This window comes from Enterococcus raffinosus (assembly GCF_001886185.1).
GTDB classification, from domain to species: Bacteria; Bacillota; Bacilli; order Lactobacillales; family Enterococcaceae; genus Enterococcus_A; species Enterococcus_A raffinosus.
In genome coordinates this window covers 1-195,423 of sequence record NZ_JXLA01000001.1, presented here as the reverse complement: position 1 = coordinate 195,423, position 195,423 = coordinate 1, and the positions used below count along the sequence as shown (strand labels likewise).

Sequence of the window (195,423 nt, the reverse complement as noted above, 5' to 3'; positions counted from 1 at the left end):
TTATAAAAGCGAATTATGAAATTAGCTCACCTACAGATAATTTGATTAAAAGCACTCGAAGGTTACAGGTAGAAAAATACATGGATAGCTTTACAGACAAAGAACTATCCTTAATGGAAGCACTAGCAAAAGGTATCAATGAAGCAAGAAATATTGAAGGCTAGTCAGTAAAATTCAGATAAACAAAAAGAGCCGATAAGATGAGAGTTTCATTTCTCAAATTATCGGCTCTGCGTCTTGGCGTCTGGCTCTTTGATTGTTATTATATTCATTTTTTGAACATTAATTAAAGTTTCGTTCTTACATTTGGGGCAGTATAAAGGGAAATTTTTAAGTATAGTATCCACTCGTATTCGTAGTCTTGTTTTATTTCCACAAATAGGACACAATATCCACTTGTAGTTTATAATAACAATCTCCTCCTTTCCACTTTAATTCAAATCTATATTAAAGAATATTTCATCTTATTTAATAAGAAACCATATTTATATAACAACATAAAACGCACTAAGTTATTTTATTGAACATATATCTTACTTTATCTATCCGACTATTTAGACGACGGGTCTGGCAAACAGGTTCGCCAGTGGTAACCTGATATCCTTTTAGCTCTGCTAAACAAACACTAAGCCCATTTGTAAAAAAAGTTAAATCATTGCGATAATCTTGAATACATCGAGCAGGAATTTCTCCAATAATAATGACCTCATTATTTTTCAGTTGAGTATTTACGATATTTGCACAATATTTGGGAGCATCGTTATATGCCCGTGAAAGATATTCCTGTGGTGCATAAACTTTAAAACTAAGATATGGCTCTAACAATTCTGTTCCAGCTTTTCTAAAGGCTTGCTCCAGTACAATAGGAGTAAGCATCCGAAAATCTGCTGGAGTACTAACAGGGCTATAGTATAAACCGTACTTAAAACAGATTTTACAATCCGTCACATTCCAACCATATAATCCTTGTTCGCAACCATAGCGTATCCCTTCCATAACTGCATTTTGAAATGATTGATTTAAGTATCCAAGAGAAACCGAGCTCTCATACTGCATTCCACTTCCCAACGGAAGCGGTGATACAGATAAACCAATGGAAGCCCAGAAAGGATTTGGCGGCACTTCGATGTGAATGGTATATTCTGCATTTTTTAACGGTCTCTCCATATAAATGACTGTAGGCTCTTTTAGTTCTATCTCCACATGATACTTTTCTTGCAACAGTGCACTAATCACTTCCATTTGTACTTTCCCTAAGAAAGAAAGTATAATTTCATGTGTCGTAGAATCCACGTAATATCGTAGAAGCGGATCACTATCTGAGATTTCCAAAAGGGCATCAAGCAACATTTCTCTCTGTTCAGGTTTACTCGGTTCAACAGTTGTTTGTAGTAGAGGGTGCGGATTTTCAATCTTTTTTCTCTGTGGCAATAGTTTTGTATCTCCAAGAACACTATTTAACTTCAAAAACTCATTTTGCAAAATAACAATTTCTCCAGAATAAGCTCTATCAATCTTACATAATTCACCATTTATTGAAGTATACATTTCTGTAACTTTTATTTTTTCTTTTTCTGATACTCTAACCGAATCTCGTAAATGTAGTACTCCACTATAAAGGCGTATATATGCAAGACGTTGTCTTTTTTTTGTATATTCAATTTTGAAAACATTTCCGCAAAGTTCAGACGGACCTCGATGTGTTGATGAATAAAATTTATTAGTAATAACTTCTATAAGGTTATCAATCCCTATATTACTTTTTGCACTTCCATGATAAAGAGGGAACAGAGAACAATTCTGAAATCTTATGCTTTCCTCTTGTTCGAGTTCCAATGCTTCTAATGATTTACCGGACATATATTTCTCTAAAAGGTCATCGTTTCCCTCTATTACCGTATCCCATTGTTCAGATTCGGTAAAGTTCGTCACACACATATTAGGATACAGTTCTACCTTCTGTTTGATTACAATTTCGGCAGAAAGTTTCTCTTTAATATCCTGATAAACCGTTGATAAATCAATTCCATTTTGGTCAATCTTATTGATAAAAAAGATTGTGGGAATCCCCATTTTCCTAAGTGCATGAAATAATATACGAGTTTGTGCTTGTACGCCATCTTTTGCAGAAATCAGTAGAATTGCCCCATCTAAAACTGATAATGAACGATATACTTCTGCTAAGAAATCCATATGTCCTGGCGTGTCTATGATGTTCACCTTCGTATTTTCCCACTGAAAAGAGGTTATTCCTGTCTGAATTGTAATTCCTCTCTGACGTTCTAAAAGCGTATTATCCGTCCTCGTTGTACCTTTGTCCACGCTTCCTAATTCTGTAATCGCTCCACTGTTATATAATAAGCTTTCTGTTAAGGTAGTTTTTCCTGCATCAACATGAGCTAAAACTCCAATATTAATAATTTTCATGTGATTTTCCTCCATTCAAAAACCCAAAAGGGCATAAAAATCCCAGTGATAAATACTTTTATCACTGGGATTTTTATGCATAACCATAGGTATACAAAGCATACAGATATTCTCTGGATACTTTAGAATCACATGATAAAGGTATTCTTAAACTGGGTACAAAAAACTAAGCCCTCCTAAAAAAGGACATCTAATTATTTGTTCCCGCTATCAAATTGACAGTTTATTTAAGAATACCTTGCCGCATATTTATTAACTCCTTTTAAATAGTCACTTAAATAATAGCACGTAAGAGCATATTTGTAAAGGAATCTCCAATTTTTTATCAAAAAGAGTACATGATTACAAAGTATCTGTAATCATGTACCAATATTTGTTATTTTACAATCTTCCAATTATCTTGTTTTTCTAATATCAACTCAAATTGCGAGATTTGGGTTGCCTTTGTTTCTTGATCTAAATATTTCACAGCGACATTCACGATTACTTGGTTATCTTTTCTGGTAAAGATAGGATTCACCAATTCCTCGAAAACATATTCCTTGTTAATCATAGGTAACACATGATTACTTACATAGTAAGTCAATTCTTTTTCTGTGGCGGTAGGATAGAGCTGGAAGAACGTTTCTAAAAAGCTAATGATTTCGTCCATCGTTTCTGTATCTACTGTATGGTCACTTTCTAGCTGTTTGGGTTGGTAGTCCGATTTTTGAGGTTTCTTACTCATTGTCGGATTTTTGATAATAACCATATTATCTGATTCATCTATATGGACAACCACATGAAAGCTAGACGATATAGTTTCCTTGTCTTTGTCTTCGGTAATAACTTGTTCAACAGAAAACAGTACCTCAAAGGTGTTCTCATTCACTTGAGAAACCTGCCACACCTGTATATCGTTCACACTAGAACTAGTAGGAATATCCTTACGAATCATTTCTTCATTTAATACCTGCAATTCTTCCGTCAAATAATGGGTCAATTTCTCATTTCGTTTATCAATGGCTTCTTGGGATTGTTGCCACGAAAAGTAGTCTTTCGCAAAGGATTTCACAAAACTTTCTACTTGGTTGGTATCGACAATCTGCTGTTTAATGATTTCTGTTTCACGGACAGTATGAGTGTCAATGGCAGTAAAATTTTTATAGATTCCAAATCCGACACTACCAATCAATAAAACCCATAAAACAAAGGTTAATTTCTTATGCGTGCCAACTTTAATCATCGGAACTTTTCTTTGCTTGCTCGGTTTTTTAGATTTCTTTGGTTTCTCCTTCTTTTCTTTTCGCTCGATTTTTATAATCATTTGATTCATTCCTTTCTTAGTTATGAATAACACGTCTAGCCCCAATCAGATGGTCTTGCCAATAACGACTGCTTAAGTCGCCATAACCGATTGGGTCGCCTGCATGATAAAAGCGATTTCCCTCTAAATATATCGCCACATGAGTCACATATGTGCCTGCATTATAGGTTGAATGAAAGAAGATAAGGTCGCCTGCTTGGGCTTCTTCCATAGAGATTTCTTGCGTAGCGTCATACTGATCTTGGGCGACACGAGGGAGAGAAATGCCAGCTTTGTCATACACCCATTGTATTAAGCCACTACAATCAAAAGAGGTGGTAGGCGACGCCCCTCCAAAGACATAGGGAAACCCTTCGTATTTCAAGGCTTCGTCCATAATGACTTGCACGGTTTCATCATCAAATTCTGTTGGGGAAGTGTCGGTTAGGTATTGTGAAACCAACTGAACATAAAACTGATTTCCATAGTTATATCGCCAACCACCATTCACAGGTATGGCTATGGGATTGGGATAGTCTGCTTTTTGACCACCCGACTTCTCTTTAGAAAACTGTTCGGCTAATTCATAGGTATATTTTTTCCCATGACTCCTCACATAATTTAAAAAGCCACCGCCATAATTATAAGATTGGATAACAGAATCTATATCCACTCCTTGTTGTTCTGCACTGGTTAATAATTCACTGAAATATTTAACCCCTTGTTTGATGGACTCTTCGGTACTCAAACTGTTGGGCGGTAAACCCAAAGATTCGGAACTTTGCATAACATCTTCTGCTGTACCGCCCGATTCCACTTGCATAATGGCTAAGATATAAGAAACATAGTCTTCAATCCCATATTCCTTACCATATTTTTCAATCAACGGACGGTGTGCCAACACTTCTGGTGAAACGGTCACACCGCCTTCTGGAATAGAAGAATCCTTGTTGTTTTCGCCACTGTCCGTATCATCTGCAAAGAAAATGACTAGGAATAATAAGAGAAAAAAGAAGAGAGAGAAGACCACACTACAAATCACTGTTATTTTTAGCTTCATGTTTGTTGTCCTCGCTTATCCGTTCTTTTATTTAGCTTCCTCTGATTGAATTGCTTCGGTGGTGTCTTTTGTTTTTGCTCTTTTTTCAATGGTCGCTGATGATTTTCACGTTTAGTGTTTTGTGACAAAACAGGCGTGACGGTTTGCTGACGCTTGCGAACATGCTGCTGGTTATTCTGAACAGGAGATGATGGGTTTTCTTTTCGTCTTTTTTCTTTTGCTTTATCCAGCTCCAAACGCTTTTGAGCAATGTTCTTTCGTTTTTGCTCCTGCTGGTTCATACGCTGTTGTTTGCGTTGAGCTTTGGTATCTGCCATAGATTGTTTAAAGTCTGTTACATTATGAGTGACATTCTCTTTTCCTTGATGAAGGGCATATTTGACATGGGTTGGTGTCGCCTGTATCTGTTGTTTTGCCTGCTTTCTTTTATTGACTAGACGATTTTTCGTGTCCAATACATGGGCTGTCTTTTCACCTAATCGTTGCCCGATACCGCCTTGTTGCTTTTTCACATTGGAAAGTGCTGTTTCTTTCTTTGGTGTAGTCCGTTCATTTTGACGAGTATGGTTAGCTTTATTGGTTTGATTCTGCTTTGTTGTCATTGTCTTTTGCTTCGTTGACCCTGCTTTTCCACGAAAAATCTTACTCATACTGCGTTGAAATCTTCTGGTTTGTCGATTCATCATTTGACGAGGTCTGCGAAACACTTGTCTGCCCATGTTTTGAGAGTCGTTGCTTTGTAAAGAGAATAGGCTCATTAAATCGCCCAGTTTAAAATAAATCCCTGCAAAGGTCACAATTTGTAAAAACATAATCATGAAAAAGGGAGAACTTGCTGACAGCGAATAAAGCATAGTGGAAATACTAAAGGCAACGGTAATAATCAAGGTAATACCAGCCCTTGTCATAATCACATTAAATAACTTGGTAATGGCATGCCTGCCCATGCCATCAAAACTCGGCAACATACTTAATAGGAAACTGATTGGCAAAAACATAGCGAAAATAATAAATAGCACTTGCGAAAAAATCATGATTCCTGTTAGAAGGAAAACAAAAATCGAGATACCAATATTGAATACAAACAAAAAGAAGACTGTTCCTAATCTGGAAATCGTCTTCGGTAGGGTTAAATAGGTATTGTCATGATCTTCAATTTCTTCAATCACTACATTTTCTCTATCTTCACCATTGTTTGTATCTGGACTGGTAGACAATAAACTTTCCACACGTTCTTCCCCTAACGCTTCTACATCAGTGGAGCCATATTGAAGCAATAGCCATGGTTGCTTTACTTGAACAGAGAATAAGCTGTCACGTATCATGTCCACACTGTCTTTCCCTTGACTATCCGTGTTAGGAAGAACAATTTTTGTCCCAATATTCAGACTGGCGGTACTGACATCTTTGGAAAAATCATTGATTTTCGCAATATAATCGGGTGCATACGCAATAAAGGAAGCCGATAGAATAAACACCACGACAAAGTTTAAAACAGCTCGTATCACTTTCGTCGTTTCTCGCTTAACCAATCCTGTATAGGCAACATAGATTCCAACAATGAGAATAAAAAGAAGGAGGAAACCGACATAAAACCCTGAACTGGAAAAGCCATTCGGTGTAATGCCTGCAATCGTCTGCATGTTTTCGCCAATTGCTTGGGATGTTTGACTAATGAAATCTAAGGCATAGGCTTCTTTCACCAAATAACCTGTGGCGTTCGATAGATAAAGAGAAATTGTCCAAATAAAATTAGTAATGGCATACAATCCATACATCACCGATTGTCCTATGCCATCACTCCAATTCCATGGAAGCCAGCCCCAGCTATTGTCCACATAATAATCAAGCTGATATTGATTCAAACCATACTTGGAGTATTCATTGCTTGTATCAATGGTTTCATCAACTAAGCCTGTCGCTTGTACTGCATTGCCCAGCGTGCCTAATAAAAGTAAAATAACGCCCACACAAAGGAGCGTTATCCAACTATAGTGAAGAAATTTCTTTTGTTTTTGTGTCATTCTTCCACCTCATTTCGCACAGGCGGTCTGGTATCAAAGGCATGAAGCAACTCTTCAAAAATCGGGTGAAACTGCATAACCCCTACACGACCATAGATGTCTGAAACTAAACATTGTCCATTTTCTAATTCACGTAAGCGTTTCTGATTGTTTTCATCTTCCTTGTCCACACCAAAAAATTCTAAGGTCTTTTTGATTTCCACTAGGTCAGTGGAACGAAAGGCAAATTTCAAGCCAATATTATTCTTCATCTTTTCATCTAGTAAATCGTCCGCGTTTTGAGTAACGAAATAGACCCCTGCATTCATGGCACGTCCTGCTCGAACCAATCGCATAGATAGAGCTTTTCCTTGTGCCACTTGTAAAAAACTCCAAGCCTCATCAAGGTCAACAATTTTAAAAATGGAACGGTCAGAGTGGATAAAGTCTAAAGCAAAGGTACTAATGACAATCAGCATTGCCACACTTAATAATTCCATGGTAGTGTATTCTTCAAAAGAGCTATTGGAATCGGGTAAGACCAAATCTGCCACTTGAATAATATTGAGTTGTTTTTCCAAGCTAATGGATTGGGTGACACTGCCATCACTGAATAACAGATGGGCAAAATCATAATCGACAAAGCTTTCGATATGGTCAGCAATACTATTGCTGATGGGCGTATCTTCTTTTCGCAATTCATCAATCACCAATAACAACCCTCGTTGTTTGCTTTGAGTTACACTCCGAATAGCTTTACGCAGGACAGGAAACTTCTCGCTATCTCGGCTGGAAATACCTGTTAAGAACGTGAGAATATCAATGGCAAGGCTTTCTGAATCTTTCGGGAGTTTTAAAATCACATAAGGGTCAAGTAACCCTTTATTGTCGTTCTCACTCGTGAGATTAACAATATTGATTTCATGGGCAATATCAGGTAAGGTTTCTTTCCATTCACCACGTTCAGCTTTTGGGTCAACAATGGTTGCCTGTCCGCCAAAGAGTACTGAATAATAGACCAGCATATTGTTAGAGAATGATTTTCCGCCACCTAATGAACCAATAAAAGCGGACGCTAATGCATTTGTTACAGAGCCTTTAATTCCTTGACTTGCAAGGCTAGGTTGGAGATAAATATTTCTGCCTGTATCGAGATTGTAACCGACGTAAATACCAGAATTTTCACCAATCATTTGTGTAGCACCGAAACCAAGACCAGCCAAAAAATCCGACGTGACATATTGAATATAGTCATTGATATATCGCTTGCTTGAGGGAATAAATTCATTATGCAAGCCTAGCATATCGCCAAAAGGTCGTACTAATTTGATAGACAGATCATCATAAAAATCTTTTACTTCATCACAACGTTGTTTCAGCTCGTCCAAATTCTTTGCCGATACCCGTACCACATAGCTTAGTTTGTACATAGATTCTTTGGTTTGGTCTAAATTACTTTCTAATTCATCGACAGATTCTAAAGCGTCCACCACATTAGTACTGGTTTCGTTGTCGCTTTCCCATGCGTGGCTATCTAAATCTTTCAGTTCTTTCTTTTTATTGCGAACGGTAGATAAGGCTTTTTTATTGGCGACAATTTCAACATTCATACTGGTATCAACGGGGAAAGTAAACTGCTGTTGCTGGTAATAAAAAATTTCACTATTAGGGAAATCCAATTCACCAACAATACTATTAATTGTAAAATACGCCACATAAGTAGTGGTATCTTCCTGTTCAATCCGTAAATAGCGTTGATTTTCTTCGATTAAACAGCGAGTGGGTTTGAGAATATCGTATTTCTTTACCAACACTTTTTTATCTTCGTATCTTTTCGGTAAATGGTAGTCGTAGTCATCAAAAGGGACACCTGTTTGCCCGTAAAGATGTTCAATAATATAACCAAAATCATCTTTCTCCAATTTACGAATCTGAAAGCGTCTGGATAATTTACTTTCTAACAACTGTTCCATCTTAGAAAAGCGTTCGATTTCCGCCATAGGCATAGAAACAAAATCGCCCATTAATTTGTGATTCACACCATGAAAGAATTCCGCAAATGCTTTTTGAATTTCTTTCCCAACATTTTTTACGGATACTTCCTGTTCATTGAGGTAGAGTTTAAAACCAATAAAAAAGCGATAGTCTACTTGATTGTCACCAATCATAGAAATTAACGCTTCGGTCTGTTCATCTATTTTTTCGTAAGCTATCTCTTTTAATCGTCCAGTGATTTCTTTTTTCGATTGTTCCTGTGTGGCTCGAATACTTGATTCGGTTGCTAGTTGCAGAGCATGAATCTTGCCATCACGATTTTGGGCAATCAATTGACAGAAATTATCATGAACTTGAATTTTTTCATCGGAACTTAAAAAACTGTAATTATAGGGAATTAATTCATAATAAGCGAATACTTCGCCATCATGATTAAATACGAGATTATCTTCCATATATTTAATCGGATATGCCATCTAGTTGTTCACTCCTTACAATCGTAATCGATTCATTCATTGTTTCTTTTTTTAATCGTATTTGTTTGCCAGCGTAGGTTACTTTAGGGCGTAGAGCATAGGTAATGATAGACTTTAGAAATCCATAGGGTTTCTTTCCGTCAAAGGTCTTTTGGCACATGAACCCAGTGAGAACAATGGGAATCCCTAAGTATTTGAGTAGTGCTCCGTCAATCAGAGAAAGTGGTGGTAAACTGCCAAAGAGTATGACGACAAACAAAGAAACGATAAACCATGTCATTTGCGTAAAGGTAATTGGGAAAGGGAGTTGTAAATCATTAATCGCATAAATCACTTTTTCTACTGACCAAATACTGGTGTAACTTCTTATTTTTTTCATGTCTTCACGTCCTTTCCGTAAAAATAGAAAAAGAACAATCAAAATAGGTGATTGCTCTTTCAATGCTTTAACTATTCAATTTTATTTTTTGTCCATTTTGCAATAATACCTTCATCAGTTTCTTCATCATCTGGATTCATTGAATATCTGAAACTTAAATTGGTATCTGACCCTAATCGTTCATATAAGCTGGGTCTATACAATCTCGTTTTATTGTCATTAAAAGGACTTCGTTTTCCCAGCTCACCATTTCCCTTTAAAGGATTTCTTCTAACTGAAAAACAATATTTTTTTCTGGGATCTTCTGAATCACTTTGACTTAATGAGAAACACATGGCTTCTTTTTGGTCTTCATTTTTCTTCTCACTAACTTCTGTCGGAATAAATCGAGCAAGAGTTTGGCTAAATTGAAATAAAACATCTCCCAAGTTACTACTGTATTCGATACCAAAATATTCTCTTATTGTTTTCGTGTCTGTATATAATTTTACCGAATTAGCATAGACAGCTAGCATATCTGAAAAATCGTTTTCCTTTAAAAATTCTAGTTTTAACAGAGCATATTCTGGAACTTTTTCCTCTTTTTCAAATAGCTTAACAAGTACAATATAATTTTGCTGTTTGTAACGAAAGTAAAAGGAATCTATCACCCAGCCTTTATCTTTCATGTCTAGTTTTAATAGTTTAAGATTTTCAAATACATTTACCATAATTTATACCTCTCCGTGCTATTTATTAATTTAATTATAACACGGATTGTTAAACTTACTGACAATATTCAAATACCCCATGAGAGGTAACTAGGTAATTACCCTCTATTTCCATATCACGTCCCAAAGATTGGTAGTCAATATAATTTTGTAAATTGGAAGGGACTTCACCAAGCTGTCCTGTTTCTTCCACGTAATAACGGGCGACATCTTCCATCGAATCACAATCACTATAACAATGAATATCCTCTTTGTTTTCCAGTAATTCTTCCAAGCTACTAAACCACATGCCTTGAATTTCTTTGAGTTCATTATAAATAGGTGTACCTTCGATTTCTTGAATGGCTTCACATAGACGGTTGATTTCACTAATCGGCGTGTATTCGTCCACATCAAAAGGAAGCTCAAAATCATGTATTGCATATTCTTCGTAGTCCTCATTTAAACCGATTCTTTCTGCCATTTCTTCCTCATCAATTGGTGGAGTAAACCATGCTCCGACTAATTCACCTTCATTATACCGTCCTAAATTTGCCACATAGACTTTCATTTCCAATTCTTATCACATCCTTTTTATAAAAATAGTCATAAAAAAAGTAGCAATCAGTTAATGACGCTACTTATCAAGGTATCCGCTAATATAATCTGTAACTGTACTTGAAATACCTATTATTAGTTTTGCTTCTCTCTTTCCAATAATATTTGTATTAGGGTGTGCAAGTGAATGCCTATTTCTTGCTTCATTAAGAGAGCTAATCATTCCATTTGATGACCTTATCGTTGTCTTCACTATATCAGCAAGTTCAGTAGGTTGAATTTCTTTTTCAATTAATTGTTGTATCCTACTATATAATTTAGATAGATTTTCGTCTCTAGGAACTGTAATTTCATATTTTTTTAGTATTTCAATTAAATATCCATGAAAAGCAGTGTGAACTCTGTCAAAGGCACGTTGATATTCACCATTACTCATAAAAGACTCAGCGTCTTCAATAGCTTGTGAAACCACATCACTAATTTTCAACTGACTAAAGTTAATTACTTCGTAATTCTCTGGAAGTGGTACTAAAATAGTATCCACTAATACATTATCACCTTGTTTATCATATATGGAGCTTGCTGTCTGGGTAATCAAATCTTTATGACTTTCAAAAAAGTCTAAATCATCAAAAGGAACTCTTATTTTAAGATATGTGCAAAGCGTATTCCAGCCCTTTTTATATCCTTTATAATAAGTAAAATCGTCAGTCTCATCTAAAGTTACCTCTGATATTTTCATTTTAGAAACAATCTCGTTACCTCCTTCATAATAATTTGAAGAGCTCTTTCTTTCTAATGTTTTAATTAAAAGAGATTTAAATTGATCATTTGTAAACATATTCATAAATCCTTTCATAACAAAATATATACTTCCTATTTTATCATGAAAAATATCTGTTAAGCACCAATGATTCGGTTAAATAAGTTTAATAACACATCTTTCACGCCAGCTGCATTGAACACAAGTCCGACGGCGATTAGAGCAATAATCAAGAAGCCAATGAGTTTTGAAAATTCTCGTTTAAAACCTAAAAACAGTCCAATGACAACAATCGCTAACAATACCAATGACTGTGCATTATCCAAGAACCAGTTGTACAAATTCTGCCCAAAATTCATGTGATTGTCCTCCTTTCCTTAAGATATTTTTCTCGATAATAGATATAGCTTTTTACACGCCTTAATAATTGAAAAGGGGTTAAATGCTCTCCATAGACGGTTACTCGATTGGTATAATTATTATAAAATCTCACCTTGTAAAAATCATAGGTATAGATGGTATCACCAGCTTGCCGTTTTCCCTCAATAATGAGAGACGTATATTTCCCTGTATTTTGTATATACGCTTGAAACTCAATGCCACACTGAAACCCTAACTTCTTTAATTCTTTTGTTAAAAGGCTCATGTAATCAAATCCTCCATGGCTAGATGTTGTTGTTCAATTAATTTCTCATGTTTTTCTGTCAGTTTGGCTTCCTGAATCATGGTGGAGATAATGGTTGTACCGTTGAGAACATCTAAAATGCTTGCGATTTTTAATGTAGGGGCGACTTGATGATGTAACCAGTTCAATGTTCGTTCAAAAGAATAAGGCTCTGGCTGTGTGGTTAGGCGTAATGCTCCACGATTTTTACCGATAAACCATTCCCAACGTTCATTAGTTTTCCAATCACTCCGACGTTTAGTGTCGTCTTTATCTGCAAAGCGGATATAGCGATTGATAATTTCAAAGGCTGTTTTTTCCGCCTGTTGATGTGCCAATAAATCTTTCATGGCTTGGGTGGCTCGGTCATTTTTTAACCGAATTTCAAACCGATTCTTTACTTCTGCGTCTTCTAAGGGAACATCATTTTTCACGTATTGCTCATAATCTTTCTCATATATACAGAAATAGACTTCACTTTTTAATGAGCCAATATAAAGTGTGTTTCCCATGTATGGTTTTTCATCACGGTGAACCAATTCACCACTGCGATAATTTTTAAAGCTTCGAAAGACGGAAATGCATTCTTCCTGTTTACATTTCTTTGCCAAATCTGGAATATTCAAAATCCCTGTTTTATCGTTGATAGCTAAATCCAAGCGTTTGAAAATACCTTTATGTTCCATGCAATCTTGAAAGAAATCATACCAGCTCCGATGTTGAGCCAATAGAAAGTTTTCAAATTGCCGACAGCCTTTTCCTTTCAGTTCTAATAAAACACCTTTACTTACATCATGAGAGACTAGGACAACAATATCACCGAAACGATAGTGTTCGGGATAAGAATAATAGCCAAAGTCTTCGTGTAGCATATAATCCATATTCAAACGTAAAACCTCACCGATAATTTGAACCACATCATTGGTAGGGAATCGAATCCGTACATAGTCGAATAACATCTCCAATGGGTTATCGGGATTGAAGCGTTCCAAAGCGTTCAGTAAATCTTCTTTCACCTGTTGAGTAGGGACTGCCTTGCCTGTTTCAATATCCGATAGGTAAGGTCTGGTAATATGAGAAGCAACCGCCAGTTTATTTTGAGAAACGCCATAAGCCAGTCGCTTTTCTTTCAATTCCTTAATCCAAATTTTTTCGTTTTCCATTCGCAAACCTCCAATCTAAAAAAGATGTAAACTATGACCCTTGAGTTTACACCTTTCATATTTTCCGCAATCCTTTGTACCATCAACATTGGTTGATGAGAATTGCCTGTTTTCAGTTGTATTTGTGCCCCCCTGTTAGATAGAGGGGGCTAAAGGATTGGCGTGGCTAACGCCACACCAGTCAAAGCAAGTCTGAACCTGTACCTTTCACTTCGTGCGGTACAGGCTCAGATTGCTTTTTTTGAATGACTTTTCCTATTTCTCCTAAGAAATCGTACCTTTTTGGTACAAGGGGTGTATAAAACTCACTAATCACACTTTTTCCTGTATCCACGTAACCTCTTCCCTTGATGGGTTTTAAGAAAAATTGTTTTTGTGTATCGCTTCCGAACATCATACCAAAGCCCATTTCAGACATACGACCCAAAGCCACACGGAAGTTAAAGTTGTCCCGAATCCCATCACTAAAATATTTTGCGTCTGGACGTTGACAGGCAAGAATTAAAAAGAAGCCTGCTTGTCGTCCTAACATTACAATTTGTTTGAGTTTATGAATAACGGTGGTACTTTCACGACCTAGCATATCCATCATTGCCACATATTCATCAAAAATAAGAAAATTGGCAGACAAACCAAGATAAGCATAATTTTCTCCTGTTTTATAGTTAGGGTGTTGTTTCATGGTTTCACTGCGATCAATCATATCTTCGTAAAATTGATTGATACATGCCAACATATCTTCTTTACGGTAATAGACATTATTCATGACCGCCCCTAAGTCTGCCAAATCAGCATTTTTAGGGTCAAGAATATAAAGCTTTGCATTTGTATGCAGGAGAGATTCAATCAATGTGAGAATAAAATAGGATTTTCCACTACCAGTGCCCCCAGCAATTAACATGTGAGGGAGAGAATCGAACTCCCAATAGACCGATTCCATCAATTTGACACGTCCATCTTGAGCTACCACGTCTTCAATGCCAATTCGATTGCCAATAGTATCATAAAGTAGGACATACTCTACATAAGAATCTTTCAACGTTTTTTCCACTAATTCACAATACAATCCTGTTTCTAGTTTGTTTTCTAGGTGCAAAAGCTGATCTTGATATTTCCCTAAGGTGATTTCTACATGAATATGGATTAGTCCATCTTTCATTCGATAATATATTTTAGGAAAATGGCGGATTCGTTGTTTGGTTTTCTTGCTGGGTAAATCTTTAAAGAATCCCTCTGATTGAGTTTCTTCGGCTTCATACCAATGATTTTCTAAAATCATACGAGCTAACTTTTGACGGTGCTCTAACTGTTTTATAGAATCTATACGATAGTGATAATAAAGCCAGCTGATAAGTCCGCATACAAAAAGAGCAGTGAGAATACTGCTCCAAAAGTATGGCGTATGAAGTTGATAGAAAAATGTATCTAACTGAACTGCTTGCCAGTTCACCGATTGTAACGCTCTCCAATGAAAAGGGAGTAGGACGACTAGAAAAACTACCAGCAATGAAATTAGTACAAAATGATAGACCAAGTGCTTATCGTTGGCTTTGATTCGCTCTCCTCTGTCATGAAGCAATGGCATAAAAATCCTCCTTTCCACCTATCAAAATAATTGTGTATTGTAGATACGAGCCTGTTTATCAAAAGTTGGTTGAGAAATGGCTTCATATTTCTGATAAGCGATTCGCTTTTCAAAGCGTAAATTTTTTTCTTTCGGATAATAATGACGTCGATAGAGAGTGTGTCCTAACAGTTTTTTCGCTTCTTTTGTCAACGGATAGAGATAGCGAAACATGCGTCCATTGATTTTCTCAATCCCTTTGTATTCGCAAAATGCCTGGGAAAGCCAATGCTTTTTCTCTACCTGTTCAAAGCGAGCATTTTCCTCTAATAAAAGGCGAGCACTTCGAGGGTGTATCTTTTCCCATGACTGCTTATCACGATAGACACTTGTCTTGAAATACCCGCAGTAAAAGAAGTTGGACGCTTGATAGACATAGCCACATTTTCCCTCAATTCCATCTGCCAGTGTATATAAAAAATGACAGTCCGTATGTTCTTTCAACCACTTAATTAGAGCTGAAAGAGCTTGACTGCCAAAATAATTGGTTTGATTCATTTCTGGAAGAAAACACATCTTTCCAATTTCTAAATAATCTGTGGTTTGAAGGGAACTGTCGGGAAAGAGTTTGCGTATGGTTTGTAGGGGTTGCGTACCCCAGCCTAATTCCACAACGCCTAATAATTTTTCTTCTGAAAAAATCCCTAGAAAGTATTTACACAATCTAGGGAGTATCTTTGAATAATGGTATTGCCGAATAAAAGAAATGGCTTCATCTTTCGGAATTTCTTTCAAAATCAATGGTGTGTTTGTCATAAGCAACACCTATTTTTCACTTTCGGACGCTTCTTTTTTATATTTCTGATGAGGTTTTGTCTGTCCTTTTAATACAAGATCGTCTGCTTTCACGTACCAATCAACGTCTGCCCCTCGAAAAGTAGCCGTCGCTACGGTATCTGCCACAGGATTGATTAATTCCACTTCTGCGTTGTAGTCAAATTCTTTCAAAGGAACAGAAGCGGGGATACTGACTTGTATCATGCGTCCTTGTCCTTTTGATTTTAAGTCATAGGTACGTTCTTTAATTTCTTCGGAAACCGTACCATCTTCATTCTGGATACGAACCTCACGACGCAAGGCGGAAAATTTCAATGTGCCAAATGTCTGGTCTTTTTCAATCACAATACCTTCTGCTAATCTCATATTTTTTCACCTTTCCTTTCTTATGCTTTTACCATATCGTCTGCGTGCATAATGTAATTGGTAAATCCTCGATTGCCAATTTTATAACCTTCTGCGGTAATATGTGGGTTGATGAGTTTGACTTTTTCGTCGGATTCAAAATGTTTCTCGCCAGCTTCGGAGGGAAGAATGACAACAATATCATCTGCTCGTTGAATCGTTGAGTATAAATTGTAACTACGAGAGAGAATGGTTGGTCTGCCATTTATTCGACGTTGTTCAATGTTCCCTTCACCAGCATATTCTAATTGTCCAAATGTTTTTTCCATATTGGGAATGACATATTTAAGTTCCATATTTTTACCTATCCTTTCTGTTTTTATGTTTGAATGAATCTTATTTGTGTGATGGTTTTAAAGGGGGGAGAGCGACCTTTTGATTCTTGATTTTTTATTTTCATAAGTTCACTTCCTTTCAAAATTGGGTAAAAAAATAGACGCTCCGTACTGAGCGTCCGATTCCTACTATATTTAAAACAACGACTACCTAGGTATTTTAAATATTATAATCAAATTCTATTTTATCTAATAATTGAGTGGGATAAAGCAAGTCTCCTTTACTCGTAAAATAACCCACCTCTGAGAAAAGAAATAAATTATTTTTTGCTCTTGAACAAATTACGTATAGTAGTTTTCTCGCTGAACTAATTCCTTTATCAGAAACATTAAAAATTTCATTCCAATGAGGAATTTTCCCGTTTAGAAGATTAATAGCGATAACAGTATCATACTCATTTCCTTTAACTTTATGTGCTGTAGTAAGTGTGATACCATCTCGAGATTTAAACATCTTCTTAAAACTAGATACACTACTAGATAATGAATTATTTTTTATCCGATCTTCTACTTCGTTAATAAAAAATAGATAGTGCTTAAAAATAGACGGGTAATTTTTCTCGTCAATATTAAGATTAACAAATATATGTTTGGTAACAAATTTGTATAAATCAACACCGTTGTCGTCTCCACTATACATTCTTTTCACACTGTTTATTAGCTGTAATAAATCTAAGTCAATAAAATAATCTTTAACTTCTATTCCAAATTCATTTTTTAATATAATTAAAATATCGTTTGCAATTAGCTTTCTTCTTCGAACCTTTTCACCTGATTCAGTAAAGTACAAAATTGCTAACTTGAAAAATAAACTATGATTATTTACCTTAATTGGTGATATATTTATAGCATCAAAATTGCAATACGGTAATTCTTTCTTTAAATACTCACCCAGTGAAAACAGAGGATAGTGTTGAGGAGCAAGTACACAAATATCTTTTTCATGAATGCCGCTTTCAATCTTTTCCTTTATTATATTTTTTATTATGTTGGGTAAATCCTCCTTAGTAACTTTGCAATCATAACTTATAAAACCACGGTCGTTTTTATTATTCCCTCTGCTTTCAATCTCGTAAGGACAACTCTGAAAATTAGAGTAGAAGTCTACTAATCTCTGATTAGACCTGTAACAGCCATGTAGCGTCTTTGATTGAAAAGTGTGACTAGTTAGCATTTCTAGTTCTTCAACTGATTTAGCTATACCATCTAATGATCCATAAATTGCTTGGTCAATATCTCCAACAAACATTGACTGAATTTGAGGGTTGTTTTGAAGTAATTTAGCTATTACATTGTATTGTAATTCTCTAGTATCTTGAAATTCATCCACATAAATCGCCCTTATATTACTAGCAATATTACGTGCAACGTTACTGTTTACAGTTAAAATTTTATACGCTACTAGTAAAATCATATCAAAATCAATTTCTTTATTTTTTTCCAACATAGTGTGATACATTTCAGAAACTTGAGTATACTGAACTTCATTAATTTTAAAATCATGAGAAAGTGACAAATCAATTTTGTTCAGTTCATACGTTTTGAGATTTAAATTCAGCATATTATTAATTTGGCTGACGTAAGCTCTTTGAGTATAATCATCAATAATTGTAAATCCTTTTGATACTCTTGAGAGATTCATTTTAAAAGGATAAATAATAAATTCAAGACAAAACTGATGTATTGTCCCCACCCAAATATTAATATCATCATCTATACTAAGTAAACTTAGGCGTTCCTTAATTTCTTCAGCAGCTCTATTAGTGTATGTGATAGCAATTATTCTTTTTAGTGATCCATCGTGTTTAATTGCTTGGTAAGCAATTTTCCTTGTAAGTACCCTTGTTTTCCCACTCCCAGGACATGCATTTACATAAAGGTTATCTTCACTTTCCACAACATCTTTTTGTTCTAAATTTAAATCATTTACGATTTTTTCGAAGATATTTGTCATTTTGAAACCTCAGCATAAAGTATTTTTGTGTAATTTTCTATCTGATTGATTAGATACACAACATCCTCATCTTTACCAAAGTACTCTAATAAAGAAATTATTGCTATATTCAAATCAGCTGTATCACTTGTTTTTAAACTAGCTGATAAAGCTGACAATTCTGTAGTTTCCTCGTACAAGTCGATTGTATGGAGTAGAATTTTTTTATAAATTGAGAGATCTACTATTTCCTGACATGCAAAAGCAATAGCATTAAGAATATACTTAGGAATTTTGATTAAAAAGTCAATTTTTTCACCTAACTCAATTGCAAACCACCCCTTACCAACATGATTGGCTAGTTTTAACATCGCTAAATTTCTTTCTAAATATTGTTCACTTTGTATTTCTTCTTTATAAGCAGTTATTGTTTTTTTATCTTTGAATGCGTCATCTATAATTGGACTGACATAAGTTAGAATATTTTCTTTATTCACATCTAAAAACTCAATTTCAAATGTTGTATTAGCATAAAAACAATTAACCCAATTGTTTTCATTAAAAAGGGAGGATAATTTTTCTTTTCTTGCTTGACCTTTCTCTTGTGCAGTGCTTTTATACAATCGATGTTCTGATGGGATTGCCTGTTCATCTAAATCAGTTACAATAGCACACTTTCTCTGTATTCTATCATCGTCAAACAAGCTAGCGATATATTCAAACGAAGTACTACCAACATTAATCAAACCTATTCCAAGTTCGTCTAAGTTTATACCAAATAATTTTTTTACTATTTGAGGAATAAGTATTTCTTCAGCATCTCCTTCAACTAAGATAACACCTTTAGAAAAAAGCAATCCATTTCTTTTAACATCTAAATATCTCTCTACTGCGTTTATTAGATTTAGATTGTTCTTTTTTAACTTTTCTTTAGCAAATGAGTTCAGATTATTTGCTGGATTCATAACGATAGATTTGCCATTAAACGATTTTAATACATTCATCCGAGATATTTCAGACACTTCAGCTAAATGTACAGAATGTGTGGTCATGAGAATCTGAGTATAGTTTTTTTGAAGATTTAATCCTTCGAACAGAGTTTTTTGAATATGATGATGAATATGAGCTTCTGGTTCTTCAATCAACATAATATTAAGTAGTTCTCTTGAACGACACGCTTCAAATTCGACTATTTTCAAAGCTAAATAAATCATATTTAGATGTCCTAACCCTAGTAAGTCTAAGTCGATATTTTGTTCTGGCTTCATTGAAAGAAATTTTGCTAAAGAACCCATATCATCTGACATAGTTGAGGAAAGAAGAAGATTAGGAGAATACACTGAACCAATTATGCTATTTAGTTGCCGATTAATATTTTCGCCAATTTTCCTAATTTCAGGAACACTGGTAATAGTCTCATTTAATTGCTGTATAATTGTTTTTAATGACTCAACATTATCTGATGATATTTTTGATTCAATTGTTTCCATGATTCTTTTGACAGGGTTTCGATTGTTTTTCATTTCTCTAAGAACATCTCGAAGAGCGTCAACATAAACAACCGAAATATGCTTGAAAATATCTGACATGTCAATTCTTGAGCCCAAAAGAGCTTCATCGTCTTCTTCAGGATTACTAGCTATATTGTCATTGAGTCTTCCTACCAATTTATCATAATTTTCATTGATACAGAAATTTAGATTTGATTTAGATGTGTAGTAAAATTCATAGTCGGATAGACGAATAGAATTTCTAAATTCGTTAAATTGATGAGAGTCTAATTCAGTGGAAATATCAAATAATTGCTTTCTAATAGCTTTGTTAGGTCTAATAAATAGAGAAATACTACCTACACCTTTATCTGCATTTGAAATCAATTCTTCTAAGATTGTTTGACTTTCAGAATTTAAAGAAATGGAAGCACAAATCTCATTGTCAAATTCTTCTTCGCTGATTCCTTCAAATGTCGCAGAGATAATAATCCAATGCCCTTGCCACCCATTTTGAATTCCATGAAAAAAATCTGATTCTTTCAGTGTTTTACTACTATAGTAATAACTATCATCTAATAAGATTCTCAATGCAGTAAGAGCATTGGTTTTCCCTGAATCATTCTCACCTATAATAGTATTTGTCTCATTATCGAATCGAAAGATTTCGGATTCATAATTTCTAAAATTTCGAATTTGAAGAGTAGATATAAACATAAGCAGATCTCCTAACTATTTAATTAATATGATTATATAGTAAGTTTATCATAAATTATGTTAGTAAAAGTTCTCATTATAAGGGAGCGTCAATAATTTTGTGTAAATGATTCTTCCCTACTGCAGATTGTTTCTAATTCTCAATCAGTTGGCTTAGCATTTGTTCAAGTTCGCCTTCGGCCTGTTGAAAGCCTTTATGACTGCGACCTAGGAATTTTTGGTTGTAAGTATCAAAAGACGAGACTAAGAAACGTTCCATCGACTCTTCGTTTTGGAACTGTTCCTTGCGGTGGCTGTATTTCTTGATTTGCTTATTAAAGGATTCAATCAAGTTCGTAGAATAAATACTCTTGCGTATGGCCAAGGGGAAATCATAGAAAGTGAGCAAGTGATCGTTCGAAAGAATCGATTCAACCACTTTTGGATAGCTGGTTTTCCTTTTTTCCGCAAAAGCACCACGTGCTTCCAACGCCACCTCTTTAGATGAGGCTTGATACACCATTTTAAAATCATCACAGACTTCCTTACGATCATCGACACGCACTTTGTGACTGATATTACGGGAAACGTGTACACAACAATGTTGAAAACGAGCTTTGGGATAGAACCGACTAATCGCTCCTACCATCCCCTTTAAGCCATCCGTGATGAACAGGAGGACATTTTTCAAACCGCGCTCTTGAAGGTCCAATAAAATTTCCTCCCAAATCGTGATGGATTCAGTCGGTGCAATCGCATAGCTCAATACTTCCTTTGATCCGTCCGGGCGAATGCCAACTGCGATATGAATAGCTTCCTTGGCGACGGTTTTCCGCTTTAACGGAATATACGTTGCGTCCATATAAATAGCAGCATAACGGTCATGAAGCTCCCGCCCTTTAAACGCCGTTACCTCTTCTGTAAATGATTTTGTTATATTGGACATGGTTTGGGGCGTGTAGTAATGCCCATACATTTTCTCAATCAAGTCTGCGATTTCCGACATGGTAATACCTTTTCGGAAGAGGTGAATGACGGTCTCCTCTAACGTGTCATTCGTCCGTCTATAAGCAGGAACAGTCTGTTGCTTGAACTCACCATTGCGGTCGCGCGGAATCTGGAGATGAAGTTCCCCATACTCGGTCTTGACCGTACGGTCATAGGAGCCGTTACGAGAATTACCCGTGTTAAAACCAATGCGATCATACTTTTCGTAATCTAGGAAAGCCGTTAACTCCGTTTTGAGAAGCGTATTGACTGCTTTCTCCAAATGGACACGGAATAATTCATTCAAATCGCCTTTGTTCGCTAGAGTCTTTAGAATTTCTGTAGTAAAATCGTTCATAGGGAAGTCCTCTCTTCTGTGAATGTGTTGTGGTAACTCTATTCTACAGAAGGGACTTCCTTTTTTCTATTTACACAAAATATTTTACACTCTCCATTATAACAATTGGGTTAAAAAGAAAATAGATAGTATTCTACCTCATATTTATTTGAAAGTAATATATAAAAGACGTTCAAATTCGAACGCCTCTCGTTAACCAAATATTGGATTCAGAATCTAGTTTTCATATATAAACAGAGTATGATTAGGTGCAAAAATTGCACTTTTATTGCACTTTTATTTTTATTTATAGTGTTTTACTGTTCTGTATATTGTTTTAACTCCCTTGATAGTATCGCATTCTGTTTTATACACTTTACGTTGAAAACAGAGTGGGAATAATATACAGGTGAATCAATTCTAGGATTGTTGATCTAATAGCATTTAATTCCAAGGCTACATTGAGATTTCACCGAATGTAAGCTTGAAAATTTCTAGCATGTGACCGTAAATGTGTCCACAGGTCAGTCGAGAAATCGGCTGGCTTTTTTTACTTTGCCAATCATACTACGCACGACTTATTTGATGGAATATATTGGAACTATTCAATTCACATTATTTTCAGAAGATGATATTTATGTTACATCGGGAATAAATCCTTGTTTTGTATTTAATGATTAATAAACTAAAAATCAAAGTGTGTAGTAGTGGAGAGAAACAGCTATAAACATTGAGTAGACAGTGTTTATAGCTGTTTCTTTGTTATAAAGTTTGTATTTACTACTCCTTAGTTAGATACTGGAGGTTGGTTGAAATTTAGTTTCTTCAACTATGAAACATATTTCCTGACTTGAAATTCTTCTATAACTAGATAACAGAATAGTCTATAATTATTATCTAAGCAATGATTTAAAGGAGGTACATTTTGAATAAAGATAAAATTATCAATCTCTTAAAAAAGTTCTATGCGCATTATAGTGAATATTTTCAAGATTCTCTCACTAACAAACCTGAATGGACAAAGGATATTGAAGTTGGATTGGGCATTTTTGAAAAAAATTACGATTCTTTATTAGCACTGATTGAAAATAGGGATTCTTTCTCTGATCGACTTTATGACTTATTTATTAAAAATCTGGGTTTCAATAAAGATTCTGATAGTTTTCAAGATACTTATTTTTCCAATTCTCCAGAATCTTTAAAGCAAAAACAAACTTCTTTAAATCAACTATATTACTTAACTATTATTGATGGTGAAAAGAACGCTGTTATAATCGGAGGAAACGGTTCAGGAAAGAGCTCCCTTGTTAGTTTTTTCAAAAACATAATTGCCACTAATATTGCAGTTATTCCAGCCAGAAAAAATTTATTTGTAAATAGTGATAGTGGAGGATTTTACAATACCAGTAAGGAGAATATACAGCAAACTCTTCTAACCAAGGATGTAAAACAACAAAATATCCATGAAATCTATGAGAATGACTTCTCCAAAATGATTGTGGCTTTAGTTAATGAATACTTTAGCCAAATTAACTTTGAATGGAACGATGGTCGAGGAAAAGATCCCAACACTGACAATATTTTTTACCAATTCAAGCGACTGTATCAAAAATTAATTCCAGATATCGATTTTGAAAATCCAGATAATACAAATAAGACTATAGCGCCTATAAAAAACGGAAGCGTATACTCAATAAATGAAATGAGTGATGGAGAAAGAATTATTATTTACTACATTATTCAAGTTTTACTAGCAGTTGAAAATTCAACGATTATCATTGATGAACCCGAGCTTTATTTAAATACTTCTATCTATAACCGCTTATGGAATGAACTTGAATCGCTTAGAGCTGATTGCCGTTTCATCTATGTTTCCCATCGAATTGACTTTATTGAGAGTAGAGTTAACTCAGATTTTATTTGGTGCAAAAGATATAGCTACCCTAATAAATGGGAAATTGAGTTTTTGAAAGATACACAATATGATAGCTTTCCTAAAGAGATGCTATTGGAACTAATAGGTGCAAAGAAAAACGTAATCTTTTGCGAGGGGAAAACAAATTCTAGCATCGACTATTCCTTATACTCCGTTCTTTTCTCAAATTTCGCAGTAATCCCTGTTGAAAACTGTGATCAAGTTAAAAGATATGTTAAAGCTTATAACAATCAGAAGAGTATCTTTCAAAATACTGCATTAGGTATCATTGATAATGATATGCGAACAGATGAAGAAATTAAAGAACTAAAAAAGGAGAAGATATTTACAACTAAATTTTTAGAAATAGAGATGTTACTATGTGATGAGAACGTAATTAGTGGTACTCTAAAAGCTCAATTCGATGAAGAAATCACTAAAAAAATAGAACTTTTCAAAGATAAATTTTTTCAAAAACTCACAGAAAGAAAAGAACAACTTGTACAAAGGCGTTTAAAAAAAGTTTTCGAACGACAACTTCATGACACTCATTTCAACACTAAAGAAAACTTAGATAGTAATATCCAAAACTTAACAATCGGACTCTCTAACTTGAAAAATATGGAGCAATTTTTTTCGGATTATGTTGATAACATTTTACAAACTCGAGATTACAATAAATGGTTAGAGATTTGTACTCTAGAGCATGACGAGATACTTAAAGGAATAGCTGATCAAGTAATTGACAAAGGCTACAAGAAAAAAGCACAACAATTTATAAAAAATGACCCCGATATACAAAACTATCTTCGGGGCACTTATTTTTCTGAACTACTATTACTTTTGAATTAAATTGTCCTTTTAAAATTATATAGATTAGCTACTCTCTAATCTATTCTACAAAAGAAACTAGAGATCAGCTTTTTAAATGGATAATGAAGTTTTATAAGCTCATTTTAAGATTAGTATATTCCACTTGAATTGCACTTTTTATAATTTCCAAACTCATTTTTCTGATTCCATGGTCCCTAATAGTTGTTGATATTACGCCATTCTCTATCATAACCCCAACTCCAAAAATTGAGTGGGGATAGCCTACAAACGCAAATTGGTTTGTTTATGCGGATTTGACGGCTTTTCTATTATTATAAAAGGGATAAAATTGATTAAAAATTAAATAGTTTCCCACCAAAAACCCCGCCAAGAATTTTCTTAGCGGGGGTATTTTTGTAAGAATAATCTTTTAGTAAAAGAAACCTAACTCATCTTTATCATTTAAGATATCCATTCAATTATCATTCATACTCAAAATATGAACGTCAGTTCTTTTTATGATATAATAGACTTGTATTATAACTTTTTTTGTTAAGGAGGATTCATTTTTTTGAAAGATATCACGTCAGAAGTTCTTACCTGCTTTGAAGATGAAATACCGCTTATTTTTAAAAATGGAGCTAGCGTTCGGCAACATCAAGTCCAAATGGCTTTGGATGTAGCTGATTTCCTATTTAACTCAAAAAAACAAATTATGTTTTTAGAAGCTCCTGTGGGAACAGGAAAATCATTAGGAGTACTGGTTCCATGTTCTATCTACTCTAGAGAAAAAAAGAACAGTATATTATATGCGACTTCTACAATTAATCTTCAACATCAAATATTTGATGTTGACTCTACTACATTAGAAAAATTGAAACTAATTGATCCTAAAAAAAAATTATTAGCACAAGGTAAATCCAACTATACCTGTAGGAGTTGTTTTTTTGAGAATTTACATAAGTTTAGTAGGAAAGAACAAGATCAAATCCTCAGATTTTTTAAAAAAAGTAAATTTGGTCTACTTTCTGAATTAGAAGAACTGTATCCTGAAATAGACCAGAAAAAACATAAATATTTGTCAATGGATAGACTTAGTGAAAGATGCTTCGACTTACAATGTCCTAGCCATAACCACAGAAGTGAATATAAAAAAAACTATCAACTTGTCATCACCAACCATAACCAATTAAATCAGTCATATGCTAATGAAAGAAAAGGATTTTCTCCTATTGTTAATTTCAAAGAGAATGTTTTGATAATCGACGAAGCCCACTCATTCAAAGAAAATTTTCTTTCAAGTATCGAAGAGACATATTCTCTAAAAAAATTGTATAAATTGAAAATTCATAAAAAGAAAAAACAATATTTCAATATTCTGAAAAAACTATCAAAAATATATTCAAACTATATTGATGAAAATGTCGACAGTTCTTCATTGCGATACAAAATAAAAAGCGATGATAAATTTTTGCTACAACAATTATTGGACATATTAAATGATAATTTGATTGCCTTCACACTTAAAACGAATTATCCAGTGGATGTCGTTGAGTCGATGAGTACGGCTTCGGATTTTCTATCAATTTTTTTAAAAAGTAATAGGCACAAGAATTGGATACAATTTGACAATGGAGATTTATCCTTACATATTGTAGACTTCAATTTTAATAGACAATTTCAAGAATAAATTTCATACTTGGCATCTTACTCAAAAATTATTTTTATGTCTGGTACATTAACAACGCAAGATCATGAATCTGATATAAATGTGGACTGGAATTTAAGAACTGGAAAGTATGTATACAAAAACTATCCCAGCATCTTTTCATTAGATAAGCAAACTATAGTTTACATTCCCAAAGACTATCCTAATCCTAATGATCCTCAACATCTTATTAAAGTTCAAAACGAACTACCTGAAATGATCAGTTTTTTTTAAGGTGGGACTTTAGTTCTCTGTACATCTAACAAATATGTTAATCGCCTATCTGACCAGTTAAGGGACTCTGGTCAGATTAAAGAAAACATCTATGTTCAAGGAGAAAAAAGCACCCAGTACTTAAGTAATAGTTTCAGAAAAGATATCAACAGCATATTAATAGGTTCTGGAAGTTTCTTTGCTGGATTTTCTATTGAAGGGAAATCATTGAATAAGTTATTTTTACCTAAACTTCCCTATCCTGTTCCGGAAGACCCATATATAGAGCTCATTTCTCAAGGTTATGAAAAAAAAGAATTATACAAAGTTTTTTATCAGCCTATGATGCTAATGAAACTTGAGCAAGGTCTTGGTAGACTAATTAGAAGTAAAAATGATTTTGGAATCATCACAATCTTTGATTCTAGAGTACATTCAAAACCAGAAGTAAAAACTTTTATTGAACATTTAGGCTATAAGATCACATCTGATATTTCAGAAGTAAAGAAATTTTCTGATACTACAATACGAACTAAAAAAAATATTAACTCAATCGCCTATGATAAGAAAAAATTAGACCTTCCCATAATTACTATTCATTCTAAGAAGAGCGTTACAGTTGGAAAAATGGGAATTATACATGCCAATCATAATTCAACTAAAAGTGATGATGAAAATGAATTACAACAATGGTTGAGAAAATTTGTAGCTGATCACAAAAAAGATACGACTTTTTCAAATCCTAGAATTATATATAAAAATCAAACTACTCCTGTCAAGGTTTGCCAAGCAGCAATAAATTTCTGCCAAAAAAAGGGAATAGACTATAAAATAGTAGCAGAAACTTTTCCTAATTATAATGAGAATCTTGCTCGATTGAGACCCACTGTATCAGGTCCCGTAATAACTGAAACAAAAGAATAATATTTGTTTTTTAATGCTGTTTCTAGTATCCCTCTGAAATACCTTTCTTATAGCAAAACATAATTTTTCGATAAAAAGGATTGAATACACCCCCCTGCAAAGCTTTTTCTTAGCAGGGGGGTGTTTAGAAAAATACTATATTAAGTTTTCTAAATTTTAGTCTTCATCATCATTTCATAATGTGTTTTATGTCCTAATCTTTCAAATATTAATTTGAATATTCTCTTATAATTATCAATATTCTCCTCATCAAAAGTAATAACAAAATCATCACTTATGAAATGTGAACCATCATTAATACAAGATACTAAAGCTTTACACACAATTTTATCGTTACCATCAAATTCGTCTATGCATTTCTCATAATCCATATCACCAATAATCTTAAAATAGTATTCTAAAATTCTCCTCATGGTATTGAATGCGGTCATTGTTGACGTTTTACCCTCTGCTAATTCTCTCCATAGTAACTGATAAGTTGATTCAATCGGATTTTTATCATATTCTAAAAAAGTAGTAACATTATCTTTTTTTCTCACTATTCCAAATAAAACTTCTTTCGATGAGAATTCTTTTCCACTTCCCAAAAATGTAACTTCTTTATGAAAATAAACATTATGTGTGAGTATAAAGGTTTGGATAATTCCGTTTATATTGTTACGGCAATCTTTCAATAAATTTTTCACTAGGGTACTTACAATAAATAAAACATTGCTATCCAAACTGGATATGGGATCATCAATAACAATTATTTTATCTGAAGTAATTCCCGTTTTTTCTTGACTACCATATATTAAGTAATAAAAATAAAGAAAGGTAATAAAATTATACTCTCCTTCACTTAAAGTACCTTTAGCATTTGTACCATCCTCTCTCAATATTAGATAAGTTCCTTTTTGTTGCTTGTTTTCTTCAAGATAAAACCCTTTAAAATCAAACCTTTCAAGTATTTTGTTTATTTCGGTAACAGTCGGAGCTACGCTAGTTAACAGTTCTTCTATATCTTCCATCTGTTTCTTATTTTCAGTAATCTCTATATTTAAAGTCACTATTTTATTACTAACAGAATCTATAGCTTTTTTCTTACCATTAAAAAAAACAGAATAAGCTTTCAGATCTTCTTCCAACTCAGAAACGATATAAAACCAAAGTAACTCACTACAATTTTTTTGCTCTCGATTTTTATTCTTTACAATTTCATTATTAGTTATAATTGATTCATTAAACGAATCAATTATAGTCGCAATTTTTTCCAGCCGATACTCAAAGCTTTCTAAAGAAATTTTACTAGAAGGTGAGTCTTTTTTTCTCTCTAATTCCTCCGCATTTAACTTAAACAAACTATTAAATAATTGATATTCTGGTTCCAGTCTTGAAACGTCTATAAAAGAAATATCTGTTTCCAAAATATTCTTTAAATCACCTAAAATTTCATTATAATGTTCGACATATTTATTAATAAAGCTATTCAATGATTGACAATCTAATTCATAGGTTTCATCAAAATAGTTTCTTATTTCTTGTTGCAATTCCTCCGTCATTTCTTGTTGGCAAAATGGACATTGATTTGCATTAGTATCTATATAATCAATTCCTTGTCTCACCCAATCACTGTTTTTTAATACGTCTATTACCAGACCTACTGGTGAATCCTTACTCCCTGTGATAACCTTCTGAAGTAAATCGGATTGTTCAAATTTCAGACTTTCAGATATATTAATGGTAGGAAAAGTTGAGTGAATAGCACTATCGTCAGAATAAGCCATGTCATACTTAGATTTTAATTCATCCAACTTCACAACTGCTTTTTTGTCCCAATCCATATAAGTTGAAATACATTTTTCAAAAAACTTTTTTTTACTATTTCTATATCCTACCAAAGCATTACTAAAACTCTCTCCAATTGATTGTTGTAATTTCCAACTTTTTTCCAAAACAACATTTTTTTGATCCTCGATCTCATTGTCAAATTTCTTTATTGTATCGTTTTTAGTATCAATCGAATTTTGTTTATTTTGATTATCATTTCTTAGCAGTTCCAACTTTTCTTGTGCTTCAATAGAATCTTGTCCTAAAGTGAAAATCCCCTTTTGAAAATCCCCTTTAAATTTTCAGATTGTTGAAAGTTTTCTTCAACAAATTTTTTGTTATAACATAAAACGCTTACACCTCTATCGCTATTTTTTTTTATTAAGCAATCATCCGATACTAATTGATTACCAAGCAATTTGGAAATAGTTGTCTTACCACTTCCATTACTTCCATAAATAAAATTTAACTTCTTGGGTTTAAACTCAACAGGATTTAAATACGTCGCAACATTGTGAACTCTTACGCTATCTATCAAACTATTACCTCCTTATATAAAAAAGTCGTTTTTACATCTTCTAAACTATTTTCTTTATTCTCTTCCCACCAATTTATATAATCAGTTGTTTGCACATTTTTCACCGCCATTTTTATTCAATTATACTTACTTAAGAAAAACAACTCAATAAAGATATGGAATGAAGTAGAAGTATAGGAAACATCAAAAAAATTATAAAACACAGATTGATTTTGATGAATAATCTCCCGTTTATTAAATGATAGCCTATTTTATAAACCCCAATATGCTAAAATAAACCTAGTACCAGAAAGGAGCATTATGATGGGAGTAATTATTATTAAAGCCTAGCAAAAGCTTGGCAGGAATGCTTGAAGAGCTTTTGCTGAATCCTAAATTTTATTATTCTTAGGAGGACAAAAGATGGCTTATCAAAACGCATTCGAACTTCTACCAGAGGAAATCGTAAAAGAGATCCAAAAATATGTTAATGGTACGATCCTTTATATCCCAAAGAAGCCACAGGAGCGCTTACCTTGGGGCAGCAAAACCGCGAGTAAAGACATGCTGCGGCAAAGAAACCAGCAAATCTATCAGGAACATCTGATGGGAAAAAGTACGCGCGAGCTTGCTGATAGCTATTATCTGGATATCAAAAGTATCCAACGGATCATTCGTACAATCAGAAAACAATGTTGAGAAAGAGCTTTTTGCAGGCTCTTTCTTTTTTTATAGAAAAGGGTGTTCCTCCGTCTGCGCTTCTCTCCTTTATACTAAAGATAGTACAATGAGAGGATTTGATTCAGATGAAATGAATGGCTGACTGCTAGCTGCGATTTTTGCTGAAAGGAGGAGCGCTCATGACTAATCAAAAAGTGAAGCTGGAGGACCTTCTTCATGAAAAGAAAAAGAGGGCCTTTGAACATTCCAAACAACACTCAAAAAATAAAGTGACGGGAAAGAAAAGTATCCCTCATACACAAAACAGACGAGGCCGCCCATTATCGAAATAATTGGCACAAAATAGAATAATACAAATAAAACCCTAGACACTGATTCTCCAGTACCTATGGTTTTATTTGTGTGTATTAACTTTCCACTAAAAGATAGAGCGTCTATTTCTCAAACTTTATCGTGATTCCATTTGGATCAACGACTACCAAACTGCCGTCTTCGTTCTTTGTATATTCTAGCTTGTTTTTCCAATGCTCTTCCAAGCGATCCAGCTCAGCTTGATTGGGTACGGAGAAGCTGAAATACTCTAAGCCCAAGTCTTGCTCTGTCATCGCTGGAATATTTTTTCCTAACCAGACATTGGAGCCGATATGGTGATGGTAATCACCGGTAGCGAAAAATTTGGCTTGATTGCCGAAATTGTTTTTTAGGGACAAACCTAAAGCTTCGGTGAAGAATTTTTCTGTTTGTATCAGATCCGCCACTTTTAGATGAACGTGTCCAACCGTTGTTCCAATGGGAAATCCTGTCCATGTGCCGTCGCCAGCCGCAATCACTGCTTCTGCATCCATTTCGAGAGTCACACCGACGATCTCACCATCCGCACGAATGTCCCAGTCACTTTGCGGTTTGTCATAATACACTTCGATCCCATTTCCTTCTGGGTCGTTTAGATAGAGCGCTTCGCTATAGCCGTGATCACCAGCACCGATCAAAGGAGCCTTCTCCTTCAAATAGTGCAGCAAGGCATTTCCTAAAGCTTTTCGATTTGGCAGTAAAAAGGCTACATGATACAAGCCTGTTTTAGGGGTCAAAGGCAGTGGCGCCTCCACCTTATGTAGCTCTAATAATAGAGTCGCTCCAACACCTAAGGTACTTTGACTAGCACTTTGTTCGATCACCTGCAACCCGATCACCTCTTGATAAAAATTAGTCATTTTTTCTAAATTTACTACTTTTAAAGCGACACGTCCAATGTGAGCGGCTGCGCTTAATTGAAAGGTCGGGATAATAACTGTCATAATAAAAACCTCCTGAATAAGTATCTCCTTATCAACTTCTTACGCTCACCTTAACACCTTACTATTAGTAAGTGAAGTTTCATGCCTAGCTTTAGATTGATTGGTTAGTCATTGGAGTCGCTTCACTTGCGGAATAGTCCTTTACCAAATATACTTATCAAAAGTAAGCAAAAAGAAGGTGCCGCAATGTCCGCTTTTCACCACATCTCATTACTAACCAAAGATCGAAGCGAGAATGTCCGCTTTTATACAGAAGTTCTAGGACTGCGCTTTGTTAAGAATACCGTCAATCAGGAGAATCATCGCATGCTGCATTATTATTATGGAGATTATCAAGGTTCGCCTGGCAGTGTCGTGACCTTTTTTGTGGTGCCGCATCTGGGGCACCGCTATGACAACCAACAATTTATCTCAACGATTGGGTTGAAGCTTCCGAAGAATAGTCTGGCTTTTTGGCAAGAGCGCTTGGCCCGTTATCATGTGGCTTATACCGTCAGTGATCGCCAGCTGCGCTTCGTGGATGCCGATGATGTATCGATTGTTTTGACACAAACGGATTTGCCGCCATTAGAGGTGGACCATCAGGTTAAAAATGAGGTTCCAGTTGATAAACAGATTTTGGGTTTAAATTCTAGTCAGCTCCATGTTCGTGAACCAAAAGCGACGAGTGAATTTTTCGAAGCTTTTCTGAGCTGGCAGACGTTTGACCAGCGCATCCAGTTGAATGACACGGACTTTCTTGAGATTTTGCCTACGACCACAGATGAGGCGAGTCGGATGGGACGAGGCAGTGTGGATCACATTGCCTTTGCGGTTGATGATGAAGCAGCATTAGATGAACTTTATCGCAGAGCTGAAAAGCAAGGCTGGCAGATCGAAAAGATGATCTCCCGCGGCTACTTCAAAAGTCTATATATTCGGGAACCTGGGGGAAATCGGATGGAGTTCGCTACTGTGTCCCCTGGCTTTACGATTGATGAACCCTTGGAAACTTTAGGAGAGAACTTTGTACTGCCGCCGTTTTTGGCGGATCAACGTGCAGAAATTGAAGCTAATCTTTATCCAGATAGATAACAAATAAACGCGTGGGAATGCTCGGATTTCCTGCGCGTTTTTACGTTCTTATTTGTGAAGGAATTCCTTATAAATAGCTGATAAAATCAAATAATTCCATAATTCCCCTCCTTCACTCCCCATTGACAAGCCAAAAAATTATTAGTATATATGATATTAAACGCATCCGCTTCTTTGTATTCACGACATCAATGTTAACTCATCATTGAAATTACAAATACCGATTGACCAAATTAATTTTAATTATAATATTTTTCACAACGCTCTTGAAGGAGGAACTAACCATAAATAATACAAAAGAACGAATATGGCACGAGGCCTTAACGCTCTTTTCTGAACATGGTTTTGATGGCGTATCTGTAAAAGAAATCGCTCATGCGGTGGGGATCAAGGACAGCTCACTGTATAACCATTATAGAAGCAAACAGGAGATTTTCGATACGATTCTCGTTGAGGTAGCAAAGATTCTAAAGGCAGCAAACAATACTTACGCTTTGCCATTAACAGTAGATGCAGCAGACATGTACGTCGATACACCAATCGAAGAGCTGACAGAAATGTATGTAGATGCCTTCAAATACTACTTAAAGGATGATACCGCCTCTAAATTCAGGAAACTGCTGATCACAGAGCAGCATACCAATCAATACGCTGGCGACCTGTACAATGAATTATTCTTCGAAACACCTATGAAGCATCTGACAGCTCTTTTTACCGATTTGATTCAACAAGGTGTTTTTATTCAAACGGATCCCTATACGACCGCGATGCACTTTTACGCTCCGCTGAATTTTCTCATTCGTCGCTGCGACATTCAGCCTGAGTTGGAGCAGCAAAACATCGCACACTTAAAAAATCATATCAAACAGTTCGACCAGATTTATCGTGTGAAACCAAAATAAAAAATCAGAGGAAGCTTCGACCCGTTCGTCGGAACTTCTCCTGATTTTTTTACATTCTTACGCTTTCTTTCTTTTCCAAACAACTACACCGCTTCCTAAAGCAAGGATTGATACGATCCCTGCTAAAGTTAATACACGAGAAACTGTTGTCTCTTCTCCTGTATTTGGTAGGGCTTTCGCTGCGGTACCATTACTATAGCTGGTGTGGACTGAATGAATCACTGTATTTCCAGTTGGTGAACTTGGATCATCCGTCGCAGCAGAGTTTTTCTTCGTATAGATGTAGACTACTGATTGTGGCGTCTCTGTGAATTTTCCTTCTGGTGTTCCCTGAACTTCCTTGAAGGTGTAGCCGTCAATTTTCTTTTGCTCTGTTTTGTAGCTATCTCCTATTGTACCCGTTAGAACGACCTCATCGACAAGCTTGTTGCCTTTTTCATCTTGGTATTTTGCAATTACCGTTGACTTCTTGCTTGCAGCTTGTGTGTAAACATAGGTCACTGTTTGCGCTTCGGTTGTGAACTGCCCCTTTGGATTCCCTCGTACTTCTTTGAAATTATAACCAGTAATTTTCTTTTGTTCAGAAGAATAGGTTTCTCCAACCTTTCCTGTTAAGGTTACTGTGTCAGCGAGTGATTTCCCGGCCTCATCTTGATAATGAACGGTCACACTGGATGTATTGGCCGCGTTTTTCGTATACACGTAGATCACTGTCTGTGGCTGAGGGGTAAATGGCCCGGTTGGACTTCCCTGCACCTCTTTAAAGGTGTAGCCTGTAATCGTTTTTTGCTCAGAGGTATAATTTTCACCGATATTTCCGCTCAGTTTCTCATCATTAGCGAGCGTCTTCCCGTTTGTATCTTGGTATTTGACAGTGACATCTGCTGCTGGTACTGGTGATTTTGTATAGATATAGGTCACCGTCTGCGGCTGGTCGGTAAATGGCCCAGTCGGGTTTCCCTGTACTTCTTTAAAGGTGTAGCCTGTAATCGTTTTTTTTTCAGAGGTGTAATTTTCACCGATATTTCCGCTCAGTATTTCGTCATCAGCGAGTGTTTCACCTTCCTCATCCTGATACTTTACTGTCACGTCTGCTCCTGGTTGGAATCTTACAATAGGAATCAACGCGTTGAGACTGTACAGATCATAATTGAGCGCTCTTGTATTGGCATTATTTGATAGACGTGTCGGAATACGCGCAAAATCAATATAAACATAAGCAGCCTCTTCCGGTATATTCTCGAATTCCATTCCTTCATCTGTATAATCGAAGAACGGATAGTCAATGTATTCTTTGTTCTCATCTAAATACTGAACCGTAGTCGGCATTGTAGTAGCCACTGATGAAAGCAGCGAGTTTCCTCGGAAGTCTTTCAGAGCATCCTGTGTATACAAAACTTTTCCTGTATGGTCTTTTTCCACTTTTAAATCAGGCAGGACTAATTGAGTCTGCGTGACAAATTCCGCATAATTTGTATCCGTCAACGCTTCTGATTGGATCCCAATCGCAGAAAAGTCTGCCATGTCTTTTGAAAAAATCCGAAGGGAGTCCGCGGGATTCATACGATGGATGTCTTCACCCAGACCAATAAGCTCACTGGTCGGCACACCCTCTCCATACCTTTTACCGATGTCTAATTGACTGACTCTGCCTGTCGTTTCCAGTTTTTTCAAAACGTTCGGCATCACATATACCAAGGAGCGATCCGCCACCTTAATCGTCGGAACATTTTTTGCGATGACATAGGTACTATCAAAGGTCAGTAGCTCCCCCGCATATTCAAGACCTGTAAAATCAACGACCGTATCTTCTGGAATATCTAACGTATATTGATCGAATGTCAGCATATCTAGATTAGCCATCGCCTCTTTGGTTATCTCCTCTGGATTGATTCCACCTAAATAATAAGCCACAGCCTTTCGCAAATTCGGATCGGGCATCCATGTCTCCACCGACTCACTTCGCGCTGTGCTTCCACTTTCTTCGGCAAAGACCGTGGCTGGAAGAATTCCCCAAAGAATGATATTGCAGCAAAACAACCCAACAAACAGCTTCATCCCTAACTTTTTCATGCGTTCACTCCTCTTTTTTAATTATCTACTTGTACTTCAGTCGCAACCGGACGGCTAGACATCGCCTTACAATAATTGTCGAAGTCATTATTTCTCAAAAAAGTTATCAGCGGCGCTTGTAGAAAGTATCCCTGCCCCCAACTAGAACCGAGTCCCTCTGTATCAATTCCCGCAGCCAACATTTTTAACTTTAGACGTTTGGCGATCGCTGATAAATTAGAGAACCTTGCGTGCGAAACTTCCATTTCCCACATTTTCTTACATAAAAGCTCTCTTGAAACGGTCTTGCCATTGGCTTCATACAGACACATCAAAAGCTGAAGCTCTCGTTTAGATAAGCGATTGATAAAGTTCGAATAGCTCTGATCTGAGAATGTCTCCTCCTGCTTCATTTGTGCATTACTTATAGCGGAAAAGCTGGCTCGCGCGATCTTGTCGATAATCTCAGAATCACTATCTCCGGATTCGATCCAATAATCAATCTCATTATCCAGCCAAGCAAATTCTGTTTCTGCGATCTTTCGTTTGCTTCCCATTCTGAATACTGGAACGCCGCAATCCTTTATCCTCTGTATGTATTGTGCAAGCTCCACGTTCGAAATCGTATCGCAAATAATAATTAGTGAAAAATATTGAATCACATGCGGATAGTCTTTCGCCTGATAAAACAAGCTGGAAGAACAATAAAACTCAGCATTTATACGTTCTAAAATCGTTTGAAGATTGGATTCAACCGTATGATTCTTACTCAATAACAGTATCTTTGTCATCTCTTGGTTCCTCCTTATTTCCTTTTACTGACTATGTAACTCGCCAAACTTATTTTTGATTTACTTTCAAATTAAAAGTTAACCAATTAATAAACTAGCAACCACTAGTTTATTAATATATACTAGCAAACTACCGCTTTGTCAAGATTATTTTTGCTTAAAAATCACTTATAAATATAATAAATATTAAAAATACATTTTATTCTTTCTTTTTTGAATATATAATTAAAGTTATCTAACTGTCGAAATTTACTTAAGTAGTTCTATTGCTACATTTATCGACGAAAACAAGTGGAAAACCTCATTCCACCAAAAAAAGGACCAGCAAATTATGCTAGTCCTTTCCTCGTTGTTTTACAGTACATCAAAAACTTCGACGTTGAATCCCTCATGCTTATTATCTGACGAAAACCAACTATCCTTCCATTTAGATAGGCTTCTTTCAAATTTTGTTCGTTCCTCATACGCTTCTCGAGATTCATAATAGATATCTAAAACGATATAGACATCGTCACTCGCTGGCCTTAGAAACCTTTGTTAGCTTCCGACTGAAACGCCAGATCATTCCTAGACTGAGCAAACTTGTCCATTAATTCCGGTAGATCTTCCTTTTTCGTTTGATAGGTGAAGACAACCTTAATCATCCAATGATCGCCCTTTTTGCTACTGGTGGGATGATCTTCCGCAGCCGCAAAAATGAAAAACAATACGACACAATAAAAAAAGCGCCGCGAACCTGCTGGTAAACAGATCCACAGAGCTCATAGTTATCCAAGAAAGATCATCACTTCGATCGCTACAAAGATCCCAATCAGCAGAACTTTTCCTAACGGATGGTAAGGATTGATCGCCCAGCCTACACCGAAAGATTTCGGTATGACCAATGGCGCCTGCATTCCGCTAACCGCATCGCTTTTTGGAATGACCACAAAATAGCGCACGATTGAAAAAATAAATACGATACCTACGACTAGCATGCCCCAGACTTTTTGATTCGAAATTTCTGGTAATCGGCTGATCAAAAAGGCCGATCCCACCGTCAGCAGCAATACTCCCACAAATACCCCATCAAAGATTTTTCTCCGCTTAGTGCGTTTGAGAAGCTCCGCGTCCTTCTTCATTTTATCCATCAATTGTTCGTCCCCTTTCAACAGTTCGTCTAAAGAGATGTGGTAATAATCACTGATGGAAATAATCATCGGAATATCTGGAAAGTTCCGTCCAACCTCCCAATTTGAAATAGTCTGGCGCGATACATGAAGATGCTCCGCCACCTCCTGTTGGGTCAATCCCAATGACATTCGTTGTTCTTTTAATTTTTCTCCCAGCAATGATCCATCCCCCTAAATCGACTTTAACTATTGAAACGATAAGTTACAAGCAAGTTACCAAAGCTCTGGCAAAAAGGCAAGCTCGAATGGCAAGCATCGTTATTATACCAACGATTTAGCGAGAAGGAAATCAAATTATTGTTGAAAGAAAATAACATGATACAAATGATTCTTTCTATCTATTAATCCCGTTAAATTCAAAAAAAAGCCGACCAAAATCTCAGTCAGCTTCCAAAAAATATTTCTTTTACTGATTAATCCGCAAAGATGATGCTCCACTCGTCACGTTGACTCAAGAATTCTTTTGCCAACTCTTGCGCACCTTCTAACGTATGATTCGCTGCCCAGCCGCATTGCACCGGATTGCTGGCTGGAACTTCTGTCGCCTGCAAGACATCCTTCATCGTCAGTTCCACCACATCCATGATCTCTTCGATATTGTCATGGTTTAGAACTGTCAGATAAAATCCTGTTTGGCAGCCCATCGGCGACCAGTCCACGATATAGTCCGCATGATTACGGATCAATTCAGCGGTCAAATGCTCCAGTGAATGCAGCGCCGCCATGTCCATATAAGCTTGGTTCGGTTGTTTCAAGCGAACATCGTATTTCACGATCAGATCGCCATTCGCTCCTGTTTTCTTATCCGCCACACGGATATAGGGCGCCTTTACCTTTGTGTGATCCAAATTAAAGCTCTCAACGTTCATTTTCATCTTATTCTGCCTCCATTATTTTTTCTGCGACGACTAGCCAAACAAAGCGATTCATCTGTCGATACCTTGTTTGAAAACCGTTCACTTGAAAGTATTCTTCTAGCTCACTAATCACGGGATAATACTCCCGTTCTAAATCTGCCGCCAAGCTGTCTCTGCCCGCCGCCTTTTCCTCTGCCAAAATCTTGTCGTAAGTCTTCTGTGACAAGAACATCGTATCGCCAAAGATGATCTTGCCCCTAGGAGCTAACAGCTCACTGTAACGTTGGATCGCTCCCTCTTTCTCCTTCGAAGTCAAATGGTGAAAGACCAAGTTTGAAACGATCGTATCCACTGGCTCTGACGGCATGGGAAAATCTTCCATATCTCCTGGGAAAAATTCCGTTTCCTGTAATCCTGGCTTTTCCACTGCGATCCGCCGCATTTCTGGTGATGGTTCTATTGGATAAACCGTTTTTCCAGCAGCTACCAATTTCTCAGTTAAGTTTCCTGTTCCGCTGCCGAACTCTAGCACGGTATCTCCTGAAAGGGCGGCGATCTCATCAAGTATCTGCCAATAATTCGCGAATACTTCTTGGTATTCAAGATTGCCGCCGTTCACTTCCTCATCATAATCCAGTGCCCACTCCTCAAAGATCGGCATGAATTCCAATCCCATCTGCGACACCTCTCTTTCTACTAATTCTTTAGATGCTGTATATCCTTAATAGTCCTCAGGCTAAATTAGCCACACCTCCAGAGCCCTCCGCCATAGTAAAATTCAATAATTCTAAATGCTGCGCATCTATTTTTTGCCAACTCATAATAGCCATAAGTTGGCAAATTGAAACAATGATCTTAGTAATCCGTCCGAGAATAGATTTCCTTTGACAGATAACGATCCCCCGCATCAGGGAAAATCGTCACAACCTGACTCCCCGCAGGCAGCTTGGCAATCTCCGCTAACGCCGCTACCATCGCCGCACCAGATGAGCTGCCGATCAAGGCTCCATGCTCCTTCGCTAATTTACGCGTCATCGCAAAACCTTCCGCATCACTGATCGTCGAAAAATCGCTGACGGGTATCCCTTCAAGAAATGCAGGGATAAATTCCACACCGATCCCTTCAATCTCATGACCGTGACTCGCTCCGCCATTAAGTATCGAGCCTTCAGGTTCTACACCAATTAAGCGTACCTCTGGATTCCGTCCCAGTAAATAACGCGCCACCCCACTAAACGTACCACCACTGCCGATTCCCGCTACGAAACTCGTGATTTCATCACCAAGGTCTTCCACCAGTTCAGGTCCTAGCGTGTGGTAATACGCCTCTGGATTCGCAGGATTTTCAAATTGCAGCGGCAAATAACTGTCAGCCATCTCTTCATGAAGCTGCTTCGCCTTTGCGATCGCTCCACTGATTCCTTCAGAAGTTGGCGTGTGTACAAGCTTCGCCCCCAAAGCCCGCATCAACGCTTGCTTCTCCAAGCTGAACTTCTCAGGAACAACAAATATTGTCGGCAATCCAGCTGCCAATGCCGCAAGCGCCACGCCAATCCCCGTATTGCCAGCTGTCGGTTCAATAATTGTTGTGCCTGTGCTGATCTTGCCTTGCGCTATCCCCTCCTTGACCAAATACATACCTAACCGATCCTTGATACTGCCTCCCGGATTCAAGTATTCTAGCTTCGCATAAAGCGCTGAACCTTCAGGAATTTCTGCAAAATGCTGATGGGTGAACCGCAGCATCGGGGTATCCCCGATCGCCGCCTGAATAGAATCTATGATCATTGTTATGCTCCTATCTCGTATTAAGGTATTTATTTTGGAACTCGAAAAAATCCAATGCAGAATTTTGGGTAACAAAAAAAGGCACTGACTATTAATCAGCACCTTGAGATTCCGCTAGATTGACACCAAAAATCCCTCTTCAAAAGGAATATCAGTATCTATACAAATCGAAAATTGGGCAGTTAATAGGCATGACAAAACGGTATGCTGCTTTTTAGCACCATACAACAACAGCAAGCTTCAGTTGCGAATTGTTTGCTGAATGTCATGACTCTACCTCCAAAAAAATTTATAACTCATATAATGTTTTAAAAAAATTACCATAGATAGTAGTTGATGTCAAAGGAAAGGGTCATTCGGTTTTAAGCAGGGAAAACTATCAGTACTGATTTCAATAACTGAAATGTATTTAATTGGATTCACAGCTTAAATAGATAATCACCTTTCTGTTTTATAAAAATTTGATCCTAAACATACTAACTCAAGCAATAGTACACCTATCGTTAATATTGACAATTTTTCTTTTACTTAAGTCATTATTTTTTTTGAATGTTCTAGTTTGTGTTACCTTTTATATGATAAAATTTCTTTGACACTAAAAAGATTGGAGGATACTTGATGTTTTCATCTGAGCTTGAATTGCAAAAATGTTTTCATAAACAATTACTTGAACAAGCAACAAACAATGAAAAAATTGTTGATGAATTTAATGCCCGTTTTGGAAATGTTGATATTGTTAAAGTTACAAATAACAGCAGATTACTCCTTTCTAAAGAACAAGCAAATTTATTATCTGAATTTAGATACGCTCGAATTGTTTCACTTTTACATAAAAAAGCAGTTAGAACGTTAGAGTTTATTAAAAACGCCAGCGGCTATGATATTAACAGTGTTAAGTACACCCTAAAAAGACTGATAAATGCTGAAATTATTGTTGAAGTTTCTTCAGGAAGATATCTAATTAATGATAATTTTTCATTTCCGTTTATTGAATTCACCTCCTACGAAGCGAAACTTTCTGATTGGAAAAAAGCGATCACTCAAGCAAATAACAACAAAAGGTTCTCTGCTTATTCGTATGTTGTTTTTCCTGATGAAATGGCCCAGAAACTATTTTTGAAAAAGAATGATTATTTTAAATATAATAATATCGGTTTAATAGGTGTTTCTGAGAAAAATTTCAAAATATATTTGGATATAAAAAAGAAAGTTTCTCCTTTGAAAAGAAATGCCACACTCATCTCCAGCATTGCAAAATTTGTACTACTTGAAACTGACGACAAAGAAAAGAAGCTAACTATAGAAAGTTAGCTTCTTTTACATTTCTAATGGCTTTTGAATATTGTTTTATATGATCCCCGTTAATTGGATACGTATTGTGAGGCAGATTATTAAATTTCTTTATATTAATCTTGGCTGTTTCTAGTAATTCCAGAATCTTGTCAGTTTTTTCAACTACATCGGGATACGAATCAATCAATTTTATATATTTATGCATCTCTTCAAAATGTTGTAAATAGCAATCATTACTATTAATTTCATCTATCTCTAGCCCAGACATTAATTCGTTATCAATGAAACAATCATTCAAAATGAGTGAATGACTAGGAGAACCAACATTATAAATAGCTTCTTGTAACGGAACTTCAGAAAAAACTTTTATCGATGTATATCTCTTTTTTTGAATTCCAAATGACTTCTCTGGCGGTAATCCTTTCTGGATTCTATTAAACTTCCTCAAAGAATAAAACCAACCTGTCCCCACAAAATCAGCTCCTACCGAAGAGTATAACAATCCCTCAACGCTAGTAAATCCAACAATCACCGTTAACCCCATTAACTTAAGATCATGAATAAATTGAAGAATATTTGTTAAGCTTTTGACATCAAACCTATGCCTTAATGGACTCATCTCATTTCGATCTACAGTGAAGTACACTCCCTTTACTGATCCTGATAAATCTCCTAAATCATCAAGAAAATCACCAATGTAATCATAGTTAGAAAATGCTTTTTCTGAAATAACCATCGTTGCAAATAATGGTTTCGTTAATCCTTCACTCTCAATAAAAGAAACACTTTTCTGCCATATCTCAATTATTCTCTCAATAATACGATGTCCAAAATCCTCTACATAAAAAGTAGGTGTACAGATATAATCCAGAGCCACTAAGTGTTGAAAATCAAAATTATTGAATACTAAGTCATCAAGATTTTTTTGTTGCTTCAAAAAAGTTCGATCTAAAGGAGCTGTAGGAAACTGAACATAATCCTTTAATTTCTTTTTATCAGATTTATCAAATTGCTGATAATATTGTTTAAATTCCATCATATGGAGCAACCAATCATATTTTTCGTTTTCTTGAATATATTGATTGATTTTTTTAGGTCTTAGGTCTCTGGGATCCCAAATGACTCCTTCACAGAATCCGCTAGCTAAAATTTTTTCTAATTTGGGGCCCGCTGCTGGCCCCTGTTGTATCATTAACATCTGTCAATCCCTCCTTTATATTTTAGTAATTTGTTTTGCAACTCTTCTATTGAATTAGCTCTCCGATATATTCGTTCAGAAGAAAGTCTATTAATAATAGTGCGAAAGAAATCGACAGACTCCTTAGAATCATCTTTTTCCTTCCATTTTTTGAAAACAAGATTCATATCCTTTAGATTAGGACCATTTTGATTCCTAAACTCAGGTAAAAACATTTCTATTGCCAATAAGCCCAATGGATATAAGTCAGTTTTAAAAGTCCAATTATAATTTGATTGAATACCTTGCTGCTCTGGAGCCCAATACCTAGGCGTCCCGACAACAAATCCTGTTCTAGTAATTGCTTCATCGTTAGCAGATTTTGCTAGACCTGGATCAATAAACTTTACTTCATCACCATGAACAATTACATTATTTGGCTTAATATCTCTATGGACGTATGTAGTTGACCACATTTCATCAATTAGTCCCAACGCTTTATATAAAAAAACAGCAATTTCTTCAATACTATTTTCTTCTCTATAATACTTTGAAGTATTTAATGTTTCTCCTTCTACTAATTCTTCAAAGTAATACTTATAAAAATGATCCTCCATTGAATAATCTTCAATTTTTTCTGTAATTATCATCTTAGGAAAAATAGAGCACTCTTTAGAAGCATTTACTTCACGTTCAATATACAATGTATAAAGTTGATTCTCTTCATTTTTTTGTAATTCAAATTCATCTGGATCTATATGGTGATCGAATTCTGCTTGATTAATCGAATCATACGGAGTAACATTATAAATCTTCAATATAAAAGATGACTCGTCCGTGTAAATTTTGAAAACTGCTTTTTGTCCACTTTTAGGAAATGAAGATATCGACGCATTCCTAATTTCATGCCTATCCAAAATTTTTTCGATATCTGACCTAGTAACATCCCGTTTTTCCATCCTTATCCTCCCATTCTATAAACAACAAACATAATGACCGCATCTACAACTGCTCACTCTACTAATAAAATACGCATTTCCGTTATAATTACTAAGATAACTTTCTCTATTTTGAATGCAGCACCAAACGAGATATATCCCTAATGCTTTTTTATTGCCCAACAAAATGAAATCATTCAAACAGGCTTACCCCGTTAAGAAAAATCCTAACGGGGTATATATCACTTAGTAAAAACCATATTATAAACACCAAATGCTGAACCACTGTCAGAAAGTTCCAATTTTAGTGTTTTTACGTCTGTAATATCATATTCATAATGTGTCGACGTTACGTCTGCTTTGACGGTCTCTTGATACTTGTTCTCTCCGTTAAGACTTACTTTTAACTTCCCATCTTCTAGCGACCCTTTTGACTCGTCAACTTTTCCTATATCGAATGCTACTTTAGTAAACTTTTGATTCGTATTCAATAATGCTACGCTATCGTAGAACAAAGAACTCTCAAAAACAAATCCATCCTTAATAAGCTCTCCACCCACATGGTATTCTTCTTCTGGTTCTTTTAAAGATTCATAATGTTCTCCACCATATAACATACTGTATTGATCAGACAATAATTGCTTCGTCACTTTCTGATCAGATTCAGAGCCGATATACACAGTTTTTGAGTCCTCATCAAAATTCGCATCCTCGCCAACTAGATTTTTAACGATATCTTCGTTGTAGTAGGTGGAACCATTTACACTTGCTACTGTGTTATTTCCATCCTTAATGGGCAATCCATCTGATACCAAAGCAACCTTACTTAATTCAGCAAAGTTTTTCTTGCTCAAATCCTTATTTTTTTCCGACAGCTTACTTTGCTCCTGCGTTTGATCGGCAATAGTTTTTTTCAGTTCATCATTTTCTTTTTTTAATTCATTTACTTCTTCAATTTTATCCTCATATCCCGGAAAATATACCGCCGTTCTATCGTCAGGCAGTATGTACGGTAATGCAGCTGGAAGAATAGCAACATATGCCACAAGAAGCGGTAAAAATTCTTTTATAACATTTGATGCAGTTTTTTCTTTTTTGTTCGCATCTTTTATATTGAATTTCCAAAATAGTACAACTGATACAACAATAATTACTAATGTAAGACCTAAAATAAAAACTAATCCCTTATTCAAAACAAACTCCCCTTATCACATTTTATAACACGTGTTTCTTATTTTATAATTTAACATTAATTAGCATATTCCTCAATAACAGTTTCAACAAAAGGAAAATACAATCATATTTTTCAGATTAAACTATTGATAAAAGAACACTATATAAAATGAAACAATTAATTCTTACTGATCGCTAACGGTTGAAAAATACCTATTATTGGTTTCGTCGCGACCCTTAACGGTGTTGGTTGATAAAAATGCTTCAATTTTAAATCATCCTTCAAAAGTTAGACCAATTTCTAATCATACTCCTCAAGAAAACATCGCCACAATGAAAGAAAACGTAAAAAAATAATTTTTCATCTTACAACTTACGTCTGATGTACTCAGAATTTCTTAATCGTACAATGAAAGAAAGACTAAAAGGAGGTTCTATGAAAAAATTAAAAAGTGTAATGGGTTTATTCACACTATTGTTGGTCGTTTTTTCTGCGACGATTTCTTCCATTTCGGCATCCGCGGCAACGGAGCAAGAGGAAATTTCCAGCATGATACAAGAGCATGTCGACAAGGCTAAAATACCAAGTGTATCTACGGGGATGATACGTGGTGATAACGTATCCTTTCTTTCAAAAGGAAGCCAGACTGCGGATCAAAATACGCTATACACTATTGGTTCCACTTCAAAAGCCTTCACAGCCTTAAGTATTTTATGGTTAGAAGATGAAGGCCTGCTTTCACTTGATGACTCAGTCGCGAAGCATCTGCCTTGGTTCAAAGTGAAGTATGATGGGAAGAACGTCCCTGATGAAGATCTTTCAATTGCGAACCTAGTCTATCAAACCAGCGGATTCACAAATGATGAAAGCAAATTCCCCACAGCCAAAGCTGAAATGACGCTTGAGGAATACGGGCATACCTTCGCGGGAGCGGAATTAGTATCTTATCCTTCCGATCAATACGCTTATGCCAATGCGAACTATGTGCTTTTAGGGTTGCTCATTGAAACGATTACTGGGAAAAGCTATGCGGAATTTACAAAGGAAGTCATTTTCGAACCATTAGGATTGCAAAGTACTTCTGCTGATCCTGAAAAGATAACGAAAAAAGATGCGATCATACAAGGAAGTCGTCTATCCTTTTTTATGACGCACCCTTACGAAGTAGCGATCAAGCCTGCATTGATTCCGACTGGCTACATTATTTCTAGTACAAAGGATATTAGTCGATGGCTGCAAATCCAATTAGGCACGATAGAAGTAGAACCACAGATGAAACGCCTCATCACTAAATCACACCAGCCCGATAAAGCCCATCGAGTGGATGAAGAGACACGTTATGCCGCAGGTTGGTTCGTAGTAGATGATGGGACGATTCAACATTCGGGCGGAACACCAAATTATTCTACAAACTTTATCATCAAACCGGATGCAAATATTGGCGTCTGTGTTTTGACGAATACCAACGCGACGGTAAATACAAATATGATGGCTGAGAATATCATTAACATCATGGATGGAGACCCTATCTCGCCTTATAAGCCAGATATCTGGGTAACGATGGACAAGATTTTTTCCATCATGACCTTCGTCTGTGTTCCATTATTAATCGGCACACTAGTTATGATTTTCCGCATCAAAAAACAATCCTGCACGGGCATTCGAATCAAAAAAGTTCAAAAGAAACGAATCACCAAATTTATCGTTTTGCCAGTAGTTCTGCTGATATTAGCGATCGCTATGCTGATCGTCTTTCCAATAACATTTAGCAGCGGTTGGCTCGCATTAAGCACGTGGGCTCCTTACAGTATGTATACTGGTATTGGTGCCTTCACAGTATTATCTGGATTACTCATTGCCGCAGCATATATGGTAAGTATTTATCCAAAAAATCAATGAACGAAGCGAGTAGGAGATGAATGAGTTTTTCATCTCCTACTCACATCTAAATATTGTCTTATTTGGACATAATTAGAGATAATTTTATAGTTGGACAATGTCACCCGAGAAAACGGATAGATGAAACAATCTCATCTATTGAAATGAAAAACAATAAACATGCAAAAAAGAACAAGTACTATTAAAAAAAAGTATTACAAAACGTTAAACTACATTTTGACAGCCTATAACCGCAAACTTCAGTTGTATTTTTTTACTGAAAGTTATAACTATACCTCCAAAAATGTTTTAGAACTTGGATCGTTCAAAAGAGTTCCTCTAAAAATAAGTAACATACCTATTTTTCTCTGTAATATGCCGTATCAGGAATACCGCCATTTTCTTTGGGAGCAAACAATGATGTTCCGCCGTTGTTTCCCATAATAAATCGATCGTAATTTAAGTCCGTCCCATCTGTACTAAGCCCTTCAGATGGGCTAGTCCCTTTTAACGCAAGCATTATTTCCATTCCATTTGGAGCGGGTGCCGGTTCAAAAGCTAAAAAGATTACATTGCTTTGTTTTCGTGGATTACTCAACGAGAATTCGGTTCGTCCCCCAATCCCTTCACCAGACAAAGTAACCACACCATTATTAAAAGTTACTTGATACCCATTGGAATTTTTCCAAGTTCCGTTTAATGAAGTATAATCACTATTCAATATATCAGCTTCTACTAGTCCAGCTTCATTGTCTTGTGCCTTTGAGGTATCGGCAGTAGAAATCGGTTCGCTTACTGATGTTGAATTAGTCACGGTGCTGCTTGCAGAAGTCTCCATCACTGTACTAGAACTTACTTGTTTACTTGAAGTATCTGCGGTTTTTGTCGAATCACTTGTGCATCCTGTCAAAACTATTCCCATAAATGATGCAATCAACAAAAATTTTAAATATTTCATTTCTTTCCTCCTCATTATTTATAAACGTTTATTTACTATCTATTATTTTACCATAATCTTTATTGCTAATTTGTTTAACCATCTTTTCGGAAAACTCCCCTGCTGACAGCCTACCCTCAAAAAAATAGTGCGTTATTTTAAATTTTATTTACTCCTATTACCTCTAATAAATTTATCAAAATTACTCACCTTAATTCACGAAAAAAATTCTTTTTTATCTTCTTTTTTGAATAAAATTCATGATTTCAGAAGAAAATCATCTATTACCAAATATTTAACTTCTTTTTTCTTTTACTGTTATTGATTGTTTTTTTATTTGCCTGTTGTTTTTACTTACTTTTTAAAAGTTATAATTCACTTTGTTTTCTACCTGAGTTATATTTTTAGTATAGAAATATTATTTATTAAGGAGGATTTTTATGGACAATTTTGAGTATTTAGATGACAAACTGTGGTCACCCTTGTGGGAACATTATTTAGCGAAAGCAAGCCTTTTTGATTCATCCGCCATTCATGAGATTATTTGCATTCTCTCCCTGCCGGAAAGATCCGGCGTCTTAGTCTTTACTGAAGATGAAGTTTTTTTCAGTGACAGCAGTGCGTTAAAAACGTTGCATCGCTTTTCCACGTTCCATTCCTTTTCGGACTACCATGTCTTAGCGCATTCTTTAAAAAAACTCGGTCATTTTGGAACCTATAAAATGCCTTGGGTTTGCCCCTTCTTTACGCTTTTTCCTTTAGAAAGTAAAGACCATACAATCTGGATCAATCCGCTTACCATTTCAAAAGTTTTTAAACATCATGGACAACACTATGTACAAATGATCAATGATCTGATCCTGATTCTTCCTGTTCATCGACGACGCTTCGTTACCCATGCAGAGACCGCTTGTCTAGTCCTAGCAACCATTCGTCGCGGTGTTTTTCATTACGTGATTCATGGGGAATGTCCTCTAGATTACTTATTTTTCCCCAACACTCCTTTTGCGCGTACATTAAGCAAAAAAGAGCGTCTAAAAAAATTCCGCACAGCAATTGGCGAGATCAATCGCCTCTACCAAATCACTTATTCTCTTTATCATTGCAGTCCATTGATGGATGATACGCAAGAATTTGGCGATATCCAGTGGCTTTAATCTTAGTTATTGATATACAAAGAGCTGATCCTTCATTAACGAAGTGGTCAGCTCTCTTTGCGTTCTTATCAGTTTTATAAGCCTTTTATTATAATCAAAAATACCTTCTCTATCAAATTGCAAATTAACACTTCTCCCCCCGAATTAACCGTTTTTGAACGGTGGAATGCGGGTTCCAGCTTACAAAACGGTCAATTTGGGGTACATTTGGTCAATTTGCGATTCGCCTTTCTTTTTGAAATCCTTTATCTTTTAGTCACCGGCCGGAACAAATGAAAACATGGAGGAATCAAAATGATCCAAAAACTAGCAACGAAATTACAGGTTCACCTATCTTTACCAGGTGTGGAAAAATTGAAAAAAGTTACTTTCTCAAATGTTGTGGATAACCCTGACGAAGCAGAAATCATTAAACTAGGCGAGATCATGGCAGAACTAGACCAAGACGGCACGTTACTAGATGGCGTCATCATCACCAGCCAATCGCGTGTGACTAAAAATTAGGAGGAAACGATAAATGAAAAAACTTGTATCGGTTTATAAGACGAGCGGTGGTCGCTCTCAGACATGGAGCTACCAAAATCCAGGTGAAGGAAAAGCCCCTGAAGATATCCAAGCCATTTTAGAAAAAATGACGCTGCTAAACTTATTCGAAAAGGACGGCGAAAAGCTCTATAACCAAGTCGTCGGCGCTAAATATATCGAAACGGTAGAAACAGTTATTTTCTAAGCAGACACCTTGAGGAAGTGCGGCGCAGCCGCCGCCTTCCTCTACTAAAAAGAAAGGATGAGATCCGATGAATGAGCAGCCCTTGAATTACCGACAATTGTTCCAACTAAAACCAAAAACTTTGGAAAAACGAATCTCTGAGTATTACTACAGAACACAAAATAGTTCCTTAACGATCAAATACATTCTCACATTGCGTGTGCGTTACCAGCTTGGTGCAAAGGAGTTTGCCAACATTCTGAAGGATCTCGTTCGTGAGATTTTTATGCATACGAAGGCGACTCGCACTATGAAGCGATTTTTCTACTATTTTAAGGATTACTTCATGGCTCCTGAATGGCGAGCACTAAAAATGAAAACCTTCCCTGTCCGTAACTTTGGCGAAACCGCCTTGTCTATCGTCCGTTCCTTACTCTCAAAAGTCCGTCCCGCTGAAACGAATGAACCTTGAGAAAAAGTCCCTTGCGTAAAATATTAAGAGAAAGGAAACGAGCACATGACACATGATTTAGTCGCGACATTTACGAACAGTCTAGGAAGCGAACACGATTGGACTTATAAAGATGTGGATAACAGTCTGCCTGCACAAACGATCAAAGAAGCTTGCGAATTACTGACGACCTTAGATATTTTTGAACAAAATGGCGTAAAACTATTTGATTCTGTTGTAACAGCAAAGATCGTGACCACTACAGAAACGATCATTTTTGATAAAGAGAACGAACTGTCCACAGAAGAATGCACACAGACATCCACAGCTTCGCATGAAAAAACTAGCTTTCCCACAACTTATCCTACTAAAAGTGTGGATAATGTGGATAAATCTGAGGAAAACTATTCACAGACGCCTGTTTCTGTGGATAAATCAACTGTTCAACTGACACATCCGATGACAGCGAGAAACAACCCTCTTTCATTAATAAAAAATGTTTCGCAAATCGGAAAACAACCAATTACATCATTTAACGATCCGTCTGTGGATGCACCTGTTGAACAGTCACTAGAGCCTAATGATCAGCCAAAAGTACGAACTAAACTGATCGATCGGTTCCTCAGAAAAAGAAAGCGAAAGAAAAAAGATCTAATCGGAAGACCACCTGACGATATCTCCCGCAGCTAACTTCTGTCTTTCTCAAGTAGCTTACGCATAGGTACACCCCACTCATGTCGTCGACCTCCACTAGGAAGGGGGTGAGGCCTCTTGAGTGAGCTGATAAGATATGTCCTTGCGCCACTCTTTGTTGGATTGATCATTGCCCTTGTCAATCATTGGCTGAGCGGGCGTGATCCGTGACGACTGAATGGAAAATATACACCTGTGGAGAAGACTCCGCAGGTGTTGATTAGGATTCACAGATTCATACATCATCGCTTGTTCTTCTCCGTCGCTTCTTTTAAAATGGAAGTATAAAACAAAGGAGGTTCTTGTTTGACTAACTTGTGTTTATTATCGGTGATTTGCTCTTAACTCAATGAAAACTATCATTCAAATAAGGAGAGCAAAACAATGAACATTACGATTCGAGAAACAACGAAGAAAGACAACGAAACGATCTATCAAGTAGAACAGCGAGCTTTTGGTGAAGTAGACGAGGCAGAGTTAACCAAGAAGCTGATGGCAGATCCGACTGCCGAACCGCTCCTGTCTCTTTTGGCCTTTGTTGAAGAGGAAGCGGTTGGTCATATTCTTTTCACGAAAGCAACGGTTACTACGGAAGATTCGCTTTCAGCCATGATTCTTGCCCCCTTAGCTGTTGTACCGGATTACCAGAAGCAAGGGATCGGCGGACAGCTAATCAAAGAAGGGCTGCGTCTTTTGAAAGAAAAGCACGTTGACCTAGTCTTTGTCTTAGGTCATATCGACTATTATCCGCGACATGGATTCAAGCCGGCTTTGCCGCTTCATTTTCAGCCGCCCTATCCTGTTGAAAAAGGGAAAGAAGAGGCTTGGATGGTTCAGTCGTTGCTTGCTGACTTCCCATTCGAGGATTACTCTGGTACGGTTCAATGCTCCGATGAATTTATGCGGCCAGAATATTGGCGAGAATAGGTTCAAACCCCTTATATCCACGCGATATAAGGGGTTTTCTTTGCAGATTTACGCAAATTTAAGTATAACTATAGGAAATAAGCTCTCGTAATCTGCGAGAAAGGGAGTCAAAAAAATGTATTCATTAGTACCCGAAAATATGTATGAAATCGAACAAAAACTGAACTATCTGAAAGAAAAGGGCAACAACATCACTGAAGAAGACGTGATTCGACAAGCTGTCTTGGATAATAGCCAGCAAATTCTCGATGGCGACCTGGAAGGCCCTTACTGGAAAGTAAAATGGCAGCCAGCAGACAAGACCCTCGCTTTTTTTGACATTATGAACAAGGAAGTCGGCACTGTCGAAAGCCTCTCTGGTTCATTTGTGGAAGATTTCCGCAATAGCGCGCCGAATGTGATTCGCCAGCTTGCGGAAGAAATTCAGAAGATCGTGAACAATAATTAGATCGTTGCGTATTCGATAATTTTAACGAGGTGAACAAAATGAACATGCAAGTAAGCTTCTTTGTCAAAGATCAACCCGAAGGCTGCTACTTTGAAAAAGTACAAGCGAGCTTTTTTGAAGAAGAGGAACAAATCGAAGCCTACTATCCAAAGGAAATCTTTGATGCGGTGCTGGACGATGCCTTGCTGCGCATCTTACGCAAGGTGTTTAATAGCTTAGAAAAAATCGGCGAGGTCGAAGAATATCTGCAATTTCTAGATTTTCACCTTGTGAATGTGTATAACTCCTCTTTTGTCAGCAAGCATTTCCTTCTATATAAGAATACAGATGTGGACAACTTGCTGGAGCATGTATTAATGGAAGTCGCGGAACCGCTAGCGGAAGGTTACTTTGAAACATTAATCGATTATTTAGAAACAAACATCGAGGATGAAGTGTTTGTCGATTTTCGTTTGAACGGCGAGGAACTATTACTAGAGGTCCAAAGTCAAGGCAAGAAAATCAGTCAGATCGAGCCTTTGAAGCAATTGATCGTTGATTATGACGAATCCTTCGAACGGGTAGCGACAGAATTTTTAGAGAATTTTATTTAAAAATAAGAGAATTATTCTACCCGTGTTTTTTTATTTCTTCTTATTATCTCTTTCGACCAATGCTTTCTATACCTTTCATGCCTCCTTCCACCGAGAACAATTCCTCGCTTTTTCACAATGAACGTAGTAGAATCTATTTAACTTATTAAAAGTAAGTAAACTTACATAGCTTGAAGGAGGTTCTCTACTATGAAAAAAATCGGATTTTTAAGTTTTGGTCATTGGATGGATCAAGGGTCCCTAGTTAAAACGGCTCAAGATTCTTATTTACAATCGATTGATTTAGCAGTCGAAGCGGAAAAAATTGGAATTGATGGTGCCTATTATCGGGTGCATCATTTTGCCGATCAAATTGGCTCACCATTTCCATTACTTTCAGCGATTGGCGCAAAGACAAGTAAGATCGAAATCGGTACTGGCTTGATCGATATGCGTTACGAAAATCCTTATATGATGGCGGAAAATGCCGGATTAACAGATATTATTACCCAAGGAAGAGTGGAATTAGGCGTGGGCCGTGGCTCACCTGAACAAGTGCTGGATGGCTGGAAATATTTCGGCTACGACTATAGCGAAGAAGAAATCAAAGACATCACTCGTGAACGGACGTTGGAATTTTTGAAGCTGCTTGAAGGCGAACGTTTCGCTGAACAGAATCCACAACCAATGTTTCCACAAGCACCAGGAAAATTGCGCTTGGAACCTTACTCAGAAGGCTTACGTCAACGTATCTGGTGGGGTGCTGGTTCAACCCAAACCGCGATCTGGGCAGCACAACACGGAATGAACCTGCAATCTTCTACCTTGGTAAACTATGAAACGAATGAGCCTTTCCATATTCAACAGGCGAAACAATTGCGTGCATACAAGGAAGCGTGGAAAGAAGCGGGTCATGACTTTGAACCGCGTACATTGGTAACACGTTCGATTCAACCGATCACGACTGATCTTGACCGCCAATTATTCGGGCATCAAGGCGACGATGCAAACTACGATCAAGTTGGTTTCCTTGCTTACCATCAAAACCCAACGATCTTCGGGAAGACCTTTGCCGGCGAACCTGATAAGATTGCTAAAGAATTGGCAGAGGATGAAGCAATCAAAGAAGCGGATACGGTACTTGTTACGATCCCTAATACATTAGGCGTCGACTACAATATTCATTTATTAGATACTATCGTAAAAGATGTTGCTCCTGAATTAGGTTGGAGATAATCAACATACATAGAGGATAGAAACAGCGCTGGCTGCTTCTATCCTCTATTTTCGTTTGCACTGGTTTCGATAAAAAAGTGATTTATTTATCACTTTTCTATTGATTTTCTTTTTCTATGTGATATATTTATCTCACAAAGTGATAAATATGTATCATAGGAGGAGCTTTTAGATGACAAAGAAAAAGATTAAAAATTTAATCCTGTTGGGAATTGGATGTATGGTTGTTTTAGCATTGGCTGTGTTTCATTCAGTCGTATATAATGAAAGTCGTTTAGTAGAACCGACGGACGTATCTGAATATGTCTTTCGTATGAAGGATTTACCTATGTGGATTGCTTTGTTCCTAGTCATTTTTTATGTGTTGTATTTAGTAGCTGTCCTTTTCAAAGTCGTATGGCGCAATAAGACCGTGGAAAAGAATCGAACAAGAAATATTCACCCGATGCTGGGACTTTGCGGCTTTGCTGGTTTTCTAGGGTTTCTTGGTTTTTGGACGTATTGGCGGTTTGGCATCATTTATCCTTGCTTCGCGTTTGTTTTCTTTGGCTTTTTTGGCTTCTATTTCGAGGGCAAATTATCGGACACCTTGAAGGATGAGCTTTACGAGGAAAATGAAAAGCGGGCGGAACTGAAGGCTTACAAAATCGGCTTCATTTTGTTGTTCTTGACTATCTGGCTGATCGGCGGCGGAATGTTAGCCTGGAATCTTGAATGGTGTGCGATTTTTATGTTAAGCTCAATGTCGTTAATCTATGGTATTGTTTTATTTCTTAGTAAATATTTCTTATACCGATTTGAAACTGAGGCTGGTTAAATGAATGTAAAATTCGAATCACACTTAAAAAAATATCGGACGTTAAAAGGGTTGACGCAGGAGCAGCTGGCGGACTTGGTGGGTGTTCGCAGGGAGACAATTATGCGGCTGGAAAAAGCACAATACAATCCTTCCCTAAAGCTTGCGTTAGATATTGCGAAGGTCGTCGATACCCCCGTTACAGACCTATTTATTTTCGAATAAAAAAGTGAAGTGCCCTAACGAATTTATGGGCACTTCACTTTTTCTATTTTACAATCGAAACGAATCCTGTGCTGACAGTCGTCGAAATTCTATAGTAGCCTGGATCCTCCTCATCCTCAACAATAAACACAGCGAGTACCATGTCTGAATGACCTGATTGGATGATATTCATGTAGTGTCCACCGTTGACATAGTCCCCGGCCCTTCCGGCTTCTCGCTCACTTTCAATGTATTGATTGAACATTCGTTGAGCAATCAATTGCGCCATGAGTACCGAATCATCATTCACCTCAGATTTTCTGACGGAGGTCTGGGAAATGTTTTCGCTCCAGAAGCCCATTTTTTCTGATCCGACTTCGCGATCGACTACATAGGTTTCTTCGCTCGCCAGATTGGTCGGACGCGTATGATTAAATTTATACATGACTTCTACCGCGCGCTCCGCGATTTCACGGTACGCGGCCTCATCTTTTGTATTGTTGATTTTGGTCTCGCCATACTTTTCTTGCTCTTCCTGAACCAGCTTCTCAAAATGCTTCGCTACTTCTTTAGAGAAGGCAACATTGACTAATTGATCTGCCTGTTCAAGCGTGACTCTGGTATCATCTGTCTCTACTTGTTCTCTAATTGCTTTGATCACGGGATCATTTGCTGGTTTGATGGCTTCGATGATCGGGTCCTTGGTTGAGACTTTCTTATAAGTTACGGTCGTTGTATAAGTGGTGATCGTATCTCCATTCGCTAACTCTTCTACGCTTTTCACTGGTTCAGATTCGCTTACTTTTTCGTAACCTGTCAGATCGGTTAATTCTATCCCCGCTTCATCCACATTTTTTATTACAAATTTATTCTCGTTCTGAATTTTGTGGTACGTTACGGTCGTCGTATAGGTCGTAATCGTATCCCCATTGACAAGTATTTCAATTGTTTTTACTGGTTCAGATTCGTGGATTTTGAAGTAGCCCTCTAAGCTGGTCAGAACATTCCCCGCTTCATCGATATTGATGGTTACTTCTTCATCGGTATTGACTATTTTGTGATAGGTCACTGTGGTTGTGTAGGTCGTGATTGTATCGCCATTGGCAAGAGTCTCCACTGTTTTTACGGGTTCAGATTCAAAAACTTTCACATAGCCTTCCGTATCTGTAAGTACGTTTCCTGCTTCATCGATCATGACTGTTACAAATTTGTCCTCGTTAGTTGGAATATGAGGTAAATTGTTTTCAACTTCGTCTGCCGTGTCGTTTGCTTTGTCTGCATTCTGATTGGCCTCTGACGCAGAATTATTTGCTTCTTTTCCATCTGCTTCGACTTTGTTTGCCACTGTAGTGATACCTTCGATAAGCTGATCCAATTCTACAATGCGTTCGTTGAGCGTCTGTATCTTACTGGCCAGCTCAATAATTTTTTTATCTAGGGTGGAAATACGCTTCGAATATTGTGCCAATTCTGCTTGGATTTTCTTTGCCTCGTCACTGGTTGCCGCCGTTGATAGACTAGGCAAATTGGCTAATTCTTGTTGGGCTGCCACTAATGTCGTTTGCGCTTGTCCAATAGCCGCTTCGATCGCTGCCTTTTCAGCAATTGCTGCATTTAGAGCGGTTGCGGCTGCATCATAGGCTGCCTGTGCTTCAGCCACTGCCTGCTGCGCCGCCGCTAACTGCGAACCATAGGTGTCTAACTCTCCTTGTGCCGTTGAAAGCTGCTGCTGCAATTGCGCGAGTTGCGCCTGAATATTCGCATCTTCTCCAGCTTGGCTCTGTAAAACAGAGATTTGTCCGCTAACCTCTATCACTCGTTGCTGTGCGTTCCCATAATTTGTCGTTGCTTGACTGATGGTTCCTTGAGCGGTTGTTAAAGCGACCTGAGCGGCTTGTTGAGCGGTCGTTGCCGCAAGGACCTTTTGTTCTACACCCGTGAGTTGAGCTGTAAGTCCATCATATTTCGCCTGTGCTTCGGTCACTTTGGCCGTTGCCGCGGCTTGTTTTGTCTGCAATTCTGCATAGGATAGACTATTTTCTTTGTTTAACGCCTCTGTTAATTTCTGTTCTGCTGCTTGTTTTAATCGCTCCGCTTCCTGCCGTTCTTTTTCAGCTTGTTCCTTCGCTGCTTCTGCCGCTTGCTTTTCTTTTTCGGCTTGTTTTTTATCGATCGGTGCTTCTGTTTGCTTTGCTTGCTCGTTAACCCCCGTCGTTTGTACAGCTCTTTTAGCTGTGGTCGTTTTATTTTCGGTCCCACTTACTTGAGCGGCTTGCTTATCTGTATCTGATGGTTGATTTGCAAAAGGCTTAGACGGATCGAGCTTATCTTCTTCACCGAGTTCCTTTTCTGAGATAACGCTTCCATTTTGATCTGTCACCGTAATCTTAGAGCCATCAAAGGTGATCGTCGTTCCAACAGGGACCGTATACTGACTACCTTCTTCAAAGCCGTTCAACGCCATCAACGTTTGCCATTTTACATTCACTGCGAGACCGATATTATAAAAGGTATCTCCTTCCTCAAAGGTATACGAATTCTGTCCTGCTTTTAATTTGGTCCTAATGGTTTCAATCGAGTTGGCTTGCCAGACAGTTCCTCGTGCATTATCCGGACAAAAAAACAATGTGCAGCCTAGCAATAAAACAAGTAACGGCAGGCCTTTGGCAAATGTCTGTTTCCACACCCTGTACATCTTCGCGCGATACTTTTCCTCTACATGGTCACGTATACGATTTTTACTAGTTTTTTTCATCGCACTACCCCACTCTTTTTTGAGAATCTGAACACATTTATTATAACTTTCGTCACTTTTTCAATTCTACCTATAGTAAAAAATAAATATTTCTAAAAAAAATTAAAAAATTCACTTTTTGAATTAATGCAAAAAAGCTTGTATCAGACATAATTACTTCTAGACAATAAAGCATAATAGTTACAGTATTGTTCTGACAGCGTTATACTTAGATATAGACTATTTAGGAGGTTTTCTTAATGGAACAATTGAAACTAAACAACGGTCAGCTGATTCCTCAGCTAGGTCTAGGTGTTTTCAAGGTTCAAAATGCCGATGACTTGAAGCGTTCAGTAGTTGTGGCCTTGAAGGACGGCTACCGTCACTTTGACACGGCAACTATTTACCACAACGAAGCATGGCTTGGTGAAGCATTGGCTGAAAGTGATGTAAAACGTGAAGACCTATTTATTACGTCAAAAGTATGGAACAGCAATACGACCTATGATGAAACGATCGCCGCCTTCCACGAGTCCTTGAAAAAGCTTCAAACAGAGTATTTGGATCTATATTTGATTCACTGGCCAAGTGAAGGCTATACTGAAAAATGGCGGGCAATGGAAAGCTTGTACAACGACGGCTTAATCAAATCCATCGGGGTATCAAACTTTGAAAAACCTCATATGGAAAAATTATTGGCAAGTGCTAAAGTTAAGCCAACCGTTGACCAAATTGAAACACATCCTTATTTCCAGCAAAAAGAAATGAATGATTACTTGAAGAGCTTGGATATCGCACATGAAGCTTGGGGCCCTCTTGGACAAGGCAAGAGCAATGTTCTGGACGATCCTGCATTAGTGAAAATCGCTGAAGCCCACAACAAGTCAGTCGCGCAAGTGATCCTACGCTGGCACTTGCAACGAGAAATCATCGTGATTCCAAAATCAGTCCATGCAGAACGGATCGCACAAAATATCGATGTCTTTGATTTCACCTTAACAGATGAAGAAATGACTCTCATCGCTTCTTTGGATAAAAACCAACGAGGTTCAGGCGACCCCAATGATGAAGAGTTTTTAAAGGGGACATTAAGTAGAAAATAAACTTTTGATCCTTCAAACGCAGCCTACCTTTAGGCTGCGTTTTTTGATATAAATACGCAAAAAAAAAGAGCATTCAAGGCTCTTTTAAAGTGGGAATATGTTCAGTGATTTTTTAACTCTAAGTGAGTGGCTGACAACTTTTTTAATGATTCGTAACTAAGCATTAGACTGGAAAATTAAAATTCATCTGCACGTGTTGGGCAATATTGATAAATTCTCTTGTGGATACTTCACCTAGTATCTCAATATTCCTGCCTCCACGTTCAGTAAAAACAAGCGTATACACTTGTTTTGCATTGACCATACTCCCTTTTTTCAAAGCATCATTGTCGATTTCAACAAAGTAAGGGCGTTTTTTATCCGTGCTAGTAATCGGACATACGATAATTAAGTTTGACGATAGACTGTATTCATCTCTGCTGATTACTACAGCCGGTCTTCGCTTCTTTATCTCGCTGCCCTTCGATGGATCAAAATCAATATAAATGATCGTTCCTTGCTTGATACTATTCATCGAGTTGCCTGCTTTCCACTTTAAAGTTACTAGCTAATTCATCTTCGGGATCAATAAATTCATTGGCTTTCGCTTGTGCAAAATAATCCTCCACTTTAGGGATCAATAAAATAGTACCGTCAGCTTCTTGAAAAATATAGTAGGTCTTCCCTGCTGGTACCTCAAATTTACTTGCTAAGGTTACCATCACAGCATTTCCTTGTTTGCGTGTTTTTACTGTATCCATAGTAATCACCTGCCTGCTTTTCTCTCGTTTATTATACCATGTAATCACAGTAATTACGATAATTATAGGGGTAACAACTATGCGACTTACCAGCTAAAAAATAAAGAATAATCTCACGTAATATGAAAATGGAGTTGCGACAAGACTTCTGCCACAACTCCACTCTTCCTTTTTAAAAGCCTCCGCTGATAACCACTTTCCCTAGCATATGTCCTGATTCGACATCCTTCGTGGCACGTTTTAAGTTATCGGCATTGATTCCTGTGTCATAGATTTTGCTGACGGTGGGAATCAATATTCCGTCATCGGCTAATTTTGCGATCGTCTTCAAAGCTTGTCCTTGGGATTCAAGGTCATAGCCATAGTCCGTCTTGGCGAACATATACTCCCAATCAAACGAAACGGATTTGTTCTTCCATTCCGCAAGCTCTAAGGGTTCCTTAATCCCTACGATCGTTCCTACATGACCAAATGGATTGATCATTGTTTTGATCGTGTCGAGATATTTTGTAATATCGAATAAAACAGCAATGTAATCAAAGGTTTCTGTCCCGATTTCTCTAAGCTGTGCTTTAAGATCTTGATGATAGTCTAACGGATGATCGACACCGACCTTCGCCAACCAGTCAAAGTTTTTCGGATTGGAGGTGGCGAACACCTCTAAGCCAGCCCATTTCGCTAATTGATTGAGAACAGAGCCTACGCCGCCAGCACCGTTTATGACTAAGATGGACTTTCCTTTGGCGGAATCCTTTTCTGGTACAATATTGAATTTGTCGAATAGCAATTCATAGGCAGTCAACGACGTTAGTGGCAGTGCGGCCGCTTCTTCTGTAGAAAGCTTTTCAGGCGCAAGGGCAACAATTCGTTCGTCGACTATTTGATATTCTTGATTGCTTCCGCGGCGCGACGTAGTTCCTGCATAAAAGACTTGGTCTCCGACTTTGAAGTTTTCGACCTCATTTCCTACCGCTGCAACCTCGCCGACTGCATCAAAGCCTAAGACTCTAAGGGCATTGCTCTTACGGGCCGTTTGACGTAATTTCGTGTCTACTGGATTAACAGATACAGCTTCCACCTTAATCAGCAGATCTCTTCCAACTGCTTTGGGCATTTCTTCCAGCGTATCGATAAAACTATTGGGATCGTCGATTGGCAATCCTTCAAAAAAACCAATTGCATGGATCTTTTTTTCTTCAGACATACTCATTGACCTCCTAAGATTCGACACTATTGAATCACTTGATAGATATCTGATAAGCTTTGACGTTTTTTCTCTGGCTGCACTTGGTCTTTATAGCCAAAACCAACCATATAAGAAACACCAAATTCCGCTAGATCAACATAGCCCTTTTCAGACAAATAGTGTTCAACGGCATCTTTATTGAACCCTTCAATCGGACAGCTATCAATATCCAGATAGGCAGCAGTCGTCATCATATTCGCTAAAGCGATATACGTCTGCTTCGATGCCCAATCAAACAGCTCACGTTCCGTGCTTAAATTAAAATCTTTTTTCTGGAAGTTGTCAAAGAAAATTGTCTGAGGAGAAGATTCGGAATAAGGCACACCGAAAACGTCTTCCACCATGTGCTTTACATGGGCACTATCGCCTGTCAAATTCTTTCTAGCCAACACGATCAAGAAGTGACTCGCGCCATTCAAGCTATTGCGTGCTCCCCAAGCGATGTCCTGCAAATCCTCTTTAACCTGCTGATTTTCCACTAACAAAAACTTCCAAGGCTCGTACCCAAAAGAGCTTGGTGATAGGCGGCCTGCTTCAAGAATCGTTGCCCAATCCTCATCAGCGATTTTCTTCGTTGGATCGAAGGCTTTTGTTGCAAAGCGGCGTTTGTGCGCATTCAAAATTTCATTTCTTTTATCCATTGGTCATTCTCCCTTATCTGTTTTTTTAGGAAATCAAAATTAGTAATTGATTTGCAGATCTAGCATAAGCCTATCGTCTACATATGTAAATTAGGGAATTTTTTTATACCTCCTTCTCAATAACAAGGAAAGATGAAATGATAGACGCCAGTATCCGTCTGTGATAAAAAGAGACTAGTAAAATTGGACGTCAGTCTCTCTTATAAGTAGGAGGATATTAATTATGGAAAGAAAAATTTATAATTGTGAAACGGGCTGTCCCGTTGAATCCACGCTGCAATTAATCTCCGGTAGATGGAAAAGCGTCATATTGTATCATCTAATTTTTGAAGGCGAGCATCGCTATAGTGAGCTGCAACGGAAAATTCCGGGGATCACCCGAAGAATGCTTTCTCTGCAATTAAAGGATTTAGAAAATGACCAATTGATCAAGCGTCAGGTCCTTCAAGAAAAGCCGTTGATGGTCAGCTATCGAATCACAGATTATGGCTATTCACTGAAATCCGTTCTTAAGGTGCTGCATCAATGGGGGGCCGACTATAACCAACGGAACGAAGGAAAGCTGGAGGAAGAATGCTTGGCTTGTAAGTAAAAAGCGAATAGAGAAACAGCCCTGATAAAAAATCAAAGCAACTTCTTTCTTATTAACAATCCAATACACGATCAAATAGTGATTCATCCTCTGTATTGGATTGATGTACTCGTTAAAACCTGCATGATCAGGAACTAAAACCATTTTGGTGTTTAGGTGTACTTTGTCAAAATGAAACCTATTTTCGAATCCGACGTGATAGCTGTTATTTTGACTGAAAGTAGTTCCTTATTTTGAAAACAGAACCAAAACATTCGTTATTTAACCTCTAAATTATTAGAACATGGTACTTTGAAAACAGCTAATTATGAAAGGGGTTACTAAAATGAACAAGTTGTTTTATAGTTTAGTTGTTTCTACTGCTTTACTTGGAGTCGGGATGACAGCCGATGCCGCAGAAGTTATTCCTGAAAAAGAGGGGTATCGTTTAGATTTTTATGACGAATTCAATGGTCCTGAGCTAGACCAAAGTAAATGGACAGATCGTTACTTAGAACATTGGGCAGATAATCCAGCAGATGCGAAGGCAAATTATCGTTTCGAGAACGGTGCCTTGATTGAATCTATTGAAGAAGATCAAAAACCGTGGGCACCCACTCTTGATAAAGACAATTATGGGTACGGGACCAATGGTGTGAAATCAAGTGCTATTCAATCCTTCAATAAGAATTGGATTCATAATTTTGCGAACACGGACAAGCTGATGTCCCCTATTCCAAAAGAAGAAGAAATGCTCGGAGATGCTGAAACTGGCGGATACGCGACTACTTACGGCTATTTTGAAATTCGAGCAAAATTAAGTAAATCACTGGGAGGCGGTCACCAAGCATGGTGGCTTGTGGGTATGCAAAATGATACAAATGATTGGGCAAACTCAAAAGAAACTGGAGAAATAGACATCATTGAAACATTCTTCGACTATAGTGAGAATGTGGAAAGACCTGTAGGCACCAAGGGAGTAACGGAAGAAAATAGACTCAAAGGGTTATGGCAGGCTTGTACCTTTGGCTGGAACGACCCCTTCTTTTCTACTTCGTGGACAGATAGTACCACGTCTACTTTAGGAGGATCAGAAGCTGTTGTTCCTGGTGAAGTTGGTTTAGATAGTCTTACTAATGACTACCATACTTATGCGTTGGATTGGCAACCTGGTTCTTTAAAATTCTATTTTGATGGAAAATTATTCAGAACCATTAATCAAGCACCCGATTATCCCATGGGCATGATACTAAATATCTATACGGACTCAGGATCAGGAAAACACAATGACGTTTTTCCTAAAGAATGGGCGATTGATTATGTTCGAGTGTACAAAAAAAATGAGGGCTATGAGCTTCCTAAGCAATCTCTAAAAAACCATGAAACAGGAAAGTTTATTCACTTAGATACTACTTCTGAAAAAGTCAGCTTATCTGATTCCGCTGGAGAGAACGCTCAATGGCAACTTGTTCCCAAAGGAGAGTACTTCTTGATCAAAAACGTTGAAACCGGAGAGATTCTACATGTAGAAAATCAAAAAGGCTTTGTCGAACATAGTCATTTGCAAGAAACTGCTTATAGTGGCCAATGGAAGAAAGAAACCATAAATGGGTACTCCCGCTTTATCAATCGTTGGAAACCCGATCAAGTGATCCACATTGAAAATAATCTTGGTTACCTAGAATACGGACCAATACACCAAGGTGCTTGGAGCAGTCAATGGTCGTTAGAATAACTCCTATAAAAAAAGTAAGCTCTACAATGAGAGCTTACTTTTTTTGTGTACATCGATCAATCAAGTATTCAATTAAATTGAGGGAATTTCCGTAAAAATAATTCAAATTCTGATTTTCCTGATCGACTCCAGTTGCGCCTCGTTCGACAATGAAAGAAAGATCACTCTCTCTCACATAACTACTGCCTTCTGTTGCAGTCAATGCAATCACTGTACCCCCATACTCTTTGCATTCTTTCATTTTAATCAGGCCACGTTTATTTTCACCCGATTGCGAGAAGGTAATCAACGTATGCGGGGTTTCGTCAGATACTAATTTTATCTCTACACCTTCTAAATCTATCGCATAGATTTTTTTCAAAAGTAACTTTCTATACGTATACTCTACTAGAAATTGACAAAATCCTTCGCCAAATAAATAGATTTTCTTTGTAGAAAAAGCATTTGTAAAACATTCGTCTATTCTATCCCATTCCTGATTTGCGGAAACAAAAGGCAGCGAATCTAATTGATTCGATGAACTCACAGAAAATGTATTGGTTAAAAAGAAAATCAATTCTTTAAAATTATTAAATCCTGCTCGCTTAGCTAATCGACTGATGGAAGACTGCGAAGTATAATTTTTTTCGGCAACTGCTTTGATGCTTACAGTGAGTCCATTTTCAATTTCTTCAATGATACTTTCTATTATTTTTTCGTCATCTTGTCGAAGATGATTATTTGGAAAAAGACGATTGAAGTAATAAATCTTCACCATTCCTGGTCCTCCGTGAAAGTAATTTCATTTATAGAAAGCGAAACCAACCTTATTTACAAGCGTTGTATGCGCTCTCTATTTATACTATACTACGAGCATAAAGAAAGCAAATACAATTGTATGAAAGTAATTTCTTTAATAAGCGAGGTTTAAATATGAAAAAAGTTATTATCAATGCCGATGATTTTGGGTATTCAACAGCTGTGAACCTAGGGATCATCAACTCTTTTAAAAAAGGAGTTTTAACATCAGCAACATTGATGGCAAATATGCCCGGCTGTGATGAAGCGATTGAATTGGCCAAAGAAAATCCTTCATTCGGTGTTGGTGGACATTTAGTTTTGACATGCGGCGCGCCTTTGTACGAACGTTCTACTTTAGTGAAGGAAGATGGAAATTTCTTCGGATTGAAGGAATATAAAACAAATCGATCAAACATGGATGAACAAGAGATTTTTGAAGAATGGTCTAGTCAAATTGATTACCTATTAGAACAGGGTCTGGAACTAACACACCTTGACAGTCATCATCATGTTCATACATTTCCGGAAAATCAAGAAATTACTAAAAAAATTGCGGAAAAGTATCAACTGTGTTTTAGAAATGCTTATGGGTTAGAAGAACAAGTCGCTTTGCCTCATCAAAAATGTATTACTGGCTTTTTAGATCTTATGAACCATAAGCATATTCGTGATCTCACAACTCCATTAGAATCCAACCGTAAACAATGTTTTGAAGAGATTCAATCGGTCTTGAACCAAGTGGCGGACGAACAAATAACCGAATTGATGGTCCATCCAGCTTTCGTTGATGAGCACTTGTATTTCCACTCCTCTTTTAATATTCAACGAACAAGAGAAGTAGCACTATTATGTGATCCTCAAATGAAAGAGCTCTTCATTCAGAACAAAATAGAAACTTGTCATTACGGTGACATACGAATTCCTGTCAGTTAAAAAATGAAAAAGAAAAAAATAGAGGTGAACAACAAATGAAAGAAAAGTTTATGAAATCAGCAAGTACCTTTTCTAAAGCCATTATTCAACCAGTTATGTTCATGGCGGTAACCGGGATCATCCTCTCTGTATGTGCAATCTTAAAACTGGAAGTTATGCCTTCCTTTTCAAAAGAGGTCGGAAATTTTGTCTTCAATATTCTTTCTGGAGGGATGATTGGTCAATTAAGCGCCATTTTTTGTGTCGGAATTGCTGCAGCATTAGCAAAACCAAAATATAAAACAGATGCTGCCATACTTGGTATTGTTACCTATCTCATCTTTTTGTATGCAAACAATGCTTGGTTGACTCTGACTGATCGACTAGCAAAGGCTGGAGAACAAGGGCTTTACGGTACTGGTCAAGGAATGGTTTTCGGTATTCAAGTAACCGATATGGGTGTGTTTTTAGGTATTCTTTTAGGTGTGTTTGTTGGTTTTATGGTGAATAAATTTGGAGAAATTAAACTGCACAAATATCTTTCTCCTTATTCAGGTACGAAATCCGTTTACATCTTGATCGTATTCGCTACTATTTTATTCGCTATTGGGATCACTTATGTATGGCCGATCATCAATGCTGGAGTAGAATCTGTAGTTAAAACAACTACAACCGCTGGGGCGGCTGGGTTCTTCTTCTATGGATTCTTGAATCGGATGTTATTGCCATTAGGTTTGCATCATTTCTTATGGATGCCAATTTTTTATACTCCACTGGGAGGGTCTGCAGAGATCGCTGGCCAAATGTACAATGGAGCATTTAACATCTGGTTAGCTGAATTAGGCAATGCTAGTCAAATTACTACTATGCATCCTTCTATTGGTTACCTATCTAATCTAGGGTCCATTTCATTACCAATTGGTATTGCGTTTGCCATCTGGAAAACGTCTCGACCAGAGAACCGTAAAAAAGTCGCAGCAATTTTGATTCCTACTGTCACTACTGCATTTTTAGCGGGAGTTACTGAACCGTTAGAATTTCTATTCTTATTCTTATCTCCTGTACTTTGGTTAGCTCATTCTGTTGTATACGGTTTGACGCTATTTATCACAAACATTGTCGGAATCAATATTCAATTTGATACTGGGATCAATATGATTATAAATAGTTTTGCATTCCCTAGCTCGTTAGGGCATCAATATCTGTTGCCTATTGTAATCGCAGCTACAGCATTACTTGAATATTTCGTCTTCAAAACGTTGATTATTCGTTTAAACATCCCAACTTTAGGAAGAGAAAAGAAATCGGCAGAGGATCAAACAATGGATGCCGCTTCTATCGATTCTACTGTAGATGTTATTGATGAAAATTCGGAATTTGAGCCACAAATACAAAATATCGTAGCAGGTTTAGGTGGTGCTGACAATATTGAAAACATCATCAATTGCTACACCCGACTTCGTGTTGACGTCAAAGATGAGACAAAAGTGAACATGTCCATTTTGAAAGAAAAGGTCAAAGCCTCTGGAATCGTTGATAAAGGTAAACATATCCAAATCATTATCGGTGTAGGGGTAGAAGAAGAACGAGAAAAAGTTGAAGCTTACATGTCTCAACTAAAAGCAACAAAAGCATAATAAAGAATTAGTAGAATTATTGGAGGAATGAATCAATGAGCAACAAGTTTGTAATGATCGGCGGAGGCTCCACTCAATCACCTGGAATTTTAGAAGTTTTGAGAAAGCGTGCCGAAGAACTTCATCTTAAGGAATTAGTTTTGTATGATAACGATGCTGAACGTGTTTCCTTATTAGGACAATATACGAAAATGTATTATGCAGAAACAGGATCTAAAGTAACTGTTTCCTATACCACAGATCTTGATGAAGCATTACAGGGAGCAGATTTCTTATTCATGCAGATTCGTCCGGGTTTGAACAAACAGCGAGCAATCGATGAAAAAATTTGTTTAAACAATGGTGTGGTCGGTCAAGAAACTTGCGGTCTTGGAGGATTTTCTTTTGCCATGAGAGTCATTCCAGCAATACTGGAAATTATTCGTAAGGTGAAGCAAATCTGTCCAAATGCTTGGATACTCAATTATACCAACCCGGAAGCGATCTTATCAGAAGCGATCTATCGGGAATTCCCTGACGCAAACGTTTTGTGTATTTGTGATATGCCTATCTCAATTGAAGGTGCAATCGCAAAATATTTCAATAAAGATCTGCAGGATCTTACTTTCAAGTATTTCGGTTTAAATCATTTCGGCTGGTGGACCAATGTCATTGATGAAACAGGAAAGGATCTATTGCCTCAGCTTCGAGAAGATGTCCTTAGTGGAAAAATAGATACCTTGTTAATGTCGAATGACGAAACTGAGGGAGATCAATATTGGATTGATACGTACAAACAAATGGTCAGTCTATTCAAACGTTTCCCAGAATATTTCCCTAATTGCTACCTGCAGTATTATTTGACACCTGATGAAATGGTGGCTCATGATGACCCATCCTTCACTCGTGGAGATTTCGTTATGCAAGGAAGAGAAAAACGTATCTATGATGAGTGCCGCCGAGTAATCGCAGCAGGTTCGGCAAAAGATTCTTCTCTGCATGCAGGCGTACATGGAAATTATATCGTGGATATTGCTTATGCAATCATCCATAATACAAGAGAACGTTTTACTGTAAACAAAAAGAATCATGGGGCCATCTCTAACTTTGATCCAGAAGCAGTTGTAGAAACACCTGCGTACGTAGGATCAATGGGGGCAGAAACCATCAACATCGGTGAGATACCTACTATGCAAAAAGGGTTGATGGAGATGCAAAAAGCTTATGAAAAACTGACGGTAGACGCTGCCTTGTCTGGCTCATATCAAACAGCATTAGAAGCAGTCCTATTAAATAAAACCATCCCTAATTATACTGTTGGGAAAAAAGTTTTAGACGAATTGTATGAAGCCAATAAAGGTCTATGGCCAGAACTTCACTAAAAATTGTTGATGCGTTTTTTGATCGATAGATACATTTATTTTCATTTCTTACAACTAAAAACAGCGGCATCGATGTTTGATCAATGCCGCTGTTTTTCCTTATATTTTTTTGACTGGTCGCACATATTTCCAAAAGCGTTCTGGATCATGGTAAAAGTAGATCACCCTGCCCGGCGTAGTATCGTAGCTATAGTCTGTCTCAGAGAAGTCAAAGTGCGCCATCGCTTCTTCCACTTTTTCCTCCACACTGCGATTTTCCTGTTCGTAATCAAACGGGCCGTGTTCAAAGACCAGGTATTCCGCTTCTGGTACATCCATCAAAAGCATCTGCTCAGGTACCTCTCCTTGATACTCTGCCGGCAGACGTGCCCCGTAGCATTCTGATCGCAAGAAGCCCCAATCACACAAACGCCCCTCTGGATCACTGATGTACGCCATCACTTGTCCACTGCTGCTGTCTGTTTTACTGCCGCCGTTATCGTCTAATTTCCCTTTGATGCTGTCTAATAGACCGCTGATCGTGTCGCAGTCTTTCCCGGGAATCTGACTTTGCTTCTGCCAGAAGTCCCAGTAGCCGTTGCTTTGAGTATTTTTGATGTGTAAAAACTTGTGGTCCGGAATCGTCACAAAATACGTTTTGATCTCATTGGTTGATTTCACCATGCCAATCTCTCCCAATCCTAAAAAGTAGCGGTCAAAAGGGCTGATCCTTGTTCGCAGTACAACAGGCTTCGGACATCTGCGATACTCGCTAGGCGCCACGCCGTACATCTGTTTGAATGCGCGAGTAAAGGCTTCATGTGAAGAGAATCCATAATCAAAGGCGATATCCAAAAGACTTTTCTGGTTGTCCCGAACTTCCTTTAAAGCAAAGGCCAATTTTCGCTGGCGCAAATACTCGCGAAAAGCCATGCCGGAAATTTCTTTGAATTTTCGTGTCGTATAAAACTCCGAATACCCCAGTTTGCGGGAAAGTCTTCGCAGTGTCAATGCCTCGTCATTATAGCTTTTGATGCACTGATCGATCTCATCCACGATCTGCTGAATCTGCCGCTGCCATTCATACATCCTGTTCACCCCGTTTCGACTACCCTACATTTATTATAGAAAGCAGAGAACTCTGTCGCTTGATTTGACTTGCGGTCTTTTTAATAAACGATTTTTACTTTATCGTTCATGATCTGCTTTGTTCGTTCGATAAAATAATTCCGCGACAAATCTTGTCCCTGATTGACATGGATCATATGCTGAGCCGCCAGCTCATCCGTGTAATCTTTCAGCGCATAGGTCTTATAGGTTTGGTAATTATCGCCGATATAGGTGATCGTCGGCCAAAATTCGACCTGTTCAAATTTGATGTCTTTCTTCTTTTTATCGTAATCGATGGTCCAGCGTCCCATGCCGCCAAGCATTCGGTCATTTTCCGCTTGGGAGGAAATAAAGTTCCCTAAAGAATACATGACTAAGGTTTGATTGCCTGCTTCACCCGTCAAATAATCCATCGGCTGAATCACATGAGGATGACCGCCAACGATTACATCGACCCCGGCATCGCTTAAGAGCTGAGCGAGTTGCGTCTGTGTTTCATTCGGAACAAATTGATATTCTTCACCCCAATGCATACTGACGATTTGGACATCACTTTGCGTGTTCAATTCCTGCATGTCCCTCTTTATCTGCTCTTCATCAATCAGATTGACCAGATATTCCTTGCCTTCCGGCAGCGGAATACCGTTTAAGCCGAAGGTATAGGACATCAAGCCGACCTTGACACCTTTGATTTCCTTCACCTGCAGGCGCTTCGCTTCAGGAGATTTTTGCGATCCTGTCACCGTAATGTCTGGGTATCTCTCCAGATACTCCAGCTGTTTAACGATTCCTTCTTCTCCTTTATCCATGGTGTGGTTGCTGGCAGCAGATAGCCAGTTGTAGCCAGCCTTATGCAGCGAATCCAACACCTGTGTTGGACCATTGAAGGTGGGATAACCAGATAATCCCAGTTCTTCTCCCCCACAGATCGTCTCCAGATTGATGTAGGCTATATCTCGATCCTTATTCAAATATTGCGTGGGTTCATACATTTCATCAAATCGATACGTGCCATCCAGCTGCCTCAAATGGTCATAAATGAAATCATGAATCAAATTATCGCCCACTGCTGAAAAATTCAGCTGTACCTGTGCCTCTTCCTTTGCCTTAGTTGACTCGGCAGTTCTCTCTGAAGATGCACCCTTTGCGTTTTTGTCTGCCTCTTTCCCGCCACAGCCGCTAAGCAGAAAAAACAGAACAACGACGCTCCACCTTAAAAACTTCTTCACAATCTAACCCCTTTTCGATTGATCTACAACAGACAAGTGACTTTGACGACGTTACGACTTTCTTCTACATAAAATATCTTACGCCACTTTACTAAAGATGGAAATAGTTCGTTGATTCGACGCTTTTTGGCTGGAGAAATGAAAAACGATTCCGTCTACTGTCGTGCTTGTCATTCTAGCGTTTTGTTAAACGCTGATCTCTTGTTTCCCAAAAGATCGACAATTATTTTTATTTTTGGATAAAAGAACGCTGAGAAGAGATTGATAATCATTTTCATTTAGCATAAGATAGGCTGGTAAGCTCTTTCTTTTAATTCATTCATTGGAGGTCATACATGTGAAAAAAATCATTTATTTTTCTCTTGGTGCGATTACCTTTGCACTAGGAACCTTGGGTATTTTTCTTCCCTTCTTACCGACTACGGTCTTTTATTTACTGACAGCCTTCTTTTGGCTGCGTAGTTCAGATAAATATTACAACAAATTTATCCATTCTTCTTTTTATAAGCGAGCGGTGGAGGAACCCATCGTTAAAAAGAAGATCACCAACGCTGGGATGGTGAAGATGTTCTTGATGATCCTTATCGTCTTTCTGATTCCCGGTCTTTTAGTGGATAACACACCGATGCGGATTTGCCTAGTCATCGTCTACATTGCCCACGTGATTGGCCTGACCTGGTACCTGCGTGGGAAAAAAGCAGCGGTAAAGGCGGGCGAACCAAATGATTGATCGCCGCTTATTTGCGATTGCTAAAAAGAAGACCCTGATCCTGCAGGTGGTGATTCGCTGTATTGGTCTGGGACTATCTTTATATATTTGGCGGACATTGGCCCTATTATTAAGTCAAGTGATGCAGGGACTATCCCTTGAACTAAGCCGACCCTTTGGTTTGATTCTGCTGGCTCTAGCTGGGAAACTGATTCTTATCCGCTTATCCGCGAATCTGACAGATCAGGCTTCCGCAGAATTGCGGGTCGCGTTGCGTAAGCAAGTGATGGAAAAGGCTTTTCGCTTAGGGAATACTTCCCGCCAATTGCCAGCGACGACTTTAGCTCAGCTTGCTGGTGACGGTATTGAGCAACTGGAGATGTACTATGCGCATTTTTTGCCGCAGCTCTTTTATTGCCTATTGGCCTCTTTGATGCTGTTTGCTTATTTAGTTTCACTCGCTTGGCAGCCGGCTGTCGCTATGCTGATTTGTGTCCCCTTCATTCCTCTTACCATCATGGCGGTGATGAAGATCGCCAAGCGGATCTTGAGCAAATACTGGGATGACTATACAAATCTTGGCACTCGCTTCCACGAAAGCTTGAGTGCTCTCAGTGTCTTGAAGGCTTATGACCAAGACGATGCTAAGCAGCGGGAATTAGCGGCAGACGCGCAAAAATTCCGCAAGGCAACTATGAGCCTATTGTCGATGCAATTAAACTCGATTACCATCATGGATATTTTTTCCTACAGTGGTGCGGCTTTAGGAATTGGGCTGGCTCTGATCGCCTTTCAACAACAGTACTTGACCGTTTATGGCGTGTTGCTCTTTATCTTAGTCGGCGCGGAATTTTTCTTGCCGATGCGGCAGTTAGGTTCTCTTTTCCATGTGGCCATGAATGGGATCAGCTCCTGTGGGAAAATTTTCGATTATCTCGCCTTGCCGGAAAAAAACGATGGAACCATTAAAGAGTGGACAGAATCCTTAGATACAGTCACTGTGAAGCAGCTGACTTTCACTTATGAAAAGCAGCAAAGTCAGGCGATTAATGCTGTCTCCATAACTTTGAAAAAAGGAACCTTTACGGCCTTTGTAGGAAAATCCGGCTCCGGAAAAAGTACCTTCGCTCAGCTGCTGCTGAATCAATTAGATGACTATCAAGGGAGGATTCACTGGAACCAGACCGAGCTGAAGGACCTGAATCGCTCGACAGTTTTAGAAAAGGCGATGCTGGTCAATACGAAGGATTTCCTTTACGCTGACAGCATTCGGGAAAACCTGTTGCTGGCTAAGTCCTCGCTAACTGATACTGAACTATGGCAATTGCTAGAGCAAGTAAAGCTGGCGGATTTTGTCAGACAGCTGCCTGAACAATTAGACACAGTCTTAGAAGAAAACGGAAAGAATCTATCTGGCGGTCAACGACAACGGCTGATTCTAGCCCGAGCCTTAGCGACTTCGGCTGAGCTGTATATTTTTGATGAGATTACCTCTGGGGTGGATATCGAGAGTGAAGAAATTATTCTTCACACCCTCAAAAAACTGGCACAGCAGGCAATCGTGATCTTTGTTTCCCATCGTTTGTACAACGTCTTAGAGGCAGACCGTGTTTATGTCTTCAAAGAGGGGACGGTCGTCGAAGCTGGAACACCCCAAGAGCTGGAACAAACTTCCGACTACTTTAAGGCCTATTTTATTGAAGAAACTCGTCAAATGAAGGGAGTGACAGAAAATGAAGGATAGTGTTTTGATTCGCTGGCTGCTTTCTTTCACGAAGCCCTTCAAAGGGAAAATGATCCTAGCGATCTTATTAGGAATTCTCAGCAATTTGGCTGTCGTCGCGATTCCTGTCATCAGTACCCTCACCCTGCTTCGTTTAATCGCTGGTGATACGGTGAACCTGTCGCTGATTTTAACTCTTTTGATTGGCTGCGGAGTGGTTCGAGGGATCACTCGTTATTTGGAACAGTATCAGAACCATGACATTGCCTTTTCGTTATTGGCTCATATTCGGGAGGAAATCTTCCTCGCTTTGAGAAAGGTCGGCTCTGCTCGTCTAACAGGAAAAAACAGCGGAGAATTGATCACCTCCATCTCAACAGATGTCGAAGCACTGGAAGTTTTTTTCGCCCATACGATCTCCCCTGTTTTCATTGCCTTAGGGACAACGCTGATAACCTTTGTTTTTCTCGCAAGCTTTGATTTTGCTTTGGCCGGCATCCTATTGGCTGGACAGCTGCTAATCGGTGGGATCATCCCTTTTATCAGCTATCGGAAAAACCTTCAAATCGGTGATGACTACAAAAAGGCCTTTGTCCAAGTCAGTCAAACCATCATGGAAAACGCCAATAGTCTCAAAGACATCGCGCAGTTTCATTTGGAGAAAAAACGATTAGGCAAACTGACGATGGACAGCAATAAACTGAATCAGGAAAATCGCCGGCGCATCTTCCAAGGAAATTCGTTGCAGCTGTTCAGCGAACTTATCGTTATCGGAACCACGCTGTGTGTCTTTTTCTACGGCAATAGCCAGGGACTCGCAATAGAAACGATCGTCCTTTCAGTGGTACTGAGTCTAAGCTCCTTTGGTCCGGTTTTGGCATTGGGCAATCTCGGCAACGCCTTGTTAACAACCTTCTCGAGTGGTCGGCGCTTGTATCAGCTCGTCCACGAAGAACCTTATGTAACCTTCGAAGGAAACAGCCCAGCAGTCGAATCCGTCGACACATTGGCAGCAACTAGCCTTGCCTTCCACTATCCAAATACTGAGAAGAAGGTACTGGAGGACATTTCCTTTGCGCTGCAGCAAGGACATAGCATCGGGATCAGTGGTGAAAGCGGCAGCGGAAAAAGTACACTACTAAAGCTTTTGATGCGCTATTGGGACCCTGACAAAGGAACTATAACGATCAACGACCTGCCCCTCTCCTCTCTCAAGGAGGATACCCTTCATCATTTAGAAGGCGTCATGGAGCAATCGACCTTTTTATTTGAGGACACGATCGCCAACAATATTTCTCTGAAACGTGGCAGTGTTTCTCAAGAAAACATTGAAGAAGCGGCAAAAGCAGCCTCGATCCATGACTGGATTCTTTCACTCCCAGAAGGCTACGAGACACAGCTTAGCAAGCTATCCCGCGGAATCTCCGATGGGGAACGGCAGCGAATTGGCTTAGCTCGCCTGCTCGTTTATGACGCGCCGCTGGTCTTGCTGGACGAGCCAACCAGCAACCTTGATTACGTCAATGAACAAGCCATTCTCGCCGCCTTCAAAGAAAAATTGCAGGACAAGACGATGGTTCTCGTTTCTCACCGCAGCAGCACCTTAAAGATCGCGGAGAAACAGCTGCATCTGGAAAAAGGACAATTCAAATAGAAAAAGCAAACGCCTAACCGCTAGTACTATAGCGAAACGTTAGGCGTTTTTTATGTAATATTCCGCAATAGCGCAGGGGGCGCTTCAAGCAGAAGACACTTCCTTTGGCGTTTTTACTTATTTGTCGTAGAATTCTGTTGAAGAAAAAAGAGGTGCAATTTAAATGGAAGAAAAAGTTCATGAACGGCTGGAATTCGGAATGGCCTTAGCGGCAACCGCAGGTGGACTGGATGCTTATACATACCTAGTTCATGGGGAAGTGTTCGCTGGACTTCAAACGGGGAATTTTATTTTGCTGGGCGTTCACTTAGGACAAGGTCACTGGGGGGCGCTGCCTCATTATTTGATCCCTATCCTGGCCTTTGCGCTTGGCGCGCTGGCGGCACGCTATCTGCAAACCAAAATCAGCAAGAATCAGCAACTGTGGTTTTTAGCCTTTGAAATCATTTTACTGCTAATTGTCGGACTATTTTCCGCTCATTTGCCAAACTTACTTGCGAATGCCTTGCTTTCCATTACAGCGGCGGCTCAGCTGCAGGAATTTCAACGGTTAAAAGGAAAACCATTTACGTCTCTAATGATGACAGGAAACCTGCGAAACCTTTCGACCAACTTCTTTGAAGGCTACATCCAGCAGGATTCTGCAAAAAGAATGGCTTTTCGCGATACCTTGATCATTTTGCTCAGCTTCATGCTGGGAGCTTTGTTAAACGGCCTATTGGTCACTTATTTTAATGTCCACACCATCTTGTTTAGCCTCATCTTTTTAGCATTTGCCGTCTTTTTACTAATGAAGGACAAACGCGCCTTTCGCTAAATAAACTTACAGGCAAGAAGAGCCATTCTTCTTGCCTTTTCTTATGCTGCTATTCCATTTAGACAATGGAGTACGCTCACTTCTAAACAAATTTTAAAATTAATACGCTCAGCCATAGTGTATTCATTTTAAATAACAAGGCCGAATGCTATACTGAGTAAGATTTCATTAAATTTAATTTTATATTTATTATAATCAAATTATTTATAACTATATCAAGGAGGTTTATTATGAAGAAAAAAGTTTTTCTCGTTTTCGGCACCCGACCAGAAGCCATCAAAATGGCCCCTTTGGCAAAGACATTAGCCGCAGACGACCGCTTTGACGCCAAAATAATCGTGACTGGCCAGCATCGGGAAATGCTTGATCAAGTGCTGCATTCATTTTCACTCATTCCTGATTATGATTTAAACATTATGCATCAAGGCCAAACCTTAAGCGATATTACGAGCCGGGTATTAGAAAAGCTTACCCCTATTCTAATCAAGGATCGTCCAGATATTTTACTGGTTCATGGCGATACCACGACGACCTTTTCTGCAGCCTTAAGTGCTTTTTATCAGCAAATTCCGATTGGACATGTGGAAGCGGGCTTACGAACCTGGGACAAGTATTCACCTTTTCCAGAAGAGATGAATCGGCAATTAACCGATGACCTGACGGACCTGTACTTTGCGCCAACCAAAAAAAGCAAAGAGAATCTGCTAATGGAAAATCATTCTGAGGAACATATTTATATTACTGGCAATACTGCGATCGATGCCATGAGCAGTACCCTTGATGAACACTACCAAATTCCTACTGAAGTCTCAAAGAATCAAGAGCGGATCGTCTTAGTCACCATGCATCGCCGCGAAAATCTCGGTGAACCTATGAAGGCTGTTTTTGAAGCCATTCGCAGAGTCGCTGATGAGTATACCCACACACAGTTTATTTTTCCGATGCACAAAAATCCAGCGGTTCGAAAATCCGCGAACGAAACATTAGGTCATTTACCAAATGTTTCATTGATCGAGCCTTTAGACGTGATTGATTTTCATAATTACGCGAAGCAAAGCTATTTGATCCTGACAGACTCTGGCGGTGTACAGGAGGAAGCCCCATCCTTAGGTGTTCCCGTACTGGTACTACGCGACCAAACAGAACGACCTGAAGGCGTGGCTGCTGGAACGCTGCGGCTCGTTGGAACGGATAGCCAGACTGTCTACACGACCATCAAGGAACTCTTTGACGATCCGACTGCTTATGAAAAGATGGCTAAAGCCAGTAACCCCTACGGTGACGGTAAAGCCAGCGAGCGAATTACTGAAGCGATCGCTCATTACTTTCAATTAGCTGATCGTCCAAGAGATTTCAGTCAATAAGGAGAGCAACCTATGAAATATTTACGCCGAATTCGAGTAGAATGGATGACGATTCTTTTAGCTGCCGTCTTCCTGATTCAAAACCTGATCTTAGATGATCGATTAAGCTTTGTTCCTGTAGTCACCATCTCCCTGCTGGCCTTTTTAGGTCTGCTTGTTGGTTTTTTAGGCAATACCATCACGGTAGCAGTTTTTTCAATGCTGGTTATGTCTACTGGAACGTTTTTGCTTTATTACACCCCGATTATTATGCCGAGGCTAGAAAAGATTTACTTGATTGTGGTGATTCCCATCTTCGCTAGTTTAGGACTTATCGCTAAAAATAGTGTTTTGTTTAATCGACGAGCAAATACTTTTCAACCTCGTATGCGGGAATACTTAACCACCCTGGATGAAACGACCGGGTTATTCAACCGAGAGGAATTTGAACGACGCTATGAGAAATTTAAATGTGCCATGAATTTGTATAGTCATAACGGTCGTGGACTTATTGTCTCCTTCTATACAGTAGATTATATTGAACAGCTGAAATATCAGAATGATGAAGCTACTGATCAATTATTAAAGGCTTTGGCGCAAGAATTGAGTGATATCCGCTTGCCAGAGGAAGACCAGTATTATCTAGGAAACGGTACTTTTGCCGTCTTATCGCCAATTTACCTAAATGGCGCGAGTCACAAGTTTGTTCAACAGCTGAATCGCGTCACAAAAACACAATTTTCTCTCTTTCCCTTTAAGAATCTTGAGCATTCTCAAGATACGGTCATTCGTTTTGGCGAGATAATGATTGAGGGATCGACTGAAATGACGGCAGAACAAGTAATCAGCCGCGTACGTCGTCGATCGGAAGCCGATCTGACAAATGAATATATTTTATAAGGAGGGATACTCATGGATCAACTGCTCAGTTATTTCTTTGAAGCAAGCAAGGTTGTCACAGGAATATTTTTTATCGCTGCCATCGTATTATTCCTCTGTCTATTGATTATTAAAGATCGAATCTGGTGTTACTTTAGGAGGCGCGATTATTGATGAGTACCTTTCTATTAATCTTTGGGATCGTCTCTATTTGGTTTTCACTGATTATTACACTTGTTATTGTATTTGGTGCGGTTTATTTCTTACTGACCAATATAAAACCGCCGAAAAATCGCTTGGAGCCATTATCCTCCTATCCCCTCATCACCATTGTTGTTCCGGCCCATAATGAGGAGATCGTGATTCAGGATACAGTCAAGGCGATTCTAAGCATGAACTACCCACGAGAAAAGATGGAAATTCTCGTTTTTGCCGATAATTGCGACGATGAAACCTATGAACGCGTTCACGCCATTTTTCAGCAGCCAGAGTATGAGGGCTACTATTTAACAAAGGTGATCGATCGCAGAGGAACCGGTGGTAAAGCCGGGGTATTAAATGATTCACTCAAAATCGCCCATGGAGAGTACTTGTGCGTATATGATGCTGACGCCATGCCCGAACAAAATGCCCTATATTTTTTAGTGGAAAGAGCTTTGGAAAACCCCGAACGTTATGCGGCGGTCTTTGGAAGAAACAAAACACGAAATTACAAGCGTAATTTTTTGACCCGCTGTATCAATTTGGAGATCGTAACCAGTCAACGAATTATTCATACTGGAATGTGGCAGCTGTTCAAGATTGGTCAGATTCCCGGCACAAATTTTATTATTCAAACTGAACTGATTCGCGAATTGGGCGGTTGGGACAACGGTGCTTTGACTGAAGATACCGCCTTGAGCTTCAAAATCATGAAGGATGGAAAACTAATTGCACTAGCTTCACGAGCGGAAGCCTTTCAACAGGAGCCTGAGACCTTGTCTGTGTACTATCGCCAAAGAAAGCGGTGGGCGAAAGGTAATTATGAGGTTATTGTCAATAATATGAAGGATATCTTTGGTGCTTCCAATTGGCGTATTCGATTACAGAGTATTTATTACTTCAATACGTTTTTCTGGTTTACCAGTGCGATCCTCTTATCAAATATCATGTTTGTCGCGAATCTGATCGCAATGTTTCTCCATCTTTGGTTTCCATCTATTGAAGTCCTCTTTTCTTTTGGCGGAAGCAATCGACAGATCGGCGCTCTGCTACTGGTCAATTGGGCTTTGATGTTCTCTATTTATTTGCTTCAAGTTCAATTGGCGTTATCCAGCCAATTCGGTCAGGCAACCACCGCGAATTTCTTTTATGCCATTGCGTCCTACTTTACCTATTCTTTATTGTTTATAGGTATTTCGTTCATCGCCCTCTTTTCTTATATTGGCGATAAATTGTTTCGAAGAGACAGCAGTAAATGGTATAAAACACAACGTTTTGACGATTAGGAGGCAACATCATGCGCAGACGTCCTGCAATCATGTGGTCACTGCTAGCTTTGCTCTTCTTAGGGTATGTAGCCGCAGTGATCATTAATATAAAAGATAATCAGACTAAAGTAGAAAAAACAACCTATCAACAATGGCGATCCACCTATGTCAAAGAGAGCGACGAGGGAAATTACGTTGAAACGAGCCTAAAAGGAAAAGAAAGTATCTCGCTATCTGAAGGTCATGGCTACGGTATGTTGATCACGATGCAGGCGGCCAAACGCGGCTGGGCATCAGAAAACGAGTTTTATGATTTTTACCGCTACTATAAAAATTTCCGACTCAGCAAAGACAAGCCATTAATGAGCTGGCGGCAAAAATTTGATGAAGATACCGAGGTCAAAAAGGAAACGACCAATGCAACAGATGGGGATCTAGATATTGCCTATGCCTTAATTGAAGCAAGTAAACAATGGCCCGATAGCCATACAGACTACAAAGGGGCCGCCAAAAAACTCTTGTCCGCAATAAAGACAAGAAACTATAATTCGGACACTAAACTGTTAACAGTTGGGGATTGGGCAAAAAAGGATTCTGATTTTTATGCCCTCGTTCGTCCATCGGATATCATTCCCAGCTATTTCGATACTTTCGCAGCGTTCACCGGTGATTCTTTTTGGAAAACACTGAAAACTAATTCTATGAAGGTGTTAGAATCCCTTAGCAACCAGCACAAAACCGGCTTGATTCCTGATTTTGCTTGGGTAAAAGATGGGACTGTCACCCCAGCGAAGAAGGATCAAGTTGCTGGTGCGAATGACGGAAATTACGGAGCAAATTCCTGTCGGCTACCATGGCGATTGGCGAATTCTAATGATAAAGCTGCCAATCAAGTGCTAAGTAAGATGATGAACTTCTTTTTAGAAGAATCTACGATCACTGAAGGCTATACGCTTGCTGGAAAACCTTTGTCATCAAACAAGTCTGAGAACTTCTCTGCGCCTATTCTATATGCCGCAAAGAAAAAGGAAGCTTACGGAAACCTAGTAGATTCACAGTCTTGGGTGATTCAGAATGGTTTATCTGAAGATGACTACTACGGCGACACATTAACGACCTTAGTAACCTTGCAAATGAATCAAAAATAAAAGTGGGAGTGACAAAAATCTTGTCACTCCCTTTTTTACGAAGAAATAGTCTTCCAGAAGCAAGTTCTGTCATATCCCTTTCTCTTATCGAAAAATATCAAATTCATTCAACAGATTTTTCAAATTTTGTACGTCCCATGGCAATAGCTCAGCGATCGTCAAGCCAACGACTTCACTCTGTTCCGCGATTGCCTGCATCGTTTCCTTTACTTCCTGCAACGACATCTTGCCAGCTACCGCTCCAAACTCCGTGACGCCAGGTTCTGCAAAGTACAAGGAACGAAACTCCTTCGGATCTAACACATCTAAGTCAAAGTGAACAGCAACCTTAGTAAACTGATGCGCATTTAACCAGCTCTTAATCTCTTCTGGTGTGAGCCTCACTTGATCTTGAACCCTGTAGTCTATTCCCAATCGTTCCAGAATGTTTTTCTCATCAGCTGTTGGTTCTTGAAGCCCAACATATAGCACATCTTGTGGAGAAAACGGATGCTGGACCTTTGAGGCAAGCGCCGGATCTCCGTCCTTTAGCAGATTGCCTAAAACCATTGCATGCTCATTATAAAAGATATCCGGTGTGGAAATATCCGGATGGGCATCAATCCAAATAATTCCTAACTCCTCGCCATATTGTCCATGCAAATAATCAAAAGGCGCTTGCGAGACTAAACAATCGCCCCCCATCGTGATGATTTTGTCAGGAGCTTCTTCTTGGATCAGCGTGCTTGTTTTGTCCACGATACCCGCGACAATGCTTTGCGCGGTCACACCATTTTCCTTCACCAAAGGGATCTCATACTCAGGAACAGGCACTAAAATTTCTTCTTGCTCCAAATTTTTAGGAATGATAAACGAAAGCAGATCAGCGCCCAGGGAGTAGGTTGGATTATTGCCGCCTTGCCATTGAGGTACTTTTAACCGAAGTGTTTTAATCAAGAGGTCCTCTCCTTCACTCGTTTGTTTACTACTTCTTTCATCATACCTGTAATCAGCAAGCCGTTGCAAATTTGGCACCTTGTATGCGGTTAGTTTACGCCGTATTGGCCGATCAAGTATCCGTATTGCAGCAGGTGACCCTCCATCGCTTCCAGAAGTTCCTTTTTATTGGCTGAAGCGGGCAACTCTAAGGAAGTATCCAAAACGAAGACATTGTATTTATAGCGATGGGTGCCAAAGGGAGGCTTGGGTCCACGATACCGATGTTTTCCATAGCCTATTCCCTGGACCGCGTTTGCTAACTCTGCGACTTTCTTCCCTGCTGGGATGCCTGATGGAATTTTTTCTTGAACGGGAAGATTCCAGATCAGCCAATGATTATAGACGCCCACAAGCGGATGATCCATATCATCCATGATGACTGCTAGCGTCTCGGCGTTCTTATCCACTCCTGTTAAACACAGCTCCGGCGACAAATCCTTCCCATTACCGGTATAATTTACGGGAATCTCACCATCGTTTGCAAATGCTGGACTTGTAATGTTCAACTTCGGAATCCCTTCGATCACGATATCTTTTTGGCGTTTGACGGCTAAAGCAATTCCAATAAATAGTACGATTCCACCAAATATCCCAAGAATCATTTTGCTAGCCCACCTCATCAGTTTTCCTCTCTCAGCGTCCGACGAATGCGGCTCAATGAAACAGGGGTAACACCGATATAAGAAGCAATATGCCCATGATTTACTCGTTGATCAATATCCGGGATCTCCGCATTTAATTTTATATAACGCTCTGTCGCACTTTCCGCCAGCAAAGCGGCTTCTCGAATCAGTTTGATTCTTAACGTTTCCTCTAGAATACCGATATAAACTTGAGTCAGCAAAGGTTCTTTTTTCATCAGAGCCTGAACTCGCTCGTAATCAAAACAAACCATTTTACAGGACTACAACGCCTCAAAATTACATATGACCTGACCACTAAAAACAACATGCTGGGTACTAAAGACCTGACCGCTCTCTAAAAACTGGTGGGTCAGATCATTTCCCTGATAATCCAAATAATACTTGCGGATTAATCCATCAATCAATAAATACAATTTGTTTTCGTCGTCCCCCGCCGCAACGATTAAATCATTTGCCGCGAATTCGACAAGTTCCCCAAGAGCAGCCAATTGAGAAAGAACGTCTTCTTTGATAGTTATCTTAGTATAACGATTCGCTAACTGTTCCACTGCTTGTCTAATTTCTGTCATCGTCGGCTCCTTCCAAGTTTTTATTTATTGTACCGAGGAATGAAAGCCTTGTCATTAACATAGGATAAGACAAAAGTGGAAGCATTTGACGAAGCTGAAAGAACCCTGGAAACCTAATTCAAAGCTGCTTCAGGATATTATCGAAAAATCATTTTTATCTAGCAGCGATACCAGCATATCTCCCAACTGATAGCCTCTTCCCCACATGGTTTTTAGTTCCTTTTCATCAAAACCGACATGGACCATTTTTTCACGAATACAGCTGACCAAAAAAGAAAGCTGACAGACATTGGACGTATTCATCCCTGTGCCCCAGATTTCTTGGCAAAGTTTTTCTCTGGACAATTGCCCTCCCTTTGCCTGAGATAGATAATACAGAACCTTTCTCTCATTTTTTGTCAGTCTGGAAATGAATTTTTTGTAGGACCTGCTTGTGTCGTTTTTCATCTCACCGATTTGTTCCTTCATTTCAGCAATTTCCTCAATGAATTCTTCCATCGGCATCTGATCTGTTACCCAGCCATCAATGTGTGGAAGCATCCATTCCAAGTCAGTGCCCTTTAGCTGCTCGCTATTCCCCTTTCGTATCAGTAATAAGTCTTTTTGCTTCAAGGTGTCTAAGTGTTTAGAAAGCTCCAAACTAGAAATCGTGTCACTCACAATCGCGATAGAAAAGTAGCCCACCACCTCTGGATAAAAATCAACCTGTTCTAATAGGCTTGAGCTGCAGAAAACCTCATCATTGATTTTTTGAAGCGCAAGCTGCAGCGCTTGCTCCGCTAGAGGATTTTTAGTGATTATCAATATTTTTGCCATGGTACATCCCGCCTTCTTTTTTGTTCTATTCTGAATACAGCGCACTCAGATTCGTGATCAGTAAAACCAATATCCTATCAATAACATCACCAATATCCTCCTCAAAGTTCATCGCAAACCACTTTTCGACGATAGAAATTACACCGTTTGTCATAAACAACGAATAGTATTCAATTCTAGCCTTTTCTACCGATTGATAGAAACGTTGAGGCAGCGCCTGAACAAAATGATCGTGATAATTTTTTTGCAAGATCTTGCTGAAATTAAGCTTTTCATGATCCATGCTGTAAAAGGCCAATACTAGCTTCTTATTACAATAAAAATAGTCGAGGATTTTATATGTATAGGGGTATAATGCTTGATATGTATCCTTTTTCTTGCTAATGTTCATTCGTTCCAGTAGTCCCTGATCCCCTTTTAACAGCGCATTAAAGGTCTCCAAAAACTGATCCAATAGTTCATTCAGCAGCGCATCTTTATTTTTGAAATAGTTATAGAAGGTAACTCTGCTAACATATGCATTTTCAACAATCTCATTGACGGTAATCTCTTCATACTTCGCCACGGTCAATAGCTCTAAAAAAGCATCAAAAATACTCTTTTTTACAAGATTTTTGTTCAAAGCATTGTTTTCTCCTTTCCCTATTTGGCTCAGCTTTCAAATCAAGTTACAATCGCATTAGGAGGTGTAGCTATGTTCGATGAAAAACGTTCTCTGATTGAAAAAGCTTTTCTAGAGCTGTTGTGTTCCAATACATTTAAAAGCATCCGAGTCAATGACATTGCAGCGAAAGCGGGTGTCAGCCGCGTTACCTTTTATAAAAAATTTCAAAATAAGGAAGATTTGTTAGATAGTATTGTTGAAGAATTTTTAGCAGAATTAACCGTCGTTTTTCAATCAAATGTGAATTTTTACGATAAGGCGGGAGTTCCCAGTGTCGAGCGAATCCATTCAAATCTGGTTATACGAATTGAAAATGTGATCGACTTTTTTTGGGAAAATCGTGAAGAAATAAAAATTCTCACTTCAAAAAATAGCGAGATCGACTTGTTGCAGCATATAAGGACGCTCTTCAATAAATACTTCAAAGGAAATCTTCCATTAATCTTCTCAGTCAATTTTGACCCGTATACGTTGAATCAATATTTAGATTATTTATCAAAAGGCAGTTACTTAATTGTTGGTACTTGGATTCGCAAAAATTTTGAAGAAAGTCCTGAGGAAATCACAGAAATCTTAGTCAACGCCTCATTGCCTATCTTTCTTGAGCTTTATCAGAAAAAAGGACTAGAACATTAACGAATTTTTGTTTAAAACAGTTCCATCACTTTATATATTCAACACTATTTTTTATAAATACCACGCCATCATATTTGAAACATGCTTAAAAACCAAATTTATTGCTCGCTTTAAACAATAAACTAAAAAATAAGATTGGATTTTTTACATTGGCGACAATAATATTTACTTGTTGCAAATTTAGATAAGTTATCTTTATATTTATTAGAACTCTTTAACAAATTAACATTTCAAAACTATTTTTAGGTTTACAAAAATAGACCGTATGTTAATAAATTTTCCTATCCGCTTTAAATTACAAACGTTATTTAAAACGGATGAACGATCGAAATTTTTCTTCGCACTTACCCATCTCACACAAAGCTTACCTTTTTGTATCTATGGCACTTTAAAGTACGTACTATACATTTCCCTATCCTCCTCATATACTGGTGTTCTGAAACTTATAGGAGGGACTCATATGATACATTCATTGAAGGAAAACGTACGATTAAACAACGGAACAGAAATTCCAGGATTGGGACTAGGCGTCTTTCAAATTCCTGATGAAGACACTGCTGAGGTCGTGAAAAATGGGATCATCAACGGCTATCGCTTGATTGATACCGCTCAAATTTATGGAAATGAAACGGGGACTGGGCTTGGGATCAAAGAAGGCTTAGCCGCAACAGGACTAAGCCGAGAAGAGTTGTTCGTTACCTCAAAGGTGTGGAATAATCACCTAACCTATGAGGAAACAATGAAGGCCTTTGAGGAGACCCTTGACCGTTTATCATTGGATTATTTAGATCTATACCTGATCCATTGGCCGGGCAATAATGCATTCAAAGAATCTTGGCAAGCAATGGAAGAGCTGTACGAAGCAGGGAAAATCAGAGCCATCGGTGTCAGCAACTTCGAGATTCATCATTTAGAGGACCTGTTGTCCTATGCGAAGGTCGTTCCTGTCATTAACCAAGTGGAGCTCCATCCAAAATTATCTCAGCAAGCTTTGCGAGATTTTTGTGAAAAGCACAACATCAAAGTTCAGGCGTGGTCGCCTTTAATGCAAGGAAAATTATTAACAGAGCCTGCCATTGTGGAAATCGCTGAAAAGCATCAAAAAACACCCCCACAGGTCATTCTGCGATGGGATATTCAACAAGATATTTTACTCGTAGTAAAATCCGTTCATGAACAACGAATGCAAAGCAATGTGGCTGTTTTTGATTTTGAATTAGACGATACCGATATGTCTCGTTTGAATAAACTGAACGAATCATTGCGCAGCGGCCCTGATCCTGAGACTTTTGATTTTTAGTGGTTAATCAGCTAGTTATAACTCTTCCATGGGTAAACTTATTTTCGAACGGTTATTGAGGAGAATGGAATAAGCGATTAAGGCAGATCAGCCTTAATCGCTTATCGTTCTTTTGTTTTTAAATAGTGGTTGAAAAAAATATAGCTGGAGAAAAACGAAGCGATGGGCAGAATAACCACCGCAGCCATCCCCGTCAGCAAACTAATTAACAGCTCCCCAACAAAAGCTTTAGAATTAATGATCTCAAGAAAAGAGTAATTCAAATCCTGAATCCAAATAATCAAGGCCAAGCTCGAGCCCATAAACGCAAATAGCAACGTGTTGATCGTCGAGCTGAAGATCTCATGCACGACAGTCATGCTGGAATGCAATAATTCCTTAAAGGTCCGATTTCCAGTGCGTCGATAAATTTCATAGGTTGAACTGCTGACCGCAATGCTGCTGTCGATCACCGCCCCCGAAAAACTCATTAGAATGATCGAAAGATTCAATTCTGAAAAAGGAACAGCCACCGAGAGATCCATCATTTGTAATTCATCTAGCTCCTCTAATGCAAACCCATGTACCTTAACCAGCTGGATCAGCGGCAGGGTGATTAGGGTGAAGGCGATCAAGAAGAACAGCACACAGAGAAATGCAGCTTTTGTTTTTTGATTGACGTCATTGATATAAAACAATGTCACGACTGTTACACCCAAAAAGATCAAAAAAGTGATCGGATATACCGGAAATCCTTTACTCAATAAATAAAGCAGTAAAATGAACAAACAAAAATTGGCAAAGGTCCCTGTAATCATGTAAATCGAATTCTTTTTAAAGAGCACCACCATCAACGCCAGCAGAATCAAAGTAAGGCAGATCAAGACACTCATCGCAACGCCCTCCCCTTCATTTTCTCCGCCACGCTAAACGCCAGTAACGCAGCCGGAACAGACAAAACGATGGCAAATCCGCCACACAGCGTTCGTAGGATTTCTAATGACAAATGCATTCCTAAAACCTCAGAGAAATTCCAGCCATTTGCCATATAGAAGACCACGGAAGGAATCGCTCCGCTAAGATAAGCGAACATCAAGACATTGATCATCGATGAGGCGGTATCCTGAGCGATCTTCCTACCAGACTGGAGTAATTTCTTCATTGAAAGCTGATCATTTTGCGCCCGAATCTCATCTAAAGCAGAAATGATCGTTACGACATTATCCATGCTGGCACCAATCGCTCCAATCAGTAAGCCAGCTAAGAATACCGAGCGGTAGGGACGGGTGATAAATTGCATCTCTTCATAGCGTAAGCCTTCATCCTTCAATAAATTCATCGCGATTACGCAAATTAAAAACGCGAGAAAAACACTCACTAATGTCCCAAAGAGCTTCCGTCCGTCGAGTTTTTTAAAGCCATAGGATGTGCCCATTGCCACAAAAACTGCGATCACTGTGTAAATACTCATGAGAAGCATCAAGGATAAGCCGTTATTTTGTTGATTGAACCAAAGAAAAAAGAGCAGCAGAGCACTGTTTAAGGCTAAGCCGATCAAAGAACGAAGGCCTTTTTTCCCGCTGATGAATAGTACAATCAAAATAAACAAACCAAGTAAAATGAAGACATAGCCATCTCTTTTCAATGCTAAAACGCGCCAATAATTATCAGATTTTTGCAAAATCAATTGATTGCCTTTGCGATACAAAGGCGAGACACTCTCATTTTCATAGTACGTTGTTTCTAACGTTACTGTCCCCTTCTCGTTCAACAGTTTTCCTTTTATTTTCTGTGTATTTGAAGCGGTGTTCACCGTTACTTCCTCGACACGCAGCACGGGTTCTGAATAGAACACGCTGCTCTTTGTTTGGATGAAAAAGCCTAGCAGGATAATGGCGAACAAAGCGATTATATAGGTTAGAATTTTTTTCACTCAGGACCTCCTCGTAATAACTGATTCTTCTATAATACCATCCACTAATAAATTTGGTCGTACCTATAATCATTCCTTATAAATTTTTAGTGGTTGCGTATAGTCCCATAAATAAAAAACTTCAAGCTGATAAAAGAGAAACTCTTGATTACTAGCTTGAAGTCAACTATTTAAAAAATGCCAAGTTTGACGAATGAACGTCCTTAACGCCAGCGGTTCCTAATTGAAACGTACTCTGCTCAAATCCTTTAGCGAATTCAAAGTCGTGGGTAATAATTACAAAGGTAATCCCTTTACTGGCTGAATCAGTGATCAATTGCTGTACCCGTCGCATATTCCCTGCATCTAATCCTGAGGTAGGTTCATCTAAAATCAGCAGCTCCGGTTCTCGCATCAATCCAACTGCGAAAACCAAACGTTGCTTTTGACCACCAGACAACGTCGCAGGATGTTGGTCTTTATATTGTAATAAGCCCAATTCCTGCAACAGTCTTTCCGCCTTCACCACATCTGTCTCCAGCTTTTTCGTCCCCAATAGTAATTCATTCAACACACTATCAGAAAATAGCTGATAATCAGCATCCTGCAGAACAAACCAACATTTCTCCCGCCGTTCCTTAACAGATAACGGTTGACCATTCATGCAGATTGTCCCGTTCTGCTCTTTATTTAACCCGCATAATGTCCGCGCTAACGTCGTTTTCCCCAGCCCATTTTCACCTGTAATCAATACGATTTCACCTTTGGTCAAGTGTAAATTCAATTTTTCAATAAGACTGGGGGCCAATCGATGGTAGCCAACGGATAAATCATTTACCGCTATAAAAGCTGCCTCATTCTTAGGTTTCTCTTCCCTTAGCAGATTTGATACACAAACCTCCTGCTTTTCGCGAATATCAAAGGACTGTAATGTCGTTTGTGATAAACAACGAAACTCATCGATTGACCATTGTGCCGCTATCTCTCCTTTAGACATATAGACAATTCGGTCGACCACCTCCATTAAATAATGGATTCGATGATCCGCAACGACGATAGTCTTCCCTGCTTGCTTCAACTGTTTTAATGTTCTCGCTAACTGTGTATTCCCTTGATTATCCAGATTAGCCGATGGCTCATCCAGCACAAAGATTTCAGGTGAATGCACTTCAACAGCCGCCATCGCTACTTTTTGTTTCTCCCCGCTAGAAAGCTGCGCCAATTTTCGTTTTTTCAATCCCTCCATCTGATTGACCTGCAAAACCTCCTCTATTCGCCGTGTAATTTGATTTGCTTCCAGCTGATAATTCTCCGAAGCAAACGCCAACTCATCTAGTACATTCGCAGTAAAGAATTGTGAACGAGCATCTTGGAAGACACTTCCCACGTATTTTCCGTATTCCCAATCTGCTAACGTCCCTGCATTTTTTTCGTTCAAATAAAGTTCGCCAGTCAACTCTCCTTCATAATAATGTGGGATCAACCCATTGATCAGACGTGTTAACGTCGTTTTCCCACAACCTGACGCACCGGTTATTAATACACATTCACCTTTTTTTATTTCTAAGGAGAGATTCTTTAGCAACGGTTGCCCTGTATCATAAGTAAAACGAATATCTTTTAATTCTATCGCTTTTTTTACCATTTAAACCTCCAAAAACTTAAATGAAAAAATGAAAACCACATAGCTGAAAAAGAATAGAACAAGAACCAAATCACGAACCGTGAAACCTGTCTGGTAAATTGAGGTTCGTTTTCCTGGACAATCAATGCCTTTTGTCATTGCCGAAGCAGTTAATTCATCTGTGATTTTCATCGTACGCATCATGAGTGGCACAAAGGTATATTCAAATGCACGTAATGGCCGCAACCAGTTCTTTGGTTGCGAATAGGACAGTCCACGCAAACGCGCAGACATTTGGATGGTGTCATTCTCTAATTTAATGATTGGAAAGAAGCGCAGCGTTACGACTACTGTGAGTATCAGATTTTTCGGCAGCTTCAATAGCTGCAATGCAGCCATCAATCGACCGGTCGGCACCTCTTGCAGCACTCGCGCCATCGTAATGATCGGTCCAAATCTTAAAATTAGAAAGCATAGCAGGCCTAGAAATTTTATCCACTGCTGATCGGTTATTAATAGATAATCGTAAAAACCAAGCGTGACTGCCATGACTACACCTATTTTAATAGCCGTTCGAAATAGACCTGCGTATACTAAATAGCATAAAGCAAACACATTCAATAAAATCAATTGATCCATTTGCGCAAAGAATACTAGAATACTTTGGACAATCAATAATAAAAATTGGATTCTGGGATCGATCTTTTTTTTCATTCGATTCTCCTTTAAGCGGACTTAATCACACCAGCCTTAATAAAATGCTTGTTCAATAATTTATACCCAAAAACACAACCTAAACAGCTCGCCGCAATGAGCGCGACCACGGATACTGTGATCCAAAACGGTGAGGTCATATATTCCATATAACTCGCTGTATAGCCAGTATCTTCTATCATTGAGAAATAGAAATCCGCTGAAATGGCCAAGATAAGGTAATTTGAGAATCCGTAGATCAGATTGTAAATCGTGAAAGCAATGGTTTGTGGTCCTAATTTTCGATAGCCCTTCGTTTTAATCAATACGAGTTCACCAAGCAGCCCGCCAATTATCGTAATCGGCAAAAGATAAAAAGTGCCCATGATGGCGTAAACCAATCCATTGATTACGCCAAAAAGAAACAAGGTGCCCCTTTTGCCAACTTTAAAAGCCATTAATAAATAAACTGGGCAGGTAAAGAATAAGACAAAGGCGGTCGCATAAGGATAGAACCACGCTAAGAATGGCATCGTCGCTACCGATAAGATCATCATTACTACAAATTCAACAACCGTATACAAACCAATCGTTAAATAGTCCTTCGAAATAAGTTTATCCGTTCTTTTCTTTTTCATTTTGTACTCCTTTTTTGATTGGTTTAATTCTTGCTAAATTTCCAAGTGGTCGCTTCATTTTGCATGTCCACTAATTTATGGTAAAGCTCGCATGTTTGGTAAAGCTCCTGATGCTTCCCTTTCGCCGCAATGTTCCCTTTTTCCAAGACCACAATTTGATCTGCGTTCATTACAGTTTTCAACCGATGGGCGATAACAACAACCGTTTTATCCGCTACGAGATTTTTGATTGCTCGCTGTACCCCAGCTTCATTTTCTAAATCCAATGCGGCTGTGGCTTCATCGAGTAAGATGATCTCAGACTTTTTAATAAACGCACGGGCGATACTGATTCGTTGCTTCTCCCCACCAGACAAGGTAGAGCCCCCTTCGCCAACAAGTGTGTCATACCCGTCAGGCAGACTGCTGATGAATTCATGGCAATGCGCTTTTTTGGCTGCTTCGACCACCTCTTCAAAGCTTGCCGCTTGATTCCCCACTCGAATATTATTTAAGATCGTATCCTTAAATAAATACACATCTTGAAACACCATCGATAAATGACTGTACAAATTCTCTGGATTCACCGTTTTCAGATCTTTCCCGCCAATCTCAATCGTCCCTTCCTGCACATCATAAAAACGAGCCAATAATTTCACGATGGTGGATTTTCCACTGCCGGACGGTCCCACTAACGCCGTTAACGTTCTAGGCTGAATTTTGAGATTGATGTTTTGCAATACCGGTTCTTCTTTATAAGAAAAACCAACATTTTTAAAACAAATCGTATAATCGTCGTTAAGGCTTTTCTTCCCTTGAACCTCAGGCTGATTTCTAATCTCCATGATTCGCTCCCCACTGATCAATGCATAACGCATCTCTGTGTAATTGATCATTAACGTAGTAAAGGGATCATAAATTCGACTAGCAACCACAATAAATACCAAGAATACCGATTCGACAAGACTCCGCTGGGCCAAAAGGTAGGAGCCGATGAAGACCAAGATAGGCAGTCCCATTCGCAAGAGTGAAATAGCCACCATGACAACTGGACCTAATGCCCCTTCAATTCGAATAGATTCCTTGCGCAACGTATCAAAAGCTTTTTGAATTCTAGCAAATTGCTGTCCGCCTAATGAATAGGCTTTAATTTCTTTGATTCCTTGCAGGTATTCTTGTAAACGAGAAGCACTTTCCACTTTTGCTTGAATATGTCGGCCACCTAGCTTGTTCATTAAAATATTTGATCCTTTGACCACCAATAAGACAATGGGCAGCATTGCGTACAAGCATAAGGTCATACGCCAATCAATCAGACATAAGGAAACAAAAGCCAGTACTAATAAGATGCTGGCCCCAAGTGCTTGAGGAACAAGATGGGAGACAGCACTTTCTAGCAAGGTATAATCTCCCAACATCATCGTAGTTAAATCACCAGGGTCGCGGCTGTCTAAAAAGCCTAGGGATAATTTGCGCAGATGATTGGCCAGTTTCGTCCGTCCCTTTTCAGAAACGTCATATGCGGCCGTATATTGTTTTTCATAAGCAATCGTCGAAATTAACACCTGCAGCGCAAACCACACAACGCTAGCCAAAATTAAATAAAGATACAAACGTGTATTTAATGGACGCTCCTGCTGATAGGATTCAAACAATTCGAAAATCCCATAAAAAGCGATGACTGCCGGTAATAACCGAGCGGTGGATTCCAATGTTGCCCAAAAAGTAGACTGGATCAATTTTCTCGGCTCACCTGAGGTAATATTATAAATTGCTTCTTTCATCCTACTTTACCTCCCAATCTTTGGTTTCTTCATTGATTTTCCATAATTTTTGATAGAGCGGATTCTTTACCAGCAACTCGTCGTGTGTGCCGGTCGCTTGAATTTCGCCTTTATCACAAACCAGAATTTGATCAACATGCTGAATTGTCCAAAGTCGATGGGCAATGATTAAGACCGTTTTCCCCTTCACAAGCTCGCTGATTGCCTGCTGAATATATACTTCGTTTTCAGCATCAGCATAGGCAGTCGCTTCATCCAGAACCAATATTGGCGAATTTTTCAATAGTGCCCGCGCAATCGAAATCCGTTGCGCTTCTCCTTTAGATAAGAAAACGCCTTGTTCCCCAATCATCGTGTCATACCCCTTAGGCAGTTCGCGAATGAATTCGTCACAACGAGCCATTTTAGCCACCCAGCGAACTTCTTCTAAATTCGCTTTTTGATTTCCCATGCGAATATTGGCTTCAACGGTATCATTGAACAAGGTGACATCTTGAAAGACAAAGGACACATTTTGCATTAATGTATCGATCGTTACCTCACGAATATCCGTCCCACCGATGGTTATCGTCCCCTCCGCTGGTTCATAGAAACGCAGCAGCAGTTGAGCAATTGTACTTTTCCCGCCACCTGAAGGTCCCACTAACGCATTCATTGTATTCGGCTTTAATTCAAAGCTAACATTCTTCAAGACCGAATTTCCCTCTGTATAGGCGAATGAAACTTTGTTAAAAACAATGCTGTTTCCAGAAAAATTAGTAGCATTTGCTTTTTCTTTCACTGGCAACTCAGCAAAAATTTCATCAACACGCTTGACTCCCTCATTCACATTGCTGAAGGTTGAAGCCGCGTACATCAGTTTCATAAACGGACCCGTCGTACCTGAAGCTAAAATGATAAACAGCATAACCGTTAGCGATAATGTTTTATCTTGAGGACTCTGACTAATCAAAAACGCTCCAAATGGCATGACAAACAAAACAACAGATGTTATTAAAGTAGTAAATAAGACATAGCCTGAGCGAAATCCATTAGACCAATCCATCACTAAGCTTCGATAATCTTTGATACTTTGATGGAATCGTTTAAAGTTTCCCACAGAAAGCCCAAAAACCTTAACAGCAGGCATTGCACGAACATATTCAACACCGTTACTGTTCATTGCTTCTAGTGCATCGTGATACTCCTTCACTTTGTTGTTCTTCATGGTTGTTCCCATTAAGTAAGAATAAATACCAACTGCTAGAAAAAGCGGAACTAGTGACATCAAACCTAAACGCCAATCAATCGTCAACATCAAACCGATATAGATCAATGGAAAAATTAACGCTGAAACAATATCCGGAATTTGATGCGCAATAAAGGACTCCATTTTTTCGACACATTGGTCGATAATTTTCATAAGCTGACCGCTAGATTTTTTTGTAAAATACCCCATTGAAACTTTGGACAAATGCTGTAGGATATCCATACGAATCTCATACAAAATATCAAACGCTGCAACATGGGAACACATAGATGAACCATACAAAAATATGACTCCAGCCAAAACACTTCCCATTGAAACCAGACTCCAATGAATCAATCCACCAGCTGAATAATCCCCAATCATCAATAATTCAATAATCTTATAAATACAATAAAACGGGATGAATTGTACCACTGTTGATATAGTCGCCAAAACTCCCGATAACGTCAGTAAACCCTTCTTTTTTTTGATGTATCTTATCAAGACCGATTCACTCTTCATTTGTCTAACTCCTTCCTTGCCCCTCATTTACTAAACAAAAAAATGCTCTGACGAATCTTAAGTGATAATGAGATTCATTCTCATTTAAACATTTTTTCTGGTTTTTTTCAATAAAATTTTACAGTTTATTGACGAATCCCAAGCTTTAATCAAGAGAAGCAGTTTCTTCTAAGTCCGCTTATCATTGAAAAACTCCTAGACAAATAGATGCCTAGGAGATGGTTAGTTTATTTTGTGGTTCGATTACGTTTGTCTGCCTTGATGATTTTTAACGCCCGCTTGCGTGTTTTGATATTTGGGCTTTTTAAGCGACGATAAGCACTAGCTCGATCTGTTTTTTCCATGAGTCCTCTCCTTCTTCCTTCAATTAATGGGCCAGCATTTCCTGAGCGATCGTGTGTCCACTCATTTTCACTGGGTAATAAGTCGGCCAATTGTCCATTTCCTCCAGCAGAGCCTTCTGACTCTCGCCACCGAAATAAATATGAAAATGCGCGGCTTTGGCTGGAGCTATTCCGTGATCGCTGAATTGCACATATTTGTAGTTTCCAGCATCTGGATCTTTTGTTTCAAAGGTAAAACGAACGCCGCGATTGCCCTTTTCATAGGTTAGAATTTCGTACCCCTTGTACTCATACGTGTATTTGTGGTGTTTGCCATCAACGATAAAATCGATTTGCTTGTCTGTGATTTTGATTTCATTGACATCCGTTTTATAGCCTGTTTCATAATAAGATTTGTATTCTGCGGCTGTTTTATCCTTCTTTATTTTTGCTTTGTAATCAAAAACCTGATCTAAGGCTCCCTCTTGCAATAACGGATAAACCGATTGCCAATCACCGGCATAATCCGATAATTTCCGATCCTTCACCTGAGAATCCTTGAAATAACCGTTATAGATCGTTTGCTCTGTCTCTGCTTGCGCTTCCGGTTTAATCTCTTTTCCCGCCACATCTGTGGTCTTCTTCAAGGCAGATAAATTTTCCTTCATAACAGAAATGTAGTCCTCGCCGGCGTCCATTTGTTTCTTCGTTAAGCTCTCTAACGGATTAAGTACTTCTAAGTTCACTTTGGTTTCATCCGCAAGGGTTTTGGCTGCTTTTCCTTGATTATTATTTTCAAAATAAATGTATCTTATGTCATTGTCTTCAACATAATGCTTCAATTCTGCAATACGTGACGGGTCTGGCTCCTGATCGGGGTTGATTCCCGAGATCCCCACCTGATTCAACCCATAATCCAAGGCTAAATAACCAAAGGCTGTATGCTGCGTGACAAAGTTTTTTTGTTTTGCTGCTTTTAACGTGTCAGAGTACTCTTTATCCAACGTCTCAAGCTTGGCTAAATAGGCCTTCGCATTTTTTTCAAAATCTGTTTTCTTTTCTGGATATAATTTGACTAATTGATTTTTGATTGACGTTACTTCCTTGATCGCTCGATGGGGAGATACCCACGTGTGAGGATCATAGTCATGATGATGCCCCTCTTCATGGCTGTGGTCATGCTCTTCTTCGCCTCCTGGCAGTAGAAGCATGTCCTTTGTTCCCTCGATAACATTTGGCTCTCCTTTTTTCCAAGATTTCACAGCACTTGGTACCCAAGCTTCCATGTTTTCGTTGTGATAAACAAATACATCCGCATCCGTAATCTTCGCCATGTCTTTAGCGGAAGGCTCGTAATCATGCGGCTCCGAGCCAGCAGGCATTAATAAACTTACCTCACCAGCATCTCCAACAATGTTTTTCGTAAAGTCATACATTGGATAAAATGTCGCAACAATTTGTAATTTCTTGTCTTTGTTTTCCGAAGCCGCTTGATTGTCCTTACAAGCACCCAGACCAACTAACGCTAATAAACTAATCAATGCCATGCCTATCTTTTTCTTCATTTGGATCTCTTCCCCTATTCCTACGCAAATTTTTCCTGTTTTCATCCTTCACGTTTATTAAAAAACACTCTTTTTATTTTTGACCTTCATTCTTATTCAGTCATTGAACCAACGCCAAAAAAAATTCTAATATCCCTCCTATTTGAAGATCGAAATAGTATTGATTTAATCATTACTATTTGCGTCACCCAAATCGTAATCGTTACGATTCAACAGAAATACTTTATCATTGCATAAAAAGCGTGTCAAGATAAAATAACATGAAATTCCATTCATGTGATCACGGACTCATACAAAAACCCACGTCCAACATAGACGTGGGTAGCTTATTCTCAAAGTTTAATACTAATATTTTTCTTCTTTACTATTTTCCAGTAATAGACGATACCCTTTTCCCCAAATGGTTTCTAAGGACTCTTCGTCGATACCAACACTTTTCAGTTTGCCTTTAATCCGTTTTACCAAAACAGACAGTTGCGCGAGGTACGAATGATTAGGAGCTTTCTCCCAAATATATAAACACATCTCCGTTCGTGACACGATCGCGCCATTTGCCTCCATTAACTTTTGAAAAAATTTCCATTCTCGGTTCGTCAATTTCCGCAGAAAGACTTGAAGGTTTTTTTTCTGCAATTCTTCGCTTGTCTGTAGCAATGAACTCACCTGTGAATTCTTTTGGTGGTCCAGTGTCGTAAATTGGGTAGATAAGCTTTCCCTTAAACGATCACTGCTTTGACTATCACTGATCCATCCGCAAAAACCAATCTTTCGAATATTCTCTTCTTCCTGTTCAGTCGGGTCCCTGTCTAGCTTACGAAAACAGGGAATCTGCTGTTCAAGAGTTGAAATAATGCTCTCTGCTTCCCTGTCTGTAATCGTCCCATTCAAAATAACTCCCTGAAAATTTTCCTTAACTTCTTTAATGTTAAGCCTTTGATACAGTTTGCGCAGAAACGTTTCTGAGCAAAACACTTCATAGCCAAGTTCTTGCAAACGCGCCTGAATGGTCTGTTCTACGAGTAGATTTTTTGTCAAAATTAATAATGGTTTCATCTTTTTTCTCCCCTTTATTGAGTGTTCAAGTGACTATAGACTTAGAAAACCTCTCTATTTTTAAAGATCTCTTTTGTTTTATTCTTTCAATACAATTTATTTGTCAGCACATAAAAATTCTCCTATAATTGCATTCCATGACGGATATTTTTTTCTTATTAGATTACCTAACAAGAAAAAAAGCTGTTATCCATTGTGGCTGTTAGTGTTATTTAGACTCATGACGCTTCTATTGACGGCGAATAGATAGAAAAAAAGAAAGTTCGCAATCGAACTTAGCTAACCGATGCGTAACTTTCTTCAAAAAGTAAATCAAGCGTTCCAACTGCTTCTCGTCGTTTTTCCATCATCGAATCAGTGTATGTATCCAACGTCAGTTTAATGGACGAGTGTCCCATCAACCGGCTAACACTCGCGATATCCACACCATTTTCCACACAGCGCGTTGCAAAGGTATGACGCAGCGTATGAAAATGAAACTTCTCCAAATCTGTCCCTGCCAAAACTTTTTTAAAGCGATAATTCACTGTCCGGGGTTCCACCCGTTTCCCTTGATTATTTACAATATAATTGGAGCGGTTTGATTCTTTCAATTGAAGCAGATATGTACATAGATGATTGGTCATAGGTATGAAGCGATTGGATTCGGCTGTTTTCGGATGATCCTCCACAACAACCGTTCGTTTTTCCAGCGCATTCTCATCTGTTACTCGCATCACTGTGCGTTGGACATGGATCAAACGTGTCTCGAAATCAATATCTGACCATTTTAGCCCACAGATTTCTCCGATTCGCATCCCTGTATACAAAGCAAGAATGACTGAAACTCCCTCCGGATCAGCAAAAAACAATCGCTCCATCTTCTTTTGTTCAGCAATCGTTAATGCATGCACCCGTTTATTGGGTTTCTTTGGCAATAGAACATAGTGACAAGGATTCTCGGATAAACAGCCTTCTTGGACAGCGATTTTCAACAGGCTATTCAGAATCGTATAAATCAAATGAACAGTACCTACAGCCAGCTGCTTTTCACGCAACATTTCAATTACAGTTTGAACGTTTTTCTGCGTTAGGTCCTTCATTTTTATGGACCCGATCGCTGGAAATACATGATTTTTTAAAAGTCGAGAGTAGTTGTAATAGGTGGAGGGCTTGACCTCCTTTTTTATTTTGGTTGTCATGCATTCGCGTATCCAACTATCTAACCGCTCATAGCTTTTCTCACTTTTGATCAATGTCTTTTCTAAGTGTTTAGCCTTTACAACTAATAGTCGTTCTTTCACATCTTTATAGGTTTTTCCATAGAGGTATCCGTAGGAAATTTTATTATTCGCGTCGCGATTTTTGATGAAACGACCTTCCCAGCGACCATCTTTTCGTTTATAAATATTTTCACCTTTACGAGGCATTGCTCAGGCTCCTTTCTGACGGAGATTTTGACGGCTTATTTTTTTACTAATTTAAAGGCGTCCTATTAAGGTTTTCTGCTTATTTAAAAGGCCTCTTTTCTTAATATCCCGTTATACACAGAAACAATTCATTTTTTTAACTATAAAAACAACATTTTGATTTTGACTTTCAGCTTATTTTTATTTATCGTTAAGTTGAAAATAAATGTTTTGCTTTTAATATAATCAAATCACCTATTTTTCTTGTTAGGTAATCTAATAAGAAAAGTAGGCTTTTTTTCTAGCAAAAGTATAGCAAACCAAGATCCGCTTTTTTTTCTATTCTGGCAGGATAAAGTCGTCAATTTTGAGCAGAATGATCGTTTGTTTCTGGTTTTTATCGTACGGATGATATACTCTTCTTGAAAAGAGGTGGCTGATTTTGGATTACGAACTGTTCGAAACCCATATAAAAACAAAACTTGAATTGTTAGACGTTCTCTATGAAGCCGAAGCTGGGGTACGAATCTCGACATTGGCGATAAAACTTGGAACTGGTGAAAAGAATGTCGTCAAATATATGGAGGATTTACAAGAAGACCTGGCACAATTTCATATCGTAGAAGATGGAGAGGCTGAAATTGATTTTTTTAAAGGGAAGGGATACTCCTTCAATGGGAATGAGCTTGATTATAAAAAATTGGCGCTATTTATTTTGAATCAATCTATGAATTTTTCATTGCTGAGAAATTTATTCCTTAATCACGATGTAGATACGAGAAACATTCTTGATAATTATTATATTAGTGAAAGTACGTTAAGAAGAAAGATAGCGGCGATCAATCACTACGTCTCATCCTATGGTCTCTCGCTAAAGCATAATAGAGGGCGATTAATAATGGTGGGAAAAGAGATGACGATCCGCTATTTTGGATACCGCTTTTTCTGGAGATTTTATACAGGAGTTTCTTGGCCGTTCCCTGCCATTGATCAAAGAAAAATTTTGCCTCTTGTAAAGCTAGCGCTTGAAAATTACAAATTGGCTCAAAAAAATGCATTGATCCAAGAGTTCTCTTACTTTTTTGCTCTAAACGTCACCCGTTTCCATAACAAATACCCTATACCAGCTGAAGCATTGCCTGACTATATCAGAGAAATCAATCATCAATTACTCTTTCCCCGTTCTTCTTTTTATCAAGAATTTCAACAAAGCTTTCATGTAACAGATGATGAAGTAGAGTTTACTGGCTTGCTCTTTCAATGTCGCGTCCAATTTTATATGCAGGATAACAAGTTGCGAGAAGCACTTCTTATACATCAGCAGTTTAATACAAGTATTTATGAGCTATATACACTATTTATACAACTTACAGATATCATGTATACTCCGGTAGAAACGCAATTAAACTTGAATTTCTGTCATGCATTGATACTATCTGCTCACTTACATTCGATGTTTTTTGAAAGCTTCATTACTGTTGCTTCAGGCTATGACCTTTCTTTTTTCTATCAAAAGAATTATCCCCACCTTTTTGAATACATGCGCGGGATTCTTCAAAAGATGAAGCAACAATCTTCTTCACCCATTCTTGAAAATGAAGCTTTTCTTTTGCCTAGGTATTGCGAGGCTTTCTCAGCTATCAATATTTTTACTAAATTTGAACCTAAAATCGTAGTCAAAATTGATACCAATTTGACGATGGCATTGGAATATATATTGGCTCAAAAGTTGGAACAGATATTCAAAAATTTTTATAACATCCGATTTATTTCTTTCATTGAAATTGATCAATCAGCCGAGGAACATTATGACATTATTCTCTCTTCTGTCATTCAAGACGTTGAAGGTAGTCAGTATAAAGGGATTCCTTTGTATACCTTCCGGCCGCAACTTGCGGTTTCCGATATCACAAAGATCCATCAAATTTTAGAAAACTATGTGACCAACTACAATAAAAAGAAGCAGTAGCCCTCCTACCTAATGAGCCTACTGCTTCTCTTATAATTTACTTACGGAATGCGTCATTCTTTCTAGTAAATAGAATATAGACGATGCCTAAAATAATCCCACCTATAATGAAGCACATCGCTAACAAAGAGGTCCTGCCTGTGCCAAAGCTTCCTGTAAATGGCAAATTGCCTGCAATCGGTGTATTTTTGATTTTCAAGTGGATCGTATTTCCAGAAACACCAAGTTCACTGGCAACGGATGTGAGTAATGGATCTTTTCCGACTATCACGACGCCATTTCCCATAATATCGATCAATATTCGGTCTTTCAATCCCTGATAACTAGTAGGCGGCGTAACTTCTTCCAGAAAATAAGTTCCTGGTTTTAGTCCAGTAAATAGAAAGCGTGCCCCTGTAGAAAGAGTCTTCTCATAGTTCGTTCCTGCTCCTACTAGCTTAAAGGTCGCTCCTTCAAGAGAATGATTCTGATCATCCAGCTTGTCAATAATCAACTCAAAATCATTTAACCTGTTAACAACAGTAACACTGCCTTCATTACCGTCCACTCTAGCCACAAGTCCAGCCCCGTCTGCTTTTTCGGTGACTTCGATCAAAAAGTCAGCTGCAGCTTTATATCCTACCGGAACGAATGTTTCCTCCACTCGATACGTTCCGATCGGCAGACCAGTAAATGTCACGGTACCATCTGTTGTAGCGACAACATCTTTCATTACTTCAATGTTTTTTCCAACATGTGTGACCGTGAATTTTGGTCGTTCACTTTCATTTCCCGTAATTGGGGTTCTTCCATCATCTCCAACTTTTTTGAAGCTGTAATCTGTTGTCAACAGCTTGTTAGTCATCACGATTTCTTCCGCTTGAAGGTTCTCGGAAGTAAAGGCTGTTTGACTATAAACAGGTTCACCATAACCGGCAACCTTGTCGTTATTCCCAATTTTTTCAATGACACGATATTGAATCCCGCTACCTCCTTCAACAGCCGGAAATGTTCCTTTCCAAGAAGTTGCTGAAGTTAAAGTGATTCGATGAAGGTCATTCCATGAATCGCCATCTTTTCTTTGCAAAATTGCTGTAACAGCTTCTCGCATCTTCCAAAAATTCTCTGTTTCTCCACGACGGTCAGACCATTGTTTCTTTACAGGAATTATGAAATCCGCTATTAGCTTATTGGATACTGTATGGCTTGTTTTTCCATCAACTGTCGTCTCTAGAATCGGAGAATTCATGTACTCAGTCACTTCAATTGTAAAATCCGCCATTTTTTTGTACCCGTCTGGAACGCTTGTTTCTTCTACAACGTATTCACCGATTGGCAAGCCTTGGACTTTTACCTCTCCGGAACTATTGGGTTCAAGATTTTCTGCAATCACTTCCTTACTTTCTTTGTGATAGACCTTAAATTTTGGCAAATCTGTTCCTGAAAACGTTGTGGTTCCATCTTCTTTGACTTTCTTAAAACTAAAGTCTCGTTTTAGCAGCTTATTTGTAACCGTCACAGTCTTATCATTTCCGATAGAGCTGTACGTAAATGTCGAATGACTATAGGTAGGTTCATCATATCCGGTGATTCGAGTCTTCTCTCTCACTCGGTAGGTTCCTTCCCTCGCCACTACATCAAAAGTTGTTTCCCAGCCATTGGTTTCTGTCAAAGTTTTTTCTTGAATTTTTTCCCATGAATTATCTGCTTTTTTCTTTTCCAATACGATATCAATAGTCTTTCTTGTGTTCCATTTGTTATCGTCATCATTCGACCATTGCTTTTTTGCTTGGATTGCAAAATCATCCTCCACCGCTCGAACAGACGGAACCCCAAAATCTAATTCATCAACCGTTCGCTCCGGGGTAGGAAGCAAGACCGTCTTTTTGTTTGCAGGATACCACTTACCTGGGATAAAGCCATCTGCTTCTGTCTTCAAGCGAACTTTGTATTCTACTTCGATTTCTTGCTTAGCTGTCAAATTGATATTCGTCACATTGATTTGTTTCCTGTCCGCTGAAGGAGATACTATCGCCATGTCACTGGAAGCAATAGCTTCCGCACCATTACTTACTTGCCGAATTATTGGCTCACCCACTAGTTCTACCATATCTCCTAGCGGGTCTTGGATCACACCTTTATCAACCGTCCGAATAATCGTTTGATACCACTTTTTGAAATACTCCGTCATCTGATCGGTTTGCTCCATATGATAGAAATGATAGTCCGCTGCTGTGTCAGACGAAGGATTCGCATTGGCCTTTTTTGACGCCATTTTGTATAACCCTTTAATCAATTCCGCCTGTGTATGCTGTTCCCCTAGTTCTCTATCGGGATATATTCCTAAAGCCAACGAATGGATTTCAATACCGCTATTTTTTAAGTCAGCTGCAGAAGAGTTCGCAATTGTTAAATGGCTATTGATTGACACTCTACCATTTAACCCATAGAGTGCATAAGATGCATCAAACTTCGTTGTATCTCCCCTAGAATTTATGTGACTTCCTATCTTGTAATTAGGCTTTACCCCTGTTTCAAAATAGTTGCTTGTATAGACTTTATCGTAATAAAGATCATTGTTTATTACTCCCGTTTGTGGATAATAGCTTCTATTAGGGGCGCCGTCTGTTAAAATGAATAATAATTTATGCCGATTCATTTCTAATTGCGGAGCATCATCAAATAGATCTCTTGCGTGGAACAATCCTCTTTGAGTAAAAGTAGCTCCATCCGCGCGTAAACTGGCATACCCATTTTTCATTCTCTGCCAATCATCGGGATTATTTGATAATGGGAAGGTCCCAGTGCTGCTTAAATAAGCGGGTGTATAGCAATTGAACACATGGGCTCCCACTCTAATATTATTTTCTGATGGTTTCGCCGCTTTAGCTAATTCGGTTACTATTTTATCCAAAGCCGAAACAGAATCATTTTTTATACTATTTCCTGTACTACTTAAACGTCGGAGCATCGAAGCTGAATTATCTAACAAGAACACGACATCTACACCTGGATTGTATGTCGTGTTTCCTTTTACATTCAGGCGTACTTTGAATTCATTTTCATTTTCCGTTTCCTGCGCGTACTTTCGCATCGAAATATTCGCATTGTCTGGATCGCCATAATGAATGTACGATTTTGAATGATCATCATTCGAAGTGTCCCAACTTGTTACCCCATCCCAGCCACTAGAGCCGCTCAAACCACCTTGATGATTGAGAACATTGTCTTGCCCGACTGGTCTCCAGTTCGGCGTTGGGTATCTTCCTTCTGTTTGATTATCCGTATATTCTGTTGTTTTTGTCTCATACAGAGCCGCATTCGCACGACTAGCGGCTAATCTAGTTAATGGAGGCCCTGCTTGCAATGTATTCAACGCATCTTCCGGCTCTTGCTTTCCCTCTTTCGAAGAATTTGTTTCTGTGTTTTTAGACTCTTTTTTTTCAGACACAGAAGAAGTTGTTTTTTCTTCCTTGCCTTTCAGTATGTAGGGTTCCTTGTTGCTCCAAACATTCTCATTAATCCCCATGTCCTCTTTGCGATCAACTTGGGCATATAGTTGACCTTCTATTTCGTTTTTCGGTAAATAAAGAACAATTTCCTGTTTGGATTGTTTCTCAAATTCTTCTTCGATCAACCAGCCTTCCGTTTCTGTCATTCCATTGATCTTAGGGTAATCAACTGCTTTATGATTAACCAAGAATTGAAGCTTCAAACGTTGCAGCTCTGTTCCTTTTGATTCTGTTTTCACACGAAAAATCGTGCGTCCCTTCTCTTTTTCCGCCTCATAGGTCAGTTTGACAATATCATTATCAACTAAAACCACTGTATCTGTACTTGCAGACACTAATTTGCCACATTTCAAAACATCTGTAAGCATTGAAAGAAACACCAACAATACTACCAACAACCTTGTTCTCTTCCATTTCATGATTCGTCCCCCGTTCCCTCTCATTCCCATCCTGTGCTTTTTTATGTAACAGTCATTCTATATTCAACACTTTTATAAAAAACATCCCTCTAATTTACAAAAAGGCCAACATCCATTTTAAAGTTATTTAAATTACGTTATTTTATACAGTTTTTTTTGACTATCACAATTAAAATTCTCTAAATAGAAATTATCAATTAATTGATTGACTGACTATTTTTAAGCGAATCTGCTCCTCTACAAAATGATAATATCACCATGAAACCAGCGTTTCAACACGCTACAAATGACTTGAAATAACTATAAAAATAGCTATTTATTCCTCAATCAAAATATTTATTTATTTTTCAACAAGCTATATATTTAAATGAATTGCTTATCCGTTTTATTTATTCTTTTATCATTGTTTTTTTAAGCAAAAGAATAGTGGTATTTTATTTTCTTGTCCATACTATAAATAAAGATATGAATACTCTTTTTTTGAATAAAAAATAACGTTTTCTGATTATCTGTAATAGGTATTTCTGTTTTTAATCTGTGTAAACCCTTTTTCTAACTAATTTCCCTGTAATCATTCTATTTAATGCTGTCTTTTGCCCTGAGTACTGCAAAAAAAGGTACTAAGAATCCGAGGATTCCCAGTACCTTTTTTTCAATTATTAAACAAGCTGTTCTTTCTCAAACTGACTATTGTATAGGTCAGCGTAAAAGCCTTGTTCATCCATCAGCTCTTCATGGTTCCCTTGCTCGATAATGTTTCCTTCTTTCATGACTAAAATCAGATCCGCATTTCGAATGGTGGATAGTCGATGAGCGATGACGAAGGAAGTTCGATTATTCATTAATTGATCCATCGCTGCTTGAATCAACTCCTCTGTTCGGGTATCCACAGAACTAGTGGCCTCATCTAGAATCAGCATCGGTGCGTCTTTTATGATCGCACGAGCAATCGTCAATAATTGTTTTTGTCCAACAGATAAGCTCACACTATCATCTAGATAAGTATCATAGCCCTTCGGCAGTGTTCGGATAAAGTGATCAATCCCTACTGCTTTACACGCCTTTACCACCGCTTCGTCGGTAACATGCTGCTGATTGTAAATCAGATTTTCTTTGATCGTTCCTTCAAATAGCCAAGTATCCTGCAATACCATACAAAATTGGTCGTGGACCTCTTCTCGCGTCATATCCTTTGTGGACACACCATCAATTATAATCTCTCCATGATTGGTTTCGTAAAAGCGCATCAGCAGATTAACGATCGTTGTCTTCCCTGCTCCAGTTGGACCAACAATCGCGATTTTTTGACCCGCCTTCGCTTCGACACTGAAATGATGAATGATCGTTCGTTCTTTTTCATAGCCAAAGCTGACATTCTCGAAGCGAATATTGCCTTCCGGCTTCCGTAATTTGGTTATTTTTTCTGATTCATCAGCCAATTCCTCTTCGGCTAAAAATTCAAACACACGATTCATTGCCGCTGCCGCCGACTGCAGATTCGAAAAAGCTTGCGCCAACTGTGATAGCGGCTGTGAAAACAAGCGGATATAGACAGTAAACGCGACGATCACTCCAAGAGTGATGTCGCCTCTCAGAGCTAAAACAGCGCCAACTACGCAGACTGCAACATACCCAAAATTTCCGATAAAGCCCATTAACGGCTGCATGATCCCAGATAAGAATTGTGCCTTCCACACACTGCCATAAAAATCCTGATTCATCTCACCAAACTCAGTCTTCATATCCTCTGCGGCACTGTATGCATTAATGACCTGTTGTCCAGAATACGCCTCTTCAGCAAAGCCGCTGATATTCGCAAGCTTTTCCTGTTGCTGATTAAAATGGACTTGGGATTTAGCCATAATGACCGCCATGAATAAAAAGCCTAATAGAACAGAAATGACTGAGGTGATTGTTAATATAAGATTTGTTCGAAACATCATGATCAGACAACCGATAAAAAGCGTGATTGATGGAAACAAGGAGCTCAAGCTTTGATTCAAGGATTGGCTCACTGTATCTAGGTCATTGGTCACACGACTCAAGGTATCCCCCTGACTGTGAGAATCAAAATAATTCAACGGCACAGCATTAATCTTTTCCGATATCTGACGACGCATTTGTTTTGAAAAGCGTTGTGTTACTGTCGCTACGATGAAGCCTTGAAAATAAGAGAGAACCGCACCGATTACATATAATAGAACTAAACTTAAGCCAATGTGGCTGATTTGTGTGAGATTGATCGATCCTCGCAGGCCTTGAGTAATCAAATCTGTAATTTCACTTAATCGATTCGGTCCGACGATTTGTGTGATACTCCCGATCGTTGCAAAGATGATCGCTAAAATCAGCGGCCATTTGTATTGATTCAACGCGTTTAAAATATTTTTGCGCAAAGGATGTGCCTTTGGTTGTGTTTGAATATTTTCCAATGTATTATCCATTAACTAATTCCTCCTTCGACAGCTGTGAATACGCAATCTCTTGATAGACGGAGTTGGTCGCCAATAATTCGTCGTGGGTTCCTTGTCCGACGATTCGTCCTTCATCCAAAACAAGGATCTGATCCGCATCCATGATCGTACTGATTCGTTGAGCAACAATCAGTTTTGTCGTATCAGCTAATTTTTCTTTTAGTACCTGTCGTAATTTTTTATCCGTTTTGTAATCTAGCGCAGAAAAGGAATCATCGAATAATAGAATTTCTGGCTGTCTTGCGATCACACGAGCAATTGCTAGACGCTGCTTCTGTCCACCGGAGAAATTGCTGCCGTTTTGAGCGACCGGACTCTTCAGCTTGCCCTCTTTTTCATTCACAAATTCACTAGCCTGTGCAATGGACAAGGCTTCCTGCATTTTTTCTTCATTCAGCGGCTGATTACCGCTGGTTCCAAAATCAAGATTCGACTGGATCGTTCCGCTAAATAAAATTGGCTTTTGGGGAATGTAGCCGACAATATCATTTAAATTCACGTGACTATACGTATTGATCGGCTGTCCATCAATTGAAATATTTCCTTCGGTTGTTTCATAAAAGCGAGGAATCAAATTCAGGATTGTACTTTTTCCGCTGCCGGTCGAACCGATAAAGGCAACTGTATCCCCCTGATCGGCCTTAAAGCTGATGTCATGAATCACAGGTTCAGAAGCATCCGGATAGCTGAATGATACATGATCGAATTCTACGGTTCCTTTGATCTCCGGTTGTGTTTTCTCGCCTTCCGTTGGAAATTCAACGGAGGATTCTTTCGTTAAAACTTCGTTGATCCGTCTAGCGGATACGGTCGCTCGAGGTAAGATCATAAAAATCATCGACATTAAAACAAAGCTCATTACTACCTGCATCGCATAAGAAGAAAAGACGATCATATCACTGAACAAGGAAAGCTTTAGTCCCCCTTGCGCTTGTTGAATCATGTAAGCACCGATCCAATAGACCGCTAGTGTCAGTCCGCCTGAAATCAGGCTCATTCCCGGACTCAGCAATGCCATTACGCGACCCGCGAATAAATTCGTTGCTGTGAGATCTTGATTGGCCTTCTCGAATTTCTCTTCTTGATAGTCTTCTGCGTTATATGCTCGGACCACTCGCAGACCCGTTAGATTTTCCCGTGTAATACTGTTAACTTTATCGGTTAATTGCTGCACTTTTGCAAAGCGCGGCTGCACTAGTGTCAAAACGATCGATAGCATAATCAATAGGATCAAAACAGCAACTCCTGTCGTAGTGGTCCACTGCCAATTTTTTCCGGCAATTTTCAATACCGCCCAGACCGCCGTGATAGGTCCTTTGATCATTACTTGCAGCCCCATCGCGACTACCTGTTGAATTTGCGTTAAATCATTGGTTGTCCGAGTCGTTAAACTGGGGATCGAGAATTGCTGAATCTCATACGTGGAATAATCCATTACTTGTCCAAACATCTCTTGACGTAGGCGGCAAGTTAAGCTCGCGGCTAGCTTCGCGGCGAATAAACCGACAATAGAAGAAAAAACAAAGCTCATTAGAGAAAGTAAAATCATCCAGCCGCCCGGTTTCAAAATTTCACTGATGGCGGTGTTAGGCGTTTGCAATAAGGTGGTGATTTGCGACATATAATCCGGGACCTTCAAATCCATCCAGACTTGTCCGACGATAAATAGTACACTGGCTAATACCAGCAATCGTTCTTTTGCGTTGGTTCGTTTTATTAGTTGTATCATAAGAGACCTCCTTGCTTGTTGTATAAATTCCAGTAAAAAAACTTGTAATTAGCATGCTAACTATTAGTGGAAATAGAAATCTGATCGCTAAAGCAACCAGATTATTGCTGAATATTTTTTTTGAACTTTTGCATTGTGGCGAAAAATTGTGTAATTTCTTCTTCTGAAACATCCTGCTTCAAAATATTTTCGACCTCTTCAATGTGCTTTTCTATCTCAATCGTCGTTTGAATGGCTTTTTCCGTGACGATCAGTTGCTTCAGTCGTTTATCCTTTTGCGAAGGCGCTGTCGTCAAAAAACCATTCTTAATCATCCGGTCTACTAAATTACTGGCCGTAGGTTTTCGAATTGATAGCCGCTCTTCTAAATCTTTCTGATAAATTTCCTTGTCGCGATTATTGACTAAATAGCCTAAAGCAAATCCCTGCGGTCCTCTAATATGGCCGCCGTCACTCATTTTTTCAATATGTCGAGCAATCAAAAGGGATAATTCTCTAACCTCAAAACCAATCGTTTCTGGCTCATTCATACAATTCTCTCCTTAGATAGTTACCATGCTAACTATTTTAAAACGTTTTTTTCTTTTTGTCAATCACATTTTTTGAGATATAACGTCACACCGTCGCTAACGAGGATACAAAGTACGCATGCAACGAAGACGCAAATTACCTTGTTACTGGCAGAAGGTTCGCCAAATTTGAACCACAAATACAGAATCATCGATGCAGTGAAAAATAAGCTGCCAAACAAGCGATTGGAAAATTGCCAGATGCGTTTCCCATAGCAGAGAAAAGCAATCCCCCGATAACCGATACCACCCGTATAGGGTTGCAGACTGATCAGTAAAACACCGAGCCCCACAGCGCCGAATAACAAGGGAATCGAGTCGACATGTGCTCTTTCAATCGCGTTCACCACTAACATTGTTTTCCCTCCTGTTTTCTACCTACGATCCTCCGACTTAATTATAGTCCTTTCTTTTGATAAAAATATAGGCTAAATTCGACGCAACCCTTATCTTTGTAAACAAAAAGGTGTGCCAAAAGTAATCGGCACACCCTTCGTTGCTTATTCTGCTTCGTAATTTAACTCTTTTAAATTGGATTCTTCTCTGGCTAATCGTTTGATTCCGCCGATATAGAAGACACCCGTCAAAAGAGCTGCACATGCATCAGCGAAAGGCGCCGCATGAAGCAGCCCATCCATTCCCCAAGTTTGAGAGAACAGCAAAATCGCCGGAATCAATAAGATGATTTGACGCGTCAAGGTTAAGAAAATAGCTGAACGCGTCCGTCCCGTCGCTTGGAAGAAATTCGACGCAACGATTTGAAAACCAATAACAGGTAAGAATAGAAACCATGTTTGAAGAGCTTTCGCGCCAAAGGCGAGTAATTCCGGCTCATTATTAAATAAACGCACCAATTGTTCTGGCATGAATCGAGTCGCTAACCAGCCTAGTAAAACAATGATCGTCGCGATCGTAATCGCATACTTTTGAGTTTCTCTTACACGTTGAAATTTCTTCGCACCAAAGTTAAAGCTGACGATCGGCTGAGCCCCTTGGACCAATCCCGTGATCGGCATCAATAAAATCGTTTGAATACTATTTACGATTCCCATACCGGATACCGCAATATCGCCTCCATAGCTTAAAAGCGTCATATTCAGCACGACATTCAACACACTGTTCCCCAACTGTAAAAGAAAATTCGGCATTCCCAACGCCGTGATCCTTGTGGCAATCGAAAGCTTGATCGGCATGTTTTTTACTTGAATCTGATGATGGCTTCGCTTACTTAAGAAATACGACAAAATCCAAACCATTGAAATAAATTGAGACAAAATCGTTGCTAGAGCCGCCCCGGCCATTCCCATATCCAACACGTAGATGAAGACTGGATCAAGAATGATATTTACGCCAGCTCCCATGAACATCGTGATCATCGCTAACTTTGGTTGCCCATCTGCTCGTAAAAAGTTATTCAAACCAATACTGACGATTTGGAACACCGCCCCAGAAAAGATGATCCGCATATAACTCATGGCAAACGGTAAAATCTTTTCACTAGCGCCAAATGCGGACAACACCGGTGATAGGAAAATATGCCCCAGCAGCATAAATAAAAGACCGCTAATAATCAACAGTGAAAAAGCATTCCCCAGTGCCAGCTCAGCTTCCTTCGTTTTTCCTTCTCCCAGCTTCATGGAGAAAAGTGTCGCACCGCCTACTCCAAACAAAATACCAATCGACAGTAAAATGATCATGATCGGAAAACCAATCGTGATCCCTGCTAAACCATTTGCCCCCAGCCCAGGAGCATGTCCGATATAAATTCGATCCACCACGTTATACAACGCGTTAACCACCATACCAATAATTGCTGGAATCGAGAATTGCCATAATAATTTTGAAACTTTTTCAGTTCCTAATGGATTTGCCGCCTCCATTTTTTACCCTCCTTTTAAATCATGCTGCTCGGTTTTTTCAACCATTTCCTCCAACAACTCAAAAAGCAGCTCTTGCTTTGCTTCGTCCATCCCCTCTAGCACGATCTTGTTCCAGCCGGAGAATTTCTCTATCATTGCTTCTCGCATATCCAAGCCTTTTTGAGTTAAAGAGATCTTATTGCAGCGTTTGTCCTTTTCATCTTTTTCCTTCGTAACCAGGCCCTTTTCTAATAGAGACTGTACGGTTCGAGTCGTCAATGCCTTGTCTACTTGAAGATAGGCGCTGATTTCCTCCTGCGTGACCGCGTCATGTCGATAGAGATACATCAAGATCGGCTGTTCCGCGGTTGTAATGTTTAACGGCTTCATCGCCGCATTTAAATAAATTTGATTTTTTCGATACAAAATCGAGATCAAACGTCCAACACTTCGTTTCATAGGACTCATCCACTTTCAAAATAAATTAGTTGACCACTCAACTAATTTATCAAATAATAGTTGAGTGGTCAACTATTATTTGAACAAAAGAAAAACGATTGAACATAACATCAACCGTTTCCTCTTTTACTATTCAACCTAATAACGGCTGCATCTTGTTTCCACAATACTGACTCGTAGCTTTCAGTAATGGACCGATCATTATTACACCAATAATTGGCCCAATCATAAATTTCCCCCCTAAAATCATACCTGTCACAAAGCAGATCAGGTCAAGACCCATCCGAACCTTTGCTAGATCAAACGTCAGTCGTTTACTTAAAGCAAAGCTAAGGGCAATGTACCCTTCTTTTCCCGCGTTGGTCGCCGCAGCAATTCCAGAACCGATCCCGATAAAGGAAATCCCGACGATAACGATCAGCACTTTTCCCCCTGTTCCGACATTCAGCGATATCTGATTGATAATCACGTCGGTAAAAATACTTGTAGCGATGGGATTTAAAATGGTCGCGAGACCTAACTCCTTTTTATCCAGCAAAGCGACGATAATCAGACAGGTACAAGTGACTAATAATGAAGCTTGTCCGACGGTAATCGGCAAATGCTTGGCGATTCCTTCCCACAAAACACCCAAGGCATCCGCCCCCAATCCCGTCGCTACACAAAGCCCGACACCCACACCGACGAGGGAAGAACCCAGAACAGAGATTACATTTCGTAAAAGCATCTTCATCAATCCAATTTCGTTCCGTTTGAGGCGATGACCTCTTTGTACCAATAAAACGAGTCTTTTCTGATTCGCTTGCACTCTTTCACATCGTCATCTGTTCGATCAACATAGATCAAGCCGTAACGCTTTTTGTATCCATTGCTGGTAGACAGCAGATCAAGGGCTGACCACGGCATGTATCCAACAACCTCAACCCCGAGATCCATCGCACGTTTCGTTGCTTGGATATGCTCACGGAAGTAGTCGATACGGTAATCGTCATGAACTTTGCCATCTGGTGTCAGCTCATCGTAGGCGCCTAAACCGTTTTCTGTGATCATGAATGGTACGCGGTAACGTGTATAAAGATCACGATAGACATATTCCAAACCAATAGGATCAATCGCCCAATCCCAGTCAGTCGTCTTCAATTCTGGATTAGGACACATTTGATAAAAACCAGGATGAGTCTCAAAGCCGGACATGTCGCCTTTTTTACCCGTTAAATTATAACCAGACCAGCTGTGCTCAGTGATATCCTCTGGACAAGCATGGGCACATTGACTGTCATAGTAGTTAATCGCGAAGAAATCGGACAAATTTTCAGCAAATAATTGCTCATCGCCTTCCTCCATCTCTGGCGCCAAGCCATGCTGCTGCAAGTAAGTCAACGCTGCCACATTGTAGTAGCCGCGGAAGTAGACATCCAAGTAATACGTGTTCCGCAGATCATTGGCGTTCAACGCCGCGATTTGATCCTCTGGTTTACAAGTACGAGCATAGACAGGGGCATAACCCAAAGCTGGACCAGCTAAGCCTCCCACCTCATGAACATATTTGCACGCAAGCGCCTGTGCTAAGTTCATATGATGATTGATCTGATAGCGCAATTGATTGTTGTCTTGATATTCTGGCAGAATATAGCATTTTTGTGTCCAATACTGCACGATGATACTTTGTTCATTAATAGTAATCCAATACTTGATATCATCTTTGAACTCGTTGATGACATATTTCGCAAATCGTGCAAAGTCATCGACAACTTTACGAGACAGCCAGCCGCCGTATCGCTCTACCAATGGCCAAGGCAAGTCATAATGATACAAAGTCGGGATTGGTTCGATGCCGTTTGCTTTCAATTCGTTGATTAAGTCCCGGTAAAATTGGACACCCGCTTCATTCACTTCGCCATCGCCATCTGGAAAAATTCGAGACCAGGCAATCGAGAAGCGATAGCTAGTAAAGCCCATTTCTTTGAATAAAGCAATATCTTCCTTGTACATATGGTAGTGATCACTCGCCACACTGGCATCCGCAAAGCCGAATTTTTCGCGACGTTCACTGTTTACGACATCTTGCTGAGATAAGCCTTTCCCATCTTCTTGTGCCGCGCCTTCGACCTGATACGCGCTGGTGGATGCTCCCCATAGGAAGTTTTTTGGAAATGCATTGTTCATGTGTTTTCTCTCCTCATCTTTTCTTTATTATTAAAACTGAAGGATGAGTCAATAACGGACTGCTTCAGGTTTCACATTGATTATTCTTTTTGATCGACGAAGCTGGTATCACCAATCTTTTTAACAGTGTATTTCCCATCTTTATAGGTCAAAGTTGTCACACTGCAATTCGCAATTTTTTCACCTTGATATTCTCCTGGCGCGACACTTTCCAATAAAATCGGGATGATCCCACCCGAGGAAACGATCAGGACATTGCCGCCTTTTTTCGCGACCTTCTTCATTACCTGCGGCATCGCTTTTTCCACCCGTTGTTTCATCTGATCATAAGTCTCAGCGGTTTTTGTCGGATCAACTTCGGCTACTTTATTCGCTAGTTCTTCTTCAGTTAACTGCTCCTTCAAGAAATCCCATAGCTCATCACTGCCTTCGGGATAGTCTAAATTCAAAGCTTTCGCAACCGCCAGATTCATCGCATCATTGGATTGCCCTTCGAAGCCGCCAAAATTTTTCTCCCTGAATCCTTTATTCTCAATGATCTGCGGTACCTTGTTGGTATTTTGAGCTAATATCAGCTGAGCGGTTTTGCGCTGCCGACCTAAATCACTGGAATAAGCACCGGTAAATTTAATATTTTTTAACCCTTCTCCAACTAACTTGGCCTGCGCTTCGCCTTCTTCTGTTAGCAAACTGTCACAAAATCCTTGGACTTGATTTTGAGTATTGAACCAAGTTTTTCCGTGTCTGACTACATAGATGGTTGTTTCTTTAGTCGGTTTCGTTTCTTTTGCCGCCTCCCCTGTTACTACATTGAAATTTACCAACAGGATGGTCAATAGAGACAACACACCAATTATTCTTTTTTTCATACACCCTTCTCCTATTTCGTCATCACTAATTCAAACAAATCAACTAAATCCTTGGTCATATTGACCTCGCTGGTAATCGTCATTAAATGATCCTGTGCATGAGTAAACAGCAAACTTGGTGCATAGCACTTGCCTGCAGCTTCATTTTGGATCACTTCTGTCTGTGAACGGTGTGCCAAAACAATGTTGTCTTTTGCTTCTTTTAAGGCCTCTCTGGCACCTTCAAAATTCTGTTCCTTTGCAAATTTGATCGCTTCTTGTGCTTTGGTGCGACCATTTCCAGCATGGATAATAATCTGCATCGCAACAGGAATCAATTCATTTTCTTCTTCCTCTAACAAATCTTTTTCATCCATCATAATAAAATTCCACCTTTTCTTTTTTAGGACGTTTTCCCGTCACGACCACATGACAGGAAAACGAGTCTTTCTTACACCGCTTCTGCCGGAGCAGTCATCGGTTCGTTCACTTTTTCTTGTTGATGCTCCTCTGCGAGAACTTCCTTTTCGTAGACCTTGAAGAACGGGTACCACGTAAGCAGATACATCGCGAACAAAAGAACATACCAAAGAATCGCTCGGAAATCCTGCAAGATCATCACACTGGAAATCGGTGCTGGAATCTGAGCAACCTGCATCAAATCCTGCGGAATATTCAATAGCCCGCCTCGCATAGCGAACCAAACAACACAGCTTCCTGTAATCGAATTGATCCACATCGGCATCATCAAGATCGGATTCATCACCACTGGCGTACTAAAGACGATTGGTTCATTGATATTAAAAAGTGAAGGACCTATACAAATACGTCCTAAAGTTTTCAGCTTCTTGGCTTTTGAAAAGCACATTAACAAATTCAATGTTAAGGTAGCTCCCGTTCCGCCCATCATGATCAGCCCTAAACTATAAACGGTTTCATTTGTTACGATATTCATTCCCACATCGCCATTCTTCATTGCTAAGGCATTCGCCGCAATGCCAGCGATAAAAATCGGATTTTGAATTGCAGACCATAACCAGGTTGAGATGCCCATTGAATAAAAGAAGGCCGGAATCAACACAAGTAAGATCAACCCAGGCAATGACTGCCCGAAACTTTGAATCGGCTCAAACAAATTGATGATTACTTCGAAAACATCGATCTTCAATGCAAAAATCAAGGTTGACCATAAGGCTAAGCTTAAGAAAATCGGGATGATATTATTGATCCACTCTACAACAAAGTCTGGCAGCTCCGAATGCTGCAGCAGATGCAATTTACTGAAATAATGGAAGATGACACTGACAACCGCTCCAACGATTACACCGATCAGAATTCCTGTCGGTCCTATGCGTCCCATGTCGTAGACTCCTTCTTTCGCGGCAACCGGATGCAGCGTCATCATCAAGACACAGACAGAGACGATTCCAGCTGTAATGGCATAGTTAGGATGTTTAAACTTCTCCATGTATTGATTCGCCACCATGAAAGCCGCGATCAAACCGATCATTCCGAATGAATAATTTGAAATATTGCCCAAATCCGGTAATTGCGGAATATACGAACGAAAAACATTATAAAAGAAGACAATTGAGCCCGTCATAATGAAGGGAATCAATTTCTGCATGGCACTTGATAAGCCAGCTACAGAAGGCTTTTGAGTCAGCTTCTTCGCCTTTGGTGCAAAAGAATTCGCCAACCAATCCATAAATTTTTTCATTTTCCTTGTTCCTCCTCATTATTTTTCTAGTTTACTAAGTGCAAAATCCAACAAGCCTTCCCCATCAAGCATGCCGTAAATATCCTGTGGAATCACATCCACCACCACATTATGAGGGGATGCTTGTTCAGCCATTTCTTCTTTAAAGGAAGCGTAGTGAGGACCTAATAACAAGATATCGATCGAATCTAAGTACGAAGCCACTTCACTTTCACTCCGAGCATCGATTGACCCGGAAATCCCGCGTTTTTTCGCAGCCTTTCTCGTTTTCTGAGCTAAAAAGCCACTAGACATTCCTGCACCGCAACATAATAAAATATTTAACGTTTCCATGACAAAGTCCTCCTAAGTTGTTTTTTCTGCACGTGCTGTTCTCTTTTACCTCTCTATTATTTCGATTTTTCACATTTCTCTCAACTAGACTCTTGCACGCAGGTCGTGCAACTCTCTATTTTTTCTTCTAGACTTTCACGCTATAATAAACAAAACGACCTATGGAGGGATGAGGCTATGAAAGAAAAGCAAGAAAATCTGCTAAAACTACTGCTGCAGCAAGATACTCCTATCTCTTCAAGAATGCTGGCGGAACAAATGAACCTTTCTGTACGTACCATCAAAAATTATATTTATGATTTAAACAAATTGGGTGCCTCTCCTGTGATCACTTCCTCTAACGCAGGCTATCAAGTGATCCGTGAGGAAGCCGAGAAATTATTAGATAAGCCAAAAAATGATACCGCTTTACCGCAAACCTTCAAGGAACGTTCTTTTTTCATTATTAAACGGATTTTGATGGAGAATCAGCGGCTCAATATTTTTGATTTGTCAGAGGAATTATTTGTCAGCTATTCCACCTTAAAATCCGATCTTTCCCGTATGAACAAGGCCTACGAGAAATACCATGTGAAATTTGTGCTTAAGCAAGATGAGATTCAGATCATCGGTGAGGAGAAGGAAAAGCGGCGCTTGATCTCCTATATTATTTTTGAAGAAGTGCCTCATAAATTTATTGATAAACAAATTTTAGAGGCTACTTTTGATAAGGCGGATATTGAAAAGCTCTCTGGAATCATTCATTCGATTATGCAGGAATCAAATTATCACCTGAACGACTTTTCCTTCGTCAACTTAATGCTGCATCTGTTGATCCTGCTGGAATCTGTTCGCAACGATAACTCCTTAGTCAGCCGTAATTGGTTCAGCTCTTGGCTGCGAGAAGACAAAGCCAAGCTGGTGACAAAGATGATCGGTCAGATCGAAACAGAGTTTGACTTGACCCTGAACCGCCTAGAAAAAGAAGAAATTCATATGATTTTTCAAGCAAATGCCAATTACATTCCTTCCAACAATTTAAAAGAGCTGGAGCAGATTGTCGGAAAGGAAATCTCTCAAACCGTCGAGAACGTTTTAGAGGATGTCCGCCAAACCTTTGGGATCAACTTAATGAGCGAAAACTTCATCGTTCCCTTTTCTTTACATGTCAGCGGCCTTTTTTCACGTGCCAAGCAAGAGACTTCTCTGAAAAACCCAATGCTGAACTCCTTAAAGAAGGATTTCCCGATGGTTTACGATATCGCGGTTTATCTCTCTTTACGATTAAGCCGCCGATTCGACATTACCATCAGTGAAGACGAAACCGCCTATATTGCTTTACATATTGGTTCGGAATTGGAGGGGCAAAAACGAAATTTGTCGAAAATTCGTACCGTTCTCCTCTGTCCTAAGTATATGAACTTAGACGAACAGCTCTATGAAAAGTTGAATCATCACTTTGGCAATGATTTAATCATTCAAACCGTTGTCTCTAAATTTTCGGAAATTGAGGCGCTGGATTTCGAGCTGTTGATCACCACACTGCCTGTACCAGAAACGACAGATTTTATTGTGATCGAGGTGTCGCCGATTTTTAATGAAGAGCAGCGACTGATGCTGATTACAGAAATTGGAGACATTCGTTTAGATCGGAAGAAAAGTATTCTGAGGAAAAACTTTGAGGATTACTTTGACGAAAAATTCTTCACTAGCCAGTTAACGACGGATTTTTCTGATGCGGTAATCGATGAGCTTTGCTGCGTGCTAGAGAAGGAGGCAATCGTTCCACCAGAATTTCGAACCCATGTCCTAGAACGGGAACATGCTTCTTCAACAGCCTTTGAAGCGATCGCGATCCCCCACTCCGTTTATATGGATGCCCATCAAACCGTAATCAGTGTCGCCATCTCGGAAAAGGGTATTCGGTGGGGAGAAAAAAGGGTGCATGTCGTTCTATTAGCAGCCATTAACGACATTGATCGCCGCTTGTTCACGGATATTTACGAAGCGCTGATCTCATTATTCGACTCTCCTCAAAGCTACCAGGAAATCAAAAAAATCAAAACGTTTGATGCTTTCCGCTCCTTTATTGATACAAAAAAGCGATTGAAACCTATTGATTTCAATCGCTTTTCCATTTATTTTTTAAGCTTGTTTTGTATTGTCGTAGCTTGATCCTGCTTTTGCTTCGTCATTACTTGATGCCGCTAGTCCTTTGATAGCTGCACGAATAATCATTGATGTTGTAAAGCCAACCAATGCCAACACGGCAAAGATTCGCAAGACATTCGTATAAGAATGGAACATTTCAGTGACCTTCCCTAAGAAGATCGGTCCAAACATTCCCGCCGCGGCCCACGCAGTTAAGATATAGCCGTGAATCGCCCCTACTTCCTTTGAACCGAAGACATCTCCGATATAAGCCGGAACGATGGAGAACCCTGCACCATAGCAAGTCATTAGCAAACAAATCAATGCGGCAAACAGCAATGGAGAGCTTACCACGGAGAGACTCAATAAGACCACAATATCGATCACAAAAAGAATCGTAAAGACATTTTTTCGACCAAGAACATCTGATATTAATGCCCAAACCAGACGGCCGCAACCATTGAAAACACCCATGACCCCCACCATCGTAGCCGCCATTCCAGCTGTCATACCGGTAATTTCTTGCGCCATTGGTGAAGCTTCTGAAACAAGCGAGATCCCGCAAGTAATATTTAGAAATAGCATAAACCACAATAACCAAAAAGTTTTCGTCTTGATGGCTTGATTGGCGGTCAATTGAACACCACGGTATTGAACCTTTACTTCTTCTTTTGGATTCGGGGCCTCAAAACCCTCAGGCGTCCAGCCAACCGGCGGTTTTTCCAAATAACGCGACGCTGTAAACATCACTAAGAAATAAGCAATCCCTAAAATATAGAAGGTTCTAGATACACCTACATGCACCATCAATTGTTGGGCGATCGGTCCGGTAATCATGGAAGCAAAACCAAAGCCCATAATGGCAAGGCCTGTAGCCAGTCCTTTTCTATCCGGGAACCAGCGGATCATCGTTGACACTGGGGTGACGTATCCAGCCCCCAAACCAATTCCGCCAATAATTCCGTACGTCAGATACAGCATTGGCAATGACTGACTTGAAACGGCAAAACCTGTCGAGACAATTCCTAATCCAAATAAAATGGATGCCACCGTTCCTGTTTTTCTAGGGCCAAATTTTTCTACAAATTTCCCCATAAACGCTGCGGATGTTCCTAAACAGAAAATCGCTAAACTAAATGCAAAAGAGATCGACGATTTATCCCAACCCGTCAACTCTCCGATCGGCTCCTTAAATACACTCCACGCGTATGCTGAACCGATAGACAGATGAATCGCTACTCCTGATAAGGCGATCAGCCATCTATTTTTTTCCCTGCGCATCTTCTTCCCTCCTGATTTCAATGCATTTGTATGATTGGGCGTGGCAAAAGATAACAAACGTTATCTTTTTTTATTTAAAAAAAGATTTTTTTCAAACACCCAATAACCTCGAGTATACGCTCTCATTTAATTAAATTCAACAAAAATTTTAATATAATCAGACGATATGATTGACTATTAAAAAAAAGAATTCTGCTTCAAAAAAATATGGGATTTAATCTTATTTTTAGGTTAAATCAAACAAAAACCTGCTAAACGATAGACGCTCAGCAGGTATACTTTTCTTCCAAAATTCTTTTTAAATTATTCGGCCTTTTTCTTAACTGGCGCATAGAAGGATACTTTTCCGACGCCTGTGTATTCTTCTAAATTGAAATTCCCAGCGATTTGATAGGTGTCATTCTGCATCAATTCGCCGTAGCTTTGACCGATCAATTGATCCAGCTCTACTTGATCGGTGTAGCTCAATTCAAAACAAGCATAGCTTCCTGTCGGCAGCTCAAACACTGAAGGACGTGTCTCTGCACTGTCCGTATTCCCCACTAAATAGCATTGGTCGCCATCAATCACCGCATTCACTGCTAACAAATCGCCTTCAACCTTTGACGCATACGCTTCTTTTGCTCGCATTTTTTGTTTACTTATCTCAGCTAGTTCCTCCGGTGAATTAGTCGACTGCAGTGTCGTGATCCAGCCATAAACCGTCTGTGCTTCTCTCTCAACTATCTTTAACATAGTTCGCATCCCTCTTTCTTTCAGCTATCAAGCCATAAACTTTTTTCAAAAAAAGAAAATCTAACCTTTCTACTACACGCTAAATATATGCCCCTCCGTTACTCGATGCAATAAAAACGCTTACCGTCCGATTGTTGATTGTTTTATTAGAAATGTAAGATTCCCATCATGGAAAGGAGAAAAATTCCTAAGCAAAAGAAGGTCACAAACAGCGTACCAATTAAAAAGATACTGACCAGCACTCGAATGAACGCATTCATTTCATTCTTTAGGTTTTTAAAATGAATCACACACAACCATAATGTAGCGATCGTAATCAAGAGTTGTACAGGAAAAATATTTTCTAGTTTTCCCCCATTAAATACCAAGAGAAAGCTGATAGTCGAACACAAGAACATAGTTCCAGAACAAATCAGTGAAAATACTCCAATACGTAACGATTGCAGCAGCTTTGCTTCTTTTTTGATTTTAGTCATATACTTCGCATCTCCTTTCATCAAATAATCAAGAGATATTCCATAATAGTCACTGATAGCGATCAACGTAGGGATGTCTGGATAGTTTTTTTCATTTTCCCAATTCGAAACCGTCTGACGTGTCACATGAAAAACCTCTGTAACCTCCTGCTGCGTTTGCCCGTGCTTTTTTCTTTGAGCCTTTACTATATCAGCAATCATACGAAACGCTCCCCTCCTAATTTGATGATAGAATTACTACTTAAATTATACTAGAAAGCCTCTCTTACTTGCCCAATTTATCGCGCAAGCGTTAATTGACAAAACTAAATACTGCAACAAACCTGTCTTTTAGTGCAACAAATGAAAAAAAGATTCTTTCTGCTGGAAATCCTTGCTATGCTAAAGACACAAAGGAGGCAACCAATGAACATCAACTTTACCTGGGTAAAAGAAAAACCATTAAACGAAATTGATATCTGCGCGAATCCCGAAAATAAATCGAAGCTGCAGGCGCTTGAAAAACACTTACAGCAAGAAAAGATCATCCTGGCGACAGATCCCAAAAACAATCGCACGATTAAACTACCAATCCATCAAATCGAAGCCTTTGAAACAATGGGACATCTGGCCAAAGTGATCTTGACCAATCAGCAGACTTACATTTTGCAAAAACGTTTGAAGGAACTCATTCATTTTGAATCCGATCATTTTTTCCGGATCAATAATTCGCAAATTTTAAATCTCAATAGTGTTCACTCTTTCCAATTAGGAGAACATGCTCGTCTAGAAGTACACACGAAAACAAACACTGTCTATGTCGTCAGCCGCTATTATGCCAAAAATATTAAGGAGAAACTCTCATGTTTAAACAATTAAAAAATAATTTCTTTCAAGCCGCTTTCGGTTCATTAGTCTGGATTACCATTCTTTGTTCACTCACAGACTTTCGTTCACAAATCCCATTTAGTTACATCTGGCATTTGATTGGGATTAGTCTTTTGATAGGAATCGTATTTGGTATCATTTACCCTTATTTATGGAACTACTCTACCTTGAAAGCTGCAACTAACATCGTCCTTTGCACGCTGATTAATACCTTATGCGCCTATGCAGGTGTCTATCTCTATTCAACTCAGATGTTTGCATTCATTCGCCCGTTTTTTATCGGGGTTTTATTGTTAACCTTGATCCTGCATATCGTTTCCTTCTATTTTTATTCCAAATATGACAATAAAAAGATGGCATCAAGTTTGAATCAACTGAATCATTAAAAAAATCCCTGACTGGTTCAACCACGTCAGAGATTTTTGCCTTCATTCCATTGCCGCCTGTCATAATCTGTTCTATACAAAACTACTTCATGATTATAGGAAAGTAGTGTCATTCGAGTAAAAAAACAAGTACTTTTTCTTTGAAGCCACTATAATAATTTTCTTCCGTTGCCTGTTTTTTTGAAGGACAACCCAAAATCAGTTCTTCCTCTAAAATAGAACCTCCATTTTTAACTACTTGCTTTGTCCTAAGAAAAGTAGCTTTTTCATTGTTATTAGTAATAACTGTTTTGATAGGAAAAGCATATGTTTGGCATTCAACATATAATCCTATCCCTAATATCAATACGACACTTCCCAAAAGAAATAACATTTTTTCCATCTCTAACCCTTTCTAATTTAAAAGTGATATTCGCTTTTTAAAACTCATTTGAATAGAAAAACGGAAGTAGATTCTATTTGTGATGTTTTTTCTTGTAATCGTGTACTTCAACCGATAGAGCCACCATCAAAAAAATGAGCAATGAACATAAAGGGATCACCATTATGATAGCTCCTATAAGTGTTAATAACATTGAGACCATCCTTTCAAAATAGCTAAAAATTAGAATTCATTTGAAAAATGCTATAAAGTTACACAGCTTCTCACCATTCAATATAGAATAACTATGCTTGCTTACCTTATCTATTCTCGACAGTTATGCATAATTGTCTTTTTGTCCCTATTTTTAAACGTTCTTTATCAGCCATTGACTTCTATTGAAGACCGTTTTTTCTTATGGTGGATAGTGAAGGATAGATAGATAATTACTTGAGATACCATTAAAAATATTATTAAGACAATCAGTTCTCGACGAATGTTCAAATTATCTAAACTTAGTATTTTTCGAAGACTCATCACACTATATGTCATTGGAATAAATTTATTAATTTCTTGGAATATCGGATTAGATAAATAGATGGCATAACTTCCAGCCGATGAAGAAGTCTGCAACATTGTCAGTACTAATACTATTAAACCTCCTGTACCAGGAAATAAACGATTTACAGCAGCCACAATGCTGTAATAGGTAATGGCTATAAAAAGAAGTAAGCAGAACAAAATCCCTATATGCTCTTTACCAAAACCTAACAAATAGTAGTCCATACCAGTCATAAAAATAACTTCCCCTACAATAAAAATTAATGGGAAGAAAAATACATTTCTCCAATAATCTTTAAATTTAGATTTCAGCTTATTGAAATGAACGGCTGCAACCGAGTTAGTCGCTATTGCTCCAACAAATAATGTTAAAGCAAAGAAATACGGGGCCATTCCCTCACCATTGTTTTTAATAGGATAGGCCTCTTTATGGACGAAACGAACAGTAGTCCCAGGTTCTTTTTGGTTTACCAATTGATCGGCTTTTACCGTGAAGCGTTACATAGCTGCGGTGATTATTTTAGATACCGCGTAATTTGCTCCTTCTGCTGTCGTCAAATAAATTTCGGTCTCGCCTTTTTGTGATCTATTAGTCAGCTGTTTAAACTCTATAATTCCATACACTTCTCCATTTTTAAGCTTTGATTCAGCATTTTTTTTAGAAAGTTCGTGATAGGAGAATAAGTTCTTCTGCATGAATGTTCTATGTATAATGTCTTCTTTACTATTCGATCGAACTTTAACAACCGCTACAGGCAAGTTATCGATCTTTCCATATGGATCCATCATTGATCCTATGAATAATAATGAATACAGCATTGGAATCATCATTAACAGCACTATTCTAAAAATGTTAAGAGCTCCTTTTTTCAAAAGAAATCCATCTCCTTTTTTTATCCGAGGATTTTTTTTATCCTCGCAATGATAATACACGGATATTTCTATGTCAACAAAAAAGTGACAGCATAGAAAGAAACTATGCTGTCACTAAAAACTATCATTCAATTTTTTATTACATCTCAGAGATTACTTTCTTCCAATCGATTTGGAGTATAGCACCTTGCTCATCACGAGGAACTGCTTCAGATATTGTATACCGGCTTAATTTTTTTCTGTAATCTGCTTCTGCTTCATCCAAAATCTCATGGATGCGTTCACGCTTTTCTTTAACAATTTCTTTTGATAAAAACATAGAATCTATAGGCGTCGAATCAATTCCATCAATAAAACTTTGCTTTCCTTCTGTCGCATCAAAAATATCTAAAAAAGTAATTTCATCAATGTCTTTTTTTAGAGTATAGCCACCACTTTTTGAGGCGGTTGAATTAATAAGATCTGCATCCTTCAATTTCTTTGCTACTTTGATCAAATAACTATGTGATACATTCATTCTTTTACTTAATTCTCTTGATTTTAATGCCTCATTTTCTGGAAGCTCTGCAAGCATGACAATTATGCCAATCGCCTGTATAAACGGATTGTTCAGTTTCAAGTTGAAAATCCCCTCTCGGTAATATTCCAATTTCTTTAAATAGTATAACCACACAAGCAACTATTTGTCATTTAGAATAATCAAAGGTCCCACGTTTATCTATACTTTTTTCACTTTTTTGGATAGAGCGAATAGTTGATATTCTACTACTTAAATTTTTATCTTAAAAAAAATAGATAGAAGTTTTCTATCGTTAGGAAACTTCCATCTATTCCATTTAAAATGTCACAACTTTATCCGCCCATTCCACCATTTCTACACAATCGAACATCGTGGAAATCGGACAAGCGGTGTGATCTTCTAGCTGTCTAGATTTCAGACAGGTCCCACAAGCTAGCAATTCTCCACCTTGTTCTGCCAGCTTTTTCATTTCAGCTGGTACGTCGTATTGCTCATCTTCAATGCTTTCAACTTCTACTGCCTCACCCATTAAGAAAAATTTCACTTCATGTGCTTTTTTTAGTGCTGCTACACCAAAACGAAATGCATTCCACGCTTTTTCATGCTCCTTTGTTTCCAAAATGATTGCTACTTTCATCTCTCCCGCTCCTTGTCTTAAAAAACACTGTATTTTCTTAAAGTATAGCGGTTTCACTGATTAAAAACAATTGGGTTATTGAGGTCACAAAAAAGGCGTCAGCACATACATGCTGACACCTCTTCTCAATTATTAATCTTCAGAATTGATGACCGTTTCCTGCATTTTTCCTTGCGCAAGGATATCTACTCGGGTTTGCATCTCTTCATATAATGACATGACGGATTGACGTGATTCAATGACTTCATCAGAAATTTCTTTTGCTTGTTCGTTGATCAGCGCCAACTCTCTCTTCGCTTCTTGGATGATTCGGTGAGCATCCATTTTAGATTTCTCTACCATGCGATTGGCTTGTTTGCGAGCGGAGATCAGAACTTCTCCAATTTCTTGTTGAGTCGAAATCGCTTCTTGCTTCAGCTGTTCATTTTCCGCCTTGAGAGCCGCAACCTTTTCACGTAGTTCAGCCGTTTCTTTTTCTTGAACTTCCTTAGCAGCCTGCTCTTCGATCATCCGATCCATCACTTGATCTTTCTCCACAATTACTTTATCAAGCTGTGAATACTGCTCGTCCTTTTCATTGATTTCTGCTATCAGATCGTTGATTTGCCCTTCTAGCTGATGAATTTTTTCAAGGCGTTGGATCTCTTCATCTTTTTGCTGTGCAACTAATGCTTGGTGTTCTTCGTGAATTTCTTCCAACTCCCGTTCTACTGTTTCCAAATGTGCGACCGAATCTCTCAATTTCTTGTTTTCTTGCTGTACTTGTTCCAATTGCTGCTTCAAATTATCCAGCTCTTGTGTTTCTTTCAGACGCTGAACTTCTTGTCGTGCTCGTTGAACTTCAGCCTCCAGATCTTGAATTTGGCGACGATTTTGTGCCTTCTCCTCGCCCATTCGTAAAACAGATTGACGATAATTCTCATTTTCTTTCGTTAATTGCTGCGTTTGAGCAGTCATCTCTTTTTTATATTTTTGTAAAACCTGCTCTTTTTCAAAAATCAAACGCTTCAATTCTTTGATTTCTTCCGCTTGTTTTTCCGCTGAGTCTGGAATGGTATTATCAGAAACCATTTTTAATGCTGGAGCAGGTTTAGGCTGCGATTGTACCGATGCAGCTGTGGGTGCCTGCGGTTGTGCGCTCGTCATTGTTTCATTTTCCACTTTCTCTTCTGGAACGGAATTGATCTCATCGATAATGTTCTTATTGAAAAACCATCCGCTCTTCTTTTGTTGTGCTACCATTTTTTTCCCTTCTTTCCATTAGTCTTCTTGGATCATTACAAACTTATCTTCTCCATTCTCACGAGAGAAAGTACAACTATAATCTTGTTTCTGTTGCTCTCCGTCCCTTACGTTCAGCTGGAAGGTAATCTGAGTCAGATTACTTATTGCTTCTGCTTCAGCCGCAAAAGCCTTGATGTTGTCCTTGATTTGCTGACGATTGTCCTCACTAGTCAAGTCTCCTGCCAAAGCAATATTCAACGTTTGAGTCGGTATATCTAAGACGATCAGAGTCGTCGGCAAACCAAAGTAAGGGCTGAGCTTATTGGAAAGATCACTCTCCATCGTATATTGATTTTCTCTGCTATCATCTGAAAACAGCTCATCCCACGCATAATCCTGTAAGCCTATCCCTTCGCTGGGATACTCCTTAACAGGAATTTTGTTGACTAATTTTTTTTGTTCCTTTTTCATTACTTGAACGTCATCTCTCAGTGTACTGTTCTGTTCATTCATCGCATACAGCTGATCTTGTACCTGAAACAAGCTATACGAGGTTAAAAGCAGCCCTACAGCTAAACAGAAGGTAACAAATAGTAACGCCGATATATGTTTCGTTTGCTGAATTTGCTTCACATAGTCCAGCTTCCGCTGGAAAGTCGCCGATGCATCTCGTGGTGGCTTAATCAGTTGCAATCGAACATTGATAATCATTCGATACAACCACACCAGCAGCACTAAAATAATGAGTCCTACACAAACCCAATTAATGATTATCACGTGTTTTCCCCTTTTCTTTTTAGTTTTCTACTTTAGCGAGATGAATCGCTGGGAATCGGAATTGAACGGTTCCCTCGATGGATTTTCGATGAACGAAACCAAAGGATCGACTGTCCTTAGAAACCTCAACATGATCGCCAATAACAAAGTAAACATCTTCTGGAATTTTATTTAACGTTTGAAACTCATCGGCCACAGTCGGTGACAAATGATACGTATTCGTCGTTTCAAAATCCCCCTGCTCTCCAATATTCAAGACCATCCGATCATTTCGGACAAACATGCTGTCACCAGGCAGTCCAATCACTCGTTTGACAAACATTCCCTCTTCCCGATCTACTGAAAAAGCGATAATATCATATCGTTGAACTTGGACCTTTTTCTTCACTAGCACTTGATCTCTTTCTGTCAACGTAGGAATCATGGATGTCCCTGAAATCGTGTGGACACTATAATGCTTTTGCAGTTGTCCTCTCACAACAAACAGCATCGTTACAGATAGAATGAGGAGAAGAACAACGGTTAACAGTAATGTCCTTCTGTCATTTGGCGGATCCTCTGTGTGTACGTAGCGCTTATTTGCCATGAGTGATGGCACCCCTTTATTTTGCTTTAATATAAGTAACTAAATCAGATTTCGCTAAATTTGCGTCGATAACCCGATAAGAAATCACCGTTCCTCCATAGACATTGCCTTCCGAAATCAAGATCCCCTCTGGTCGAACAACTTCAACAAAAGCAACGTGACCATAACGCGGGTCTGATCCAGCCGTGCCTGGTGTGAAGGAAATCAACCAACCAGCTTTAGGTTCACGACTGACTTCATAGCCTAACGCCTTGCCCTTTGTTCCCCATTCACCGCCGTTGCCCATAAAGTCATCTACACTCTTGCCTAACTGTTTCACGCGGTTATAGGCGTACCAAGTACATTGACCCACTGGGTACGAACCAGAAGTATTGTAGTTGACGCCGTTATAGTCTGGGTAACGCATCATAGAACGATATTCTTCTGGAATCTCATCCTTGCCTTTGATGAATACCCCTGATGACTGATCAACCTTTACTCGATCGTATTGTGTTAAATTATAGACCGCTATGATCGAGTTCAACTTTCTATCATAGGAAGTATCTGTCGCGTAGGTACCTGTTAGCGCATGTGTCGACCGTAAATAATTCTTAGCGGTCGAACGCCAAGTTTTTTGATAATAATTCGAATTGCCAGAAATCCCGCCACGGAGTAACTGAACGTAATCTCCTAATGAGGCCGCATAGTTTGGATACTTACGGAACGCAGAATTAATCGAATACAACTCTCCATTTCCGCGATCCTCTTGAGTCGCCATCGAAACGGCTTGACCTTGATAGGTTCCCTTCACTCCGAAAAGATTATAGTTCGGCGGTAATGATAAACTGCTGCTGCCTGAACCACTTTCTAACAATGCCTGTGCGATCATTACAGAAGCGAAAACATCGTATTCCTGACCTAACTTACGAGCATCCTCAGCAATGGTTTCTATAAATTTTTTTGAGGCTTCATTTTCAGTAAAATTGATTGAAGCGGGATATTCCTTCAAAATAGTTTGTCCGTACTCTGTCAATGTCACGTTAGGCAAAGCTTGTACGAACAGCTCTTCATCAATATCCATAGGCTGAAGAACCACCTGCCGCTGTTTTTCATTTTTATTTGATTCGTCAGCGTCTTCCGTCTCATCCTTCGTCTCAATCGCTGCCTCTTCGTTAGTATCCTCAGCGGTTGATTCAGAAGCCACTACTTCTACATCCTCAACTGTTAAGTAATAGTCTTTTCCAATGTAGACCCCGACTACTTCAAACTGTTCCTTCTTCTTTTGGTAAAGCAGGCTTCCGATGCTGATCTCTTCTGCTTGCTTCTCTGGAGTTCCTATAATCTCGGTCGCAAAAAGTTCGCTGTAAAGCGTCGTCGCTAATTGCTCCGCAGTGAAGCTTTCCTCCTGTTCAATACCGAGTTTTTTGATCCCATCATAAATCAAGGCCGCGTGTGCTTCATTTTCAAAACTTGAAAGTAGCGGCAGCTCGTACCCCTTTAGATCAGATTGCGCCACTTCTGCCGTCTTCAAATCACTCGGCAATTGTAAAGTACTAGTTTCTGAAAAAGCCTCTGGTGTTGTTTGAATAATCGCAGTGCTAGTTTGTACTTTAGGCTCGCTAGGTGCCGGCGGCGTCGGTGTATTTGGTGCTGGATTTTGTATCGTTCCTGGCGGTGTCACCGCTGGTGGCGTACTCGACTGCGGCGGTTCCTGACTGGTTGCTGGCGGTGTCGTGGACGAACTTGTAGTTGTGCCTGTTGCCCCTCCGCTGCTGGAACTAGTCGAACTGCTCGATGCACTGCTGGAAGTCGACGTACCGCTTGTAGAAGTACTAGAATTTGTTGTACTAGAAGTTTGACTCGTAGAAGACGCGCTAGTTGAGCTTTCACTCGATGTTGCGCTGCTAGTTGAGCTCTCGGTGCTTTCCCCTTCATTTTCTGAAGATTCAACCGTACTGGTTTCCGTCGTTTCCGGAGCCTCCTCCTTTTCAACTGGTGCAGTTTCTTTAAGTGGCTGTTCCGCCGGTGCTTCAGGTGAAGCTGCTGGTTCAGTTGCAGGTGCCTCAGGCGCTGGCGTTTCTGGAACTGACGATGGTTCCACCGGCAACTCTGACTCTGTTTCTGCCGCTGGCTCCGGAGCTGCGACTGTTGAACTTTCTGGAACTGTTGTCTCTACAACAGAAGATTCTTGAAGCAAGTTATCTGCTTTTAGCGCCCCACTGCGCAGGCTAGCTACTCCCCAACAAACTATTGCTAACCCACAAATTGCCGTAACAATCTTTTTCATGAACATTTCCCCTTCTTCCTATACTGAATCAAACAAACCATTTATAAAATACTGGGGGCGACCAATGCTGTTAAAAAAAATCAAGGATGCTGACAATAATCCGCATCCTTGATTCAATCTTCGATAATGATGCATCCACCTCAAAAAATATCCAAATGAATGCTGATCATCCTTACGCCGCTCATCGCTAAGACTTTAAATAGCATCTGATAAGTCACAATATTTCACTGATTCGCGGCATTTTGGCCTCTCCATAAGTTAGGAGAGATGCTAATCAACATGTTCCACTGATTGAGTACCCATCAACCATCAGCATGCTGTCAGTAATAAATTACAATGACCGGATCTTTTATGTATTTTTTATGAACTTTTATGATAATCAATCGCCCGCTAGACTACCCTACCAAAAACGCTTCTATTGTAACCCAATAAAGTCTGAAAAAACGCCATTGCGCGCACCTCTGGTTACAGTATTATTCTACCTTCATTTATAAGGAAAGTCTCAGCCATTTTTGAAATATAAAATTTAATTTTTGGATAAAAATAAGCTCACCAAGCCATTGAATTCGCTTCCAAGTTTGTGGTTACTTAAATCTAGCGAACTTCCGAAAGGATACGTTTAGACAAAGTGCAAAAATTCTTTTTTTTGTCTTTTTATTTACTTTTTGGATAATTAAGTCCTTCGTGGTTTTCTTATAAATAAATAGAATTTATCAAGAAAAAAACTGTAAATTCTCTCCATTATATATGGATAAATCTACAGTCTGAATGTGCATTTAATGTTGGTCTTACCTTTAATTTACAGCAACTTCAATTTTATTCTCACGTATTCTTTGAATCTTTGAATGCTCCTGTAAAATTTCGGCTAACTCCAATAAATTTTTTACACAAAAATCGGCGCCATGCTGATAAAATTTTTCGGCTGTTTGCTGGTTTCGTTGGTCCATCTCTTCCTTTGAGAGACTTTTGTACTCCGCCAAAGACAGCCCCATCTCAGAACTGCCTTCTGTTACTGCAATACTCAACACCCCGGCATTTTTTCCTTCTTTAATATCCGAGATAGTATCTCCTACCTTGATGACTTCCTCCAACGATAGATTTTGAAAATGACGCATATTCTCAAAAATCATATAGGGAAACGGCCGCCCTAACGAACCCACCTCATCTGGTGTCACGACATAGTCAGGATGGTAGCCTTCCTTTTTAGCCGTTTCGAAGACAATCGCCATCATTTCCTTAGTATAGCCTGTCGTAGAGCCAATGTTATAGCCTAGCTGTTTGATTTTTTTCATGGCTTGCTTCGTTTCCGGCTTTAGATGACTGTTTTCTGCTAAATCGGCAAATAAGTATTTCTCAAAATCCTGATAGATAGCATATACGTCTTCTTCCTCCGAGGCCCGTCCATGAAGCTTGAGCCATTGTTCTTTTACCTGTTCAAGTGAGAGTAATTGCTTGATATGATCAATTTTTAGCATCCCCATAGGCTGTCGAATTTCATCATACGTAAGTTGGATATTTTTATTGTCAAAAGCTTTCTTAAAGGCTTCGACGGGTGCCATACAGCCAAAGTCGACGGTCGTCCCAGCCCAGTCTAAAATGATCGTGTTAACTGACATACGCCACCTCCGTGTATTTTTCAATAACTTCGACTAATCGGTCAATGTCTTCTGGATAGATATCACCAATATTTCCAATCCGGAAACAATCAACTTTACTGATTTTCCCTGGATAGATCACAAACCCATTTTGTTTTAAATGCTGATAAAAGGTATTAAACGTAAAATTTGCTTGCTTTGTTGGATACAAGAAAGAGGTAATAAACGGTCCTTGATGGTTCTTGATAAACGGTCGGTAACCTAGCTCCTCCATTTTTTGACGAAGTAGTCGATTATTGGTTAAATACCGCATGTAGCGCTGATAGATACCACCTTCTTGCTCTAATTCCTGCAAAGCCTGATGGAAAGCCAAGACAGTATGCGTAGGTGACGTAAATCGCCATTTACCATCTTTTTCCATTGTTTCGTATTGGTCGTAAAGATCCAAAGACACCGTTCGTGCAAAATCTCGGCGTTGTTCCAGCTGTTCTCTTTTCGCCAAAATAAAGGAGAAGCCTGGAACGCCTTGAATGCACTTATTTGAGCTGGAAACTAGGAAATCAATCGACAGCGCAGAGACATCGATGGGAATCCCGCCAAAGCTAGACATTGCATCAACAATGAACAGTAAGCCATTCTCATTCGCTAACGCTGCGATCCCCTCCAGCTCATTTAAAATGCCGGAAGTTGTTTCACTATGAACCATTGCAATCGCTGTAATGGTTGGATCTTCTTCAAGAATTTTCGCGATTGCTGCTGCCTCCGGAATCTCATCTTCCGCAACTTCATAAACTGTATAAAGCAACGCATATCGTTCACACATACTGACCATTCGTCGGCCATATGCGCCATTCACACAAATTAGGACATGATCCTTTGGTCCGATCATAGAACTCAAGACTGACTCTACGCCAAACGAACCGCTGCCCTGCATTAAAATCGTTGTATAATCCGCTTCAGATACCCCCGCTAAGTCCAACAGCTTTTGACGAATCTCTTGCGTGATCGTTTTATACTCCCGATCCCAAGTGCAATGATCGACCCTCATCGCCTGTTTGACTGTTGCTGTTGTTGTTAATGGTCCTGGTGTCAATAATTTATATCCCATGCTGCACCTCTCTAATCAACCAATTTTTGGTGTTTTTCTAATAACTCCGCCGTTAACTCATCTGGGAAGACTTTTTGATTCTTCGCAACTTTTGCCGAATCCACGGTTTCTCCCTTATACAACGCACTAGGATAAATCTTCAATAAATCCTTGCGACCTTTTTCTAAGATCAAATTCAGCATTTTCTCTGCTTCTGGATTGGTCTTTTCCCCTTTATCGATCACAGCTAAAGATTCTGTCAATGTGTAGGTTCCTTCAGTTGGTTCGACAAAATCAATTGGCAAGCTATCCTGTTTATCCTTGACTGCCTGATGACGCAAACCAAAACCAATCGCTACTTCCCCTAAGCGAACTTTTTTCAATGGACCGGACCCAGAGCTTTCTAGATGGTCTCCAGCATTCTTATAGATTCCTTGCAGGATTGTTTTTGCCTCCTCTTGCCCGTAATTGTCCACCAATGCTTGAAACAATAACCAAGCTGTAGAGGATTGTTTAATATCTGAAATAGCTATCGCATCCTTATATTTAGGATCCGCCAACTCTTTTAAGCTAGTTGGCACTGGCAGCTTCATTTCCTTCATCATGTCCGTATTATAGAAGATGGTTCCTTCCTGCACTGTAAAAGGGGCGGCGTAATCAGGAATCTTCGCCAAGGAATCCATCGGCAGCTCAAGTTTTTTAAACATGTTCTCTTTTTTCTGAGCGCTAGTTAAATAGAAGGTACTCATTGTCACCAAGTCCGCTTCAATATTCTTCCCTTCTGCTAAAAGCTTTCCACCTAATTCAGACGTGCCAAAAGATTGTAAATTGTATTTGCCCTTGTAGCCATTTTGGTCCAAAACATTCTTGATCACTTCTACTGGTTCTTCGTCGGCATTTGTATAAATCGTGACTTTCTCGTCCGCCGCGTTACCTTTGCTGCAACCTCCTAATAATAGGAGGAAAAGCAGACTTCCAAGTAAAGTGACTAGTTTCTTTTTATTCATTGATCATGCTCCTTTTTTATATTCAAGTATTCATTTCCAATCCGTATATCTTTCCCCTAAGCCTTTTCTCTATGGATAGTCGTTATTTTCGCTTTCGGCTTTCTTCTCATTTGTCTCGTTGAAAAAATGGAAGCAGGCATTCGTTTAATAAGCTGTATAAGTCCTTGCATGATTACGTTGATCAGTAGTAAAAACAAGGAAAGCATAAATATATCGTTAAATCGACCGAAGTGCTGAAGCTCTTTTAGCTTGGCGGTAATAACCATTGTATTCGCACTGGTCAAGAAAATAACAGCACTGATCGTCACCATTGAATTGAAAAAATAGTAGCCAAAAATATCTATGATGGTCACTTTAGAATTAGGGATCAAGATACGCCAGACCGTTTTTAACCAGCTATCTCCCATTAATTTGGCCGTGTTCTCCCAATTCAAATTCATCTTCTGCAGTGCTTCTTTCGCCATTTGATAAGGGGTTGAAAAATAATGAACGATCGTCACAATCACTAAGATCATCAATGTGTTATGCAGCTGACTGCCACTGAAAAGCAATAAATAAGCCACTCCTAAAACCATTCCGGGGATCGAATTCGTAATCGTCGCGATGCTATCGATAAGCTGATTCACCCTATAAAGTTTGCGTTCTCTGGAAGTCAAAATCGCTGCCAAATAGGCAATGATCGTTCCAAATCCCGCAGTCAACAAGGCCATCCACAGGGAATTTTTCAAAGTCTGAACCAAGCTGTCATCTTGTAGAAAACGAGTAAAATTTTTGAACGTCGGTGTCAATTCATACGGCCAGTTCGTTACCATCGGAATAATGATTAAAACCGCGAATACACTCAAAATAAAGAAGGACAGTCCTAGAAAAAGAACCCGATAGCACCAATCTCTTACCGCATTCTTTTTGATCACTGCTTGACGCGGCCGCTCATAACGTACTACCTTCTTTTGCAGATGGTTTAGGATCAAGATACTAACGATTGACGGCAGCAGCATCGTTAATGCGACTAGTGAACCAAATTGAAAATTCGGTATCGTTCCCATGAATCCTTCATATAATAGTGTCGTGATAAACGGTGTTTGTCCTCCCACCGCACTGGGAATCCCGAAATCAGTAAATGACATAAAGAATCCCTGTAGAAAAGCAACTGCCAAGACCCGTGTTAATGGCGTTAAGATCGTTTTGTAAAGCGAACGATACCAGCTATCTCCCATCAAGCGGGAAACGATGAATAATTGGGTATCCAAATATTTCATCGAGTTATTGATCAAAATAAAGATTGGCGGCAGGGTGTAAATGATAAAGCCTAATAAAATACCGATGGAGCCATAGATGTGGAACAGTTCCTGTTGAAAAACCTTGCTCCACAACCCTTGTTTTCCAAAAGCATAAATTAGGACAAACCCATAGGTGATCGTCGGCAAAAGCATCGGAAAATGCAGGATACTCTCATTGACCTTCAAGAACCGCCGATTGATTCGCGTAAAATTATTTCCATAAGCCAAGAAAAAGCCTAAGATTGTCGAACAGCTAGTTGCTGCCAACGAATAGTTCAAACTATTCGAAAACGAAGTACCCCACTCTTTAGTGAAAATATGCAGGCTCTCTCCATCCGTCTGGGAAAAAGCCGTAAGAATGATCTGGATGATTGGATAAGCCAAAAATAAAAAGAAAAAGAGCAGGACTAGCCAGCTGATGGCCCTTTTCAGTGAAAATGAGGCTCTCATGATGCCACTCTTCTCATAGATTGTTGAAAAATTTGTTGGATATTTTGCTGCTTAATCGCTAATTGATTGACGATAAACTCTTCAACAAAATGACAAGACGCCTGACTCATAATCTCAATCGGTGAACTGCATTGAGCAATTCTTCCTTCATCAAGAACAACGATTTTATCAGACATCGTCAAAGCCTCCTCAGGATCATGGGTAACGATCACGATAGTCAGATGAAGCTTTCGAGCGATCTCTTGGATTTTTTCCTTGATGGATTCTTTGATCACACCGTCTAAAGCACTTAACGGCTCATCAAGCAGCAATAATTGCGGCTTCATCACCAGCGTTCGTCCAAGTGCGACCCGTTGCTTTTGTCCCCCTGACAATTGATGGATTGGCTTGTCTAGATGCTTTTCTAAATTCAATAGCTGAATCAGTTCGTCAACCTCCGCTTTGGTGGAGCAATCCTTTTTATTGCGTAAGCCATAGGTCAAATTTTGATAAGCGGTCAAATTAGGGAATAACGCATAATCCTGAAAAACAATATTAAATGGACGTTTCTCCATCAACGTATGAGTAATCCTTTTTTCATTAAAGTAAATTTCTCCTGCACTGGGTTCTTCCAAACCCAAAATCAAATTCAACAGCGTCGTTTTACCAGAGCCGGATTGTCCAAGAATCGAAACAATCTCGCCAGCTTCAATTTCTAAATTGATATTTTCCAATACGGTCGTCTCTTGAAATTTTTTTATGATGTTTTCAAGTTTTAGCACACTTATCTCTCCTTTTTAGGTAAATACGGAACACTCAACCAACTGTTTGCTGCTGTATAAAATGAACCGAGCAATTGAGCCCCCTTCGATAAAAAGTATAACGATGCATTGTAAAGACCCCGTCAAGTTCACGAAAAGATAAAATAAAGATTGTTTTGTTTGTGTAAAGAATGTTAATTGTTGCACAGGACTATTGATAAAAAAATCTTTGCCCCCTTCTGTCCCTAGTTATAAAGAAGAAGGTTTAATCGTTGCGCCCGCAACCTTTTTCTTTTATACTATTAACTGTTTGTTTAGTGCTTCAGGAGATTATCAGAGGAGGAGCTTCAGGTGGATTCTTTTGTAAAAATGATTAACCGTATCGCGCGACTTTCAGCGTTCTATCGGGAAAAGGAATTTAAAAAAATAGGATTAGGAGAAATGCATCACGCGTATATTCTAAGTATCTGCTCTGAGCCGGGGATTTCACAAGAAGAGCTGGCCTGCAAACTCTTTATCAATAAAAGCAATGTTGCTAGGCAACTGGCCCAGCTGGAGCAAAAGGGGTTTATTATTCGCAAAAACGATCAAAAAGATGCACGACGGCTAAGAATTTACCCGACTGATAAATCCTTAGCTATAGAAGAAGAAATCCGTTCCATCTTAGGGGCCTGGAATCAAACACTACTGGCTGAGATTCCAGTAGAGCAACAGGAGGCTGTATTGTCTGGATTGCAGCACATGATGGAAAAGGCAGAGATAGAAATGTGTCGTAAGGAGGAAAAATGAAGCTAATTATTCACTACTTGAAGCCCTATCGTTCTCGTGTCACGTTAGGGGTTATTATAAAATTTTTAGGTACCATGATGGAATTGGTTCTTCCGTGGAATTTGGCGTATATTCTCGATTACGTCATTCCGCAAAAGGATCCAAAGAAGATTCTTTTTTGGGGAGGCGTAATGCTAGCGGCCTCCGCCTTCGCTTTATGGGCGAACATCATTGCCAATCGAATGGTTTCACGGATCGCAAAAGATACCACCGAACATATTCGTGGCGATCTCTTCCACAAAATCACTTATTTGGACACGACCCAAATGGAAGATGTCGGTGTCTCCTCATTGGTTTCACGTGTAACATCTGATACGTACAATATTCATTTGACCCTCGGCGTCATGATGCGGATGGGGATTCGCGCACCGATCCTATTAGTGGGCGGAATCCTCATTACCACAACACTCGACCCGGTTTTGACTTTGGTTTTGGTTGCTGTGATGCCGATTATCTTTGTCATGGTCACACATATCTCTAAAAAGGGTGTCCCATTATTTGGCAAGCTGCAAAAGCAAGTCGATCAGCTCGTTTTGACAGTACGGGAAAATGTCACAGGTTCTCGTGTCATTAAAGCTTTATCAAAAGAAGCCTTTGAACGGCGGCGATTCGAAAATGTCAATCAATCTTTAGTGAATGCTGAGACAACCGCTAATGTTACTCTAGCCGCTTCACCGCCTCTTTTAGATTTATTCCTAAATTTGGGGCTGACACTTGTCATCGTGGTCAGTGCCTATCGAGTGAATGCTGGGCTGACTCAACCAGGCGTCATCGTCGCTTTTCTAACCTACTTCACGATTATTTTGAATGCGATGCTTTCGATTACGAGGATCTTCGTTTTGTATTCTCGCGGCCTCGCTTCTGCGAATCGGATCAATGAAGTTTTGCGTAAAAAACCAGCCCTAGTCCCAGGAACGTTAGAGCAAAGAAAAACCGCGGCTACTAAATTGGTTTTTGATGACGTCACCTTTGCCTACCCTGATGGCGGGCCTGCAATTGAGAACATCAGCTTCAGTGTTAAGCCCGGGGAGACGTTAGGGATCATGGGTGCGACCGGTAGCGGTAAAACGACGATTGCCAGTCTGATCTTACGCTTGTATGATCGAACTTCCGGTCAAATTCTGCTGGACGGACAAGAAATCAAGCATTACTCGCTGGATGCCTTGCATCAAAAAATCGGAGCTGTTTTACAAAAGGATGTTCTGTTTGCTGATAGTATCCGCGAAAATATTTTGTTCGGACGTTCCTTTACTGAAGAACAGATCCAGCAGGCGATTGATGACGCGCAGGCTCGTGAATTCATTGATAAATTAGCGGATGGCTTGGAGCACCATTTGGAAGCCAAAGGACAAAATCTCAGCGGCGGTCAAAAACAACGAGTGCTTTTGGCCCGTGCGCTGATCGGTCAACCCGATTTACTAATACTAGATGATTCCTCAAGTGCCTTAGATTATCATACCGATGCGAATTTACGAAAAGCGCTTCGCACACATTTTAGTGAAACAACAAAAGTCCTGATTGCTCAACGAATTAGCTCGATTCAGCATGCGGATAAGATTCTGCTGCTGGATAAAGGAAGAATGATCGGCTATGGTTCCCACGAAGAATTATTAGCGGAGAATCCAACATATCAGGAAATATATCAAGGTCAGACGGGAGGGCAAGCCATTGAAGAATAAGAATTCACGAAAAGGTACCCTGCTCCGTTTATGGGGATACTTATACCAATTCAAATGGCTGCTGTTTTTAGCCGTGATCCTAACGATCGCCAGCAATCTATTTGCTTTAGTGGGCCCTCTTCTCTCTGGTTATGCTATTGATGCCATCCAGATCGGTAAAGGCCAAGTCGCTTTCCAAAAAGTTTTCTTCTATTGTAGTTTGATGGTGGGTTTCTATTTGGCATCAGCCATTTTAAGCTACGGTATCAGCCGTTTGATGATCTACTTGAGTCAAAAGATCGCTTTTCGCTTACGGAAGGATCTTTTCGAAAAAATCGTTTCACTGCCTGTTGGGTATTTCGATCAACATCAAACTGGCGATATCGTCAGCCGGATGAGCTACGACATTGATACGATCAATACTTCCCTAGCGAGTGATTCAGTCCAGGTTCTAAGCAGTCTAGTCACAATCATCGGCTCCTTTGTCATGATGCTGGTAATCTCACCATTAATGGTGACGATCTTCTTAGTGACAGTACCGGCTTCGATCTTATTAACACGCTTCTTGTCTAAGAAATTCCAGCCGTTATTCCGGAAGCGTTCAGCCAAGCTAGGTGAGTTAAACGGTTTGACCGAGGAACTTTTATCCGGAGAACAAACTACCAAAGTCTATCATCAAGAAGAAACGATGATTTCTCGCTTTGGCAAAAAGAACGAAGAAGCGATGTCTGCTTACTATAATGCGGAATACTACGGCAGCATGACTGGGCCTTCCGTTAACTTTATCAATAATGTTTCACTTTCGTTAATCAGTATTTTAGGCGCCTTTTTATTCTTGTTCGGTCACTTAACGTTAGGGAAGCTTTCATCCTTTGTCTTGTACTCACGGAAATTTTCCGGACCAATCAATGAGCTGGCAAATATATTCAGCGATCTGCAGTCTTCTATCGCAGCGGCTGAACGAATCTTTAAGCTGTTGGATGAAGAACCGGAAGTTCAAGATGTACCAAATGCCCACGTCTTCAAGAAAGCTCGCGGAGATGTTCGCTTTGATCATGTTTCCTTCAGCTATCAAAAAGAGCAGCCTGTTATCAAGGATTTATCCTTTGATATTACCGCCGGCAGTGTCGTCGCCATCGTCGGGCCGACAGGAGCAGGCAAAACAACCATCGTTAATTTACTGATGCGCTTTTATGATCCAGATAGCGGCGCGATTTACTTAGATGGACAAAACATTAAAGAAGCAACTCGAGGCAGTCTGCGAAAACAATATGCTATGGTTCTGCAGGATACCTGGCTCTTCACCGGAACCATCTTTGAGAATCTGACCTACGGAAACGAGCAGGCAACGCTAGAAGATGTGATTAAAGCCACCAAAGCTGCTCACATCCATGAGTTTATCGCTCAGCTGCCAAAGGGCTATGACACGGTGATGACTGAGGATGGATTAGCCATTTCTCAAGGACAGAAGCAGCTGCTGACCATCGCACGTGCGATGCTCCTCAATGCTGAATTATTAATTCTTGATGAAGCCACTTCAAATGTCGATACGCAAACAGAATTGCAGATCCAAGAAGCCATGGGCAAATTAATGGTGGACAAAACCTCCTTTATCATCGCCCATCGCCTCTCAACGATTCGTGAAGCCGACTTGATTCTAGTGGTCAACGATGGCAACATCGTCGAACAAGGCACTCATGAAGAACTATTGGCTAAGCGTGGACGCTATTATCAACTCCACCAAGCCCAATTTGAAAATTAGACAAAATAAAAAAGTTGAAGACCGTGATTTTCGGCCTTCAACTTTTTAACTATTCAGCATATTCTCAACCATTTCTTTTCCAAGAAAGGTCGTCTCTCCTAATTCTTCTACGGTCATTCCATCTGCGGCAAGCCGCTTCACCATGACCGTCAGATCCTCCCCTACTTGGATAACGTGTTTATCTGGATCATAGAAGCAGGCAACCTTTTGCCCCCAAGGCATCGTTGCGACGTCTCGCAAAAATTCCAAGTCCTCTTCTTTCGTCCGTTCGATGAAACCATCGAAATCCTTCGTCTCAAAATAAAATTCCACTGTATTATTCTGATAGTTGAATATCTCTTTGTCACAACCCGTAAATCGGATCCATGATTCTTCCGTTTGCAGTGACAAACCGCCATTGAAGGTCACATTCTCGCCAAAATCAGAAACAATATCCACCTCTAAAATTTTGCGATAGAAGGCTTTTGACCGCTCCATATCCTTCACTACCAGCATGGGTCCTCGATATTCCATGACATTCCTCCATTCTTTTTAAAGCGTTTACATTATTGTTTACTATATCACAAATCCGCCCCTTCATGTCTAGAAAATTTCTCCTCCTGCAAAGCATAATTGATAGCTATTTTATTCATTGGATTTTTCTGTAACTTAATCATTAAAAAACTTGGAGCCGAATGACCCCAAGTTTTCCAAATTATTTTGCTTCTACGTAAGTAAGCTTCTTACCAGTCATTTCTTCATAATCAGTAACCATGATTTCCCATGCCTTGGCGATATCTTCGTCTAAACCGAACAGACCGCTGCGCCCTACGATATAAATATCCGGACCGGCTGCATCAATTCGTTTAAAGGATTTGCGGTTAGATGAGCCATCCATCTCAATCACATAACCGTAGCCCTTTTCTTCTCGCAGTTCACGTAAAGCCACGATTTTATCTAAGGTGCTCTCGATGAAACGCTGCCCAGCAAAGCCTGGGTCAATCGTCATGATCGTGATTTTATCAACCAATTCAATATAAGGGAAGATTGTTTCAATCGGTGTTTCAGGATTCAAGACGATCCCTGCCTTCAAACCGGCATCATGAATCTGGTCGATTAATCTGAATGCCAAGCCATCTAATACCTCTGCGTGCATGCAGATCCATTCGCATTGCATATCCACTAGCTGTTGCACCCAAAAGCTTGGATCGGTTACCATCAAATGGGCCGACATCGGCAGTGTAGTGATTTTTCTTAATTCCTCGATAAACCATGGGGATAAGGTAATATTAGGCACATAATGGCCATCCATAATATCAATATGATAAGAATCTACGTGGTCGTTTAAAAAGGTAATCTGTTCCTTGAACTTGTCTAAATCCATCGTCATTAATGATGGAGAGAATTCTACTTTTTTCATGTGTCGTCACTCTTTCTGGATTAGAAGATTTGAATGTCTTCTAAGTTAATGTCGTCTTCTTCTTTTTCAACTTGCATCGCTGCGTCTTCTTCTGTGACGTTTTTCTTAATCACTGCCAACACAACGGCGGTTACTACTACATTGACTAGGATGGCGATCACACCTGCCCATGGTCGTGACATGGTAGGAATCATCAATACTCCGCCAAAAGGAACCGTTGCATCTGCGCCTAGAATCATTGTTGTTGCCCCGCCGGCAAAGCCACCAATAGCTGTAGCTACAACACCACGAACAAGATCGTTCATCACTAGTGGAATGACACCTTCAACGATATTGATGACACCCATCGGTACCGCTGATTTTAATGTTTCAACTTCTAGCTTCGTGTAAATGTTTTTACCAAATAATTTAGCGATAAAGAAGGCTAAACCAAACCCAATCGGTGTTGCAGTATTTACTAACTGTAACGCGGTAATTGGTCCATTCAAACCTTCTGCCTGCATCGTTAATACAAAAGCGAAAACTGTTTTGTTGATAGGACCGCCGTAGTCGACACCACTCAATAGTCCAATCACACCACCAAAGACTAGCAAGGATGAATTGCCTAACCCGTCTAGGAAGTTTGTCAGTAACGAAGTCAACGCTGCAATCGGTGCACCAATGATATACACCATGATCAAGCCGCCGATAATCGATGTTAGGAATGGAATAATCAAGGTTGGCATTAGGCCTTTCGCCCAATTCGGTAATTTGACATATTTTAAAATTGCTAATACTAAGTAACCTGCTAAGTAACCACCTAAAATCCCGCCGATAAATCCTGCGCCGATCGCGTTTGCCGTCAACCCAATAATGAAGCCGGGGGCGATCCCTGGTTTCCCACCGATTGAATACGAAATTCCAGTCGCGATAACAACAGGTAACAGCCCTAAGCCTTTACCACCCATCGTAGCTAACGCGTCCCAGATCGTAAATTCTCCTTGCACCAATGCATCCTGACTCGAGCCGCCAAAGGCCATCCCGATAGCGATCAAGAACCCGGCACCGCAGACGATCGGAATCAAGTACGAGATCGCCGTCAATAAGTGCCCTTTTAGATTTAATTCTTTAATTTTTTTCATTTCTCTTCCTCCATTTAACTAAGCGAATGCTTCAACAACATCTTCTGGCTTTTTCGCCTGTAACAGATTGCCAACCACTTCATCATTTCCTAGTTTTTTAGCAAAAAGGGACAATAGTTTCAAATGATTGGTTGCCCCATCATTGTCATTTCCTACCGCGAAAAGAATGATTCCCTTCACACCCTTGCCATCTAAACTTTCCCAAGGAATTTCTTCTTGATTGATGCCAATTGCTACGCCTACTTTATTTACATAAGAGCTTTTCCCGTGAGGAATGGCGATGTAATTCCCGATACCCGTCTGGCCTTCCGCCTCACGGGCATAAATGTCTTTGATAAAGCCTTCTACTTCTGAAATATAGCCATTGTCCAACAGCTGATTCGCCAAATCATTCAACGCGTCGTCCTTCGTTTTGGCGGTCATATTAGTTTTGACGATATCTAAATCCACGATGTCCTTTACTTCCATGTCAATTCCTCCTAAACCTTCTGAGCAACAACCTCTTGCGCTTTTTCAATCAATTTGTTCGGTGACTTCACAGCAACCTCAGTTGGTACTTGGATGATGCGCTTGCCGTCGAAACGTTCTCGACCTGAAATTTTTACATCCACGGCTAATATCACGATATCTGCTTGATCGATTTCTTCTTGTGTCAATTCATTTTCGATCCCGATCGTTCCTTGTGTTTCTACTTTCATGTCACAACCCGCTTTTTTTGCGGCATTTTCTAATTTTTCTTGCGCGATGTATGTATGAGCAACCCCTACGGTACATGCTGCTACTCCAACGATTTTCATAATGGTTCCTCCTAGTTGTTTTCTGCTAATAGCTGATAAAAATGGGCTTCATTTTCAGCAGTGAGTAATTTCTCTAAAAATTCATCGTCTGCTAATCGGCGCGTGAATTGCGCGATTTGTTTCTTTATTTCTTGGCTTTCATTGCTCTTCAAGAGAATCGCAATAATCAGTTGAACCTCTGGTGTTTTTCCATCAAAATCAAGCGGATCTGCTAAACGGATCAGTAAGACTTGGCTTTGTTTGATCTTTGGACTTTCTAGATGAGGCAAAATCACATGCTCTGCGATCATGGTATTGCCGACCTTTTCACGCTGCTTCAATAAAGCGATAAGTTCCTCCGCTTCCGCTCTATTCGCAAATTCTGCGATAAAACGTTGAATCGATTCTTTGTCTTTAAATGGCTGATCCAAGAAGACTTGGAAAAAATTATCGTTCATCATAGATTGCCTCGATTTTCTTTTGGAGTCGGTTTTGATCGTCTCGTGTGAACATCGCGCTCACCAATAAGGATGGAACGGGAATGGTATCACTGACACTGATTGTTGTTAATATCAAATCAATTCCTGGATATTTTTCTGTAAAATGCTTCGCGTCCCGTGAAGCGATCACATCCACGATCTCTAATTCAGGGAATTTCTTCTCGATCTTCACCCGTAAGAGCTCAGAAGTCCCAACACCTGTCGTACACATGATGATTGTACGAATCGGTAATTGATTTGTTTCGATAATTCTTGCGAAATACAAAGTAATAAAGCCATTTTCGTCTTCATTGATTTTTGGCAATGTAAAGCGCTGACTGACTTCATCTGAAACATCCGCAACATCGGTAAAAATCGTCTCATAGGTCATTTTGATTTGATCCAGCAGACTGTTTTTTACATGAATGCCATGCTCTAAACGATTGATCATCGGCTTGATATGATTCGCAAGGTCTAAAAAGATGGAATCTCCCTTGATGGGAATATTTAGCCGCTGACTCATCCCATTCAAATACATATTGGTCATCTCTACGACCTTTGAAGAAAATTTTGTTACCTTGCTCAAGCTCCCTTGCATCCGAGATGAAGTTAGGTATTGATAAAGGTAGTAGACCTCCGATTCAGGCAGCTCACTTTGCAAATAATTTTCTACATTCTTGATTGCCGCCTTTGCGACTTGATAAAGTGCCGCGTCCTGCTCCAAACGTTCCTGCTCTTTTTTAGAAAGCGGACTCATTTCTTCATTTGGCAGCTTGCGAACCTTTCGCAAACGACTGATCAAAATGTATAAATGAGAAAAAATATTTACGTTGTATGGATACGGGATCGTCATCTGCAATTGCTTTTCGATTAGTTTCAGCTGGTCTAAAATAAACAATACGTCGTAATTATTGAAGTTCAATTCTGAATTATTTTTCAGCTCGTCGATCTCAATAATGTTGTGCATCTGAATCAAATCAGCGATCGCACGACGAATATTGGCCTCTTTTCCTAAAACGGCTAATGTCCGCTGCTTCCGTTCTAATTTCAGTTCGTAACGCTGCAGATGTTCCGCAATCAGCTGTTCATCGCTGAAGATAACGGACTCCCCGACATAATAGTCTTCAAACAGATCATAAACATTTTTGGCATTTGGTGAGGAAAGCAATAACTCCTCCGTTACTCGATTCCTGCGCTCCTGTGGTGAATATTGACTGCGCTGGCTTGATTGTACATTCGTTTGACTGATGTATTTTTCATAATTTAATTTGTAGCCTCGCCCCTTTTCTGACTGGATCAGTCCTTCGCCATGTGTTTCGTTGATTTTTTTAATTAGGCGATAAATTGTTTTTTGCGACGTTCCTAGGTACTCCGCCAATTCATCGGACGTAATGTAGTCATGTCGTTTCGTTAGAAGTAGTAACAGCCTTTGTTCACGATTTTTCTTTGCTCCCACGGCTATCAACCTCCCCTTCTTGTTTTTATCATAACCTGTCGAAAAGAAAACGCTTCACTCGTTTTTGACCGTTGCAACGGACAAAAAATAAAAGTCTTCCTATTTATTATAATCAGGAAGACTTCAAGAAGGAGTAAATATTCGAATTGTTCACAAATTTTATCGTTTGCAATCTATTAAAAAAAGATTTGATTGGACCGTAAAATTCAATCAAATCTTTTTTTCACTGGCCTTTATTAAGAAAACTAGCTTGCAGGTCCATTTGTCAATTGCCAATCGACTTCACCGGAATAGGTTTTACCTGTTTGAATAGAGGCGTCAGGCTCAAGGTGCAGATATATCTTTGCTTGTTTAGTTAGATCAACCTTGATGTCGCCTTTTTCAGTTCCTGTATAGGAATAAATTGGTGTCGTACTATCCTTTTGAATAGGCATTTTTGTTTTCCCATTATCGAATAGAACCTCGGCCTTAGGTAATATTTGACCATCGCTCGTTTGGAAAACTTTACTTAAAGATGCTGATATTTGCCAATTGTCCTGTGAACTCCTCGTGTCTCTCACATCAAAATCGAAATTCTGATTTAAGTAAGGAACGTCGACAGGAATATATGGTTTAACGATCGTATTTCCGAAATTTAAGTCACTTGGCACGCTGACTAAGGTCAGTTCTTCTTTTGGTACATTGATGGTCTGACTCGGCGATACGATTGGAGAAATTGGTACTGTTGTTCCTAGTCCAGCGTCGAATGCCACATCTGCATCGAACTTTGCGGGAATAGTATTTATTACCGTATTACTAATTTGGTTGATTGTATAAGAAAAAGTTATTTCCAATTGATCTTCTTTTGTCAAATTATGATTAATTGGCAAGGTAATCGTGTTGTTTGTTTGACTGGGTTTCACATTGTTTAATTTATTTCCATTCAACGTGACACTTACACTGCCAGTATTATAGGTCGTGTTCGTAGGAATACCGATAGTGACTCGTTGGTTAGATAATGGTTTTCCACCCGCCGTTTTAAACGTGTAATCAATTTTTTCTTGGATTTGGTTGCCGCTATATCCAGTAACACTGCTGCCTATTTCACCTGTAGCGGTATTTTTTAGTGTGGCGCTCCCCTCAATCTGGGGAATATCCGTTACTGTCAAAATAGGTGTATTCAAGCGAGTACTAGGATTGCTGTAGTTCCACTGTGCATTATCTGGATCGTAATCATCGATGATTTTAAAATCATAAAAATACTGTCCTTCTGGAAGCTGCGGTACTTTTGCCGTTTCTTGATGCGCAGATGAATAGTCTTTTGTATTTTTGATTGACAAAAGCGGCTGATCTTCAAACCCTTTAACAGGATTTCCTGAAGTATCTAAAATACGATACCTGATTTGCCCGGTCTTTAAATATGGCGCCGTCCACTGAAAATCCACAGGATAGTTGGTATTAGCTGGGATAACTGTCCCGTAAACTTGACCAGTAGAAGAAACATTGTTCGTCAGATTCGTTACTTTTATGGTTGCATTGTCTTGATGAGCATCATCAACTAACATCGTTACTGGCGACAAAGGTGTGTTGTCAGCATCTGTTCCCGAATAAATCACTGATGTTGTTGTATTTAAACCATTTGTTTGGTGAGGTGTATGTGTTAATGATGCCCCCTTTGTTACATTTTCCTTGGTAAAGAAATTAACCACACGATCAAATCGAGTAGGATTAGCAGTATCAATGTCCTGATAGGTGCCCAAGGCAAGTTTCGGTATTAACATACGTTGCCCCACACTTCCCGGCAAATTGGCGTTGCCGCCTGAGACCACTTCAGAATTATCAGTATTTGTATTGTATTCTTTTTGATTATCCCAAGGGGAAATATAGCTGTTCCAACTGGCGTATGTCGCGGTAGAGCGGTTGGAAGTCACAAATGATCCGTCAGAGTTTAGGTTGGCATACAAACGTCCTGTTGGTGAAAATCCTCCAAAGCCTGAACCCTCCACCAATTGATCTGCACCATAAAAATCAACGCTGATTGTTGATTTTTTTGTTTTGGCGGGTGGAAACATTCCAGTTGTGAGTACTTTATTGGGGGAAGTATCTAAAGAATTGCCATCCGCAGTCATTTTTGCAACGTCCACATTGACATTGAAATTTACATACAAATTATCAAGTGAAAATTTACCGCTTGTCAGAAGTTTGTAAATACCGCTCAGTAAATTACTAGCATTCCATGTACGTAACGTTAGTCTTAATGTATGATCGCCAATTTTTTCAAAATTATCGCTTTTTAATTTGAAGGGCGTATCGCCAATAGTTAAGTTTGCGGTACTAAAATCCATGCCTGCGAGAACCTGATCTGCCGTTACCTCTTGCGGCAAGTTTACATGGGCTACAAAAGCAAAACCGTATACGGGGGAAGTTACCAATTGACCGCTTCCTACGCCCAATCGAACACGATCACTCCAGTTAATATTAAAGGTCCCTCCGCGCCAAGGATCACTGGGAGAAGCACTAGTGTACTTTGCGGTTAATGTTGGGGTTGTTCCAGAAGCTTGATAAACGCCTGCGCCAGTGTAATGAGCCCCAAGCAAATTATACTGATTATCTGGTCTCAAAGGCTGCAATTGTGCTGCTGAAACGTTTCCCGCATTAAGAATAAACAACATCGCGAATGTCAGAATTACCGGCATAAACTTAAGTTTGCCTATCATGCTTATCGCCCTCCTTCCTTCTCCGAAAAATAAACAATAAGAGAATAATCAATAATTCAACACCGATAATCGAAAATAAGATACCATCCTGCTTGCTGCCCGTTTTGGGATAGTGGCCGTTTTTCACATCCGGTTCATAGAGAATCGAGTGTTGCTTACCCGAAGGATTTCCCGCCACTTGATTATGAGGTACAGGGTTTGAATCATAAAACCGAATACCAGCGGTTGTCTAACTTGTCTCTGCCAGTGAAGGAGCGGAGAAAAACAGAGCTGCGAATATTGGAATCATTAGCACCAAAATCTCTGCTTTTCTACCCATCATTACTCCTCCTTTTTTCTCCGTTTAAGTAAAAGATAAATAATCACTACTAATGCTGCGATCAATAATACCGCCAAGAGGATCACGACCCAAGAATCATTTTTCTCTTTTGGCAGGATCGAGTGTTTATTTACCGTATCAGCCGCCTCTTTTTTCACAGTAAAGCTTTGTGTGAACCTCCACGTATGATCCTTATTGTCCTTTGCCGTTACTTCTAACCGATAGTTACCGGGCTCTGCTTTCGTCTTGTTCAGATCTAAATTTAAATGGAAGTTTGTGTTTGGTGCGACTAAATACGGATTTGAAGTATTTTCCAGATAAAGTTTATCGTTCAGATAGACTTTGCTTTTGAATACCAGATCGCTGATAATCGTGGATGCTGGATTTTGAAAATGCAGTTGAATATTTGGGGCAGCATTGATTGCAGCCACCTTGCTCTCCAGCATTTTTAAATCTGGTGAAACTTTCTCTTGCGACTGTTGTAAAACAATCGCTAAGTTGTAACCAATTTTATTTTTGATTGAAACACTATTCCCCTCAGTAGATTGCTTTGTCTTTTCTTCGTCTTTTGGACTGACATGGACGCCTGCCAATACACGGCCCTTAAATTGTGTGTCGGGTAACTGAACCTTGATCGGGATCGTAATATCGGATTTTCCCGGCACCTGATACTCGGAATGTTCAACGGTGACAGCTTCTCTCGTGTCAAAGGGAATCGTCTTATCTAACTTAGCATCCTTTTGTCCGTAATCGATCGTTCCACCATCACTCGTTACGGCAGGGTTTACAGAAACCTCAAACGTTCTTGTATTCTTAGCGCTATTTGATAAGACAACATCTAAGGTTTGTTCTTGTTTAGGTGTTACAAGCAAATCAAAATACCCAAGGTTTTTATCGATTTGATTTTCCGGCAAAACAGCTTTTACTCCAAAATTCCCCTCAGGCGCCGTGGCCGCATTCGACAAACTTGGATTTCCTAAAGCTAGAAAGACAAAAGTAATTATAATCATAATAATTTTCTTACTTTGATTTACCATAACAATTTCCTTTCAAAAACAAGGGGAGTAAACTCCCCTTGAAGTATTATTGTACAGGCGAGTCGTTGATGGTCCAACTTAGTGTAGCTTGAAAGGCCCCTTTTGCGGCTTTTGGTACTGTTAATTTAATATTTGATGGATCGTAAGAAGAGACCCACGTTCCTAAACCTTGTCCATGTTTTGCACCTAAGATCGTTTTTGCGCCATCGGCACTGTTTAATCCAGTAACGTCTTGAGCGGTAGGTGCATCGCCTTGTGTAGAGCTAGCGGGTTTCACACTTCCTGAACTGAAATCTAGAGAAACACCTTCTAATTTTTGAGCGTTTGCCGCACCGCCTAAAGTGAAATCGGTCATCGAGACATTGACAGTCCAGCCTTGTGCTTGGTTATCATTGCCAACACCGCGACGGTCAGATGCTTGGATTTCTGGTTTCGCAGGCTTTTCGACTGAATAGGTTTGTGATCCAGAGGCAATTTCATGAGAGCCAAAATTAAGGTTCGGCAAAACATCTAATGTCAATGGACCCGTTTCTCCAGTAGCTGGTGTATCGGGATCCGTTGGGTCAACGGGTTTTACCGGCGTTGTCGGTTCGGAAAACGCTACTGTTCCTGTAGTTGTCGATGCGTTTTGTTGCGTCGTTTCAGCTAATGCTGTCATCGGCAACAAAAGACCTGCTGACAGTAACCCAATAGCCGCAATCGATAAAGATTTTCTTTTCATAAGTTTTCACTCCTTCTGTTTGTATAAGAATTATTATAATTAAAAAGTAATTATTGTTTTGTCAAAAAAAGAGTACAGCCATGAATATTATGACAATTCTTTCTTTTTTTCATATAAAAAGACGAAAGAACCCAAAAAAGAGTTCTTTCGTCTAAATTTCTAATATTTATTTTTCCGCTTTTGAATTAACTTTTCGCGAATGATATGTTTCAGATCGTCAATCTCTTTCAGAGAAATAAAATCAGTCAACAAAAAAAGGCGATCGACATTTTCTCCTACTTCGATTGGCGAAGTGTTAGTAATAGCAAGATCATAGTGTTTAGAAGCCGTGAACTGTTCTACGATAACGCCGCCTTCCTGTAAAACATCTTTCAAATACACTAATAATGTCGCTTGACCTAACCGTGACCCTTCATAATCAACGCCAACCCGTAAATACGTTGGGTACTTTCGAAGTAAATAGCCTAGTAATAAAGCGTAATGGGTGTATAGATTTACTTCTTTGCTGCCGTTCATATGAAATTCTTTTTCAGCAGTACAATAAAGTGCTTTGAGTAATTGTATCGCTTCTTGATTCACATTTCGTTCAGGAACTAATTCTTCCAGTTCAAAAGCTGCTTCTTTGTCAAAGTAGACAAACCCTCCTTCGAAATACAAAATCAACATGTTGATTCGGCAAATCGTAGAGATTTTCAATCGTTCGTCCTCTATATCCAAATCGAGAGGAACCAGACAATTTGATAGATACTCCATTGATAGATGATTCATTTGATTGATTAGATGATGAGTATCGCCAAATAACTCGCCTTTTTCAACTAACATATAGGTGTGCTCAAAAAATGGCGACATATATGGAAGTACGCCGATGCTTTGAATGAACAAGTATAGCAATGTAAGCTCATTTTCCAATTTTGTGTGACTATAGCGCTTCAAATAATGCTCAAAAAGATTTCTCACGAGCAGATAGGTGGGATCCTCTCGTAAATAATTTGTCAAAATTTCTAGATTATTAGTATCCCCTAGGTACTGGCTAGACAGCCGCTTTCTTGTGATTCGTAAAAGCAGAAAAATCGTTGATATTCAAAACGGCTTAATGTTGTATTTAATTGCTCCTGAACGATTGTTAATAGATTTTTTATCTCTGGATCCGTATTGGATTCCTCAAGTTTTTTCAATAAATCCCCTTCATAAAAAAGTTCAAAGTAAAAGAAACGAATTTGTGATTCTTTTCCGATCAACAGCCCATTTTTTATTTTTAAATCAAACTCAGCCAACACTTTATTCAGCTCTCTTACTCGACGATAGTAAGAAGATTCACTGATGTAAAATTTTAGCATCACTTGAGTTGCGTCCAGTCTTCCTTGTAAAAATAGCAAGCGTAACAGCTTATAATTCATAGAAGAAATGAGGTAGCTATAATAGATCTCTGCCGCATTCAGTTCATGGGGCTTTTGAAAAATGATTCCCTCAGGTGTTTCTTTCCATTCAACTCCTGGAAAAGAACAGGTGTGTTTTTTTAGTAACTGATATTGTTCCTTTAAATATCTTTTAGAGCCATCGATCTTTTTCATCATCTCAGGCAAAGGACTAGGTTTCGTCTGTTTTAAAAGATGTTTTAAAATTAAACACTGTGTTCGTTCATTTCGGTCTAATAAGGAAATTAGTTCCATCATCGTCATCCTCTGTATTTTTTTCAAAAGATTGTCACGAAACCCATTTTAGCCGAATCTAATTTCATCTGTAAAAAATAATTATTGTATGAAGATATACGACCAATATAAAACCTTTTTTTAAAATACTTATTATAAAAAAAGCATGAGACCAAAAATTGTCCCATGCTCGTTTCATAGTTATTTCATTACCAGCCGCCTGAAGCACCGCCACCACCGGATGATCCGCCGCCGAAGGAGCCCCAAGAAGAACCGCCCCCTGAGCCGCTGTCATTATCCGACCAGTTATTGGAATTATAGTTCGATGCTAGATAAGCAGTCGTCAATACATCGCCATTGCCTGAATATAAGGTATCCCCGATCAAAATACGACCGAACATTTTCTTTTCAGCGGCGGGATTGCGCAGCAATCTGCCTTGGATAATCGCACGCTTGACGCCGCCTACAGACATCCCGATCACTAATCCGCTGAGGAGTATTTGATAAAGCTCTGTGTGTTTCACCGTCCGTTTCAATTCTGTCTCACCTGTGACCGATGCGGTCTCTGATTGATACTTCCTGTAGTTTTCTTTTAAGAAAATACGCGCCCGTATCAGATTAACGACGAGTAACAGACTGACGAAAAGAAGCAGACCTAAGACGACTAGCCCTGTCCAATGGAAGAACATCAGCTGCGTCCGTTGACTCTTAACATTCTTGATCTGAGAATCTACTAAAGCCGTTTTTGTATTCATGATGGCGAAAACTTCGTCCAAGACTTGGTTGACGCCTTGATCATAGTTTTCGTCTTTAAAGGCGTCTACCACATCGTCATCGTTGATAATGTCATCGGCTTTCCCATCAGGAATCAGACCTTCCAAACCATAGCCGACTTCGAGACGAAACTCTCGTTCATCCAAAGCAATCAGATACAAAACACCGTTGTTTTCGTTTTTGTCGCCGATCCCTAACTGATTGAAGATCGTATTGGCATATGACTCGATGTCTTCTCCCCGCGGCAATTCTGGTACCGTGACCACTTCAAACTGTGCGCCGTTGGTACTTGCGGCCAATTGTTTGTTCATTTGATAGATTTTTTGCTTTGTTTTCTGACTCAGCATGTTGGCATTGTCAGAAACAAAGATATTGTTCTTGTTAATGGTCAAATGTCCATTTGTTCCTTCAATTGCCACATCATAGTTGTTGGCTGTTTTAGGATATTCTTTCAAATTCGCTAAATTGTCATCCAGCGTTTTCTTGAAGGATTGATTGACCGTAACTTTTTTACCAGACAAAATATCTTCTCGATCTTGCTCCAAGGTCGTCAGCTGCTGATCATAGGCTTCCTTCTTCTCGCTATACCCATTGCTTGCAAAAAGATTAACGAAACCAAATCCGCTAAGCAGCATCACCAGTACTAAACTAATGGAAAAGACCCCATTACGTTTGCGTACCTTGCGATAATTGCCAACGACTTCTTTATGGAGCTGTTTCCCTGAAGTACGCTCTTCCCTTTTCATTTTTCCTCACCCATTCTTATTCAAAGCTGACATCTGGTACTTCTTTGGCCTTTTCGTCAGCTTTAAAATTCGCCTTCTTATCAAAGCCTAAGACCTTCGCTGCCATGTTTTTTGGGAAGCGAACGAGACTTTGATTGTAATCATTGACCTCTTCAATATAATTTTTCCGTTCAACTGAAATCCGATTCTCTGTTCCTTCCAGCTGCACCATCAGGGTTTTGACATTTTCATTCGAAGCCAAGGTCGGATAATTTTCCTGAATAACGTTCACCATCGTTCCTAGGCTTTGATCAATTTGTTCATTGGCTGCATCTTTTTCAGCTGGTGTCTTCGCACTGTTATATGCCTTACGCGCATCAGTAATTTCTTTAACAATTTTTTCTTCATGATTCATGCTGCCTTGGACACTGTTTACTAGATTCGGAATCAAATCTGCCCGTCGCTGCATCACATTTTCTACCTGCGACCATTTTGCATCCACATCGTTTTCCGCTGAAGCCAATGAGTTATATGTCGTTATCAAATAGGCGCCGATTGCCAAGACGATGACGGCAATGCCAACAATAATACCTGAACCTCTTCTTTTCATTTTTATCCCAACCTTTTTCTGATTTTTTGTTCTTTGTGATTGAGCTAATTATATCACTCGGGGAAACCTTCACCTCAGACTTTCGACCGATTTTTCAACGAAACGGTTGACAAAAAAATCAGCCGAATTTTTCCTTCATAATAATATCGTTAAAACGCTTGCGAACTTTTTTATGGAAAAATTCGCAAGCGCTGCTTTTTCAATTAAAATGTACGGGTCGTGCTTCGATATATCCGCGATAGCCTTGGGGTTCCAATTGGATACGCGGGACATCCTTTTCCGCCCACTGACAATTATTCAGGCTGGGATCATATTGATCGATCTGCTCCATTACTAGATTGATTGCTTCGGCAAAGCGAGCTTCGTCGTAAGGATCCCCTTGAAATAGCAGCATGGTGCAGGCGGGAAGGTCTATCATTTCGAAACCTTCTGGAACAATTCCTTGATAATCAGCCGGAACCTCGACTCCCTGCCCATACATAGAGGTTCCCGATAGACGGAGATTTTCTGGCAGCCACAGGCCGACAGGTTCATACAAGGCTTCCTTAATACTCGCGAGAACACCCCAGACATCACAGCCAACTTCTTTTGCGTAGTCAATGTAGGTTTCGGCCCTCTTCCCCCGCAGTAAAATCAGCTTACGCGCTGGAAAATCAATCAATCGAACATGTAAATTTTTCGACAGTGGCGGCAGATCCTCATGCTCTTCTCCCATCAAATAGTAGCTTTCCACCGGATACGGGGTGAACAATGGGATTGGCGGTGTCTTTTTCTGATAGCTTTTTGGGGTTACACCGAATTGCTTCCGAAAAGCTCGTGTAAAGCCCTCATGGGAATCAAAAACAAAATCCAAAGCGACATCAATCACCCGCAGCTGCTCATCCCGTAAAACTAAAGCTGCCTTCGACAAGCGTAATTTTCGAATGTACTCAAAGGGAGACTTGTTGGTATACTCCTTAAACATTTTGGCACAATGCCACGGTGAATACCCTGCTTGCTGAGCCAACGCATGCAGGGTAATCTCTTCCTCTAAATTTTCTTCTATATATGTCTGCATCCGAGTAACTGCCGCCGCATGTTCTAAATTCGCCATAGATATCCTCCATTAAATTCATAAGTGGAACGCACATCACAAGGAAAGTCAAGAAATGCTCTCCTAGCTCTCCTAGCTCTTCTATACTTATGGTATCAACTAAAGGGAGTGTTGCAAAGTGGAAAATAGTAAAAAAAGACTGGTACGTCATATGGAAAAATTGTGTGGAGAAATCGGTCCGCGAGCAACTGGCTCAGCGGGAAATAGAGCCGCGGTTGATTATGCGGCGGAAACCTTTCGCTCGTTGGGGTATGAAGTACGGTTGCAGGAATTTTCTTGTATGGATTGGCAAAATAGCGGGGCGGAACTAATTGCAGATGGGCAAAGCGTTGAAGTGGAGGCAGCAGAGTATGCGATGCCTTGTGATGTACATGGTGACTTGGTTTTCGTCCAAACAATTCAAGAATTGAAAGCCGCCGCGTTAACCGATAAGATTTGCGTGATGTACGGTGATTTGTGTAAGGAACCCCTTATGCCGAAAAGTATGACCTTTTGGAATCCTGAAGAGCATCAAGCCATCATTCGCGAACTAGAAGAAAAGCACCCTTTAGCGGTCATTACCGTCAGCTTTCTTGAAGAGGTCGCCGTACCGATCATTCAAGATGGCGACTTCGATGTTCCATGTGGAACAGTCAAAGGTTGTTATTTATCGACATTATTAAGTAAAAAAAGCGCAACACTAAAACTATTTACGGAACGAAGAGCCGCTGTCGCCGCAAATGTGATTGCTACTTATAAAAATCATGAAACCAATGAGACTAAAAAGAAGCTTGCCTATTCCGCCCACATCGACACCAAGCCAACCACTCCAGGAGCGTTAGATAACGGAACTGGTGTCGCTTTACTACTGACACTAGCTGAAGAATTGCTTCAAACACCTGTAGAACATCCACTTGAATTTGTTTTATTTAACGGCGAAGACTACTATTCAATGCCAGGAGAAATGACCTTCCTAGAACAATCATTGAATCAACCAGAAAACTATGCCTTCGCTATGAACATTGATGGGGCTGGTATGCAGAATAGTACAATTTCCTACTCGCTTTATGAGTGTCCCGAACCATTAACCACACAGTTGGATCAATTTACCGCGGATTATCCAACGGTTGAAAAAGTCGAACCTTGGCCGATGGGCGATCATATGCTCTTTGCGGGAGCTGGTATTCCCGCACTCGCTGTCGCGTCTACAAACATGTATTTATTAATGGACGCGGTTATGCATACTCCTAAAGACAATCTAACCATCGTTGATTTTCAGCGTTTGGAAGAAGTGGTCCACTATTTAACCAAATTAAGTCACGCGGTAAAACCTTAATCGCCAAAAAACAGCCATTCCCTTTTTTGATAAAAACGGGGATGGCTGCTTTTTTGTTATTTTTACTGTTTACTCCACTCGCAAATAAACTCGGCACATTTTTCGATATCATCAGAAGCACTGGCTTTGCGACGAATGAGGTAAAAATTACGCTTGAAACTCTCATCCAATCTTCGGTGGTTAATTCCTTCAGCCGCTCTTTCAGAGATTAATGAACAGCCGAAGCCTTGCTTCAGTAAACTCACAATCACTTCATTGCTTTGAATTTCCATAGTAGGACCATTAATGTCTTTTTCCTCTAAAAACCGCTTCGTGTAATAATAAACGCCGGATGTATTCTCCCTCACTAGCCAAGGACCTTTTTCCGTATCGCCTGCCAAAACTAGCTGATCTTCCATCAGTGAAAACCGCTTAATCGTTGGCGCAGACAACGGCTTCTCAATAAATCCAATATCCACGGTATGGTGCTCCACTGCTTGCAGCACTTCTAAAGAATTCATCATCTGAACACTAAAGCGTATTTGCGGAAACTGCTGATGCAGTGGGATCAAAAGTGCGGGCAAAACATAATTGGCAAACGTGTGAGAAGCGCCAATCACACAACGAACGATCTGCTGTTGATTGGTTTGGACAGCTTGATACAGATTGTCCCAATCGTCCATCAAGTCAACGACTCGCTCGTACAAAATTTCCGCCTGCGGTGTAACCAGCACTTCCTTCCGCCCGCTGCGGATGAATAGCTGCGTACCGAATTCGTTTTCCAGCTGCTTGATTTGGGAGGAAACGGTTGGTTGGGAAATAAACAAAATTTCCGATGCCTTCGAGAAATTTTTCGTTTCATAAACTACCTTGAAGGTTTCGAGCCATTTAAATATCGTAATCACTTCCATTATCTTTTTCTATCTAAGGTATTATATCAATAAATTATAATAATGAAAGATATCAGTTATAATTTGTTGGTCAAATGAAAATCATCTGAGTTTTTCCATAAAAGGTACCTTAAAAATAAAGAGCGCTCATCGACTTACTTTACCTGTACAACCTTAATTCAAAATTAACGATAGAAAGGAATTTGTATATGTTTACTCGTTTTTACACTAAATCTAAACCTGTCCTGCCCGGTTTGGGACTATCCATTGGCGTAGCGATCTTAGCGAAACTATTGGCCTTGCTCTTACCAAAACTAGGAGGTGCCACCTTAGCGATTCTTTTAGGGATCATTTTAGGAAATACCTTCTTTAAACAATCAGTTCTAGCTGAAGGAACCAAATTTTCAGAAAGTCGTTTATTAGAATACTCAGTCGTTCTGCTAGGCTTTACCGTGACCTTCCAAACGATTGGAGAAATGGGGATCAGGGGACTGCTCTTCATTGTATTGATTATGGCAACTGTCATCAGCGGTGCCTATTGGATTGGCCGAAAGCTGGGATTCAATGAAAAAATGGCCATGATGATGGCTGGAGGAAATGCGGTCTGCGGCTCTTCAGCGATTGGTGCAATTGCTCCTGCGATCGAAGCCAATGATGAAGAAAAAGGACAGATCATCACTCTGGTAAATCTACTGGGAACAGTAATGATGCTGACCCTGCCATTTTTGGGTATGTCTTTGTTTGGCGATGCCCTATTGAGCAAAAGTGCACTTCTCGGCGGAACCCTTCAATCTGTTGGACAAGTCGTTGCCGGCGCAAGCTTGGTGAATCCAGAAACCGTCAAATATGCGATGCTCTTCAAAATTACCCGGATCATTTTTTTAGTGGTCGTAGTTTTTGTTTTTGAACGCAAAGCACAGCGAGACAATCTCGTAGCAACAAAAGGATCGAAGAAAAAATTCCCGATCCCTTGGTATGTTACTTGCTTTTTAATTTTCTGTATCATCAATAGTTTCTTTACCTTGCCAACAGTCTTCAGTGACGGCGCTCATTTTATCAGCACTTGGTTTGAAACCACTGCTTTAGCTGCCATCGGCCTGCGCCTAGACTTCCGAAAATTCTTAAAAGAAGGTCCACGCTTTTTGCTTTACGGACTATCAGTTGGGGCTGTTCAAACCGTTGCTGCGTTAGTGTTTATTTTTCTTTTGGGGATTTAATTTAAATAGAAACGATACGTGTTCCATGTGCTTCTGAGACATTTAGAGTTGCTAGTAATTGATCGACATTATCAAATCGAATCCCTGCTCCTGGCAGAATAACTATTCGATCATTTGCATATGAAATCAGTTCTAATAAATGCGAAACTGTCTCAGAAATTGGCTTTTCGCCGCTTCCACCGTGAGTTAAGATACGATCAACTCCTTTTTCTGCCAGCCAATCAATTGCTCGAAATTGATTTTCTCGGCTCAACTCATCGAAAGCCATATGAAAAGTAACAGACATATCTCCTGCTCGGTCTTTTAAATGCAGTATAAGTGGTTCATCTAACCAACTATTTTTCAAACAACCAAAAACAATACCATCTGCCTTTAAGTCTTTACAAATCATCACATCAGCTTCCATAATTTCAGCTTCGGCTTTATTATATTCAAAGTTCCCACCTCTTGGTCTGATCATGACCATAGTGGGAACTTTTTTTCCTTTAGTATAATCGAGTGTTTTTTTTATTACACCATAGCTAGGCGTCGTTCCACCTTCTGCGAGATTATCACACAGCTCGATCCTGCCAGCTCCTGAAGCAATAGCCTCAGGAATCCTTTCAAAATTTTCAGCGCAAAATTCTTTAATTATCTTCTTACTCATTCTACATTCTCCCGTTCACTAGATCGCTTTGTCTGTAATTGCTTCAGCAAAACGCTCCATTCCTTTTATTAAAAATTCTAATGGACAACCGAAATTTATCCGAATATACTGGCCATCACCCTCTTTGAAAATCGTTCCTTCATGTACATCAATGCCATATCTTTCTTTCAAAACGATTCTTATTTCATTAGAATCTACACACGGGCTATCTATAATTTTTATCCAAGCTAAGTATGAACCTTCAGATTTGATTAGTTCCGCACGCTCTAGGTCAGAAAAAAATCCTTCAAGATAGTGATAGTTTTCTTCTAAAACGTTAATCAGGTTTTTCAACCATAGAAGCGCATCTTCAAAATTTCCATATAAACCATTTAGTGTCTCAATGGCAAATATATCTAAATCGTTTAACCCATTTATCTTAAACCTTTCTGCTAGCCGTGTTTTTATCTTTTGGTTTCTAATAATGATGTAGGATGCCTTAATACCTGCGACATTGAATGTTTTCGCCGGTGAAGATAGCACAATTAGTTTTTCCACAGCCTTGTCTGTTTTTAATACTGAGTTGAATGAATAGTCACTAAATACAAGGTCACCATGAATCTCGTCCGAAATCAGATATAAATCTCGGGCTTGTACCAGTTCCTTAACTCTCTCAATTTCAGCATTATTCCAAACACGACCAACTGGATTGTGAGGATTGCACAAAACAAGCGCTTCAATCTTAGGGTCTTCACTCAATACTTTTCTAACTTCATTAAAATCAATCTGATGACTGTTATCCACATGTAGAAGTGGTATTTCAACTACCTCAACGCCAATATTTTCTGCGATAGTTATTAACGGTGGATAACTTGGTGTGAGCACTACTATTTTTCCACCTGTTGATAAACAAGTTTCGAGGATTACTCGATAGCTGTGCAAAACGCTTGTCGAAAAAAGAATCTCTTCTGGTTTTACTACACAATCGTACCGCTTTTTATACCATTCACAGATCCGATGATTTACTTCCTTGGGGATATCCGTATATCCGAAATAATTCTTATGAACTCTGGAAAGCAAACACTTGGATAAAAACTCTGGTGATTTGAAATCCATATCGGCAATCCAAAAGGGCAAGATCTCCTTCTCACCATAACGCGACCATTTTTTCGAATAAGTTTCTTTTCTGATTTCTGCGACTGTTTTCACTTTATACTCCTATGCTGCAGTTTTTTTATACAAGATCCTAAAAAAGCCCTAAACTTGAAAAGACAAGTTCAAGGCTCTGCTTTTAAATATGGAAGATTCGATCGGCATATTTGTTTTCGATCGCTAAATTACGTTCATGTCCGCCATCAACATTCGCACTCATGTATACAGGCGGCTCAAAGCCTTTTTCTACCATGATTTTGATTGCTTCAAACATTGTTTGCTGCAAAAGTAAGGTTGCCGCAAAGGAAGAGGTTCCACAAACTTTTGTGTCTAACCCTTCGATTTCTAAAGCAGCATCACCGAAACCAGAATGATTATCCAGCACGACATCCGCAAACTCGAATAACAGTTTTCCGCTAGGATGACGCGAAGTCGAAGCTTTCGAGATATCTAATGCCGTAACGACAATTAATTTATTCCCGCGTTTTTTTATTTCTTCTGCAATTTCGATAGCCATCGGATTTCTTCCTGAGTTTGAGATCAAAAAGAAGACATCATTAGGATCAACCATGACCTTATGCATCAGCGTTTTCCCTACACCTTCACATTGCTCATACATTCCTCCTGCCGGATCCATGATCGTCTTCGAAGTAATCAAACCGCCAGCGCGTCCGCTAATTTCAATTGCCGCAGCATACGAATGACCACTACCGAAAGCTTGAGTAATCCCGCCTTTCATAATCCCTTCCGCCACAATTTTTGCAGCCTCCAAAATATTTTCTTTCTCATTCTCTTCAAGCACTTTTGTAACTCGTTTACATTCTTCAAAAAATTCTAATGTCATTTTCTATTCTCCCTTTTTTCTAGTAATCATTTTTTACCTGCAATCGCAGGAAATTAAACAGACTAAGTAAAACTAGCATCCCTTTTTTATCCTAAAATCTTAAGATTATAAAAGATAATCGACAACACCATTACTAGTAGAATGGCTTTTGTTGAAGTCATCCCTTTTTTCCCTAGTAACCAATAGATCAAACCTACTAAACAAGCTGGAATCAGTGCAGGCATAATCTGATCCAAAATTTCTTGCAGCTTCATTGTCACCTCACCGGATTTATAGACAAAGGACACATTTGCTGTAATAACTGTCGGAATCAGCGCTCCTACTACAGTAACCCCTAGCAAAATCGCCGCATCCGTCAATGCATTCAGTTTGTCGCTGAATTCATTGACTAGTTTGAGACCTTGTTTGTATCCGAAAGGAAGAAATGTAAATCTGGCGATACAGACAGCAATATTAACCAGCAACCAGATGATCACACCAGTCACATTGCCTTTTTGCCCCATATAAGCCGCAATCGAACCTAAAACAGTAGGAATTAATACACCAAATATCGTGTCTCCAACTCCGGCAAATGGTCCCATCAACCCGGTTTTGATCCCTGTAATTACTTCTCTGGATTCAAATCCTTCTTGTTCCTCGATTGCCAGATCAATCCCAACAATAAAATGCCCCATCATTGGATTACAATTGAAGAACTGATTGTGTGTTTCTAGCATTTCTTTAAGTTCATCCTTGTTGTCGCCGTATTTCTTTTCTAAAAATGGCAACATGGTATAGAGATAACCTGTAGACATCATCCGCTCATAATTCCAACAGATTTGACTTCCTAATAACCAGCGATAACTGGCGCGAAAAAGATCCTTTTTTGTGATCGTACTATTCTTCATATTCTCCATCTTCGTAGCCCCCTATAGTTAGACTGGTATCAGCAGCAGCAGCAGGTTTCATTTCTGGACTTTTTTCCTCCCCAACCTTACGATTAAAGTGATTAATCGCTAAGGCCAATCCAACCATTGCGACTCCCAGCATCGGTACTTTCAAATAAGCCGCGCAGAAAAATCCCGCTATTAAATAGGCAATATATTTATTTGTAGGAAGATATTTTAGTAAAACAGCTATTCCCACTACGGGAAGCAGTCCCCCCGCTACCTTCAACCCGCCCATCAGCCAATCCGGCATATCATTTACGATGACGTCTACCACCTTTTGCCCAAAGATAAGCATGATTCCAACTGGAATAGCTCGGGATAATCCCCACGGAAACATTCCTAGCACCGTATTTCGAGCAATCCCCCTAGTATTCAACTCTTCGATGTTCTTATCGATTCTGTGTAAGAAAAAGGTATTTGCAAATCGAGCTAACACGTCTAGTTGAACCATCAATAGACCAACTGGTACGGCAATAGCTAGAGCAAACTCAATTCCTTTCCCTGATATATGTGCAAAAGCTGTTCCAACTATCGCACCCGTTGTAAAATCGGGAACGGAAGCGCCTCCATAAGTTCCTACCCCAAGTACCATCAATTGCAAAGTAGCCCCGATCGTCAATCCTAAAGTGACATCTCCCACAATAAGCCCCGCAATCGTGCCAACGATTACCGGAAACTGCATACCAATAACCAGAGTCAAATTGTCTAAAATACAAAAGAATGAAAAAATAATTAAGATTGCAATTTGCCACGTAGCTAATTCCATATTAATGACCCTCCTTCAGTAGTTTCATGAAATCACTTTTTTCTTCATTGGGAACCATTTGTGCTACCAGATTTACCCCTTTCTGATTTAAATAATTAAACGCTTCAATATCAGTTGATGTGACACCAATTGATTTCGCTATTTGTTTAGAACCTTTCTTCGCAGACATGTTCCCGACATTTATTTCTTCTAATACCACACCGTTATCCGTTAACTCAACAAGTGTCTTGGGGTTCTTAACGATTAAAAAGACTTTTTCAGCATCATATTGCCCATTGTTTATTCGCATTGAAGCGCCTTTTGTTGTTAATATACTCAGCTTGACTGAGTTGGGCTTTGCCATCTTAAGAACCTCTTTTTCCATCTCATTTTTTACAACCTCGTTATCAACGACCATAATTCGAGTGGCTTTCAAGTGATTCGTCCACATGGTTGCCACTTGCCCGTGAATCAAACGTTCATCAATTCGAACATTAACAATCATTTTTTTCGCCTCCAATTTCTAAAGCTCTTTAATAGATTCTTTGGCATCGACTAAACTTTGTGAAATACTTTCCCCCATTGCTAAACTGAGCATCATAGATAGATTTAGTCCTGTAAAAACTCGTACTTTTTCACTTTTCTTTTTAGTTAATAGCGCCGCATTTGCGGGACTTCCCCCAGGAATATCACAGTAAATCGATACATGTTCTGTTGAAGCTGAGATTCGCTCATTGTACTGTTCGATAATATCGCTGACAGACATGTCTTCGGTAAAATCAACAGTGTACATGTTTTCTTGTTTTCCTGCGATCATCTCTAAACTATTTTTGATTGCTTCACCGTACTTGCCATGTCCACATAATATAATCATTTTTTCCTCCTATACTGAAGTAACAGTAATATCAAAGTAGTCATGCTTTTTATATGAAAGAATTAATTCAATTAATTTGTTGTCTGCTGAGTATGTTTTTTGTGTTATAAACACTACCGGGGCTTCTCCAGAAATTTTAAGTAATTTCTTTATCTCATTAGGTACAGGAGATAGTATTTTGAAATTTTCTTCGAATTGATTGTTGAATAGATTAATATTTTTCTTCTCGCGAACCGTATCATAGATTGATTTCAATTGTTCCTTCGATGCACCTTGAATATAATTTGAGTCCATATAGGTTGTCGTCAGTTGAATTGGGATATCCCCAGCATATTTCAGACGAGTAATTTCTTGAACCTCAATCCCCTCCTCAAATTCACCAATAATCTCAGAAGTAGACTCCGTTTTAACAGAAATGACTTCTGTACGCTCATCACTGCGATCAAAATATTTATAATCATTTTCAAAATACCGGACTGTTGTTCCTCTAAGCGCCTTTGTAACAAAGGTTCCCTTTCCTTGAACTCTATAAACATACCCTTCTGAAACAAGCTCATTCAAAGCTTTTACTACGGTTGTTGAACTAACATTGTATTTACTCTTCAGCTCTGCTTCGCTCGAAATCTTTTGTCCTGGTTGAAATTCTTTTGAAAGTATTCTTTTCACGATATCCTGTTTTATTTCTTCATATTTTGCTATAGCCATATTTAATTCCTCCTTGAAACTTAACACGTTAACCTGTTAACACCTTGATAATAGCATCTATTAATTGCTTGTGCAAGCGTTTTCTAAAATTGATTTATTTTTGAAGAAAGCAAACATACCTCTTCTTTATTTCATAATAAAAGTCCTCCTTTAAAAAAAAGAGGACTTAAATAAGTATTTAAAACTGTAAAATTATTATTCTACCACCGCTACAATCTCAACTTCAACCAATGCATCTTTGGGTAAATTAGCGACACCAACACAGGAGCGGCTTGGTTTTTCATTATCAAAAAAGCTTTCATAAATTTGATTGAAGGCAACAAAATCAGACATATTCTTCAAGAAGCATGTCGTCTTTACGACTTGGTCATAGTCTGCTCCAACTGCTTTTAAAAGTCCGCCAACGTTTCGCAATACTTGATAGGTTTGATCCTCGATCGTTTCACCGACCATTTCTCCGCTAGTCGGGTCCAATGCAATCTGACCTGAGGCATACAACATACCGTTTACCACTTTTCCTTGTACATAAGGGCCGATTGCCTTTGGTGCCTCTGCCGTTTCAACGGTATAAATAGCTGTTTCTTTAAAATTTACCTTCTCTACATTGTTTTCCATTTTCCCCACTCCTTTTTTGTTTGGTACCTATTACTAAAATAAAAAAGCATCTCACTAATTTCTTAGTGGGATGCTCTGGAGAATCCCACTCAACAAATGTCAAACAGGACCTCAAACTGTTTTTTTCAAAACAAGTTTCAAGTCCTCAGTCTAATAATAATGACCATTTGTCCAGTAGTCGTCGCGTTCATAGAAATTCTCCTTAGAAAAATTAAATTTAAATGGCAATTAAATTAATTTATGATTGTAATGATAAAGGAGGTTTTATCAGTTGTCAATGAGTTTATAGAATTTTCTGACATTTCATCTCTCATTTTTGTAAGTCGATTGTTCGTTTAATAAATGGTGGCTGACAAAAAAATTCAGTATCGTGGTTTTCAGAGAGAGGAGTTTTTTTATGAACAAAGGAATGACTGGTTTCCAGTTAAAAGTTTTAGGGGTTGTGACCATGGTCATTGATCACATCGGAGAATTTTTTCTCTTTTTGGGTGTTCCCATCTGGTTCCATTGGATCGGACGAATCGCAGCACCGCTGTTTCTATTTGAAAGTTCTGAGGGGTTCATTCATACGAGCGATCGTAAAAAGTACATGTTCCGATTGCTAGCCGGCTATTGGCTGATGGGGATCATTAACTTCATCCTAAATCGCTACTTTTCTATCGGCGGGTCAATCGTTATCAATAATATTTTTGGCACCATATTCTTAGGGACTGTCTACATGCAGGCCTGTGAATATTTCAAACAAAGGAAAACCTTTATTAAGGGCCTCGTATGGTTCCTTGTGCCTACCCTGTTAAGTATTTTCGCGATGATGCTATTGTCTAACGGCAGCCTATTCGATTCGAAAATCGGCTTGTTGTTTTTCCAAGTATTCACTCTAATCGTTCCAACAGTCATGATGACAGAGGGTGGCTTTTTACTAGTGGCCCTCGCTGTTTTATTCTATCTTTTCCACGGAAAGAAATTTCTACAAGTTGCGGCACTAGTCGTTGTCGCCGTTATTACACTTGTTTTTGGCGGCGGGATTCAATACGCCTTCTCCTTTAACTATCAATGGATGATGTTCCTAGCGGCAATCCCAATCATTCTTTATAACGGCGAAAAAGGACGAAGCATGCGGAATTTCTTCTACATTTTCTACCCTGCACACATCGCTATCTTCGCGATCATAAGTTTTCTTATCCAACGCTAAGCTTGACCTTGGTGAAAAAAAGCTTTACAATGCTTTCTGTGAATAAATCGTACAGATAACACGCAGGGCGTGTCGAGAGAGAGGCGGTTTCTATTAATTTAGAAACCACCTCTCCTTTTTTGCGAGTTCAACTTTTTGCAGTTATTAAAAGTGTGAGGCCGGTTTCTTCTGTGTCAACTAGTTTAAGTACAGGTTGTTTAGTTGAATCGTATGCGTGACGAAGATATGACTCATTTTTCTGGGTTTTAGAAAAATGAAGTCCCTTGACTTGAGGTAGCTGCGAGTCCATCTTTTCGCAGTTAGTAAAAGTGTGAGGTCGGTTTCTTCTGTATCAACTAGTTTAAGTACAGGATGTTTCGTTGAATCGTATGCGTGACGAAAATAGCATTCATTTTTCTGGGTTTTAGAAAAATGACTTCCGGTCACTTGAGGTAGCTGCGAGTCCATCTTTTCGCAGTTAGTAAAAGTGTGAGGTCGGTTTCTTCTGTATCAACTAGTTTAAGTACAGGATGTTTCGTTGAATCGTATGCGTGACGAAAATAGCATTCATTTTTCTAGGTTTTAGAAAAATGAATGCCGCTCAGCTACGCAAAATGAACCCTGCGGCACAAACTCAATGCACTGTTATCTGTCGAAACAAAGTGAGGTTATTACATGAAAGAAAAGAAAATCCATTTGTTGTTAGCTGTCCTTGCCACTGGAATTATGTCCTTTGCTGGGGTCTTGATTGAGACCGCCATGAATGTGACCTTCCCTACGCTGATAACACAGTTTGGGATTTCGACTGGTATGGTACAGTGGGTCACGACGATTTATCTCCTGGTGATTTCCATTATGGTGCCCTTTTCCAATTATTTATTGAAAAATTTTTCGATTCGCAAATTGTTTATTGTCGCTAATCTGTTCTTCATAGCAGGGCTAGTGATTGACTTATGGTCACCTTCTTACAGCATTCTTTTACTCGGACGGCTACTCCAAGGAATCAGCACAGGGATCGCTTTACCGCTGATGTTTCATATTATTTTGAATTTCACTCCTATGCATAAACGAGGCACCATGATGGGGGTTGGAACATTAACGACTTCGATCGCTCCAGCGATTGGGCCCACTTATGGCGGAATCATGACTGCCAGCCTGTCTTGGCATGCAATTTTTCTATTTTTATTACCTGTACTCGCGATTTCTTTGGTGATTGGTCTTTATGCCATCCCAGAGATGCCTGTCAATAAAACTGGGGCGCTGGATGTCGTTAGCTTGATCGGTGTCGCGTTACTGTTCAGCGGACTATTGATGTTTTTAAATCAAATCGGCAGCTTACTAAGTCTTGTTTCGCTAGCTATCGGCATTGTCGGATTTGCGATCTTCTATCGTCAGGCGACGCGTGGAAAAAATCCGCTAGTGCGTATTACCGTATTGAAAAATAAAGTCTTTGTTTTATTCTTGTGCGGCTTTTTGGTTTGTCAGTTTTTACTTTTAGGGATTTCCTTCGTATTGCCAAACTTCATTCAAATCGTCTTAGGCAAAGATGCCTTCATCGCAGGGCTTGTCATGATGCCTGGAGCCGCAGTCGGCGCGATTTTAGCTCCAATCTCTGGACGTGTCTTAGACAGCTTTGGGCCGAAAAAACCGATCTTATTAGGCTTGAGCTTTGCGACGATCGGTTGGATCGCCTTAACACTGTTATTACGTTCACCGTTTCTGCTAGGATTCGTCGCAGGTCATGTTTTTTACATGATCGGTATTGGCTTTTCCTACAGCAATTTAATGACTACAGGAATGAACTTGCTGTCAGAGGATGAATATGGTGATGGCAATACGCTGTTTAATACACTGCAGCAATTCTCTGGCGCCGTTGCCACAGCGATCGTTGCGACAATCATTAACTTGGCTCAACAATCCCAATCGGATTTTATCGCCGCAACAGTTACCGGCTCCCAGCTTTCCTTACTCGTCCTATTAGCTTTACTACTGGCTGTCTTTACTGCTTGCCTGGTTCATTTTCGCAATAAACCCGCTTTGGACTGATGTTAAGAAACAGGGCAAAAGTTCCTTCTGTCGTCGCTAGCTTTCATGTCAGATCCTGATACACTTAACCTATCAAGGTTGGAGGGATAGAAGATGACATTAGGAAACAATTTCTACACTGCACGTAAAAAGCAGGGATTGTCTCAAGAAGAGGTCGCCGAAAAATTCGGGGTTAGCAGACAAACCATTTCAAAATGGGAGCTCGACGAAACCCTGCCGGATATCAATCAATCGAAAAAATTAGCCGCCGCATACAAAGTTTCTTTGGATGAACTAATCGAATTCGATCCAGACCTAAATGATATCAAGGAAGTCATCGCTAAAACCAGTGAAGAGAAGCAGCAGAAGATTGACTGGACGACAGTTTGGTCTGAAAAATTCCCAGTGTTGGCAACCTATCAAAAGACTGTCCATGTAGAGATGTATGCTTCTCAGCTAACAGAAATGCTGAAGCGCTTGAAAAGGGATTATGGCTACAATGATCAGGACGCCTTTCTAGTGTTGAAGGATATTTTGGCTCAAATCTGGAACAACAAATAACGGGAAAGCCGTGACGGAATCTGTCACGGCTTTTTCCTATTCTTCACATTCAGTTCCTGTACTTCCCATTTCTGCGGCTTCGCTTTTTTTCACTTGAAGAATCAAGAGGATGGCGAATAAAACAATGAGTGCCCCGAATAATGGTGTATAGGCAATAGACATTTTACCAGTGACTTGTGCACCAATTGTCGATCCTAATGTAATTCCGATGTTGAAGGCGGCGATATTAAACGCTGAAGCCAGAGTAATGTCCTGCGGTACGTACTTTTCCGCTAGCTGTACAACATACAGTTGCAGACCTGGCACGTTCATAAAGGCAAATAAGCCTAACAGCATCGCTGCCAGCAGTCCTAGAATACTGTTTCCAATCAAGATGGTCACAAATAAGAACACAAGGGCCGCCATCAAAAGACCGAACATCTTGATCAAGGATGCCAACGGCTTTTCATTTGCGAAATGTCCGCCAACAGTATTCCCGATAGCGACCATTACGCCATAAACGATCAAAATAACCACGACAGCACTGGCAGAAAATCCAAAATCGGTCAAAATCGGCGACAGATAAGTGTATGCAGCAAAGGTACCGCCGTAACCGAAAGCTGTAATCAAGAAGGACATCACCAATGGTTTATTGGTAAAAATTCGGGTGAAGCCCTTCAAGTCCACTTTACCTGGAATCGGTAAATGACGGGGAACCAAGAAGCTGCTGGCGATTAGTCCCAGCAACCCAACAACAGCGATAAAGATAAAGGACATGTTCCAAGCTGTCTGTTGACCAATGAAGGTTCCAAGCGGCACTCCCGTCACTGTAGCCACAGTTAACCCTGTAAACATGATCGCGATGGCACTTGCACGACGTGAAGGTTCAACAACGTCGGCTGCAATCACAGTTGAAACAGACATAAAGATTCCGTGAGCCAAGGCTGCCAAAATGCGGCCTAGCAATAAAATAAAGAAGGTCGGTGCAAAAGCCGCCAGCAGATTCCCGCTAATAAACAGCAGCATAATGCCGATCATCAAGCTACGTCGGTTCCATTTTCCTGTTAAAACGGTCAATAAAGGGGCTCCGATCGTAACGCCTAAAGCGTACAATGAAACAGTCAACCCTGCTTGTGCGAGTGTGACGTTGAAGCTTTTAACAATCATCGGTAACAGTCCGACGCTGATAAATTCCGTTGACCCGATCGCGAAGGCATTAATCGCGAGAGCCAGTAATGTTAAATTTGGTGAGAGTTTCTTTTCCATTTTGTTCCTCCAAAAAAAGTATTTGTAACCTACGAGAAGATACTATATACTGTTGATGATCTTTTGATAAGTACCCACTTTTTTGTACTATAGATACCTTTTAGTAATTTTTGGATGGTATCAACATTTTAAGGAGGAATTTTTTTTGGAGAATCGTTCCTATATGATCGGTGTCGAAGCGACGATGGATGTTATCGGCGGAAAATGGAAACCCATTATTCTTTGTAACCTTCGCCATGGACCGATGCGTCCCAGCGACTTGAAGCGAGGAATTACTGGCATCAGCCAAAAAATGCTGACCCAGCAGCTTCGTGAGTTAGAGGAAGATAATATTATTGACCGAAAAGTGTATCAACAGGTGCCGCCGAAAGTCGAATATTCATTAAGCGACTATGGCCGCAGCCTGTCTGATATTCTAGATAGTCTGTGCAGCTGGGGCGAGCAGCATGTCGCTCACCTGCAGGAGCAAGGACAAGATATTTGTTTGAAGGCAAACTAAAAAGAAGTTGAGAAGGCGCGGGTCTCTAAAATCGTTCGCTTGTAACGTTTAGAGAAGGGACTCTTTCTCAACTTCTTTTTTATTTGATGACGATATTATCGGTCATTTTGGCCCAATGATTGGTTGGACCATGTCCGTGCCCAACAAAAATCGGCTGGCTGATAGCGGCTTGAATAAATTTCTTGCCGATAATGATCGCTTCCTTCAGCTCGGTTCCTTTTGCCAGTTCCGCGGCGATACAGGCGGAAAAGGTGTCACCGGTTCCATGAGTACTTGCTGTCTCCACTCTCGGCGCACTCATCCAGAAGCTTTCTCCTGAGGCCAGCAAGACATAATCCGCCGCATCCTTGTTCTGGCTGTGTCCGCCTTTAACGACAACATTCTGCGTACCGAAGGCTTGCAGCTTTTTCGCGGCATTGATCATCTCCTGATCCGTCACGATCCGCTGACCAATGATGACTTCTGCTTCTGGCAAATTGGGGGTAACGATCGTCGCTAATGGCAGTAATTGCTGATTGATCGTTTTTACCGCATCACTTTGTAGGAGATGATGCCCGCCCTTCGCTACCATTACAGGATCTACAACTACTGGGCCAAAATCTACCTGCTTCAGTTTTTTTACCACCGTTTCTACTCGTTCCACATCCGCCAACATCCCGGTCTTAGCAGCACCAATCGCAAAATCAGCGGCTAAAGAATCAAACTGCGCTTCGATAAAGGGGCTAGGAATCGCCATACTGTCTTGTACCCCATACGTATTCTGAGATGTCAATGCCACAATAATGCTCATTCCAAAAGCCTTTCGTGCCTGGAAGGTTTTGAGGTCCGCTTGAATTCCCGCGCCACCGCCAGAATCCGATCCGGCAATCGTTACAACCTGAGGCGTTTCATTTATCATTTTGATTCCCCCAATACTTTATCTATTTTTTCTTTCAACCGATGAACCTTTTTCCCTACATCTTCTGCCCGCATGATTTCACTAACGATCGATACCCCGGCGATTCCCGTCCCATAAAAATCCGTCAGGTTATCTTCCTTGATCCCGCCGATCGCAACACTAGGAATCGTTACCTGCTCATTGATTGCCTTTAACGTTTCGATCGAAGTTAGCGGCGTCTCTTTGGTTTTTGTTGGGAAAATCGCGCCAATACCTAAGTAATCCGCGCCCGCTTTTTCTGCCTCGACTCCTCGCTCGACAGTTTTTGCTGACACGCCCAAGATTTTTTCGGGACCGATCAGCGACCGCACCACCTCTACTGGCATTTCATCATCCCCGATGTGCACCCCTGCCGCATCAACCGCCAAGCAAATATCTACCCGGTCATTGATGATCAGCGGGATCTGATACCGATCCGTCACCTGTTTTACCTTCAAAGCCAGTGCATAAAATTCTCCCGTCAGTAAATCTTTTTCTCGCAGCTGAACAAGTGTGACCCCATTTTTACAGGCCTCTTCAATCACCGTCAGAAAGTGGTCATCGCTAAAATCATAGCGAGCTGTTACCAAATAAAGCGTTAAGCCCATTGTTTTTCTTCTCCCTTCACTTCAGTCCACCATTCTTTTTCCATCAAAAGCGAGAGTTGATTCAAGGTTGCTTGTCGAAAAGCCGCCAAGCCATTTTCATCGCCTGCTTGCTCTCCGCATAGATTAAAATAGCTGACCGCCGTAACGACCGCCGCCGAAGCCTCTGCTCCAGTCCCCAATAACGCGGCGATCAAAGCACCGACAACATCGCCGGTCCCAGTAAAGCGATCCAATGCCGGCACGCCGTTTCGCAGCTGCCAGACTCTGCACTGATCCACAATAATATCTTGGCTGCCAGTGGCTAAAAAGGTTGTTTTAGGATACGTCTTTGTTAATTGCTGCAGAGCATTTGTTAGCTCTTCGATTGCTGGATCGCTTTGATCCAGCTCACTGCCATCCACTCCGCGGGCATGGCTTGGTAAGCCGCAAAAATTACGCAGTTCAGAAATATTCCCCTTTACTACAGTTGGCTTTTCTTCAACAAGCTGACGCCCTATCCGATCTCTTGTGCGGCTGACCCCATATCCTACTAGGTCAACGACGGTTGGCTTTCCCACCTTGTTTGCCAGCTTCACAGCGGCGACTAAACTTCTTTCACGTTCCTCCGAGAGATGACCAATATTCAGCAACAAGCCGTCTGTCTGTCGAAACAGCTCGTCAAACTCCCGCGGATCACAAGCCATGATCGGCTTTGCTCCGATATAAAGCAGCGCATTAGCTACCGTTTCACAGGTTACCTCATTGGTTATACAATGAACCAGCGGAGCCTCGGTTAAGGGCAGTAGTTTTGAAGCATCTATTTTCATCATCCAAACATCCTTTCACTGGAAAATAAGCGCTGCCAGCGTTTAAAGATCGCGGTCTCCTTCAGCTTCACTAAGACGACAAAAGCAATCACCGAACCAATCAGGGTCGCACCGACAAAACGCGGGGTATAAATCAACCAATACAGCTCATTCTGACTGCCGGTGAACCACACCATCACAGGATAAGATAAGAGAGATCCGATAATTCCCGTACCAACAACTTCACCCAGCATTGACCAAATCAGCTTCTTTCCCAAACGATAAAACAGCCCCGCAAAGAAAGCCCCAAACACCGCTCCCGTCAGCGCCAAAGGCGGAATCCCTAACATCGTCATCCGGATCAAAGCACAAACTAGCGCCATCACCGTTCCATAAATGGGGCCCAACAACACGCCGGCGATAATGTTCATGACACTAGACATCGGCGCCATCCCCTCGATTCGCATCAAAGGTGACAAAACAACATCCAAGGCGATCATTAAAGCCAATAGCGTCAATTTGTGGATTTTATTTTTCTCCACGACAAAAACTCCTTTCTCATTTTCAAGCAACCATTCTGCAAGAAACAAAAGGAGTAAAAGACAGAAAAACCCAACCAAAATAAAATGGTCGGGTACGATCAGTCAACTAGCTACATTTCCCTGCGGCAGTCTTAACTGCATCAGGTTCCATGGGTATAATCTCAGCTAAACAGCACCCCAAATGTTTCTCTTCAATTGATTGGAGTATAACATACTTTTTTTAATCCAACTAGCTTATAATAAGAAAAGACTTCGTAAGCTCCCTCAGCTTTGACGCGATAAGACGTTTAAGAAAGCGGCTAGAACGCCTCCAGCCTCTAGTCCTGTTACAATAAACTAGATAAGTAAAAACTGAAAGGATGGTTTTATGCCGAAACCAAATTTTTCCGCGATTCACCATGTCGCTATTGTTGTTTCCGACTATGAGAAGGCGAAGCATTTCTATGTCGATATCCTTGGTCTGCCGATTATTCGTGAACATTACCGACCAGAACGACAGGATTATAAATTAGATTTACAGCTGAACGACGCAGAGTTAGAAATATTCGCCGTGAAAAATCCACCGAAACGCCCAAGCTTTCCAGAAGCAGCAGGATTACGCCACCTGGCCTTCAAAACAACCGATATTGAAGCAACCGTCGCTTACTTGAACAGTCACGGAATCGAGTGCGAACCTCTGCGAACCGATGACTTTACTGGTGAGAAGATGACCTTCTTCTTTGATCCTGACGGTCTGCCATTGGAATTACACGAATAAAAAACGCTCCTTTTCGTCGTTGAAAAGGAGCGTTTTCTCTATTCGGTTTTTCTAAGCGCAAAAATACGCGTTATTACGAGTCCAGCTAACAGAAGACTGATCAGATAAAAGAAGCCATTTTCTGCATTGTGTTTCACGCCTGTGACAACGACTGATTCGAGATAACCGGCATTTAAAACTGGCTTTCTTTCTTTTTCGATGTCGATAGTAATCGGATCAGAAAAGCCATCCGGGTTCACGTGACTGCTAAGTTTCGTACTCCCTTTTTTGACAAATCCATACTTGCCATATTCCCCATCCAGTACTTTCACAGAAATCTTATAGGAATTTTGATCGGTAGCTGTAAAGTAGTAGTTGCCATCTTGGTTTGTAAGGGTTGTTTCGATTGCAACATACTCAGAGGAATTTTCCACCTTCTTATATAAGGTCACTTCTCGGTTCTCTAATTCTTCACCCTTGTCATAGGTACTATTTTTGATTTTATCAAGAAAGATTGTCCCAGAAAGGGTCGTTGGCGGTCCCCAAATCGCATAAAGTACTTTGTCACTATCCATCGTAATCTTGTCCGTTCCCTCTGTACTATAGCGCTTGCCTTCACCATCAGCATTTTCGCACCAATATAGAAATACATACTCGGGATGGTCGCTTGGCGGGGTATATTTCAACTCTGTTTCTGAACGAATTGTTGCAATTTCTGGAGGATTTTGTTTGAAATATTGTTCTTCATATAGTTCGCCGCCGCCACCATTTGGATCATAAACGATTCTTACTGAGTTCGGGAAATAATTGACCTGATAATCATTCAGATAACTATTTTCAAATCCAAGCGGTCCATTGATAATATGTGGTATAGGCTGCTTTCTCTGAGAACGATTGTCTTCAGTGATCTCACCTGAACCGGTAACTGTAATGTTTCGATAGTACGCATCTGCATCTACTGGAGAATCATAATAATAATCCTCTGTAAAAATACCGCCGCCGCTTCTTTCCGCGACGTTTAGTGAAATGGTACCACCAGTAACCGATAACTGCGCCGTTGCTTGGAGATACACGCCCGCACCGTTATTAAGCGCGGTATTTTGAGTGATCAAGCCCGCATTCATCCGAAACTCTGCGCCGGCACTGGCAAAGACACCGCCGCCATTTCGTGCAGGATTACTAGCAATCGAACCATCGTTCATGGTAAAGACTGTCCCTGCGTTATCAATATTCACCCCGCCGCCAAAATTACTGGTTGTATTATCGGAAATTGTACTTGCTGAACCGTTCATTTCGACGGTACTGGCGCTATTGGCAGAGATCCCACCGCCATAAGAAGCGGTGTTTTTACTCAGACTGCTATTCATGATAATCAAACGAGCATTGGCTTCTAGACGCGCCCCACCACCATTTCCTCCAGCGGTATTGGCATCTATAAGACTATTACTGATAGTCCCTTCGACATTTTCTTTAAGAAAAAGCGCCCCACCCTGCGATTCCGAAGTATTCTTGATTACCTCAACTTGTTCAGCCTCCGTCCCGCCAAGCGTGAATTTTGCGTGTGCAGTCGCAAATAATGCACCGCCACTGCTTTCGGCGATATTCCCTTCAATTTTTCCTTTGGTCATCTTAAATTCCGTATCCGGCAAATCAATATTTACGCCGCCACCGTCACCGCCAATATTTTCTTTTTCCGTTCCGCTCACTGACGGCGTGCCCTCTACGATCTCAGACTCACCATCCGCGATATGACGGGCACTATTTCCTATAATATCGGTGTCTGTCATCGTGATTTTGCTGCCGTCATTGGCGGAGATGCCACCGCCATAACGAGACTCATTGCCGCTGATTGTGCTGGTTTCTATTTCTAATACCGTTGCCATCCCCAGCTTTAAGGCGCCACCATACCTGCTGGCCTTATTTGAATCAAAGCGACTCTCGCTGATCTTGGTCTGGGTACCGTTGACAAAGATGCCGCCGCCTTGATGTCGCGCAGTATTTCCCGTGAAAGTAGACCCGGTGATCGACAACTCTTGACTTCCTTCACTTACATACAGACCACCGCCATCATAAGCACTGTTTCCTGTAAATTCACTGTCGATGACGGTCACCTTCGCTGAATACCAGCCGCCAGTCCCATTCGATTGATTCTCGATCATGATCCCGCCGCCATAGCCTTCTCCTGCTTGATTCCCAGTTGATTGATTGCTGCGTACTTTTACATTAGTAATTGTGACAATGGCTTTATCTGCTAAGATGCCGCCACTCTGCTTCGCTTTGTTTTCGCTGATTTCTCCTCCTTGCATGGTGAAGGTGGTCGCTGTCCCGTCCAAATTGACTCCGCCGCCGCGTTGCCCTGCAGTATTTTTACTGATGGTCCCGTCAGTCATAGTTATTTGGCTATTTTCATTTGCCGAGATGCCACCGCCATAATTGGCCTCATTCTCACTAATTTCACTTGCGTTGCCTGTCACCTCGAGAATTGCTTCACCTGTTGCACGTATCCCACCGCCATCAATGTTAGCGGTATTGTTCTTTATCTTTCCATCAGTTATCGTTAAGGTACTTTTTCGGATAAAAATACCACCGCCATTTACCTCGCTAGTATTTTGACTGATTTCACCGTTGGATACCTGAATCGGTCCTTCTGTTGTATAGATCCCGCCACCGTCAGCACTAGCTTTGTTATGATGAATTGTTCCACCTGTCATTTCGACTGTTCCACCAGTAGTATAAATGCCCGCACCATTGGTTGCTTCATTTTGGTTGATTTCACCAGCATTTTGGGTAAACGTACACCCGCTGACTAGATAGATTCCGCCGCCATTTCCATTGTCCTCTACTTTATTGGCGGTGATACTGCCGCCGTTCATCACGACGCTGCTGTTATTTTCGACTTTGATACCGCCAGCTTCATTGTGCTTCGCAATATTTCCAGTCACTGTCGCTTGGTCGTTGACCGTTAGAGAACTTTGATCTAAATGAATTCCGCCGGTCCGCCATTGACCGATATTTTCAGAGATGCTGCTCGTCCCACTGACTTCTACTGTACTATCTTTAGCGTATATCCCGCCGCCGGTGTCACTTGATTGATTTAGATACACCTTACTGTTGCTTTTTAAGTAGACTTTACTATTTTCCTTTGCTTCAATCGCACCACCTTTATTTCCAAAGGTCTTGGTAATTTCCGCATTTTCTCCAAGGCTCAGTGTTCCTCCTGTTAGTTCCACACCGCCATTGGATGGTCCCCATTGTCCGTCGTTATAGGCCTTTCCTGCTCCCGCTAAAGTAATATTCTCTAAAGTAAGGCTCGCACCACTGCTGACCTTTATATGGCGCTTTGTTTGTTCCTCTGGGTCCGTTTCACTTTTGGGCTCGATGTTTTGGGTGATGGTGTTGGTTGCCGTGGACTTCAAAAGAATGTTTTTTCCCGTGTTGATCGTTGCTTCTTCCCCTTGAGCAGTATCATCTCCTGTCAATAAAATTGTAAGCGATGGATCTGCCGCTAGGTTGCTTGCATCAACAGCAGCTTTTAAAGTCGGGTAAGAGCCTATCAATGCATTTGTGGAATCATAGACTTTATAATTCCCACCTGTTGGGTTGGGTAACCTTTTGAGTCGCATTCCTGCATCTATACCCACGATAGCTTCGTTTTCTGTTACCTTTATCGGCTTAGAATAGGAACGTGAAGATTCCGTTTCCTTGTCGCTATCAAACTTGTTGTCCGTTCCCGACTGAAGATCGGCGATCGGAACTAAATAGTCCTTGCCATCCAACGTTTGTTCTTCGACGACCACTTGATATTCCCCTGCCGCTAAGTCCTTAAAGGAGTAATTTCCAGAGTCATCCGTCACCGTTTCAGTTATTACTTGGTTCTTATTTTCCGCTTCCACCAAATAGAGTTTGATCGCTGCTAACTGTCGTTCATCCCTGTCATGTGCACCGTCCTCATTTTCATCTAGCCAGACCATGCCCCTGATTGTTCCAGTTATTGCCTGTGCAATAGGGGTTCCTTCAACTGTTTCGGTTGATTCTATGGTTTGCTGCCCTTCATTGTCAGTCGTTGCTTGTGTACTTGACTCTTTTTCAGTGCTATGAAGGGATTCTTGAACCTCTTCTGCAGTGGAGGACCCCTCTATCGTTTCAGCATAGATCATAGAGAAAGGCATGTTTGTCAAAAAAAGCGTGAGGGTCAGCCAAAGAGTCAGCCAGTTTGAACAGCTATACCACCGCTTGCTTTTATTCCTCATTTTTGTCAAACCTCCTCACTTGTATCTTCTTCAGTAATCCTTTTTTATGAAAAAATGACCGCCTGTCATATCCTCAGAAAAAAAGACAACTAACCTTTGAGAAAGCGTCGACCCATCAAGGATGGATCGACATCTTACTCTTTGGTTTCAATGTATTGCTTTCCTTTGTAGAAACTCATTGCCGCAAGTAAAACAATGAATCCCAATAGCCAAAGATTTTCCTTCAGCTGGCCCGTACTTGGCAGACGACGTTCCGATTCCTCAGTTTTTTCCTTTTCCTGCTTAGTATCGGGCAGAGACTCCGTCATAGGTTCCTCTTGATTTTTTGTTTGTACCGCCGTGTACATATTTTCAAATACAGCCGCAGCTACCTTCAGCTTTTGAGCATTCTTCATTGTAAGATCAACGTTTAAAGCTCCATCTATGTCCACAACATGAGCGGTGATCAGATAGACTTGATCATCATAGGTAATCTCAGGTTTATCCAAGGGGATTTGTTGATAGAGTTTATAGATAAACGTCCCTTCATGAGAAAAATCGAACCCTTCAATAATTTTGCTTTCGTTTCCTGCTAACTGTACTTGATAAGGTGTCTGATTATTAGGCATCGGACTGTTCGGCTCTAACGGTTCAAGAATATAGATACCTGTTTGGGCGATCTGCTCCAAACTGCCAGCGTCCATTTTAAAGGTCTGCTCAATGGGAATATGGGCCGTCGCTTGGGCCGAGACTTGCGTTGGAAAGAAAAAAGCAACAACAAGGAGGACAACTAGATAATAACAAGTTTCATATCTTTCACGTGTTCTCATTTTATTTGCTCCCTTCTTTTTTCCTTCTCAAAAACAAACCAAGCAAGATGACGAGCCAAAGAACCAGCAGGAAAGCGCCTAGCCATTTAGATAAATTTCCCCACCAAGCTTGCGGATCAATTCCTAAAAAGGGTTTGACTTCTTCTGCCTGATAAAAGGGATCCTCAAAGGGTTCGTCAAAGAGTTTTCCAATCAATAGATGCCGACCATTTGTCGGTTCAGACGCACAGGTACTTAATAAAACAATACGATCGTCTTCCGTGACCTTCATCGAACGCGTTTGACTGGCCTGTTCCAGCAAATACGACAAATAAGATTCACGAGCCGCACTCTCCTGAATCCCTGGATTATACAGCTGCCAGTCATAGGCATCCCCCTTAATGAAGGCAAAAAATTCAATCCCATAATTTTTTCCATCACAATAAAGATTGCCGTATTGGTGCTGATTGAAGTATTTTTTTTCAATGAATTTATCCAAACCGCCGAACATCGCTTCTTTATCCATGTGATGACCATAAATAATACTATTGAAGTCAGAAAAATCTGCGGCGTTCTCACTAGATAAAAAAATACTCCCCGCCAGCGAATACTTTCCTAGGACACTTGTATTCACATATTTCTGATCATTATCAGCCTGCGTTACGGGATAATCAATTTTTGTTCCGTAGACTGTCAGCCAGGCAATCACCTCGTCATTGATTTCCTTCAATTCCTGAAAGGATAGCGTATCATCTGCTTCAGGTTTGTATTGTTGCAAATTGGAGGACTGCGCACTTGATAACAGCTGATTCGTATCCCACATTCCGTAAATTCCATACGCACATAGCAGCAATAAAAGAATCACTGCTATGCGATCAATCAAGTTACTAAAACAACGGACCAAACGAACGCTAAAAGAAAGTGTTTTTTTCGTTGGTTCTTTTGGCGCTGACATCTTACTGTGCTCTTCTTCGCTTACTTACTGTCAAAAATACGATTCCGGCACCAGCAACAAGGACCATGACGATGAATGGGAAATTATCGGTAAGAACGCCTGTGATACTAGGATCTTTGTATTCATTGGTTACAACCGTCGTATTTTCAATCCCATCTTGCTCAAAATCAACTAAAAGATCGATAACATCGCCTACCATAACAGTGAATTTCAAGTCATCATCAGGCGTGCCATCCGTTGCTACTCCATTTGTTCCTCGTCCAGTAACCACTGCTGAAGGGGTATATCCCTTAGCGATTGTTTCGACTACGTTGTAAGTAGAACCGACAGGCAGATTTTTAAAGATGATTTTTTCTCCATGTTTCAATTTCACTGAAATTGGATTGTTTCCGTCGTATTCAAAGACAGTATTTGTGGGATCACCTGATAATGTATAGGTAATTTTATGATCATCAGGAGCTGCTACTACTGTTGGTAAAGTCAGGCTAATATCAAAATCGAACGCTTTTGTTCGATCCCCAGCGTTTCCTGCAACTCGTTTTTCTACTTCAAGTTCTGTCTCATCCCAAAATTCATTGACGAATCGGAATTCACTGCCGCCGTATTCCGTATCACTACCGGGAGTTGGATCTACTTTTGCCCCCACATTGTCTCCATTATCATCTGTTACTTTAAGAATGGTTAACCCTTTAACTGTTAATAAGGAATTTCCATCTTTATCCTCAATATTTTCCACATAAACACGTACAGTATATTTCGCTTGAGAGTAACGAGTGATCACATCTTCTGGATCTGACGGATTGGGCACTTTTTCTGTTACTTCATACAGATAGACACCAGCATGTCCAAAGTTCACCGTTGCATCATCAGCGCTTGCATCTTTTAGTTGTAGAATAGTGGTTTCATTTATAACTTTTTTTACCAAAAGATTATCAGTTGTTTTAACGGCCTTATTCCCGCTTTCTCCTTTGTCAGGGTTGACACTATCCTCACTAAACTCTATCGAAGGAAGCTTCCATTCTGGAGCAGTCCCAAAGAGATTTCCCTCTTCATCTTCTTCTCCTAAAGGAACAGCATCAAAATCAAATACCAGATTCGGAACGATCACCCCTTCAGGTATTTTTATCACCTTTGTTAATACCGCTTCTTCGTCATAAAGTGGATGTTTTTGTCCATCAGCCTTCACTTCAACCGCTGCAGTTAGTGCCATACTTGCAACAACACTTAATGTAGCTATTACAACAAAAATTCCTTTTACTATTTTCTTCATCCTCTTTCCTCCTCAAAAATATTTATCTATTTAGTTTCAATTTCCATTTAGGTTGAAAACTTAAATACTTCTTCGTCTCAATATCGTGATCACCTTGCCCAGCGTATCCTTAGTCTTGATTGGCCCATATACACGGCTGTCTATTGCCGCTTCTCGTTTATCGCCTAAGACAAATACCTCCCCTGTTCCGATTTTTACTGGATAATCGATTCCTTCTGTATAAGGAAGGGTTTCCTCATAAATCTGATGCTCCGCTTGTAAATGATTGTTAATCTCTAGACCCTCTTCAGTTATGTCTACTGTGTCACCTTCAATTGCAACTACTCGCCGAAGCTGCAGGTCGTTCTCGTATTCTAAAGCGACCACATCTGAAGCGACATAATTTTTATTCAGCCGATAATATAAAGCGACATCTCCAGATTTTACCGCCGGAACCATTGAATCATCCGGATAGCGAGTGATGCCATAGACAAAATGGACGACAAAATACGCCAGCGTCAACAAAATCGCTAGCTTTACCACAAGAGAAAATAATTCCTGTTTTAAAAAGTCTGAAGAGGTCCTATTGCGCTTTTTGGGTTTTGCTTTTACTTCCTGAGCTTTTTTCATTTTTCTTACCTGATTCTTTTCTTAAAAATCATCCTACACACTGGTGGAATAACAGCACGGAATAACGGAATTCCAACCATAAATTTCATTAAACTTTAAATAATAGTTTAAATAATAAGTGCTATTTATTAGCGAATAATTACTTTACAATTATAAATTAACATATGTACATGTTTAACTCAACTAAAATATTAATCAAATTTTCACAATATCAGTTATTTAATCACTGTGTTTTTTTGTCAAAAATGACAAAAGCAGATTAAAATACACATAAACAATACTGATTTTTGGTAAAACGCTTACAAAATCACGTTTTTCTAATTTGATTTATTTGAAATACATACAAAAACCAACATTATTATAAAGTCGATTATATATAACAATAAAAAACAAACCTCCTAACATAGCGGCTATTCATTTATTAGCAGATTTTCCTTTAAAAAAACAAAAAAGAGCAGATTTCTCTGCTCCATTCGTGGGATTGCTCCGCAAGTTTCTATTCTTTTTCTATTGGATACTTCACTGCATTTTTCTTCAACTTCTCACTGATGATCTCATCAATATCAAAATCCAAATTATCTGCCATCATATAAGAATAAATCAGCACATCCGCCAACTCTTCCTTCAAGCGTTCGGTCTGCGTGCGAGCTTCTTCGGATTCTTTCCACTGGAAAAGCTCCAATAGCTCCGCCGCTTCCAAGCAAATCGACAGGGCTAAATCTTTTTCATTGTGAAAAGGACGCCAGTTTCGTTCATCGCGAAATTGATTGATTTTCTCCATACTATTCATACATCAGCCTTCTTTCGCTACTATTCTACCATAGATACTAGCTGACGTTTTTCCTCAAGCTCGTTGATCGTCTCTTGGATCCAACGGGTACTCTGCCGCGTTAAAAAAGGATCGATCACAACGACGGGATACTCCTCCGGCAGCCCTTGAGCAGAGCCTGTAGTAATGAGACAATCATATTTTTTCAATTCCTGTTGCAGCTTCGGTGTACCGCCAGACAACTTTTCGAAATGATAAATCATAAAATTCCCATAGATTTTGTCCGAAATCTGTTTGGCTAAAAAGCTTTCCTCTGTTGGTGTCAGTTCAGACAGCAATAAGACTTTCAACAACGGCTCTTGACTAGCCAGCCATTCCATTCCTCTTTCTTCTGTCGTAATCAGCAAGTAGACATAATTTCGGATGAAATCTTCCTCTTGATACATCTGATACTTATGAACAAATTGCTCCACTAATGTCCTCACCTTTTCTACCCCTCGGCAATACATCTTGGAAACCTCTGAAAGAAAGATGGTGCGATTCCGCCAAAGTAAACATAAGTATTGGCCATCAGGATCATACAGATAAAAATCATTGGATAAAACGGTAGCCAAATCAATGCAATTTTGTTTGGTTAGACGATGCCCCAGCAGCTCATTATAGGCTTCTACCAGCTCATAATGCCGATGAAACAATTGCTGGTATTTTTCATTATCTTTCATTGCTAATTCCCGATGTTCCCAACTGAATACGATGGAATCGGAGAAAAGCAGCCATAAGCCATCTCGTGTCATCTCTGGGGTCAATGTCAGATCCGCACCTTCTCTAACTGACTGCCGCAATTCTTTGTAAGGCAACTCCATGGGTAACGTCAGTCCTTCAATTCTAAGCTCCTCTTTAGGATAGTCATGGCCGTTTTTGATCCGCCAAATACTAATATAGAAATTGTAAATCAAGCGTTTTTGAAAAACATATTTTTCGTGGATTTGATTGATGCGGACAAATTCTTGCACATAGCGTTCAATAATGTGGTAGTGTTTCGGCGGCAGCTTAGGCAGCGGACTTTCAAAAGCCACCTGCCGCTCACTATAAAAACGATAATAGAAATTACGAATCTCTCCCTCGTTCCCCTCTAAGCGTAGTGGCCGGTAACATAATTCCATGCCTGCCTGAGTAAACATTTGCTCAAGCTTTTTTAAATAGCGTTGCGTATTGGAGGTGCTGAGATACAATTTTTTCGCTAAGATCGTAATACTGTCGCATTCTTCGTATAAAAGCTCTTCGATGATCTGAAATTCCGGACTGGTATTGAGTATATTGGCATATAAATTCCCTAAGTTCACCTTTTTGTCTACCGTTAAGCGATAAAGACCTTGCGTCTTCGTAATTTGAAAGCTTGGATATTCTTCATTAATCAATTCAATATCATTCAATAAAATCGGCAACGAACAATTCAGTTCACTCAACAGCTGGTTGCTCGACCAACCATCCCGATGATAATAAAGTCGCTCTACTAATGCCAGTCGCCGCTTGTTGCTTGTCCCCAAAAGTGTACGAAAATCCATGATCATTCTCCTCTCAAAAAGAATGCCGTCCCTAAAAGTTACAAAATCCGGTTCCCCTAAAAGCCCTATCACCAACAACTACCACCGAGCCTATTTTCTTATCAACCTTCGCCTAATTGTATGAAATAAATACTCATTCCTTGTATAATTTCTATTTTGTTAACAAATAATAATATGAAAACACAATTATGGCAATTTTTAGTCAAAAATATTCAAAATAGCAGAATTAGACAGACGATTTTTCTAGATTAAGAAAAAAGTACGCCCTACGGTCAGAACAACGAACACCGTTCTTTATTTCAAAAAACGACAAATAAATAAGCTCAGTAATCGTTTGATAGAAACGATCACTGAGCCTATTTCATCTAGGGAAATGAAAAAGATTAATCCACTATTGAAAGATAGTATGTTTGCCAAAATTCCTCGGTAACGACTTTTTCGCCATCTTCTATTATGAATTCACCCGATTCTGGTTCGACAATCCGATCATCTGGTACATGGTACAAACGTCGCTGCCCCTTGATAGAAAAAGGTTTGATGCAACGGACATCTTCAAAGACCCACGCATATGAATCCTCAGCTAATTTTTTTACATCGACAAGATCAACAATGCATACCGCGTGCCCGGAGATGCAGCCAGGTGTTTTAATCGCCGTCGAACATATTAATAACGGTCCGCGATGATGGGTGGTCCACGACCGATATTCTTCGGTTTTTTTGCCGGAAAGAATCTCCATGACCGGCTCAGGGTGAATTGAGATAGCTTTCAAATCATTCGCCTCGCTTTTACTTATTTACTATTATCTTATCACTTTATCACAAAATTGATAAAAATAGTTAATCGTTTTCATTCCCTATTTGAAGCCTTTCAAAAATCGGCAGCCAGGAGGATTCAAAGACAACGACCAACGTGTTGATTGCCTGATTTTCTCCTCGATTAGCCACTTCATAAAGAATCCGAGCGGCCTCTGTCTTAGGGTAACCATAAATTCCCGCACTTAAAACGGGAACAGCTATGGTTTGAAGCTCATGGGAATGAACCAGCCGATATACGGACTCATAGGCAGAGTAAAGCAATCGTTCTTCCTCGTGCTCGCCATCAATATAGCGTGGACCAACTGCATGAATCACGTAGGTAGCAGGTAAATGAAAGGCTTCCGTAATTACCGCCGAACCAGTCGGAGTGCCACCGATTTTCGCCATCGCCTGCTTTAATTTCGGTCCAGCCGCTCGATTTAGCGCACCATCAACACCGCCGCCCGGAATCAAGGCTGCATTTGCGGCATTGACGATCGCATCTACAGGACGTTCTAAACGAGAGATATCACCAAGTTTTACTTCGATCATTCTTTTTTCGCTCCTTCTTCTTTTGATTTATTATACCAAGAAGAACGAACGGCCCCTCCTGATTAGTCTGGCATTTTTATAATGATTTTTCCTTTCGCTCGACCAGAGGCTGAATAGTCAAAGGCAGCTTGAATGTCTTCTAACGGAATCACCCGATCAATGATCGGTTTAAGCTTATCAGCTTCAATCAGTTCCGTCAGCTGTTCTAGCTGTTTGCCGTCTGGCCGCATAAATAGGAACACATACTCGGCCTTCGCTGTCTTGGCCCGCTTGCTTAGTTTATGGCTGGCCAAGGTCAAAATTCCTTGCTTCCAGAATGGCAATCCGTACTCGCGAGCAAAGCGTTTATTGGGCATTCCCGAGAGCGTCACGACCTTTCCTTTAGGCTTGATAACGTTGAACGCTCTTTCTAATATTTCTCCTCCCATCGTATCAAAAACATAGTCATAATCAGCAAGAACCTCATCAAAGTTTTCTTTATGATAGTCGATGACTTTATCCGCGCCTAGCTCTCTTACTAATGCGGAATTCTTTTCACTAGTCGTAGTCGCTACGTAGGCACCAGATAATTTGGCTAATTGAATCGCAATCGTGCCGATGCCGCCTGAACCGGCTTGAATCAATACTTTATCCTTAGCCGTCACGTTCATGATCTCATACAAGGCCTGATAACTTGTTAATCCCACCAACGGAATCGCAGCCGCTTCCTCAAAACTTACATTCTTAGGCAGTAAAGCGATATCCTCTTGGCTCACCGCGATGTATTCAGCAAAGGTTCCGATGCGATCCTTCTGAACGCGACCATAGACCTGATCTCCGATTAGAAAATTCGTTGCACCCTTTCCAGTCTCTACTATTGTTCCAGAAAAATCACTGCCTAATGTTAAAGGCATTGGGTACTTTAACAGCATCTTCATTTTGCCTTCTTTTGTTTTCAGATCGATAGGATTGATGCTGGCTGCCGCAATCTTCACTAAAACGTCTTGCTCACGAATTTTTGGCATTGCCGTTTCTACAACTTCCACTTCTTTTTGACCATAACGATGAATCATTGCTGCTTTCATTTTATGACTCCTTCTTCATCTATTTCTTCCGATACGCTAAATAAACATCCGATTTCACGGTTTATTCGTTTAAATTTTTAAACCATAGCTACGAGTTGTATCTTAGCTGATGGGAAAAAGTTCGTCAACTTGTTTGCTTCCTAAAAAATTGACAAGCATCTCCGTCAATGTTTCAATGGTTTAAAATAATGAACAAAAGGTGAATGTGATGTCCGATCTAAAAAAAATAAAAAACGAATTTTCTGAAGTTAGTGACTTTTTAATTGCCTTAGGTGACGAAAAACGCCAAGCAATCATCATTGCCCTACTAGAAGATAAGGCTTGTGAAGGCCTACGAGTAAACGACTTGACCGAGACGACGAAGCTCTCCCGCCCCGCGGTTTCCCATCATTTAAAAATTTTAAAGCAGGCCAAGCTCATTGATTACCGCAGTGAAGGGACGAAGAATTATTACTACTTGTCTCATGACACCAGCGAAATCAATAAACTTAAACATTTACTGACACTTGTAAGTCAGATTATTGAAAAGTAATCTGTTGGACCAATATCTCTAACGAAAGCTCTCACAAAAAAAGAAAAGAGACACGACAATAAAATCGTGTCTCCAACTATAGGCAGATCAGGTTTCAATCTTAAATTTTAAAGACTGAAACCTGATTTTTACATACTTCATTTTTAAACCATTAAAATAGCTCTTGATGTTCCCCTTCAAAAGTATCCAAAATCTCCCGCACCTCTGCAGTAGACTTTGTATTCATCAAGCTTACACGCAGGTCATTTGCGCCTGGGAATCCTTTGACATAAATCTTAAAGAAACGATGCAGTCCAACGATGGAGCGAGGAACCTGCTCCGAAAACTGATCCTGCAGATCAAGCTGCAGTCGTAGTAAGTCGATCATTTCTTTCGGTGTGTGCTCCTTTGGTTCTTTTTCAAAGGCATAGGGATTCTTGAAGATCCCACGGCCGATCATCAAGCCGTCTACTCCGTACTTTTCCGCAAGCGCCAGCCCCATCCGACGATCCAGAATATCGCCATTAATTGTAATCAAGGTTTGAGGGGCAATTTCATCTCGCAGTTTGACGATCTGAGGAATCAATTCCCAATGAGCGTCAACCTTACTCATTTCTTTTCTTGTCCGCATATGGACCGAAAGATTGGCAATATCCTGTCTCAATAAGTGACTGATCCAGCTTTCCATCTCGGCCGTATCTGTAAAACCAAGCCGTGTCTTAACACTCACAGGCAATCCGCCTGCTTTCGCTGCCGCAATCAATTCAGCGGCTACATCTGGGCGTAGAATCAGCCCACTCCCTTTGCCTCGCTCCGCAACGTTGGGGACGGGACAGCCCATGTTCAGATCGATCCCTTTAAATCCCATATCCGCCAAGGCAATACTCATTTCACGGAAAAATGCTGGTTTGTCTCCCCAGATATGCGCCACCATCGGCTGCTCATCCTCCGTAAAAGCCAACCGACCGCGCACACTCTCGATGCCATCTGGATGACAAAAGCTATCGGAATTTGTAAACTCCGTAAAGAAAACATCCGGCGCTCCCGCTGCTTTAACGACGTGACGAAACACTACATCCGTTACATCTTCCATTGGTGCCAAAATAAAAAAGGGCTTTGGCAGCTCTGCCCAAAAATTCGTTGTCATTATGTATATTTCCTCCTACCGTCCTTAAGTAAACGGTCGTACGTTTTTCAAAACAACGTTATTATACTAAGGTTTGATGGAAGAAGCAAAAAGCGCGTTTTCTCTCATCCCCGGTCCTATTTAAAAAAGAACAAAATTTGACTAGTGATCATTTATCTAACTGTCTTTGTCTTTATAAATAATAGCGCTTAGTATATTGTGTTTTGATATTAAAATGTATTTTATCCAAAAATTTAATTTATAGCCAAAAAAAATTAAAAAGAATAAAAAAATACTTTGAATATTTTTGATAATGTATGATTGCGGCGCTAACAAAATAATAAGACGAATACGTGAATAGATGCTTATTAACCGTTGTGAATACAACTGAGAATTTACGAATAGGAGTGAAAAATTATGACGAGAGTATTAATCATAACAAAAAATTTATTGGCGGAGCAAAGTCTGCAGTCCATTTTACAACGATCAAATGACGAGGTCTATTGTTCCAGTGATTTGATGTTGGATGCACAGCTTTCTCCCCAGATCATCAAGTATTTCTCTTTGGTCATCTTTAGTGATACCATTTCTACTTTAGAAGTTTCAAAGTATTATTCTGCATTTAAGAAAAACGGCTTAGCTCTATTAAGAAAGGGCAGGAAAAATGACCTGAAGAATTCCGAATGCTCCTACTTGATTGATGAGATCGATGATTGGATCGATCCAGAAACCACGGATATCGAGGTCATTGAAAAAATTGCTAAATGGACGAGCAGTCAAACTAAATCAAGCCCTCTTGATAGCGAGGGAGTAGTCCCCCATGCCGAAAAAAATTCCGAGCTATTCTTCTTCAGCCTTTCAGCCAATGAGAAGAAATTCTTGCATTATCTCTATCAGTATCAAAAAACTGGAGAAACCTTGTCTCGTGAGAAATTGTGCTATTTAATTTGGGAAAAGGATGCGACCAAATCAAACCTTTGCCAGCTATCTAATTTAACCAATCGAATCAAAAAGAAATTAGCCGCCTATCATTTTCCCGAGGGCGAACTGATTACCTCATGGAACAAAGGCTACTTTTTAGGGGACCTATTATTCAATGAGGTGCAGGAATATATGAATTAACAAATTTTTGGGGAAGTTCGCCAACAAGGCCCTTCTTGCAAAAACAATAGAGGGATACTTATTTTATATTAAGATTTTTCTTAGGTTTAACAATATAAGGAGACATTCAATTGATAGACAACTTTATAGAAAAAGATATCCTACGCAGAGTCAAAATTACTTACGTGCTATACGAATGCAGGCAAATCAAAATTGGGGAGCTTGCGGCCAATATGAATACGAGCTTCAACACGATCAAAAAGGACTGTCAAAAAATCGCTGCACGGCTAGAGGAGGACATAGCCTCCTATTCTATCACTCGCTCACAGCTATCCTTTCATTTTAAGCAGGGCGTCACCTGCTACGATTTAGTTCGTAAAATGTACTCGGACTCCCTTTTTTTGAGGGTATGCTACCGTTGTCTATTAGGCAATAACAACTATACCTCCATAGCCGAAGAAGAATTTATCTCGGTTACAAAGGTGTTCAATCTAAAGAAAAAGGCTGAAATTTTTTTTAGACAAGGATTAGGCAGCACGCCCGAAGGAAAAATAGCTTTTGAAAATGAGCTTAAGGTACGGTATATCTATTTAACTCTGTGGATGCGAGGGATCGGGGTGGAGGATCTGAAGAAAAATCCGCTATTTGCTAAGTCTGAACAAATCGCCCATGATTTAGGCGATTTACTGAAAAATCATTTCAGCAGCAAGAGCCTTCATTACTTACGCTATGCGATCTTTTTAAGCATCACGAAAAAAAGCCGTCTTCCGATCGATAGTGAAACGATCAAATTTTTGAAAACGGGGATTCTTTTTAACAGCATCAAAACTTGCTTTTCGCAGCACGAAATAACGCTCGATGATGAGAACATCGCGTTCATCTCTTTTATCTATAAAAACTTGCCTTACAATCCAGAAAGCTACCGCTTGATTGAAGTAGACTATCAATATTACCGAAATCGGTTAATTAATAGCCACCCCTCCGTTGTTCAGCTGATTCGACAGTTTGAAGCCGCCTTTGAAATGAATCTGCTGGGAGAAATTGAATTCGAAAAGCCCTTAATGGATCTTGTGTACACGACCTCATTAGGCATTAACGAATTTCTGCTCAATCAATATTATTTTATAAACTGTGAGGATCGCGGGATAAAAGAAAAAATAAGTCAGATCGTATTTACCTGGATAAAAGAGAATTTTTCAGAGCAACTCATGATGTCCGAATCGATCATCCTGCAATTCTGCCACCTCGTCATGCCTATCCTGAAAAAAGGCGCGAAAAAGAAACTTCCCATCATCATCGTTGCGAAAGACGAATACTCGCACATGCTGTTTCGGAATAATATCAGCAAGATCATTTCTGAGAACTATTTTTTTATCAATGATGAAATCTATTATTCCATCGAGGATATTCCGGAATTATTTTTCAATATTCCCTGCTTTATCGTCTGCGAACGCTGTTTATTGAATCAAGAGCAGGACTTCATTCTACCAATCTCCATTAACCATTTAACCAGCGATTTAAAAGATATTTCAAATTATATCTTCACCTGTGTTTTGACAAAACAATAATGAAAGCATCGATGATTCATCCTTGAGGGAACATAGAACGAAATATTTTTTTCAAGAGATTTTGCATTTTTTTATGCGGAATCTCTTTTTTTAGCAAAAAAATTATAATTATTCATCTTACTTAATAAGAAAGAGAGATTTGAAAAAATCCAATAAACAACAAAATAAATTCTTCCGTCCCTTTAGAAAAAAATACAATAATCATCCCAAAAATGATGAACAAATCCGAAAAAGCCAAAAATATGAACTTACATTATTTACTCAATTTTTAAATAAAAATAATAGAAAAAAAGTATCACTTCACCCTATTTACAACCTTATTTCAAACAGTTAACATAATGAATATAACAAAAATGAAAGCGATTTCTAAAAATAATTTCGCAAAGTGTGGAGGGAAACGACAATGGACGTAGCAAAGCTTGGTCAAAGACAATTATTTGGAATGAAGAAGGAGAACCTCTTTAAACGTGTGCTTCGATCCTTCGAGCAAAATCAACAGGTCGCGGAGGTAGTCGAGTATCTAGTAGCGATCCTTGTTCGCCACTCGCTTTGTGTCAGCGACTTCTCACTTCAGCCACTAAAGGAACTGATCCATGAACTCTTCTTATCTGCAACTCCAAATGACACGCTGCGCCAGCATTGCGTCTATTTTCAGCACTTTTTTTCTGACGAAGAATGGCAAACCATCACCCAACGCTTATTCTCCAGCAAAGAAGAATACCAAGCATCTACCAAAGAAGCTTGTTCCTATAAAAAACTATTGGAGAAAAAAAGTCGCGAACACTCACAAGAATCCGACTTTCAATTCGATCTTATCTCCGTTTTTAAAGATGCCGCTGGCAAAAAACATACCTGGACATTGCGGGATACAAAACCCATTACCTCTCCAGAGGAGACTGCCGAAGTATTGAACATTTTAACCACCTTAACGATTTTCCAAACCTCCGGTGTCCGCCGCTTTGCCGAATACGTAAAATTCAAAAGCAAAAAAAGCTGTCTCGACGCAGAGCACGAAGCCGTACCAGCAAATGCTGAGGAGTCTGTTCAAGAAACAACCAATAAACAAGAAACGCCTCGTAAGAAAAACGCCCAGCAAGAATTATCGACAGCAAAAAACACCACAGCTACTGGCAAGGTTGCTCAACAAAAAAATCAGCCTGCTGCAACGAAATCGAAGACAGAACCACCCACTAAGTCGCCAACAGCCAAATCAAAGAACGCTGCTGGCAAATCCAATCTGCCCAAAACAGAAAGACCACCAGCAAAAAACGCCGCCACAAACCTAGAGAACTCAGATGCTTCCGACAAGAACGAAGATCAAATCCAACAACGGCGAAACGAACGAAGGGCAAAAAATAGAATTGAAAAGTTTCTTAGAAGGAAGAAGAAAAAGTGATGGGGCTGTAGAGAAGAAGGCTAATTGAATAAGCTTCTTTGGCGTGGAAAGTATCGGATTTGACTCAATGGCACTATTTACAAAAAAGCACTTATTTGGATTTCCAAATAAGCGCAACTTGATTTACTAATAAATTAATTATTCACAGTGACTTCTGAGGTATCCATAAATTTAGAAGAGACAACCTTGTAAGTGACCGGAAAGCCATTGGAGCGGTCTTCCTCTTCTAACTGGCCCTCACTATTTATGCGAAACATTGTAATAGTGTCCACTTGTAGCTCACTATGCTTCACTCGGATATACGCATAGCCATCATGATTTTCGACAGATAATTTGTATGGAAAAGAATGTCTTCCCATAGTGAACTGCTTATCCAAAACAGCACTGACCCATTCTTTGAATTGCTCAGAGGTTAAATTCTTTGTATTGATGTTTGTGTCAGAAGAGTTTTCAGAAGAACTCGCGGAAGAATTTTCCTCTGGACTAAAAGACCAAGTAATCGTATGCCCATTTAGCTCCGTTTCCCAAGAATCAAATGAAATAAGTCCATTAGTTATAGCATACGGAATATTTCGGTCCTCAATGATTATCTTATTATCAGTTAGTTTATACGTAGTATCATAGTCAGGTCTGTAGGTGCCCGCTAACTCAACATGGACTGTCGTATCATTTGTAAAACTAAAAACTACTCCACCATCATGCATCAAATTTTGCGGCGCTTTATTTTCTTCCATCGCCTGATTGGCATCTTCACCATCATATAATGCAGGAACCATGAAAAATCGTTTCCCCATTAACTGCTTTTGTGCTGTCTTTATGGTGTTTGATTCATCAGACGATGATTCTTTTATATCAGTATTCTGTTTATCCAAACTAGAAATATTGTCCGTTGCAGAACTACTACTAGATTTTTTTACGATACTATTCGTTTGTTTTGTAGACTTTGCTGTAGTATCCGTATTCGACTTTTGACAAGCACCTAGTAAAAGCACACTCATAAATAAACAACCCATCATCACTTTTTTCTTCATTTGACACCCCTATAGTTCATTTTTCGTTATATCTAATTGTATAACATATTCCCCCTTTTAATCATTACCAATCATCCCCTTCAGTTTTATTGACTTTGAATAAAAGAGTCTTTAGGAAAACCCACAAAAAAGACACCTTCCAAAATGGAAAGTGTCTGAAATGTCGATATATAAAATATATTAACGTTTTGAGAACTGTGAAGCTTTACGAGCTTTCTTAAGACCTGGTTTTTTCTTCGTATCATTGAATAAGTTTGAAAAGCCTTGATTTATAAAGGTTTTTCCGTAAATATATTTTGTTATATTTGATTAAATTTGAAATGTTTGTGTTCTAAAATGTGTTCTAATTTAAAGGCAGTATATTTCGTATTTTATATTAAATTTTTAGGCTCATTCATTCTCAAATCCATTCTATTTAGTCAATAAATATTTTAAAAAGACTTTATAAACAAAGATGTTCAAGCGAGCATCTTATTTTTTTGTGCCTAATTTGAAAGGAGAACATTTCATGTATAAAAAACAAAAAAAGAAATTATGTGTATTAACTATTTTGAGTTTGGCTGTTCAATCAATTGTAGGAGCAATTGCTCCTACGATTGCTTTTGCTGATGAAATTACCCATCCACAAACGGTAACCGTAGAACTAGATTTAGCACATCAATATGCTGTTGAAGGAACTTTTAGTGATGGTCGTCCAATGTCAGAAGTCACTGTTCCGCATTATGCAGTGTACAACGGCGTTAAACAAGATATTTTCTGTGTTGAACCAGGAGTCCCGATTTACAATGAGTTCACTCCTGGATATGAGAAGAACCCGTTACCAGATATGTCCGATAAAGCCAAATTAGTTTCCGTTTTATGGAAAAAAGTAGGTACAGATGCAGATACTCATATTGTGGCACAGAAGATGATCTGGCAAGAAGTTAATGGGTATACCCTTCACTCAATAAAACGATCAGATGGTAGTGCCGTAAATATCGCAGCCATTGAGGCAAAAATCAATCAAGCCATTGCCGATTATCAGAAGAAACCAAGCTTCCATAATAGTACGGCTAAAACAGTATTAGGGCAATCGACTACTGTGACGGATACGAATAATCTGAATTTGTCAGAGTTCGATGAGGTTGTGGAAAATACCGCAAACATTGATTATCG

General features: G+C 39.6%; 186 protein-coding genes, 4 pseudogenes and 1 riboswitch. Of the genes and pseudogenes, 58 read left to right on the top strand and 132 right to left on the bottom strand.

The genetic code is table 11. From position 1 onward, the window contains the following. Positions 1 to 164, top strand: a pseudogene (locus RV13_RS00925) (hypothetical protein); the annotation flags it as partial. A 57-nt stretch (positions 165 to 221) separates the two neighbouring features. Here the strand turns inward: RV13_RS00925 and RV13_RS00920 are convergent. From RV13_RS00920 to RV13_RS00820, 21 genes and pseudogenes are all read right to left on the bottom strand, one after another. Next, positions 222 to 389 carry a cysteine-rich KTR domain-containing protein gene (locus RV13_RS00920; protein ID WP_001803271.1) on the bottom strand — a complete coding sequence of 56 codons (168 nt, stop codon included), beginning with the start codon at positions 387 to 389 and terminating at the stop codon, positions 222 to 224. 118 nt (positions 390 to 507) lie between these two features. Then, positions 508 to 2,427 carry a tetracycline resistance ribosomal protection protein Tet(M) gene (gene tet(M) / locus RV13_RS00915; RefSeq protein ID WP_000691737.1) on the bottom strand — a complete coding sequence of 640 codons (1,920 nt, stop codon included), beginning with the start codon at positions 2,425 to 2,427 and terminating at the stop codon, positions 508 to 510. 15 nt (positions 2,428 to 2,442) lie between these two features. Further along, positions 2,443 to 2,490: pseudogene (locus RV13_RS21630) on the bottom strand (hypothetical protein); the annotation flags it as partial. 313 nt (positions 2,491 to 2,803) lie between these two features. Continuing rightward, positions 2,804 to 3,733, bottom strand: a complete 930-nt coding sequence (locus RV13_RS00905; RefSeq protein ID WP_000584386.1) for a conjugal transfer protein — start codon at positions 3,731 to 3,733, stop codon at positions 2,804 to 2,806. Between the two features lie 16 nt (positions 3,734 to 3,749). After that, complete coding sequence (locus RV13_RS00900; RefSeq protein WP_000768372.1) at positions 3,750 to 4,772, bottom strand: bifunctional lytic transglycosylase/C40 family peptidase; 1,023 nt, start codon at positions 4,770 to 4,772, stop codon at positions 3,750 to 3,752. Beyond that, the gene (locus RV13_RS00895) at positions 4,769 to 6,796 is read right to left on the bottom strand and encodes a CD3337/EF1877 family mobilome membrane protein (RefSeq protein WP_000192392.1); all 2,028 of its coding nucleotides are present in this window, start codon (positions 6,794 to 6,796) and stop codon (positions 4,769 to 4,771) included. Before RV13_RS00895 ends, RV13_RS00900 begins: the two co-directional genes overlap by 4 nt. Beyond that, positions 6,793 to 9,246, bottom strand: coding sequence for a conjugal transfer ATPase TcpF (gene tcpF / locus RV13_RS00890; RefSeq protein ID WP_000331165.1), 2,454 nt, complete (start codon positions 9,244 to 9,246; stop codon positions 6,793 to 6,795). Before tcpF ends, RV13_RS00895 begins: the two co-directional genes overlap by 4 nt. Next, positions 9,230 to 9,625 (bottom strand): conjugal transfer protein, encoded by a 396-nt coding sequence (locus RV13_RS00885; protein ID WP_000723887.1) that lies wholly within the window; start codon positions 9,623 to 9,625, stop codon positions 9,230 to 9,232. The genes tcpF and RV13_RS00885 overlap by 17 nt, the downstream gene beginning before the upstream one ends. 71 nt (positions 9,626 to 9,696) lie before the next feature. Beyond that, the gene (locus RV13_RS00880; protein ID WP_000248477.1) at positions 9,697 to 10,335 is read right to left on the bottom strand and encodes a DUF6037 family protein; all 639 of its coding nucleotides are present in this window, start codon (positions 10,333 to 10,335) and stop codon (positions 9,697 to 9,699) included. 55 nt (positions 10,336 to 10,390) lie between these two features. Next, positions 10,391 to 10,885 carry an antirestriction protein ArdA gene (locus tag RV13_RS00875; protein ID WP_000870467.1) on the bottom strand — a complete coding sequence of 165 codons (495 nt, stop codon included), beginning with the start codon at positions 10,883 to 10,885 and terminating at the stop codon, positions 10,391 to 10,393. 66 nt (positions 10,886 to 10,951) lie between these two features. Then, positions 10,952 to 11,713, bottom strand: a complete 762-nt coding sequence (locus RV13_RS00870) for an abortive infection family protein (RefSeq protein ID WP_001565981.1) — start codon at positions 11,711 to 11,713, stop codon at positions 10,952 to 10,954. 59 nt (positions 11,714 to 11,772) lie between these two features. Next, the gene (locus tag RV13_RS00865; RefSeq protein ID WP_001009054.1) at positions 11,773 to 11,994 is read right to left on the bottom strand and encodes a hypothetical protein; all 222 of its coding nucleotides are present in this window, start codon (positions 11,992 to 11,994) and stop codon (positions 11,773 to 11,775) included. Continuing rightward, positions 11,991 to 12,281 (bottom strand): hypothetical protein, encoded by a 291-nt coding sequence (locus RV13_RS00860; protein ID WP_000055376.1) that lies wholly within the window; start codon positions 12,279 to 12,281, stop codon positions 11,991 to 11,993. The genes RV13_RS00865 and RV13_RS00860 overlap by 4 nt, the downstream gene beginning before the upstream one ends. Further along, complete coding sequence (gene mobT, locus RV13_RS00855; protein ID WP_060789584.1) at positions 12,278 to 13,462, bottom strand: MobT family relaxase; 1,185 nt, start codon at positions 13,460 to 13,462, stop codon at positions 12,278 to 12,280. Before mobT ends, RV13_RS00860 begins: the two co-directional genes overlap by 4 nt. Positions 13,463 to 13,643: 181 nt before the next feature. Further along, positions 13,644 to 15,047 (bottom strand): FtsK/SpoIIIE domain-containing protein, encoded by a 1,404-nt coding sequence (locus tag RV13_RS00850; RefSeq protein ID WP_001130244.1) that lies wholly within the window; start codon positions 15,045 to 15,047, stop codon positions 13,644 to 13,646. Between the two features lie 21 nt (positions 15,048 to 15,068). After that, positions 15,069 to 15,842, bottom strand: coding sequence for a Mom family adenine methylcarbamoylation protein (locus RV13_RS00845; protein WP_000185761.1), 774 nt, complete (start codon positions 15,840 to 15,842; stop codon positions 15,069 to 15,071). Positions 15,843 to 15,851: 9 nt separating this feature from the next. Further along, a complete protein-coding gene (locus RV13_RS00840; RefSeq protein ID WP_001234191.1) occupies positions 15,852 to 16,229 on the bottom strand; it encodes a YdcP family protein in 378 nt (125 codons plus the stop codon). 20 nt (positions 16,230 to 16,249) lie between these two features. Beyond that, positions 16,250 to 16,564, bottom strand: a complete 315-nt coding sequence (locus tag RV13_RS00835; RefSeq protein ID WP_000421279.1) for a YdcP family protein — start codon at positions 16,562 to 16,564, stop codon at positions 16,250 to 16,252. Positions 16,565 to 16,763: 199 nt separating this feature from the next. Next, entirely contained in the window at positions 16,764 to 18,557 is a 1,794-nt protein-coding gene (locus tag RV13_RS00830; RefSeq protein ID WP_000181735.1) for an ATP-dependent helicase, read from the bottom strand. Then, positions 18,554 to 20,743 (bottom strand): ATP-dependent nuclease, encoded by a 2,190-nt coding sequence (locus tag RV13_RS00825; protein ID WP_000470931.1) that lies wholly within the window; start codon positions 20,741 to 20,743, stop codon positions 18,554 to 18,556. The genes RV13_RS00830 and RV13_RS00825 overlap by 4 nt, the downstream gene beginning before the upstream one ends. Positions 20,744 to 20,876: 133 nt before the next feature. Next, positions 20,877 to 22,067, bottom strand: a complete 1,191-nt coding sequence (locus tag RV13_RS00820; protein ID WP_000997693.1) for an IS256-like element ISLgar5 family transposase — start codon at positions 22,065 to 22,067, stop codon at positions 20,877 to 20,879. A gap of 904 nt (positions 22,068 to 22,971) precedes the next feature. Here RV13_RS00820 and RV13_RS00815 point away from each other — a divergent pair. The 3 genes and pseudogenes from RV13_RS00815 to RV13_RS00805 all read left to right on the top strand — a co-directional run. Further along, positions 22,972 to 24,813, top strand: coding sequence for an AAA family ATPase (locus RV13_RS00815; protein WP_010745207.1), 1,842 nt, complete (start codon positions 22,972 to 22,974; stop codon positions 24,811 to 24,813). 532 nt (positions 24,814 to 25,345) lie between these two features. Beyond that, positions 25,346 to 26,464 carry a DEAD/DEAH box helicase gene (locus RV13_RS00810; protein ID WP_060789501.1) on the top strand — a complete coding sequence of 373 codons (1,119 nt, stop codon included), beginning with the start codon at positions 25,346 to 25,348 and terminating at the stop codon, positions 26,462 to 26,464. A 264-nt stretch (positions 26,465 to 26,728) separates the two neighbouring features. Then, positions 26,729 to 27,619 (top strand): annotated as a pseudogene (locus RV13_RS00805) (helicase C-terminal domain-containing protein); the annotation flags it as partial. Between the two features lie 149 nt (positions 27,620 to 27,768). Here RV13_RS00805 and RV13_RS00800 read toward each other — a convergent pair. Then, on the bottom strand, positions 27,769 to 29,661 hold the full coding sequence (locus RV13_RS00800) for an AAA family ATPase (protein WP_255212366.1): 1,893 nt from the start codon (positions 29,659 to 29,661) through the stop codon (positions 27,769 to 27,771). Between the two features lie 29 nt (positions 29,662 to 29,690). After that, positions 29,691 to 29,966: an AAA family ATPase gene (locus RV13_RS21475; protein WP_010745203.1), complete on the bottom strand. Its 276-nt coding sequence runs from the start codon at positions 29,964 to 29,966 to the stop codon at positions 29,691 to 29,693. Positions 29,967 to 30,368: 402 nt separating this feature from the next. Here RV13_RS21475 and RV13_RS00795 point away from each other — a divergent pair, with 402 nt between their 5' ends. Together RV13_RS00795 and RV13_RS20920 are read left to right on the top strand one after the other, a co-directional pair. Then, entirely contained in the window at positions 30,369 to 30,644 is a 276-nt protein-coding gene (locus RV13_RS00795; RefSeq protein WP_010745202.1) for a CD3324 family protein, read from the top strand. Positions 30,645 to 30,805: 161 nt separating this feature from the next. Next, positions 30,806 to 30,958 (top strand): hypothetical protein, encoded by a 153-nt coding sequence (locus RV13_RS20920; protein ID WP_167325162.1) that lies wholly within the window; start codon positions 30,806 to 30,808, stop codon positions 30,956 to 30,958. A gap of 102 nt (positions 30,959 to 31,060) precedes the next feature. On the opposite strand, the gene RV13_RS00790 is transcribed toward RV13_RS20920, so the two are convergent. Next, positions 31,061 to 31,921 carry a VOC family protein gene (locus RV13_RS00790; protein WP_010745201.1) on the bottom strand — a complete coding sequence of 287 codons (861 nt, stop codon included), beginning with the start codon at positions 31,919 to 31,921 and terminating at the stop codon, positions 31,061 to 31,063. Between the two features lie 186 nt (positions 31,922 to 32,107). Between RV13_RS00790 and RV13_RS00785 the strand changes: the two genes are divergently transcribed. Continuing rightward, entirely contained in the window at positions 32,108 to 32,995 is an 888-nt protein-coding gene (locus RV13_RS00785) for a VOC family protein (protein ID WP_010745200.1), read from the top strand. Between the two features lie 266 nt (positions 32,996 to 33,261). Continuing rightward, positions 33,262 to 33,897 carry a TetR/AcrR family transcriptional regulator gene (locus RV13_RS00780; protein ID WP_010745199.1) on the top strand — a complete coding sequence of 212 codons (636 nt, stop codon included), beginning with the start codon at positions 33,262 to 33,264 and terminating at the stop codon, positions 33,895 to 33,897. 57 nt (positions 33,898 to 33,954) lie between these two features. Here RV13_RS00780 and RV13_RS00775 read toward each other — a convergent pair whose 3' ends face one another. From RV13_RS00775 to RV13_RS00745, 6 genes are all read right to left on the bottom strand, one after another. Then, entirely contained in the window at positions 33,955 to 35,970 is a 2,016-nt protein-coding gene (locus tag RV13_RS00775) for a MucBP domain-containing protein (protein WP_060789502.1), read from the bottom strand. A 17-nt stretch (positions 35,971 to 35,987) separates the two neighbouring features. Beyond that, the gene (locus RV13_RS00770) at positions 35,988 to 36,740 is read right to left on the bottom strand and encodes a winged helix-turn-helix domain-containing protein (RefSeq protein ID WP_010745196.1); all 753 of its coding nucleotides are present in this window, start codon (positions 36,738 to 36,740) and stop codon (positions 35,988 to 35,990) included. Between the two features lie 767 nt (positions 36,741 to 37,507). Continuing rightward, positions 37,508 to 38,071, bottom strand: a complete 564-nt coding sequence (locus RV13_RS00760) for a helix-turn-helix domain-containing protein (protein ID WP_010745195.1) — start codon at positions 38,069 to 38,071, stop codon at positions 37,508 to 37,510. 254 nt (positions 38,072 to 38,325) lie between these two features. After that, the gene (locus RV13_RS00755; RefSeq protein ID WP_010745194.1) at positions 38,326 to 38,787 is read right to left on the bottom strand and encodes an S-ribosylhomocysteine lyase; all 462 of its coding nucleotides are present in this window, start codon (positions 38,785 to 38,787) and stop codon (positions 38,326 to 38,328) included. A gap of 1 nt (position 38,788) precedes the next feature. After that, complete coding sequence (locus RV13_RS00750; RefSeq protein ID WP_010745193.1) at positions 38,789 to 39,445, bottom strand: class I SAM-dependent methyltransferase; 657 nt, start codon at positions 39,443 to 39,445, stop codon at positions 38,789 to 38,791. Between the two features lie 179 nt (positions 39,446 to 39,624). Then, a complete protein-coding gene (locus tag RV13_RS00745; RefSeq protein WP_010745192.1) occupies positions 39,625 to 40,557 on the bottom strand; it encodes a PLP-dependent cysteine synthase family protein in 933 nt (310 codons plus the stop codon). A gap of 618 nt (positions 40,558 to 41,175) precedes the next feature. Here RV13_RS00745 and RV13_RS00740 point away from each other — a divergent pair. Then, positions 41,176 to 41,868, top strand: a complete 693-nt coding sequence (locus RV13_RS00740; RefSeq protein ID WP_010745191.1) for a helix-turn-helix transcriptional regulator — start codon at positions 41,176 to 41,178, stop codon at positions 41,866 to 41,868. Here RV13_RS00740 and RV13_RS00735 read toward each other — a convergent pair. The 3 genes from RV13_RS00735 to RV13_RS00725 all read right to left on the bottom strand — a co-directional run bounded on the left by RV13_RS00735 (position 41,855) and on the right by RV13_RS00725 (position 45,158). Further along, the gene (locus tag RV13_RS00735; protein WP_060789503.1) at positions 41,855 to 43,048 is read right to left on the bottom strand and encodes a hypothetical protein; all 1,194 of its coding nucleotides are present in this window, start codon (positions 43,046 to 43,048) and stop codon (positions 41,855 to 41,857) included. The two genes, RV13_RS00740 and RV13_RS00735, sit on opposite strands and share 14 nt — an antisense overlap. Continuing rightward, on the bottom strand, positions 43,042 to 43,986 hold the full coding sequence (locus tag RV13_RS00730; protein WP_010745189.1) for a protein kinase domain-containing protein: 945 nt from the start codon (positions 43,984 to 43,986) through the stop codon (positions 43,042 to 43,044). Before RV13_RS00730 ends, RV13_RS00735 begins: the two co-directional genes overlap by 7 nt. Before the next feature lie 221 nt (positions 43,987 to 44,207). After that, positions 44,208 to 45,158, bottom strand: coding sequence for a bZIP transcription factor (locus RV13_RS00725; protein ID WP_010745188.1), 951 nt, complete (start codon positions 45,156 to 45,158; stop codon positions 44,208 to 44,210). Positions 45,159 to 45,574: 416 nt separating this feature from the next. Here RV13_RS00725 and RV13_RS00720 point away from each other — a divergent pair, with 416 nt between their 5' ends. Further along, entirely contained in the window at positions 45,575 to 47,038 is a 1,464-nt protein-coding gene (locus RV13_RS00720; RefSeq protein WP_010745187.1) for a serine hydrolase domain-containing protein, read from the top strand. 337 nt (positions 47,039 to 47,375) lie between these two features. Here RV13_RS00720 and RV13_RS00715 read toward each other — a convergent pair whose 3' ends face one another. Beyond that, the gene (locus RV13_RS00715) at positions 47,376 to 47,975 is read right to left on the bottom strand and encodes a DUF6287 domain-containing protein (protein WP_010745186.1); all 600 of its coding nucleotides are present in this window, start codon (positions 47,973 to 47,975) and stop codon (positions 47,376 to 47,378) included. 419 nt (positions 47,976 to 48,394) lie between these two features. On the opposite strand from RV13_RS00715, the gene RV13_RS00710 reads away from it, so the two are divergent. The 12 genes from RV13_RS00710 to RV13_RS00660 all read left to right on the top strand — a co-directional run bounded on the left by RV13_RS00710 (position 48,395) and on the right by RV13_RS00660 (position 55,168). Next, positions 48,395 to 49,111, top strand: coding sequence for a hypothetical protein (locus RV13_RS00710; RefSeq protein ID WP_010745185.1), 717 nt, complete (start codon positions 48,395 to 48,397; stop codon positions 49,109 to 49,111). A gap of 294 nt (positions 49,112 to 49,405) precedes the next feature. Further along, positions 49,406 to 49,615 (top strand): hypothetical protein, encoded by a 210-nt coding sequence (locus RV13_RS00705; RefSeq protein ID WP_010745184.1) that lies wholly within the window; start codon positions 49,406 to 49,408, stop codon positions 49,613 to 49,615. A 13-nt stretch (positions 49,616 to 49,628) separates the two neighbouring features. After that, the gene (locus RV13_RS00700; RefSeq protein WP_010745183.1) at positions 49,629 to 49,841 is read left to right on the top strand and encodes a DUF2922 domain-containing protein; all 213 of its coding nucleotides are present in this window, start codon (positions 49,629 to 49,631) and stop codon (positions 49,839 to 49,841) included. A gap of 67 nt (positions 49,842 to 49,908) precedes the next feature. Continuing rightward, complete coding sequence (locus RV13_RS00695; RefSeq protein WP_010745182.1) at positions 49,909 to 50,292, top strand: hypothetical protein; 384 nt, start codon at positions 49,909 to 49,911, stop codon at positions 50,290 to 50,292. Positions 50,293 to 50,337: 45 nt separating this feature from the next. Then, positions 50,338 to 50,961: a DUF2922 family protein gene (locus RV13_RS00690; protein WP_010745181.1), complete on the top strand. Its 624-nt coding sequence runs from the start codon at positions 50,338 to 50,340 to the stop codon at positions 50,959 to 50,961. Positions 50,962 to 51,042: 81 nt separating this feature from the next. Beyond that, positions 51,043 to 51,135, top strand: coding sequence for a type I toxin-antitoxin system Fst family toxin (locus RV13_RS20740; RefSeq protein WP_111945260.1), 93 nt, complete (start codon positions 51,043 to 51,045; stop codon positions 51,133 to 51,135). 213 nt (positions 51,136 to 51,348) lie between these two features. Beyond that, entirely contained in the window at positions 51,349 to 51,891 is a 543-nt protein-coding gene (locus tag RV13_RS00685; RefSeq protein WP_010745180.1) for a GNAT family N-acetyltransferase, read from the top strand. Between the two features lie 115 nt (positions 51,892 to 52,006). Continuing rightward, the gene (locus RV13_RS00680; RefSeq protein ID WP_010745179.1) at positions 52,007 to 52,339 is read left to right on the top strand and encodes a hypothetical protein; all 333 of its coding nucleotides are present in this window, start codon (positions 52,007 to 52,009) and stop codon (positions 52,337 to 52,339) included. Positions 52,340 to 52,377: 38 nt separating this feature from the next. Next, positions 52,378 to 52,932 carry a hypothetical protein gene (locus RV13_RS00675; RefSeq protein ID WP_010745178.1) on the top strand — a complete coding sequence of 185 codons (555 nt, stop codon included), beginning with the start codon at positions 52,378 to 52,380 and terminating at the stop codon, positions 52,930 to 52,932. Positions 52,933 to 53,121: 189 nt separating this feature from the next. Then, complete coding sequence (locus RV13_RS00670; RefSeq protein WP_010745176.1) at positions 53,122 to 54,147, top strand: LLM class flavin-dependent oxidoreductase; 1,026 nt, start codon at positions 53,122 to 53,124, stop codon at positions 54,145 to 54,147. 172 nt (positions 54,148 to 54,319) lie between these two features. Then, on the top strand, positions 54,320 to 54,964 hold the full coding sequence (locus RV13_RS00665) for a DUF2178 domain-containing protein (RefSeq protein ID WP_010745175.1): 645 nt from the start codon (positions 54,320 to 54,322) through the stop codon (positions 54,962 to 54,964). Further along, complete coding sequence (locus tag RV13_RS00660) at positions 54,965 to 55,168, top strand: helix-turn-helix transcriptional regulator (RefSeq protein WP_010745174.1); 204 nt, start codon at positions 54,965 to 54,967, stop codon at positions 55,166 to 55,168. 43 nt (positions 55,169 to 55,211) lie between these two features. Here the strand turns inward: RV13_RS00660 and RV13_RS00655 are convergent, their stop codons facing one another. Further along, a complete protein-coding gene (locus RV13_RS00655; protein WP_060789504.1) occupies positions 55,212 to 57,902 on the bottom strand; it encodes a LysM peptidoglycan-binding domain-containing protein in 2,691 nt (896 codons plus the stop codon). A 239-nt stretch (positions 57,903 to 58,141) separates the two neighbouring features. Between RV13_RS00655 and RV13_RS00650 the strand changes: the two genes are divergently transcribed. Continuing rightward, positions 58,142 to 58,984 carry an aldo/keto reductase gene (locus RV13_RS00650; protein ID WP_010745172.1) on the top strand — a complete coding sequence of 281 codons (843 nt, stop codon included), beginning with the start codon at positions 58,142 to 58,144 and terminating at the stop codon, positions 58,982 to 58,984. Between the two features lie 163 nt (positions 58,985 to 59,147). Here the strand turns inward: RV13_RS00650 and RV13_RS00645 are convergent, their stop codons facing one another. The 4 genes from RV13_RS00645 to RV13_RS00630 form a co-directional block, all read right to left on the bottom strand. Next, the gene (locus RV13_RS00645; protein ID WP_010745171.1) at positions 59,148 to 59,498 is read right to left on the bottom strand and encodes a type II toxin-antitoxin system PemK/MazF family toxin; all 351 of its coding nucleotides are present in this window, start codon (positions 59,496 to 59,498) and stop codon (positions 59,148 to 59,150) included. Further along, positions 59,491 to 59,724: a type II toxin-antitoxin system PemI/MazE family antitoxin gene (gene mazE / locus RV13_RS00640; protein WP_010745170.1), complete on the bottom strand. Its 234-nt coding sequence runs from the start codon at positions 59,722 to 59,724 to the stop codon at positions 59,491 to 59,493. The genes RV13_RS00645 and mazE overlap by 8 nt, the downstream gene beginning before the upstream one ends. Positions 59,725 to 59,896: 172 nt before the next feature. Then, the gene (locus RV13_RS00635) at positions 59,897 to 60,928 is read right to left on the bottom strand and encodes a zinc-binding alcohol dehydrogenase family protein (RefSeq protein WP_010745169.1); all 1,032 of its coding nucleotides are present in this window, start codon (positions 60,926 to 60,928) and stop codon (positions 59,897 to 59,899) included. A 26-nt stretch (positions 60,929 to 60,954) separates the two neighbouring features. Then, positions 60,955 to 61,611 carry an NAD(P)H-dependent oxidoreductase gene (locus tag RV13_RS00630; protein ID WP_010745168.1) on the bottom strand — a complete coding sequence of 219 codons (657 nt, stop codon included), beginning with the start codon at positions 61,609 to 61,611 and terminating at the stop codon, positions 60,955 to 60,957. Between the two features lie 223 nt (positions 61,612 to 61,834). Here RV13_RS00630 and RV13_RS00625 point away from each other — a divergent pair, with 223 nt between their 5' ends. Both RV13_RS00625 and RV13_RS00620 read left to right on the top strand, forming a co-directional pair. Then, positions 61,835 to 62,203, top strand: a complete 369-nt coding sequence (locus RV13_RS00625) for a winged helix-turn-helix transcriptional regulator (protein WP_010745167.1) — start codon at positions 61,835 to 61,837, stop codon at positions 62,201 to 62,203. 325 nt (positions 62,204 to 62,528) lie between these two features. Further along, positions 62,529 to 63,917, top strand: coding sequence for a glycoside hydrolase family 16 protein (locus RV13_RS00620; protein ID WP_010745166.1), 1,389 nt, complete (start codon positions 62,529 to 62,531; stop codon positions 63,915 to 63,917). Positions 63,918 to 63,951: 34 nt separating this feature from the next. Here the strand turns inward: RV13_RS00620 and RV13_RS00615 are convergent, their stop codons facing one another. Next, positions 63,952 to 64,674 carry a MurR/RpiR family transcriptional regulator gene (locus RV13_RS00615; RefSeq protein WP_010745165.1) on the bottom strand — a complete coding sequence of 241 codons (723 nt, stop codon included), beginning with the start codon at positions 64,672 to 64,674 and terminating at the stop codon, positions 63,952 to 63,954. A gap of 155 nt (positions 64,675 to 64,829) precedes the next feature. Here RV13_RS00615 and RV13_RS00610 point away from each other — a divergent pair, with 155 nt between their 5' ends. The 3 genes from RV13_RS00610 to RV13_RS00600 are packed head-to-tail and all read left to right on the top strand — an operon-like array spanning position 64,830 to position 68,607. Further along, positions 64,830 to 65,630, top strand: a complete 801-nt coding sequence (locus RV13_RS00610) for a carbohydrate deacetylase (RefSeq protein WP_010745164.1) — start codon at positions 64,830 to 64,832, stop codon at positions 65,628 to 65,630. A gap of 35 nt (positions 65,631 to 65,665) precedes the next feature. After that, positions 65,666 to 67,246: a PTS transporter subunit EIIC gene (locus RV13_RS00605; RefSeq protein ID WP_028020038.1), complete on the top strand. Its 1,581-nt coding sequence runs from the start codon at positions 65,666 to 65,668 to the stop codon at positions 67,244 to 67,246. Between the two features lie 35 nt (positions 67,247 to 67,281). Further along, entirely contained in the window at positions 67,282 to 68,607 is a 1,326-nt protein-coding gene (locus RV13_RS00600; RefSeq protein ID WP_010745162.1) for a family 4 glycosyl hydrolase, read from the top strand. Positions 68,608 to 68,706: 99 nt separating this feature from the next. Here RV13_RS00600 and RV13_RS00595 read toward each other — a convergent pair whose 3' ends face one another. Both RV13_RS00595 and RV13_RS00590 read right to left on the bottom strand, forming a co-directional pair. Beyond that, a complete protein-coding gene (locus tag RV13_RS00595; RefSeq protein WP_010745161.1) occupies positions 68,707 to 69,675 on the bottom strand; it encodes a helix-turn-helix transcriptional regulator in 969 nt (322 codons plus the stop codon). 80 nt (positions 69,676 to 69,755) lie between these two features. Then, the gene (locus tag RV13_RS00590; protein ID WP_010745160.1) at positions 69,756 to 70,925 is read right to left on the bottom strand and encodes a CapA family protein; all 1,170 of its coding nucleotides are present in this window, start codon (positions 70,923 to 70,925) and stop codon (positions 69,756 to 69,758) included. 337 nt (positions 70,926 to 71,262) lie between these two features. Between RV13_RS00590 and RV13_RS00585 the strand changes: the two genes are divergently transcribed. The 9 genes from RV13_RS00585 to RV13_RS00550 all read left to right on the top strand — a co-directional run bounded on the left by RV13_RS00585 (position 71,263) and on the right by RV13_RS00550 (position 80,667). Next, entirely contained in the window at positions 71,263 to 71,655 is a 393-nt protein-coding gene (locus RV13_RS00585) for a YbaN family protein (RefSeq protein ID WP_010745159.1), read from the top strand. Further along, on the top strand, positions 71,648 to 73,378 hold the full coding sequence (locus tag RV13_RS00580) for an ABC transporter ATP-binding protein/permease (protein ID WP_010745158.1): 1,731 nt from the start codon (positions 71,648 to 71,650) through the stop codon (positions 73,376 to 73,378). The genes RV13_RS00585 and RV13_RS00580 overlap by 8 nt, the downstream gene beginning before the upstream one ends. Beyond that, positions 73,368 to 75,011: an amino acid ABC transporter ATP-binding/permease protein gene (locus RV13_RS00575; protein WP_010745157.1), complete on the top strand. Its 1,644-nt coding sequence runs from the start codon at positions 73,368 to 73,370 to the stop codon at positions 75,009 to 75,011. Before RV13_RS00580 ends, RV13_RS00575 begins: the two co-directional genes overlap by 11 nt. A gap of 163 nt (positions 75,012 to 75,174) precedes the next feature. Beyond that, positions 75,175 to 75,828 carry a YoaK family protein gene (locus RV13_RS00570; protein WP_010745156.1) on the top strand — a complete coding sequence of 218 codons (654 nt, stop codon included), beginning with the start codon at positions 75,175 to 75,177 and terminating at the stop codon, positions 75,826 to 75,828. A 230-nt stretch (positions 75,829 to 76,058) separates the two neighbouring features. Continuing rightward, the gene (gene wecB, locus RV13_RS00565; protein WP_010745155.1) at positions 76,059 to 77,192 is read left to right on the top strand and encodes a non-hydrolyzing UDP-N-acetylglucosamine 2-epimerase; all 1,134 of its coding nucleotides are present in this window, start codon (positions 76,059 to 76,061) and stop codon (positions 77,190 to 77,192) included. A gap of 12 nt (positions 77,193 to 77,204) precedes the next feature. Then, positions 77,205 to 78,071: a GGDEF domain-containing protein gene (locus RV13_RS00560; RefSeq protein WP_010745154.1), complete on the top strand. Its 867-nt coding sequence runs from the start codon at positions 77,205 to 77,207 to the stop codon at positions 78,069 to 78,071. 12 nt (positions 78,072 to 78,083) lie between these two features. After that, on the top strand, positions 78,084 to 78,224 hold the full coding sequence (locus tag RV13_RS20915) for a hypothetical protein (RefSeq protein WP_010745153.1): 141 nt from the start codon (positions 78,084 to 78,086) through the stop codon (positions 78,222 to 78,224). Next, positions 78,224 to 79,537 carry a glycosyltransferase family 2 protein gene (locus RV13_RS00555; protein ID WP_010745152.1) on the top strand — a complete coding sequence of 438 codons (1,314 nt, stop codon included), beginning with the start codon at positions 78,224 to 78,226 and terminating at the stop codon, positions 79,535 to 79,537. Before RV13_RS20915 ends, RV13_RS00555 begins: the two co-directional genes overlap by 1 nt. An 11-nt stretch (positions 79,538 to 79,548) precedes the next feature. After that, positions 79,549 to 80,667: a family 8 glycosyl hydrolase gene (locus tag RV13_RS00550; RefSeq protein ID WP_010745151.1), complete on the top strand. Its 1,119-nt coding sequence runs from the start codon at positions 79,549 to 79,551 to the stop codon at positions 80,665 to 80,667. A gap of 84 nt (positions 80,668 to 80,751) precedes the next feature. Here RV13_RS00550 and RV13_RS00545 read toward each other — a convergent pair whose 3' ends face one another. The 6 genes from RV13_RS00545 to RV13_RS00525 form a co-directional block, all read right to left on the bottom strand. Next, on the bottom strand, positions 80,752 to 81,603 hold the full coding sequence (locus RV13_RS00545; RefSeq protein WP_010745150.1) for an arginase family protein: 852 nt from the start codon (positions 81,601 to 81,603) through the stop codon (positions 80,752 to 80,754). A gap of 89 nt (positions 81,604 to 81,692) precedes the next feature. Next, positions 81,693 to 82,247, bottom strand: a complete 555-nt coding sequence (locus RV13_RS00540; protein WP_010745149.1) for a YbhB/YbcL family Raf kinase inhibitor-like protein — start codon at positions 82,245 to 82,247, stop codon at positions 81,693 to 81,695. A gap of 17 nt (positions 82,248 to 82,264) precedes the next feature. Continuing rightward, the gene (locus RV13_RS21220) at positions 82,265 to 82,504 is read right to left on the bottom strand and encodes a cyclic nucleotide-binding domain-containing protein (protein WP_010745148.1); all 240 of its coding nucleotides are present in this window, start codon (positions 82,502 to 82,504) and stop codon (positions 82,265 to 82,267) included. A 45-nt stretch (positions 82,505 to 82,549) separates the two neighbouring features. Next, positions 82,550 to 82,858, bottom strand: a complete 309-nt coding sequence (locus RV13_RS21215; protein ID WP_010745147.1) for a cyclic nucleotide-binding domain-containing protein — start codon at positions 82,856 to 82,858, stop codon at positions 82,550 to 82,552. A 129-nt stretch (positions 82,859 to 82,987) separates the two neighbouring features. Next, complete coding sequence (locus tag RV13_RS00530; protein ID WP_010745146.1) at positions 82,988 to 83,674, bottom strand: winged helix-turn-helix domain-containing protein; 687 nt, start codon at positions 83,672 to 83,674, stop codon at positions 82,988 to 82,990. Between the two features lie 25 nt (positions 83,675 to 83,699). After that, entirely contained in the window at positions 83,700 to 84,296 is a 597-nt protein-coding gene (locus RV13_RS00525) for a TetR/AcrR family transcriptional regulator (protein WP_010745145.1), read from the bottom strand. A gap of 72 nt (positions 84,297 to 84,368) precedes the next feature. Here RV13_RS00525 and RV13_RS00520 point away from each other — a divergent pair, with 72 nt between their 5' ends. Beyond that, a complete protein-coding gene (locus tag RV13_RS00520) occupies positions 84,369 to 84,974 on the top strand; it encodes a TetR/AcrR family transcriptional regulator (RefSeq protein ID WP_010745144.1) in 606 nt (201 codons plus the stop codon). Positions 84,975 to 85,434: 460 nt separating this feature from the next. Continuing rightward, positions 85,435 to 86,274 carry an aldo/keto reductase gene (locus RV13_RS00515; RefSeq protein ID WP_010745143.1) on the top strand — a complete coding sequence of 280 codons (840 nt, stop codon included), beginning with the start codon at positions 85,435 to 85,437 and terminating at the stop codon, positions 86,272 to 86,274. A gap of 101 nt (positions 86,275 to 86,375) precedes the next feature. On the opposite strand, the gene RV13_RS00510 is transcribed toward RV13_RS00515, so the two are convergent. The 11 genes from RV13_RS00510 to RV13_RS00465 all read right to left on the bottom strand — a co-directional run bounded on the left by RV13_RS00510 (position 86,376) and on the right by RV13_RS00465 (position 98,983). Continuing rightward, positions 86,376 to 87,146: a YibE/F family protein gene (locus RV13_RS00510; protein ID WP_010745142.1), complete on the bottom strand. Its 771-nt coding sequence runs from the start codon at positions 87,144 to 87,146 to the stop codon at positions 86,376 to 86,378. Further along, the gene (locus RV13_RS00505; protein WP_010745141.1) at positions 87,143 to 88,186 is read right to left on the bottom strand and encodes a YibE/F family protein; all 1,044 of its coding nucleotides are present in this window, start codon (positions 88,184 to 88,186) and stop codon (positions 87,143 to 87,145) included. Before RV13_RS00505 ends, RV13_RS00510 begins: the two co-directional genes overlap by 4 nt. Before the next feature lie 166 nt (positions 88,187 to 88,352). Continuing rightward, the gene (locus tag RV13_RS00500; RefSeq protein WP_010745140.1) at positions 88,353 to 89,810 is read right to left on the bottom strand and encodes an ABC transporter ATP-binding protein; all 1,458 of its coding nucleotides are present in this window, start codon (positions 89,808 to 89,810) and stop codon (positions 88,353 to 88,355) included. After that, on the bottom strand, positions 89,811 to 90,503 hold the full coding sequence (locus RV13_RS00495; protein WP_028020044.1) for an energy-coupling factor transporter transmembrane component T: 693 nt from the start codon (positions 90,501 to 90,503) through the stop codon (positions 89,811 to 89,813). An 11-nt stretch (positions 90,504 to 90,514) separates the two neighbouring features. Continuing rightward, on the bottom strand, positions 90,515 to 91,120 hold the full coding sequence (locus RV13_RS00490) for an MptD family putative ECF transporter S component (RefSeq protein ID WP_010745138.1): 606 nt from the start codon (positions 91,118 to 91,120) through the stop codon (positions 90,515 to 90,517). 23 nt (positions 91,121 to 91,143) lie between these two features. After that, positions 91,144 to 92,883, bottom strand: a complete 1,740-nt coding sequence (locus RV13_RS00485; protein WP_010745137.1) for an ABC transporter ATP-binding protein — start codon at positions 92,881 to 92,883, stop codon at positions 91,144 to 91,146. 1 nt (position 92,884) lies between these two features. Continuing rightward, the gene (locus RV13_RS00480) at positions 92,885 to 94,633 is read right to left on the bottom strand and encodes an ABC transporter ATP-binding protein (protein WP_010745136.1); all 1,749 of its coding nucleotides are present in this window, start codon (positions 94,631 to 94,633) and stop codon (positions 92,885 to 92,887) included. A 227-nt stretch (positions 94,634 to 94,860) separates the two neighbouring features. Next, positions 94,861 to 94,977, bottom strand: coding sequence for a putative metal homeostasis protein (locus RV13_RS20735; protein ID WP_010745135.1), 117 nt, complete (start codon positions 94,975 to 94,977; stop codon positions 94,861 to 94,863). 23 nt (positions 94,978 to 95,000) lie between these two features. Then, positions 95,001 to 96,521, bottom strand: coding sequence for a metal ABC transporter solute-binding protein, Zn/Mn family (locus RV13_RS00475; RefSeq protein WP_010745134.1), 1,521 nt, complete (start codon positions 96,519 to 96,521; stop codon positions 95,001 to 95,003). A 345-nt stretch (positions 96,522 to 96,866) separates the two neighbouring features. Beyond that, positions 96,867 to 97,574: a helix-turn-helix domain-containing protein gene (locus tag RV13_RS00470; protein WP_010745133.1), complete on the bottom strand. Its 708-nt coding sequence runs from the start codon at positions 97,572 to 97,574 to the stop codon at positions 96,867 to 96,869. A gap of 275 nt (positions 97,575 to 97,849) precedes the next feature. Next, complete coding sequence (locus RV13_RS00465; RefSeq protein WP_010745132.1) at positions 97,850 to 98,983, bottom strand: tyrosine-type recombinase/integrase; 1,134 nt, start codon at positions 98,981 to 98,983, stop codon at positions 97,850 to 97,852. A 421-nt stretch (positions 98,984 to 99,404) separates the two neighbouring features. Between RV13_RS00465 and RV13_RS00460 the strand changes: the two genes are divergently transcribed. Next, positions 99,405 to 100,931: an AcpB/EbpR/MafR family transcriptional regulator gene (locus RV13_RS00460; protein WP_010745131.1), complete on the top strand. Its 1,527-nt coding sequence runs from the start codon at positions 99,405 to 99,407 to the stop codon at positions 100,929 to 100,931. Positions 100,932 to 100,968: 37 nt separating this feature from the next. Here RV13_RS00460 and RV13_RS00455 read toward each other — a convergent pair whose 3' ends face one another. The 13 genes from RV13_RS00455 to RV13_RS00395 all read right to left on the bottom strand — a co-directional run bounded on the left by RV13_RS00455 (position 100,969) and on the right by RV13_RS00395 (position 116,998). Continuing rightward, the gene (locus RV13_RS00455) at positions 100,969 to 104,841 is read right to left on the bottom strand and encodes a VWA domain-containing protein (protein ID WP_167325161.1); all 3,873 of its coding nucleotides are present in this window, start codon (positions 104,839 to 104,841) and stop codon (positions 100,969 to 100,971) included. Between the two features lie 659 nt (positions 104,842 to 105,500). After that, on the bottom strand, positions 105,501 to 107,285 hold the full coding sequence (locus RV13_RS00450; RefSeq protein ID WP_028020633.1) for an ABC transporter ATP-binding protein: 1,785 nt from the start codon (positions 107,283 to 107,285) through the stop codon (positions 105,501 to 105,503). Beyond that, positions 107,278 to 109,044 carry an ABC transporter ATP-binding protein gene (locus RV13_RS00445; protein WP_010745128.1) on the bottom strand — a complete coding sequence of 589 codons (1,767 nt, stop codon included), beginning with the start codon at positions 109,042 to 109,044 and terminating at the stop codon, positions 107,278 to 107,280. The genes RV13_RS00450 and RV13_RS00445 overlap by 8 nt, the downstream gene beginning before the upstream one ends. A 101-nt stretch (positions 109,045 to 109,145) precedes the next feature. Then, on the bottom strand, positions 109,146 to 109,574 hold the full coding sequence (locus RV13_RS00440; RefSeq protein WP_028020634.1) for a MarR family winged helix-turn-helix transcriptional regulator: 429 nt from the start codon (positions 109,572 to 109,574) through the stop codon (positions 109,146 to 109,148). Between the two features lie 59 nt (positions 109,575 to 109,633). After that, positions 109,634 to 109,969 (bottom strand): hypothetical protein, encoded by a 336-nt coding sequence (locus RV13_RS00435; protein ID WP_010745126.1) that lies wholly within the window; start codon positions 109,967 to 109,969, stop codon positions 109,634 to 109,636. A gap of 144 nt (positions 109,970 to 110,113) precedes the next feature. Beyond that, on the bottom strand, positions 110,114 to 111,493 hold the full coding sequence (locus RV13_RS00430; protein WP_010745125.1) for an MATE family efflux transporter: 1,380 nt from the start codon (positions 111,491 to 111,493) through the stop codon (positions 110,114 to 110,116). A gap of 3 nt (positions 111,494 to 111,496) precedes the next feature. Further along, entirely contained in the window at positions 111,497 to 111,931 is a 435-nt protein-coding gene (locus RV13_RS00425) for a MarR family winged helix-turn-helix transcriptional regulator (protein ID WP_010745124.1), read from the bottom strand. Between the two features lie 133 nt (positions 111,932 to 112,064). Then, on the bottom strand, positions 112,065 to 112,664 hold the full coding sequence (locus RV13_RS00420) for a YczE/YyaS/YitT family protein (RefSeq protein ID WP_010745123.1): 600 nt from the start codon (positions 112,662 to 112,664) through the stop codon (positions 112,065 to 112,067). Next, positions 112,664 to 114,097: a glycoside hydrolase family 1 protein gene (locus RV13_RS00415; RefSeq protein WP_060789267.1), complete on the bottom strand. Its 1,434-nt coding sequence runs from the start codon at positions 114,095 to 114,097 to the stop codon at positions 112,664 to 112,666. The genes RV13_RS00420 and RV13_RS00415 overlap by 1 nt, the downstream gene beginning before the upstream one ends. Before the next feature lie 80 nt (positions 114,098 to 114,177). After that, a complete protein-coding gene (locus RV13_RS00410) occupies positions 114,178 to 114,966 on the bottom strand; it encodes a histidine phosphatase family protein (protein WP_010745121.1) in 789 nt (262 codons plus the stop codon). Between the two features lie 11 nt (positions 114,967 to 114,977). Continuing rightward, positions 114,978 to 115,322 carry a PTS sugar transporter subunit IIA gene (locus tag RV13_RS00405; RefSeq protein WP_028020635.1) on the bottom strand — a complete coding sequence of 115 codons (345 nt, stop codon included), beginning with the start codon at positions 115,320 to 115,322 and terminating at the stop codon, positions 114,978 to 114,980. Positions 115,323 to 115,396: 74 nt separating this feature from the next. Next, entirely contained in the window at positions 115,397 to 116,665 is a 1,269-nt protein-coding gene (locus tag RV13_RS00400; protein ID WP_010745119.1) for a PTS sugar transporter subunit IIC, read from the bottom strand. A gap of 18 nt (positions 116,666 to 116,683) precedes the next feature. After that, positions 116,684 to 116,998 carry a PTS sugar transporter subunit IIB gene (locus tag RV13_RS00395; protein WP_010745118.1) on the bottom strand — a complete coding sequence of 105 codons (315 nt, stop codon included), beginning with the start codon at positions 116,996 to 116,998 and terminating at the stop codon, positions 116,684 to 116,686. Positions 116,999 to 117,175: 177 nt separating this feature from the next. Between RV13_RS00395 and RV13_RS00390 the strand changes: the two genes are divergently transcribed. Beyond that, complete coding sequence (locus RV13_RS00390; RefSeq protein WP_082718855.1) at positions 117,176 to 119,152, top strand: BglG family transcription antiterminator; 1,977 nt, start codon at positions 117,176 to 117,178, stop codon at positions 119,150 to 119,152. Here the strand turns inward: RV13_RS00390 and RV13_RS00385 are convergent. The 3 genes from RV13_RS00385 to RV13_RS00375 all read right to left on the bottom strand — a co-directional run bounded on the left by RV13_RS00385 (position 119,123) and on the right by RV13_RS00375 (position 121,821). Beyond that, complete coding sequence (locus RV13_RS00385; protein WP_010745116.1) at positions 119,123 to 120,409, bottom strand: L-lactate MFS transporter; 1,287 nt, start codon at positions 120,407 to 120,409, stop codon at positions 119,123 to 119,125. The genes RV13_RS00390 and RV13_RS00385 overlap by 30 nt on opposite strands. Positions 120,410 to 120,712: 303 nt before the next feature. Further along, positions 120,713 to 121,144: an effector binding domain-containing protein gene (locus tag RV13_RS00380; protein ID WP_010745115.1), complete on the bottom strand. Its 432-nt coding sequence runs from the start codon at positions 121,142 to 121,144 to the stop codon at positions 120,713 to 120,715. 146 nt (positions 121,145 to 121,290) lie between these two features. Further along, positions 121,291 to 121,821, bottom strand: coding sequence for a helix-turn-helix domain-containing protein (locus tag RV13_RS00375; protein WP_010745114.1), 531 nt, complete (start codon positions 121,819 to 121,821; stop codon positions 121,291 to 121,293). Positions 121,822 to 122,025: 204 nt separating this feature from the next. On the opposite strand from RV13_RS00375, the gene RV13_RS00370 reads away from it, so the two are divergent. Together RV13_RS00370 and RV13_RS00365 are read left to right on the top strand one after the other, a co-directional pair. Continuing rightward, on the top strand, positions 122,026 to 122,478 hold the full coding sequence (locus tag RV13_RS00370; RefSeq protein WP_010745113.1) for a LytTR family DNA-binding domain-containing protein: 453 nt from the start codon (positions 122,026 to 122,028) through the stop codon (positions 122,476 to 122,478). Further along, positions 122,463 to 122,873, top strand: a complete 411-nt coding sequence (locus tag RV13_RS00365) for a hypothetical protein (RefSeq protein ID WP_010745112.1) — start codon at positions 122,463 to 122,465, stop codon at positions 122,871 to 122,873. The genes RV13_RS00370 and RV13_RS00365 overlap by 16 nt, the downstream gene beginning before the upstream one ends. A gap of 109 nt (positions 122,874 to 122,982) precedes the next feature. Here RV13_RS00365 and RV13_RS00360 read toward each other — a convergent pair whose 3' ends face one another. The 14 genes from RV13_RS00360 to RV13_RS00295 form a co-directional block, all read right to left on the bottom strand. Then, positions 122,983 to 123,255, bottom strand: coding sequence for a hypothetical protein (locus tag RV13_RS00360; protein ID WP_010745111.1), 273 nt, complete (start codon positions 123,253 to 123,255; stop codon positions 122,983 to 122,985). Positions 123,256 to 123,615: 360 nt separating this feature from the next. After that, the gene (locus RV13_RS00355; RefSeq protein WP_010745110.1) at positions 123,616 to 124,269 is read right to left on the bottom strand and encodes a YhgE/Pip family protein; all 654 of its coding nucleotides are present in this window, start codon (positions 124,267 to 124,269) and stop codon (positions 123,616 to 123,618) included. Between the two features lie 24 nt (positions 124,270 to 124,293). Beyond that, the gene (locus RV13_RS00350) at positions 124,294 to 124,668 is read right to left on the bottom strand and encodes a YhgE/Pip domain-containing protein (protein ID WP_010745109.1); all 375 of its coding nucleotides are present in this window, start codon (positions 124,666 to 124,668) and stop codon (positions 124,294 to 124,296) included. A gap of 139 nt (positions 124,669 to 124,807) precedes the next feature. Then, positions 124,808 to 125,287 (bottom strand): RrF2 family transcriptional regulator, encoded by a 480-nt coding sequence (locus RV13_RS00345; protein WP_010745108.1) that lies wholly within the window; start codon positions 125,285 to 125,287, stop codon positions 124,808 to 124,810. A 217-nt stretch (positions 125,288 to 125,504) separates the two neighbouring features. After that, entirely contained in the window at positions 125,505 to 125,825 is a 321-nt protein-coding gene (locus RV13_RS00340; RefSeq protein ID WP_010745107.1) for a DsrE/DsrF/TusD sulfur relay family protein, read from the bottom strand. 132 nt (positions 125,826 to 125,957) lie between these two features. Then, the gene (locus RV13_RS00335; protein ID WP_010745106.1) at positions 125,958 to 127,067 is read right to left on the bottom strand and encodes a coiled-coil domain-containing protein; all 1,110 of its coding nucleotides are present in this window, start codon (positions 127,065 to 127,067) and stop codon (positions 125,958 to 125,960) included. A gap of 18 nt (positions 127,068 to 127,085) precedes the next feature. Beyond that, on the bottom strand, positions 127,086 to 127,826 hold the full coding sequence (locus RV13_RS00330; RefSeq protein WP_010745105.1) for a hypothetical protein: 741 nt from the start codon (positions 127,824 to 127,826) through the stop codon (positions 127,086 to 127,088). Positions 127,827 to 127,845: 19 nt separating this feature from the next. Then, on the bottom strand, positions 127,846 to 128,412 hold the full coding sequence (gene lepB, locus RV13_RS00325; RefSeq protein ID WP_010745104.1) for a signal peptidase I: 567 nt from the start codon (positions 128,410 to 128,412) through the stop codon (positions 127,846 to 127,848). A 16-nt stretch (positions 128,413 to 128,428) separates the two neighbouring features. Beyond that, positions 128,429 to 130,678: a glucosaminidase domain-containing protein gene (locus tag RV13_RS00320; RefSeq protein WP_010745103.1), complete on the bottom strand. Its 2,250-nt coding sequence runs from the start codon at positions 130,676 to 130,678 to the stop codon at positions 128,429 to 128,431. 794 nt (positions 130,679 to 131,472) lie between these two features. Then, positions 131,473 to 132,294, bottom strand: a complete 822-nt coding sequence (gene phnX / locus RV13_RS00315) for a phosphonoacetaldehyde hydrolase (protein WP_010745102.1) — start codon at positions 132,292 to 132,294, stop codon at positions 131,473 to 131,475. Beyond that, positions 132,284 to 133,381 carry a 2-aminoethylphosphonate--pyruvate transaminase gene (gene phnW, locus RV13_RS00310; RefSeq protein ID WP_010745101.1) on the bottom strand — a complete coding sequence of 366 codons (1,098 nt, stop codon included), beginning with the start codon at positions 133,379 to 133,381 and terminating at the stop codon, positions 132,284 to 132,286. The genes phnX and phnW overlap by 11 nt, the downstream gene beginning before the upstream one ends. 11 nt (positions 133,382 to 133,392) lie before the next feature. After that, positions 133,393 to 134,367 carry an extracellular solute-binding protein gene (locus RV13_RS00305; RefSeq protein ID WP_010745100.1) on the bottom strand — a complete coding sequence of 325 codons (975 nt, stop codon included), beginning with the start codon at positions 134,365 to 134,367 and terminating at the stop codon, positions 133,393 to 133,395. 56 nt (positions 134,368 to 134,423) lie between these two features. Next, the gene (locus tag RV13_RS00300) at positions 134,424 to 136,097 is read right to left on the bottom strand and encodes an ABC transporter permease subunit (RefSeq protein WP_010745099.1); all 1,674 of its coding nucleotides are present in this window, start codon (positions 136,095 to 136,097) and stop codon (positions 134,424 to 134,426) included. Next, on the bottom strand, positions 136,094 to 136,858 hold the full coding sequence (locus RV13_RS00295; protein WP_060789268.1) for an ABC transporter ATP-binding protein: 765 nt from the start codon (positions 136,856 to 136,858) through the stop codon (positions 136,094 to 136,096). Before RV13_RS00295 ends, RV13_RS00300 begins: the two co-directional genes overlap by 4 nt. A gap of 330 nt (positions 136,859 to 137,188) precedes the next feature. On the opposite strand from RV13_RS00295, the gene RV13_RS00290 reads away from it, so the two are divergent. From RV13_RS00290 to RV13_RS00280, 3 genes are read left to right on the top strand one after another with little or no spacing between them, the layout of a single operon-like run. Next, positions 137,189 to 137,626 (top strand): MarR family winged helix-turn-helix transcriptional regulator, encoded by a 438-nt coding sequence (locus tag RV13_RS00290; protein ID WP_010745097.1) that lies wholly within the window; start codon positions 137,189 to 137,191, stop codon positions 137,624 to 137,626. After that, the gene (locus tag RV13_RS00285; RefSeq protein WP_010745096.1) at positions 137,623 to 139,344 is read left to right on the top strand and encodes an ABC transporter ATP-binding protein; all 1,722 of its coding nucleotides are present in this window, start codon (positions 137,623 to 137,625) and stop codon (positions 139,342 to 139,344) included. The genes RV13_RS00290 and RV13_RS00285 overlap by 4 nt, the downstream gene beginning before the upstream one ends. Beyond that, positions 139,334 to 141,085, top strand: a complete 1,752-nt coding sequence (locus RV13_RS00280; RefSeq protein ID WP_010745095.1) for an ABC transporter ATP-binding protein — start codon at positions 139,334 to 139,336, stop codon at positions 141,083 to 141,085. The genes RV13_RS00285 and RV13_RS00280 overlap by 11 nt, the downstream gene beginning before the upstream one ends. Before the next feature lie 45 nt (positions 141,086 to 141,130). On the opposite strand, the gene RV13_RS00275 is transcribed toward RV13_RS00280, so the two are convergent. From RV13_RS00275 to RV13_RS00200, 16 genes are all read right to left on the bottom strand, one after another. After that, on the bottom strand, positions 141,131 to 141,598 hold the full coding sequence (locus RV13_RS00275) for a VOC family protein (protein ID WP_010745094.1): 468 nt from the start codon (positions 141,596 to 141,598) through the stop codon (positions 141,131 to 141,133). A 181-nt stretch (positions 141,599 to 141,779) separates the two neighbouring features. Then, entirely contained in the window at positions 141,780 to 142,484 is a 705-nt protein-coding gene (gene alsE / locus RV13_RS00270; RefSeq protein ID WP_010745093.1) for a D-allulose 6-phosphate 3-epimerase, read from the bottom strand. Positions 142,485 to 142,504: 20 nt separating this feature from the next. Beyond that, positions 142,505 to 143,605, bottom strand: a complete 1,101-nt coding sequence (locus tag RV13_RS00265) for a PTS fructose transporter subunit IIC (RefSeq protein WP_010745092.1) — start codon at positions 143,603 to 143,605, stop codon at positions 142,505 to 142,507. A gap of 18 nt (positions 143,606 to 143,623) precedes the next feature. Further along, the gene (locus RV13_RS00260; RefSeq protein WP_010745091.1) at positions 143,624 to 144,073 is read right to left on the bottom strand and encodes a PTS sugar transporter subunit IIA; all 450 of its coding nucleotides are present in this window, start codon (positions 144,071 to 144,073) and stop codon (positions 143,624 to 143,626) included. 11 nt (positions 144,074 to 144,084) lie between these two features. Further along, on the bottom strand, positions 144,085 to 144,402 hold the full coding sequence (locus RV13_RS00255; RefSeq protein WP_010745090.1) for a PTS fructose transporter subunit IIB: 318 nt from the start codon (positions 144,400 to 144,402) through the stop codon (positions 144,085 to 144,087). 11 nt (positions 144,403 to 144,413) lie between these two features. After that, positions 144,414 to 144,842, bottom strand: a complete 429-nt coding sequence (locus RV13_RS00250; protein ID WP_010745089.1) for a PTS sugar transporter subunit IIA — start codon at positions 144,840 to 144,842, stop codon at positions 144,414 to 144,416. Further along, positions 144,829 to 146,316: a BglG family transcription antiterminator gene (locus tag RV13_RS00245; protein WP_010745088.1), complete on the bottom strand. Its 1,488-nt coding sequence runs from the start codon at positions 146,314 to 146,316 to the stop codon at positions 144,829 to 144,831. Before RV13_RS00245 ends, RV13_RS00250 begins: the two co-directional genes overlap by 14 nt. 245 nt (positions 146,317 to 146,561) lie before the next feature. Further along, on the bottom strand, positions 146,562 to 149,012 hold the full coding sequence (locus RV13_RS00240) for a hypothetical protein (protein WP_010745087.1): 2,451 nt from the start codon (positions 149,010 to 149,012) through the stop codon (positions 146,562 to 146,564). Beyond that, positions 148,996 to 149,139: an LPXTG cell wall anchor domain-containing protein gene (locus RV13_RS21625; RefSeq protein WP_161349231.1), complete on the bottom strand. Its 144-nt coding sequence runs from the start codon at positions 149,137 to 149,139 to the stop codon at positions 148,996 to 148,998. Before RV13_RS21625 ends, RV13_RS00240 begins: the two co-directional genes overlap by 17 nt. A gap of 194 nt (positions 149,140 to 149,333) precedes the next feature. Next, entirely contained in the window at positions 149,334 to 150,368 is a 1,035-nt protein-coding gene (locus tag RV13_RS00230) for a WxLIP family cell surface protein (protein ID WP_010745085.1), read from the bottom strand. A gap of 46 nt (positions 150,369 to 150,414) precedes the next feature. Further along, entirely contained in the window at positions 150,415 to 151,089 is a 675-nt protein-coding gene (locus tag RV13_RS00225) for a WxL domain-containing protein (protein WP_010745084.1), read from the bottom strand. 159 nt (positions 151,090 to 151,248) lie between these two features. After that, positions 151,249 to 151,911 (bottom strand): hypothetical protein, encoded by a 663-nt coding sequence (locus RV13_RS00220; RefSeq protein ID WP_143142286.1) that lies wholly within the window; start codon positions 151,909 to 151,911, stop codon positions 151,249 to 151,251. Between the two features lie 197 nt (positions 151,912 to 152,108). After that, complete coding sequence (locus tag RV13_RS00215; RefSeq protein ID WP_010745082.1) at positions 152,109 to 152,762, bottom strand: helix-turn-helix domain-containing protein; 654 nt, start codon at positions 152,760 to 152,762, stop codon at positions 152,109 to 152,111. A gap of 185 nt (positions 152,763 to 152,947) precedes the next feature. After that, complete coding sequence (locus RV13_RS00210; RefSeq protein ID WP_010745081.1) at positions 152,948 to 154,258, bottom strand: TPM domain-containing protein; 1,311 nt, start codon at positions 154,256 to 154,258, stop codon at positions 152,948 to 152,950. A 16-nt stretch (positions 154,259 to 154,274) separates the two neighbouring features. Continuing rightward, positions 154,275 to 154,847: a LemA family protein gene (locus RV13_RS00205; RefSeq protein ID WP_010745080.1), complete on the bottom strand. Its 573-nt coding sequence runs from the start codon at positions 154,845 to 154,847 to the stop codon at positions 154,275 to 154,277. Between the two features lie 199 nt (positions 154,848 to 155,046). Beyond that, positions 155,047 to 155,940: a helix-turn-helix transcriptional regulator gene (locus tag RV13_RS00200; RefSeq protein ID WP_010745079.1), complete on the bottom strand. Its 894-nt coding sequence runs from the start codon at positions 155,938 to 155,940 to the stop codon at positions 155,047 to 155,049. Between the two features lie 118 nt (positions 155,941 to 156,058). Here RV13_RS00200 and RV13_RS00195 point away from each other — a divergent pair, with 118 nt between their 5' ends. Further along, entirely contained in the window at positions 156,059 to 157,255 is a 1,197-nt protein-coding gene (locus RV13_RS00195; protein ID WP_010745078.1) for a M28 family peptidase, read from the top strand. Positions 157,256 to 157,317: 62 nt separating this feature from the next. On the opposite strand, the gene RV13_RS00190 is transcribed toward RV13_RS00195, so the two are convergent. Then, the gene (locus RV13_RS00190; RefSeq protein WP_010745077.1) at positions 157,318 to 158,145 is read right to left on the bottom strand and encodes a LysR family transcriptional regulator; all 828 of its coding nucleotides are present in this window, start codon (positions 158,143 to 158,145) and stop codon (positions 157,318 to 157,320) included. A 188-nt stretch (positions 158,146 to 158,333) separates the two neighbouring features. Here RV13_RS00190 and RV13_RS00185 point away from each other — a divergent pair, with 188 nt between their 5' ends. Continuing rightward, positions 158,334 to 159,341: a YeiH family protein gene (locus RV13_RS00185; protein ID WP_010745076.1), complete on the top strand. Its 1,008-nt coding sequence runs from the start codon at positions 158,334 to 158,336 to the stop codon at positions 159,339 to 159,341. 1 nt (position 159,342) lies between these two features. Here the strand turns inward: RV13_RS00185 and RV13_RS00180 are convergent, their stop codons facing one another. The 9 genes from RV13_RS00180 to RV13_RS00140 all read right to left on the bottom strand — a co-directional run bounded on the left by RV13_RS00180 (position 159,343) and on the right by RV13_RS00140 (position 165,830). Next, entirely contained in the window at positions 159,343 to 159,975 is a 633-nt protein-coding gene (locus tag RV13_RS00180; RefSeq protein WP_028020394.1) for a copper homeostasis protein CutC, read from the bottom strand. 30 nt (positions 159,976 to 160,005) lie between these two features. Beyond that, positions 160,006 to 161,175: a MalY/PatB family protein gene (locus RV13_RS00175; RefSeq protein WP_010745074.1), complete on the bottom strand. Its 1,170-nt coding sequence runs from the start codon at positions 161,173 to 161,175 to the stop codon at positions 160,006 to 160,008. 82 nt (positions 161,176 to 161,257) lie between these two features. After that, positions 161,258 to 161,962, bottom strand: a complete 705-nt coding sequence (locus RV13_RS00170; RefSeq protein ID WP_010745073.1) for an SIS domain-containing protein — start codon at positions 161,960 to 161,962, stop codon at positions 161,258 to 161,260. Between the two features lie 86 nt (positions 161,963 to 162,048). Next, positions 162,049 to 162,858, bottom strand: a complete 810-nt coding sequence (locus RV13_RS00165) for a PTS system mannose/fructose/sorbose family transporter subunit IID (protein WP_010745072.1) — start codon at positions 162,856 to 162,858, stop codon at positions 162,049 to 162,051. Next, positions 162,839 to 163,657 carry a PTS mannose/fructose/sorbose/N-acetylgalactosamine transporter subunit IIC gene (locus RV13_RS00160; RefSeq protein ID WP_010745071.1) on the bottom strand — a complete coding sequence of 273 codons (819 nt, stop codon included), beginning with the start codon at positions 163,655 to 163,657 and terminating at the stop codon, positions 162,839 to 162,841. Before RV13_RS00160 ends, RV13_RS00165 begins: the two co-directional genes overlap by 20 nt. A gap of 1 nt (position 163,658) precedes the next feature. After that, entirely contained in the window at positions 163,659 to 164,141 is a 483-nt protein-coding gene (locus tag RV13_RS00155) for a PTS sugar transporter subunit IIB (protein ID WP_010745070.1), read from the bottom strand. Between the two features lie 18 nt (positions 164,142 to 164,159). Further along, positions 164,160 to 164,510, bottom strand: a complete 351-nt coding sequence (locus RV13_RS00150) for a PTS sugar transporter subunit IIA (RefSeq protein WP_010745069.1) — start codon at positions 164,508 to 164,510, stop codon at positions 164,160 to 164,162. Between the two features lie 9 nt (positions 164,511 to 164,519). Then, positions 164,520 to 165,215, bottom strand: coding sequence for a GntR family transcriptional regulator (locus RV13_RS00145; protein ID WP_010745068.1), 696 nt, complete (start codon positions 165,213 to 165,215; stop codon positions 164,520 to 164,522). Positions 165,216 to 165,410: 195 nt separating this feature from the next. Continuing rightward, complete coding sequence (locus tag RV13_RS00140; RefSeq protein WP_010745067.1) at positions 165,411 to 165,830, bottom strand: Rid family detoxifying hydrolase; 420 nt, start codon at positions 165,828 to 165,830, stop codon at positions 165,411 to 165,413. 397 nt (positions 165,831 to 166,227) lie between these two features. On the opposite strand from RV13_RS00140, the gene RV13_RS00135 reads away from it, so the two are divergent. The 3 genes from RV13_RS00135 to RV13_RS00125 all read left to right on the top strand — a co-directional run bounded on the left by RV13_RS00135 (position 166,228) and on the right by RV13_RS00125 (position 169,587). Beyond that, positions 166,228 to 167,022: a TraX family protein gene (locus RV13_RS00135; protein ID WP_010745066.1), complete on the top strand. Its 795-nt coding sequence runs from the start codon at positions 166,228 to 166,230 to the stop codon at positions 167,020 to 167,022. A gap of 654 nt (positions 167,023 to 167,676) precedes the next feature. Further along, a complete protein-coding gene (locus tag RV13_RS00130; protein ID WP_010745065.1) occupies positions 167,677 to 169,047 on the top strand; it encodes an MFS transporter in 1,371 nt (456 codons plus the stop codon). A gap of 93 nt (positions 169,048 to 169,140) precedes the next feature. Then, on the top strand, positions 169,141 to 169,587 hold the full coding sequence (locus tag RV13_RS00125) for a helix-turn-helix domain-containing protein (protein ID WP_010745064.1): 447 nt from the start codon (positions 169,141 to 169,143) through the stop codon (positions 169,585 to 169,587). A 36-nt stretch (positions 169,588 to 169,623) separates the two neighbouring features. On the opposite strand, the gene RV13_RS00120 is transcribed toward RV13_RS00125, so the two are convergent. Then, positions 169,624 to 170,832, bottom strand: a complete 1,209-nt coding sequence (locus RV13_RS00120) for an MFS transporter (RefSeq protein WP_010745063.1) — start codon at positions 170,830 to 170,832, stop codon at positions 169,624 to 169,626. Between the two features lie 145 nt (positions 170,833 to 170,977). Between RV13_RS00120 and RV13_RS00115 the strand changes: the two genes are divergently transcribed. Then, entirely contained in the window at positions 170,978 to 171,331 is a 354-nt protein-coding gene (locus tag RV13_RS00115; RefSeq protein ID WP_010745062.1) for a winged helix-turn-helix transcriptional regulator, read from the top strand. A gap of 79 nt (positions 171,332 to 171,410) precedes the next feature. Here the strand turns inward: RV13_RS00115 and thiD are convergent, their stop codons facing one another. From thiD to thiW, 4 genes are read right to left on the bottom strand one after another with little or no spacing between them, the layout of a single operon-like run. Next, complete coding sequence (gene thiD / locus RV13_RS00110; protein WP_010745061.1) at positions 171,411 to 172,229, bottom strand: bifunctional hydroxymethylpyrimidine kinase/phosphomethylpyrimidine kinase; 819 nt, start codon at positions 172,227 to 172,229, stop codon at positions 171,411 to 171,413. Continuing rightward, positions 172,226 to 172,855, bottom strand: coding sequence for a thiamine phosphate synthase (gene thiE, locus RV13_RS00105; RefSeq protein ID WP_010745060.1), 630 nt, complete (start codon positions 172,853 to 172,855; stop codon positions 172,226 to 172,228). Before thiE ends, thiD begins: the two co-directional genes overlap by 4 nt. Next, complete coding sequence (gene thiM / locus RV13_RS00100) at positions 172,846 to 173,664, bottom strand: hydroxyethylthiazole kinase (protein WP_010745059.1); 819 nt, start codon at positions 173,662 to 173,664, stop codon at positions 172,846 to 172,848. The genes thiE and thiM overlap by 10 nt, the downstream gene beginning before the upstream one ends. Further along, a complete protein-coding gene (thiW, locus tag RV13_RS00095) occupies positions 173,661 to 174,140 on the bottom strand; it encodes an energy coupling factor transporter S component ThiW (RefSeq protein ID WP_028020397.1) in 480 nt (159 codons plus the stop codon). The genes thiM and thiW overlap by 4 nt, the downstream gene beginning before the upstream one ends. A gap of 142 nt (positions 174,141 to 174,282) precedes the next feature. Continuing rightward, a riboswitch (TPP riboswitch) is annotated at positions 174,283 to 174,372 on the bottom strand. A gap of 177 nt (positions 174,373 to 174,549) precedes the next feature. Between thiW and gloA2 the strand changes: the two genes are divergently transcribed. Then, on the top strand, positions 174,550 to 174,939 hold the full coding sequence (gene gloA2 / locus RV13_RS00090) for an SMU1112c/YaeR family gloxylase I-like metalloprotein (protein ID WP_010745057.1): 390 nt from the start codon (positions 174,550 to 174,552) through the stop codon (positions 174,937 to 174,939). 38 nt (positions 174,940 to 174,977) lie between these two features. On the opposite strand, the gene RV13_RS00085 is transcribed toward gloA2, so the two are convergent. The 10 genes from RV13_RS00085 to RV13_RS00040 form a co-directional block, all read right to left on the bottom strand. Continuing rightward, positions 174,978 to 179,168, bottom strand: coding sequence for an SdrD B-like domain-containing protein (locus RV13_RS00085; protein WP_028020398.1), 4,191 nt, complete (start codon positions 179,166 to 179,168; stop codon positions 174,978 to 174,980). 134 nt (positions 179,169 to 179,302) lie between these two features. Continuing rightward, on the bottom strand, positions 179,303 to 179,977 hold the full coding sequence (locus RV13_RS00080; protein ID WP_010745055.1) for a Spy0128 family protein: 675 nt from the start codon (positions 179,975 to 179,977) through the stop codon (positions 179,303 to 179,305). A gap of 1 nt (position 179,978) precedes the next feature. Beyond that, entirely contained in the window at positions 179,979 to 180,911 is a 933-nt protein-coding gene (gene srtB / locus RV13_RS00075) for a class B sortase (protein ID WP_010745054.1), read from the bottom strand. Position 180,912: 1 nt separating this feature from the next. Next, positions 180,913 to 182,181, bottom strand: coding sequence for a DUF7601 domain-containing protein (locus RV13_RS00070; protein ID WP_028020399.1), 1,269 nt, complete (start codon positions 182,179 to 182,181; stop codon positions 180,913 to 180,915). Between the two features lie 60 nt (positions 182,182 to 182,241). Beyond that, entirely contained in the window at positions 182,242 to 182,790 is a 549-nt protein-coding gene (gene lepB / locus RV13_RS00065) for a signal peptidase I (protein WP_060789269.1), read from the bottom strand. A 496-nt stretch (positions 182,791 to 183,286) separates the two neighbouring features. After that, positions 183,287 to 183,580, bottom strand: a complete 294-nt coding sequence (locus RV13_RS00060) for a nucleotide pyrophosphohydrolase (protein WP_010745051.1) — start codon at positions 183,578 to 183,580, stop codon at positions 183,287 to 183,289. Between the two features lie 20 nt (positions 183,581 to 183,600). Beyond that, positions 183,601 to 185,124: an AcpB/EbpR/MafR family transcriptional regulator gene (locus tag RV13_RS00055; protein WP_010745050.1), complete on the bottom strand. Its 1,524-nt coding sequence runs from the start codon at positions 185,122 to 185,124 to the stop codon at positions 183,601 to 183,603. Between the two features lie 383 nt (positions 185,125 to 185,507). Further along, on the bottom strand, positions 185,508 to 185,894 hold the full coding sequence (locus RV13_RS00050; RefSeq protein ID WP_010745049.1) for an ASCH domain-containing protein: 387 nt from the start codon (positions 185,892 to 185,894) through the stop codon (positions 185,508 to 185,510). 67 nt (positions 185,895 to 185,961) lie between these two features. Beyond that, positions 185,962 to 186,471, bottom strand: a complete 510-nt coding sequence (locus RV13_RS00045; protein WP_028020400.1) for a macro domain-containing protein — start codon at positions 186,469 to 186,471, stop codon at positions 185,962 to 185,964. Between the two features lie 62 nt (positions 186,472 to 186,533). Next, entirely contained in the window at positions 186,534 to 187,535 is a 1,002-nt protein-coding gene (locus tag RV13_RS00040) for an NADP-dependent oxidoreductase (protein WP_010745047.1), read from the bottom strand. A 208-nt stretch (positions 187,536 to 187,743) separates the two neighbouring features. Here RV13_RS00040 and RV13_RS00035 point away from each other — a divergent pair, with 208 nt between their 5' ends. Then, positions 187,744 to 188,067: an ArsR/SmtB family transcription factor gene (locus RV13_RS00035; RefSeq protein ID WP_010745046.1), complete on the top strand. Its 324-nt coding sequence runs from the start codon at positions 187,744 to 187,746 to the stop codon at positions 188,065 to 188,067. A 151-nt stretch (positions 188,068 to 188,218) separates the two neighbouring features. On the opposite strand, the gene RV13_RS00030 is transcribed toward RV13_RS00035, so the two are convergent. Beyond that, the gene (locus tag RV13_RS00030; protein WP_010745045.1) at positions 188,219 to 189,193 is read right to left on the bottom strand and encodes a tRNA dihydrouridine synthase; all 975 of its coding nucleotides are present in this window, start codon (positions 189,191 to 189,193) and stop codon (positions 188,219 to 188,221) included. Between the two features lie 396 nt (positions 189,194 to 189,589). Here RV13_RS00030 and RV13_RS00025 point away from each other — a divergent pair, with 396 nt between their 5' ends. The 3 genes from RV13_RS00025 to RV13_RS00015 all read left to right on the top strand — a co-directional run bounded on the left by RV13_RS00025 (position 189,590) and on the right by RV13_RS00015 (position 193,237). Next, entirely contained in the window at positions 189,590 to 190,294 is a 705-nt protein-coding gene (locus RV13_RS00025) for a helix-turn-helix domain-containing protein (RefSeq protein WP_010745044.1), read from the top strand. 110 nt (positions 190,295 to 190,404) lie between these two features. Beyond that, positions 190,405 to 191,841, top strand: coding sequence for a helix-turn-helix domain-containing protein (locus RV13_RS00020; protein ID WP_010745043.1), 1,437 nt, complete (start codon positions 190,405 to 190,407; stop codon positions 191,839 to 191,841). A 403-nt stretch (positions 191,842 to 192,244) separates the two neighbouring features. Next, entirely contained in the window at positions 192,245 to 193,237 is a 993-nt protein-coding gene (locus tag RV13_RS00015; protein ID WP_010745042.1) for a hypothetical protein, read from the top strand. Positions 193,238 to 193,371: 134 nt separating this feature from the next. Here RV13_RS00015 and RV13_RS00010 read toward each other — a convergent pair whose 3' ends face one another. Further along, complete coding sequence (locus RV13_RS00010; protein WP_249024450.1) at positions 193,372 to 194,235, bottom strand: hypothetical protein; 864 nt, start codon at positions 194,233 to 194,235, stop codon at positions 193,372 to 193,374. Positions 194,236 to 194,776: 541 nt separating this feature from the next. On the opposite strand from RV13_RS00010, the pseudogene RV13_RS00005 reads away from it, so the two are divergent. Next, positions 194,777 to 195,423 (top strand): annotated as a pseudogene (locus tag RV13_RS00005) (thioester domain-containing protein); the annotation flags it as partial.

Coding starts and splice junctions, on each gene's coding strand:
- RV13_RS00905 (WP_000584386.1), bottom strand. CDS start 3,733: ATGATTATAAAAATCGAGCGAAAAGAAAAGAAGGAGAAACCAAAGAAA.
- RV13_RS00900 (WP_000768372.1), bottom strand. CDS start 4,772: ATGAAGCTAAAAATAACAGTGATTTGTAGTGTGGTCTTCTCTCTCTTC.
- RV13_RS00895 (WP_000192392.1), bottom strand. CDS start 6,796: ATGACACAAAAACAAAAGAAATTTCTTCACTATAGTTGGATAACGCTC.
- tcpF (WP_000331165.1), bottom strand. CDS start 9,246: ATGGCATATCCGATTAAATATATGGAAGATAATCTCGTATTTAATCAT.
- RV13_RS00885 (WP_000723887.1), bottom strand. CDS start 9,625: ATGAAAAAAATAAGAAGTTACACCAGTATTTGGTCAGTAGAAAAAGTG.
- RV13_RS00880 (WP_000248477.1), bottom strand. CDS start 10,335: ATGGTAAATGTATTTGAAAATCTTAAACTATTAAAACTAGACATGAAA.
- RV13_RS00875 (WP_000870467.1), bottom strand. CDS start 10,885: ATGAAAGTCTATGTGGCAAATTTAGGACGGTATAATGAAGGTGAATTA.
- RV13_RS00870 (WP_001565981.1), bottom strand. CDS start 11,713: ATGTTTACAAATGATCAATTTAAATCTCTTTTAATTAAAACATTAGAA.
- RV13_RS00865 (WP_001009054.1), bottom strand. CDS start 11,994: ATGAATTTTGGGCAGAATTTGTACAACTGGTTCTTGGATAATGCACAG.
- RV13_RS00860 (WP_000055376.1), bottom strand. CDS start 12,281: ATGAGCCTTTTAACAAAAGAATTAAAGAAGTTAGGGTTTCAGTGTGGC.
- mobT (WP_060789584.1), bottom strand. CDS start 13,462: ATGGAAAACGAAAAAATTTGGATTAAGGAATTGAAAGAAAAGCGACTG.
- RV13_RS00850 (WP_001130244.1), bottom strand. CDS start 15,047: ATGCCATTGCTTCATGACAGAGGAGAGCGAATCAAAGCCAACGATAAG.
- RV13_RS00845 (WP_000185761.1), bottom strand. CDS start 15,842: ATGACAAACACACCATTGATTTTGAAAGAAATTCCGAAAGATGAAGCC.
- RV13_RS00840 (WP_001234191.1), bottom strand. CDS start 16,229: ATGAGATTAGCAGAAGGTATTGTGATTGAAAAAGACCAGACATTTGGC.
- RV13_RS00835 (WP_000421279.1), bottom strand. CDS start 16,564: ATGGAACTTAAATATGTCATTCCCAATATGGAAAAAACATTTGGACAA.
- RV13_RS00830 (WP_000181735.1), bottom strand. CDS start 18,557: ATGACAAATATCTTCGAAAAAATCGTAAATGATTTAAATTTAGAACAA.
- RV13_RS00825 (WP_000470931.1), bottom strand. CDS start 20,743: ATGTTTATATCTACTCTTCAAATTCGAAATTTTAGAAATTATGAATCC.
- RV13_RS00820 (WP_000997693.1), bottom strand. CDS start 22,067: ATGAACGATTTTACTACAGAAATTCTAAAGACTCTAGCGAACAAAGGC.
- RV13_RS00795 (WP_010745202.1), top strand. CDS start 30,369: ATGGCTTATCAAAACGCATTCGAACTTCTACCAGAGGAAATCGTAAAA.
- RV13_RS20920 (WP_167325162.1), top strand. CDS start 30,806: ATGACTAATCAAAAAGTGAAGCTGGAGGACCTTCTTCATGAAAAGAAA.
- RV13_RS00790 (WP_010745201.1), bottom strand. CDS start 31,921: ATGACAGTTATTATCCCGACCTTTCAATTAAGCGCAGCCGCTCACATT.
- RV13_RS00785 (WP_010745200.1), top strand. CDS start 32,108: ATGTCCGCTTTTCACCACATCTCATTACTAACCAAAGATCGAAGCGAG.
- RV13_RS00775 (WP_060789502.1), bottom strand. CDS start 35,970: ATGAAAAAGTTAGGGATGAAGCTGTTTGTTGGGTTGTTTTGCTGCAAT.
- RV13_RS00770 (WP_010745196.1), bottom strand. CDS start 36,740: ATGACAAAGATACTGTTATTGAGTAAGAATCATACGGTTGAATCCAAT.
- RV13_RS00755 (WP_010745194.1), bottom strand. CDS start 38,787: ATGAAAATGAACGTTGAGAGCTTTAATTTGGATCACACAAAGGTAAAG.
- RV13_RS00750 (WP_010745193.1), bottom strand. CDS start 39,445: ATGGGATTGGAATTCATGCCGATCTTTGAGGAGTGGGCACTGGATTAT.
- RV13_RS00745 (WP_010745192.1), bottom strand. CDS start 40,557: ATGATCATAGATTCTATTCAGGCGGCGATCGGGGATACCCCGATGCTG.
- RV13_RS00740 (WP_010745191.1), top strand. CDS start 41,176: ATGTTTTCATCTGAGCTTGAATTGCAAAAATGTTTTCATAAACAATTA.
- RV13_RS00735 (WP_060789503.1), bottom strand. CDS start 43,048: ATGTTAATGATACAACAGGGGCCAGCAGCGGGCCCCAAATTAGAAAAA.
- RV13_RS00730 (WP_010745189.1), bottom strand. CDS start 43,986: ATGGAAAAACGGGATGTTACTAGGTCAGATATCGAAAAAATTTTGGAT.
- RV13_RS00720 (WP_010745187.1), top strand. CDS start 45,575: ATGAAAAAATTAAAAAGTGTAATGGGTTTATTCACACTATTGTTGGTC.
- RV13_RS00715 (WP_010745186.1), bottom strand. CDS start 47,975: ATGAAATATTTAAAATTTTTGTTGATTGCATCATTTATGGGAATAGTT.
- RV13_RS00710 (WP_010745185.1), top strand. CDS start 48,395: ATGGACAATTTTGAGTATTTAGATGACAAACTGTGGTCACCCTTGTGG.
- RV13_RS00705 (WP_010745184.1), top strand. CDS start 49,406: ATGATCCAAAAACTAGCAACGAAATTACAGGTTCACCTATCTTTACCA.
- RV13_RS00700 (WP_010745183.1), top strand. CDS start 49,629: ATGAAAAAACTTGTATCGGTTTATAAGACGAGCGGTGGTCGCTCTCAG.
- RV13_RS00695 (WP_010745182.1), top strand. CDS start 49,909: ATGAATGAGCAGCCCTTGAATTACCGACAATTGTTCCAACTAAAACCA.
- RV13_RS00690 (WP_010745181.1), top strand. CDS start 50,338: ATGACACATGATTTAGTCGCGACATTTACGAACAGTCTAGGAAGCGAA.
- RV13_RS00685 (WP_010745180.1), top strand. CDS start 51,349: ATGAACATTACGATTCGAGAAACAACGAAGAAAGACAACGAAACGATC.
- RV13_RS00680 (WP_010745179.1), top strand. CDS start 52,007: ATGTATTCATTAGTACCCGAAAATATGTATGAAATCGAACAAAAACTG.
- RV13_RS00675 (WP_010745178.1), top strand. CDS start 52,378: ATGAACATGCAAGTAAGCTTCTTTGTCAAAGATCAACCCGAAGGCTGC.
- RV13_RS00670 (WP_010745176.1), top strand. CDS start 53,122: ATGAAAAAAATCGGATTTTTAAGTTTTGGTCATTGGATGGATCAAGGG.
- RV13_RS00665 (WP_010745175.1), top strand. CDS start 54,320: ATGACAAAGAAAAAGATTAAAAATTTAATCCTGTTGGGAATTGGATGT.
- RV13_RS00660 (WP_010745174.1), top strand. CDS start 54,965: ATGAATGTAAAATTCGAATCACACTTAAAAAAATATCGGACGTTAAAA.
- RV13_RS00655 (WP_060789504.1), bottom strand. CDS start 57,902: ATGAAAAAAACTAGTAAAAATCGTATACGTGACCATGTAGAGGAAAAG.
- RV13_RS00650 (WP_010745172.1), top strand. CDS start 58,142: ATGGAACAATTGAAACTAAACAACGGTCAGCTGATTCCTCAGCTAGGT.
- RV13_RS00645 (WP_010745171.1), bottom strand. CDS start 59,498: ATGAATAGTATCAAGCAAGGAACGATCATTTATATTGATTTTGATCCA.
- mazE (WP_010745170.1), bottom strand. CDS start 59,724: ATGGATACAGTAAAAACACGCAAACAAGGAAATGCTGTGATGGTAACC.
- RV13_RS00635 (WP_010745169.1), bottom strand. CDS start 60,928: ATGTCTGAAGAAAAAAAGATCCATGCAATTGGTTTTTTTGAAGGATTG.
- RV13_RS00630 (WP_010745168.1), bottom strand. CDS start 61,611: ATGGATAAAAGAAATGAAATTTTGAATGCGCACAAACGCCGCTTTGCA.
- RV13_RS00625 (WP_010745167.1), top strand. CDS start 61,835: ATGGAAAGAAAAATTTATAATTGTGAAACGGGCTGTCCCGTTGAATCC.
- RV13_RS00620 (WP_010745166.1), top strand. CDS start 62,529: ATGAACAAGTTGTTTTATAGTTTAGTTGTTTCTACTGCTTTACTTGGA.
- RV13_RS00615 (WP_010745165.1), bottom strand. CDS start 64,674: ATGGTGAAGATTTATTACTTCAATCGTCTTTTTCCAAATAATCATCTT.
- RV13_RS00610 (WP_010745164.1), top strand. CDS start 64,830: ATGAAAAAAGTTATTATCAATGCCGATGATTTTGGGTATTCAACAGCT.
- RV13_RS00605 (WP_028020038.1), top strand. CDS start 65,666: ATGAAAGAAAAGTTTATGAAATCAGCAAGTACCTTTTCTAAAGCCATT.
- RV13_RS00600 (WP_010745162.1), top strand. CDS start 67,282: ATGAGCAACAAGTTTGTAATGATCGGCGGAGGCTCCACTCAATCACCT.
- RV13_RS00595 (WP_010745161.1), bottom strand. CDS start 69,675: ATGTATGAATGGCAGCGGCAGATTCAGCAGATCGTGGATGAGATCGAT.
- RV13_RS00580 (WP_010745158.1), top strand. CDS start 71,648: ATGATTGATCGCCGCTTATTTGCGATTGCTAAAAAGAAGACCCTGATC.
- RV13_RS00575 (WP_010745157.1), top strand. CDS start 73,368: ATGAAGGATAGTGTTTTGATTCGCTGGCTGCTTTCTTTCACGAAGCCC.
- RV13_RS00570 (WP_010745156.1), top strand. CDS start 75,175: ATGGAAGAAAAAGTTCATGAACGGCTGGAATTCGGAATGGCCTTAGCG.
- wecB (WP_010745155.1), top strand. CDS start 76,059: ATGAAGAAAAAAGTTTTTCTCGTTTTCGGCACCCGACCAGAAGCCATC.
- RV13_RS00560 (WP_010745154.1), top strand. CDS start 77,205: ATGAAATATTTACGCCGAATTCGAGTAGAATGGATGACGATTCTTTTA.
- RV13_RS20915 (WP_010745153.1), top strand. CDS start 78,084: ATGGATCAACTGCTCAGTTATTTCTTTGAAGCAAGCAAGGTTGTCACA.
- RV13_RS00555 (WP_010745152.1), top strand. CDS start 78,224: ATGAGTACCTTTCTATTAATCTTTGGGATCGTCTCTATTTGGTTTTCA.
- RV13_RS00550 (WP_010745151.1), top strand. CDS start 79,549: ATGCGCAGACGTCCTGCAATCATGTGGTCACTGCTAGCTTTGCTCTTC.
- RV13_RS00540 (WP_010745149.1), bottom strand. CDS start 82,247: ATGATTCTTGGGATATTTGGTGGAATCGTACTATTTATTGGAATTGCT.
- RV13_RS21220 (WP_010745148.1), bottom strand. CDS start 82,504: ATGAAAAAAGAACCTTTGCTGACTCAAGTTTATATCGGTATTCTAGAG.
- RV13_RS21215 (WP_010745147.1), bottom strand. CDS start 82,858: ATGACAGAAATTAGACAAGCAGTGGAACAGTTAGCGAATCGTTATACT.
- RV13_RS00530 (WP_010745146.1), bottom strand. CDS start 83,674: ATGGCAAAAATATTGATAATCACTAAAAATCCTCTAGCGGAGCAAGCG.
- RV13_RS00520 (WP_010745144.1), top strand. CDS start 84,369: ATGTTCGATGAAAAACGTTCTCTGATTGAAAAAGCTTTTCTAGAGCTG.
- RV13_RS00515 (WP_010745143.1), top strand. CDS start 85,435: ATGATACATTCATTGAAGGAAAACGTACGATTAAACAACGGAACAGAA.
- RV13_RS00510 (WP_010745142.1), bottom strand. CDS start 87,146: ATGAGTGTCTTGATCTGCCTTACTTTGATTCTGCTGGCGTTGATGGTG.
- RV13_RS00500 (WP_010745140.1), bottom strand. CDS start 89,810: ATGGTAAAAAAAGCGATAGAATTAAAAGATATTCGTTTTACTTATGAT.
- RV13_RS00495 (WP_028020044.1), bottom strand. CDS start 90,503: ATGAAAAAAAAGATCGATCCCAGAATCCAATTTTTATTATTGATTGTC.
- RV13_RS00490 (WP_010745138.1), bottom strand. CDS start 91,120: ATGAAAAAGAAAAGAACGGATAAACTTATTTCGAAGGACTATTTAACG.
- RV13_RS00485 (WP_010745137.1), bottom strand. CDS start 92,883: ATGAAAGAAGCAATTTATAATATTACCTCAGGTGAGCCGAGAAAATTG.
- RV13_RS00480 (WP_010745136.1), bottom strand. CDS start 94,633: ATGAAGAGTGAATCGGTCTTGATAAGATACATCAAAAAAAAGAAGGGT.
- RV13_RS20735 (WP_010745135.1), bottom strand. CDS start 94,977: ATGGAAAAAACAGATCGAGCTAGTGCTTATCGTCGCTTAAAAAGCCCA.
- RV13_RS00475 (WP_010745134.1), bottom strand. CDS start 96,521: ATGAAGAAAAAGATAGGCATGGCATTGATTAGTTTATTAGCGTTAGTT.
- RV13_RS00470 (WP_010745133.1), bottom strand. CDS start 97,574: ATGAAACCATTATTAATTTTGACAAAAAATCTACTCGTAGAACAGACC.
- RV13_RS00465 (WP_010745132.1), bottom strand. CDS start 98,983: ATGCCTCGTAAAGGTGAAAATATTTATAAACGAAAAGATGGTCGCTGG.
- RV13_RS00455 (WP_167325161.1), bottom strand. CDS start 104,841: ATGAAATGGAAGAGAACAAGGTTGTTGGTAGTATTGTTGGTGTTTCTT.
- RV13_RS00450 (WP_028020633.1), bottom strand. CDS start 107,285: ATGGATAATACATTGGAAAATATTCAAACACAACCAAAGGCACATCCT.
- RV13_RS00445 (WP_010745128.1), bottom strand. CDS start 109,044: ATGATACAACTAATAAAACGAACCAACGCAAAAGAACGATTGCTGGTA.
- RV13_RS00440 (WP_028020634.1), bottom strand. CDS start 109,574: ATGAATGAGCCAGAAACGATTGGTTTTGAGGTTAGAGAATTATCCCTT.
- RV13_RS00435 (WP_010745126.1), bottom strand. CDS start 109,969: ATGTTAGTGGTGAACGCGATTGAAAGAGCACATGTCGACTCGATTCCC.
- RV13_RS00430 (WP_010745125.1), bottom strand. CDS start 111,493: ATGGAGGCGGCAAATCCATTAGGAACTGAAAAAGTTTCAAAATTATTA.
- RV13_RS00425 (WP_010745124.1), bottom strand. CDS start 111,931: ATGAAACGAAGTGTTGGACGTTTGATCTCGATTTTGTATCGAAAAAAT.
- RV13_RS00420 (WP_010745123.1), bottom strand. CDS start 112,664: ATGAAGATGCTTTTACGAAATGTAATCTCTGTTCTGGGTTCTTCCCTC.
- RV13_RS00415 (WP_060789267.1), bottom strand. CDS start 114,097: ATGAACAATGCATTTCCAAAAAACTTCCTATGGGGAGCATCCACCAGC.
- RV13_RS00410 (WP_010745121.1), bottom strand. CDS start 114,966: ATGAAAAAAAGAATAATTGGTGTGTTGTCTCTATTGACCATCCTGTTG.
- RV13_RS00405 (WP_028020635.1), bottom strand. CDS start 115,322: ATGGATGAAAAAGATTTGTTAGAGGAAGAAGAAAATGAATTGATTCCT.
- RV13_RS00400 (WP_010745119.1), bottom strand. CDS start 116,665: ATGAAAAAATTTATGGATTGGTTGGCGAATTCTTTTGCACCAAAGGCG.
- RV13_RS00395 (WP_010745118.1), bottom strand. CDS start 116,998: ATGGAAACGTTAAATATTTTATTATGTTGCGGTGCAGGAATGTCTAGT.
- RV13_RS00390 (WP_082718855.1), top strand. CDS start 117,176: ATGAAAGAAAAGCAAGAAAATCTGCTAAAACTACTGCTGCAGCAAGAT.
- RV13_RS00385 (WP_010745116.1), bottom strand. CDS start 120,409: ATGCGCAGGGAAAAAAATAGATGGCTGATCGCCTTATCAGGAGTAGCG.
- RV13_RS00380 (WP_010745115.1), bottom strand. CDS start 121,144: ATGTTAAAGATAGTTGAGAGAGAAGCACAGACGGTTTATGGCTGGATC.
- RV13_RS00375 (WP_010745114.1), bottom strand. CDS start 121,821: ATGATTGCTGATATAGTAAAGGCTCAAAGAAAAAAGCACGGGCAAACG.
- RV13_RS00370 (WP_010745113.1), top strand. CDS start 122,026: ATGAACATCAACTTTACCTGGGTAAAAGAAAAACCATTAAACGAAATT.
- RV13_RS00365 (WP_010745112.1), top strand. CDS start 122,463: ATGTTTAAACAATTAAAAAATAATTTCTTTCAAGCCGCTTTCGGTTCA.
- RV13_RS00360 (WP_010745111.1), bottom strand. CDS start 123,255: ATGGAAAAAATGTTATTTCTTTTGGGAAGTGTCGTATTGATATTAGGG.
- RV13_RS00340 (WP_010745107.1), bottom strand. CDS start 125,825: ATGAAAGTAGCAATCATTTTGGAAACAAAGGAGCATGAAAAAGCGTGG.
- RV13_RS00335 (WP_010745106.1), bottom strand. CDS start 127,067: ATGGTAGCACAACAAAAGAAGAGCGGATGGTTTTTCAATAAGAACATT.
- lepB (WP_010745104.1), bottom strand. CDS start 128,412: ATGGCAAATAAGCGCTACGTACACACAGAGGATCCGCCAAATGACAGA.
- RV13_RS00320 (WP_010745103.1), bottom strand. CDS start 130,678: ATGAAAAAGATTGTTACGGCAATTTGTGGGTTAGCAATAGTTTGTTGG.
- phnX (WP_010745102.1), bottom strand. CDS start 132,294: ATGTCAGTTAACACGATCATTTTAGACTGGGCTGGGACGACCGTCGAC.
- phnW (WP_010745101.1), bottom strand. CDS start 133,381: ATGGGATATAAATTATTGACACCAGGACCATTAACAACAACAGCAACA.
- RV13_RS00305 (WP_010745100.1), bottom strand. CDS start 134,367: ATGAATAAAAAGAAACTAGTCACTTTACTTGGAAGTCTGCTTTTCCTC.
- RV13_RS00300 (WP_010745099.1), bottom strand. CDS start 136,097: ATGAGAGCCTCATTTTCACTGAAAAGGGCCATCAGCTGGCTAGTCCTG.
- RV13_RS00285 (WP_010745096.1), top strand. CDS start 137,623: ATGAAGCTAATTATTCACTACTTGAAGCCCTATCGTTCTCGTGTCACG.
- RV13_RS00275 (WP_010745094.1), bottom strand. CDS start 141,598: ATGGAATATCGAGGACCCATGCTGGTAGTGAAGGATATGGAGCGGTCA.
- alsE (WP_010745093.1), bottom strand. CDS start 142,484: ATGAAAAAAGTAGAATTCTCTCCATCATTAATGACGATGGATTTAGAC.
- RV13_RS00265 (WP_010745092.1), bottom strand. CDS start 143,605: ATGAAAAAAATTAAAGAATTAAATCTAAAAGGGCACTTATTGACGGCG.
- RV13_RS00260 (WP_010745091.1), bottom strand. CDS start 144,073: ATGGAAGTAAAGGACATCGTGGATTTAGATATCGTCAAAACTAATATG.
- RV13_RS00255 (WP_010745090.1), bottom strand. CDS start 144,402: ATGAAAATCGTTGGAGTAGCAGCATGTACCGTAGGGGTTGCTCATACA.
- RV13_RS00250 (WP_010745089.1), bottom strand. CDS start 144,842: ATGATGAACGATAATTTTTTCCAAGTCTTCTTGGATCAGCCATTTAAA.
- RV13_RS00240 (WP_010745087.1), bottom strand. CDS start 149,012: ATGATAGGCAAACTTAAGTTTATGCCGGTAATTCTGACATTCGCGATG.
- RV13_RS00230 (WP_010745085.1), bottom strand. CDS start 150,368: ATGGTAAATCAAAGTAAGAAAATTATTATGATTATAATTACTTTTGTC.
- RV13_RS00225 (WP_010745084.1), bottom strand. CDS start 151,089: ATGAAAAGAAAATCTTTATCGATTGCGGCTATTGGGTTACTGTCAGCA.
- RV13_RS00220 (WP_143142286.1), bottom strand. CDS start 151,911: ATGTTAGTTGAAAAAGGCGAGTTATTTGGCGATACTCATCATCTAATC.
- RV13_RS00215 (WP_010745082.1), bottom strand. CDS start 152,762: ATGATGGAACTAATTTCCTTATTAGACCGAAATGAACGAACACAGTGT.
- RV13_RS00210 (WP_010745081.1), bottom strand. CDS start 154,258: ATGAAAAGGGAAGAGCGTACTTCAGGGAAACAGCTCCATAAAGAAGTC.
- RV13_RS00205 (WP_010745080.1), bottom strand. CDS start 154,847: ATGAAAAGAAGAGGTTCAGGTATTATTGTTGGCATTGCCGTCATCGTC.
- RV13_RS00200 (WP_010745079.1), bottom strand. CDS start 155,940: ATGGCGAATTTAGAACATGCGGCGGCAGTTACTCGGATGCAGACATAT.
- RV13_RS00190 (WP_010745077.1), bottom strand. CDS start 158,145: ATGGAAGTGATTACGATATTTAAATGGCTCGAAACCTTCAAGGTAGTT.
- RV13_RS00185 (WP_010745076.1), top strand. CDS start 158,334: ATGTTTACTCGTTTTTACACTAAATCTAAACCTGTCCTGCCCGGTTTG.
- RV13_RS00170 (WP_010745073.1), bottom strand. CDS start 161,962: ATGACATTAGAATTTTTTGAAGAATGTAAACGAGTTACAAAAGTGCTT.
- RV13_RS00165 (WP_010745072.1), bottom strand. CDS start 162,858: ATGGAGAATATGAAGAATAGTACGATCACAAAAAAGGATCTTTTTCGC.
- RV13_RS00160 (WP_010745071.1), bottom strand. CDS start 163,657: ATGGAATTAGCTACGTGGCAAATTGCAATCTTAATTATTTTTTCATTC.
- RV13_RS00155 (WP_010745070.1), bottom strand. CDS start 164,141: ATGATTGTTAATGTTCGAATTGATGAACGTTTGATTCACGGGCAAGTG.
- RV13_RS00150 (WP_010745069.1), bottom strand. CDS start 164,510: ATGATTATATTATGTGGACATGGCAAGTACGGTGAAGCAATCAAAAAT.
- RV13_RS00145 (WP_010745068.1), bottom strand. CDS start 165,215: ATGGCTATAGCAAAATATGAAGAAATAAAACAGGATATCGTGAAAAGA.
- RV13_RS00140 (WP_010745067.1), bottom strand. CDS start 165,830: ATGGAAAACAATGTAGAGAAGGTAAATTTTAAAGAAACAGCTATTTAT.
- RV13_RS00135 (WP_010745066.1), top strand. CDS start 166,228: ATGAACAAAGGAATGACTGGTTTCCAGTTAAAAGTTTTAGGGGTTGTG.
- RV13_RS00130 (WP_010745065.1), top strand. CDS start 167,677: ATGAAAGAAAAGAAAATCCATTTGTTGTTAGCTGTCCTTGCCACTGGA.
- RV13_RS00125 (WP_010745064.1), top strand. CDS start 169,141: ATGACATTAGGAAACAATTTCTACACTGCACGTAAAAAGCAGGGATTG.
- RV13_RS00120 (WP_010745063.1), bottom strand. CDS start 170,832: ATGGAAAAGAAACTCTCACCAAATTTAACATTACTGGCTCTCGCGATT.
- thiD (WP_010745061.1), bottom strand. CDS start 172,229: ATGATAAATGAAACGCCTCAGGTTGTAACGATTGCCGGATCGGATTCT.
- thiE (WP_010745060.1), bottom strand. CDS start 172,855: ATGGGCTTAACGCTTTATTTGGTAACAGCTCGCTATGATTTTAGCGAT.
- thiM (WP_010745059.1), bottom strand. CDS start 173,664: ATGATGAAAATAGATGCTTCAAAACTACTGCCCTTAACCGAGGCTCCG.
- thiW (WP_028020397.1), bottom strand. CDS start 174,140: ATGATCGCCTTGGATGTTGTTTTGTCACCTTTGATGCGAATCGAGGGG.
- gloA2 (WP_010745057.1), top strand. CDS start 174,550: ATGCCGAAACCAAATTTTTCCGCGATTCACCATGTCGCTATTGTTGTT.
- RV13_RS00085 (WP_028020398.1), bottom strand. CDS start 179,168: ATGAGGAATAAAAGCAAGCGGTGGTATAGCTGTTCAAACTGGCTGACT.
- RV13_RS00080 (WP_010745055.1), bottom strand. CDS start 179,977: ATGAGAACACGTGAAAGATATGAAACTTGTTATTATCTAGTTGTCCTC.
- srtB (WP_010745054.1), bottom strand. CDS start 180,911: ATGTCAGCGCCAAAAGAACCAACGAAAAAAACACTTTCTTTTAGCGTT.
- RV13_RS00070 (WP_028020399.1), bottom strand. CDS start 182,181: ATGAAGAAAATAGTAAAAGGAATTTTTGTTGTAATAGCTACATTAAGT.
- lepB (WP_060789269.1), bottom strand. CDS start 182,790: ATGAAAAAAGCTCAGGAAGTAAAAGCAAAACCCAAAAAGCGCAATAGG.
- RV13_RS00060 (WP_010745051.1), bottom strand. CDS start 183,580: ATGAATAGTATGGAGAAAATCAATCAATTTCGCGATGAACGAAACTGG.
- RV13_RS00055 (WP_010745050.1), bottom strand. CDS start 185,124: ATGGATTTTCGTACACTTTTGGGGACAAGCAACAAGCGGCGACTGGCA.
- RV13_RS00045 (WP_028020400.1), bottom strand. CDS start 186,471: ATGATCGAAGTAAAACTTGGTGATATCTCTCGTTTAGAACGTCCTGTA.
- RV13_RS00040 (WP_010745047.1), bottom strand. CDS start 187,535: ATGAAAGCAGCAATGATTCATCGTTATGGTCAAAAAGAAGTGGAAGTT.
- RV13_RS00035 (WP_010745046.1), top strand. CDS start 187,744: ATGTCCGATCTAAAAAAAATAAAAAACGAATTTTCTGAAGTTAGTGAC.
- RV13_RS00030 (WP_010745045.1), bottom strand. CDS start 189,193: ATGACAACGAATTTTTGGGCAGAGCTGCCAAAGCCCTTTTTTATTTTG.
- RV13_RS00025 (WP_010745044.1), top strand. CDS start 189,590: ATGACGAGAGTATTAATCATAACAAAAAATTTATTGGCGGAGCAAAGT.
- RV13_RS00015 (WP_010745042.1), top strand. CDS start 192,245: ATGGACGTAGCAAAGCTTGGTCAAAGACAATTATTTGGAATGAAGAAG.
- RV13_RS00010 (WP_249024450.1), bottom strand. CDS start 194,235: ATGAGTGTGCTTTTACTAGGTGCTTGTCAAAAGTCGAATACGGATACT.